General features: G+C 62.4%; 221 protein-coding genes, 3 tRNA genes, 6 pseudogenes and 1 CRISPR repeat array (2 of these 231 running past the window's edge). Of the genes and pseudogenes, 123 read left to right on the plus strand and 107 right to left on the minus strand.

Annotated elements, in window-relative coordinates:
- The 6 genes from Hrd1104_RS10460 to Hrd1104_RS10480 all read left to right on the plus strand — a co-directional run.
- Nucleotides 1-59 carry the 3' portion of an MBL fold metallo-hydrolase gene (locus Hrd1104_RS10460; RefSeq protein WP_154552706.1) on the plus strand. 547 nt of this gene lie to the left of the window's left edge, so only the last 59 of its 606 coding nucleotides appear in the window; its start codon lies beyond the left edge, outside the window; it ends in the stop codon at nucleotides 57-59.
- Nucleotides 60-234: 175 nt separating this feature from the next.
- Nucleotides 235-975: a DNA-directed RNA polymerase subunit epsilon gene (locus Hrd1104_RS10465; protein ID WP_154552707.1), complete on the plus strand. Its 741-nt coding sequence runs from the start codon at nucleotides 235-237 to the stop codon at nucleotides 973-975.
- Between the two features lie 147 nt (nucleotides 976-1,122).
- Nucleotides 1,123-1,893 (plus strand): pyrroline-5-carboxylate reductase, encoded by a 771-nt coding sequence (locus Hrd1104_RS10470; RefSeq protein WP_154552708.1) that lies wholly within the window; start codon nucleotides 1,123-1,125, stop codon nucleotides 1,891-1,893.
- Between the two features lie 629 nt (nucleotides 1,894-2,522).
- Nucleotides 2,523-2,648 carry a hypothetical protein gene (locus Hrd1104_RS13490; protein ID WP_255470257.1) on the plus strand — a complete coding sequence of 42 codons (126 nt, stop codon included), beginning with the start codon at nucleotides 2,523-2,525 and terminating at the stop codon, nucleotides 2,646-2,648.
- A complete protein-coding gene (proB, locus tag Hrd1104_RS10475) occupies nucleotides 2,641-3,480 on the plus strand; it encodes a glutamate 5-kinase (RefSeq protein ID WP_154552709.1) in 840 nt (279 codons plus the stop codon). The genes Hrd1104_RS13490 and proB overlap by 8 nt, the downstream gene beginning before the upstream one ends.
- Nucleotides 3,473-4,798, plus strand: a complete 1,326-nt coding sequence (locus Hrd1104_RS10480) for a glutamate-5-semialdehyde dehydrogenase (protein WP_229770466.1) — start codon at nucleotides 3,473-3,475, stop codon at nucleotides 4,796-4,798. Before proB ends, Hrd1104_RS10480 begins: the two co-directional genes overlap by 8 nt.
- A gap of 45 nt (nucleotides 4,799-4,843) precedes the next feature.
- Here Hrd1104_RS10480 and Hrd1104_RS10485 read toward each other — a convergent pair whose 3' ends face one another.
- The 4 genes from Hrd1104_RS10485 to Hrd1104_RS10500 all read right to left on the minus strand — a co-directional run bounded on the left by Hrd1104_RS10485 (nucleotide 4,844) and on the right by Hrd1104_RS10500 (nucleotide 8,349).
- A complete protein-coding gene (locus Hrd1104_RS10485) occupies nucleotides 4,844-5,053 on the minus strand; it encodes a hypothetical protein (protein WP_154552711.1) in 210 nt (69 codons plus the stop codon).
- On the minus strand, nucleotides 5,031-5,624 hold the full coding sequence (locus Hrd1104_RS10490) for a hypothetical protein (protein WP_154552712.1): 594 nt from the start codon (nucleotides 5,622-5,624) through the stop codon (nucleotides 5,031-5,033). The genes Hrd1104_RS10485 and Hrd1104_RS10490 overlap by 23 nt, the downstream gene beginning before the upstream one ends.
- 266 nt (nucleotides 5,625-5,890) lie before the next feature.
- A complete protein-coding gene (locus tag Hrd1104_RS10495) occupies nucleotides 5,891-7,492 on the minus strand; it encodes an oleate hydratase (RefSeq protein ID WP_154552713.1) in 1,602 nt (533 codons plus the stop codon).
- Nucleotides 7,493-7,704: 212 nt separating this feature from the next.
- Complete coding sequence (locus Hrd1104_RS10500) at nucleotides 7,705-8,349, minus strand: helix-turn-helix domain-containing protein (protein ID WP_154552714.1); 645 nt, start codon at nucleotides 8,347-8,349, stop codon at nucleotides 7,705-7,707.
- A gap of 187 nt (nucleotides 8,350-8,536) precedes the next feature.
- Between Hrd1104_RS10500 and hemB the strand changes: the two genes are divergently transcribed.
- The 8 genes from hemB to Hrd1104_RS10540 all read left to right on the plus strand — a co-directional run bounded on the left by hemB (nucleotide 8,537) and on the right by Hrd1104_RS10540 (nucleotide 14,595).
- Nucleotides 8,537-9,517, plus strand: a complete 981-nt coding sequence (gene hemB / locus Hrd1104_RS10505; protein WP_154552715.1) for a porphobilinogen synthase — start codon at nucleotides 8,537-8,539, stop codon at nucleotides 9,515-9,517.
- A gap of 95 nt (nucleotides 9,518-9,612) precedes the next feature.
- Complete coding sequence (locus Hrd1104_RS10510) at nucleotides 9,613-10,392, plus strand: hypothetical protein (RefSeq protein WP_154552716.1); 780 nt, start codon at nucleotides 9,613-9,615, stop codon at nucleotides 10,390-10,392.
- 1 nt (nucleotide 10,393) lies between these two features.
- Nucleotides 10,394-10,825, plus strand: coding sequence for an OB-fold nucleic acid binding domain-containing protein (locus tag Hrd1104_RS10515; RefSeq protein WP_154552717.1), 432 nt, complete (start codon nucleotides 10,394-10,396; stop codon nucleotides 10,823-10,825).
- A gap of 135 nt (nucleotides 10,826-10,960) precedes the next feature.
- A complete protein-coding gene (locus Hrd1104_RS10520) occupies nucleotides 10,961-11,326 on the plus strand; it encodes a P-II family nitrogen regulator (protein WP_154552718.1) in 366 nt (121 codons plus the stop codon).
- Between the two features lie 351 nt (nucleotides 11,327-11,677).
- The gene (locus Hrd1104_RS10525; RefSeq protein WP_154552719.1) at nucleotides 11,678-13,033 is read left to right on the plus strand and encodes an ammonium transporter; all 1,356 of its coding nucleotides are present in this window, start codon (nucleotides 11,678-11,680) and stop codon (nucleotides 13,031-13,033) included.
- Nucleotides 13,030-13,383 carry a P-II family nitrogen regulator gene (locus Hrd1104_RS10530; RefSeq protein WP_154552720.1) on the plus strand — a complete coding sequence of 118 codons (354 nt, stop codon included), beginning with the start codon at nucleotides 13,030-13,032 and terminating at the stop codon, nucleotides 13,381-13,383. The genes Hrd1104_RS10525 and Hrd1104_RS10530 overlap by 4 nt, the downstream gene beginning before the upstream one ends.
- A 15-nt stretch (nucleotides 13,384-13,398) precedes the next feature.
- Nucleotides 13,399-13,857 (plus strand): Lrp/AsnC family transcriptional regulator, encoded by a 459-nt coding sequence (locus Hrd1104_RS10535; RefSeq protein WP_154552721.1) that lies wholly within the window; start codon nucleotides 13,399-13,401, stop codon nucleotides 13,855-13,857.
- Between the two features lie 84 nt (nucleotides 13,858-13,941).
- A complete protein-coding gene (locus Hrd1104_RS10540; protein ID WP_154552722.1) occupies nucleotides 13,942-14,595 on the plus strand; it encodes a DUF998 domain-containing protein in 654 nt (217 codons plus the stop codon).
- A 21-nt stretch (nucleotides 14,596-14,616) separates the two neighbouring features.
- Here Hrd1104_RS10540 and Hrd1104_RS10545 read toward each other — a convergent pair whose 3' ends face one another.
- Nucleotides 14,617-15,258, minus strand: coding sequence for a cyclase family protein (locus Hrd1104_RS10545; protein ID WP_154552723.1), 642 nt, complete (start codon nucleotides 15,256-15,258; stop codon nucleotides 14,617-14,619).
- A 103-nt stretch (nucleotides 15,259-15,361) separates the two neighbouring features.
- Between Hrd1104_RS10545 and Hrd1104_RS10550 the strand changes: the two genes are divergently transcribed.
- The 3 genes from Hrd1104_RS10550 to Hrd1104_RS10560 all read left to right on the plus strand — a co-directional run bounded on the left by Hrd1104_RS10550 (nucleotide 15,362) and on the right by Hrd1104_RS10560 (nucleotide 18,002).
- The gene (locus Hrd1104_RS10550) at nucleotides 15,362-16,696 is read left to right on the plus strand and encodes a glutamate-1-semialdehyde 2,1-aminomutase (RefSeq protein WP_154552724.1); all 1,335 of its coding nucleotides are present in this window, start codon (nucleotides 15,362-15,364) and stop codon (nucleotides 16,694-16,696) included.
- A gap of 162 nt (nucleotides 16,697-16,858) precedes the next feature.
- On the plus strand, nucleotides 16,859-17,530 hold the full coding sequence (locus Hrd1104_RS10555) for a nucleotidyltransferase domain-containing protein (RefSeq protein ID WP_229770467.1): 672 nt from the start codon (nucleotides 16,859-16,861) through the stop codon (nucleotides 17,528-17,530).
- Nucleotides 17,517-18,002 carry a hypothetical protein gene (locus Hrd1104_RS10560; RefSeq protein ID WP_154552725.1) on the plus strand — a complete coding sequence of 162 codons (486 nt, stop codon included), beginning with the start codon at nucleotides 17,517-17,519 and terminating at the stop codon, nucleotides 18,000-18,002. Before Hrd1104_RS10555 ends, Hrd1104_RS10560 begins: the two co-directional genes overlap by 14 nt.
- Nucleotides 18,003-18,337: 335 nt before the next feature.
- Here the strand turns inward: Hrd1104_RS10560 and Hrd1104_RS10565 are convergent, their stop codons facing one another.
- The 3 genes from Hrd1104_RS10565 to Hrd1104_RS10575 all read right to left on the minus strand — a co-directional run bounded on the left by Hrd1104_RS10565 (nucleotide 18,338) and on the right by Hrd1104_RS10575 (nucleotide 20,429).
- Nucleotides 18,338-19,147, minus strand: coding sequence for a hypothetical protein (locus Hrd1104_RS10565; protein WP_154552726.1), 810 nt, complete (start codon nucleotides 19,145-19,147; stop codon nucleotides 18,338-18,340).
- Nucleotides 19,144-19,542: a hypothetical protein gene (locus Hrd1104_RS10570; RefSeq protein ID WP_154552727.1), complete on the minus strand. Its 399-nt coding sequence runs from the start codon at nucleotides 19,540-19,542 to the stop codon at nucleotides 19,144-19,146. Before Hrd1104_RS10570 ends, Hrd1104_RS10565 begins: the two co-directional genes overlap by 4 nt.
- A 668-nt stretch (nucleotides 19,543-20,210) precedes the next feature.
- Nucleotides 20,211-20,429, minus strand: coding sequence for a hypothetical protein (locus Hrd1104_RS10575; protein WP_229770468.1), 219 nt, complete (start codon nucleotides 20,427-20,429; stop codon nucleotides 20,211-20,213).
- Between the two features lie 207 nt (nucleotides 20,430-20,636).
- On the opposite strand from Hrd1104_RS10575, the gene Hrd1104_RS10580 reads away from it, so the two are divergent.
- Nucleotides 20,637-21,257 (plus strand): class I SAM-dependent methyltransferase, encoded by a 621-nt coding sequence (locus Hrd1104_RS10580; RefSeq protein WP_154552728.1) that lies wholly within the window; start codon nucleotides 20,637-20,639, stop codon nucleotides 21,255-21,257.
- 27 nt (nucleotides 21,258-21,284) lie between these two features.
- Here Hrd1104_RS10580 and Hrd1104_RS10585 read toward each other — a convergent pair whose 3' ends face one another.
- Nucleotides 21,285-21,617 (minus strand): cupin domain-containing protein, encoded by a 333-nt coding sequence (locus tag Hrd1104_RS10585; protein WP_154552729.1) that lies wholly within the window; start codon nucleotides 21,615-21,617, stop codon nucleotides 21,285-21,287.
- 99 nt (nucleotides 21,618-21,716) lie between these two features.
- Between Hrd1104_RS10585 and Hrd1104_RS10590 the strand changes: the two genes are divergently transcribed.
- A complete protein-coding gene (locus tag Hrd1104_RS10590; RefSeq protein WP_154552730.1) occupies nucleotides 21,717-22,163 on the plus strand; it encodes a TIGR00725 family protein in 447 nt (148 codons plus the stop codon).
- Between the two features lie 13 nt (nucleotides 22,164-22,176).
- Here Hrd1104_RS10590 and Hrd1104_RS10595 read toward each other — a convergent pair whose 3' ends face one another.
- Nucleotides 22,177-22,545, minus strand: a complete 369-nt coding sequence (locus Hrd1104_RS10595) for a hypothetical protein (RefSeq protein WP_154552731.1) — start codon at nucleotides 22,543-22,545, stop codon at nucleotides 22,177-22,179.
- 297 nt (nucleotides 22,546-22,842) lie between these two features.
- On the opposite strand from Hrd1104_RS10595, the gene Hrd1104_RS10600 reads away from it, so the two are divergent.
- Complete coding sequence (locus Hrd1104_RS10600) at nucleotides 22,843-23,070, plus strand: hypothetical protein (protein WP_154552732.1); 228 nt, start codon at nucleotides 22,843-22,845, stop codon at nucleotides 23,068-23,070.
- Between the two features lie 6 nt (nucleotides 23,071-23,076).
- Here Hrd1104_RS10600 and Hrd1104_RS10605 read toward each other — a convergent pair whose 3' ends face one another.
- Complete coding sequence (locus tag Hrd1104_RS10605; protein ID WP_154552733.1) at nucleotides 23,077-24,597, minus strand: hypothetical protein; 1,521 nt, start codon at nucleotides 24,595-24,597, stop codon at nucleotides 23,077-23,079.
- Between the two features lie 175 nt (nucleotides 24,598-24,772).
- On the opposite strand from Hrd1104_RS10605, the gene Hrd1104_RS10610 reads away from it, so the two are divergent.
- Nucleotides 24,773-25,741: an inositol monophosphatase gene (locus tag Hrd1104_RS10610; protein ID WP_370454791.1), complete on the plus strand. Its 969-nt coding sequence runs from the start codon at nucleotides 24,773-24,775 to the stop codon at nucleotides 25,739-25,741.
- 135 nt (nucleotides 25,742-25,876) lie between these two features.
- Nucleotides 25,877-26,897: direct repeats of the CRISPR family, unit length 30 nt; unit sequence GCTTCAACCCCACAAGGGTCCGTCTGAAAC.
- Between the two features lie 102 nt (nucleotides 26,898-26,999).
- Here Hrd1104_RS10610 and cas2 read toward each other — a convergent pair.
- Genes cas2 through cas6 form a run of 8 tightly spaced genes read right to left on the minus strand, consistent with a single transcriptional unit; the run spans nucleotide 27,000 to nucleotide 36,288 of the window.
- A complete protein-coding gene (gene cas2, locus Hrd1104_RS10615; RefSeq protein WP_154552734.1) occupies nucleotides 27,000-27,263 on the minus strand; it encodes a CRISPR-associated endonuclease Cas2 in 264 nt (87 codons plus the stop codon).
- A gap of 1 nt (nucleotide 27,264) precedes the next feature.
- Nucleotides 27,265-28,257 (minus strand): type I-B CRISPR-associated endonuclease Cas1b, encoded by a 993-nt coding sequence (gene cas1b / locus Hrd1104_RS10620; protein WP_154552735.1) that lies wholly within the window; start codon nucleotides 28,255-28,257, stop codon nucleotides 27,265-27,267.
- A gap of 3 nt (nucleotides 28,258-28,260) precedes the next feature.
- Nucleotides 28,261-28,839, minus strand: coding sequence for a CRISPR-associated protein Cas4 (cas4, locus tag Hrd1104_RS10625; protein ID WP_154552736.1), 579 nt, complete (start codon nucleotides 28,837-28,839; stop codon nucleotides 28,261-28,263).
- Nucleotides 28,836-31,430: a CRISPR-associated endonuclease Cas3'' gene (locus Hrd1104_RS10630; RefSeq protein WP_154552737.1), complete on the minus strand. Its 2,595-nt coding sequence runs from the start codon at nucleotides 31,428-31,430 to the stop codon at nucleotides 28,836-28,838. The genes cas4 and Hrd1104_RS10630 overlap by 4 nt, the downstream gene beginning before the upstream one ends.
- On the minus strand, nucleotides 31,431-32,234 hold the full coding sequence (gene cas5b, locus Hrd1104_RS10635) for a type I-B CRISPR-associated protein Cas5b (protein WP_154552738.1): 804 nt from the start codon (nucleotides 32,232-32,234) through the stop codon (nucleotides 31,431-31,433).
- 2 nt (nucleotides 32,235-32,236) lie between these two features.
- Entirely contained in the window at nucleotides 32,237-33,316 is a 1,080-nt protein-coding gene (gene cas7b, locus Hrd1104_RS10640; RefSeq protein WP_154552739.1) for a type I-B CRISPR-associated protein Cas7/Csh2, read from the minus strand.
- Between the two features lies 1 nt (nucleotide 33,317).
- The gene (cas8b, locus tag Hrd1104_RS10645) at nucleotides 33,318-35,489 is read right to left on the minus strand and encodes a type I-B CRISPR-associated protein Cas8b/Csh1 (protein WP_154552740.1); all 2,172 of its coding nucleotides are present in this window, start codon (nucleotides 35,487-35,489) and stop codon (nucleotides 33,318-33,320) included.
- Nucleotides 35,476-36,288: a CRISPR-associated endoribonuclease Cas6 gene (gene cas6 / locus Hrd1104_RS10650; RefSeq protein ID WP_154552741.1), complete on the minus strand. Its 813-nt coding sequence runs from the start codon at nucleotides 36,286-36,288 to the stop codon at nucleotides 35,476-35,478. The genes cas8b and cas6 overlap by 14 nt, the downstream gene beginning before the upstream one ends.
- 167 nt (nucleotides 36,289-36,455) lie before the next feature.
- Between cas6 and Hrd1104_RS10655 the strand changes: the two genes are divergently transcribed.
- The gene (locus Hrd1104_RS10655) at nucleotides 36,456-37,211 is read left to right on the plus strand and encodes a ribonuclease H-like domain-containing protein (protein ID WP_154552742.1); all 756 of its coding nucleotides are present in this window, start codon (nucleotides 36,456-36,458) and stop codon (nucleotides 37,209-37,211) included.
- On the opposite strand, the gene Hrd1104_RS10660 is transcribed toward Hrd1104_RS10655, so the two are convergent.
- Genes Hrd1104_RS10660 through Hrd1104_RS10675 form a run of 4 tightly spaced genes read right to left on the minus strand, consistent with a single transcriptional unit; the run spans nucleotide 37,212 to nucleotide 40,223 of the window.
- Complete coding sequence (locus tag Hrd1104_RS10660; RefSeq protein WP_154552743.1) at nucleotides 37,212-37,826, minus strand: rhomboid family intramembrane serine protease; 615 nt, start codon at nucleotides 37,824-37,826, stop codon at nucleotides 37,212-37,214. It abuts the gene before it with no gap.
- A gap of 41 nt (nucleotides 37,827-37,867) precedes the next feature.
- Complete coding sequence (locus Hrd1104_RS10665) at nucleotides 37,868-38,080, minus strand: hypothetical protein (protein WP_154552744.1); 213 nt, start codon at nucleotides 38,078-38,080, stop codon at nucleotides 37,868-37,870.
- The gene (feoB, locus tag Hrd1104_RS10670) at nucleotides 38,080-39,981 is read right to left on the minus strand and encodes a ferrous iron transport protein B (protein WP_154552745.1); all 1,902 of its coding nucleotides are present in this window, start codon (nucleotides 39,979-39,981) and stop codon (nucleotides 38,080-38,082) included. Before feoB ends, Hrd1104_RS10665 begins: the two co-directional genes overlap by 1 nt.
- A gap of 2 nt (nucleotides 39,982-39,983) precedes the next feature.
- Complete coding sequence (locus Hrd1104_RS10675) at nucleotides 39,984-40,223, minus strand: FeoA family protein (RefSeq protein WP_154552746.1); 240 nt, start codon at nucleotides 40,221-40,223, stop codon at nucleotides 39,984-39,986.
- 124 nt (nucleotides 40,224-40,347) lie between these two features.
- On the opposite strand from Hrd1104_RS10675, the gene Hrd1104_RS10680 reads away from it, so the two are divergent.
- The 4 genes from Hrd1104_RS10680 to Hrd1104_RS10695 all read left to right on the plus strand — a co-directional run bounded on the left by Hrd1104_RS10680 (nucleotide 40,348) and on the right by Hrd1104_RS10695 (nucleotide 44,968).
- The gene (locus Hrd1104_RS10680) at nucleotides 40,348-40,848 is read left to right on the plus strand and encodes a DUF123 domain-containing protein (protein ID WP_154552747.1); all 501 of its coding nucleotides are present in this window, start codon (nucleotides 40,348-40,350) and stop codon (nucleotides 40,846-40,848) included.
- A gap of 39 nt (nucleotides 40,849-40,887) precedes the next feature.
- Complete coding sequence (thiE, locus tag Hrd1104_RS10685) at nucleotides 40,888-41,523, plus strand: thiamine phosphate synthase (protein WP_154552748.1); 636 nt, start codon at nucleotides 40,888-40,890, stop codon at nucleotides 41,521-41,523.
- A 64-nt stretch (nucleotides 41,524-41,587) separates the two neighbouring features.
- Nucleotides 41,588-43,231 carry a PAS domain-containing sensor histidine kinase gene (locus Hrd1104_RS10690; protein WP_154552749.1) on the plus strand — a complete coding sequence of 548 codons (1,644 nt, stop codon included), beginning with the start codon at nucleotides 41,588-41,590 and terminating at the stop codon, nucleotides 43,229-43,231.
- 102 nt (nucleotides 43,232-43,333) lie between these two features.
- Entirely contained in the window at nucleotides 43,334-44,968 is a 1,635-nt protein-coding gene (locus Hrd1104_RS10695; protein ID WP_154552750.1) for a TrkA family potassium uptake protein, read from the plus strand.
- Nucleotides 44,969-44,971: 3 nt separating this feature from the next.
- On the opposite strand, the gene Hrd1104_RS10700 is transcribed toward Hrd1104_RS10695, so the two are convergent.
- Entirely contained in the window at nucleotides 44,972-47,425 is a 2,454-nt protein-coding gene (locus tag Hrd1104_RS10700; protein WP_154552751.1) for a cation-translocating P-type ATPase, read from the minus strand.
- Between the two features lie 425 nt (nucleotides 47,426-47,850).
- Between Hrd1104_RS10700 and Hrd1104_RS10705 the strand changes: the two are divergent.
- From Hrd1104_RS10705 to Hrd1104_RS10735, 7 genes and pseudogenes are all read left to right on the plus strand, one after another.
- Nucleotides 47,851-48,260, plus strand: a pseudogene (locus tag Hrd1104_RS10705) (ArsR/SmtB family transcription factor).
- On the plus strand, nucleotides 48,257-49,444 hold the full coding sequence (gene arsB, locus Hrd1104_RS10710; RefSeq protein ID WP_154552752.1) for an ACR3 family arsenite efflux transporter: 1,188 nt from the start codon (nucleotides 48,257-48,259) through the stop codon (nucleotides 49,442-49,444). The pseudogene Hrd1104_RS10705 and the gene arsB overlap by 4 nt, the downstream one beginning before the upstream one ends.
- A 71-nt stretch (nucleotides 49,445-49,515) precedes the next feature.
- The gene (locus Hrd1104_RS10715; protein ID WP_154552753.1) at nucleotides 49,516-49,698 is read left to right on the plus strand and encodes a hypothetical protein; all 183 of its coding nucleotides are present in this window, start codon (nucleotides 49,516-49,518) and stop codon (nucleotides 49,696-49,698) included.
- A 57-nt stretch (nucleotides 49,699-49,755) separates the two neighbouring features.
- Nucleotides 49,756-50,916: a permease gene (locus Hrd1104_RS10720; RefSeq protein WP_154552754.1), complete on the plus strand. Its 1,161-nt coding sequence runs from the start codon at nucleotides 49,756-49,758 to the stop codon at nucleotides 50,914-50,916.
- Between the two features lie 42 nt (nucleotides 50,917-50,958).
- Nucleotides 50,959-51,201, plus strand: a complete 243-nt coding sequence (locus Hrd1104_RS10725; protein WP_154552755.1) for a thioredoxin family protein — start codon at nucleotides 50,959-50,961, stop codon at nucleotides 51,199-51,201.
- A 215-nt stretch (nucleotides 51,202-51,416) separates the two neighbouring features.
- Nucleotides 51,417-51,641, plus strand: coding sequence for a hypothetical protein (locus Hrd1104_RS10730; protein ID WP_154552756.1), 225 nt, complete (start codon nucleotides 51,417-51,419; stop codon nucleotides 51,639-51,641).
- Between the two features lie 2 nt (nucleotides 51,642-51,643).
- Nucleotides 51,644-52,021 carry a hypothetical protein gene (locus tag Hrd1104_RS10735; protein WP_154552757.1) on the plus strand — a complete coding sequence of 126 codons (378 nt, stop codon included), beginning with the start codon at nucleotides 51,644-51,646 and terminating at the stop codon, nucleotides 52,019-52,021.
- Between the two features lie 131 nt (nucleotides 52,022-52,152).
- Here Hrd1104_RS10735 and Hrd1104_RS10740 read toward each other — a convergent pair whose 3' ends face one another.
- From Hrd1104_RS10740 to serB, 5 genes are all read right to left on the minus strand, one after another.
- Nucleotides 52,153-52,905: a helix-turn-helix domain-containing protein gene (locus Hrd1104_RS10740; protein ID WP_154552758.1), complete on the minus strand. Its 753-nt coding sequence runs from the start codon at nucleotides 52,903-52,905 to the stop codon at nucleotides 52,153-52,155.
- 79 nt (nucleotides 52,906-52,984) lie between these two features.
- Nucleotides 52,985-53,734, minus strand: coding sequence for a dolichyl-phosphate hexose transferase (locus tag Hrd1104_RS10745; RefSeq protein WP_154552759.1), 750 nt, complete (start codon nucleotides 53,732-53,734; stop codon nucleotides 52,985-52,987).
- A gap of 54 nt (nucleotides 53,735-53,788) precedes the next feature.
- Nucleotides 53,789-54,565, minus strand: a complete 777-nt coding sequence (gene heR / locus Hrd1104_RS10750; protein ID WP_158855420.1) for a heliorhodopsin HeR — start codon at nucleotides 54,563-54,565, stop codon at nucleotides 53,789-53,791.
- 103 nt (nucleotides 54,566-54,668) lie between these two features.
- Nucleotides 54,669-55,691 carry an alpha/beta hydrolase gene (locus Hrd1104_RS10755; RefSeq protein ID WP_154552760.1) on the minus strand — a complete coding sequence of 341 codons (1,023 nt, stop codon included), beginning with the start codon at nucleotides 55,689-55,691 and terminating at the stop codon, nucleotides 54,669-54,671.
- A 47-nt stretch (nucleotides 55,692-55,738) separates the two neighbouring features.
- Nucleotides 55,739-56,371 carry a phosphoserine phosphatase SerB gene (gene serB, locus Hrd1104_RS10760; protein ID WP_154552761.1) on the minus strand — a complete coding sequence of 211 codons (633 nt, stop codon included), beginning with the start codon at nucleotides 56,369-56,371 and terminating at the stop codon, nucleotides 55,739-55,741.
- A 309-nt stretch (nucleotides 56,372-56,680) separates the two neighbouring features.
- Here serB and fabG point away from each other — a divergent pair, with 309 nt between their 5' ends.
- Together fabG and tsaA are read left to right on the plus strand one after the other, a co-directional pair.
- Complete coding sequence (gene fabG, locus Hrd1104_RS10765) at nucleotides 56,681-57,418, plus strand: 3-oxoacyl-ACP reductase FabG (protein ID WP_154552762.1); 738 nt, start codon at nucleotides 56,681-56,683, stop codon at nucleotides 57,416-57,418.
- Between the two features lie 56 nt (nucleotides 57,419-57,474).
- Nucleotides 57,475-57,963: a tRNA (N6-threonylcarbamoyladenosine(37)-N6)-methyltransferase TrmO gene (gene tsaA / locus Hrd1104_RS10770; protein ID WP_154552763.1), complete on the plus strand. Its 489-nt coding sequence runs from the start codon at nucleotides 57,475-57,477 to the stop codon at nucleotides 57,961-57,963.
- A gap of 48 nt (nucleotides 57,964-58,011) precedes the next feature.
- Here tsaA and Hrd1104_RS13150 read toward each other — a convergent pair whose 3' ends face one another.
- From Hrd1104_RS13150 to Hrd1104_RS10780, 3 genes are read right to left on the minus strand one after another with little or no spacing between them, the layout of a single operon-like run.
- Nucleotides 58,012-59,049, minus strand: a complete 1,038-nt coding sequence (locus Hrd1104_RS13150; protein WP_195837579.1) for an ABC transporter ATP-binding protein — start codon at nucleotides 59,047-59,049, stop codon at nucleotides 58,012-58,014.
- Nucleotides 59,046-59,879 carry an ABC transporter permease gene (locus tag Hrd1104_RS13155; protein WP_195837580.1) on the minus strand — a complete coding sequence of 278 codons (834 nt, stop codon included), beginning with the start codon at nucleotides 59,877-59,879 and terminating at the stop codon, nucleotides 59,046-59,048. Before Hrd1104_RS13155 ends, Hrd1104_RS13150 begins: the two co-directional genes overlap by 4 nt.
- Entirely contained in the window at nucleotides 59,872-60,897 is a 1,026-nt protein-coding gene (locus tag Hrd1104_RS10780) for an extracellular solute-binding protein (RefSeq protein WP_154552765.1), read from the minus strand. The genes Hrd1104_RS13155 and Hrd1104_RS10780 overlap by 8 nt, the downstream gene beginning before the upstream one ends.
- A 99-nt stretch (nucleotides 60,898-60,996) precedes the next feature.
- On the opposite strand from Hrd1104_RS10780, the gene Hrd1104_RS10785 reads away from it, so the two are divergent.
- Entirely contained in the window at nucleotides 60,997-61,677 is a 681-nt protein-coding gene (locus Hrd1104_RS10785) for a TOBE domain-containing protein (RefSeq protein WP_154552766.1), read from the plus strand.
- Nucleotides 61,678-61,695: 18 nt separating this feature from the next.
- Here the strand turns inward: Hrd1104_RS10785 and Hrd1104_RS10790 are convergent.
- From Hrd1104_RS10790 to Hrd1104_RS10800, 3 genes and pseudogenes are all read right to left on the minus strand, one after another.
- A pseudogene (locus Hrd1104_RS10790) lies at nucleotides 61,696-63,674 on the minus strand (helix-hairpin-helix domain-containing protein).
- A 47-nt stretch (nucleotides 63,675-63,721) separates the two neighbouring features.
- The gene (locus Hrd1104_RS10795; RefSeq protein WP_154552767.1) at nucleotides 63,722-65,506 is read right to left on the minus strand and encodes a PAS domain S-box protein; all 1,785 of its coding nucleotides are present in this window, start codon (nucleotides 65,504-65,506) and stop codon (nucleotides 63,722-63,724) included.
- Between the two features lie 102 nt (nucleotides 65,507-65,608).
- The gene (locus Hrd1104_RS10800) at nucleotides 65,609-66,637 is read right to left on the minus strand and encodes an LLM class flavin-dependent oxidoreductase (RefSeq protein WP_154552768.1); all 1,029 of its coding nucleotides are present in this window, start codon (nucleotides 66,635-66,637) and stop codon (nucleotides 65,609-65,611) included.
- Nucleotides 66,638-66,927: 290 nt separating this feature from the next.
- Between Hrd1104_RS10800 and Hrd1104_RS10805 the strand changes: the two genes are divergently transcribed.
- The 4 genes from Hrd1104_RS10805 to Hrd1104_RS10820 all read left to right on the plus strand — a co-directional run bounded on the left by Hrd1104_RS10805 (nucleotide 66,928) and on the right by Hrd1104_RS10820 (nucleotide 69,133).
- Nucleotides 66,928-67,113 carry a hypothetical protein gene (locus Hrd1104_RS10805; protein ID WP_154552769.1) on the plus strand — a complete coding sequence of 62 codons (186 nt, stop codon included), beginning with the start codon at nucleotides 66,928-66,930 and terminating at the stop codon, nucleotides 67,111-67,113.
- Nucleotides 67,114-67,203: 90 nt separating this feature from the next.
- Complete coding sequence (larE, locus tag Hrd1104_RS10810; protein WP_154552770.1) at nucleotides 67,204-68,097, plus strand: ATP-dependent sacrificial sulfur transferase LarE; 894 nt, start codon at nucleotides 67,204-67,206, stop codon at nucleotides 68,095-68,097.
- A 158-nt stretch (nucleotides 68,098-68,255) separates the two neighbouring features.
- On the plus strand, nucleotides 68,256-68,684 hold the full coding sequence (locus tag Hrd1104_RS10815; protein WP_154552771.1) for a hypothetical protein: 429 nt from the start codon (nucleotides 68,256-68,258) through the stop codon (nucleotides 68,682-68,684).
- Nucleotides 68,685-68,752: 68 nt separating this feature from the next.
- Nucleotides 68,753-69,133: a hypothetical protein gene (locus Hrd1104_RS10820; protein ID WP_154552772.1), complete on the plus strand. Its 381-nt coding sequence runs from the start codon at nucleotides 68,753-68,755 to the stop codon at nucleotides 69,131-69,133.
- Nucleotides 69,134-69,234: 101 nt separating this feature from the next.
- Here Hrd1104_RS10820 and Hrd1104_RS10825 read toward each other — a convergent pair whose 3' ends face one another.
- Nucleotides 69,235-71,319 (minus strand): twin-arginine translocase subunit TatC, encoded by a 2,085-nt coding sequence (locus Hrd1104_RS10825; protein ID WP_154552773.1) that lies wholly within the window; start codon nucleotides 71,317-71,319, stop codon nucleotides 69,235-69,237.
- 105 nt (nucleotides 71,320-71,424) lie between these two features.
- Between Hrd1104_RS10825 and Hrd1104_RS10830 the strand changes: the two genes are divergently transcribed.
- A complete protein-coding gene (locus Hrd1104_RS10830) occupies nucleotides 71,425-73,605 on the plus strand; it encodes a twin-arginine translocase subunit TatC (protein ID WP_154552774.1) in 2,181 nt (726 codons plus the stop codon).
- A gap of 67 nt (nucleotides 73,606-73,672) precedes the next feature.
- Here Hrd1104_RS10830 and Hrd1104_RS10835 read toward each other — a convergent pair whose 3' ends face one another.
- On the minus strand, nucleotides 73,673-74,884 hold the full coding sequence (locus Hrd1104_RS10835; protein WP_154552775.1) for an inorganic phosphate transporter: 1,212 nt from the start codon (nucleotides 74,882-74,884) through the stop codon (nucleotides 73,673-73,675).
- Nucleotides 74,885-75,149: 265 nt separating this feature from the next.
- Here Hrd1104_RS10835 and Hrd1104_RS10840 point away from each other — a divergent pair, with 265 nt between their 5' ends.
- Both Hrd1104_RS10840 and Hrd1104_RS10845 read left to right on the plus strand, forming a co-directional pair.
- A complete protein-coding gene (locus Hrd1104_RS10840) occupies nucleotides 75,150-75,326 on the plus strand; it encodes a ribbon-helix-helix domain-containing protein (protein ID WP_154552776.1) in 177 nt (58 codons plus the stop codon).
- The gene (locus Hrd1104_RS10845; protein ID WP_154552777.1) at nucleotides 75,316-76,020 is read left to right on the plus strand and encodes a queuosine precursor transporter; all 705 of its coding nucleotides are present in this window, start codon (nucleotides 75,316-75,318) and stop codon (nucleotides 76,018-76,020) included. Before Hrd1104_RS10840 ends, Hrd1104_RS10845 begins: the two co-directional genes overlap by 11 nt.
- A 42-nt stretch (nucleotides 76,021-76,062) precedes the next feature.
- On the opposite strand, the gene Hrd1104_RS10850 is transcribed toward Hrd1104_RS10845, so the two are convergent.
- Entirely contained in the window at nucleotides 76,063-76,833 is a 771-nt protein-coding gene (locus Hrd1104_RS10850; RefSeq protein ID WP_154552778.1) for a 23S rRNA (uridine(2552)-2'-O)-methyltransferase, read from the minus strand.
- Between the two features lie 240 nt (nucleotides 76,834-77,073).
- Here Hrd1104_RS10850 and Hrd1104_RS10855 point away from each other — a divergent pair, with 240 nt between their 5' ends.
- From Hrd1104_RS10855 to priL, 3 genes and pseudogenes are all read left to right on the plus strand, one after another.
- Nucleotides 77,074-77,817 (plus strand): DNA polymerase sliding clamp, encoded by a 744-nt coding sequence (locus Hrd1104_RS10855; protein WP_154552779.1) that lies wholly within the window; start codon nucleotides 77,074-77,076, stop codon nucleotides 77,815-77,817.
- Nucleotides 77,818-77,947: 130 nt separating this feature from the next.
- Nucleotides 77,948-78,553 (plus strand): hypothetical protein, encoded by a 606-nt coding sequence (locus Hrd1104_RS10860; RefSeq protein WP_154552780.1) that lies wholly within the window; start codon nucleotides 77,948-77,950, stop codon nucleotides 78,551-78,553.
- Nucleotides 78,554-78,640: 87 nt separating this feature from the next.
- Nucleotides 78,641-79,722: pseudogene (priL, locus tag Hrd1104_RS10865) on the plus strand (DNA primase regulatory subunit PriL).
- A 105-nt stretch (nucleotides 79,723-79,827) separates the two neighbouring features.
- On the opposite strand, the gene Hrd1104_RS10870 reads toward priL, so the two are convergent.
- The gene (locus Hrd1104_RS10870) at nucleotides 79,828-80,046 is read right to left on the minus strand and encodes a hypothetical protein (RefSeq protein ID WP_154552781.1); all 219 of its coding nucleotides are present in this window, start codon (nucleotides 80,044-80,046) and stop codon (nucleotides 79,828-79,830) included.
- Between the two features lie 238 nt (nucleotides 80,047-80,284).
- Between Hrd1104_RS10870 and Hrd1104_RS10875 the strand changes: the two genes are divergently transcribed.
- Nucleotides 80,285-80,476 carry a hypothetical protein gene (locus Hrd1104_RS10875; protein WP_154552782.1) on the plus strand — a complete coding sequence of 64 codons (192 nt, stop codon included), beginning with the start codon at nucleotides 80,285-80,287 and terminating at the stop codon, nucleotides 80,474-80,476.
- Nucleotides 80,477-80,495: 19 nt separating this feature from the next.
- On the opposite strand, the gene hjc is transcribed toward Hrd1104_RS10875, so the two are convergent.
- Nucleotides 80,496-80,936, minus strand: a complete 441-nt coding sequence (gene hjc, locus Hrd1104_RS10880) for a Holliday junction resolvase Hjc (RefSeq protein WP_199268314.1) — start codon at nucleotides 80,934-80,936, stop codon at nucleotides 80,496-80,498.
- Nucleotides 80,937-80,992: 56 nt separating this feature from the next.
- On the minus strand, nucleotides 80,993-81,877 hold the full coding sequence (locus Hrd1104_RS10885) for a universal stress protein (RefSeq protein ID WP_154552783.1): 885 nt from the start codon (nucleotides 81,875-81,877) through the stop codon (nucleotides 80,993-80,995).
- Between the two features lie 121 nt (nucleotides 81,878-81,998).
- Here Hrd1104_RS10885 and Hrd1104_RS10890 point away from each other — a divergent pair, with 121 nt between their 5' ends.
- Nucleotides 81,999-84,368 carry a DEAD/DEAH box helicase gene (locus Hrd1104_RS10890; protein ID WP_154553243.1) on the plus strand — a complete coding sequence of 790 codons (2,370 nt, stop codon included), beginning with the start codon at nucleotides 81,999-82,001 and terminating at the stop codon, nucleotides 84,366-84,368.
- Nucleotides 84,369-84,480: 112 nt separating this feature from the next.
- Nucleotides 84,481-84,651 carry a hypothetical protein gene (locus tag Hrd1104_RS10895; protein ID WP_154552784.1) on the plus strand — a complete coding sequence of 57 codons (171 nt, stop codon included), beginning with the start codon at nucleotides 84,481-84,483 and terminating at the stop codon, nucleotides 84,649-84,651.
- Nucleotides 84,652-84,837: 186 nt separating this feature from the next.
- On the opposite strand, the gene Hrd1104_RS10900 is transcribed toward Hrd1104_RS10895, so the two are convergent.
- Nucleotides 84,838-85,479, minus strand: a complete 642-nt coding sequence (locus tag Hrd1104_RS10900; protein WP_154552785.1) for an HAD family phosphatase — start codon at nucleotides 85,477-85,479, stop codon at nucleotides 84,838-84,840.
- A gap of 174 nt (nucleotides 85,480-85,653) precedes the next feature.
- On the opposite strand from Hrd1104_RS10900, the gene Hrd1104_RS10905 reads away from it, so the two are divergent.
- The 3 genes from Hrd1104_RS10905 to Hrd1104_RS10915 all read left to right on the plus strand — a co-directional run bounded on the left by Hrd1104_RS10905 (nucleotide 85,654) and on the right by Hrd1104_RS10915 (nucleotide 89,079).
- Complete coding sequence (locus Hrd1104_RS10905; protein WP_195837581.1) at nucleotides 85,654-86,799, plus strand: outer membrane lipoprotein-sorting protein; 1,146 nt, start codon at nucleotides 85,654-85,656, stop codon at nucleotides 86,797-86,799.
- A gap of 277 nt (nucleotides 86,800-87,076) precedes the next feature.
- Nucleotides 87,077-88,054, plus strand: a complete 978-nt coding sequence (locus Hrd1104_RS10910) for a S49 family peptidase (protein WP_154552787.1) — start codon at nucleotides 87,077-87,079, stop codon at nucleotides 88,052-88,054.
- Nucleotides 88,051-89,079 carry a hypothetical protein gene (locus Hrd1104_RS10915; RefSeq protein ID WP_154552788.1) on the plus strand — a complete coding sequence of 343 codons (1,029 nt, stop codon included), beginning with the start codon at nucleotides 88,051-88,053 and terminating at the stop codon, nucleotides 89,077-89,079. Before Hrd1104_RS10910 ends, Hrd1104_RS10915 begins: the two co-directional genes overlap by 4 nt.
- Before the next feature lie 408 nt (nucleotides 89,080-89,487).
- On the opposite strand, the gene Hrd1104_RS10920 is transcribed toward Hrd1104_RS10915, so the two are convergent.
- The 3 genes from Hrd1104_RS10920 to Hrd1104_RS10930 form a co-directional block, all read right to left on the minus strand.
- On the minus strand, nucleotides 89,488-89,676 hold the full coding sequence (locus Hrd1104_RS10920) for a hypothetical protein (RefSeq protein WP_154552789.1): 189 nt from the start codon (nucleotides 89,674-89,676) through the stop codon (nucleotides 89,488-89,490).
- An 80-nt stretch (nucleotides 89,677-89,756) separates the two neighbouring features.
- Nucleotides 89,757-90,767 (minus strand): hypothetical protein, encoded by a 1,011-nt coding sequence (locus tag Hrd1104_RS10925; RefSeq protein ID WP_154552790.1) that lies wholly within the window; start codon nucleotides 90,765-90,767, stop codon nucleotides 89,757-89,759.
- Nucleotides 90,768-90,872: 105 nt separating this feature from the next.
- Entirely contained in the window at nucleotides 90,873-91,280 is a 408-nt protein-coding gene (locus tag Hrd1104_RS10930) for a winged helix-turn-helix domain-containing protein (protein ID WP_154552791.1), read from the minus strand.
- A 212-nt stretch (nucleotides 91,281-91,492) separates the two neighbouring features.
- Here Hrd1104_RS10930 and Hrd1104_RS10935 point away from each other — a divergent pair, with 212 nt between their 5' ends.
- Nucleotides 91,493-92,488: a HAMP domain-containing sensor histidine kinase gene (locus Hrd1104_RS10935; protein ID WP_154552792.1), complete on the plus strand. Its 996-nt coding sequence runs from the start codon at nucleotides 91,493-91,495 to the stop codon at nucleotides 92,486-92,488.
- A gap of 104 nt (nucleotides 92,489-92,592) precedes the next feature.
- Nucleotides 92,593-93,249: an AIM24 family protein gene (locus tag Hrd1104_RS10940; protein WP_154552793.1), complete on the plus strand. Its 657-nt coding sequence runs from the start codon at nucleotides 92,593-92,595 to the stop codon at nucleotides 93,247-93,249.
- Between the two features lie 47 nt (nucleotides 93,250-93,296).
- On the opposite strand, the gene Hrd1104_RS10945 is transcribed toward Hrd1104_RS10940, so the two are convergent.
- Nucleotides 93,297-94,868 carry a bacterio-opsin activator domain-containing protein gene (locus Hrd1104_RS10945; protein WP_154552794.1) on the minus strand — a complete coding sequence of 524 codons (1,572 nt, stop codon included), beginning with the start codon at nucleotides 94,866-94,868 and terminating at the stop codon, nucleotides 93,297-93,299.
- Between the two features lie 128 nt (nucleotides 94,869-94,996).
- The gene (locus tag Hrd1104_RS10950; protein WP_154552795.1) at nucleotides 94,997-95,671 is read right to left on the minus strand and encodes a DUF5518 domain-containing protein; all 675 of its coding nucleotides are present in this window, start codon (nucleotides 95,669-95,671) and stop codon (nucleotides 94,997-94,999) included.
- 104 nt (nucleotides 95,672-95,775) lie between these two features.
- Here Hrd1104_RS10950 and Hrd1104_RS10955 point away from each other — a divergent pair, with 104 nt between their 5' ends.
- A complete protein-coding gene (locus tag Hrd1104_RS10955; RefSeq protein WP_154552796.1) occupies nucleotides 95,776-96,231 on the plus strand; it encodes an RDD family protein in 456 nt (151 codons plus the stop codon).
- A 78-nt stretch (nucleotides 96,232-96,309) separates the two neighbouring features.
- Here the strand turns inward: Hrd1104_RS10955 and Hrd1104_RS10960 are convergent, their stop codons facing one another.
- The 5 genes from Hrd1104_RS10960 to Hrd1104_RS10980 form a co-directional block, all read right to left on the minus strand.
- Nucleotides 96,310-97,656 carry a hypothetical protein gene (locus Hrd1104_RS10960; RefSeq protein ID WP_154552797.1) on the minus strand — a complete coding sequence of 449 codons (1,347 nt, stop codon included), beginning with the start codon at nucleotides 97,654-97,656 and terminating at the stop codon, nucleotides 96,310-96,312.
- A 100-nt stretch (nucleotides 97,657-97,756) separates the two neighbouring features.
- Entirely contained in the window at nucleotides 97,757-99,439 is a 1,683-nt protein-coding gene (locus Hrd1104_RS10965) for a sensor histidine kinase (protein ID WP_154552798.1), read from the minus strand.
- Entirely contained in the window at nucleotides 99,436-101,088 is a 1,653-nt protein-coding gene (locus Hrd1104_RS10970; RefSeq protein WP_154552799.1) for a PAS domain-containing protein, read from the minus strand. The genes Hrd1104_RS10965 and Hrd1104_RS10970 overlap by 4 nt, the downstream gene beginning before the upstream one ends.
- 153 nt (nucleotides 101,089-101,241) lie before the next feature.
- On the minus strand, nucleotides 101,242-101,673 hold the full coding sequence (locus tag Hrd1104_RS10975; protein WP_154552800.1) for a winged helix-turn-helix domain-containing protein: 432 nt from the start codon (nucleotides 101,671-101,673) through the stop codon (nucleotides 101,242-101,244).
- A 186-nt stretch (nucleotides 101,674-101,859) separates the two neighbouring features.
- A complete protein-coding gene (locus Hrd1104_RS10980) occupies nucleotides 101,860-102,606 on the minus strand; it encodes an SDR family NAD(P)-dependent oxidoreductase (RefSeq protein WP_154552801.1) in 747 nt (248 codons plus the stop codon).
- A 415-nt stretch (nucleotides 102,607-103,021) separates the two neighbouring features.
- Here Hrd1104_RS10980 and Hrd1104_RS10985 point away from each other — a divergent pair, with 415 nt between their 5' ends.
- Nucleotides 103,022-103,597, plus strand: a complete 576-nt coding sequence (locus tag Hrd1104_RS10985; RefSeq protein ID WP_154552802.1) for a response regulator transcription factor — start codon at nucleotides 103,022-103,024, stop codon at nucleotides 103,595-103,597.
- Nucleotides 103,598-104,101: 504 nt separating this feature from the next.
- On the opposite strand, the gene Hrd1104_RS10990 is transcribed toward Hrd1104_RS10985, so the two are convergent.
- From Hrd1104_RS10990 to Hrd1104_RS11015, 6 genes are all read right to left on the minus strand, one after another.
- A complete protein-coding gene (locus Hrd1104_RS10990; protein ID WP_154552803.1) occupies nucleotides 104,102-105,418 on the minus strand; it encodes a DUF6498-containing protein in 1,317 nt (438 codons plus the stop codon).
- A gap of 74 nt (nucleotides 105,419-105,492) precedes the next feature.
- A complete protein-coding gene (locus Hrd1104_RS10995; protein ID WP_154552804.1) occupies nucleotides 105,493-105,696 on the minus strand; it encodes a helix-turn-helix transcriptional regulator in 204 nt (67 codons plus the stop codon).
- Nucleotides 105,697-105,699: 3 nt separating this feature from the next.
- Nucleotides 105,700-106,116 (minus strand): DUF2178 domain-containing protein, encoded by a 417-nt coding sequence (locus Hrd1104_RS11000; RefSeq protein WP_154552805.1) that lies wholly within the window; start codon nucleotides 106,114-106,116, stop codon nucleotides 105,700-105,702.
- A 115-nt stretch (nucleotides 106,117-106,231) separates the two neighbouring features.
- Nucleotides 106,232-107,968 (minus strand): hypothetical protein, encoded by a 1,737-nt coding sequence (locus tag Hrd1104_RS11005; RefSeq protein WP_229770470.1) that lies wholly within the window; start codon nucleotides 107,966-107,968, stop codon nucleotides 106,232-106,234.
- A complete protein-coding gene (locus tag Hrd1104_RS11010; protein ID WP_154552806.1) occupies nucleotides 107,961-108,764 on the minus strand; it encodes an ABC transporter ATP-binding protein in 804 nt (267 codons plus the stop codon). The genes Hrd1104_RS11005 and Hrd1104_RS11010 overlap by 8 nt, the downstream gene beginning before the upstream one ends.
- A 228-nt stretch (nucleotides 108,765-108,992) precedes the next feature.
- Nucleotides 108,993-109,835: a DUF6159 family protein gene (locus tag Hrd1104_RS11015; protein ID WP_229770471.1), complete on the minus strand. Its 843-nt coding sequence runs from the start codon at nucleotides 109,833-109,835 to the stop codon at nucleotides 108,993-108,995.
- Nucleotides 109,836-110,223: 388 nt separating this feature from the next.
- Between Hrd1104_RS11015 and Hrd1104_RS11020 the strand changes: the two genes are divergently transcribed.
- From Hrd1104_RS11020 to Hrd1104_RS11045, 6 genes are all read left to right on the plus strand, one after another.
- A complete protein-coding gene (locus Hrd1104_RS11020) occupies nucleotides 110,224-110,652 on the plus strand; it encodes a hypothetical protein (RefSeq protein WP_154552808.1) in 429 nt (142 codons plus the stop codon).
- Between the two features lie 196 nt (nucleotides 110,653-110,848).
- Nucleotides 110,849-111,604 (plus strand): endonuclease NucS domain-containing protein, encoded by a 756-nt coding sequence (locus tag Hrd1104_RS11025; RefSeq protein ID WP_154552809.1) that lies wholly within the window; start codon nucleotides 110,849-110,851, stop codon nucleotides 111,602-111,604.
- Nucleotides 111,605-111,658: 54 nt separating this feature from the next.
- Nucleotides 111,659-112,699: a tRNA-intron lyase gene (gene endA, locus Hrd1104_RS11030; RefSeq protein WP_154552810.1), complete on the plus strand. Its 1,041-nt coding sequence runs from the start codon at nucleotides 111,659-111,661 to the stop codon at nucleotides 112,697-112,699.
- Nucleotides 112,700-112,903: 204 nt separating this feature from the next.
- On the plus strand, nucleotides 112,904-114,514 hold the full coding sequence (locus Hrd1104_RS11035) for a tryptophan--tRNA ligase (protein ID WP_154552811.1): 1,611 nt from the start codon (nucleotides 112,904-112,906) through the stop codon (nucleotides 114,512-114,514).
- Nucleotides 114,515-114,635: 121 nt separating this feature from the next.
- A complete protein-coding gene (locus Hrd1104_RS11040; RefSeq protein WP_154552812.1) occupies nucleotides 114,636-116,030 on the plus strand; it encodes a response regulator in 1,395 nt (464 codons plus the stop codon).
- Between the two features lie 64 nt (nucleotides 116,031-116,094).
- A complete protein-coding gene (locus tag Hrd1104_RS11045; RefSeq protein WP_154552813.1) occupies nucleotides 116,095-116,907 on the plus strand; it encodes a molybdopterin-synthase adenylyltransferase MoeB in 813 nt (270 codons plus the stop codon).
- A gap of 161 nt (nucleotides 116,908-117,068) precedes the next feature.
- Here the strand turns inward: Hrd1104_RS11045 and Hrd1104_RS11050 are convergent, their stop codons facing one another.
- Nucleotides 117,069-117,365, minus strand: coding sequence for a DUF6432 family protein (locus tag Hrd1104_RS11050; RefSeq protein ID WP_154552814.1), 297 nt, complete (start codon nucleotides 117,363-117,365; stop codon nucleotides 117,069-117,071).
- Between the two features lie 152 nt (nucleotides 117,366-117,517).
- Here Hrd1104_RS11050 and Hrd1104_RS11055 point away from each other — a divergent pair, with 152 nt between their 5' ends.
- Both Hrd1104_RS11055 and Hrd1104_RS11060 read left to right on the plus strand, forming a co-directional pair.
- Nucleotides 117,518-118,237, plus strand: coding sequence for a hypothetical protein (locus Hrd1104_RS11055; RefSeq protein ID WP_154552815.1), 720 nt, complete (start codon nucleotides 117,518-117,520; stop codon nucleotides 118,235-118,237).
- 48 nt (nucleotides 118,238-118,285) lie between these two features.
- Nucleotides 118,286-118,681, plus strand: coding sequence for a DUF5611 family protein (locus Hrd1104_RS11060; RefSeq protein ID WP_154552816.1), 396 nt, complete (start codon nucleotides 118,286-118,288; stop codon nucleotides 118,679-118,681).
- A 1-nt stretch (nucleotide 118,682) separates the two neighbouring features.
- Here Hrd1104_RS11060 and sepF read toward each other — a convergent pair whose 3' ends face one another.
- The 3 genes from sepF to Hrd1104_RS11075 form a co-directional block, all read right to left on the minus strand.
- Nucleotides 118,683-119,042 (minus strand): cell division protein SepF, encoded by a 360-nt coding sequence (gene sepF / locus Hrd1104_RS11065; RefSeq protein WP_154552817.1) that lies wholly within the window; start codon nucleotides 119,040-119,042, stop codon nucleotides 118,683-118,685.
- Nucleotides 119,043-119,124: 82 nt separating this feature from the next.
- On the minus strand, nucleotides 119,125-120,102 hold the full coding sequence (locus Hrd1104_RS11070; RefSeq protein WP_154552818.1) for a phytoene/squalene synthase family protein: 978 nt from the start codon (nucleotides 120,100-120,102) through the stop codon (nucleotides 119,125-119,127).
- A gap of 222 nt (nucleotides 120,103-120,324) precedes the next feature.
- The gene (locus tag Hrd1104_RS11075; RefSeq protein ID WP_154552819.1) at nucleotides 120,325-120,561 is read right to left on the minus strand and encodes a hypothetical protein; all 237 of its coding nucleotides are present in this window, start codon (nucleotides 120,559-120,561) and stop codon (nucleotides 120,325-120,327) included.
- A 297-nt stretch (nucleotides 120,562-120,858) separates the two neighbouring features.
- Here Hrd1104_RS11075 and Hrd1104_RS11080 point away from each other — a divergent pair, with 297 nt between their 5' ends.
- A complete protein-coding gene (locus Hrd1104_RS11080) occupies nucleotides 120,859-121,746 on the plus strand; it encodes an NAD(P)-dependent oxidoreductase (protein ID WP_154552820.1) in 888 nt (295 codons plus the stop codon).
- A 20-nt stretch (nucleotides 121,747-121,766) separates the two neighbouring features.
- On the opposite strand, the gene Hrd1104_RS11085 is transcribed toward Hrd1104_RS11080, so the two are convergent.
- Nucleotides 121,767-123,086 (minus strand): ribonuclease R family protein, encoded by a 1,320-nt coding sequence (locus Hrd1104_RS11085; RefSeq protein WP_154552821.1) that lies wholly within the window; start codon nucleotides 123,084-123,086, stop codon nucleotides 121,767-121,769.
- A 117-nt stretch (nucleotides 123,087-123,203) separates the two neighbouring features.
- On the opposite strand from Hrd1104_RS11085, the gene Hrd1104_RS11090 reads away from it, so the two are divergent.
- The 4 genes from Hrd1104_RS11090 (at nucleotide 123,204) to Hrd1104_RS11105 (ending at nucleotide 126,359) form a co-directional block, all read left to right on the plus strand.
- Nucleotides 123,204-123,734, plus strand: a complete 531-nt coding sequence (locus Hrd1104_RS11090; RefSeq protein WP_154552822.1) for a hypothetical protein — start codon at nucleotides 123,204-123,206, stop codon at nucleotides 123,732-123,734.
- A gap of 131 nt (nucleotides 123,735-123,865) precedes the next feature.
- Complete coding sequence (locus Hrd1104_RS11095; protein ID WP_154552823.1) at nucleotides 123,866-124,366, plus strand: RNA-binding protein; 501 nt, start codon at nucleotides 123,866-123,868, stop codon at nucleotides 124,364-124,366.
- A gap of 67 nt (nucleotides 124,367-124,433) precedes the next feature.
- Nucleotides 124,434-125,357 (plus strand): ribokinase, encoded by a 924-nt coding sequence (locus Hrd1104_RS11100; RefSeq protein ID WP_154552824.1) that lies wholly within the window; start codon nucleotides 124,434-124,436, stop codon nucleotides 125,355-125,357.
- A gap of 57 nt (nucleotides 125,358-125,414) precedes the next feature.
- A complete protein-coding gene (locus Hrd1104_RS11105; RefSeq protein ID WP_154552825.1) occupies nucleotides 125,415-126,359 on the plus strand; it encodes a nucleoside hydrolase in 945 nt (314 codons plus the stop codon).
- A gap of 61 nt (nucleotides 126,360-126,420) precedes the next feature.
- Here the strand turns inward: Hrd1104_RS11105 and rpl12p are convergent, their stop codons facing one another.
- The 3 genes from rpl12p to Hrd1104_RS11120 are packed head-to-tail and all read right to left on the minus strand — an operon-like array spanning nucleotide 126,421 to nucleotide 128,466.
- The gene (rpl12p, locus tag Hrd1104_RS11110) at nucleotides 126,421-126,768 is read right to left on the minus strand and encodes a 50S ribosomal protein P1 (protein WP_154552826.1); all 348 of its coding nucleotides are present in this window, start codon (nucleotides 126,766-126,768) and stop codon (nucleotides 126,421-126,423) included.
- A 14-nt stretch (nucleotides 126,769-126,782) separates the two neighbouring features.
- Nucleotides 126,783-127,826, minus strand: a complete 1,044-nt coding sequence (locus Hrd1104_RS11115) for a 50S ribosomal protein L10 (RefSeq protein ID WP_154552827.1) — start codon at nucleotides 127,824-127,826, stop codon at nucleotides 126,783-126,785.
- Nucleotide 127,827: 1 nt separating this feature from the next.
- On the minus strand, nucleotides 127,828-128,466 hold the full coding sequence (locus Hrd1104_RS11120) for a 50S ribosomal protein L1 (protein WP_154552828.1): 639 nt from the start codon (nucleotides 128,464-128,466) through the stop codon (nucleotides 127,828-127,830).
- A 190-nt stretch (nucleotides 128,467-128,656) separates the two neighbouring features.
- Between Hrd1104_RS11120 and Hrd1104_RS11125 the strand changes: the two genes are divergently transcribed.
- Complete coding sequence (locus tag Hrd1104_RS11125; protein WP_154552829.1) at nucleotides 128,657-130,327, plus strand: sensor histidine kinase; 1,671 nt, start codon at nucleotides 128,657-128,659, stop codon at nucleotides 130,325-130,327.
- A 117-nt stretch (nucleotides 130,328-130,444) separates the two neighbouring features.
- Here the strand turns inward: Hrd1104_RS11125 and Hrd1104_RS11130 are convergent, their stop codons facing one another.
- Nucleotides 130,445-130,930 (minus strand): 50S ribosomal protein L11, encoded by a 486-nt coding sequence (locus Hrd1104_RS11130; RefSeq protein ID WP_154552830.1) that lies wholly within the window; start codon nucleotides 130,928-130,930, stop codon nucleotides 130,445-130,447.
- Nucleotides 130,931-131,054: 124 nt separating this feature from the next.
- Nucleotides 131,055-131,255 (minus strand): hypothetical protein, encoded by a 201-nt coding sequence (locus tag Hrd1104_RS11135; RefSeq protein ID WP_154552831.1) that lies wholly within the window; start codon nucleotides 131,253-131,255, stop codon nucleotides 131,055-131,057.
- A 110-nt stretch (nucleotides 131,256-131,365) separates the two neighbouring features.
- Between Hrd1104_RS11135 and Hrd1104_RS11140 the strand changes: the two genes are divergently transcribed.
- The 4 genes from Hrd1104_RS11140 (at nucleotide 131,366) to hisH (ending at nucleotide 134,623) form a co-directional block, all read left to right on the plus strand.
- Complete coding sequence (locus Hrd1104_RS11140) at nucleotides 131,366-132,478, plus strand: GTP-binding protein (protein ID WP_154552832.1); 1,113 nt, start codon at nucleotides 131,366-131,368, stop codon at nucleotides 132,476-132,478.
- Between the two features lie 4 nt (nucleotides 132,479-132,482).
- A complete protein-coding gene (locus tag Hrd1104_RS11145) occupies nucleotides 132,483-132,941 on the plus strand; it encodes a TIGR04206 family protein (RefSeq protein ID WP_154552833.1) in 459 nt (152 codons plus the stop codon).
- A gap of 62 nt (nucleotides 132,942-133,003) precedes the next feature.
- Nucleotides 133,004-133,762, plus strand: coding sequence for a VOC family protein (locus Hrd1104_RS11150; RefSeq protein ID WP_154552834.1), 759 nt, complete (start codon nucleotides 133,004-133,006; stop codon nucleotides 133,760-133,762).
- A gap of 195 nt (nucleotides 133,763-133,957) precedes the next feature.
- A complete protein-coding gene (gene hisH / locus Hrd1104_RS11155; protein WP_154552835.1) occupies nucleotides 133,958-134,623 on the plus strand; it encodes an imidazole glycerol phosphate synthase subunit HisH in 666 nt (221 codons plus the stop codon).
- Here the strand turns inward: hisH and Hrd1104_RS11160 are convergent.
- Complete coding sequence (locus Hrd1104_RS11160; protein ID WP_154552836.1) at nucleotides 134,620-134,910, minus strand: hypothetical protein; 291 nt, start codon at nucleotides 134,908-134,910, stop codon at nucleotides 134,620-134,622. The two genes, hisH and Hrd1104_RS11160, sit on opposite strands and share 4 nt — an antisense overlap.
- An 89-nt stretch (nucleotides 134,911-134,999) precedes the next feature.
- On the opposite strand from Hrd1104_RS11160, the gene Hrd1104_RS11165 reads away from it, so the two are divergent.
- The 4 genes from Hrd1104_RS11165 to fer all read left to right on the plus strand — a co-directional run bounded on the left by Hrd1104_RS11165 (nucleotide 135,000) and on the right by fer (nucleotide 136,723).
- Nucleotides 135,000-135,389 (plus strand): Rid family detoxifying hydrolase, encoded by a 390-nt coding sequence (locus tag Hrd1104_RS11165; RefSeq protein ID WP_154552837.1) that lies wholly within the window; start codon nucleotides 135,000-135,002, stop codon nucleotides 135,387-135,389.
- Nucleotides 135,379-135,582, plus strand: coding sequence for a hypothetical protein (locus Hrd1104_RS11170; RefSeq protein ID WP_154552838.1), 204 nt, complete (start codon nucleotides 135,379-135,381; stop codon nucleotides 135,580-135,582). Before Hrd1104_RS11165 ends, Hrd1104_RS11170 begins: the two co-directional genes overlap by 11 nt.
- Before the next feature lie 28 nt (nucleotides 135,583-135,610).
- Nucleotides 135,611-135,692, plus strand: a tRNA-Ser gene (locus Hrd1104_RS11175).
- Between the two features lie 641 nt (nucleotides 135,693-136,333).
- On the plus strand, nucleotides 136,334-136,723 hold the full coding sequence (fer, locus tag Hrd1104_RS11180; RefSeq protein ID WP_154552839.1) for a ferredoxin Fer: 390 nt from the start codon (nucleotides 136,334-136,336) through the stop codon (nucleotides 136,721-136,723).
- A gap of 158 nt (nucleotides 136,724-136,881) precedes the next feature.
- Here the strand turns inward: fer and Hrd1104_RS11185 are convergent, their stop codons facing one another.
- Nucleotides 136,882-138,288: an ATP-binding protein gene (locus tag Hrd1104_RS11185; RefSeq protein ID WP_154552840.1), complete on the minus strand. Its 1,407-nt coding sequence runs from the start codon at nucleotides 138,286-138,288 to the stop codon at nucleotides 136,882-136,884.
- A 256-nt stretch (nucleotides 138,289-138,544) separates the two neighbouring features.
- Here Hrd1104_RS11185 and Hrd1104_RS11190 point away from each other — a divergent pair, with 256 nt between their 5' ends.
- From Hrd1104_RS11190 to Hrd1104_RS11220, 7 genes are all read left to right on the plus strand, one after another.
- Nucleotides 138,545-139,528 (plus strand): A24 family peptidase, encoded by a 984-nt coding sequence (locus Hrd1104_RS11190; protein ID WP_154552841.1) that lies wholly within the window; start codon nucleotides 138,545-138,547, stop codon nucleotides 139,526-139,528.
- 227 nt (nucleotides 139,529-139,755) lie between these two features.
- Entirely contained in the window at nucleotides 139,756-140,127 is a 372-nt protein-coding gene (gene hisI, locus Hrd1104_RS11195) for a phosphoribosyl-AMP cyclohydrolase (RefSeq protein WP_154552842.1), read from the plus strand.
- Nucleotides 140,128-140,131: 4 nt separating this feature from the next.
- Nucleotides 140,132-141,304 (plus strand): hypothetical protein, encoded by a 1,173-nt coding sequence (locus Hrd1104_RS11200; protein WP_229770472.1) that lies wholly within the window; start codon nucleotides 140,132-140,134, stop codon nucleotides 141,302-141,304.
- A 66-nt stretch (nucleotides 141,305-141,370) separates the two neighbouring features.
- Nucleotides 141,371-141,901, plus strand: coding sequence for an orotate phosphoribosyltransferase (gene pyrE / locus Hrd1104_RS11205; protein WP_154552843.1), 531 nt, complete (start codon nucleotides 141,371-141,373; stop codon nucleotides 141,899-141,901).
- Nucleotides 141,902-141,986: 85 nt separating this feature from the next.
- Nucleotides 141,987-142,703 (plus strand): phosphoribosyltransferase family protein, encoded by a 717-nt coding sequence (locus Hrd1104_RS11210; protein ID WP_154552844.1) that lies wholly within the window; start codon nucleotides 141,987-141,989, stop codon nucleotides 142,701-142,703.
- An 82-nt stretch (nucleotides 142,704-142,785) separates the two neighbouring features.
- Nucleotides 142,786-144,228 carry an NCS2 family permease gene (locus Hrd1104_RS11215; protein ID WP_154552845.1) on the plus strand — a complete coding sequence of 481 codons (1,443 nt, stop codon included), beginning with the start codon at nucleotides 142,786-142,788 and terminating at the stop codon, nucleotides 144,226-144,228.
- A 99-nt stretch (nucleotides 144,229-144,327) separates the two neighbouring features.
- A complete protein-coding gene (locus Hrd1104_RS11220) occupies nucleotides 144,328-144,582 on the plus strand; it encodes a glutathione S-transferase N-terminal domain-containing protein (protein WP_154552846.1) in 255 nt (84 codons plus the stop codon).
- Between the two features lie 45 nt (nucleotides 144,583-144,627).
- On the opposite strand, the gene Hrd1104_RS11225 is transcribed toward Hrd1104_RS11220, so the two are convergent.
- From Hrd1104_RS11225 to Hrd1104_RS11235, 3 genes are all read right to left on the minus strand, one after another.
- On the minus strand, nucleotides 144,628-144,963 hold the full coding sequence (locus Hrd1104_RS11225) for a multidrug efflux SMR transporter (RefSeq protein WP_154552847.1): 336 nt from the start codon (nucleotides 144,961-144,963) through the stop codon (nucleotides 144,628-144,630).
- A gap of 84 nt (nucleotides 144,964-145,047) precedes the next feature.
- Nucleotides 145,048-146,424 (minus strand): UDP-N-acetyl glucosamine 2-epimerase, encoded by a 1,377-nt coding sequence (locus Hrd1104_RS11230; protein WP_154552848.1) that lies wholly within the window; start codon nucleotides 146,422-146,424, stop codon nucleotides 145,048-145,050.
- A gap of 65 nt (nucleotides 146,425-146,489) precedes the next feature.
- On the minus strand, nucleotides 146,490-147,449 hold the full coding sequence (locus tag Hrd1104_RS11235) for a transcriptional regulator (RefSeq protein ID WP_154552849.1): 960 nt from the start codon (nucleotides 147,447-147,449) through the stop codon (nucleotides 146,490-146,492).
- Nucleotides 147,450-147,614: 165 nt separating this feature from the next.
- On the opposite strand from Hrd1104_RS11235, the gene Hrd1104_RS11240 reads away from it, so the two are divergent.
- Both Hrd1104_RS11240 and Hrd1104_RS11245 read left to right on the plus strand, forming a co-directional pair.
- Nucleotides 147,615-148,883 (plus strand): tRNA(Ile)(2)-agmatinylcytidine synthase, encoded by a 1,269-nt coding sequence (locus Hrd1104_RS11240; protein WP_154552850.1) that lies wholly within the window; start codon nucleotides 147,615-147,617, stop codon nucleotides 148,881-148,883.
- A 93-nt stretch (nucleotides 148,884-148,976) separates the two neighbouring features.
- Entirely contained in the window at nucleotides 148,977-149,963 is a 987-nt protein-coding gene (locus tag Hrd1104_RS11245) for an ornithine cyclodeaminase family protein (protein WP_154552851.1), read from the plus strand.
- 37 nt (nucleotides 149,964-150,000) lie between these two features.
- On the opposite strand, the gene Hrd1104_RS11250 is transcribed toward Hrd1104_RS11245, so the two are convergent.
- Both Hrd1104_RS11250 and Hrd1104_RS11255 read right to left on the minus strand, forming a co-directional pair.
- Nucleotides 150,001-150,207 carry a hypothetical protein gene (locus Hrd1104_RS11250; RefSeq protein ID WP_154552852.1) on the minus strand — a complete coding sequence of 69 codons (207 nt, stop codon included), beginning with the start codon at nucleotides 150,205-150,207 and terminating at the stop codon, nucleotides 150,001-150,003.
- 77 nt (nucleotides 150,208-150,284) lie between these two features.
- Nucleotides 150,285-151,160: pseudogene (locus Hrd1104_RS11255) on the minus strand (glycoside hydrolase family 3 C-terminal domain-containing protein); the annotation flags it as partial.
- Between Hrd1104_RS11255 and Hrd1104_RS11260 the strand changes: the two are divergent.
- The gene (locus Hrd1104_RS11260) at nucleotides 151,144-151,575 is read left to right on the plus strand and encodes a class I SAM-dependent methyltransferase (protein ID WP_154552854.1); all 432 of its coding nucleotides are present in this window, start codon (nucleotides 151,144-151,146) and stop codon (nucleotides 151,573-151,575) included. The pseudogene Hrd1104_RS11255 and the gene Hrd1104_RS11260 overlap by 17 nt on opposite strands.
- Here the strand turns inward: Hrd1104_RS11260 and leuS are convergent, their stop codons facing one another.
- The gene (gene leuS / locus Hrd1104_RS11265; RefSeq protein ID WP_154552855.1) at nucleotides 151,576-154,251 is read right to left on the minus strand and encodes a leucine--tRNA ligase; all 2,676 of its coding nucleotides are present in this window, start codon (nucleotides 154,249-154,251) and stop codon (nucleotides 151,576-151,578) included.
- A gap of 144 nt (nucleotides 154,252-154,395) precedes the next feature.
- Here leuS and Hrd1104_RS11270 point away from each other — a divergent pair, with 144 nt between their 5' ends.
- From Hrd1104_RS11270 to Hrd1104_RS11285, 4 genes are all read left to right on the plus strand, one after another.
- Nucleotides 154,396-154,725: a hypothetical protein gene (locus Hrd1104_RS11270; protein WP_229770474.1), complete on the plus strand. Its 330-nt coding sequence runs from the start codon at nucleotides 154,396-154,398 to the stop codon at nucleotides 154,723-154,725.
- Between the two features lie 176 nt (nucleotides 154,726-154,901).
- A tRNA-His gene (locus Hrd1104_RS11275) sits at nucleotides 154,902-154,972 on the plus strand.
- 533 nt (nucleotides 154,973-155,505) lie between these two features.
- Entirely contained in the window at nucleotides 155,506-156,141 is a 636-nt protein-coding gene (locus Hrd1104_RS11280; RefSeq protein ID WP_154552856.1) for a DsbA family protein, read from the plus strand.
- 467 nt (nucleotides 156,142-156,608) lie between these two features.
- Nucleotides 156,609-157,913 (plus strand): dicarboxylate/amino acid:cation symporter, encoded by a 1,305-nt coding sequence (locus tag Hrd1104_RS11285; RefSeq protein ID WP_154552857.1) that lies wholly within the window; start codon nucleotides 156,609-156,611, stop codon nucleotides 157,911-157,913.
- A gap of 190 nt (nucleotides 157,914-158,103) precedes the next feature.
- Here Hrd1104_RS11285 and Hrd1104_RS13160 read toward each other — a convergent pair whose 3' ends face one another.
- Nucleotides 158,104-158,265, minus strand: coding sequence for a hypothetical protein (locus tag Hrd1104_RS13160; protein WP_195837582.1), 162 nt, complete (start codon nucleotides 158,263-158,265; stop codon nucleotides 158,104-158,106).
- A gap of 156 nt (nucleotides 158,266-158,421) precedes the next feature.
- Between Hrd1104_RS13160 and Hrd1104_RS11290 the strand changes: the two genes are divergently transcribed.
- Nucleotides 158,422-158,874, plus strand: coding sequence for a DUF5814 domain-containing protein (locus Hrd1104_RS11290; protein ID WP_154552858.1), 453 nt, complete (start codon nucleotides 158,422-158,424; stop codon nucleotides 158,872-158,874).
- Nucleotides 158,875-158,881: 7 nt separating this feature from the next.
- On the opposite strand, the gene Hrd1104_RS11295 is transcribed toward Hrd1104_RS11290, so the two are convergent.
- The 3 genes from Hrd1104_RS11295 to Hrd1104_RS11305 form a co-directional block, all read right to left on the minus strand.
- On the minus strand, nucleotides 158,882-159,337 hold the full coding sequence (locus tag Hrd1104_RS11295; RefSeq protein ID WP_154552859.1) for a CopG family transcriptional regulator: 456 nt from the start codon (nucleotides 159,335-159,337) through the stop codon (nucleotides 158,882-158,884).
- An 82-nt stretch (nucleotides 159,338-159,419) separates the two neighbouring features.
- Entirely contained in the window at nucleotides 159,420-160,031 is a 612-nt protein-coding gene (locus tag Hrd1104_RS11300; RefSeq protein ID WP_154552860.1) for an RPA family protein, read from the minus strand.
- Nucleotides 160,031-160,966: a replication factor A gene (locus tag Hrd1104_RS11305; RefSeq protein ID WP_154552861.1), complete on the minus strand. Its 936-nt coding sequence runs from the start codon at nucleotides 160,964-160,966 to the stop codon at nucleotides 160,031-160,033. Before Hrd1104_RS11305 ends, Hrd1104_RS11300 begins: the two co-directional genes overlap by 1 nt.
- 137 nt (nucleotides 160,967-161,103) lie before the next feature.
- Here Hrd1104_RS11305 and Hrd1104_RS11310 point away from each other — a divergent pair, with 137 nt between their 5' ends.
- Nucleotides 161,104-161,388, plus strand: a complete 285-nt coding sequence (locus Hrd1104_RS11310; protein ID WP_154552862.1) for a hypothetical protein — start codon at nucleotides 161,104-161,106, stop codon at nucleotides 161,386-161,388.
- A 119-nt stretch (nucleotides 161,389-161,507) separates the two neighbouring features.
- Entirely contained in the window at nucleotides 161,508-161,714 is a 207-nt protein-coding gene (locus Hrd1104_RS11315) for a hypothetical protein (RefSeq protein WP_154552863.1), read from the plus strand.
- A gap of 1 nt (nucleotide 161,715) precedes the next feature.
- Here the strand turns inward: Hrd1104_RS11315 and Hrd1104_RS11320 are convergent, their stop codons facing one another.
- From Hrd1104_RS11320 to Hrd1104_RS11375, 12 genes are all read right to left on the minus strand, one after another.
- Nucleotides 161,716-162,501, minus strand: coding sequence for an SDR family oxidoreductase (locus tag Hrd1104_RS11320; protein ID WP_154552864.1), 786 nt, complete (start codon nucleotides 162,499-162,501; stop codon nucleotides 161,716-161,718).
- 89 nt (nucleotides 162,502-162,590) lie between these two features.
- On the minus strand, nucleotides 162,591-163,049 hold the full coding sequence (locus Hrd1104_RS11325) for a TRAM domain-containing protein (protein ID WP_154552865.1): 459 nt from the start codon (nucleotides 163,047-163,049) through the stop codon (nucleotides 162,591-162,593).
- Nucleotides 163,050-163,440: 391 nt separating this feature from the next.
- Nucleotides 163,441-164,163, minus strand: coding sequence for a hypothetical protein (locus Hrd1104_RS11330; RefSeq protein ID WP_154552866.1), 723 nt, complete (start codon nucleotides 164,161-164,163; stop codon nucleotides 163,441-163,443).
- A gap of 3 nt (nucleotides 164,164-164,166) precedes the next feature.
- Entirely contained in the window at nucleotides 164,167-164,901 is a 735-nt protein-coding gene (locus Hrd1104_RS11335; protein ID WP_154552867.1) for a hypothetical protein, read from the minus strand.
- Nucleotides 164,901-165,473, minus strand: a complete 573-nt coding sequence (locus Hrd1104_RS11340; RefSeq protein ID WP_154552868.1) for a hypothetical protein — start codon at nucleotides 165,471-165,473, stop codon at nucleotides 164,901-164,903. The genes Hrd1104_RS11335 and Hrd1104_RS11340 overlap by 1 nt, the downstream gene beginning before the upstream one ends.
- 190 nt (nucleotides 165,474-165,663) lie before the next feature.
- Nucleotides 165,664-166,653: a hypothetical protein gene (locus Hrd1104_RS11345; protein ID WP_154552869.1), complete on the minus strand. Its 990-nt coding sequence runs from the start codon at nucleotides 166,651-166,653 to the stop codon at nucleotides 165,664-165,666.
- A gap of 131 nt (nucleotides 166,654-166,784) precedes the next feature.
- Nucleotides 166,785-167,360 (minus strand): hypothetical protein, encoded by a 576-nt coding sequence (locus tag Hrd1104_RS11350; protein WP_229770475.1) that lies wholly within the window; start codon nucleotides 167,358-167,360, stop codon nucleotides 166,785-166,787.
- Between the two features lie 197 nt (nucleotides 167,361-167,557).
- Nucleotides 167,558-168,301 carry a hypothetical protein gene (locus tag Hrd1104_RS11355; protein ID WP_154552870.1) on the minus strand — a complete coding sequence of 248 codons (744 nt, stop codon included), beginning with the start codon at nucleotides 168,299-168,301 and terminating at the stop codon, nucleotides 167,558-167,560.
- Nucleotides 168,302-168,378: 77 nt separating this feature from the next.
- Entirely contained in the window at nucleotides 168,379-168,954 is a 576-nt protein-coding gene (locus Hrd1104_RS11360) for a hypothetical protein (protein ID WP_154552871.1), read from the minus strand.
- A gap of 190 nt (nucleotides 168,955-169,144) precedes the next feature.
- Nucleotides 169,145-171,046: a hypothetical protein gene (locus Hrd1104_RS11365; protein WP_154552872.1), complete on the minus strand. Its 1,902-nt coding sequence runs from the start codon at nucleotides 171,044-171,046 to the stop codon at nucleotides 169,145-169,147.
- Nucleotides 171,047-171,146: 100 nt separating this feature from the next.
- Nucleotides 171,147-172,454: a hypothetical protein gene (locus tag Hrd1104_RS11370; RefSeq protein ID WP_154552873.1), complete on the minus strand. Its 1,308-nt coding sequence runs from the start codon at nucleotides 172,452-172,454 to the stop codon at nucleotides 171,147-171,149.
- A 105-nt stretch (nucleotides 172,455-172,559) separates the two neighbouring features.
- Nucleotides 172,560-173,489 carry a hypothetical protein gene (locus Hrd1104_RS11375; protein WP_154552874.1) on the minus strand — a complete coding sequence of 310 codons (930 nt, stop codon included), beginning with the start codon at nucleotides 173,487-173,489 and terminating at the stop codon, nucleotides 172,560-172,562.
- Between the two features lie 252 nt (nucleotides 173,490-173,741).
- Between Hrd1104_RS11375 and Hrd1104_RS11380 the strand changes: the two genes are divergently transcribed.
- From Hrd1104_RS11380 to Hrd1104_RS11385, 3 genes are all read left to right on the plus strand, one after another.
- Complete coding sequence (locus Hrd1104_RS11380) at nucleotides 173,742-174,263, plus strand: S16 family serine protease (protein WP_229770476.1); 522 nt, start codon at nucleotides 173,742-173,744, stop codon at nucleotides 174,261-174,263.
- A 192-nt stretch (nucleotides 174,264-174,455) separates the two neighbouring features.
- Nucleotides 174,456-174,815 (plus strand): hypothetical protein, encoded by a 360-nt coding sequence (locus Hrd1104_RS13370; protein WP_229770477.1) that lies wholly within the window; start codon nucleotides 174,456-174,458, stop codon nucleotides 174,813-174,815.
- 30 nt (nucleotides 174,816-174,845) lie between these two features.
- The gene (locus Hrd1104_RS11385) at nucleotides 174,846-176,666 is read left to right on the plus strand and encodes a hypothetical protein (RefSeq protein WP_154552875.1); all 1,821 of its coding nucleotides are present in this window, start codon (nucleotides 174,846-174,848) and stop codon (nucleotides 176,664-176,666) included.
- A 428-nt stretch (nucleotides 176,667-177,094) separates the two neighbouring features.
- Here the strand turns inward: Hrd1104_RS11385 and Hrd1104_RS11390 are convergent, their stop codons facing one another.
- The 5 genes and pseudogenes from Hrd1104_RS11390 to Hrd1104_RS11410 all read right to left on the minus strand — a co-directional run bounded on the left by Hrd1104_RS11390 (nucleotide 177,095) and on the right by Hrd1104_RS11410 (nucleotide 182,455).
- Nucleotides 177,095-179,458, minus strand: coding sequence for a VirB4 family type IV secretion system protein (locus Hrd1104_RS11390; RefSeq protein WP_154552876.1), 2,364 nt, complete (start codon nucleotides 179,456-179,458; stop codon nucleotides 177,095-177,097).
- Nucleotides 179,455-180,342, minus strand: a complete 888-nt coding sequence (locus Hrd1104_RS11395; protein ID WP_154552877.1) for a hypothetical protein — start codon at nucleotides 180,340-180,342, stop codon at nucleotides 179,455-179,457. Before Hrd1104_RS11395 ends, Hrd1104_RS11390 begins: the two co-directional genes overlap by 4 nt.
- An 871-nt stretch (nucleotides 180,343-181,213) precedes the next feature.
- On the minus strand, nucleotides 181,214-181,681 hold the full coding sequence (locus tag Hrd1104_RS11400; RefSeq protein ID WP_154552878.1) for a hypothetical protein: 468 nt from the start codon (nucleotides 181,679-181,681) through the stop codon (nucleotides 181,214-181,216).
- 153 nt (nucleotides 181,682-181,834) lie between these two features.
- Nucleotides 181,835-182,068, minus strand: a pseudogene (locus tag Hrd1104_RS11405) (deoxyribonuclease); the annotation flags it as partial.
- 87 nt (nucleotides 182,069-182,155) lie between these two features.
- On the minus strand, nucleotides 182,156-182,455 hold the full coding sequence (locus Hrd1104_RS11410; RefSeq protein ID WP_154552879.1) for a hypothetical protein: 300 nt from the start codon (nucleotides 182,453-182,455) through the stop codon (nucleotides 182,156-182,158).
- Nucleotides 182,456-182,936: 481 nt separating this feature from the next.
- Here Hrd1104_RS11410 and Hrd1104_RS11415 point away from each other — a divergent pair, with 481 nt between their 5' ends.
- From Hrd1104_RS11415 to Hrd1104_RS11425, 3 genes are all read left to right on the plus strand, one after another.
- Nucleotides 182,937-183,404 (plus strand): hypothetical protein, encoded by a 468-nt coding sequence (locus Hrd1104_RS11415; RefSeq protein ID WP_154552880.1) that lies wholly within the window; start codon nucleotides 182,937-182,939, stop codon nucleotides 183,402-183,404.
- Between the two features lie 95 nt (nucleotides 183,405-183,499).
- A complete protein-coding gene (locus tag Hrd1104_RS11420) occupies nucleotides 183,500-184,210 on the plus strand; it encodes a DUF47 domain-containing protein (RefSeq protein ID WP_154552881.1) in 711 nt (236 codons plus the stop codon).
- Between the two features lie 174 nt (nucleotides 184,211-184,384).
- Nucleotides 184,385-185,197 carry a BtpA/SgcQ family protein gene (locus Hrd1104_RS11425; protein WP_154552882.1) on the plus strand — a complete coding sequence of 271 codons (813 nt, stop codon included), beginning with the start codon at nucleotides 184,385-184,387 and terminating at the stop codon, nucleotides 185,195-185,197.
- A gap of 29 nt (nucleotides 185,198-185,226) precedes the next feature.
- Here the strand turns inward: Hrd1104_RS11425 and Hrd1104_RS11430 are convergent, their stop codons facing one another.
- The 6 genes from Hrd1104_RS11430 to Hrd1104_RS11455 all read right to left on the minus strand — a co-directional run bounded on the left by Hrd1104_RS11430 (nucleotide 185,227) and on the right by Hrd1104_RS11455 (nucleotide 194,061).
- Nucleotides 185,227-186,138 (minus strand): carbohydrate kinase family protein, encoded by a 912-nt coding sequence (locus tag Hrd1104_RS11430; RefSeq protein ID WP_154552883.1) that lies wholly within the window; start codon nucleotides 186,136-186,138, stop codon nucleotides 185,227-185,229.
- 581 nt (nucleotides 186,139-186,719) lie between these two features.
- Nucleotides 186,720-191,750 carry a DNA polymerase II large subunit gene (locus Hrd1104_RS11435; protein WP_154552884.1) on the minus strand — a complete coding sequence of 1,677 codons (5,031 nt, stop codon included), beginning with the start codon at nucleotides 191,748-191,750 and terminating at the stop codon, nucleotides 186,720-186,722.
- A gap of 24 nt (nucleotides 191,751-191,774) precedes the next feature.
- Complete coding sequence (locus Hrd1104_RS11440; protein WP_154552885.1) at nucleotides 191,775-192,197, minus strand: PPC domain-containing DNA-binding protein; 423 nt, start codon at nucleotides 192,195-192,197, stop codon at nucleotides 191,775-191,777.
- A gap of 65 nt (nucleotides 192,198-192,262) precedes the next feature.
- Entirely contained in the window at nucleotides 192,263-193,030 is a 768-nt protein-coding gene (locus tag Hrd1104_RS11445) for a Zn-ribbon containing protein (protein ID WP_154552886.1), read from the minus strand.
- The gene (locus Hrd1104_RS11450) at nucleotides 193,030-193,413 is read right to left on the minus strand and encodes a DUF2073 domain-containing protein (RefSeq protein ID WP_154552887.1); all 384 of its coding nucleotides are present in this window, start codon (nucleotides 193,411-193,413) and stop codon (nucleotides 193,030-193,032) included. The genes Hrd1104_RS11445 and Hrd1104_RS11450 overlap by 1 nt, the downstream gene beginning before the upstream one ends.
- A 6-nt stretch (nucleotides 193,414-193,419) precedes the next feature.
- Entirely contained in the window at nucleotides 193,420-194,061 is a 642-nt protein-coding gene (locus tag Hrd1104_RS11455) for an Era-like GTP-binding protein (RefSeq protein WP_154553247.1), read from the minus strand.
- 1,048 nt (nucleotides 194,062-195,109) lie between these two features.
- Between Hrd1104_RS11455 and Hrd1104_RS11460 the strand changes: the two genes are divergently transcribed.
- Complete coding sequence (locus tag Hrd1104_RS11460) at nucleotides 195,110-196,681, plus strand: Cdc6/Cdc18 family protein (protein WP_154552888.1); 1,572 nt, start codon at nucleotides 195,110-195,112, stop codon at nucleotides 196,679-196,681.
- A 26-nt stretch (nucleotides 196,682-196,707) separates the two neighbouring features.
- Here Hrd1104_RS11460 and Hrd1104_RS11465 read toward each other — a convergent pair whose 3' ends face one another.
- Nucleotides 196,708-197,604 (minus strand): S26 family signal peptidase, encoded by an 897-nt coding sequence (locus Hrd1104_RS11465; protein WP_154552889.1) that lies wholly within the window; start codon nucleotides 197,602-197,604, stop codon nucleotides 196,708-196,710.
- A 158-nt stretch (nucleotides 197,605-197,762) separates the two neighbouring features.
- On the opposite strand from Hrd1104_RS11465, the gene Hrd1104_RS11470 reads away from it, so the two are divergent.
- The 5 genes from Hrd1104_RS11470 (at nucleotide 197,763) to Hrd1104_RS11490 (ending at nucleotide 204,408) form a co-directional block, all read left to right on the plus strand.
- Entirely contained in the window at nucleotides 197,763-199,361 is a 1,599-nt protein-coding gene (locus Hrd1104_RS11470; RefSeq protein WP_154552890.1) for a DNA-directed DNA polymerase II small subunit, read from the plus strand.
- 132 nt (nucleotides 199,362-199,493) lie between these two features.
- A complete protein-coding gene (locus Hrd1104_RS11475) occupies nucleotides 199,494-200,789 on the plus strand; it encodes an O-acetylhomoserine aminocarboxypropyltransferase/cysteine synthase family protein (protein WP_154552891.1) in 1,296 nt (431 codons plus the stop codon).
- A gap of 109 nt (nucleotides 200,790-200,898) precedes the next feature.
- Nucleotides 200,899-201,783: a class 1 fructose-bisphosphatase gene (locus Hrd1104_RS11480; protein WP_154552892.1), complete on the plus strand. Its 885-nt coding sequence runs from the start codon at nucleotides 200,899-200,901 to the stop codon at nucleotides 201,781-201,783.
- Nucleotides 201,784-202,156: 373 nt separating this feature from the next.
- Nucleotides 202,157-203,536, plus strand: coding sequence for a sugar porter family MFS transporter (locus Hrd1104_RS11485; RefSeq protein WP_154552893.1), 1,380 nt, complete (start codon nucleotides 202,157-202,159; stop codon nucleotides 203,534-203,536).
- Between the two features lie 203 nt (nucleotides 203,537-203,739).
- A complete protein-coding gene (locus tag Hrd1104_RS11490) occupies nucleotides 203,740-204,408 on the plus strand; it encodes an Sjogren's syndrome/scleroderma autoantigen 1 family protein (RefSeq protein WP_154552894.1) in 669 nt (222 codons plus the stop codon).
- Between the two features lie 218 nt (nucleotides 204,409-204,626).
- Here the strand turns inward: Hrd1104_RS11490 and Hrd1104_RS11495 are convergent.
- Together Hrd1104_RS11495 and Hrd1104_RS11500 are read right to left on the minus strand one after the other, a co-directional pair.
- Nucleotides 204,627-204,700, minus strand: a tRNA-Lys gene (locus Hrd1104_RS11495).
- A 34-nt stretch (nucleotides 204,701-204,734) separates the two neighbouring features.
- A complete protein-coding gene (locus tag Hrd1104_RS11500) occupies nucleotides 204,735-205,433 on the minus strand; it encodes a hypothetical protein (RefSeq protein ID WP_154552895.1) in 699 nt (232 codons plus the stop codon).
- A gap of 360 nt (nucleotides 205,434-205,793) precedes the next feature.
- Between Hrd1104_RS11500 and Hrd1104_RS11505 the strand changes: the two genes are divergently transcribed.
- The 9 genes from Hrd1104_RS11505 to Hrd1104_RS11545 all read left to right on the plus strand — a co-directional run bounded on the left by Hrd1104_RS11505 (nucleotide 205,794) and on the right by Hrd1104_RS11545 (nucleotide 214,273).
- Nucleotides 205,794-206,228 carry a hypothetical protein gene (locus Hrd1104_RS11505; protein WP_229770478.1) on the plus strand — a complete coding sequence of 145 codons (435 nt, stop codon included), beginning with the start codon at nucleotides 205,794-205,796 and terminating at the stop codon, nucleotides 206,226-206,228.
- 89 nt (nucleotides 206,229-206,317) lie between these two features.
- Complete coding sequence (locus tag Hrd1104_RS11510) at nucleotides 206,318-208,093, plus strand: nitrite/sulfite reductase (RefSeq protein ID WP_154552896.1); 1,776 nt, start codon at nucleotides 206,318-206,320, stop codon at nucleotides 208,091-208,093.
- Nucleotides 208,094-208,164: 71 nt separating this feature from the next.
- Nucleotides 208,165-208,890, plus strand: coding sequence for a DUF6612 family protein (locus Hrd1104_RS11515; RefSeq protein ID WP_154552897.1), 726 nt, complete (start codon nucleotides 208,165-208,167; stop codon nucleotides 208,888-208,890).
- An 86-nt stretch (nucleotides 208,891-208,976) separates the two neighbouring features.
- On the plus strand, nucleotides 208,977-209,261 hold the full coding sequence (locus Hrd1104_RS11520) for a DUF6360 family protein (protein ID WP_154552898.1): 285 nt from the start codon (nucleotides 208,977-208,979) through the stop codon (nucleotides 209,259-209,261).
- A 223-nt stretch (nucleotides 209,262-209,484) separates the two neighbouring features.
- Entirely contained in the window at nucleotides 209,485-210,264 is a 780-nt protein-coding gene (locus Hrd1104_RS11525) for an electron transfer flavoprotein subunit beta/FixA family protein (protein ID WP_154552899.1), read from the plus strand.
- Complete coding sequence (locus tag Hrd1104_RS11530) at nucleotides 210,265-211,305, plus strand: electron transfer flavoprotein subunit alpha/FixB family protein (protein ID WP_154552900.1); 1,041 nt, start codon at nucleotides 210,265-210,267, stop codon at nucleotides 211,303-211,305.
- Nucleotides 211,306-211,373: 68 nt separating this feature from the next.
- On the plus strand, nucleotides 211,374-212,714 hold the full coding sequence (locus tag Hrd1104_RS11535; RefSeq protein WP_154553249.1) for an FAD-dependent oxidoreductase: 1,341 nt from the start codon (nucleotides 211,374-211,376) through the stop codon (nucleotides 212,712-212,714).
- 4 nt (nucleotides 212,715-212,718) lie between these two features.
- Nucleotides 212,719-213,036, plus strand: coding sequence for a ferredoxin family protein (locus Hrd1104_RS11540; RefSeq protein ID WP_154552901.1), 318 nt, complete (start codon nucleotides 212,719-212,721; stop codon nucleotides 213,034-213,036).
- 259 nt (nucleotides 213,037-213,295) lie between these two features.
- On the plus strand, nucleotides 213,296-214,273 hold the full coding sequence (locus Hrd1104_RS11545; RefSeq protein WP_154552902.1) for a nucleoside hydrolase: 978 nt from the start codon (nucleotides 213,296-213,298) through the stop codon (nucleotides 214,271-214,273).
- Between the two features lie 35 nt (nucleotides 214,274-214,308).
- Here Hrd1104_RS11545 and Hrd1104_RS13375 read toward each other — a convergent pair.
- Nucleotides 214,309-214,467 (minus strand): annotated as a pseudogene (locus Hrd1104_RS13375) (ZIP family metal transporter); the annotation flags it as partial.
- Nucleotides 214,468-214,943: 476 nt separating this feature from the next.
- Here Hrd1104_RS13375 and Hrd1104_RS11550 point away from each other — a divergent pair.
- From Hrd1104_RS11550 to Hrd1104_RS11580, 7 genes are all read left to right on the plus strand, one after another.
- A complete protein-coding gene (locus Hrd1104_RS11550) occupies nucleotides 214,944-215,882 on the plus strand; it encodes an NAD(P)/FAD-dependent oxidoreductase (protein ID WP_154552903.1) in 939 nt (312 codons plus the stop codon).
- A gap of 6 nt (nucleotides 215,883-215,888) precedes the next feature.
- Complete coding sequence (locus tag Hrd1104_RS11555; protein ID WP_154552904.1) at nucleotides 215,889-217,064, plus strand: iron ABC transporter permease; 1,176 nt, start codon at nucleotides 215,889-215,891, stop codon at nucleotides 217,062-217,064.
- Nucleotides 217,064-218,008 carry an ABC transporter ATP-binding protein gene (locus Hrd1104_RS11560; protein WP_154552905.1) on the plus strand — a complete coding sequence of 315 codons (945 nt, stop codon included), beginning with the start codon at nucleotides 217,064-217,066 and terminating at the stop codon, nucleotides 218,006-218,008. The genes Hrd1104_RS11555 and Hrd1104_RS11560 overlap by 1 nt, the downstream gene beginning before the upstream one ends.
- A 212-nt stretch (nucleotides 218,009-218,220) precedes the next feature.
- Nucleotides 218,221-219,471 carry an ABC transporter substrate-binding protein gene (locus tag Hrd1104_RS11565; RefSeq protein WP_154553250.1) on the plus strand — a complete coding sequence of 417 codons (1,251 nt, stop codon included), beginning with the start codon at nucleotides 218,221-218,223 and terminating at the stop codon, nucleotides 219,469-219,471.
- A gap of 2 nt (nucleotides 219,472-219,473) precedes the next feature.
- Entirely contained in the window at nucleotides 219,474-220,709 is a 1,236-nt protein-coding gene (locus Hrd1104_RS11570; protein ID WP_154552906.1) for an ABC transporter substrate-binding protein, read from the plus strand.
- Nucleotides 220,710-220,770: 61 nt separating this feature from the next.
- On the plus strand, nucleotides 220,771-221,508 hold the full coding sequence (locus tag Hrd1104_RS11575; protein ID WP_154552907.1) for an NAD(P)/FAD-dependent oxidoreductase: 738 nt from the start codon (nucleotides 220,771-220,773) through the stop codon (nucleotides 221,506-221,508).
- 159 nt (nucleotides 221,509-221,667) lie between these two features.
- Nucleotides 221,668-222,567: the 5' portion of a zinc-binding dehydrogenase gene (locus Hrd1104_RS11580; protein ID WP_154552908.1), read on the plus strand. Its footprint extends 150 nt past the window's final position; only the first 900 of its 1,050 coding nucleotides appear in the window; it begins with the start codon at nucleotides 221,668-221,670; its stop codon lies beyond the right edge, outside the window.

The raw sequence follows: 222,567 nt of genomic DNA on the forward strand, positions 1-222,567 counted from the left end.
GGGATGTCGTCCAGACGGCACTACAACGAGCCGAGCGACGAGAGCCCAAATACGACTGAATACCTGGACAATCCGCTCTCCCGACCGAGCTTCACCCGAGTTGTTGCCCGCATCTCTTTAAGTGGTTCTGGTTACAAGGTGAAGATATAGACGGGGTTTCTCCGGGAGCAATACTCGTGAGTGGTGGGCCCAAAGCCCGTGGATTCAACTGTTCGTAGCGACGACTAGGTGACGATGAACGGCGAGGGCGTCGATAGCAGTGGGCAGGTCGCCGAACCGGCCGAGCGTGAGCGTCGCGAGTGGCGAAAGCAACGAGACGTCTCCGCCGAGCCGGGCGACGGGGCACTGTCGCGAGCGGAAGCCCGACGGGACGAACTGATCCGGCAATGGGACATGGTGACGCCCAGTGCGACCACGATCGGTCGCCCGGATCGCCCCGGTGACGACCTCGATGACTCACTGCGGCGACTCCACAACGAGCAACATCCCGCCATGGCCGGCCACGCCGAACGGATGCACCGCCTCGATAAGGCCCGGATCACCCACGCGCTGTGTAACGCCCTGGATCTGACGCCCTGGGAACGCGATCGCGTGCTTGGCATCGTGACCGAGATCGACCTCACGGCGTTTGGCAGCCAGCGAGCGATCCCCAAGGTCGCTCTAGTGGTCATCCAGCACGTCGTCGACAGCGAGCGCCAGGGGGCACTCGGCCTGGACGACCCCGAGCGACTCGCCGCACTGACGCCCGACGAGATGGCCTCGCTGTACGATCACTTCCAGTCGATCACCGACGACGAGCGATACCGGCAGTTGATCGACAGCTACGGGCTGGACATGACCAGCGTCAACCGACTCGATCGGGTTTTAGACGAGCAACTCGACGAGCAGGGGCTTCGAGACGCCGTCTTCGGTCGCTCCGGTCAAAACGTCAAGCGGTGGGCAATTGCCGAGGAAAGCGACGCGGACACTGCCTAGGCGGTTGCACCACGACGCCGGAGACACGCAACCGACACCGGCTCGTCGGGACTGCCGACGGATGTCACAGTCAGTGCTTGGCGGCCGGTCGCTGTTCAGAGGGAATCGCCATCGGTATATCGCTCAGTGCCCCAGAGAAGACAAGAAATGGTTCACGTGAGCGTCATCGGCTGTGGCCACATGGGCGGGGCGATCGTCCGTGGGCTCGCCGACAGCGAGCACCGGGTGACGGCCTGCGACGTCGAGGAATCGGCGCTTGAAGAGCTAGCCGGAGTCGCCGAGGAGACGACGACCGACCTCACGGAGGCGGCCGAGGCTCCGGTCGTCGTCCTCGCCATCGAGCCGGATATCGTTGGGGCTCTCCTGGGGGACCTGTCTCTCGGTACCGACCAGACCGTCGTCTCGGTGGCAGCAGGGATTTCGACGGCGTTCCTCGACGCACGAACGGAGGCCACAGTCGTCCGGATGATGCCCAATGTGGCGGCCGAGTACGGCGAGATGGCCGCAGCAGTCTCGCCCGAGCCGGGAGCGAACGTCGCCACGTTGCTCGATGACCTGGGGACGTGGGTGCCCATCGACGAGGCCCACATGGATCTCGCGACGGCGATCAACGGCAGCGGGCCGGCCTTCGTCTTCTACCTGATCGGTGCGATGGCCGAGGCGGGCATCGACGGTGGGCTCGATCCTGACGCCGCCCACGCCCTCGCGGCACAGACGTTCAAAGGGGCCGCCGAGACCGTCCTCCAGAGCGAGACGGGCGTCGACGAGTTGATCGACGCCGTCGCGACGGAAGGCGGCACGACGATCGAGGGCATGGAGGTGCTGTGGGACAGCGACGTCGAAGCCGTCCTCGGCGAGACGGTGGCCGCCACCAAAGAGCGATCGGCGGAGATCACCAGCGAGGTCGGCGATGAGTGAGTTGATGGGGGCCACAGGTTCACTCGAATCGCTACTCACCAGCGGAACTTGACCCCCGTCGTGGAGAGAGACTGCGTTGGAATGACGCTTCGCTTGGGTGTAGAAGATGAACTGAAACCAGTTCTGGGTGGATGGGTCTCGGTGGGCCACATTCTCGGACGCGTTCGCAGAGGGGCATGGACAGCCTCAAATACCGATATTCGTCATAGTGACCACGCTGCGTAAACAATTGCCGCTATTGTGACCGATCCGACGATGAGGCGTAGATTGCTTGTCCAAGCAGCGACCGCAATCAAACTCCAGAGGGCCACGAGTAAACCTGCCTCCGCGGGTTTTTGTTGTCGCCACCTGGTATATGTCGTTGTCAAACCGGCGACGACCACAACCCCGAATAGTAGTTGGCCAAGCCACAGGAGGCTCCATCCCATAACGCCCACGGAGAGTACAGTGACGACACTATTTGATACTCTATAATCCATACTCGGTATCTATTCTCTGATTGTATTATTCTCCATATGAATCTGCGCGTGAGCGATATACGAAATCCACGTTGGAGATGGTTGTAGTGTACCGACCGAACTCGTTACGGATCGTAGTAGGTTTGTCCGTCGCCCATTTGGCACACTACAATGAGACACGCCACTCTGATCGATCACCAAAGTGGGCAGACATCCTACACACGGGACGGCACTGACGATTGCGCAACCGCCGAGCGCTGGTCGGCGGAGATCACCAGCGAGGTCGACGATGACTGAAACGGAACCCCTTGCAGCAGAGACGATCGAACGTGCCCGCGAGCAGGCCGCGGGTGCAAAACGCGTGGTCGTCAAGGCCGGAACCAACTCCCTGACGGACGACAACTCGAACCTCGACGACGCCAAACTCGACAAACTGGTCGACGACGTGGTGGACCTCCTCGAACACGACAAAGAGGCCATCCTCGTCTCCTCGGGAGCGATCGGGGCCGGCCAGGGGCGAGTCGAATCCGAGACCGATACCGTCGAGGCCTCCCAGGCACTCTCGACGGTCGGCCAGAGCCACCTGATGCGCCGGTACACGGAGAGTTTCGAGCGCTACGACCGCAAGGTTGCCCAGATCCTGGTCACGCAGGCCGATCTCGACGATCCCGAGCGGTTCACCAACTTCCACAACACGATCGAGACCCTCCTTGATTGGGGTGTCGTCCCGATCGTCAACGAGAACGACGCCATCGCTATCGAGGAAATCCAGATCGGCGACAACGACATGCTTTCGTCGTCGATCGCGGTCGGCATCGACGCGGACCTGCTGGTGACGCTGACGGACGTCGATGGAGTCTACACGGGCAACCCGAAAGACGATCCGGAAGCACAGAAGATCGAGGCCGTGGGGACAAATTACGGCGCGATCCAGCAGATCGTCCAGCAGAGTTCCAGTGATGGCTTTGGCGGGATCACGACCAAAGTCGAGGGCGCGCGGTCGGTCAACGAACACGGCAGCCCGGCCGTGATCGCGGGATCGGCCGAGCCAAACGTCCTCGAACGGATCGCCGAAGGTGAACCGGTGGGCACAATATTCCTGCCTGTCAACGGGGCCTACGATGACTGACGGAGACACCGAACGCAAGGTCGAGGCCGCCGAAAAAGCGGCACTCGAACTCGCAAACGTCGACGACGCCGACCGCAACGCCGCCCTGGCGGCGATCGCCGACGCCATCGACGAGCACCGCGAAGCGGTCATCGCGGTCAACGACGAAGACGTCACGACCGCCGAGGAACTGCTCGAAGCCGGCGAGTACACCCAGGCGTTGGTCGATCGACTGAAAGTCGACGACGCCAAGGTCGACTCCATCGTCGAGATGGTCGACAGCGTCGCCGCGATGGACGACCCGCTGGGCGAGACCCTCGAAGCGCGCCATCTCGACGACGATCTGGACCTCTACAAGGTGGCAGTCCCGATCGGGGTCATCGGCACCGTCTTCGAGTCTCGACCGGACGCACTGGTCCAGATCGCCGCCCTCGCACTGAAGTCGGGCAACGCAGTCATCCTCAAGGGCGGCAGCGAGGCCAGCCACTCCAACCGCGAACTGTTCGAGATCATCCGCGAAGCCGCCCAGGAAGTCGAGGCCATCCCGGACGGCTGGGTTCAGTTGATCGAGGCCCGCGAGGCTGTCGATACCGTTCTCGAAATGGACGACCATATCGACCTGCTGATGCCCCGGGGTTCCTCGGATTTCGTCAGTTACGTCCAGGACAACACGCAGATTCCCGTCCTGGGCCACACCGAGGGCGTCTGTCACGTCTTCGTCGACAACGAGGCCGACTTAGCGGAGGCCGTCGAGGTCGCCTACGACGCGAAGGTCCAGTATCCTGCCGTCTGTAACGCCGTCGAGACGCTGCTGGTCCACGAGGACGTCGCCAGGGAGTTCCTGCCCGCGGTCGCTGATCGCTACGCCGAGGCCGGTGTCGAACTGCGGGGCGACAAGCGCACGCGGGAGATCCTTGCCGGCTTCGATGTTGAGGAAGCCACCGACGAGGACTGGCGAACCGAGTACGGCGACCTGATCCTCGCGATCAAGGTCGTCGACTCCCTGACGGCGGCGATCGATCACATCAACGCGAACGGCTCGAAACACACCGAGTCGATTCTGACCGAGGACCAGAAAGCGGCTCGAAAATTCATGACCGCAATCGACGCCGCCAGCGTCTTCCACAACGCCTCGACGCGCTTTGCCGACGGGTATCGCTACGGCCTCGGCGCCGAAGTCGGTATCTCGACGGGCAAAATCCACGCTCGCGGCCCTGTCGGCCTGGAAGGGCTGACAACCTACAAGTACTACCTCGAAGGCGACGGTCACCTGGTCGCCAGCTACGCCGGCGAGGATGCCCTGCCGTTCACTCACGAGGAATTCGACGGGCAGTGGTGACACGTCGCGAGTATACGCCCACTTGCTCGCCTGCTTCGCGATCGGTCACTCTCGACCGTTCGCATCCTCTCGGTCGACTCGTGCTGTCGAAGCGTGACGTGCGGATTCTAGCTGAGCGTCGACGAGCGTGTTGACCTGTCTGCCCCAGTCTTCGTCGGGATGGGTTCGAACGTACGCAGCCCAGCGCTTGATCTGTTCGTAGCGACGCTCACGATTGCGCTCGTGTTTGTCTTTAAGCGTCTCTGAGTCGGTCATATGCGTTTTCGACGTCTAAGTCTTCGACGTGTTCTTCGAGACGGCGGATGTTAAGGCTGCCCTTGGTCGTCTCGTAGAGATGCAACGCGTCCTCGAAGTCTTTCTCCGTGCCGAGCCGGAGTTTGTAGGCAATCTGTAGTTCGAGCGCACCGATCGTCAGCGTATCGTCCTCGAACTCGACCGTGACAGTTTCAGCGATCGACGTTCGGTCGTACTGGTCCGTGGCGAATTTCAGTTCGACGTTCGGCACGAGGTCGCCGTCTCGAGCGATCCGTACCGGCAACTCGTCGGCGAGCGTGCTGTACATCGCCGCCAGCGGCGTGTTCGGTCCCCAAAAGCCCGCATCGAGGAGTCGATCCGCCAGTTCTCCGGCGGTCGGCTCGTCAAACGGTGACACGATCACGTCGATGTCTTCTGTCGCCCTCGAACGACCCAGCAACACTGTGACGTAGCCGCTGACAACAGCGTACTCCACTCCACAGTCCTCGAGAACGTCAGTCACCTCGAGAACAAGCCGGTCGAGATCGTTCGGTGGCTTATCGATAACGAGGACATCGTCACGGAACTCCATGATCCACATTTCGCTGCCGGGACAGAAATAACGCTGCCATCACGGAGTCGACGTTCCAGGCACTGGTGAAGACGCTCTGCCGTTCACTCACGAGGATTTCGAGGGGTCCTTCTAGAGACGAGCACCCGGAAGGTCCCACCTGGAGAAGCTATGGGTGCGACAGGAGAGAGCCTCTTGCTGTTCAATCCCGAAATATTCGGCTGTTGACCGAGCTCACCCCACTCTTGTCTGGCCTGCCGAACGGCAGTCGCTGTCCCCGAGGCGGTTCACCGATAGGCGGCTTTGAGTCCGTCTGCCAGCACCGTGGGGTCGCGGTAGTGTTTGCTGATCGGCGGGATTTCGTCTTCGTCCAGGTCGAGGAACTCGTAGACGGCAGTCATCGCCGAACGAACCGAGTACTCGACGGTGAACACCACGTCACGGTCCATCTCAGCGTATTGTCCGAGAAAGGCGAGGTTGTTCGAGCCGTCGGGGACGACCTTCGGCCGGTCGCCAGGGGTCCGGGGCTGGAAGTGTGCCGTGATGAACGGCATCATACAGGGGATACAGTTGACGTCCTCGAGGATCTCCGGGAGTCGGTCCTCGCAGTCGAGGTGGTAGCATAGTTCTTCGAGGATCTCCCGGCCGGTACACTCGGACATCTTCTTCTCGACGTAGTTGCCCTTCCGGTCGGGGAACAACGCGTAGCCCCAGAAGACCGTCACGTCGTCGGGCTGGTTCGCGAAGTGCGGTTGGGCGGCGACGACGGTCGACAGGAGCCAGTTCGAGTCGACGTAGGTCACCAGCCCGTTGCCGGGCTCTTCCTGTGTGAACTCCACGATATGATCAAACAGGTCGGTGTTGTGCAACGTGACCGTAAACGACTCCCACTTGGTCTCCTGAACGTTGCCGGCGAACACCTCGGGATTCCCGAACTGTGGATTGTCCTCGGCGAGATTTCGCCAGAGCTCCCAGGACGCCCCGGTCTGGTTGGTTTCGGGGGCCTCGTCCATCGCCCCGAGGTCGGACCCGTCGGTCATCGAGCCGTTCGTGACGAACACCATGTCCGTCGGATCGACGCCGACGGTTTCGTGGCCGTCGTCGGTCTCCACGTGGATGCGCTCTACCGTCCGGCCCTCACGCGAGGTGACGATGTCCATGTCGGTCACCTCGGTGTCGTAGTGGAAGTTCACGTCGTGGTCGTCGAGCCACCGCCGGAGCGGGAGGATCATCGAGTCGTACTGGTTGTACTTCGTCCGGTCGATGCCCTCCATGGTGTGCAGGCGGGGGAACTCGTGGAAGAAGCGGTACATGTACCGGCGCACCTCGGCGACGCTGTGCCAGGGCTGGAAGGCGAAGATAGTCGCCCAGACGTACCAGAAGTTCGTCTCGAAGAACTCCTCGCGGAACCACTCCTCGATCCGGGTGTCGCCCAAGCGCTCCTCGGGCGTCGCAAGCAGGCGGGCCAACGCGAGTCGATCCCGCGTGTCAAGTTCGTACCGGGAGGCGTCGATCCGGCGACTGCCCGACATCAGCCGCGTCTCGGCGTAGGACTCGTGGATCCGGTTGAACTCGTTCATCTCCTCTTTGACGGAGCGATCGGGGTCTTCCAGGGAGGGAATCGTCCGGAAGAGGTCCCAAGTGCACTCGTAGGCGGGGAAGTTGAACATCCGCCCGCCCCGGATGACGTACCCCTCCTCGGGATCGCCAGCACCGTCCATCGCGCCGCCCATCACGTCGAGTGTCTCGTAGACGTGAATGTTCTCGCCAGGGACGTTGCCGTCCCGGATCAGGAAGGCGGCCCCGGCGAGTCCAGCGATACCGCCGCCCGCGAAGTGGGCCACACGCTCGCTGGCCCGGGGCTTGCGGGGACGTTTCCGGACGGTCATCGGTCTCCCTCCAGCACGTCACTCGCGGTTCTGCGTGCGATGCTCGGGTCGATCCTCAGTAGTGCGATCATAGCTGGTCCCTCGTGTTCGATGGCGACGGATCACAACTCGCATCGTCCGTCGGCTCTACACACATGGTACTACGACCGCCCCGGTGCTAACAGTTTGCAGGATATATCCTGCTGCTTATCCATCGGATCTCTCGTCGATTCTCAGGCAGACCCGGCGATCGTCCGTTCGACCAACTGGCGTTGTCCCCGCCGTAGCCGCTCTGAAAGGGCCGATGTCGTCGAATCGAGTTCGTCGGCGAGATCCGAGAGCGTCGCGTTTCGCGGCACGTCGAAGTAGCCCATCCGAGCGGCAACGAGAAGCGCCTCGTGTTGGGGCCTGGTCAGGCCGTAGTCGTCGGCCGGATCGGCCTCGGTCTCGAAGAGACGTAACGGACGAAACTCGACATCGCTTCCGCCACAGGCGTTGCGGAACGCATCGAGGTCGCTTCGGTCCGCGAAACGGGCACTGACTTTCCACCCGCGTCCGGTTACCACCGCCCCGATCGGATGGGTCCTGAGGTCGACGAGTTGGGTGTAGACGCCAGTCGGATCCTCGTCGAGCCTGACCCGGTATCTGGATTCGACGTACGCTGACTCGAGGGCGACGTACTCACGGATTAGTGCCCGCTCATCCAGGCGCTCCTCGAGGCGGTCGGGGTCGACACCCGTCACCGAGAACACCAACGCGGGGACCGCCTTCGTCCCAGAGATCACGTCGTCGACGTGAAGCACGGTTTCGAGGTCGCTGGCGACCGCTGTGAGGGGGAGGGTCGACGAGAGTAGTTCGAACTCACAAACGAGGCTCATAGTTGCTGATTTGGCACGTGCCGAGTTAATGCCGACGCATAATTCTGTTGAGAGGAACTGCTACTGGGAAAGCAAACCACGTGTATCGCATCGGCCAATCGAAGGCGGACGGTGAGAGCGAACGTGATAGACGACAACTCGCCGGCTAAGCGTCACGGCTTTGGCCCCGAGACGGCTACGATAGCCCATGAATCAGTCTGCTCGGCCACGCCGCCTCCGAACCGACGGGATCAGACCCCTCCTCAGCGAGACCGACCTGGAGGCGTCGGATCTGATCGCCCCCATCTTCGTGGACGCGACGACCGACGAACGCCGCCCCATCGAGACGATGCCCGGCCACGAGCGCGTGCCCGTCAGTGCGGCCGCCGAGCGCGTCGCAGAAATCCGCGAGACGGGCGTCGAGGCCGTCATCGTCTTTGGCGTGCCCGAATCGAAAGACGACGAGGGATCCCGTGCCTGGGTCGAGGACGGCGTGGTCCAGAAGGCAGTCCGAAAGATTTCCCGGGAGACGGATGCTTACGTCATCACCGACGTCTGTCTCTGTGAGTACACCGACCACGGCCACTGTGGGATCCTCGAAGCAGACGCTCGCGGGGAGCCGACGCTGACGGTCGACAATGACGCGAGCCTCGACGTGCTGGCCCGGACAGCCGTCTCACACGCCAAAGCGGGCGCGGACATGGTTGCCCCATCCGCGATGATGGACGGCATGGTCGGGGCGATCCGCGAGGAACTGGACGAGGCCGGCCACACCGAGGTCCCGATCATGAGCTACGCCGCCAAGTACGAGTCGGCCTTCTACGGCCCATTCAGGGATGCCGCCGACGGCGCACCCGCCTTCGGCGACCGCCGCCACTACCAGATGGATCCCGCCAACGCCCGCGAGGCCATGCGCGAGGTCGAACTGGACGTCGAGGAGGGTGCCGACGTGTTGATGGTCAAACCCGCACTGCCGTACCTCGATATCGTCAGAGACGTCCGGGAGCGCTTCGACCATCCCGTGGCGGCCTACAACGTCAGCGGCGAGTACGCAATGGTACACGCCGCGAGCGAGCAGGGCTGGCTCGATCTGGAGGCAACGGCCTATGAGTCGCTGCTGTCGATCAAGCGTGCGGGTGCTGATCTCATTCTCACGTATTTCGCGGAGGACCTGGCCGAGCGGCTGTGATGCCAGGGACCGATTCTCGATCGGCCGTCGACCGAGCGTGACGTTCGTTCACGATAATCGATGTTTTAATGTAGACACGTTTGGAGCTACGACGTATGGGTGGACGGCTACTGGGGCGTGCGTACTCGATCAGCGTTCCCACCCGAACTGCTCGGGCCCCCGGTCCGAACCACGATGACCTGGGGACGCAAGTGGACTCCGGATCGAATTCCCATTCGGGGACGACCCGTTTCGACGGGGAGGGAGACGACGGGAGCGGCCCGGCCGAACGGTTCGGCATGCTGGTCGGGGCCGTCCTGGGCATCGTCCTCGCCGGCTGGGCGTTTTTCGGTCCGGGACACATCCTCGAGTTGTTCCGGTACGAGCTTCCGGTCGTCGCGTCGTTCAGACAACCGGTACCGCTCGCGTTTTTCGGCTACGCAGGTGCGCTGACGTTCGCGTTCGCATTCGTGGGTGCGATCGCGTTCCCGATCGTGCGGCCGAACGAGGCGAACGCGTACGGTGGCCACGATGAGATCGCGGGGTACGAGTGGGCATTTGCGAAAGGGCTCGTCGGTGCAATCGTCGCGATCGCACTCGCGATCGCGCTCCTTGGGGTCCTGGTCCCGGCGGGCTATCACGTCGTCACTGGACGCTACAGTCAGGCGCTCATCATGGGACTCGTCGCGGGAGCGATGGTCGCCGGTGGGTATTGGCTGTGGTGGGTCGCGACCGTCGGTTTCCGCGTGGCGACGGTACCTATCCTCGTCCCCGCCTACGTCGGGGCACGCCTCGGAAGCGTCGTTCGCGAGCGCGGTGGGATCGGTCCGGATCCGTCACCGACTGAAGACCGCTATACTATCCCCGAGGGAAACTGGGGGTCGGAGCGTGATTGACATGGCTGCTGGGCAATTCGAGTGCGGTATCGGGTCCAGACGTGCTGTGGTCGCTCTCGGAACGGTCGTGCTGTTTTCGGCGGTTGCCGGCTGCGCGGCCTATCCGTTCGTGGAACCGACGTGTGGGCCAGGCGAGCACGATATCGGGACGCTGTCAGCCGGCGAGGAATCCGTCCAGATCAAGGGGACCGTGACGGCCGTCGGAAACGCGACCGTCACCGTCGATGACGGTACCGGAAGCGCACAAGTGAGGCTCTCCGAGGACGTCCCAAGATTACTCAGAGATGGGAAGTGTGTGATCGTCAGGGCCGAGACCGTCAGCGACGCGAACGGGACGGACGACGCCGTACTGGCGTCCGTCCAACTGTTCGACGATGACATGAGTACGATCCAGCGGTTTGACGACAACCTGACCACAGTCGAGATCTCGTGAGCTCGGATAGCGTGGATTCGCGTGCGAGGATGCCTGACACCGACGTCCTCCGCTGGCAGTCATCCTCGCACCGGGAGATCCGGTCGGTTCGTCGTTCGGAGGGAGATTTATACGCGCCCGCCCGGGATTTGGGATATGGCAGCTGAGAATGCCGACGCCGACCTCGAACTGGTGATGGCGATCGTCCGGCCGGAGAAGTTGAGCGAGGTCAAAGCCGCGCTGGCGGCAGCCGGCGCGCCGTCGCTGACGGTCACCCAGGTTTCCGGTCGCGGTTCCCAGCCAGCCAAGACGAGCCAGTGGCGCGGCGAAGAGTACGTCGTCGACCTCCATCAGAAGATCAAAGTCGAGTGTGTCGTCGAGAGCGACCAGACCGAGACCGTCGTCGAAGCGATCGAAGAGGGTGCCCACACGGGCGAGAAAGGCGACGGCAAGATCTTCGTGTTCCCGGTCAGCAACGCGATTCAAGTCCGGACCGGCGACCGCGGCGTCGACGCGCTCTGATCGCCGACCCCGACGCTCGGCCCCCACATTTTCGATTGGATCCGGCGCGCGCGCCGTTTCGACCCGCTTGAACGCGACAGCGATGGCTCCCCCACTCGACGATCGTCCAGTTCGCCGGAGTACTCGATGGGACCACTTGACGAACAACAACCTTATACAGATAATATTCTATTGCAGTTTGGACACTTGTCCTATTATGCCTCCGAAATAAAAACGCGTTCACCCAAGGAATTATATACCATCTGTTCCTGGGGCCGAACCGAGATGGCAACCACGAACGTTGCTGAATACGGCAGAAAAGCAGACGGAATAGCAGAAATGGCGTCGAACGCTGAAATGGAGGTGTCGTAGATGGCAGTCGGTGGTGAGATAGCCAGCGGCATCAACATGGTGTGGGCGTTGACGGTGGCGTTTCTCATCTTCTTCATGCAGCCCGGGTTCGCGCTGCTTGAGGCCGGACAGGTGCGGGCCAAAAACGTCGGGAACGTCCTGATGAAGAACATGACCGACTGGACGCTGGGCGTGATCGCGTACTTCCTGTTGGGGTACGGGATCGCCGGGATCGTCGGCCCGGCGACCAGCGGCGGCGGCATCGACGTCGGTGCCGCCTTCGCCTACTGGGGCAGCCCCGGCGGCTGGGTCACCTGGCTGGTCGGTGCCGTCTTCGCGATGACGGCGGCGACGATCGTCTCCGGCGCGGTCGCCGAGCGGATGGACTTCAGGGCCTACGTCGTCGTCGCCTTCGTGATGACCGCGTTCATCTACCCCGTCAGCGAGGCGTTCGCGTGGTGGGATGGCTTGCTGGCCTCGGGCGGGTTCCTCGGTGAAGCGATCGGCGCCGGCTACCAGGACTTCGCCGGTGCAACGGTCGTTCACATGCTCGGCGGGATCGCCGGGCTCGTGGGCGCGTACATGGTCGGTCCCCGCAAGGGCCGCTACGATGAGCACGGCAACAGCCAGCCGATCCCCGGCCACTCGATGCTGCTTGCCGTTCTCGGGACGCTGATCCTGGCCTTTGGCTGGTACGGGTTCAACGTCGGGACGTCGTCGATCTTCAACGCCAGCGGCGAACTGCTGAGTGCCAAACTCGGCCGCGTCGCGCTGAACACCACGCTCGGCATGGGCGGCGGTGGAATCGCTGCGATGGCAGTCTCGTCGTACTGGCAGGGCAAGCCGGATCCGCTGTGGACCGCAAACGGGCTGCTGGCCGGACTCGTCGCCGTCACCGGCGCGGTCCCCCACGTCGAGTGGTGGGGCGGCCTCATCCTCGGCCTGCTGGCCGGGGCACTCGTGCTGCCGACGTTCCGGTTCACCGTCGACACGCTCAAGATCGACGACGTGTGTGGCGTCTTCGCCGTCCACGGCATGGCCGGCGGCCTCGGCACGGCGCTGATCCCGGTCTTTGCGACGGCCGGGTTCTCGGGCACGCAGCTCGTGATGCAGATCGTTGGCGTGGTCGTGATCGGCCTCTGGGCCGTGATCGGCAGCGTGATCGCCTTCGGCCTCGCCGACCTGCTGTTCGGCCTTCGAGTCACCGACGAAGAGGAGACCGTCGGCCTCGACGAGGGCGAACACGGCGTCACGGTCTACCCAGAGTTCGTCGGCGGCGAACCCGGTTCGATCGGGAGCGGCCCGACTGTCAGTCCCGACGGGGGCAAAGTCCGGACCGACGGCGGTCGCTCGCCCAACGGAGGTGAACACGAATGAGTGACGACGACATCAAGCTGATTATGGCGATGATACGGCCCGATCGCCTGGGGGCCGTCAAACAGGCCTTAGCGGAGATCGGAGCCCCCTCGCTGACGGTAACCCAGGTGTCTGGCCGGGGCTCCCAGGCCGCAAAGAAGGGCCAGTGGCGCGGCGAAGAGTACGTGGTCGACCTGCTCCAGAAGGTCAAAATCGAGTGTGTCGTCTCCGAAGTCCCTGCCGAGGACGTGGTTGAGGCGATCCGGGAGGCGGCCCACACCGGCGAGAAAGGCGACGGGAAGATATTCGTCCTCCCCGTCGAGGACGCCGTGCAGGTCCGCACCGGCGAGAGCGGCCCCGAAGCAGTCTGAGAACACGGGGACGACATGGACATAGACGACACCGATCGCGCGCTCGTCGATGCCCTCATGGCGGACGGTCGGGCGTCGATCCAGGCACTCGCCAGCGAGGCGGGTGTCGCCGTCGAGACGGCCGATCGTCGGATCGAAGCCCTCGAAGACGCCGGCGTCATCGAAGGCTACACTGCCCAGGTCGATTACGACGAACTCGGGTACGACGTGACCGCCGTCGTCCGACTACGGGTCGGCGAGTCGACCGAAACCGTCGGCGAGACGCTCGGGGACTATCCCTGGGTTCGTTCGGCATACGAAGTGACCGGCGAGGACGACTGCATCCTGGTCGGGACCGTCCGCGATACCGACGACATGCACGGGAAGGTGGCCGAACTGCTGACCGATCCCACGGTCCGGTCGGTCACCGTCGACGTGGTGCTGGACACCGTTCGGGCGGGCGAGCCGATTCGATTGGGCGACTCGGCCGATTGAATCACCCAGTCGATCCGGGTGGGCGCTTGGCCGTGGCCGTCGAACGGTCGACGATATTTTGGCAGTTGATCATACACGTCAAATATGGGCCGACATCGTTGGGCCGTGGCATTGCTTTCCGGATTAGACGGCGCTGGCCGTCGTCGACTGGCTGGTGAAGCGCTGGCTGTCGCGGGGACGCTCATCACGGTCGGCATCGTGGTTGCTGGAGCGCTGTATCCCGACTACTCGATCCACACCCAGACGATCAGCGAACTCGGGGCGACCGGGCCGTCGGGGGAACGGTTCCAGCCTGCCGCGGCGGTGTTTACGCTGGCGATGGCACTTTCCGGCGTGCTTGTGGTTTTGGCCGGTACCGTGGCTCGATCGGAACTCGGCCGACGGCTGGCGAGTGCACTCGTGATAACGGGGACCGGTGTCGTCGGGGTCGCCGTGTTTCCGTTGGACGTCGGTGGTCCACACGCCATCGCCGCACTGGTTGCCTTCGCCGGTGGCGGTCTGACGGCCCTCTTTGCGGCCTGGGAGACACGAGGCGCGATTCGCTGGCTATCGGTCCTGTTCGGTGCGAGCGCGCTGGTGGCACTGCTGGCCTTTCTGGTACTCGGTGGGGAGACGCCACTCGGACGCGGCGGGCTCGAACGGGTGGTGAGTCTCCCGATTCAGTGCTGGACGATCGTCTTCGGTGGGTGGCTCATCGGAACCGCACACGAGCATGCCGATCGTGACCCACGGACGTGAGATGCCGCTGATTTCTCCCGATCAGGAGCGATCGACTCCGACAGCCCGAACGGGCGCGCCATCGCCGTCGATTTTGAGCGGAAGCGCCCGGAGTTCGAACCGCGTGTCGACGGCCCCGAGGTTCCGCAAATTCTCGAAGAGCAACAGCCCCGATCCCAGCAGTGCGTGATGGGCCGGGAAACCCTCGGGCTCGGCATCGCTGGCCCCGTCGCTGGGTGTCGGATCGGGATTGAGCGTATCGAGTGCGACCGCCAGGTCCTGGTCGGCACAGCGTTCGGCGGCCGCTGGCGAGAGAGACGGGTGATCGAGGTAGCGGTCGGTGTTCCAGTGGTCGTCCCAGCCGGTCCAGAAGACGAGACAGTCGACTGCCGATTCGACTTTCGGCACGCGATCGGCCGGGATCGCCCCGCGGGCCTCGACATCCCGGCAGTCGACCCGGCGGGCGGTCCGGACGAACGATTGGGGGTCGAATTCGTCGAGCGTGCGACCGCCGGGGACGATGTGGGCCGGGGCGTCGACGTGCGTGCCAGTGTGTGAGCCCAAAGAGAGACCGGACTCGCGGTAGCCATCTTCCTCGTGGGTGGCGACCGGCTCGACGCTGACGGGTGGATCGCCGGGATAGGTCTGCATTCCGGTCTCGATCGGGTGGGTGAGATCGTGCATACGTGAACGGCGACGGCAGGCACAGTAAAGCCACGGGCACCCCGCGAACGATCGGTGCGCGTTCGTCGTCAAGTACTTTCGACTGCCGGCCGAACCGCCGCCCATGAACCACGATCGCTCACGGGACCTGTACGATCGCGCGCTGTCGGTCGCCCCGGGCGGGGTCAACTCCTCGGTCCGGGCGATCCAGCCCTATCCGTTCTTCGTCGAGCGCGGCGACGGCGGCCACGTCATCGACGCCGACGGCAATCGCTATCTCGACTTCGTGATGGGATATGGCCCGCTCCTGCTGGGCCACGACCTGCCAGAACCAGTCCAGTCGGCCATCCAGCAGCGGGCCGCCGAAGGGCCGATGTACGGCGCGCCCACCGAGGTCGAGGTCGAACTCGCCGAATTCGTCGCTCGCCACGTTCCCAGCGTCGAAATGGTCCGGTTCGTCAACAGCGGGACCGAGGCCACTGTCTCGGCGGTCCGGCTGGCCCGCGGGTACACTGGCCGGGACAAGATCGTCATCATGCAAGGCTCCTACCACGGGGCTCAGGAGTCGACCCTCGTCGAGGGCGAGGGCTGTCACACCCAACCGTCGAGTCCCGGGATTCCCGAGAGCTTCGCCGAACACACGATCACGGTCCCGTTCAACGACGAGGAATACGTCGAGGCCGTCTTCGAGAACCACGGCGACGAGATCGCAGCCGTCCTGACCGAACCGATCCTGGGAAATCACGGCATCGTTCATCCCGTCGAGGGATACCACGACACACTCCGGGACCTCTGTGATGACTACGGCTCCCTGCTTATCTTCGACGAAGTGATCACGGGCTTCCGCGTGGGTGGGCCCCAATGTGCCCAGGGCAAGTTCGGGATCGAACCCGACGTGACCACGTTCGGGAAGATCGTCGGCGGCGGGTTCCCCGTCGGCGCGATCGGCGGGAAGGCGGAGATCATCGAACAGTTCACCCCCGCGGGCGATGTCTTCCAGTCCGGGACGTTCTCGGGCCACCCAGTCACGATGGCCGCTGGCCTGGAGACGCTCCGGTACGCCGCCGAGAACGACGTCTGGGAGCACGTCAACGACCTCGGCCAGCAGATGCGCGAGGGGCTGACCGAGATCGTCGCCGATCGCGCGCCGGAGTACACCGTCGTCGGGTCGGACTCGATGTTCAAGGTGATCTTCACCCGGGACGGCGAGAATGGCGAGAATCACTGCGGGTCGGGCTGTCGCCAGCGCGAATCCTGTCCGAGCTACGGGACCTGTCCGAAAGACGGCGCGGACGTTGATCGCGCCGAGGACGAGCGCTGGGAACGGTTGTTCTGGCCCGCGATGAAGGAGGAGGGCGTGTTCCTGACCCCGAATCAGTTTGAATCACAGTTCGTCTCTGCCGCTCATACTGAGGACGACATCGAGGAGGCGCTTGAGGCGTACCGGGAAGCGCTGTAGCGCTGTGTCAGTCTGAGGAGCGAGGCCCTTACCGAAGACAGCGAAACAGCAGTATTTGTCGAAATTTTGGATCGAGCTGGATCTTGTGGATTTCAATACGGCCGAAATTCTCGGTCAGGACAAGTACGGGTTTTATGCCGACACATTCTTAATAGGAATAGTATGGCCAATGAGAAAGAGAAGACCACGATTGCGCTGGAGTATCCATTTCCCGAGGAGCGTGTCTTTCGATACCAGGCGATGCAAGATGTTCTCGCGCTCCTGATCGAGGAACCATACGAGGAATTCACCGTAAGCCAACTCGCACAGATGATTGATGGGAATCAAGCATCTGTCTCGAAGGCGATCGCCCTGCTCGGAGAACTTGGCCCAATCCAGACTCGCCGAGATGGGCGAAAACAGTACGTCAGTATCGACCGAGACCGGCTGAGGAAATCAGATCCGGTACTATCGATTCCGCAACCCGAGTTTCACAAACCTGTTCGCGCATTCGTCGATCACGTAACGGAAGCAGTCGAGGAGTTAGTTGGAATCGTTCTCTTCGGGAGCGTTGCTCGCGGTGAGGCCGATCGATCGAGTGACATTGATCTCCTCGTCTTCGTTGATGATGACCGGACGCAGGCACGACGGACCGTCCAGGCGATCGTGAGCGACCTCGAAGAGACGAAGTTCGATGGCGACCGCTATGAGTTCGAGATACTGGTCGAATCGAGAGACAGCGCAAACCGGATCGGTGACCGGCTTCGGCAGCAGTTTGATGACGGTATCACTATCGTCGGATCGGACGAACTATCCGACATTCGTACAGGGGTGTTTGCGAATGAAGAACAGTGATGTCGTGGACGCGCTGGATGCAGCCGAGCAAAGCTTCGAACAAGCACCGGAGAACATCGAAGCGGGCCTCGATGTCGAAGACGCCGAGTTAGTCCAACTCAGACGGGCGTGTCGGTTGCTGTCGGCTGCGTCTCGCCTGCGCAACGATGGCTACTACACGGTCGTCATCGAGTCGTCGTTCGTCGCAATAGAACGGACGATTCAGTTCCGTCTGATTCACGATGGTGCAATGGAAACTTCCGAGGTCATCAGCAGTCACCGGCGACTGTACCAGCGGGGTGCCGAGGTCGGACTCTACGACGAAGCGTTTGGGGAGCGCCTCGCCGAACTGTGGACCCAGAACCGGACAAAGACCTACTATCGGCTCGGAATTGCCACCGAAGCACAAGCAACGGCGATGCACGATCTCGCCACCGAGCTTCATAACGAGCTCGTCAATGCGAGTCGAGTCCAACACGAGTGTCTCTGTTGATCGATGGTCTCCGCAAGCTCTTGCCGAAGATAGTGACACAGCAGTATCTATTTCAGAGTTGGTAGGCATGGCCGTGACACATACAGAGTCTCTATTTAAGCATGGTTCCCGAAGATATCTTCAATTATAGTTATTAGTAGATATATAAGTGTGGACGTAACGTGGTACTCTCCCTAGCACGGAATGACGACTCATGAAGCAAATCACGTCGGGCCGGACCACACCAAAGAACCACTTCGCTACCAGAATGTGACGACGGCATTAAAGTACATGCACTTAGATTCGGAAACACAGTCTTCGGCCGTGGATCATATCTGGGAATATTAAATAATTTATTACTCTTGGGAATTATAATTCTCAGGAAGTAGCTCATTAGGGAGTTCGATTACGGTTGCCCCGTGAGGCATATTTCCGGTAAGTCGTGGTTCAGAGATAACAGAACGGATTAACAATTCGAACTCATCTTCTCCCTCATCTTCATCAAATTCCTCTCCCAAATAGATCATTAGACGATCATCAGATTTTGCCCCATTAAATCCTTCTACAGAATCAATATATTCTGGATGATCTGCGTCAGAGTATCTTTTTTGTGCGACATTTATATTATCTCGGTTGAAGAGCAGCATATCGTCTATACCCCACTTTGATGGCATCCACCTTACTTCAATATCTGACGCTCCTGCGATGTATAATCTATTCTCTTTGTATTTTATACGACCTTCATTACGCCATTCGTGGAGTTTCATCCGAAAATCCCTGCTATTTGGAATATATATAACATCGGGCTCATAGACATGATCGAACGAATTTACAATTATCGAATCATATGAAAAATCAGAAACCTCAAACGAGTCGATCTCTCCCTGTTCAGCGGCGGTTCTAATTGATGATAATATACTAATCACTTCGCCAGTGGTTATTGAATCTACAAATTGCGGAATCAGAGGTTTGAGAACAACACTCTCATCTCGAAAGAATCGCTTAGGTAAGTTAATTCGCTTCCCGAGTTGTACGAACTCCCGATGAGAGTGTTTCCGATCATCATATTCCTCGAGGTCTGAGATTTCCTCTAATTCTGTGGAATCCTCGTAGTTATCTACGAGTTTCCGTGAAAATGAGTTGACCTCTTCTATTTCGAAAGTCATAACCAATCCTCCATATGAATGTCAGACCCACCAATCGAAAGGTTATCGCTCATCGCTTTCTCTGCTCTATCCTCCAGTAACTTTGCTTGTGATTCTGCCATCGATCTCGTCGCCCTCTTTTCTCGTAACTCCTCTTCCCGGAACTCGTCTTTTCGGTCGTGTTCGTCCTTCCAAACTAAGAGACCATAGATACCCATCACAATGCCGATAACGGAAGGTGATATTAAAAACAAAACATGATATAGATTGGACTCGCCTGCAAAAGAGAACGTGGCCGTTAAATACCCAAAAACGCCCAAATAGGAGAGGATGAGCAACGAAGTCCCCGTAGATGTGAAATATTTGTGATATTCACTATAATTGATTTGGGCGATACCATTTAACGCCTTACTCATACTACGTGAAACAAGATAGCGAATTCACTTTATATTTTGCTCCAGCTCTTGCCTACATTGGTGAAACAACTTCTCGGAATCTGATCCGTGGAGATCAAAGTGATGTATTTCGGTTATATTAGTTGGCATAGTTTAAAAATAACTCTACCCATATATTTACTATACTATTACTTGTCACTTGGACAATCGGAAATCTGAATTCACCAAATCATTTGACGATAAGAATATGTAATCATAGAACTAAACACCACTAAGAAATGACTGGCCCTATAAAATTTGTAATTGGATCCGTCATTGCTGGAATTTTGGGATTGGTGGGGATCTTAATATTCTCTTCGCTTAAGCCAATGACAACTTTACAAATGAATATTGCAATCAGTACGATTGATACGCTCATATTCGCAGGGGCGGCCTCAATTCTTGGTCTGATACTGTATGTTGTTGGATTGATTGATTAGGCTACTTGGAGATTTGATTTGTATAGTATATGCGTCCTGTATTCAGAACCTGCCGAGAGAGCTACCGAGTTGCTGGGATTGTTGTATTCGCGCCCTCCATCTTGCACGGCAACCAGTAACAATTTCAATATTCTGACCGTTGTTTCGCTCAGTCAAGGAATGGCCCGGGCCAATTGTGCAGCCCCCCACTCCGCGAACTCCAAAACTCGCTCACGTGAGCGCTTCGACGACATCCTCACTACTGAACAGTTTCAGATCGTCGCGTTCGTCAGCCGCTGCTTCGACTGTCGAGGTGAACCCACTCCGGGAAAAGAGCGCGTACGTCTCGACCCGATCGCTCCCGTCTTCGGGCGTCCATCGGAGTTCCTCGACGTGATCCTGGAGCGTCGAGAACGCGTCGTACCGAGCGGAGCCTACGTGAGCTTGCACTCGCCGACGATCAGCGTCTCGCCCGTCGTCAAGCCGACCACGTCGATCTCGTGAATAATCATACTTCGAAGTATGATACTCTGAAGTATGATACTTGAAAGTATCATTATGACCCCCGCGAATGCTAACGTCCTGAGAGACGGCCATCATCGCGACAACCGATCCGTCGGCCTTTTTGCTCTTATCCCACTACCCCCAGTAACTCGCATGGACCCAGACGAAAACCGCCGGGACTGGGCCGAGCGCTCTGAGGACTACTCCCCGGAATACTACGCCGAGATCGGCCACAACGAGGTCAGCGAGACCATCGTGGAGGTCCTGGAGTACTACGCGCCCGAGGATGCGGGTGTTCTCGAAGTCGGCTGTGGCTCGGGCCGTCACCTTGACGCACTCCGCGAGGCGGGGTACCGGGACCTCGCCGGGATCGACATCAACGAAGAATCCTTCGAGGTGATGGCCAAGGAGTACCCGCGACTCGCCGATACCGGGACCTTCCTCAGCGGCGCGATGGAGGATCACCTGCCGGAGTTTCCCGATGACGCCTACGACGTCGTCTACTCGGTCGAGACCCTCCAGCACGTCCACCCCGACGACACCTGGGTGTTCGAGGAGCTAGTCCGAATCACCGACGATCTGCTGATCACGGCCGAGAACGAGGGCAATCGACCCAATCGGGGACCGGACACCGAGGACGTCAGCTACGTCGAGGATGACTTCCCGCTCTATCATCGCGACTGGAAGGCTGTTTTCACGGATCTGGGGCTGGCCCAGATCGTCTGCGAGCGGACGAACCGGGACACGATCCGGGTCTTTCGGTCCCCCGAGTAGTGACCTCCCGGACGCCGAGGAGGCGATCTATCGAACCATCGTCAACAGCATCTTGAACCGCTCGTCCGCCGCGACCGCGTGAGGTGTATCCGCGGGAAAGACGATCGATTCGCCCGCCGTCAGTTCGTGGTCGGTCCCGTCGATGGTGACGCGTGCCGTGCCATCAAGCACCTGCAGGAGTGCCTCGTGGGGAGCCGTATGCTCGCTGATCGTCTGGCCCTCGTCACAGGCAAAGACCGTCAGCGTCGCGGCCTCCCGGTCGACTAAGGTTCGGCTGACGATCGCCCCGTCCTGATAGTCCAGCAAGTCCGCAACTTCGAGTGCCGATCCGGCCAAGTCCGCGAGTTGATTGTCGCTCATACCCGTCGTTCGGCCGGCCCACGCTTGGGGCTGCTGGTGAACATATTCGGCAACCGGAGCGACCGATAGGGCTACGGAACTGGGCAGTGAGCTCCCACTATGCGCGTCAGCGTCATCGGCGGGAGCACAGTCGGCCCGGAACTGGCCGAACAGGCTCGTGCTGTCGGCCGACTGTTGGCCGAGCGCGACCACGAGATCGTCTGTGGTGGGCGCGGTGGCGTGATGAAGGCAACCTGTCGCGGGGCCAGCGAGGCCGGCGGCCATACGATCGGCATCCTTCCGGGGGACGATCGATCCGCGGCCAACGAGTACGTCGAGACGGCGATCGCCACGGGACTGGGCAATGCCCGCAACGCACTGGTCGTCATGAACGGGGACGCCGCCATCGCGATCGACGGGGGAACGGGCACGCTCTCGGAGATCGCACTGGCACTGGACGCTGGCAAGCCGGTTGCGGGTCTACAGACCCACGACGTTGCTGGCGTCGAGGCGGTCACGTCGCCGCGAGCGGCCGTCGAATACGTCGAACAGGGAAGACAGGAGTGACGAGACGGCGGCGTCACTCGCCGGTCGCCACGAGCGCGAAGACCCACAGCAGCACGAACGGATACGTAAGGAGCTGAACGACCGAGAGGTCACTCCAGACGGGCGGGACGAAGAGGGCGACACCGATACCCAAGAGCGCGCCACCGACCGCGATCGGGCCTTGCCGTTGGTGTCGTGCCGATCGATCGACCGTCGAGAGGAAGAACAGGGCCGCAACGAAAAAGACCGCGAGGGTGAAGACGATCTCAGTGACGGGTGTGGCATCGCCCGCAAGCGCTTGCCAGGTCCCGACGAGAAACGCCCCGAACAGTGCCGTTGTCACGCCCAGTCCGCCGCTGACGGCGATCCGTCGGGGATCGACGCCGAACCGTGCCGTGTCCATACCCTAGTGCCGTAAGGCGACGGCAAGTGCGTTTCCCCTTCGATCAGTTCCACTGATTTCGACAGTACCACTGCAATGGGCACACCAAACCAACAAAAGTTGATAATATCACACCTATCTTTGGACATTACAAGCACACAGAGGCCCTTGATCCGTCGGGAACAATCGAGAGTATAACAGTCGATAAAGGAGCAATTGAAGTCGAATTATCAGGATTAGAGTCGAAGGTTCTATGCGAGAAGGGAGAATTTAGCGACCCAGCGGAATACATTTGATTGCGTAGTTACAGGTTTTCACATGGACCGAATCGAGTTCCTGTTCCAGGCAACGACGCTGTGGTTCGTCTCCATCCTGACGTGGCGAGAGCTGTATCCGGCACTGAATGGGACAGTGTGGCTCACCGTTCCATTTATCATCGCTTTCGCCGCCTACTATGTCATCCCCGCATACGCCGTCTGGCGGTGCACCGAAGACCTTCGAGAACGCGTCTGGCAGCGCTGGCTAGCGTTCGTCAGACGTCGATAACAGCTCTCAGGCCAGCCAGTCGGCAAAAGTTCCGTCGAGTAGCGTTTCGCGCTGCCGGTCGATATACTGAGACTGCATGCCCCAGATCGCCTCACCCAGCGGCACCCCCGCCCGCACCTGCTGGCTGACGATGTCGTGTTTGTACCGGGCAGGTGTCAACCGCCGGTCGAGGCGTTCGCGGAGTGGCTCGATGTATCGTTGGGCCTGCTCGGTCGAGAGACCCCGGAGTTCGAGTCCGTCCCGGGCGTATTCGAAGAGGTCGGCGTACAGTTCCTCGATGGCCGTCGTCTCGCCGTCGTCCGTGAGCCAAGTCAACTCCGCTTCGAGCCCATCACGGGCCGCCGCATAGAAGTTCTCCCGTGCCGTCTCCCAGTCGAGATCCCGTACGGGGTGATCCCGGCGTGGCAGGCTCTCCAACAGGCCGCCGAAGACCGCTTCGAAGGCCACCGCGTCCCTGATCGTCGGCTGGCCGGGCAGGGGGCGAAATTCGATGCGGGCGTTGGCGTCCGACCGCGTTGCCCCGTCGAAGACCGGCCGGATCCAGCGCCAGTAACTGCCGTGTTTGTGTCGGACGTGAGCAAAGCGATCGTCGAAGCGTTGGCCGGTCTCGACGTCCATCGGGACGATCAACGGATCGGCGACGATGCGATCGATAGCTTCCTCGACGGATTCGAGGTCCCGGGGGAAGGTGACTTTCGGCTGGACGTCACTGCCGTCGGGCGGGTTGAGGACGGACTCGAAGACACCGATCCGGTGTTCCATGTGGGCGTCGGCGACAATCTCGCGATCGCGGGCGTCTCCGTCGTAACACTCCGGTGGAAAGAACGGGGAATTCACACCCAGGGCGAGCAGCGGGCCAGCGATCCGCAGGGCGTACTGGAAATACGTCGGGAGGTCGGGGGCGTGAGGGATCTGGTAATGGGGCTGGATCGACGTGATCAGACTCTCGGGCATCACGGTGTCTGCCTGCACCGAGACGTGTGGGGCATCGAGTTCGAACGCACACGGGTAGTCGGTGTTGGCGATTGCGTGATACCGGACGCTGTCAGACATGTTCGTCCCGATGCGGATGCCGTCCTCTGCAACGGAGTCACAGAGATACGCGGTGGCTGTCTCGCCGTTTGGCGGCACCGTCCACAGGCCGTCACTGACCAGGCGGATGTCCTCGGTGTTGGCCCGTTCGAGGGCCGGCGCGAGGTTGGCCTGTAACTCCCGCTGTTGGGCGTCGAGCCCGTAGTCGTTCAACGGCTGAGGACTGGTCTGCATCTCGGCGTTGTGCAGGCCGAGTTCCTTCTCGAAGCCGATGCGTTCGAGCAACTGCCGCGGGACCCGCCGGAGGGCGTCGGTCTGTTCGTCGGCCGCGTACAGTTCGAACTCCAAGCCGACGATCGCCTGGTTGTTGTCGAACGTCCCTGCCCTGACCTCCGCTTTGAGGTCGTGGGCCTCCTGGTCGGCTCTGGCCAGGAACGCCTCGTGATCGACCGATAGCGCCTCACAGACCGCAGCGGCGAGCGCCGAGGCTGACATGCCCGCGGCTTGTTTGTCGGCTCCCTTGAACGTGGTGGGTCGACCAGTAGCGCGCCGGCCACCACACCACGCCGTGTTCCGCTACCGGTCCCAGGCCACCACGGCCACTGTGTTTTTAGTACGTTTCAATATATAAAGAAAACATTTATTTGGCCTGAATAGGTAAAATCGGCCGATGGTCCGCTCACTTAACCGGAGATCGTATATTAAAGGGATCGTAGCGAGCGGGGCGGGCATCGGGCTCGCTGGTTGTTCCTCGGGCCAGGAGACAACCGAATCCCTCCAGACGGAGCAACGGGAGACCAACACAGCGACCGAAACCCAACCGACACCCATGCCAACCGATACCGACTACGCGCCAGTCGTCGAACAGGCAGCAGTAACCGGCAGCGCCGTCGCAGCCAATCTCTTCCGCCGAGATATTGAGGTCGAATACAAAGACGACACGAAGGCAAACGTCGTGACGAAAGCAGACCGCGGGGCGCAGGCGGCGATCATGGACACGCTCGAACGACTACAGCCCGATGCGACGATCGTCGGAGAAGAAGGTGACGCAGCGAAGGAAGTGCCTGACTCGGGACTGTCGTTCGTCGTCGATCCACTGGATGGCTCGTACAACTTCACCCGGGGCAACCGTCTCTGGTGTGCCAGTGTCGCTGCAGTCGAAGAGGGCGAGCCGGTCGCAGCCGCCTCGGTCGCCCCAGCGCTGGACGACGCCTACGTCGGCACTCCAGAAGGCGTTCGCCGGAACGGCGAACCCGTCAGTGTGAGCGACCGCACCGACCCGAGCGGGTTCATGGTCGCACCGACGTACTTCTGGGGCTTCGACAGCCGTGAGCAGTTCGCCGTCGCGGCGCGTGCCGTCGTCGAGCGCTTCAGTGATCTCCGGCGGGTCGGCTCGACACAACTGGCACTCGCACTCGTCGCTGCCGGCGAGATCGAAGCCGCGATCACGAATCTCGAAACGAACCCGTGGGACACGATCGCCGGTGCAGCGATGGTCGAATGGGCCGGCGGGACGGTGACAGACCTGAACGGCGACGCCTGGGGACCGGACAGCACGGGCCTGGTCGCTTCGAACGGTGGTGCACACGATCTCGTCCTCGAAGCAACCCAAGAGATCGAAGCCGCCAAAGAGAACTAGACGACTCACTTTTAAGGAATATTAGTATTTGAACGTGGCTCGGGGCAGCACCAGGAACAGTAGGCCTGGACGAAGACACGAGTTCGTTTCAGCACCCTCGACCGCTCAGTGGCCCGCACAAACACGACGTGTGAAGGTGCAATCCCACAAGGGTCCGTCTGAAACCCATACCGAATGTCGGATGAAGTGACTGAAACGGTGAGCTTCAACCCCACAAGGGTCCGTCTGAAACTCGTCAACTGCAATCATATGATCGAGTACTCCCGACGCTTCAACCCCACAAGGGTCCGTCTGAAACGTGGCTCCGGTGCAAACGATGGGATCGGTCGGTCGTGCTTCAACCCCACAAGGGTCCGTCTGAAACACGGGACCATGCTATTCGATCTCGACGACCTCGACGAGGCTTCAACCCCACAAGGGTCCGTCTGAAACAGCGACAAAAGCGGGAGTGTGACACTCGGCCCGGCGCTTCAACCCCACAAGGGTCCGTCTGAAACCATGAACATGGTTTCGCCGTCCATATCCATACTATGCTTCAACCCCACAAGGGTCCGTCTGAAACCCGGGTCAGGTGTCAATAGAACAACTTGCGTGAAGTCGCTTCAACCCCACAAGGGTCCGTCTGAAACTAAGATGTCGCCGACGAACTCGTGGATGTCTGGGTCGCTTCAACCCCACAAGGGTCCGTCTGAAACGACCGAACAGGTCGTCATGAGACCGCTGAAAACTATCCTGCTTCAACCCCACAAGGGTCCGTCTGAAACCGAAACCAGAGAATCTATCGGCACGGCACAAGTCGCTTCAACCCCACAAGGGTCCGTCTGAAACCAGTCTTGGACTCCAGTTTGTAGCGGTCTGCCCACGGCTTCAACCCCACAAGGGTCCGTCTGAAACCTTCAGAATAATTAGATATGTGGTACTGTTGCGTTGCTTCAACCCCACAAGGGTCCGTCTGAAACAATGAGCCTGGGTGGCTGGGCGACGACCAACCGCCGGCTTCAACCCCACAAGGGTCCGTCTGAAACCCGGGCCACCACTTTGTCGCTGCCGTCCTCGGTGTGCTTCAACCCCACAAGGGTCCGTCTGAAACATCGTTGCGAGCGATGAACGAGAGGACGTCCCAGGAGCTTCAACCCCACAAGGGTCCGTCTGAAACCATGGCCGAAATCGACCATATAGAGCGTCATACCTGCGCCTGGGAGTTAGTATTTTCGTCGACCCGCAATGGCCCCTCAAACCCGGGGGGTCGATGACGACACTATAGAAAGTGACTGTCGTCCGTCGGGTCTTCGCCATAGACCGTCCGCGAGACGTACTGTTCGGAGCTCATCCGGTAGACGATTACGGATTCACCGGCCTCCAACATCGAATCGAGTTCTCGCTTGATCTCTTCGAGATCGCCTTCCGTGATCTCTCCCTCGAACACCGAATTCTGGACGTGAGTCAGATACCGGCGCAGGAAATTCAAGAAGAGGCGCGTTCGATCCGCCTCGACATCGTAGACGGCGACGACGTACACCACGTTACCACCACCGCTCGAAGGATTCGTAGGGTTCGCCGGTCAGCAGGTGTTTCTTGAGTTTGTATGCCTCGACTCGAAGGAGATACTGGTAGCTCACCTTTCGGTTAAGGCGAGGGTGTTCGATCGTCCGATCGAGTGTCTGTTCGAACTCCTTGGAGAACGTCTCTCGCCCGGTCTCGGTGAGTAGACACGCGTTCATCTCCGAATCGAAGTCGTCATCGGACAGTTGTCCCCGATTCACGAGGCGAAACACCACGCGATCGGTCAGTACCGGCTTGAACAGGTCCGCGAGATCGAGCGCCAGTGAGTACCGTCGCTCGCCGGGTTCGTGGAGATAACTGATCGTCGGATCGAGTGCCGTGGCCCGGATCGCCGAGACGATGTTCGCGTAGACCAGGCTGTTCCCAAAGGAGATCAGACTGTTCACCTTGTTGTTCGGCGGGTTGTACTTTCGACCCCCGAAGACGAAGCCTTCCGGCAGGATCTGATCGAAGATCCCGTAGTAGGCCCGTCGAGCACTTGCTTCGACACCCATGGCCTCCTCGACGGACTCGGCGGACTGTATCTCTTCACGACGACGGTCGAGTGCATCGAGCGTCGAATCGAGGTCGTAGTCCCGGTTGTCGTAATAGGTGACGTTCGCCCGCATGTTGTGAATGCTCCCGTCGACGATCTCGCGAGCGATTTTACCCCGGTGGGCTTCGTCGTCGTAGGCCCGAACCTGCTCGACGACGGTTTGACCTGACGTTTGACCGCGCTCGGGCATGATCGACCCCGAGTAGTAGTCGTTCCAGCCGAAGACGTGCATCGCCACGCCGTGATCGTCGAGAAACGAGATCACTCGCGTGTTGAAGTCGATCTGCCCGTGGAGAAACAGCGCTTCGGCGTTCTCGATTGGAAGGTACTTCTTCTCGTCGTCATCGGTGACGAGCCGTACGGTGTCGTTATGCCGCTCGACCCGTCCGTCCGAGAAAATGTGATAGTTGTCGTTCATGGGTCAACAGCTCCAGCAGAAGTCGTGGTACGCACACGACTCACAGAACGGCTTTTCTTTTGCAGGCGGTGGCGTGTCGCTCCGAACAACGTCGTAGATTCCACGAATCGCGTCTTCGACTTGCTGTTCATTTTCGTCTGTCAACTCGACTGATTCACGCTTCCGTTCGGTTGGATGAGCCAGCACCCCCTCCTTTTCGACACCGACGACCCGATCGAGATACCAGAGATAGTACAGCAACTGGAGGCGGGCGGGTTCGACCAACGTTGAGGACGGTTTCACCTCGACGACGCGACCGTCGTCGAGTAAATCGGGCGCGATCCGGCCGTCGATACTCAGGTTCCGTCGTTTCTCGTCGTAGGCCGTCTCGTCGACGTGCGTGCCACGGACAACGTTCGGGTTCTCTCGGTCGATCTCGACATCCCTACTTTCGAACCAGAGTTCACGCTTACAGACTTCATAATACTGCATCATCACGCCGGTGACGTGAAACGGCGACTCGACGGCCTCGTCGCGGGCCGATTCAAGAAGGAGATTGACAGGGTCGGTTTCGCCGGTCCGCTCGTCAGCGTGTCCACTCATAGGAACTGGTGATCGACGCTCGCCTCGGGAACCACGAAGCCCGTCGTTCGATCGAAGTGCGACGGATTTTGCTGTACGTCGAGTTCGTATATGCCTTCGTCCTCGACGAGTGGGGGAAGATCCGTGATCGCGTCGGCGGTCTCGCTATCTTCGGAGTGATACGGAACCGAGATACGCAGCGGTTTCGTCTCGTCGAGCAACTGGCGCAGTTCCTCGAATTCGAAATTGTGTTGGGCGTTCCGTATCGCTTCCGCCCGCTCCCGTTCAGCAGGCGTGCGACTGACGACGATCTCTGCCGAAAGCTGTTCGTCGATGAGCGAAACGGTCCCGAGTTCTTTCGCTTTCGCGTCGTCAACCCAGTCGGCGTACGTTTGCTTCCCGACATCCTTGTCCTCTCGTAACCGTTCGAAATACCGCTCGACGCCTCTTCGAGCCACGTCAGTCTCGGAAAGCGACCCGGATTCGTCCCGGATCTGACGGAGCGTATCTGCGACGGTGGGAAGCAGCGTCGTCCCGCGATTGTAGACGGCTTCGGCCGGCGTCTTCGACTGCTCGTCGGGCACGTCGAGCCACCAGACAGTGACGACTCCCTGTTCGCGCTCGAACGAACGGTTACACCGGCCGGCTGCCTGAACGATACTGTCGATCGGAGCGAGGTCGCGAAACACGCGATCGAAGCTGATGTCGACGCCGGCCTCGACGAGTTGCGTCGAGATCGTAAGCGTTGGATGGCCCCGTTCGGTGAGCGCTTTCGCCGTCTCGATCAACGTGAGGCGATCTGCTGGTCGAAGTCGAGTCGACAGGTGAAGGAGTGCATTGTCGTCGGTCGCTGCAACGTTTTTCGCGATCTCTACAGGATCAACATCCTCAACTGTCCCCTGGTTCTGTAGTTCGTCGTCGTAAAGGCGACCAACATCGACAAAGCCATCGTCGCCGACCTGCTCTGTGAGTTCTCGCGCACTGTCGATGGTGTTGCAAACGGCGAGCGTAGTTTGTCCCGATTCGACGACTTCACGGAGTTCGTTGGCAGCTGCTGCGTAGGGTTTCGGCTCGCTCTGAGACTCGATATACCGCTCGGTCGATTCGTCGAGAGCGTAGGAGACGCGACGAACGACTTCGAAATATCGGTCCGGGTCGTCCACGAGTTCGAATTCGTCCTCGAACAGTCGTGGCTGTGTGGCGGTCATCGCAATCACCGTCGCGTCGTACTGCTCGGTGAGGACATCCACGAGCCGTGGAACGAGTTTCCACCAGTCCAGCGGGAGGCTCTGTGGCTCGTCGAGGACGACGACGGCGTCCCGGAGTGCCGGGAGTTTCATCGACTGCCTGTTTTGCGGTCCGGCCAGACTCTCGAACAACTGGACGAACGTCGTGACAGTTAGGCCCGCCCGCCAGCTTTCACCGAGCATCCCTGCGATGTCGTCGTTCCGATCGGCATCGTCGGCGGACTGATCGTCGATATCGCGAATCGTCGTCTCGGCGAGATGGTGATGGGCAGTGAAGAGTCGTCCTGCCGTGTCGGTCTCATAGATCTCTTCGATCTCGTCGACGACCTGATCGATGATGCTCGTAAACGGAAGCGCATACACCACGCGATCGCCATCAAGGGCGTCCCTGAGTGCGAATGCGGCCGACAATCCGGTCAGCGTCTTGCCCATTCCTGTCGGGAGCGTGAGTGTCCCAATGCCCCCACCACTCTCGGCGAACGACGCCACGTTGTCGAGTACATCTTTCCGGGCTTCCGATCGATGGAAGTTCAGGCGCTCGGTTTTCGTCCCGTCCGTGTCGGCTGTAACGCCAGCCTCCAGATCCTCGATATACTCGGACAGCGTCTCGAATCCCGGTTGTCTGGGTGCGTACGTCTCCGATTCGTTCGCTGCACCGGCGGCACTGGTTTTGTCTGCGAGTACGAGTGCACTCCAGCACTGCAAGACGAGCCCGTAGCACGACGAGGAGAGTGTATCCGGGTCGACGCCGCGACCGGCCGTCTCCGTTCCCACCGTTTCTTCGATCTCACTCAGTAGCGACCCCGACTGATATTTTCGTACGAACGATTCCCAGCCCTCGGCACTACCAGTCGCGCTCTCGAACACCTTCTTTGCGAGATCCGGGACATTGTCGTAGATGTCCTTGATCTGTTTGAGTACCACCGTTTGACGCTTTTCCACGCTGTTCTGTCTCGAAGCGCCGTCTCGTCGGTGTGTTCGATCGACGACGTACTCCGCAACGTTCGGGAGGTTGCCGTGGTGTTTTGCCACGGCGACGAAGCCCGCCAGACACGTTTCGGTGTCGAACCCCTGCGTGTCGAGGGCATGGTATGCCGCGAACGACCCGATCGGGGCGTGATGCCGAAGCATCGGCGGGTCAGCGTCGTGGTCTTTGAGGAGATACTCTTGGAAGTAGGTCGTCGCTTTCCCGAAGTCGTGAACCCAGGCCAGCGTTTCGACGACAGATCGCAGTGATTCGTCGGTCGGGGTGGTCGCATCGTCAGGGACGACGTGTACCACGCGGTCGGCGACGTCGGAAAGATGGGCTTCGAGTGCGACCCCTTCACGCCCGTCCTCGGGCGGATGGGAATACGGTTCTGCCATTCAGACGAACACCACGGTCCGGTCGTCCACTCGCGAGGTTTGTACGTCCCTGACCTGCAAGGGTTCTGCGTCGGGATTGTAAGTGTACGTAGTGTACTCAGTGGTCGTCCGTCCGCCCCCGTCGGACGTCATGAACGCCGGCGATTCCTCGATCTGGCAACGCGTTTCGGAATCGAGGACGACGTCGTCCATCGCGTCGGGCACAGCCGAGTCGACGCCGATGGTCCCGGAGGACGGGCCAGATTCGATATCGAACTCCCCGAGGTAGTCGATCTCGGCGAGATACTCGGAGAGACCGAGACTCGGGACGTAGTGGGACTTCCCGGCGGCCAGCGTTTCCCGAAACTGTTCGTACCACTCGTTGTCAGCGAGCGCAACGTCGATCCTGTAGGCAGGGTCGACGAGTACCTCGTAGTTGTGTTGCTGTCGGAGTTTCGTGGGATTGGGGAGTTTGATACTGATCTTCCCACGTGGATTGAGTGAGGTGAGGTCACTGGCTGCCGTCGAGAGGGTGTTCATCGGCATGTTGACCGTCCGCAGTTCCTCGACGGGTTCGATGGCAATCGCGGATACGTCCGGTCCGAACAGGTCGTAATACCCGTCCCGTTCGATGCCCAGCATCGCCGCGATCAACCCGGCGACCGTCGTTCGCGGTATGATTCGGTAGGTCTGTTTGACGATATTCCCCTCGACGCGTCGGAAGTGTCCCCACGGACCCCGAATCTCGAAGGACAGACAGCGATCCAAATCGCCGTCGCTCTCACCGGGAATCCCGGCCCTCCGATTCGGCGATTCCTGATCCATGGTCACTCGCCAGTGTTCTGTGGCAGCGTTTCAGGGTACTCGTCGTAGATATCGACGACATCGACTCGGTCCGCTCCGACTGCCGTTCGAAGCGCGTCGTACAGGAGGTCCGGCCCACCGCTGTCGGTCCCGTGAGAAACCTTCAGGACATCGCTCGCCACGACTCGAATGCGTTCGATCTGGTTGCTGGCATTCGAGATCCGATCCACGAAATCATCGATGTCCAGCGTGAGATCGCGGATGTTTCGGAGTTCGTCGTGGTCCTTCGAGGCCTCGTCGTCGAGGGTGAGATCCTTGTCCAGGCCGCCGAGATGATAGCTCTCCTCCCCGTATTCGACCCGACAGTAGAGACGTGGCTCCTGGCCGACTTTGCTCCGACTGATGGTCTGGTTCTTGATCGCCCGCCAGCAGAGCGTATCGAGACGCTCTACGTCCGCTCGCGTGAGATTTGTATCGGCGGCCCCGTGTTCGTCGACGAGTCCGTGGAATCGGATGAGCCCGTACTGGATGCGGTGGTCGTCGAGGTCGAATCCACCCTGTTCTTTCCCTTCCTGAGTGGCGATAACGCTCGTGAGACTGTCGTATTCCTCGTTTTCGTTGACAGCGTGGATCGACTTGCCTGGCGAAAACTGGACTGGACCAGTGAAGTGGTCCGGGAGGTGTTTCGCGTAGGCGTTGTCCGTATCGACGGACATCGTCGCTCCGAAGTACCGCACGTCTGCACTCTCTTCGAGGTACTCTCCGAAGACATCGTCTCGGAACTGCGCCGCTTCCTCGTCGTCATCGAGGTCGTAATCGTCGGGATCGACGGCCTTCAGCCGGTCTTCGAGGAGTTCTGCGCGCGTGTACTGCTCGCCCTCGTCTTGCACGTTCCGGATGTAGACGCCGTGACCGTCGTCGTCCAACTGGTCGCGAAGATACCGCTTCAGCCGAACGTCCGTGACGATAGCCTGTTGGGTCTGGGGATCGATACGCGGCCTGTTCGATCCGCTCAGTGGATTGCCGTTTGGGTTTGCGTCGACGGCATCGTACAGAAACACGATCTCGGAACGGTTCTCGACGGTCTGTGTGGATTCGCTCATGTTAGATGTCCTCTTCGGTGTCGTCAGCTTGATTGTCCCATTCGGGATGGTCGTTCAATCCGTACGTCACGCCAAGGGCGTAGTAGAACCGGAGGTCCTCGGTATCGATGTCCCAGTCGTCTGGGTCGGGCTTGACGATCGTCTTCCGCAGTTCTTCGACCACGTGTTCGAATTTCGTGCCCGGGAAACTGCCGCCGCTTTTCTTCTCCTGACGGGTGTAGGTGAGCGTCTTGCCGATCGCTTCGCGTGTGACTTTCTTCACCCGGGATTGCGTGATCGACTTCACCGGGAACTGATCGACGAGCGTCGTCGACCGATCTTCGCTGTACTCCTGATAGCTCCCGACCTCCCCGACGAGAGCACCGAGCATGAACGCGCCTCGACGCTGGTTTCTGACCGATTGGCGGTGCTCTGCGTCCGCCTCATCGAGCACTTCGTCAGCATTTGACGTTCGCGCGATCGCAGGCGTGTCTTCGATGAACGATTCGAGTTTCGGTGCGGCGGGATGGCCGCCGTCTGGGATGATTTGAATGTCTTCGAGTGATTCCATTATGTCTACCTCGTAGTCTGGTTCGATCGTGATCGGTCGCTTCCCTGGGTCGTCGGTCGTCAGGAGATCGAGTGTCTCGGTCGCCAGAGCGCACAGTTGGGCGAACTGTGAGGCGACTCGGAACGACGGAAATCCCTCAAGGTCATCGTCGTCTTCGTCAGCGATGATCCGGTCGACGTACTCCGAGAGGAGCGTCTCGACGGCGATGGCATCCCCGCCGAGAACGCTGACGAGCGCCTCGATCCGTGGGTCGTCGGCGTCGGCTTCCTCGTCGTCACGCTCGGCAAACGTCTGGTAGAAGTACCACCCCGACGAGACGGAGTGGAGTGCTTCGTCGTCTGCTGTCAGCAGTCCCCAGTTCTCGTTGGTCGGAAGCGGCGCACTCCAGTCCGTGTCGGTGTTGAACGCCGAGGTGTCGCTGACGATCCGATTGTGATGTCTGGCGAGATCCCGGGGATAGAGTAGCCGCCCGTTCAGTGTCTCACCGAAGACGTCGTAGCGAGACATCTGGTGTGGCATGACTGCCGAGACGTAGAATCGGAGCGCCGTGTCGTCTTGGTCCTGGAAGTCCTCGCAGGCCTTCTCGACTGGCGTCAGGTCGTCATCCTCTGTTGTGGCCTGGTACAGCAGATTGTACAACTCGTAGATCTCCTCGGTCGATGCCCGACCGAAGAAGTACGGCAGGTAGTACACCTTCGCTCCGAAGGTTGGGTATTTACAGGCCTCGACGAACGTCTCGGCGTTCATCACCGTCACTGCCGCGTCTTCGGAGATGGAATGGGTTCGCCAGGCTTCCTCGATATCGAGGCCAGGGAACTTCTCCAGTTGCTTGCCCAGGAAGTAGTTCTGCGGGTCTTCGGACGTGCCGACAGTCCGTGTTCGCTGTCCGGTGACGAGATCGGTCGCCTCGCCCGAGGAATCGTCGGCCTTGTTCTTCGTGACGAGTTTCGAGAGCTTGCGCTGGCGCATCGCCTCCTTGAACACGTCGAGATCACCGGGCCACTGGTATTCACCGTCGGGCTCGGTTTTGACCCGTACAGTGAGCAGTGCAGTCGTCGACTCGCCGCCGAGTTTGGTGGTGAGTTCGTCCTCGATACGGTCGAGTGCGTCATCGTCTTCGCCGAGTGTCGCTAGCGCCTCGACGATCCAGCCGTCCTCGTGGTCGCCTGAAGCCTCCTGGACGACCGGATCGGTCGCCCATTTCGTGAGGCGCTCTTTCGCGTAGCGGGCGAGTTTCTCGGGGTCGCTGTTCCGGCCCGCCTGGTGGGTGATACTGTGATCGATGCCCGCTGCAGCCGGATACTTGCAGTGGCCCACGCGTTCGACCAGGTCGGCACTGTAGCGGGTGACCTCGATGGGACCGCTACCGTCCGTGGCGAGGACTGGTTGCTCACCGCTTAGATCCACGCGGACGACGATCAGGCTGTCGTCGGTGTCGATGAGATCGCCCGCTTCGTCCGGCGTGAGATAGGGGCCGTATGTCCCACCGCCCGCCGTCGCGAGCGTGTAAAGTTTTCCGTAGAGGTACTGTATCGTCCGGAGCGACGTGATCGGCGTGTCCGGAAGCTCGTCGTCCAGTCGCTCCGGTGGGTACTCCTCGCGAAATTCATCAGGCGAAAGCATTCTCGCCCTCCAGTTCCGTCTCGCCTGTTTCTGTCTTGTCGACGATGTTCACGAACCCGAACCCGAGCGAATTCCGTTCGCCGATCCCGACATCCAACAGCAGGTTCAAGTGCCGTCGATGGTCGTCGTCCCGAACAGTATACTCGAAGCGCCACTTGCTCAACACCCACGTCTCGGTCTCGCCAGTCGTCGGCGTCACCGGAATGGCGAACGTCTTGATGAGTTCGTAGCCGTCGAACAACTCGCCGTCGACTTCGCTCGGTCCGGGCAGATAGTCCGGACAGAACAGATCGTGTTTCTTGTCCAGATTCGCCTCGATCTGGTTGCGGAACGGCTCCATCGAATGCTCGGGCCGCCAGAACTCAGCCTCGTCGTGCTCGGTGTCGATCCCGTACTCCGCGAAACGCCAGGGCGGAATCCGAACCAACACGCCGGTTCCAGTCGAAATGGTCCCGTTCGTTCCGGGCTCGCCGACATCGGGCGAGAGTGGCGTAAGCTCCTCGACGGTGAATGGCATCTCGCCGATATTCAACTCGGGGTCGTCCTTCAGATCGGCGGCGACGTGGGCGAGTAGCTCTTCCTCCGGCGAGGCGACGAGTAGCGTCCGTTCGTCACCTTCCTCCATGTCGCCCGGCGGAAACGGGTTCGAGTACGTAAACGCCTTCGGGCGGTTCTCGTCGTGACTGTCTTCGTACTCCGTCCCATCGAGCGCTCCCCAGAGTCGCCCGCGGAGTTTGTGATGATACGCGTTGTCATAAGCCGCGTCGGCTCGTGCCCGCAAGCGGGCCAGAACACGCATCCAGAGTCACCCTACCTCGCGTCGGTTAGTTGTCAGCATTGCGCCCTCGAAATCAGACGGCTCTGTAATAAGGTTCATTGTATCAAGGTGAAAGTGAAGCCCTTAAGAGACAAGGTTTCGCCCGTCACCGCGACCTTTAGGGCGATCCACGACCGAGACCAGTCATCGTGCGCGTCGAAGCAAGTTTCATCCCGGTCGAGGGCGTCGGCGAGCAGACCGAGCGATCGCTGTGGGAACAGGGGATCACCCATTGGGACGAGTTCGAACCGGACGCCGTCGGCGCAACCACCGCCGACCGCATCGAGGCGTTCATCGAGGACGCCCGCAAGCGCCTGGCCGAGCGTGACAGCCACTACTTCGGCCGGCAGTTCCCCAGCCAGGCCCAGTGGCGACTCTACGAGACCTTCGAAGAGTCGGCGGCCTTTTTCGACATCGAGACGACGGGGCTGGATCAACGCCACGACGCGGTAACGACCGTCAGCGTCCGCCAGGGCGGCGAGACGACCACGTTCGTCCGCGATCGGGACCTCACGGCCCAGCGCCTCCGGAAAACCTTCACGGACGCCGACCTGCTGGTTTCGTTCAACGGCAAGCGCTTCGACGTGCCATTCTTAGAGCAGTCGTTCGACCTCGACGGTGTGCTCGATCGACCACATCTCGATCTCATGTATCCCTGTCGGCGACTCGACCTGACGGGCGGACTGAAACAGATCGAGAAAGACGTCGGTATCCAGCGCGACCGGCCGGACCTCTCGGGAAAGGACGCCGTTCGGCTGTGGAACGACTACCAGCGTGGTGACGAGGGCGCCTTGGAGACACTCGTCGGCTACAACCGCGAGGATGTCGATCATCTCCAGACCGTCGCCGATCGGGTCGTCACCAGACTTCACGAGCGAACGGTGCCCGACGGTTGTGGACTCTGATTAGACGCGACGACGGTCACCGTCACGCGCGGTCGTCGACCCAGGACGCCGGAGGACGTGTGCCCGGCCGGCGAGCAGTCCCAACACGAGGCCCGTGAAGTGGGCGATCAGTGCCACCCGACGGCCCCGCGTCAGCCACGTGATCGCGAGGGCGACGCCGAGCACGACGACGATCGCCACGCGGGGGCTGACGGCCACCCGGCTGGCGATGGCATCAGTGAGCCGGTTGCCAGCAAGTACGTACCCGAACAGCCCGAAGATCGCACCGCTGGCCCCCAACACCGGGATCTCGTTGCCGAGAACGTGGCCAACAGCGACCTCTGTACCGCCGGCGATCGCTCCGACGACGAAGAAGAACACGTAAAACCGCCAGGGCTCCGTCCGGCGTTCGAGGACGAGCCCGATCACGAACAGTCCGATGGCGTTCGTCGCGAGGTGCAGTGGACCGCCGTGGGCGAGGACGCTCGTCAGGAGGGTCCAGGGGCGCTCGGTCAGCGGCCAGGCGAGGGCGAACGCATCGGGAGAGCCACCGAACAGTCCCACGACAACTTGCAGGAGGAAGACAACGACGAGCACGCCGATCAACGTCGTGGTCGGACTCGTGGCTCTGTCCATACGCGAGTGTGGAGCCGAGCGATGAAAAACGGTCGGTCGGGTCAGTCGTTGTCGGAGGCGACCGAATCAGTTTGTTCGCCACCGTCCGCTTGCAGGCGATCTTTGCCTTTCTGGCGGAGCTGTTCGAGCAGTCCCGAACAGGCGTCACACTCCGCACAGGTGGCCGTCGAGCAACTGACCGATGCGCCACAGCGGGGACACTGCATCCCGACGGCGGCGGGATCGAACTCGTACTCGCAAGTCGGACACTGCATCACCCGAACACCCCGAAGGCGGCCGCGAGCACGCCCCCGACGGTGAACGCCGTGACCCAGGAGCCGAGCCACATCAACGCGGCGCTCTTTGCGTCTCGTTCTTTGAGGATCATCACCATCGAGAGGATACAGGGTACGAACAGCGTAATCACGACGAGGCCGATAAAGACCTGCGCGCTCGAAAGAGCCATATCGGTCATGCCCGCGGCAGCGAAGTCCCGGCGGATCAACCCGAGGACGAGGATCTGCCCGAAGTCCGCGGGCATTCCGACAAGCGCGGTCAGCGGCCGAAGTCCATCCTTGATCGCCGCCAGCCCGCCGACGTAATCCAGTACCGAGACGACCACCGCCGTCCCAGCGAACAAGGGGATGGCCTCACGGAGGAACATCTTCGCGCGGTTGTACGTTTTCCGGAGGATGTTTCCCGGTCGTGGCGCGCGCATTCGCGGCAGTTCGGTCACCAGGGACTCGCTTTGGCCCGGCAGGGTCCGGTCGAGGAAGACGCCGACGACCCCCAGCACGACCAACAAGATACCGAGGTAGCCAAACCAGTAGATCAACCCGAGCCCGGCCATCAGCCCCATGATGACGCCCAGTTGGGCCGAACACGGGACGGCCAGCCCGAGAAGCGCCGTCGAGATCGTCCGCTCGCGTTTCGAGCCGACCATCCGGGTGGTGATCACGGCCATGGTGACACAGCCGACACCGACGATCATCGGGACGACGGCCCGTCCGTTCAGACCGATCCGGTTGAGGCCACGGTCGGTCAACACGGCGAGTCGGGGGAGAACGCCGGAGTCTTCGAGAACACTGATCGCCAGGTAGAAGGCGACGACGAGTGGCAAGAGGGTGCCGATAACGTATTGGACAGTGACCGTCAGCAGGCCGAGATTGTCGTTGATCAACAGGAATTCGAGAGGTTCGAGCCAGGCCACGTCGGGCAACAGCCCGGCGACGAACGATTCGACGGCCGGGATGTAGTGGGGACCAAGCAGTTCCCCTTCGAGGGTATCGACCAGGCGCTGAGCGACGAGATCACCGATAAAGTAATAGATCAACCCGAGGAGGGCAAGCGCGATCGGCGTCCCGGTCAGGGGGTTGATCATGAGATCGCTGACCCGCTCGGCGATCGAGTCGTCGGTGCGGGTTACCGTCTGGACCGAGTCAGCGATCGACTGGACGCGCGAGCGGCGCTGGCTGTAGATCTCTTCACGCAGGCCCGACTCGACCAGTGCTGGCGAGCCACCGTCGGCCATGACGCCGCCGACGTCAAACGCCGTGGGGAGTTCCTCGTCACCCTCGACCAGCAAGGTCTTCTCCGGCCGATCGGCCTCTAGTTGTTCGGGGAGTTCGTCGTAGAACTCGTCGATGGCCGTCTGTTCGGGCGCGGTCGCTTCCGGGACCCGCTTGCGGAGTTCGTCGAACCCCTCGCCGTCGATGGCGACCGTCGTGACGACGGGGACGCCCAGGGCCGCTTCGAGGGCCTCGACGTCGATATCGATCCCGTCGGCCTCGGCCTCGTCCATCATGTTCAGCGCAACGACGGTGGGGATGCCCATATCGAGCAACTGCAGCGTCAAGAACAGATCACGGTCGAGGTGCGTCGCGTCGACGACGTTGATGACGGCATCGGTCTCTAAAACGATGTCGCGGGTGACGCGCTCTTCCTCGGAAAACGAGGAGATGCCGTAGACACCCGGCGTGTCGGTCAGCGTGTAGTCGCCGAATTCAGCCAGCGTCGTGTCGACGGTCGTCCCCGGGTAGTTCGAGACGTCGACGTACTGCTCGGCGAGTTCGCCAAAGACGACGCTCTTGCCGACGTTCGGACAGCCAACCAGCGCCAGCGTGTCCTCGGCATCGATCTCGCTCGGGTCACAGCCGGCGTCGTGACACCCCTCCATGATCAATCACTGGCCTCCGGGCGTGGCCGCTCGATTTCGATCGAGTCGGCGAGATCCGCACCGAGCGCAAGTTCCGTCCCGTTTCGCCGGACGATAACCGGCCCCTTGCGGATGTGGTGGCGACACTCCACGGTCCCGTCTAAAAACCCCAACCGCAACAGCCGCGCCCGAGTGTCTCCATCCGGGACATCGGCCAGCCGGACGAACTCACCCGAGTCCACGTCGCCGAGTACCTCAGCCATTTAGTCTCACCTAAGTCGGCATAAGCTAGGCCAACCAAAAAGAAAAGGGGGGTGTTCCCGACTTCTGAAAACAGATGTGGACAAACGTGATGGTTTAGGTCGCCCTATCTTTTTCACTGTGCGGATGCCCGCCCCGCCAGCCGATCGGGGTGGAATCGGTGTACGTTTCGGGACTGACAGCGAAGGGTGGACCGTGACTGCCGATCAGGGAACGTATACGCTGGTCCTCGACCTTGCGACGGCGACGACGATCACGTTTGGCGCGGCGGGCGAGCGCGACCTCCCGGCGGGCGGGTATGCCTACACCGGGAGCGCGTTCGGTACGGGCGGATTCAGTCGGATCGACCGCCATCGCGAACTCGCCGCCGGCGAGCGCGAGACGCGCCACTGGCACGTCGATTACCTGCTTTGCCACCCAGAGAGTCACGTTGAAGCTGTCGTGACGACGGCCGGGCAAGACGTCGAATGTGCCGTCGCCAGCACGCTCACAGCCGAGGCGACGCCGGTCGACGGGATCGGGGCGTCGGACTGTGACTGTGGGACACATCTCGTGTACGCGCCCGACGTGGCGGCGTTGGTCGATGTGATCGAACGTGCCCACGGGCAGGCTCGGTCTGGGGAGTGAACCGCAATACACACCACCGAGCCGGTCACACCTTCGGCCATGACTGACTGGGACGTCTATCTCGTCACGCAGGAATCGCTCTCGGGCGAGCAGTCGACGCCCGCGGTCGTGGCGGCGGCGATCGAGGGCGGCGTCGACGTGGTGCAACTCCGGGAGAAAGACGTCAGTGCCCGCAAGCGATACGAAATCGGGCGTGAAGTGCGGGCACTGACACGCGAAGCCGGCGTGCCGTTGCTCGTCAACGATCGCGTCGACCTGGCGCTGGCTCTCGATGCCGACGGCGTCCACCTCGGCGACGCGGATCTGCCGGTCCCCGTGGCCCGTGAGTTACTCGGCGAGGAGGCGACCATTGGCCGCTCGGTCTCGTTCGTCGAAGACGCCAAAGACGCCCAAGCCGCCGGCGCTGACTACCTCGGCGTCGGGGCGATCTACGCCACTGGTTCGAAAGACGACATCGACGACGAGGAGTACGCCATCGGGACCGACCGACTGGCCGATATCGTCGCGGCCGTGGACATCCCAGTCGTCGGGATCGGCGGTGTCACCAGCGAAAACGCCGCCGAAGTGATCGAGGCAGGTGCCGAGGGCGTCGCTGTCATCACCGAGATCACGGACGGGGCCGAGCCGGCAGTCCCGACCCGCGAGTTGGGCGCGATCGTTGCTGAGGCACGGTAACCGAGCTGGCCGTCGATTGCCCGTGCCCGAGGAATTAATGACGGGCCGGGTGTCAATAGTGAACATGGGAACGCCACGGCGGATGCTGGCCCTGGCCGCCGGGCTCGGCATCGGCGTGTGGGTGCTCGATGCGGTGCTCGATGCACTCCTGTTCTACAGCGAGATGTCGTTTCTCGCAGTGCTCGTGACCGATGTTCCTGCCCACGAGTTGTACATTCGAGTGCTCATCCTGGCTGTCTTCGTGGCCTTCGGGCTCGTCACGGCAGTACAAGCCAGTCGGATGCAAGAACGTGAACGGGAGGCGACGCTGTTTCGACGCCTGGTCGATGAAGCAACCGATAGCGTCTACGTCATCGACCCGGAGACGGGACGGATTACAGACGTCAACGATCGAGCCTGTGAGACACTCGGGTACGATCGCTCGGCGCTACTGGGCCGCTCGGTCGCCGAGATCAACCCGGAATTCGAAGACCCGCAAGCGTTCGCGGCATTGATCGACTCGGCCGGAGGGGACTTAGAGTACTACGAGACCACACACGTGCGGGCCGACGGGACCACGTTCCCCGTCGAGATATCGGCCGCGACGGTCGATATCGACGGCCGCGCCTACCGAATCGCGATCGCCCGCGACGTCACCGAACGCAAAGCGATCGTCGCGGAACTCAAGCAAAGCGAGCAACGCTATGAGTCACTGTTCGACAGCATCCGAGACGCCATCCTGGTCGCCGATACCGACCGCCACATTGTCGACTGTAACCCGGCGTTTACCGAGCTGTTCGGGTACACACTCGAGGAGATCGAAGGGGAGTCGACCGCGTTGCTCTACGAGAGTGAGGCGGAATTCGAGGCGATCGGCGAGACGCTCGACAGGCAGGCTGCCGATCCCACGTTCGTCGAGACGGTCCGCTACGAGAAACAGTCTGGCCAGGTGTTTCCAGGCGAGACGAACATCTTCTATCGCCGGACTGTAGACGGAGAGATAACGGGCTACATCGGTCTCGTCAGGGACGTCTCCAATCGGCAGGCACGGATGACCCAGATCCGGACGATCGATCGCGTGCTCCGGCACAACCTCAACAATGCGCTGACGGTCATCCTGGGTAACGCGGAGTCGATCGCCGACAAAGAGGTCGAGGACCCGCGGTGGAGTGCCCAACGCATCATCCGGACGGGTGAGCGACTCCAGGCCACCACCAGAAAGGAGCGCGAGATTACCACGTTCTTGTCCGAATCACGACCGACAGTCGAGCACGATGGCGTCACGATCGTCGAGAGTGCCGTCACGGACGTTCGAGAAGAATATCCACACGCCGACCTGACGGTCGAGCGACCCGCCTCACAGCCGGTCGTTGCCGTCACGTACATCGATCGGGCGATCGAAGAACTGCTCGAAAACGCGGTCACCCACTCCGATCGGGCGACCCCATCGGTGCAGGTCTCCCTGGCGACGACCGACGGCGTCGTCGAGATCAGCGTCGAGGACGACGGGCCAGGGATGCCCGAGATGGAGCGAGACGTCCTGACCGGGGATCGGGACATCGAGCCGCTGTATCACGGCCGTGGCATCGGTCTGTGGTTGGTACACCTGATCGTCCAGTATTCGGACGGGACGGTGACCTTCGAGGAGAACGAGCCCCGCGGCAGCGTCGTCACCATCCGACTGCCGACGCCGAGTGCGTGGCACGCCGACGAGCAGATGACTGAGTGAAGCGGCGTCGTGAGGGGTGTCTCGACAAGCTCGGCGGCCATCCAGGTCACTGCCCAGATATCGCACGGTGGTTTCTTGGGCCTGCAATGGATTTCCCACAGCATGAAGACCTGGCAGCGCCGGACCGTCGGGTACGCAGCCATCCTGGCGGTGGTTATCCTCGTCTTTGCCGTGCTCTATCAGCAGGGGATGGCCGTGTACGACGGGCGACCCCGGACGTTTCTGGAGTCCGTACAGTTCGTCGTCGAGACGTTCACCACGACCGGGTACGGGGCCGACTCCCCGTGGAACAGCGCGGTGATGACCGTCTATGTCATTTTCATGGACCTTGCAGGCGTCGTTCTCATTGTCACGGCCCTGCCGGTGCTTGCGATCCCGCTGCTCGAAGAACTACTGGAGACGACCGTTCCCGAACGTGCCCCGGATGGGGTCACCGATCACGTCATCATTTGTACGTACACGTCCCGCGCTGAGGCGCTGATCGACGAACTGAGCTCGTGGGACGTCCCCTACCTCATTCTGGAACCGGACCGTCAGCAGGCTACCGCACTCTCGGATGCGGGGTATCGGGTCGTCAACGCGGACCCGGAGACGGCAGCCGGCCTCGAAGCAGCGAATCTGGCGGGGGCGCGAGCGCTCGTCGCGGACGTCTCCGATGCGGTAGATGCGAGCATCGTCCTCGCGGCAGGTGAAGTCGACGCCGACGTGCCGGTCATCAGCGTCCTCGAAGAGCCCGGGAGCCGACCGTATCACCGCCTTGCCGGGGCCGACGAGGTACTCTCGCCGCGGCCGTTGCTCGGACAGAGCCTGGCCGCGAAGGTGACGACCAGTCTCGACGCCGATCTGGGGGATGCCGTCGAGATCGGCGAGGATTTCGAGCTCGTCGAGTTGCCCCTCCAGCGTGGCAGCCCGCTGGTCGGCTCGACGCTTGCCGACAGCGGGATCCGTGAAGACGCCGGAGGCAACGTGATCGGCGCGTGGTTCGACGGGGAGTTCCAAGCTCCACCGGATCCCGGGGCGACACTGACCAACGGCACAGTACTGCTCGTTGCGGGCCACGAACGCGATATCGAGCGGCTACGGGAGCACACACTCGCAGACGTTCGCCGGTTCGGAGACGGGGAAACGATCGTGGTTGGGTACGGCGAAGTCGGCCAGACGATCGTCGGCGCACTCGATGCCGCGGGCTTGCCGTTCACGGTCGTCGACCAGGAAGCGATGGATGGCGTCGACGTGGTCGGTGACGCGGTCGATCCAGAGACCCTCCGGGCGGCAGGCATCGACGACGCCCGGTCGGTCATCCTCGCCCTGCCCGACGACACGACGACCCAGTTTGCCACACTCGTCGTTCGAGATCTGAGCCCGACGACGGAGGTTATCGCTCGCGTCGAAGAACCACGCAACGTCAAGCAGATGTACCGCGCCGGTGCCGACTACGTGTTGGCGCTTGCGACCGTCAGCGGCCGGATGATCGCTTCGGCGATCCTCGACGACGAGGCCGTCCTCTCGGTGGAAGCCCAGATCCAAGTCGTCCGGACGGCCGCCCCCGGACTCGTCGGGACTCGGCTGGGCGAGGCCCGCGTCCGCTCGAAGACGGGCTGTACCGTGGTCGGCGTCGGACGCGAGAATGAGATTCTGACGGACGTGGGGCCGGACGTACGGATCGAGGACGGCGACGAACTCGTCATCGCGGGCACCGACGAGGGGATTCGAGCGTTCAACGAACGATTCGGATAAGCGTCACTCGACGGTCGGATCCGGCGTCTCGTCGGTGCCGGGTGCCGCCGTCGCCTGGTTGCGTTCGACACCGGTACCGTGATCGGGAGAGAGTCGAGCCAGACGCATCGCGTTGCCGGTGACGCCCAGACTCATCCCCATGTCGCCGACGACGACCGCGATCGCGACGCTGACGTAGCCCAGCGGCACGCCGACCGCGAGCAGGGCCTTCACGCCGAGACTGGTCCAGATGTTCTGTCTGATTACGCCGTTTGCCGCGTGCGACAGCGAATAGAGGTAGGGTAACTTCCCGATATCGTCACCCAACAAGGCGATATCGGCCGTCTCTAAGGCAGTGTCCGTGCCGGCGGCCCCCATCGCCACGCTGACGTCCGCGGTCGCCAGCGCCGGCGCGTCGTTGATACCGTCCCCGACCATCGCTACGCCGCCGTACGTCTCCTGTAACTCCTCGACGGCAGCGACCTTCTGCTCGGGGAGCAGTTCCGCACGATACTCGTCGACGCCGACTGCCTCGGCGATCGCCCGGGCAGTGCCCTCGTTGTCCCCGGTCAACATGACGACCGTCTCGACACCGAGTTCGTGGAGGCGCTCGACCGCCCGACTGGCACCGGGTCGCACCTCGTCGGCGATCGCGAGGATCCCCCATACCTCGCGTTCGGTGCCGACGAGGACGATCGTCTTCCCCTCGGTTTCGAGCGTCTCGACGTGCTCTTTGATGGACGCTACCGCCGGTCGCGCGTGGAGGGTCCCGCCGTCGGGGTGTGGCGAGTCGTCACTGTCGCCACCGCCGACCGCCGCGAGGTCGTGGCCCAGTTGCGTGAACAGGGCCGGCGTCCCCGCGTAAGCGCTTTCGCCCTCGATCTCGGCACGGACGCCTTTCCCCGTCAAACTCTCGAAGGCGGCAGGGTCGGGCACATCGTCGAGTCCTGTACGGCCCGCACGGTCGCGGATCGCGGCGGCGATCGGGTGTTCACTCCGGCGTTCCAGGGCGGCCGCCCGCCGAAGGACATCGCGCTCGTCGCGTTCGCCCAACGGGATGACGTCGGTCACGGTGAGTTCACCGCGGGTGAGGGTCCCGGTCTTGTCCAGGGCGACGGCATCGACCGCACCCATCGCTTCGAGGTGGTTGCCGCCCTTGATGAGAACGCCGTTCTTGGCGGCGCTCGTGATCCCCGAGACGACCGAGACGGGCGTCGAGATGACAAAGGCACACGGGCACGCGATCACCAGCAGCGTCAACCCGCGGACGAACCAGGGTCGCCAACCCCCGGGCAAGACGAGTTCGTACCCCGCGACCGCAAACGTCGCGCTGTCGGCGATCAGCAGCGGGGAGATGGCCGCAGTCAGGATCGCCACCACGACGACGGCGGGCGTATAGTAGCCCGCAAAGCGGTCGACGAACTGCTCTTTGTCGGTGCGGTTTTCCTCGGCACTCTGGACCAGTTCGATGATCCGGGCGAGCGTCGAGTCTCCCGCCGTCGAGGTGACTTCGACTTCGAGATACCCCTCTGCGGTGATCGAACCTGCGAACACCGCATCGCCCTCGCTCTTTTCGACGGGCATGCTCTCGCCGGTGATCGGCGACTCGTCGACCGCGCTCTCGCCTTCGATGACTTCGCCGTCCAGCGGGATCTTCTCGCCGGGACGGACGAGGACGGTTTCACCGACCTCGACAGCCTCGGCCGGGACAGTCAGTTCTTCACCGTCCCTGCGAACCGTCGCCTCGTCGGGCGAAAGTTCCAGCAACTCACGCAGAGAGTCTCGTGCCCGGTCCATCGCATAGTCTTCGAGCAGTTCGGCGATGGAAAACAGGACCGCAAGCGTCGCCGCCTCGGCGACGTAGCCGATCCCCGTCGCCGCGATGATGGCCACACCCATCAGGAGGTCGATGTCAAGACTCCGGTTGCGCGCCGAATAGATCCCACTGCGGACGACGGGCACACCGCTGACGACTATGGCAACGAGAAAGAGGCCGTCAGCGACGGTAATCGGAGACGCCAGGACGGCAGCGATGTCGACGTTGGCGCCCGTGAAGACGAACTCGATGGCCAGTCCGAGCGTCAGGAAGACGGCCCCGACCCAGGTCTTGATCGCCCGCGGACTCGTCCAGACTGCCGTCGGTGGGGCAACGTCAGGGCCGCCGGTGGCGGCTCCGTCGGCCCCGCTATCGTCGTCGATGACCTCGTACCCTGCGCCCTCGATCGCCGCGATCACGTCGGCTTCGGTCGTCTGTGTGGGATCGAACGTCACTGCCGCGGTGCCCTTCGTAGGCGAGAGGGACACGTCGGTGACCCCCGCGACGCGTTCGAGGCTCCCGTCGACTTTGCTCGCACACGACGGACAGTCCATCTCCGGGACGGCAAGCCGGGCCGTGACCGTATCGGCTGGCTCGCGATCAGCCGCCGGCCCGGTGGCCTCGCGATCGATCGATCGCCCCGCAGTCTCGTCATCGCTCATTACCGCCTCGTAAGGGAGACAGCTCGATAAGCCTTCGTTGGAATATTCCAATGTGCCGCTGGCTCGTCGAAACGGGGAGGGATGGACGAGAATGAGACAAAGAAGACAGACAAGACACGCGAGACCACGAGTTGTGGCCGCTTGCCCGAGGATCGGTTGGGCAGTAGGTAGCCAAACAGCGCGTTGCTGAGGCCGAGGCGAGCAGCAGGTGACCGCGGTGGGAGCACTTTTTGTTGAATAGATTTTCAAGTAAATGGCTGTGGCCGCAAAACGGCATTTTGTCACGCTCGACGCAGAGAGGAGCCACACACGAGACTCCCATACTTGGGTACAGCGCCACGACGGGAAACTAAAGATCAGTAATCTAAGATGAAATTTATACCTACCCGACAACTTTAATTGGATTTTTATCCAACCATTTGGCGATGAGTTACGCGACAGATCGACTTCGGCGATATATGGAAGAGGAGCTGGGGAGTGCCGAGACGAAGACGTCCAGGCGCGCCTCGAAGAATTGGGAACCGTAGAGCGAGCGATCGGTGACTAGCTGGCAGCCGAACTCGACATACTGTCGGCGCTGGCGAGTGATACCCGATACACGCTCGTTCGGGTGCTGGTCGCTGCGGCGGATGAATTGTGCGTGTGTGAGCTCCAGCCGCTGGTCGACGTCAGCGAGAGCGGGCTGAGTCACGCTCTCACAGAGCTCGTCGAGGCCGGACTGGTCGAAGGCCGGAAAGACGGTCGCTGGAAGAAATACCGGGCCACCAACCGCGCGGTCGCGATCGTGACGGTCCTCGAAGGGAGCGTGGGAGCCAGCACGGAGCAAGATCAATGAGTGCCGTCGATCACGAGCACGGGCCGGAGTGTGACTGTCCGGACTGTGGGGATCCGCGGTCGATGGATTTCCTCGATAAGTACCTGACCGTCTGGATCTTCGGCGCGATGGCGATCGGCGTCGGCCTCGGATACATCGCACCGAGTGTCACCCAACCGATCGACGACTTCCATCTCGTCGAGATCGGCCTGATCCTGATGATGTACCCGCCACTGGCGAAGGTCAACTACGGCCAGTTGCCACGGGTGTTCGCCCAGTGGCGCGTATTGAGCCTGAGTCTGATCCAAAACTGGGTGATCGGTCCGACGTTGATGTTCGGACTGGCGCTCGTCTTCTTCGGTGGGGTCGTCCCGGGCCTGCCCGCGCGCCCCGAATTCTTCCTCGGGTTGGTGTTCATTGGAATGGCCCGCTGCATTGCGATGGTGCTGGTCTGGAACGACCTTGCCGACGGATCCAGTGAGTACGCCGCCGGGTTGGTCGCGTTCAACAGCGTCTTTCAGATCCTGACCTACGGGATCTACGTCACCGTCTTCGCGCTGTTCCTGCCCGAGGTACTCGGGTTGGAGACACTGACCGCCGGGATCGCCGCGTTCGAGGTCACTGCCGGCGAGGTGTTCAAAGCGATCGCGATCTTCCTCGGGGTCCCCTTCGCCGCTGGGATTGTCTCGCGGTACGTCGGCACTCGAAGCAAGGGCGTCGAGTGGTACGATCAGAAGTTCGTCCCGACGGTCGATCCACTGACGTTGATCGCACTGCTGTTTACTGTGATCGTGATGTTCGCGATGCAAGGCGAGCGGATCGTCGCTCAGCCGACCGACGTATTGTTGATCGCCGTTCCGTTGACGATCTACTTCGTCGTGATGTTCGTCGTCAGTTTCGCGATGGGCCACCGGATCGGCGCGGACTACTCGACGACCACGGCGATCGGATTTACAGCGGCCTCGAACAACTTCGAACTCGCGATCGCCGTCGCAGTCGCGGTCTTCGGTGTCGGCTCTGAGGTGGCTTTCACGACCGTTATCGGCCCGCTGATCGAGGTGCCCGTGTTGCTCTCGCTGGTGTCTGTCGCGCTGTGGCTCCAGCGCAATGTCGACTGGCGTGGCCACACCACCGGGCAACTCGACAGTACGAAACCACCGAGTGCCCCAGAGAGCGGCACGGACCCACTCACCGAAGACGAGTAGGCCCTGCCTGACCCATCGGCTCAAAGACTCGTTTCGTATGCAGGTGTGCTCAGGACGCCGGCCGCTCCCAGATGTCCACAGCCGTCGCCGAACGCGGACTCGACGGCCGACTGGCGGTTCTCACCGGCGACACCGATCCCGCGGAGGCGGTCCACGATACAGTGATCGAGACGATGGCCGACGTCGGCGTCGACCGCACCGAACAGAGCAGTCGCCGTCGGCTGGCTGACCGACCGCATTTCAATACTATTTGAAACCGGTGCGTATTTGTGCGACGCTGTTCAAATCTAATTTGAAATGGTGGTGAGCCAGTGACACCAGTCGAACTCCTCGTCCAGATACTCCGGGCAGGGATCGACGAGACGCTATCGTATTTGACGTTGCACGTCATCACCTGCCTGGTACCCGCCTTTTTCATCGCCGGCGGGATCTCGGCCGTATTGTCGGATCACTTCGTCAAAAAGTACCTGAGTGCCGAGGCCCCGAAACTCCAGGCCTACTCGATCGCCTCGGTGTCGGGCATCGCGCTGGCGGTGTGTAGCTGTACGATCTTGCCGATGTTCGCGGGCCTGTACAAGAAGGGCGCGGGGATCGGCCCCGCGACGGCCTTCCTGTTCTCCGGGCCGGCGATCAACGTCCTGGCCGTGGTGTTCACCGCGAGTGCGCTCAGCCTCCCGTTGGGGGGCGCACGAGCGTTTTTCGCGGTCACGATGGCTGGGGCGATCGGCCTGACGATGGCGTTCGTCTTCGGGAGTAGTGAGGCCGAGAGCACCGAGGCACAACCCGCCATGACTGACGGCGGAGAGGTCGTCACCGAACGCCAGCGCCCCCTGTGGGTGACGGGCGGCTTCTTCGGCACGCAGGTTGCAATCCTGCTGATCGCCGCCACTGGCCTGCTGACCTGGGCGGTCAAAGCGCCGCTACTCGCGCCGCTGTTCGCCCTGCTTGGCTACCTGCTGTGGGCCAAATTCGATCGCGGGACGATCGACGAGTGGCTCCAGGAGACGTGGTTCTTCACGCGGACGATCTTCCCGCTGTTGATCGCCGGGACGTTCGTCATTGGCCTCATCGGCGCGATCGCAGCCATCGCCCAGAATATGGGGCCTCTAGAGATGATCACGCGGGGCGGGGAGACGTTCGTCGCGCACAAAGTCGCACCTGGCCTGCTCACGCAGAACATCTTCGGCGAGACGACCGTGCTCTCGACCGGCCTCGGATCGGTTATCGGCGCGATCCTCTACATGCCGACGCTACTGGAAGTGCCGATCATCGGCTCGTTGTTCGGCTACACCAACGGCCTGATGGCTGAGGGGCCGGCGCTGGCGTTGTTACTTGCCGGGCCGTCGCTGTCGCTGCCGAACATGCTCGTCATCTGGAAGACCATGGGCGCAAAGCGAACCGCGCTGTACGTCAGCCTCGTCGCCGTCGCAGCCACCATCGCGGGCCTGCTCTGGGGCCTGGTGCTCGTCTGACGTATCGATCTCGAACGACCACGACAAAACACCACACAATCCATGAAAATCGAAGTCATCGGCCCTGGCTGTGCCAGGTGCCAAAAAACAGAACAGCACGTCAAGCAAGCACTCGAAGCACTCGACGACGAGTTCGATGCGACCGTCGAGAAAGTCCAAGCACAGATGGAGATCATCGACCGCGGCGTGATGCACACGCCCGCCGTCGCCGTCGACGGTGACGTCCAGACCGAGGGCGACATTCCAGACGTCGACCAGCTCGTCGAAATATTCGAATCCGCGTAATCCGCCCGGGCGAGTCGGGGCTACCCGGTCGCACAGAGCGACGGCGCGGGAAAACAACGCGAGTGAGCGGAGCAAGTAGCGACAGACCGACGCGAACGGGCAAGTGGTCGGTGGTCCTGTCTCGGTGTCTCCGTCGGGAGCGTCCCGGCGCGTGAGTCGTCGTTGCTGTTGAAATATGGCATAGGTATAAGTTGACAGGACCATAACGAAAAACCATGAGTGAATCTGGCGAAGAATCCGACGCCCACATCGGCGAGACAACCAATTGGCCGGAACTGGCAGTCGGGTTGTACGATAGGTTGACCGGCCGAGGGGCAGAGATCGTCTACGAGTTCGAGGACATGGACGTGGCCGTTCCGAGCAAGGTCGGGGAAGACGCCGATCACGCTCACTGGCACGTCGATGGAACAGTTCGGATCACGACCGACGAGAGGGACTGAACGTGGCAGCGAGCGACGACGTGGTCGGACCCATCGAGAGTCTCGCTCGCAGCAGGCCAGCCCTCAGCGTCACAGCTAATCTCTCAGTGTGCATCGACGATGTCGACCTCGCGATCAGCACGGTCGAAGATCGCATCCGCGTACAGGTGCCCTCAGTCGAGGCTGGCGTTCGTCTGCTGCGGGGCCAACGGGAGCGCCTTCCACGGCTCTCGCGAGTGCTTTCGGCGGCCGCTCTGACCGCCGAGATACGGGTCGGAAGTGCGGTGGTCGCCCTCGCCGGAGCGGAGGCAACGCCCGGTCGGCTAGGGCGAGCCCTGTCGCTGGGGCCACTCGAAGTACGCCCCCAGGCACTGGTTGGCGCAGTGCTGCGAGTTCGATGAGAGAGGCGCGTTCGGCCCGTCCTCGGCCGGGCAGTGACAGCTAAGAGCGGGTACTCGGGACACCGCCTTCGCCGTTCTTTCGGCGGCATAGTCAACCCGGCCGGTCAATGGGGACTGCGGACATCTGGGGCTCACGGTCGCCCGGTGTGTGAAGCATCGGGACGCGTCTCGTCGGCAACGTATGCCTTCGCCAGAGAGTCTTCGGCGCGTCGCAATCGATACGTCAGCGTCGACCGTGGGACGTCTAGGTGGTCGGCGAGTTCGCTGACGTCGAGTTCTCGCGGCGTCTCGTAGTAGCCGTGTTCGACAGCGGCCCGAAGCGCGGCCTCCTGTTCGCCCGAGAGGCCCGTTGATTCGTCGTCCACTCCCCTCCCGGGCTCGGCCGTCGCGCCCGTCCGGAGCATCTCCATCTCGGCACAGTCACCGACAGCGGCCTCCAATGCGTCGAAAAAAGCCGCCACGTCGCCGGTCCCCGAGTGGATGAGCCGCCAGGTGTAGTGGCGGCCCTCGTGGCGGGTGTCAAAGAGCAATCCGTCGCCGAGGTGATCCAATGCTAGATGCGGGACGGACACGCAGACGGGCGTCCGCTCCCAATACGAATAGAGCACGAGCGTCTCGGCCGACCGGTCGAGGACGTCCATCGTCTGGCTCGCCCCGCAGTCGTCAGTCGCCAAGCAGTCGGCGTAGTAGTCCGTCGATTTGAAGGTATCTTCGATGGCATCGAGGGCGTCGGGCGAGCCGCTTGCGTGGTCGACCCGCCAGAGACGCTCGTCGGTGGCGTGTAGCGACAGCGAGCGGATGTGTGCGTCGGGGAACTCCGCAAGCGTATCCGCGACGGCGTTGCACCCTGGATCGTATTCCAGGGCGAAGACGAGTTCGCGCATTGGCGATCGTTACCGCTCGCTGAATATACGCTCTCGGGCGGAGGTCGGGGCTAGTTCCGGTCTGACTCCACGAGTGTCGTCACTCCGTTGCCCGATCGATCCCTGGGCGATCGCTCGCCGACTGGCGGCCAAATCGCTCGAGAAGCGATACTTTGCAGATCGACTTCGCGATGGCCGCCCCACCGGTAAATGGGTTCAGCGTCGTCTCTCCTAGCCGCTCGCGATACGCGATCGGGATTTCCGTCACGCGGTAGCCCCGACACAGCGGCCGGACTATCAGTTCCGCCGACAGTCCGGTGTTCTCGGTCCACTCGATGGCTTCGATCACCTCACGGCGATAGGCTCGCATCCCCGTGGTCGTGTCGTGGACGCGCTGACCGATCAATGCGCTGGCCAACCACGCGAAGGCGTGGTTTCCGAGGCGATTGAATCGCGGCATCGTCTGTACACCCTTCGAGAGCCGATCACCGCTGACGACATCGTAGCCATCGTTGATGGCGTCCAGAAAGTCCGGCAATCGCTCCATCGGGTAGGTGTCGTCACAGTCAGTCGTGACGATCACCGGTCTGTCGGGCGTCGTGATCGCCTCGTGGACGGCCACACCGTAGCCCTGTGGCTCTTGCTCGATCACTGTCGCCCCATGTTCGCGGGCGACCTCGGCGGTCCCATCGCTCGAACTGTCGACACAAACGACTTCGGCCTGCCCGTCGGTCACTCGATCGATGTCTGTGAGAACAGTGGTGATCGCCTCACGCTCGTTGTACGTCCCCATCACGACACTGACGTCTGCGAACGTGTAGACGTCCTCGCCGGTCCCGTCGTCACTCATTACTCGCCCGTTCGTCCACGCACACTTGAGGCTTTAGGTTGACCTAAAGGAGAGCTACACCGGGGAGTTCAGCGCCCCGAAGTAGACCTGCCAGGCCAGCAGCGACTTCGCGACCAGACTCAAGACGATGTACGCGACTTCGCCATAGAGGTAGTCTTTCCACTTCCAGACGCCCTTGTACTGGAGGAGCATGTTGATCGCAAAGAGGTTGAACAGGACGAAAAGTGAGACGTAGATCGCGATCACGAAGTCCGGGGGGCTCCCCTCGCCGAAGGTGTAGGTGCCCGCGATCGTGACAGCGATCGCGATCCAGGGGACGAGGCCGGCAAGCGAGCCGACGAGGAAGGCACTCCAGTCGGTCTCCTCGGTCAAGCGATTGTGCCGTTCCATCACGAGTCCACAGAGGTTCATCACGGCGACGAGACCGAACAGCGCGATCAGGGTACCCAGATCCCAGACGCCGGCGAGCATCGCGATCAGGACGATCATCAGCGAGGCGCTGACAGCGTACTCGTACCAGCGATACGGGTTCATGCCCTGATCGAGATACGTGACGTACCGGTCGTACAGCACCGTCGCAATCAGTGCGTGAGCGATCGCGGAGACGAACAAGAAGCCAGCAGCCAGGGAGGCGAGTTCGATCGCCCCGATCGCGGTCAAAACGGGTGTCAGTACTTCAGCCTCGGTATCGAATGCGAGGTATGTCGCATTGATCGTCCACTCCCGGGAGGAGCTCAGGTAAACCATCAACGCACCCTGGAGGAAGTGAACGACAGCCATCACCGCGTTGAACCGGCGGAGATGCCAGTCACTGGGAGTTGCACTCGACATACTCGCTGTTCACAGGGACCCATGAAGATTCTTTGCCCGAGCTGGGACGCTGACGGACCGACTGGACTCGGACGGTCGCGAGCCGCCAGAGGTCCCAGGCCGTCTAAAGCGTCCGATCGAGGAACGTCTCGATCGCGTCCGGACCGGCAAACGGATGGGCCGGGAGGAGTCGGTCGTCGCTGGCCCCCGGATCGCTGCTGGCGCTGGCCGTCACGGTCTGGGTTGGCCGCTCCTCGCCCGTGAGTTGTGCCATCGCCGTTCGTTCGGAGTCCGCCCCGAAGACGTGGCCCATCCCGTGGAGTTCGTAGCTCGTGACCGAGAGGTCGACGCCTCGGAGGGCCGAAACCAGCGAGCGAGTCTGCTCGATCGACACGACATCGTCGGCCCGTCCGTGCATGACGAGGACAGGCGGGCTATCCGCATCCACGTAGGTGAGCGGGCTGGCTCGGCGCGCACGATCACGGTGCTGTGAAATCGAGCCACCGACCAGCAACGACGCGACGCCAGCAGGCGCGACGGGCACGGCAGTCAGATCGGTGACACCGTACCAGTCGACGACAGCCTGGACGGCCCCGGATTGCTCGGGCGCAACTGTCTTTTCGACGCGCTCGGGCGCATACACGTTGCCAGCGACGTCCGAGACATCGTCGACGAAGCCCGCAAGCAACGCGAGGTGCCCGCCAGCCGAGGCCCCCCACGTCGCGATACGGTCGGGATCGAAGCCGTACGCCTCAGCCCGGGCCTGGAGCCACCTGATCGCGGCTTTGACGTCGAGGATCTGGTCGGGGAAGACGCCCCGCGGCGTCGGGTTCTCGGGATCGATATCGAACGGAATCGCCACGCCATCCGGGATTTCGGCCAGTCGGTAACTGACGCTGGCGATCGCGACCCCCCACTCGGCCGCATACCGCTGTAGAGCCGGTGCGTTCTTTCGGGTCTCGAACACCCAGCCGCCGCCGTGGACGTAGACGACCAACGGCGGCCGTCCCGCAGTCTCGGGCACGAACAGGTCCAGCCGAAGATCGCCGCTGTCCCGGCTGGCGTAAGTCACGTCCTCGTGGACGGCGACGGCCGGCCCGTCGGCACCCGATGGGTCGTCTTCGGTTCCCGCCGGGGACTCGCTCATCTATCGAGTCGTTTGCGTCCCATCCCCTTAGGCGCTGTCGACCGCTATCAGAGTACGCCGTCGTCTTCGAGAAGCGCCTGCAGTTCGGGCATCGACTCGACGACCACATCACAGGCCGGCTCGACGGCCGATTTCGGCTCGAAACCGACGGCAAGCCCCGCGACTTCCAGCATCGGCAGGTCGTTGGCGCCGTCACCGACGGCGACTGTCTCGTCCATATCGACACCGCACTCGCTGGCCAGTGCTGCCAAGGCGTCGTCCTTGGTACCTTCGATCAGGGGTCCCTCGACCTCCCCCGTGAGCTGGTCGTCTTCGACGGGCAATCGGTTGGCGACGATCCGGTCGACGGAAACGGCGGCCGTTTCGAGTGCCGCCGCGACCCCGCGCTCGAAGCCGCCAGTCAGGATCGCGGTGGTGACGCCGGCGTCGTTCAGCGCCTCGATCACGTCGGCTGCGCCGGGTCGCAAGTGGACCTCTTGGAAGGCCTCGACGGCCTCGCTGTCGTCCAAGCCCTCCAAGAGCCCACACCGTTCGCGAAGGCTCTGGGCGTACTCGATCTCGCCGGCCATTGCGCGCTCGGTAATCGAATCCATCTGCTCGACGACGCCACAGCGCTCGGCCAGGAACGTCGTCATCTCGTCCCCGGAGAGGGTGCCATCGAAGTCGAAGGCGACTATCATGGCTTCGGGTTTGCGACGCTCCTTTTCAAAGGGTGCGATTCGCGTCCGGACGGCACAGTCCGCAACACCAGGCTATCCGGGCTGTCAGCACGGGACGATTCCATTCACCAGGGGGCAAACGCACCGCGGCCATATTGATAGGTCAACGCCGCGAGGAACGAGCCGACTCCGGTCAACGCGGCGACACCACCGAGGAAGAACACCCACTCGATCCGAGGCCGTCTCGTTCCCGACAGTCACTCGTCGGCCTCGCGTGGCCAATATTGCGCCACAACCAACCCCTATCACTCCGACGGACGACCGCCGCGTATGGACGCGAAAACGTGTGTCGTGACGGGTGGGTCTCGTGGGATCGGACGCGGAATCGCCGAACGCTTCGGCGAAGACGGCTGTTCGGTCGCCGTCAACTACCACAGTTCGGAGGCGGCCGCCGCCGAGGTCGTCGAAGCCATCGAGGCGGCCGGTGGCGAGGCGGTCGCCGTCCAGGCCGACGTCACCGACCCCGAAGCAGTCGGACGCATGGCCGCGGACGTCCGGGAGGCGTTCGGATCGATCGACGTGCTCGTCAACAACGCCGGGATCAACCAGGACGTCTTCTTCGAGGAGATGACCCACGAGCAGTGGGAGGCCGTCCTGGACGTCCACCTCGACGGAGCCTTCCACTGCACCCAGACGTTCTACGACGATATCGTCGAGGCCCCGGACGGCCGCCTCATCAACATCTCCAGTATCGTCGCCAAGGGCGGCAACCTCGGGCAGGCCAACTACGCGACGGCGAAAGCCGGGATATTCGGGTTCACGCGGACGCTCGCTCTCGAACTCGCCAGGGAGGGCTCGACGGCCAACTGTGTCGCGCCGGGCTTTATCGACACCAGCATGGTGTCTGACCTCCCCGAGGCGATCGTCGAACAAGTGGAGGAAGACACGCCGCTTGGCCGCATCGGCGACGTCGCGGAAATCGCCGACGTGGTCGCCTTCCTCGCCAGTGCGCGCTCGTCGTTCATCACCGGCGAGGTGATCGACGTCAACGGCGGGATGGACCTGTAGCTCGACTCGAAACGGAGACCGACCCATTGATCGGCCAGGGTAGTGATCTCTCGCCCATGACGGACAGTCCCATCACCATCGAACCGATTGGAACGATCCACACCCCCTTTGATAGTCCCGAAGGGATGCCGATTCAACCCGCCGGGGCCGACACGGAGGGGGCAGTCGAACTGCAGCCGGCGTACGCTCCGGGTCTGGCTGATCTGGCTGGGTTCTCTCACTGCATCCTCGTCTATCACTTCCACGAATCGCACGGGGACGCATCACTCCGGGTCGAACCGTTCCTCGATGACGTCGAACGCGGGCTCTTTGCGACGCGAGCCCCGCAGCGACCGAACGGGATCGGCCTCTCTGTCGTCACGATCGAGTCGGTCGACGAGGAAACGATACACGTCCAGGGAATCGACGTCGTGGACGGCACGCCGCTACTCGACGTCAAACCGTTCGTGCCGGCGTTTGACGTGCCCGACGACACCGAGACAGGGTGGATGGACGCCTCGCAGGCAGACGTACACACAGCGCGTGCCGACGATCGATTCCAGTAACTATCGTCTCCGTTGGAGTTCGGTCGGTCGACTCCGACGGCCACGCAATCAGGCGTGCTCGGCGGGAAACAGGTGGATCTGCTCGGGGGCGAGTACGAACGAACAGCGCTGTCCGGGAGTGAGAGCTGCTGCCGTGGATTCGTCGACCGTCGCTCGGAGCGGGCCAACGTCGTCGCTCGTGGCGACCACGATGGCAGCCGCGTGCTGAGAGAAAACGCGCTCGACACGAACGGAGAGGGCATTCGGCTGGGCCGTCTGCTGCTGGACGGTGATCGCATCTGGACGAACCCCAACAGTCACGTGAAGTGGCTCGCCATCGTCTGCGATCGGGACGGAGAGTGTCGTGGGGCCGATATCGACCGTCGTCCGCCCGTCCGTCCGCTCGATGACCGTCCCTTCGATGAGGTTCGCCACACCGAGAAAGCGAGCCACCGCAGGCGTCGCCGGGGCGTCGAAGACAGCCTCGATGGCCCCCTCCTGGCGAATCTCGCCGTCGATGATGACAGCCAGCCGATCGCCGACGATAGCGGCTTCGTCTTGATCGTGAGTCACGTAGACGACCGGGATATCCAGGCCAGCCAGTACGTCACGCAAGTCGAGTCGAAGGCGGCGTCGAATCGGTGCATCGAGACTGGAGAGGGGCTCATCGAGCAACAGGGCGTCGGGATCGGTCACCAGCGTCCGGGCCAGGGCGACGCGCTGGCGCTCCCCGCCCGAGAGCGTCGTCGGATCGCGGGACAGCAAGTCACCGACGGCGAGTGTGCTGACTGTCTCGTCGATATCGGCTCCGGCTGGCGCGCCGAATCGAAGGTTTGCTTCGACGGAGAGGTGTGGGAACAACGCTGCATCCTGAAACACCATGCCCACGTCCCGATTCTCGGGCGGAACCTGGTCGATCCGCGCTCCGTTCAGGGTGATCGTCCCCATAGCGGGGCTCTCGAAGCCGGCGATCAGTTCGAGCACGGTCGACTTGCCCGCCCCAGAGGGGCCAAGGACGGCCGTGACGCCGTCGGGGACAGTGAGCGAGAGGGGGCCGAGCGCGAACCCCTCGTAAGCGGTTTCGAGGCCGGCCAGTTCGAGCGTCACGGCGAAACCTCCAGGGATTCCCCAAGCAGTTGCAAGACGAACACGACCGTCAAGCCGGCAGCAAGCAGTGCCACGACCAGTGGCACCGTCGCCTCGGTCCCGCCACTGACGAACTCGACCCAGATGCGCGTCGGCATTGTCTCGGGCGGATGGCCAAGCAACATCGTCGCACCGAACTCCCCCAGTGCGCGGGCAAACGTCAAGACGATCCCGGCGACGATGCTGCCCCTGGCCAGCGGAAGCGAGACTCGAAAGAACGTCGCCAGTGGCCCGTTCCCGAGGTTCCGGGCAGCCCGTTCGAGATCGCGATCGACCGCGGCAAAGCCCGAGCGAGCAGTCACGACGAGAAACGGGGCGGCGACGAACGTCTGTGCGAGGATCACACCGAGATACCCCTCGGTCAGGGGCACCCCGATCGCGGCTGCCAGACCGCCGACCGCAGAGAGGCGTCCGAACGCACTCAACAGGACGACGCCACCGACGACCGGCGGCATCGCGAGGGGCAACACGACCAGCGCATCGAGCAGTCGCTTCCCCCGGAAGCTGTACCGCGCGAGGACGTACGCCAGTGGGACGCCAAAGACCGTCGCCAGCAGCGTCGCTACCGGTGCCGTCACCACCGAGGCCGTGATCGCCGCCCCCACTGCCGGCTCGGCGAACGCCGACGGGGCCGGGAGTCCGTTCTCGAGTAAGAACGCGAGGAACGGACCGACCAGGTATAGCGCCAGCACGGCACCCAACAGCGCGAGGACCGTCCACTGGCTGGTCGCTCCGAGTGTCGGCACTGGTCGATCGGTGAGCGTCTCCTCGGCACGGGTGTCCTCACTCATCGTGGTCCCCCTCGTGGTCGCTCGCTCCGGGCTCGCCAGACCGTGGGGTCGACGGGCGGACCGCCTCCGGAACGGCACCGTGGGCACTCGGAACGCTGTCGGGGACGACCAGTCCCGTCTGTTCGAGCAGGTCCGGGTGCTCGGTGAGATAGCGGACGAACCGTCGGCCTGCGTCTGGGTTCGTCGCACTGTCCGGGACACTCGCGTTGTACCTGATCGGCCGTCCAGGGAGTGACGTGCCGTCCGCACCCGTGTAGGTCGCCGTCGCGTAGTGATCGGCCAGTCGAGGGGCCGAAAAATCGAGTTTCGGCGGCAGATCGACGGCTGGCAGCCCCCAGTCGTGAGCCATGTTCCGGTAGGCGATGGCCGCCGCACGTTGGCCACTCTCGACGGCCGCCAGCAGTTGCGGTTCTTCGGGCTCGATGGTCGTGTTGTCTCGGAGCGTCGCGGCCAGCCCCGGGTGGTCGTAGTACGATTCGGCGAGCTCGAACAGCTGGATTGCCCGGTAGCCAAGCGGGTCCAGGGCCGGATCAGTCCTGGCGATGTCGGCCCCAGGGGAGGCCAGCACTTCGTGCCAGGGGTCGCCAGCCCCGAGCCGACGCCCCACGTCAGTCGCCGGGTTGTACACGATGGCCAGGGCGTTCGTCGCGAAGACGACATCCCACTCAGTGATGGCGGGCTGGAGGCGATCACGGAGGAGGGTGGCATCGGCGCTGACCACCACGTCCGGCTGTCGCTGTTCGTCCACGAGCAGTCGCATGACTGCCCGCGAGCCGTAGTAGGTCCCCTGGAACGCGAAACTGGTCGCGTCGGCAAAAGCCGGGCCGACCTGCTCCTCGAATGCCGCTGCGAGGCTGCCGGCCGAGAGGACCGACACCGTTGTCTCAACACCGCCCAGGCACCCACCCAGAGCACCCACACCGAGACTCGCAGCTCCGGCGAGGAATCGTCGACGGGTACGGTGGCCCGGCACCCGCTGTCGGACGGTGCTGTCGGGAGCCGTCGGTCGATGGACCATCGAAGACGTGCGTTCGATATGTCCCAGCAGACATAACGGTTGTGTCGAACACGGTCGTGGTGGTAACGTCTATGAACGGGCCGGTCGAACGATGAGCACATGAATGCGGGCTTTTCGGCCCATCTCGTGATCGACGGCTGCACGTTCGATGCTGCGGACGCAGCCCTATTGCGGGCGATCGACGCCCACCGCTCGCTTTCGGCCGCGGCCGACGCACTCGGGCGGTCGTATTCACGCGCCCACGATCGTGTGACCGAGCTCGAAGCGGCCGTTGGCCCGTTAGTCGAACGCCGCCGGGGTGGGGCCGACGGCGGTGGCAGTGAACTCACCGACAACGCCGAGGAGCTGCTGGCGCGATTCGCCCGCCTGCAGGCTACTCTGGAAGGGACTGCCCGGACCGAGGAAGTCGTCCTCGAGGGAACCGTTCGCGATCGGGAGGGCGAACTCGCGACGATCGAGACGAAGGCGGGCACGATCCGTGCCCTGCTGTTCGAGGCTGCCACGGACGTCGAAGTCCTGTTCCGGGCCGATGCGATCACGCTCCACCACCCTGAGACAGCCCCGCCAGCCGCCGACACGAGCGCGCGCAATCGCTTTCGTGGGACCGTCACCGACATCGAACGTGGCGCAGCGATCGCCCACGTCACCGTCGCGGTCGCCGACGACCGACTGGTCGACGTACTCGTCACACTCGCGAGCGTCGAGACACTCGACCTGACGGTCGGTAGTTCCGTCGTTGCGACGTTCAAGGCCACGGCGACGCGGGCACTGGCGCGTTGACCGGACACCAGCGCCGGACTACTCGAACTTTCCGAGCAGCGTCGTGTAGAAGCCGTCGGTGTCGTCGGCAGCCAGTTTCTCGACGATCAGTTCGGGCGTCGAGCGCGCCAATGTGTCTTTTCGTGGGGTCCGATCGACCTGTAGCTCGCCGTCTTCGAGCCCGAGGGCCTGGATACCGTCGACGCCGAGTTCGCAGTCGGCAGTCTCACGGATTTCCCGAGCGAGATGGGAGACGAACACGGCAGTCTGGTCGCGCTCGCCCAGTGCTTCGAGGATGCCGGCCATGATCTTCGCGCTGGCCCCCGGCTCGGTGATGCTCTCTAACTCGTCGACCAACACGAGCGTCTCGGCTTCGCTTGCGGCCTCGACGACCAGCTCGCCAAACGAGCGAAGCGTACTCTCGAAGGCCCCGGCGTCTAAGGTCCCTGAGTCTTTGCGTGGTAGTGCAGCGCATCGATCCGGCCGAGACGAGCCCGCTCGGCCGGCACTGGCAGCCCCATGTGAGCGAGGATGACCACCAGTGCGAGCAGGTCCAGCGTCGAGGTCTTCCCACCACTGTTGACCCCCGAGAGGAGGCGAACGCCGGAAACCTCGTAATCGACAGGTTCGACTTCCTCGTGGGGAACGTCCAGCAACGGCGACCGGCCGCCCTCGATCGCAACCCCCTCGCCACCCAGTTCGGGCAACGTCGCGTCGAAATCCGCGGCAAAGCGGGCGATCGCGAGTTCGACGTCCAGTTCGAGGGCGGCCTCGACCAGGGTCTCGCTCTGCTCGCGCATCGCCGCCAGGTCGTCGGCCAGGTCTGCTTTCAGCGCCTCGGCGCGCCGATCGCGGGCAGTCGTCAGTTCCTCACGAGCCCGTGAAACGATACTGTCCTCACGCTCGACGGGAAACGTGGGTTCGTCCGAGAACGCCCGCCGGGCGATATCGGCAGTCTCCCGGAGATCCAAGGTGTCGACGACGTGCTCGCGAGCCGCCGCGACGGCATCGGCGTACTCGGCGGCCAGTTCCCGAGAGAGCACTTCGTCGACGCCGGCACCGCGTTCGACCAGCGACAGCAGATCCGCGCCTTCGATCGTGACGTCCTGTTGCTCGATTGCCGCCCGGAGACGGTCGTTCGCGACGGACTCGGCTTCGCTCATCGCCGGGTCGAGATCGTCGACGGCCCGGGTGAGTCGCTGTAGTTCCTCGTCACCGGTCGGGGTGCCATCCTCGTCGAGTCGATCGAGGGCTGCTTCGAGGGCATCCAGATCACAGGGGGGTTCCAGGTCGGCGTGCCGGTGGACCGCGATCGCAGCGAGCAGGCGGTCACGATTGTGCGCAAAGAACGAAAGGGGCCGTTCGGGGACGACTGCGGCCGGGTCCTCGACGGCGTTGGGTTCGACTCGCACGTCACCATCGACGTCGACACCGGCAAAGGCCTCATCGAGGGCGATCACCGTCGCGTACCCGCGGGCGAGTTCCGCCAGGTCCCGGGTATCCTCGACGACTTCGACGCTGACCTCGGGGATTGCCTCCCGCGCCGTCGCGTAGGTCTCGCCGTCCGTCGTCGCCAGACAGCGGTCCCGAACCCGGACGTCGCCCGGTTCGTCGAGCGGCTCGACGCCGCTCAGTGCCGACAGCGTCGCCTCGTCAGGATCCCGTTCCATGGCCCGCTCGGCCAGGTGACGGACGTCGGTAATGCGGCTCTGGCTGGCGCTGGGATAGAGAGTCCGGAGTCGTGCGGCCGCGTAGTCGGTGACGGTCCGGTCTTCCAGCAGTGCGAGGGCGTCCTGATAGACGTCCTGGGCGCGGGGCGTCGCGAGGAACGTCGCCGTGTCGTCGTGGCGTTGCTGGATCGCCGCCCGGACGATTCGGGCGGCCCGCCCCTCACCGATCCCCGGTGCACGGGCGACCCGTGCGACGTCGCCGGCTTCGATCGCCGCCGCCGGGTCGTCCAGTTCGGCCAGCCGGTCGGCGGTCTTCTCGCCGACGCCCGGGATCGCCGTCAGTTCCATCTATCGGTGTCTTGCAGCCCCACGAGAAAAACTTCCCGGCCGCCCGCTCACTCGACAATCTCGACGCCTTCGAAGACGAACCGCGCGCCGCCGGACGAACTGTCGGTCACGCTCACCGTCCAGCCGTGTGCATCCGCGATCTGGCGCACGATCGAGAGCCCGAAGCCAGTCCCGTGTTCCTGTGTCGTGACTCCTGGCTCGAAGACACGCTCTCTGTCAGCAACCGGAATGCCAGGCCCGTCGTCCTCGACGTAGAAACCGGTGTCCTCGAGCCGGCCGATCCGGACGGTGAGGGCGTCGTCGGGGTGGCCGTCCCGGTCGGCCCGAGAGTCCGAGCGTGTCTGGCCGTGTTCGATGGCATTCCGCAAGAGGTTCTCGAAGACGTGTTGGAGCCGGTCGCGGTCGGCCCGGACGGTAAAGTCGGCGTCGCGTTCGAGGGTCGCCGCCTCCGTCAACACCCCGTCCCAGCACTGCTCGACCACGTTCGCGATGGCGACCAGTTCGGTCTCTCCGACGGTTTGGCCCTGGCGGGCGAGCGTGAGCGTATCCTCGATGATCGCCTCCATCCGGTCGAGAGCGGTCTCGATGGGCTCGATGTGCGTGTGTTCGGTCGAACACTCCTCATCGAGCAGTGTGATCCGTCCCTGGGCGACGTTCAGCGGATTGCGCAGGTCGTGAGAGATGACGCCCGCAAACTCCTCTAGGCGGTCGATTTCCCGACGGAGCTTTCGTTCCCGTTCTTTCCGCTCGGAAATGTCTCTGGCGACGCTCAAGATTGCGTCCTCACCGAAGTACGTCACGAGGCTAGACGTGATTTCGACCGGAATTTCCGTGCCAGTGGTCGTGAGGTGGGCCGTCTCGAAGGTCAAGGTACCAGCCTCCTGGATCGTCTCGATCCGGTCGTCGATTTTCGCCCCCGCGTCGTTGGCTTCGATGTCCCACGGCGTCATCCCGAGCAATTCGCTCTCTTCGTACCCGAGGCGCGTGTGAGCCGTGTTGTTTACGGCGAGAAAGCGGCCGTCCAGATCGTGGACGAATATGGCGTCGTTGATGCCATGAAACAGTGCTTCGAACGTATCCAATGTCTCTTTGCGCCTCCGCTCGCGCTCGCGACGTTGGGTGACGTCTCGCAGCGACGCCATGGCACCCTGAACGGAGCCGTCGGCCGCTTCCAGCGGAAAATACCGGACGGCAAAGACGTGTTCGTCACCGTCCGGGCCGGTACGTGCTATCTCGTACTCGACGGACTCGCCACTGAGGGCACTGTCGATATGCGTTTTGACGTCCTCGAATCCATCCGTCCCCAGCACGTCCGGCACTGTCACTCCCTCCCCCGAGCCTTCGATCCCATGGAACGTTCGATACCGGCTGTTGGTCAGGATGTAGGTGTATCCACAGTCGACAGCCGCAAGCAAGTTCGTCGAGCTTTCGACGGCCTGTTCGTACCGGCGGAGGCGGCGTTCTGTCTCGACGCGCTCGGTCACGTCCGATCCCGAGACGAGCAGTGACGTGATCGCCCCGGTGTCGTCCCGGACGCCCGTGACGTGCCACTTGATACAGCGGATCTCCCCGTCGTCGGTCCGGATCGTGTTCTCGTGGACGTCGAACCCGTCTTCGTCTCGAAGCGCCCGCAGCACGTCCGCCAAGCCAATGTCGCTGTCCGCGGGGACGACCGTCTCGAACCAGTCGGCCCCGTCGAGCGTGGATCGATCGTACCCCAGTATCCGGCAGCCCCGATCGTTGATGCGCCGGATCGTCCCGTCGGCTCCGAGGATGACCATGATCGTCGCCGCCTCCTCGAAAGCCTGCTGGGCGAGGGCATCCGAATCCATTACCGGTTATTGGGCAACAATACCTTTAAGCGTGTCTTCGGCGGCGGCATTGCTATCTCGGCGAATCAGCCCCTGGCCGGCCCGGCAGGCGATCGGCTGGGATCACGTTGGCTCGATGCCGACACCTTCGGCCAGCAGTTCGTGTGACCGGAGCGCATCGTCGTGGTCGGCGACGACCTGCTGGAGCATGACTTCCTCGACACCCACCCGGTCGGCGAGCTGGTCGAGCAATCCAGCGAGGGTGTCCGGACTGCCCGAGATGGCCCGCGGCCACTCGCCCGGATCGAGTGTCGCCGGCGTCGGCTCGGGAACGCCCCCGAGTTCGTCGATCGCCGTCTCCACGGAGGGCGTCGAGCCGACGACCCCGCGAGCCATGCGCTGGAACGATGCCTCGGCGACCGCGCGCTTGCGGGCTGCCGCCGCGTCGGTCTCGGCGGCGATGGCATTGACCGCGACCATTCCCGTAGGTTCGTCGAGTCCCGTACCGCTGTCCGAGGCCTCGAAGTGCTCGCGGTAGGCGTCGAACGCCTGTGTCGCGAACCCCGGGCGGATGAACGCCGCAAAACAGTACCGGAGGCCGAGTTCACCAGCGATCGCCGCACTCGACGGACTCGACCCGAGTACCCACGGGACGGGCGGGGCCGCGCCCGAGCGCGGGATTTCCAGGTCACTGTAGGGGTGGTCGTCGGGATACTCGTCGTAGAGATGGGCGATCACGGCCTCGATGTTCTCTTTGTGGTCCTCGTCGGGATCGTCGACACGGCGGTCGGTGCCCAAAGCGCGGTCGGCGGCCGGCGACCCGTTGGCTCGGCCGAGGCCGGCGTCGATCCGGCCCGGCGCGAGCCCGTCGAGTGTGCCGAAACTCTCAGCGACCTTGTAGGGACTGTAGTGGTTGAGCAGGACGGCCCCCGATCCGAGCCGGATCGAGTCGGTTGCGGCCGCGAGATGGCCGAGTAGCACTTCCGGGGTCGTGCCCGCGAGGGTGTCACCCATCGCGTGGTGTTCGGCGACCCAGAACCGCGAGTAGCCCAGCTCCTCGGCCTGCTGTGCGGCAGTGACGGTATTTGCGTAGGCGTCGGTTGCGGTCCCGCCGTCGGGGACCGCCGAGAGGTCGACAATCGAGAGATCCATGCCGACATTCGAGCGTCGCCAGGGGTAATCGTTCGGTAACCAGCAACGCTGAGTCGGTCGGTTCCTCGCTCGTTCATTCGGTCGCTCCGGCTGGGTGGGTACAATACCAAAATGTTTGTTTTGAAGGATGTGATCTCTTCACGCATACCCCTGTCGCGGCGGTCTGCCCTCCAGAGTGTAGCGCTCACGCTGTCCGGACTCGCCGGGTGTATCGCTCGGCAATCGATACCCTCGAAACTGCGAGCGACCAACTGTCGTATCCGTTGCTTTCCCGTCCCGTGCTCGCCGATATGGCAGCCGCAGTCGCGCTTGCAGACGAACGGATCGCCGATCGGATTGCAGACGATGATGGTTGGATCGCACAGGAAGACAGTGTGTTCGACCAAATCGATCGATACGTTGGCTGGTACAGCTACGCAACGGCCGTCTCGACAGTGCTTCCGACAGTGAGCGAGACCGTCGGGGCGAAACGCTGAGTCGCCCGGCGCGCGTCGAGGCCGGACGCTGGTCGGGACCGCTTGGATCGGACAACGGGCTTTTCGGCGTCGGAACCGTACCGCGGTCAAATGGAATCCAGCCAGCGGTCCGTCACGGAAAAACTCGCGGCGGCCCGTGCCGATCTGGCCGAGCGCGATGGGGTCTTGGTCGCGTTCTCCGGCGGGGTCGACTCCAGTGTCGTCGCCGCGATCGCCGCCGAGGCATTGGGCGAAGACGCCCTCGCCTGTACGGCCAGAAGTGAGACGTTACCCGAGGCCGAACTCGGTGAGGCCAAACGTGTCGCCGAGGAGGTCGGCATTCGGCACGACGTCGTTGAGTTCTCGGAACTCGACAGCGAGGCGTTCGCCGCAAACGACGGCGATCGGTGCTATCACTGCCGATCGATGCGTCTCTCGGCGATGTTCGACCACGCGGCGGACCTCGGCATCGAAACCGTCTGTGACGGCACCAACGCCTCTGATCCCGGCGAGGGCCATCGCCCCGGCTTGCAGGCTGTCGACGAACTGGATGCCTACTCGCCGCTGCTCGAACACGACATCACCAAGGCAGAAGTCAGGGAGATCGCCCGCCACTACGACCTTTCAGTCGCCGAGAAACCCTCGATGGCCTGTCTGTCCTCCCGTATTCCGACTGGTCTGGAAGTCACCGAGGAGAAACTGACGCGCATCGAGAAAGCCGAGCGCGTCCTCCGGACGTGGGGCTTCGAGCAATTTCGGGTGCGCGATCACGATGGGATCGCCCGTATCGAAGTCGGTGCCGAGGAACTCGAAGCCGCACTCGATCCCGAGTTCGTCGCCGCGGCCCGCGAGCATATCGGCGATTTGGGTTTCGAGCACGTCACGCTGGATCTTGAGGGGTATCGGACGGGCAGTGTTAGTCCCGCCGAAGCGGACGAAACGGCTGACGACCAGCAGGAAGCGAACGTCTTTTCGGCCGAGTATCCGACGGCCGGCGATCAGTAGCTTATTGCTCGATCGGGAGTCGTTCGCGCGTTACGGTATGGCGTACGCCCTCGACTTAGGCGTGGCGTGATTTCTCCGCTCGACCAAGACGACTCGGTGTACGACAGTAGTACCAACAGTTAATAACGCTCGATAACAAGAACTAACATAGAATATCAATGCCGATGCAGATCGCCGATCTCAAAGCGCAGGCCGAAGCGGGACTCTCGATCACCCCGGGGACCCAGAAGGCGGCCGCACTTGCCGTGCTCGTGAGCAACCCCGAGATGGCCTTCACACCGATGGAGATCGCCACTCGCGCGGATATCCCGGCCGACAACGCCCCAACCGTGTGTAAACGTCTCGCCGAAATGGGCGCGGCGGACAGCGAGAACGGCCACTACTACCTGCCACAGGACGACGCGACTGCCGCCGCCGCGCGTCGCGCCCTCGGGAGCGCCCACCAGCAAGACATGGCCCAGAAGACTGCTGCCGCTGACGAAGTGGACCTCGACGATGGATCGGCCGACAGTAACTCGGACTCGCTCTCTAATGCTGCTGTTGATGACGAAATATCGGAGATAGACGACGAACTACCCGACGCCTAACGATGGCGTTTCGCTTGCGGACCCAGCAAGTGCTCGCGTTTTTATTCTAGAGCGGACCTCTGTATTGTATGTTTGCGCTGCAACAGCGCGATGTGGTTAATCTCTCCTATGACCCATACAGGGCGTCTGGAACCCGGTCAGCAGTCGTTATCGACGGTATGAAAACACCAAACCACCCCAACATCGGACGCATCTACTCACTTGTCACAATCACGAAAGACTCGAGTGGCCAGTATGCACAACACGATTGGACCGTCCCATTGCCGAAAGACCGGACGCAAGAGGGTAAACCATCCCTCAAGAACGACTCAGTGATCACGCCTTGGGGAACGTTCAACGTTGCACCAGCGGACATCGACGGGCAGTATACCCGACTCAGCGACAACGGGATGAAACGAATTCTGCTTGCCTTTAAGCGAATGCTCCTTGACGACGTGAACACGGAGTAGCTCTCGACAGTCTTTCTATACATGGCCTCCATTGTCGCACTCTGTGTTCACTGCTTGTAACGGACAGCTCAAACACCCTCATCCAATCGTTGATCAATAACTTATTGCTCGAGCGGGAGTCGCTCGCCTTTCTCGGGCCGCAGGTATCGCCACAGCACTAGCAGTGCTTCGAAGGCGACGATCAGCCCGACGGTCAGCCCGGTGGCCTCGATCGGGGCAAGCGCCACCTCGGCGGCCCGATCCAGCAGGAACGGATTCGGGCTCGTGAGATAGCCCACCACCAGCGAGAGCAGCCACACCGGCGACCGAAGCCGGAAGAGCGACACTCGGCCGGTGAACAGTTTCCGACGCCACTTGCCGATCGGCAGGTACCGTCGGAGCAGGACCATCGCAATTTCGTAGCCGGCGATGATCGCCCCACCGACGACCAGCGGCGTCACGCCCAGCAGGTCGTTGCTCTCGATGAACCCACGGACCAGGGCCGGGAGCGCATCGTAGTACCCCTCCGGTAACGGGGCGCTACTGGCGAGATAGCCCGTCAGCCCGGCCACAACCCAGGCGTAAGGTCGGCGCGCAGCCACCGCGTCCGGAGCGGGCAACAGTCCCTCACTGCCCGTCCAAGACAGGAGGAGGAGCGTCCCCTCGAACAGCACGATCATGGTCGCGGCGACGATGAACGGCGCCATCCCGGTTGGGTCCGGGTTGAAGATGAACGCGATCCCGGCGAAGGCCGCCCAGAACAGCAGGCGCCGGTCGGCCAACCACTGCCGGGAGGTGACACCCATCATGATCGCCAGCATGATAAAGAGTGGAATCTGGAAGATCGCGGCGAAAAAGCCCATCATCAGGACCATCAGGTCGAACGTCTGGGTCAGCCCGAAGGCGATGTCCGCGGCCCCCTCGGAGTAGTACAGGAAGTACGTGAAAATCGCCGGGAGGACGAGCAGATACGCGAAGGCGACACCGACCGCCGCCAGGACGAGACTCGTCGGAACGGCCGCGAGATAGTAGCGCCGTTCACGCGGGAACAGACCGGGGCGCATGAACAGGTACGTCTGGTAGACGAAAGCAGGCAGCGCGATGACGAAGCCAGCCAGTGTCGAGACTTTGAGTCGGGCAAAAATCGTCGCCAGCGGTGTATAGACCCGCGGACAAGCCGGCTTGATCGTCGCAGCATCGGCCATCGCCACGCCCGGCCCGGCACCAACGTCTCCCATCACGCCCGTGACGATAGTCGCCGGCTGCCGAGGAACGGCACTCGTCGTCGGACACAATTCGAACGATCCCGGCAGGAACGCGTACCAGATCGTGTTGATGATCTGTTCACCAAACGGAAACACGACGGCGCTGACGCCGGCCATCAACACGATCACGAAGCCCAACCGCTTGACCATCTCTTCGACGTGTACCGCCAGGGGCATCTCCTCGTCGTCGGGAGCGTGATCGGGCGCGACATCGCCTGCGGGTTCGCCGCCTCGATAGGCGTCGCCTTCTGGGGTGTCGCCCGCTGCTGGGTGGCCATCGTCGTCGACACGCTCGGCGTGGTCCTGTCGAGGAGACGGTGGCTGTCCCGCCGCTCGGTCGCCACGTTGCTCTTGGGGCCCGTCGGGGACTCCTTCGGACTCGTCGGCGCTATCGTCGCCATCGCCACCCTCGGTCGGGACCCCAGCGTCGCCGTGGGCTGCCGGATCGGGATCTTCGTCGTCTTCGGGCTCCCATTCGACGGTGCTGAACTCGTCTTCGCTGGTGATCTTTCCATCGACAGGATCCGGCTCCATCGTCTCCATGTCGGTGACGCTGTCCTCGTCGATGAGTTCTCTGGCCAGTTCTTCGCTGGGCTCGATACCGTCGTCATCGGACGCGTCACCGTTCCCATCGCCGGACTCGTGGCCGCTCTCGGTAGCGGGTCCGTCATCGTCTTCGGTGCTTGGGTCCGCCTCGGCTCGGTCGTCACCCTCTTGGCCACCCACACCGGCCGCTTTGTCGCCCGCAGCAGCCGTCGAAGGATCGGGGCTGTCGTCGTCCGCGTCGGCCGTCGCGGCCTTCTCGCGGCGATCGTCCCCGTTGGTCTCGGTAGAAGCCGCCGAGTGATCGCTCTGGTCGTCTGGGCCGTTCGATCGCTCGGGGGCGGGTTCGTCCGCGGTGGCGTCATCGTCGTCGCCATCGGGGACGTCGCCGTCGGTCATCGTTTCGCCGGGTTAGCCCCCGGCTATTGTAAGCCTTCTTTTCGCTTCCGGGAGAGCCGATGAACAAATTGATAACACAGAGTTCGTTACCACAACCGAACGGCTATGTCCGGCGCGCTCGACGACGACACCCGTCGCACCCTCGCCAGCGGCCGGGAGACGGTCGGTGCAGTGATGCGATCGGCCCAAAAGGACTTACAGAAGATCTTCATCGCGTTCGTCCTCGGTCTCGTGGGCTCGATCTGGTTCCTACGCACCTACGCTTGGGAACGGTTGAAGGTCGATCTCTTCGCCCAGATGCCCCCGGAGATTCGCGAGGCGACACGCGTCGTCGCCGTCACGCCCTTCGACGTGATCCTCCTGCAGGTGAAAATCGGCCTCATCGTCGGTGGACTGCTCGCAGTCCCGCTGTTGCTTTACTTCTCCCGTGACGCGCTTCGCCGTCGGGGCTGGTGGCCACAGGCACCGGTCGCCCGCTGGAAGCTCGTCTTGCTGGCGACGGCGTTGGTCGTCCTGTTCGTCGGCGGGATCTTCTATGCCTACACCGTCTTCTTCCCGATCATGTTCTCGTTCCTGGCGACGAACGCGATCAACGCCGGGTTTACCCCGACCTATCACATCGTCAAGTGGGCTCAGTTCGTCGCCTTGCTTGCACTCTCCTTTGGTCTCGCGGCCGAACTCCCGCTGATGATGAGTACGCTCGCCTACAGCGAGATCGTTCCCTACGAGACGTTCCGCGACAAGTGGAAATACGCCGTCCTGGGCCTGTACGCCGGCGGTGCCGTGTTCACGCCGCCGGATCCGTTGACCCAGCTCATGTGGGCAACGCCGCTGGTCGGCCTCTATGCCGTCAGTCTCCGGATCACACGGCTTGTCGTCGTGGCCAAACGCTCCAGTGATCGCATCGACGTGATGGCCGCGTTACGCGAGCGCTGGAACGTCCTCGCCGGCAGTGCCGTGGTTGCCTTCGGTGCCGTCTGGGCGTTTTTCGCCCGCGGCGGAATCGCGGCCATCAACCGTGGCTTAGACGCCGTGCCATACGACATCGGAGGCGTGCCAACACTCGGTGAGGCGCTGGGCGTCTCGAACGCTCTCGCGTCGGCGCTGGTCGCGAGTATCGTCGCGTTGCTGGTCGTCGGTTGGGTCGCCTACCGGACCGTCTCGGCACGGCTGGACGAACAAGCCGGCCTCGCGGCCCAGACACTCGGTGATCCCAGCGCGATCGACCTGGACAACCTCGACGCGGCCGGCGTCGAGGCAGCACCCCCGGAAGCGTTCGAATCGCTCGCCGAAGAAGAGGCACTCGCTCACGCCCAGCGCGCGATGGACGACGACGACCCCGAGAAGGCTGAACTCATCATCGAACGCTTCGACGAGGCGGCCGAACGGGCCGACCAGGACGGCACGGAAAGCCAAGACAGCGAGGCAGCCAAGGAGGGCGGTGTCGTCTCCGAGACGACGACCAACGTCGTCGATGCCTTCACCGAGGAGGAGACCACCGAGGAAGACATCGGCGGGTACTACTACGACCTCGCCTTCATCTTCGACTCGCTCACGTCCAAGGCCTTCCGGGTAGTCGCGGTGTTCGGTACCGTTCTGGCGGCGGCGTTCATGTATCTGTACACCGGTGGGATCGACGACATCCGTGGAGACTTCGTCTCGCGACTCCCGGCGGAGATGGCTGCAGACGTCGATATCGTCAACCTCCACCCCGTCGAGCACCTCATCTTCGAGATCAAGTTCTCGACGCTGCTGGCGCTGGTCGTCGTCCTCCCGCTGATCCTCTATTACATCTGGCCAGCGCTAAAAGAGCGAGGCTATGCGACCGGCGACCGCCGTGTGTTGCTCGTCTGGGGCGGTTCGATCGTCGCCGGCCTCACGCTCGGGAGCTATATCGGCTACACGTTTTTGGCCCCGTCTGTCATCTCCTGGCTGGCTGCCGACGCCCTGGAGGCACACATGGTCGTCGCCTACCGGATCAACAGCTTCGGCTGGCTGGTCGTGTTCACGACGGTCGGGATCGGGCTGCTCGCCGAAATCCCGATGTCGATGGTGCTGTTCGATCGGGGCGGCATCGTCTCCTATCAGACGATGCGCGAGTACTGGCGTGGGGTCGTGATCGCCATCTTCGTGGTCGCAGCACTGCTGACCCCGAGTGGCATGTTCTCGATGCTACTGCTCGCTCTGCCTGCCGCGCTGGCGTACCTGTTCGGGCTGGGACTCCTGTGGGTCGTCACGCTTGGCGGACGCCGTGGCAGTGGCCGGCAGCCAGAGGTCGTTGGCTAACACCCCGAGGAATCGGCGGCCATCCGTCTGAGCCTCGATCGGGCAACGGACTCTCGACAGCGTTCGGTCACAGCGCAAACGCGATCTCGAAGGTGACCGCAGAGGCGACCGTGGCGAGCACCGGCACCACGTTCTGCATGAAGAGGACGCGACCGGTCGTGGCGGGATCGAAGAGGTCAGCCGCGTTCGGGATCCTCTCGGGTTCACCCGCTTCGATCGGTTCCGGTTCCGGTTGCTCGGGGGCCTCGATATCCGGGTCGCCGACGGTCGCCTCGTCGTCGTCTGCCGCCAGGGCACCGACCGACATTCGGGGCGACTCCTGACCAGTAACCGCCTCCTCGAAGGCAACGGCGCGGGTTGCACGCCCCCATCCCAGACCGACGATGCAGGTCGTGGCGATCACGACGAAACTCGCGGGAATCGTGGCCGCCGACAGCCCGATGACGATCGAGGATGCCACGATTGCGACGACGATCGCCGCGGTCAGTGGCAGGTCCGTGATGTCGTTGCCGAGTGTCTCCATCGTCCGGCGGGCAATAGTAAAGGTCCCGACAGCGACGGCGACCGACCCGACGACGATAGCGACGTTCATATCCAATTCGCCCGAGCCCACGAGCGGCGCGATGGCGTTGGCGATGTTACTCGTCCCGGAACTGAAGGCCATCAGACAGCCGATCGCGACCAGGACGACCGTTCCGATCAACTCCCGACGGCTCGTCTCCGGTCCGGGGACGGGACGCGGGACGAACCCCTCCCGGTCGAGTACCACGAGCGGGCCAGCCGACTGGTCGATCGCGATCAACCGTCGGAGTCGGGGGTAGAAGTACCGGCCGATCACCGCCGAAACCCAGAACCCGAGGATCGGCGAGGCCAGCCACCAGGAGACGATGCCGCCGACGACTCCCCAATCGAGGTTCCCGGTCGCGATGCCGAGGCCGGCGATCGCCCCGACAGCCGTCATCGACGTCGAAGCGGGAACGCCTGAGACGTTGCCGAGCAAGAGCGCTCCGCCGATGAAAAACAGGACGACGATGCTGACCGGCAGCGAGAAGACACCGGGATCGGTCAAGAGGTCCCGGCCCAAAGTGTCGACGACGCGGCGGCCGATCGTGAACGCCCCCAGGAAGAAAAACACCGACATGAGCCCCGCCGCAGCGACCTTCCCGATCGCGCCTGCACCCACGGCCGGCCCGAAGGCCGGCCCCGTCGTGGCACCGCCGACGTTGTACGCGACGAAACACGCGATCAGAACACCGACGACCAGTAGCGTCTCGACCATTTGATCACCCCGAGTGTGTCGTCGGTGGCTACTGCCGTGCCCACTATCAATCGCACGGTCAGGGCAGAGCCGACGGGACTGCCCGAAAGGGATCACGATGGGACAGGCGACTCGGGGATGTCTCGGTCTGTGCCTCGCTGGTCTCAGACCACGCAGGAAGGCGGCTATCTTGGCACAGCTTTCGGGTGAGAAAAACGTAACGCGAGTGAAAGCACCGGCCGCTGCGGATCGCGATGCTCAAGTATTCCCGAACGAATCGCTGAATATGCCCAAGATAAGCGTCGAGGTGCCCGCGGAGTTACTCACCGACCTCGACGATCACGTCGGCGAAGACGGAAAGTTCGTCAACCGTAGCGAGGCGATCCGGGCGTCGGTCCGGAAGACGCTGGATCTCTTAGACGAAATCGACCAGCGACACGGGAGGGCAGAGGATGAACACTAACCAGGAGAGTGTCTCGATCCCGCTGCCACAACTCGGCCTGATTGCGGTGTTCGTCACCGCGTTAGTGACCTCCCAGGTCACCGCGAGCAAAGTCATCGGGATCGAATTGCCGGTCTCGTTGCCCTTCGTCGAGTCGATGATACTCGTTCCCGCCGCAGCCTTCGCCTACGCAGTGACGTTCTTTGCTTCCGATTGTTACGCCGAGCTGTACGGCCGAGAAGACGCGACGCGGCTGGTCAACGTCGCCTTCGCGATGAACTTCGTCCTGCTTGGGCTGGTCTGGCTGGCCATCGAAGCACCCATCTTCGCGAACTCGCCGGTCGGCCAGTCGGCGTTTTCGGACGTGCTGGGCTCCAGTACGGGTATCGTGGTCGGGAGTATGCTCGCCTATCTCGTCAGCCAAAATCTGGATGTCGTCACCTTCCATTGGCTTCGCGACCGCACGGATGGCCGCCTGTTGTGGGTGCGCAACCTCGGCTCGACGCTGACTAGCCAGGCGATCGACACGGTGATCTTCATCACCGTCGCGTTCATCGTCTTTCAAGGGATGCCCCTTGGCGACGCCCTGGGATTGATCGTCGGCCAGTACCTGATCAAACTCGGCGTCGCACTGTTCGACACGCCATTCGTCTACGCCGTCGTCGGGTTCGTCCGGCGTCGCGGCCGCTCGCCGTCGCCCGCAGTCGGAGACTAATCGGTCGATACGTTCCCAGGCGAGTGATCGCCTGACACCCGCTTACTCTACTGGCTGTGCGAACGCGTAGCGCGGTTTCACGTCGTCGACCCGGACCGTCACCGTCTCGCCCTCCCTGGCCCCCGAGACGAACAGCGTGAAGTCCTCGACCTTGGCGATACCGTCTCCCTCCTCACCTTCGTCGACGATCTCGACTTCGACCGTGTCGCCCTCCCTGACGGGTGCCGTCAAGCGACTCTTGCCGACCAGGTAGAGTTCCGAGGAGGAATCACGCGAGGCGTCCGGGCGCACCTCACGGACGTACTCGAACTCCGCCTCGATGTCGGCTTTCAGGTCGTCAAGATCGCGGCCGTCGAAGACCTTCACCGCGAGATCACCGCCGGCAGCGAGGAGTTCGAGGCCCACCTCCAGGGCCTGTCGGGCCAAGTGTACCGACCGGGCGTGGTCGAGGTCGTACTCGCCGGTGACGTTCGGCGCCATGTCCGAGAGGACGAGGTTGGCTTCCCCGACCGAATCGGTGATCGCCTCGATGGTCGCCTCGTCGGTGATATCGCCACGAATCGTCTCGACGAGGGCCGCAGGCTCCTCGAGTGAATCGATACGCTGGCGGTCGACGCCGACGACGCGGCCGCCTTCCCCGACGCGTTCGGCAGCCACCTGCAGCCAGCCGCCGGGCGCAGCCCCGAGGTCGACGACCGTACGGTCCTCACCGAGCAAATCGGCGGTCTCGTCGAGTTGCTGGAGTTTGTAGGCCGAGCGGGCGCGATAGCCCTCTTGTTTGGCGCGGTTGTAATACTCGTCTTTGCCGCTCATGGATTTCTCACCGTGAGGTCGCCGTCGGTCGCTGGCGAATGCGCGTTCATAGACGGCTAGACGCCACCGAGGGGGAAATACACGTCGGATAGATGCTGGTGGCCACGAAGCAGGCCCAGCCTCCCAGGACGACGGGATTCCGGGAGACGCTCAGGGGACTGGAAACGACAGCGAAACCACCGCCGTTCGCCGCCGGAACATGAAGTCTTTTTAAATGATGCGATCGTATTCGATTTCAAGATGTTCAACGCCATCGTGAGCGCGGATACGTTGCGGACGGCGCTGGATTCGGTCAGCGTGCTGGTCGAGGAATGCAAGCTCCGGCTGGAGGAAGATGGGCTAGAAATCAGGGCCGTCGACCCGGCCAACGTAGGGATGGTCGATCTCTCGCTGTCGGCGGCAGCCTTCGAGTCCTACGAGACCGACGGCGGCGTCATCGGCGTGAACCTCTCGCGACTCGAAGACATCGCCGGGATGGCCGAGGCAGGCCAATTGGTGCACCTCGAACTCGACGAGGAGACCCGCAAACTCGAAATCGCCATCGACGGATTGGAGTACACCCTGGCGCTGATCGACCCCGACTCGATCCGCCAGGAACCCGATCTCCCCGATCTGGATCTGTCTGCCGATATCGTCCTCGAAGGCCGGGACGTCAACCGGGCCGTCAAGGCATCTGATATGGTATCAGATCACATCGCCCTGGGGGTCGACGAGGCCGAAGACATGTTCTACGTCGACGCGGAGGGCGACACCGACGACGTCCACTTCGAACTCGGTCGCGAGGAGCTGATCGATCTCACCGCCGGCCCGGCCCGATCGCTGTTCTCGTTGGACTATCTGAAGGACATGAACAAGGCGATCCCGAGCGACGCCGAGGTGCGCATGGAACTTGGCGAGGAATTCCCCGTCAAGATGCACTTCGACATCGCCGAGGGACAGGGGTCGGTCACGTACATGCTCGCCCCACGCGTCCAGAGCGACTGATCGAGTGGCGGTCTGTCCGTTCGACAGGACCGCTCGGCCGGCCCGCGCTCACACGACCCGTGGATTGGTCCCCAGGCGTCGGACGCGCGTCTGACGCATCGTTTTGTGTGCGAAGCCCGAACACCCGCGTATGCCGAGTCTCGGCGACGCCTACGGCGATTCCCGGTGGGGCGACCGCGACCCCAGACAGGTCTGGGCGGGGATTGCCGTCTTCGCTGCCGGGGCAATCGCGATCGTGGCTGCGATCGGGCTCGTAACGACACCGCTTTCGGCCGTGTTCGGTCTCGGTGAAATGGAAACCTATCGCGTCGCCGGGATCGTCGCCGGCCTGGGCGTGCCCGCTGCATTCCTGGGTGTCGTCGCCGTCCTGCCGACCTCGCGTCGCCAGCGCATCGGGGTCGTCGTCGGGGCAGCCATCGCCGTGGGCGGCGTCGCATTGTTTGCCTACGCCTATCCCAGTCGCTGGACGGCAAGCCCACAGAGTCTGGCGTTCCCGACGGCCGTCGTCTACTTTCTCGGGGGCTGTTTGGCGCTGTGGTTCGTCTTTGCGGCGATGGCCGGCGCGCACGTCCGGAACAACCCCCACGGGACGGTTCGCCTGCGCGTCACTCGCCAGGGGAAGACCAGAACCGTCGAGGTGAGCCGCGAGGACTACCAGCGGTACGCTCGTGCGATCAGCGACGGCGGCGAGGAGTCGCAGGTAATCCGGGAGATCGAGTCGAAATACGACGACTGAGGCCCCCTCTCCTCGCCGGTTCGACCGATCGCGTCGTCGGGAGCGCTCCCGAGGGTTTATTCGCCCGCAGTGGCAACCCTGCCGTCGATGGAGCCACGCCACGCGCGGTATCCGTTTCTGGGCTCGGCCAGGGAGGCCGTCGAAGCGGCCGACGTCGATCTCGTGACTGTTGCCCGCGAAGGCGGACCGGCCGTCGATCGCGGTCGCGAGCGAATCCTCTCGGGGCTGTTCGAGGGGACAGTCGGTCAGACCCATCGCCGACCCCGCGTGGAACTGCTCTCCTATCCGGTGGCCCGAGTCCTCGTCTCGCTGGTCGACCAGCCGGCCCTGACCCACCGGTATGCCCGTGCCGAGGCCGCAACAGCCCACGAGCGCTTTCAGGAGGACTTGACGGCAACGTCGTTCCGTTCGACGGACGGACAGCAGCTAACCCTCGGAACGTTGCTTGCCGAGTTCGATCTGCGCGGGGCTGTCGAGCCGGTCGGGACCACCGGTCTGGACGATGCCGATCGGTTTTCGGTGGCCGTCGGGACCTACCTGGAACTGGCGGCCGGGGAGTACAGCGACGACTGGCGGCTCGTCAACCGGTCGCTTGCCGACGGTCGGGTGCCGATCGACCGCGAGGAATTGCTCGAATTGCTTCGGGCGGCCGTCGAAGAACGAGTACTAGAGGGGTTGCCCCTGAACGTCCCCGAGCCGATCGCCGAGGGGCTCACCGAGGACGTCGAGACCATCAGCGAGCGACTCGACGAACTCGATTTGACCCGGGAGATCGATACCGTCGTGCCCGAACTGTTTCCCCCTGTATGACCGCCTTGCTCGATCAGATACAAAAGGGCGAACACCTCGCCCATCACTCGCGGTTCGCGATCACCTCGTTTCTGACTTCGATCGGAATGACGACCGACGATATCGTCGACCTCTACGAGATGAATCCTGGCTTCGGCGAGGAGATGACGCGCTATCAGACCGACCACATCCGGGGCGAAACGTCACCGACCGAATACTCCCCGCCCGCCTGTGCGACCATGCAGTCTTACGGTGACTGCGTGAACATGGACGATCTCTGTGAGGAGATCTCCCATCCGCTGTCCTACTACGAGGCCAAGTTAGAGGATACCGACGAAGATGAAGTGGTCGATTGGCGAGAGCGCGAGGCCGCCGAGTGAGTCGAAGGAACGAGGCGGCTTCGGAATAAGCGAGCGAGCAGCGAAGTGACCCGCGAGCCACGATAGCGACGAGTGATCGGCCACCGACAGAACGGTTTGACGGAGTTAGTTCGCGTCGCTATCGTCGAAGCGGCTGGAAATCCACAAGCCAGCGCCCGAAAGGACGAAGACGAACCCGAGCAGTGCGGCGACCAACGCGTACCCACCGTTTTCGGTCATCCCAGCGTTCGTCGAGAGGGACGTACTCAGGACCGCCAGCACACCGATGAACGCCAACACGACGCCGATAGAGACTCCGATCTGTAATTGCGTTTTTCGGTCCATTCTGTGCTGAGCGTTCCGCGGGACGCCCGAAAAGCGCTTCGAAGCACTGTTGACAGCCACCGCTCGCCGTACGATGACGGCCCCTGGACCCCCTCGTTTCGTGTGGACGTATACCAGAAACGAGCCGTGTCCGACCGTAGATGACCGATAGCCACCACCCACGGGAGCCACACGCGTTCCACTCGCAGTTGACCTGCGGCCGCTGGACGACCACGCGGCACGGGCCATGCTCGAACTGATGGCCGATCGCACACGCCGTGCGGGCCAGTACGGCGTCGACAGTGCCAGCTGGACAGATACCGTCGTCGCCGAGGACGCGCGTTCCCACGCTCGCGAGGAGCTCGTCACCGGAGCGGGACCGTCCGAGACCAACGCTCACACGACGACGAGCGAACTAGCAATGAGTGGCGATATCGACGAGAGGTACTGAATCGTCCTCGGGAGAGCGGTCAGGCCTCGTCGCCGTCGAATTCCGTCAGGTTCGTCCGTTCGCTCTCGCCGGTCAGCTCTGTGAAGTCGGTCCCATCCGCGAGTGCGGTCTCCTTTTTGACCCGATAGCTTCCGGCGTCGGTGGTGTAGAGATCGGCCGGGTGGAAGAAATACCAGTCTTCGCGGTCGAAACGGACACCGATGCGTGGTTTCGCGCCGAAGTTCTGCGCGAAGTAGACGAGATTTTCGACCTCCTCGCCGTCGAGATAGATGGGGTCGCCAGCACTGGATTTGGCCTCGATGGCGTAGAAGTCCTCCCCGTCACCGGCGAGTACGTCGGGCAGCTCCCGTTCGGTGGCCGACCCACTGGCGGGCGCTCGCATCACCGCAAAGCCCGCCTCGTCGAGTTCGTTGACGAGTTCGCGCTCGCGGCGGTCACCTTTCGCATTCGAGTTTGCCATTGTCCGCACCTGGCCGGCCGCGGTCTTGAACGCGTCGGCTGCCATCCCGCGGTCGACTACTGCCCGTCGTCACCCTGGTCTGCGTGCCGGACGGTCACGACTGGTACTGGTGCCGTGCGGACTGTTTTCTCGGCGACGCTACCCAGCAAGATCCGGTCGACGCCCCGACGGCCGGTCGTCCCCATCACGACGGCATCACAGTCCTGGGCCTCGATCGCCGCCAGGATTTCCTCGTCGGCCGAACCATTCTGGACGTGGGTCGCTACGTCGACGCCCTGCTCGTCGGCCATGCCGGCGATCTCGTCGACTGCCTCGCGTGCGCCCTGGTCGAACGTACCCATTGTCACGTCTGAACGGACGTCCGGCCCGAGTGCGGCCGTCTCGACCACCGAGAGCGCATGGACGGTCGCATCCTCGGTCGCCGCGAGGGCGATGCCATGGTTGGCGGCCTGTCTGGCGCCCGCACTGCCGTCGGTCGGAAGCAAAATGTCCTCGTAGGGGACCGTGAATTCGTCGTCTTCCTGCATTCGAGCCGTGAGGACGGGCACGTCCGAGAGTCGGACCACTTTCTCAGTGACGCTGCCAAGCAGGTACCGGGCGAGTCCCTGGCGAGCGTGGGTCGGCATCACGATCAGGTCGTAGTCGTATTCGGCGGCGTACGCGACGATCGTCTCGGCCGGACTCCCCTGGACGACGTCGGTCGAATACGCGACGTTCAGCGTCTCCAGCGTCTCGCCCGCGTCGGCGACGATCTGTTCACCCTGCCGGACGAGGCCGTCGACGACACCTTCCTCGGTGAGGGTGACGCTGTGTTGTTCGGTATCGGCGACATGTAACAGTCGGATCTCGCTGTCGAGATAGTGGGCCATTTCGCCGGCGTGATGCAGCACTTCCGCCGGGCCGGTAGTGTCGTCGACCGGGAGGAGGATCTCGTCGTACATGCTCAAATCAGACGTTGTGACGGCGAAGTGAAAATAGTTCGCCGCCCGCGACAGAAACGCCTATGGCCGCCCCAGCCCTGTCGTTGATGTACGCGTGGCAGAGCCAGTCGAGACCAGCGAGATACCCGTCGCCGATGTCCTGCCCGAGTTCGCGCCGGCGTTTCCCTTCGAGCGCTTCAACCCAATGCAGGCCGAGACGCTGCCGGCCTTACTGGAGACCGAAGAGAACGTCGTCGTCAGCGCACCGACCGCAAGCGGCAAGACCGCCGTCGCCGAGGTCGCCATCTCGAAGGTCCTCGATCGGGGCGGGACGGCCCTCTTTTTGGCCCCTCTCAGAGCGCTCACCAACGAGAAAGAGAGCGAGTGGGAGCGCTTCGAGGAGCTGGGCTATTCCGTCTACGTCGTCACGGGCGAGCGCGATCTGAACTCCCGCCGGGCCGAGCGGGCCGACGTACTCGTCATGACCCCCGAGAAGGCCGACTCGGCGACCCGCAAGCACGACTCTCGCCGGTACGGGTTCGTCACCGACGTCGACTGTGTGGTCATCGACGAAGTGCATTTGCTTGACGCCGATCGGCGCGGGAGCGTCCTCGAAGTCACCATTTCGCGGCTCCGACGGCTCTGTGACCCCCGGATCGTCGCCCTCTCGGCGACGATGACCAACATCGAAGACGTCGCCGAGTGGCTCGATGCCCCGCCCGATGCCACCTTCGCCTTCGGCGAGAAGTACCGTCCCGTCCCGCTCAACGCCGACGTCAAGACCTACAGCCACGGCGAGAACGCCTTCGCCGATAAGTACCGCCGACTGTATCGAGCACTGGATCTGGCTGAACCCCATCTGCGGGAGGACGGCCAGGCGCTCGTGTTCGTCTCCTCCCGCCAGGACACCGTCCAGGCCGCAAAGAAGACCCGTGACGAACTCGCCGAGCGAGACATTCCCGTCGGCGCTCGCGGCGATTACGACTTCCACAACGAGGCGTCGGATTTGAACAACAACACGCTGCGGCAGTCGGTGCTGGACGGGGTCGGCTTCCACCATGCCGGCCTCTCCCGGGAAGACAAGAACCGCGTCGAGGCCTGGTTCCGGGAGGGGAAACTGGCGATCCTCTTTTCGACCTCGACGCTCGCCTGGGGTGTCAATCTCCCCGCCCGCTGTGTCGTCATTCGGGATACAAAACTCCACGATCCCCTGGAAGGGGAGGTGGACATGAGTCCGCTGGACGTTCTCCAGATGCTGGGGCGGGCGGGCCGGCCAGGCTACGACGACCAGGGCTATGCGTGGGTCATCGCCGATCGGAGTGACGCCGACAAGTACCGGCGCTTGCTCCGTGACGGCAAAGAGATCGAGTCCCGGCTGGCCGAGAGCCTGGATGCCCACCTCAACGCCGAGATTGCGATGGGGACGTTGCGGGATCTGGATGACGTCCTGGACTGGCTTGAGACCACCTTCTACTACGTCCGGGCACAGGCCGCCCCGGACCGCTACGAGGCGGCCGGATCGCTCCGGGAGCAAGCCTCCAGTGCCCTCCGCGGGCTGGTCGATCGCGGGTTCGTCGAGATGGACGAGGACCTCCGTGTCTCGGCGACACCGCTGGGTCGGCTCGCCTCCCGGTTCTACCTCCGGCTGGATACCGCCCGGCACTTCGCCGATCTGGCCGAGGCGGCCAGCGACGTGGACCTCACCGAGCGAGACGTGCTGACGGCGGTCGCTGGGGCCGGCGAGTTCGACAGCGTCAACGCTCGGACGGACGAACGCGATGCCGTCCGTGCGGTCCTGGGTGAGGCCAACGAGCCTGCCACCATCCTCGACGTGGATCTCGATGCCGGCCAGCGGAAGGTCCTGGCGATCCTGGAGGCGAGCATGCGCGGGACGACGCCCGCGGAACTGCAGAGTGACGCCTGGGTCATCCGCCAGAACGCGATGCGCTTGCTTGCGGCCCTGCAGGCCTTTCTCGACGAATTCGACGGGTCACGTGGAGCCAATCTCGCCCGTCGAGTCGAGGCCCGCGTCGAGCACGGGATCAGCGCCAGCGCTGTCGGACTGACGGCCGTCGACGGCGTCGGCTCGGGACGCGCGAGCAAACTCGCCGCCGAGGGCTTTGCGACGCCAGGCGACCTGATCGACGCGGGCGTCGACGGACTCGTCGATGCGGGCCTGAGCGAAGGGGTGGCAGAACGCGTTCGCGATAGCGCGGCCGAGTTGCCGGCCATCGACGTCGAGTGGGGCGAGTTCCCCGAGACGATCGCCCACGGCGACAACGAGATGTGTGAAGTGACCGTCCACAACAGTGCCGGCGGCACACGGGCCGGCGTCCGCGTCACCGTCAACGATGTCGAGATGTCGAGTACCGACAGCTACCTCGGCGAAGAGACGCTTCCGGTGGGTGTCTTCGGTGGCGACGCCGAGGAGTTGGAGTTCGCGATCGAAGTGACGTTCCCGGAGTTGCCCCTCCAGCCCGTGGTGGCGACCAGATCGGTCGCCGTCGTGTGATATCGTCACCGCTCGAAGAGCCCTGCTATCGGTACCAAGAGGCGTGGTTTGTCGCCGTCATCCCAAACAGCGGGCTTTTTGATAGTCGTATGTCATAGCTCCGAGACACACCATGGAGGCAGAGACAGCACGTTCCGAGGGGGACGGAGTGCCGCCACGGGACGTCATCGGACTAGTCTTGTTCGTGGGGTTGTACGCAGGCCACGGACTCAGTTTGGTGACCTTCGAGACGACAGTCATTGGGCTGCTGTCGGTACTCTTGCTCTACCAGATCTTCTCGTAGGAGTCGGGTAGCTATCGTCGCTGGCGAGGCGTTGCAGGCAGAGCCATCGCTCGGCGACGAGACACGTCAGTGGGCGACCGTCCCGGCAGCAACGGCCTCGCTAGGTGGCTCTTCCCGGCCAACGCAAGCCGATGAGGCAATTGCCGCTCACGACGTGCCAGCAGTGACGCGCCGGGGAAAACAGGATTAGACCCGTTCGAGCAGCAGCTCGCGCAGTTCGTCGACGTCTTCGGCGACGACATCCGGGATCGAGCGGTCGATGCCGTCGTGGACACCGGTAAATCCGATCGTGAACGCACCGGCGGCCTTCGCCGCCGACGCCCCGTTCGTCGAGTCCTCGATCGCGATACAGTCACTCGGATCCTCGCCGGCCAGCCGGGCGGCCCGCTGATAGACGTCGGGGGCGGGCTTGCCTGCCTCGACATCGGCCGCACTGACGATCGCGTCGAAGTCATCTTCCAGCCCGAAGCGGTCCAAGACGACGTCGATCCAGTGGTGGGGCGAGGAGGTCACCAGCGAGACACTGTCCCCCTCCGCGCGAACGTCCCGAAGGAGTTCGGGGACGCCCGCGACGATCTCGGCTTCCTCACCGTAGATCTGCCGGCCGGCAGCCTCGAACAGTTCGAGGAATTGCTCGCGGGAGATGGCCGCGCCGTAATTATCGTCGAGGTAGTCGTAGATCTCCCGATAGTACATCCCCGTCGTCTCCTCGGGCGGGACATCCTCCTCGGGCACGACTTCGGGATAGATGTCTTGGCTCTCGTGGCGCTTCCAGTGGGCCTCGGAGCTGACGATCACGCCGTCCATGTCACAGAGGACTGCAGTCATACCTCGATGTTTGGCAGGCGGGACAAAGCCATGGCGATTCAGCTTCCGGACCGAAACGGCCCGTCTGGCCCCGGACACCGAGGCCACCGGCCTGGAAACCCTCGCCAGGAGCCACACAATTGAACTGGATCGATCCAGAAGGAGCCAGATATGCACACGCCCTCCATCTCTCGCATGTATCTGCTCCTGGTAGTGACGCTTGCAGTGAGCGGATTGCTTGCCGGCTGTGTCTCACTGGGGAGCCAACAGACAACCTTACCGACGGAGGAAGCGGTCGAACAGACTGTCGATGAACTCGATACAGTCGAAGCGACGATCGTATCCTCGCTCGACGGCACAGCGATATCCAAACACCGAACAGTGTTCGAGTTCGGAACGGAGCGGCGACGGGCGAGGACCCAAGCAAGCGGGTCCGAAACGCTGGTCGTGGCAAACGAGTCGGTGACCTGGCGATACGATCGGGCAGCGAATACCGTTCGTCTGACCCATCACGGTGCAGACAGCGGCGGGCGCAATACCACCGAATATGCGAAAGTGCTGCAGTCGATGTTCGGGCGGTTGAGCGCGAACGGCGACGACGCCAACGCGGACGGCGTGTTGAATCCGCTTATTCTCCCGTCTACTGGTAGCAGCGGCCAACCGTACGCGGGAGTGCTCGAACAGTTCACAGACGCCTCGCTGAGCTACGCGGGGACGGAGGCCGTCGACGGTCGGGAGACGTTCGTGGTAGAAATCGTACCGGGCGGGGACACACAGGCGAGCAACATGACGATGTGGCTCGACCAAGAGTGGTACCATCCGATCCAGTGGCAGGCGACGATTTCGGGCGAGAACGGGCCACAGACCGTGACGACGACCCTCCGAAACGTCACGTTCAACCCCGAAATCCCGGCCGGGACGTTCACGTTCGAACCGCCCGCGAACGCGACGATCGTCGAACGGACCGTCACCAGCCAGTCGTTCGATTCCAGAGCCGATCTAGCCGCGGCCAGCGAGATGACGATTCCGGAGCCGTCGGTGCCCGACTCCCTGGCGTTCGATTCCGGACGGCGGTTCAACGACAACGGGACCGTCAGGACGTCACTCCAGTACACAAACGAGACGGCGACGCTCCGAGTGACGAAGGCAGACCCGAGAGGAGACATCGAGACGCTCACAGAGGGCGAGCGCCTCGAGATCAACGGCCAGCAGGCCATCAGACAGACCTTCGATAGTGGGACGTCGCTCCGGTGGTCCTGTGGCGGGTATCGGTACAGTGTCTTTGGCGATATCTCAGTGGAGACAGCCCGCGCTGTCGGCGAATCGATCGACTGCGGGTGAAAAACGCGATCGCGACCAGCGGCAGAATGGGTGAGGACAAGGAACCGACGCGGACTGGCCAGCGACCGCGGTCGGGCTCACGCTGATCTATCGGGGCCGCGACGGAGTTTGAGCGCGGCGACGAAGGCGATCACGAGCAGTACAACACCGGCGATGCGTGTTGCGGTCGAACGCATAGCCCAACCGACGCCTGAGAGACACCTAAAGTACGAGTCAGTGTCTCAGAGTTAGAAACAGCGCGTGCCCACCTTTGCTGTCCCGGTAGAATCGGGGCTGTATGGTCGTTGGTCCAGACAGTTCGAGACGAAACCGACTCGTTCTGGTCGCGATCCTCGCGATCGGAGCCGGTGTGATACTCACACCACAGGTGTACAGTGCAGTGACCGGGCCGGATGGAACCGTGGCCGTCGTCGAACTCTCCGGGACGATCGACGAGCCCACGGCCCAGTTCGTCGAGGCACAGCTCCGGGACGCCCGGCACAACGATTCGATCAAGGGAGTCGTCCTCGACGTCGAGAGCGGGGGTGGGCTCCCGGGCCAGAGCGAACGGATCTACGCGGCAGTCGAGCGGACGAGCGAGCGGATGCCCGTGATCGCAACGGTCGATACGCTTGGGGCCTCGGGCGCGTATCTCTCGATGGTCCCGGCCGACGAGATCTACGTCGCCCCGTCGGCCCAGGCGATCGGGAGCGTCGGCGTGACTGGAGCCGCCCCACAGCCCCTGTCGCCGTCGGCCGGTGACACCGGGCCGAACAAGGGTGGCCTCCACCCCGACGAGGCCAGAGAGGATCGGGAAGTCCTCGCCGAGCTGTTCGTCGAAAGTGTGTTGACCCAGCGCGGCGACGAGATCGAGCTGAACCGGACGGAAATTTCCAGAGCGAAGATTTATCTGGGTACAGAGGCCGTCGATAACGGCTTCGCCGACAAGCTGGGCTTCGTCGACGACGCGATCGCCGACGTTGCCGACCGGGCCGGCCTGGATACCTACGCGGTCGAGACCCACGAGATGGAACAACAGGGAAGCCTCCTCGGTAGCTTGCCGATCGGTGACGCCGACAGCGACGCCGTCGTGACCGTCCGGACGGACGATGGACTCGACCGACAGCTCGTTTTGGCCGTTGCCCCACAGTTCCTCGATCGCGCTGTCGAGGACGACGTCGAGATCGTCTCCCATTCCGGCACGACCGCCACAGCCGACGAGCGGCGTCGACCGGCCGGCGAGCGGGCCTCAGACACTGGAGGTGACGCCGAATGAACCGATACGTGACCGCACTCGGGGTGTTCCTCGCAGTGTTGGTGGTGACCGTCGGGACCGCCACCGTCGGTGGGGTCGTCCTCACCGAAGAGACGCCCGACCAGCCCGGACTCGAGACGAGTCAGTGGCAACTAGACAACGTCCAGCCAGACAGCGCCAGCGAGGCTGGGGCGATCGAGATGGCAAGCACCGAGGCGACGAACACTGTGGTCGTCCACGTCGGGACGGCCCAGGGCAGTGGCGGGTCGGTGCTGGACGGGATCCCACTCCAGGGAGCAGAGAAAGCGATCACGACTGGCTCGGCTGCCGGCCGTGAACGAGCTGTCACGACGCTGCTGTCGACGCTCGTGGACAACGGGCACGACGTGACGTTGTACACTGGGTCGACGAGCACCAACTCGTTCGGTGAGTCGCCGACGCTCGCCGACGAACTGGCAGACGCCGACGCCTTCCTCACGACTGCCCCGAGCGCGCTCTCGGCGGCAGACCGGGAGACGGTGACCGACTTCGCCGACGCGGGCGGGCGGGTCTTCGTCGGGGCCGACCCCGGCGAGGCACGCGGCGTCACCGACATCGGTGCTGCCATCGGCATCTACCAGGAGACGGGCTACCTGTACAACGTCGCCGAGAACGATCAGAACTACCTCAGCATCTTCGCCGAGCCGACGGGCGCATCTGGCCTAACTGATGGCGTCGAGCAGGTCGTCTTCCGTGGCGCGGCCTCGATCGGCCACGCCGAGAGGACACCCGCACTGGTCGTCGAACCGAACGCCGAACGCTCGACGACACAGCGAACCGCTACCTACGGGGTCGCGGCCGTGTCCGAGAACGTCGCGATCGTGGGCGATACGAGCTTCCTGCAACCGGAGAACGCCTACCGCGCGGACAACAACGTACTGATCGGCAACGTCGCGGACTACCTGGTCACCGGGACAGTCAACGAGAGTGCACGCGAGCAACTGGGCGAATCGAGCGATCGGGCAGTCCCGGGAAACGGGGGAGTGCAGTCGCCGAGGGACCCGTGAGACGGCCGTCGTGACCGGTCGGACAGAGAGGAACGCTCTGGCCGACCCTCCTCTCGAGTCGAAGCGGATGGCTCACAACACAGATCCAGTTAGTACTGTGACGGCTGGTTGAACAGCGGATACGACCGATATTTTCGCGGAACGGTCCAGCGAGCCACAGCAACAGCCACAGGGCGTTCCGATCGATGGCAACGATGGGACATCGTGCCGACAAAGAGCCCGACCCTCATCCCAAGCCGGTCCCCGTGCCAAGCGACGGCGAACGCACAGACGCCGACGCCAGCACGCTCGGATCCGACACGACGTGGGGGAGCAACACACGTACGCGCCAGCAGTCTCACCGGGGCAAACTGTGTCGAATCGCTCCAGTCTCGGGCCGTCGAAAGGGGACGAGGGAGTGCTGACAGCCTATTCGGATTCGATGAACCGCGCGAGAAGTGCTGAGAGAATCAGGACCGGGAGGAAGTACATGAGCAGAATCGCGAGGATGCCGACTGCGGTGATCAGGGCCCCGTCGGCATTCCCCGGGTTCGTCTGGATGAAAACCAGGATCACGAACCACAGCGTCGTGAGTTGCACGAAATTGGGTTCACTCATACGCGGGGTGTGTACTGTCGGCCGGCGGATATGCCGTTCGATATTGCGGACGGGCCACAAGCGAGGTGCAACACGGCAAATCACTCATCGAGAAGGCCGCCGTGGCGGTTCCAGACCGCATCTGTCGGCATCGAGACGTGGGCACTGACGGTACGGGCGGTGACGGTACGGTCGAGGAGTTGTGTCCGCTCGTCGGCCGAGAGCGCCGCCAGCAGCCCCCGGAATGCCTCGCTGGCCCGGTCGCCCTCGGAAAGCAAAGCCCCATACTGGAGAGCAGTCGTCTCCGGCCCTGCGTCGATCGCGACGCTCGCTTCCCGAATCGACCGGACGAACCGGTTGAGTTGCCGGGCACTGGCGGGGACGATATCGAGGAGGCGGCCTCGCATCGAGGTGCCGAGATCGACGTGGGCGAGCAGGTCACGCTGGTGGACAGAGATAGGGTCGACAGTCCGGGAGGCACAGTCGTCGGCGGTTGCCAAGCGGCGTCGCCGCCTCGCAAGTCGCGCGCTCACATCGGGACGGCTGGTGTCGACGGCCACGTCGATCCGGGTCGGCGCGATGCGCGCGACCGAAGCGGGAGCGCTCTGGACGAGGGTCTCACTGCGCGCGTCCGTCGTGCTGCACCGACGGTCTGGCTGGGATGGGGCGGACGAGTCACCGACACGGGACACGTCTGGGCTCACACCGGAAGTGGATCCAGACGACCGGTCGAGCCGGCTGAAGGCGGTGTGGCGCTTAAGGTCGGTGGCGATCGTGTTCGGATCGAACGCACCCACAGCCGTGCCCGATCCGGCGTCGAGTGCCCCGTCCCGGGTCTGGACGGTCCCGGAGACCCAAGAGACGTCACTCGAGGAGAGGATTGTGGCGTAGGGGCCGATCGCTCCGAGGGACCCACTGGCCGCCGCCGGGAAGCCGAGGTGGCCGAAGACGGTCGGATCGCCCGAAACAGAGACAGTCGTGACGTCCTGTCGAGGGGACGGAGACGTGTCGTCTTCGGCGGGCGGACTCGCTGCAGTCGCTTCGACACCCAGCAGTGAGGAGCCGAGCGTGATGGCGGCAACCTGTGAGAGGAGCGTTCGTCTGGTCGGCATGTATCGAGGGACGGCGACGGCGACCTTACGAATGGGTGCGCTGTTTCTAAACGAGAAAGGCGTGCTCGTCCAGCCCGTGGGTGGCGGCCGCCAACGCCCTCGCGTTCACTGATGGTCGTCGGGGAGGTCGGCATCCGGACGCCGAGCCTGAGAGTCGATCCCGTCCTCGCCGAGCGAGAACTCGAAGCCGTCGACGGTAGCGTGAAATTGCTTCCGGTGGTGGCCATCCGGATCGAACTGCATCTCCGTCCGGACGAGGCCGTGTTCGACCAATCGTTCGAGCCGTCGATAGATCGTCGGTCGGGACATCTCCGTGGCCGCGCCGAGTTCCTGGCCCGTCCGTGGCTGTTCGACGAGCAACGCCAGAATCTGGCGGGCGTAGGTATCCCCGAGCAACGAGAGAAGCGCCCCACTCGAGGCGCTGTCCGGGGAAGATTGCTCGCAGTGCTGGTGGCCGGGCGCGTCGGTCGCTGCTCCAGCCCCGCTACGGCCGCGTGAGTGTCGTCCGGTCATAGGGGGAGACACATCCGACGGCCGCCTGAATTCGCTGGCTAGGCACACTGAGTCGGGAACTGGACCGGGCCAGGCCGGTGCTGTCTATATGCCTAGCCTTCAGGACTTTAGCCGGACGGGGCGAACGACGATCATCGCTCCCGAAAGATGAGAGCCGCACGACTGTGCCCGATCGGCACACCACAGAAGTCACAGACAGGGACACACGAGTGATGACCGAGACACAGACGACGGGACCGTTCGCCGCCGAGCAGTGGCCCGATCCGCTCTGTCAGTACGCCGATGCCGATGGCACCCCAGTCGTCGAATCGGTGAACGACGCCTTCGAGCATACATTCGGACCCGTATCGGCGGGCGAACCGGTACGAGCGCTGTTCGAGACGGGTGACGTCTCGATCGTACAGGGCCAAGCCGATCCGGGTGCCATCGGGAGGACCGACGATCGGCTCGTCGTCGAAACTGAAACACAGCCATCCACCTCGGGAACACCCTCGCGTGACCGGTTTCTCCTTCGCGTCGTGACCGCAGAGGCAGACGGCGGCGTCCTCCTCTTTACACCCCTCCCGACGGCGGCCCAGGAGGCCGGCGAAATTGGGCTCGACCACGTGGCCAGCGCGATCAGTCACGACCTCCGCAACCCCCTCGACGTCGCGAAAGCCCGCTTGCACGCAGCCCGGGAAACCGGCGAGACCGAACACTTCGAACACGTCGCGACGGCCCACGAGCGGATGGAACGGATCGTCGAAGACGTACTGACGCTGGCCAGGGGCACCGCAGTCGTCCAGCCCGACGATCGAGTCGAGCTCGCCGCCGCCGCGAACGCAGCGTGGGAAACCGTCGAGACCGACGACGCGACAGTCGTCCTCGACAGGTCGTTGCCGACGATCGTCGCCGACGCCGATCGCCTCCGGCGGCTCTTCGAAAATCTCTTCAGAAATTCGGTCGAGCACGGGGGGACAGACGTGACGGTAACGGTCGGCCCACTCGCCGACGCGGCGGGATTCTACGTCACCGACGACGGCCGGGGCATCCCACCGGAGCGACGCCAACGCGTCTTCGATCCCGGGTTCAGTACCGACGACCACGGGACCGGGTTGGGGCTGTCGATCGTCAGCCGCATCGTCGACCTCCACGGGTGGTCGATCGCCGTCACCGACGCCGCGACCGGCGGCGCTCGCTTCGAGATTGCCGGTCTCGAACGCCCGTGAGCGACAGGTCGAACGGATTTCGCAGACAGAAACCCTGTGCTACCGTTCATGGCCGTATCCCTTCGATGGGAACCCGGAGGAAAGTTGCACGACTCCCGAAACCCATGAACGTAGAAGATTTCACCGCGCAACACGCGCCAACAGACGCCGCCGAGACGTTCAGCCTCGAAAACACATACACACTCGACGTCGCCGTCGACGGGTCGGTACTGGCCAAAGCCGGTTCGATGGTCGCCTACACGGGAGACCTCGCGTTTACGGGCCAGGCAACCCCTGAAGGCGGCATCACTGGCTTTCTGAAGGAAGCCGCCACCGGCGAGGGGACACCGATCATGCGCGTCGAGGGTACCGGGACGCTCATGCTCGCCGATCGTGAGAAGAAAGTTCAGATCCTCACACTGGACGACAGCGAGTCGATCACGATCAACGGCGAGGACGTACTCGCCTTCGAGTCGGGACTGTCCTACGAGATCACCACGATGGACAGCCTCGCAGGCTCGTTTGCCGGCGGGTTCACCAACGTTACCCTCGAAGGTCCCGGCCACGTCGCGCTGACGACCCACGGCGAGCCGGTCGTACTGGACCCACCCGTCACGACGGACCCGGGGGCGACAGTCGCCTGGAGCGCAACCACGCCGGCGGTCGAAGTCAACACCAATCTCTCGGACATGATCGGCCAGGAATCGGGTGAACGCTTCCAGATGGAATTCACGGACGCCGGTGGCTTCGTCGTCGTCCAGCCGTTCGAAGAACACGCCTGATCGGCACTGTCCGCTGGGTCCAAAGAGAGCAAACGAGCAGAGACACATCAACGGTCGCCGTTCGATCGTCCCGAATCGGTCTGTTCGTCGGTTGCGTCGAACACCGCTGCCAGAAGTTTCCGCTGTCCAGCCCGGAGATGGTGAAGCAGCGTCGGGCCGGTGATCCCCAGGGCTGTCGCGACATCTTCGGCGGTACTCCCTCGTGGAGACTCGAAGTAATCCGCGAAGAACGCAGTCCGAAGGGCCTCGGCCTGGCGATCGGTCAATCGGGCAGTCACGGTGTCTCGGACCGCCCCCGTCGTCTGTTCGTCCCGTCGGCGCTCGCGCTTTGCGAGTACCGCAGCGTCGTAGCGGCGCGTGATCGCGTCGGCGATCCGGCGAACGTCTTCGTCCGGGGGGAGTTCGACGACGATGCGATCGTCGGCAGCGCCGAACGTGGCCGATTGGACCGTCCCGCCCTGACTGACGAGTTGGCCCAGTGGCGTCTCGATGCGCTGTATCAATTCGATCGAACCGCCGCCGTCGTGTTCGGCGACGACCCGCGTCTCGGTCACGGCCTCGTGGGCCGAGAGCGTCGTCGCCATCGCCTCGACCGACCGGCAAGCGGTCGCAGCGTCGACATAACAGAGGAGTTGTTCGCCCTGCTGGATGACGCCCGTGACGTCGATCCGGGCGTCGGTATCGGCGGTCGCAGCGACGAACGGGGTTGCGGGATCGGACAGTCTGAGCGTGAGTTCGACGACCCGATCGGCCGCGAGCAACGATCGGTTGCGGGTCGCGTTGATAGCAAAGCCGGCCATCTCCCCGACGGTCCCGAAGGTCTCACGCTCGCGGGCCGTGAAGGCGTCACGTTCGGTCGCGTAGACGCCGACGACGCCGTAGACACTCGACCCGTAGGTGAGCGGGACGGCGAGCAACGACCCAAGCCCGTCGGCAAAGGCCGCCCGACGGATCGGCTCGGGCACGGACTCGTCTTCGCCAAGCGACGCGACGACCGTCGGTTCACCCCGTTCGATCGCGCGCAATTCGGGCAGGTCCGCGTCGTCGTCGAGGGCCGCCTCAATCCGATCGAGCGTGCGCCCGGTCGTCCCGGCGGCGGCCTGCAACACGATCGTCTCGGCCCCGACAGCGCGCTCACCAACCCAGGCAAATTCGTAGATGTCGGTTCCGCCCAACTGGGTACAGATGGTCTCGGCGATGTCCTCCCGCGTCGAGGCCGCCACGAGGTCACCGAGGACGTCCGCGATGAGTTCGGTACCGATCGTCAGCCGATGGAGGTCCGACTGGAGGGCGTCTCGTTGCTGCTCGCGACGTCGGTTGTCGGTCTCGTCTCGAAGATAAACGTAGACGGCCTCCTCTGCCGGGACGATATCGACTGCGAGCCATCGGTCCAGCTCCGGGTAGTATTCTTCGACGGACAGTTCCCCGTCCGGGGTCTCGAAGGCCTGCGGGACGCGGCCCTCGACGGAGTCCGGGAAGACAGTCGCGATCGACTCGCCGGCGACAGTGCCCATGTCCACAGAGAGAAGCGTCTCGGCGGCGTCGTTGCCGTCACGAACGACTCCGTCCGGGCGTACTTCGAGAATCCCGATCGGTGCGTGCGCGAACCCAGTATCCATCGTATTGAGTCACCGTCTGGCGGCCTGTTAAGGGTACGCCTGGCGGCGATGACAGACGACCAAAATGGCAGTCCCCACCCTCGACGGGCCGGGAAAGCTGGCTACCATACACCGTGGCCGATTGCCCCTCAGGCGTTGCTCCGGCGGCCGATGTAGCCACCGAGTGCACTCAGCCCGACGACGTAAGCGATCCCAAACAGGCCAGCGACCACCACCACTGCAACGGCAGCCGCCGCACTCGGCCCCGGAAGTCCGGTAAACAGTCCGACGCCGACGAACACGACCACGAGAAGCGCCGGGACGATCGTAAAGAGGCCGGCGAAGATACCGGTCGCAACACCACTGTCGCGATCGGTCGAGAGGTAACTCGCGGCCGCGCCGCCGAGGATCGGCGAGAGCGGGACGAAGCTGAGCACGGTGTTGACGATCGCACCGACCACACCGAGGATCCACCGGGGCGTCGGCCGGCCGTCGCGTCGGGCACGCCCGTGGGCCACGACGACGGCGATCCCGAGGAGGGCAATCGAGACGCCAGCAACGACGAGGCCGAGCCCACCCCACTCACCGAGTGCAACCAGGGTATCGATCGCCTCGGCCTCGGTGAGGACGTCGGAGCGAAACTCGCTGTCTCGGAGGAGTGTCGCGATATCCGGGCGCTCGATCGCCGCCCGGAGGGCCGCCCCGCCGAGGGCAACCAGAAGGCCAAAGACGCCCAGGACGGCACCGATCGCCCAGTCGAGCGGTCGGTCGAAGGCGGGCGTCGGTTCGGGGCCAGTGCGTGCTGATCGGTCAGTCGATGCCATAGCGGTCAGTATGGTCCGAGCACAATAACACATCGGCAGGCGTTTCACCGGTAGAAACACGCGAATCCGAACTATACGGAGAGACCGTCTACACCTGAGTAACGATGACCAAGCGTCCCGAACGACGGTGTGGCGTCGGTATCCGTGGCGTCGCGATGGCGATCGACTCGATCGTCTGGATCGCGCTGTTCATGGGTGCTGTTTCGGCGGTCGGCCTCCTGACCGGGGAGCTACAGACCACGAGCGAAGGGATCGAAACCCACCTCGAAGGCGGTCCGGCGCTGGGAGGCACTGCCCTCTGGCTTGGGCTCTCGATCCTGTATCACACGCTCTTGGAGTGGCGGTGGGGCAAGACGCTCGGGAAGTATCTCGTCGCCATCAGCGTCACGCGACCGGACGGGTCGTTACCGTCGTTGCGTGGCTCGCTCGCCCGGAACGTGCTCCGGCTTATCGACTGGTTGCCATTCTTGTATCTGGTCGGGATCGTCACGATCGCGGTCTCGGAGACGGACAAGCGTCTCGGTGATCGCGTCGGCAAGACGATCGTCGTGCGGTCCTGATCGATACGACTGGGTGAGGGGGTCCCACCTCGACGCGCCCGTCGGGACGCCCGGGAGAGCGCGTGGCTGTCCAGGGACTCACGGAACCGCTCGGCGGGCCACGACGCCCGACGTGCCGTCGACGGTAGCGGTCACGACGACGGTGTCGCCGTCTGGATCGACGTAGAGATACAGGTACATGTCCGCCCGCGGAGTCGTCGTCGAGGCTTCATAGCCCGATTCGACCGCCTCGAAGGCCACCTCGTCGACGTCGAGGGGCTTGGTGATACCGACCCGAACGCGCTCTTGGTCGGCCTCGTAGGTGAACGCGAAGGCCTCGTCCGGAACGGCTGTCGCGACTGCCTCGGGCGGATCGACAGGGGCGCTCGTGTCCGGGGTCGCGGTCGTCGTTCGATCTGGCTGGATGACTTCGAAATCGAGGACGCCCTCACTGTAGGTCCCACTGGCAGTCACCCGATCGCCGTCGATCGACACGGAGTGGGTTTCGCTTGCGGAGCCAAACCGTGCGTCGAACTGGCTGGCCACCTCGTCGTCGAGAGAGCGCTGGACGGCGAAATCGGCCCGAATGTGGCCGGTGTCGGGTTCGAACGTCACCGAGGCGAGTACATCGTCCGTCGGGCGGATGAGGTCAGTCACGGGACGGTCGGCCGGCTCGCCGAAATACGCGTCGTCGAGATCGACCGGGCCGAGCCACCCGCCAGCGACGTGGCCGGTCCCGGCCGTCTCCAGGAGCCACGTCAGAGTCTCGGAGTGCTCGATCGCGCTTGCACGATCGCCGTTCGCGGTCTCGACGACACGGCGGATCTCCTCGCGGGTGTCTGCGACGACGACAGCGGTGTCGTTGATCGCCGTCACACCGTCCAATTCCTCACCAGGGGGTGCATACAGCGTGAACGAGCCGATAGACCCCGTTTCCTCGAACGGGACGTCACCGACCGGGCCAGCAGACCCGGAGCGAAGCGTCTCCGCGGCCTCGGAGCGATCGAACTCGCCCAATCCGATCGCGACGTTGCCCGCCATGAACAGCTCACCGATCCCGCGATCTGGCTGTTCGGGGTCGATGAGAGGCCCGAATCCGGACACGGCAATCGCCAGGGCAGCCCCGGCGACCAGCCGCCCGCCCACGGCGAGTGGCCAAGAGAGCAACGGATCATCGACGCTATCGAAGCCCGAGACGTCGGTCAAGACGCGATCGGCGCCTCCAGCCGTGTCTGCCGGGAGAATCAGGGGCAGCAGTTCGTCGCCGCCCGCCGTCTCACTCGCGATGCTGAAATCCAGATAGGCGACGTTGACGCCGCCGTCCGGCGCCGGGAGCCACTCCGCATACGAGGGAGAGCCGTTCGTCATGCCGAGGCAACCGCCGAGTGCGACAGCTGTCGCTGCCCCACCGAGGCGCAGGAATCGACGGCGATGGAGGGATGTCATGGGTAGCGATCACCGACCGGGAGAGCGGCCGTCTTGGCCGAATCGTTGGGCAACCAGCGGCATAAACCATGTCCTCACGGGCCGTGGCCGGCGGTCGACACTAGTCGCCCTCGGTCGGGCCGGGGCGGGCTACGGTATCGAAATCGGGGAGGTCGACGAGCACGACACTCCCGCGTGGCTCCCGTGTCTCGAAAGAGAGGCTACCGCCAAGCCGTGTCACGGTCCAGGCGACCAGCCACAGGCCAACGCCGCTCCCGTGTCTGACCGGGGTCTCTTTGCCTTCGAGGAGCACGGCCCGCTCCTCGGGTGGGATCCCCGGCCCATCGTCTGCCACCGCGATCCGTCCACCATCGGCCGTCGAGCGGACGTGGATCGTCACCGACGGCGTCGCACGGTCGGTGTGTGTCACGGCGTTGTCGAGTAGCTCTTCGAGTACCAACTCGATCGCGTCCGGGTCAGAGCGAATCGAGACGCTGTCGGGGACTTCGAGCGTTATATCGGCGTCCATCGGCCCCGTCCCAACCGTCCGGGCGATCGCAACGAGGTCACACCGCTCCCGTTTCAGTCGTGCCTCCGTCAACACGCGTTCGGATCGGTCGACTGTATCGGCAAGGTCTACCAGCCCGGTCGCGAGCGTCTCGATCCGATCGAAATACTGGCTCGCCTCCGCTGTTGGCAGGCCCTCCTCACGGATCGGTTCGGCGAACCCGCGAATCGCGTCGAGGTCGTTGCGAAGGTTGTGACGGATGACTCGATTGAGAACCTGAATCCGCTGTTTGCGGGTTTGGCGGTCCGTGACGTCCGCAAACCGGTAGGCTTGGCCGAGTACGTTACCGTCCGTATCGGTGATCTCGGTCCGGTCGACGACGAACTCGCGTCGTCCGGCCGTCGTCTGGAGGGTGAGTGGCCGCTCCTCGGGAAGAGAGTCGGGGATGTCCGCGACGGCGGCAAGAGATCGTTTCCGGAGTCGGGTCGGCTCGACGCCGAAGGTGCGCTCTGTGGCCCGGTTGACGTCAAGCAGTCGTCGGGATCGATCGACGACAACCACGGGAACCGACATCGCATCGAGGGCCGTCTCGCGGGCGAGATGGCCGGCCGCAGCACCGCGCTCGAAGGCGTCGGTGCCGAAGGCGATCCAGGCGAAAATGGCGACGACGGCCGCGATCTGGACGAAGGCGAGTAGATAGATCGACTCCTCACCCAGTTGCCCCCCGTAGCCGATCGCAAGCGGGAGGAACGTGATACCGAGTCCCGCAAAGACGAACGCCGCCCCGGACCCGGCCGGCAGATCGTCGTATGTCACGGCCGAACGCACGAGCAACACCACACCGAGCAGCCCCAGGGAAAAGACCGTCATCTGCAAGACGAACGTCGTGAGCGCGGCCACTCGCCCGAGCGGGCCTAGCTGCATCCGGCCGGTCTGCTGAGCCCACGTGATCGCCGTACTTGCGACCGTCAAGCCACCGAGGAGTCCGAGTCCGACCCAGCGACGCGACGTGATCGACGGCCCCCGGCCGGTGTACTCGAAGACGAACGCGATCCAGAGTAACGACGCGAAGGCGTACCCGCCGATGAGCAGCAACTCGCTGAGGGCAGTCAGTTCGATAGGGACGATGCCGGACCGGCTGAACGCGATCGCCCCGCCCAGAATTCCCAGCAGGACGGCAAGCAGTCCATACGGGACGATCCCGGGATGGCGATGGCGGCGGGCGGTGCGTCCAGCGATCAGGACACCGGTCGCGACCACGAGAACACCGAGAGCGGCCCAGCCGAGTTGGCTCACCGACCAGCACCCCCGGTGACGACGGTGTGCCCGTCTTCGCGTGTCTCGTTGTGGGGGAGTGCGAGGACCACCAGCCGTCGCCCGGCGTCTGTCCGTCTCACCGACAAGGAGCCGCCGAGTTGGTCGAGTGCCAGGCGCGTGACCGCCAGTGGCAGCGCTGGCGTACGTCGCCTACCGCCTCGATCCGTCGCTACCGGTCGATCGTCGGCGATCCGGATCGTCGGCTCCCCACTGGCGACGCTGATCTCGACGCGGGTCGCCGCGTGCGAGCAGGCATCGGCGAGGACCGGTTCGAGCAGGGACGACAGCAGCGCCTGGCTGACGGTCGTGTCGATGGCCTCGCCTTGGACAGCGACCGCCACCGATCGATCGTCCGCGGCCGCGATCGACTCCTGGAGGTCCTGAACGACGGGCTCGACGGCGAGTCGCTGGTCGGCGCTGGCCGGTCCCTCGGCGATAGCACGCTCGATCGATCGCGTCTGGGCGATGAGGGTCGTCAGTTCGGTCGTATCGGTCCAGATGCGATCCGCGACGGCCCCAGTGTCAGTGGCTGTCGCTGCCTGCGGGGACGCCTCCTGGGCGACTGCCACCATGCGATCGCGCATCACGTCGACGACGAACCGGCTGAGCAGCGTCAGTTGGTCCTCCCGCCGGCGCTGGTCGGTGACGTCCGTACAGCGCACCAGATGCCCGAACGAGCGGCCCCGGTCGTCGGTGACGACATCAGCAGTCACGGACAGTGTTGTCTCCTCGGCCAGTTCGATCCGGATCGGCTCCTCGGCTCTGGCCAGGCTCTCAGGATCGATCGCGGACGGGAAAAGCGAGGCAATCGAGTCCCCGAGAACTGACGCGCGTGAGACGTCGAACACTCGTTGTGCCGCGGGATTGAGGTCCCGCAGCCGTCCACGCCGATCGGAGATGAGAACGGCATCGGCCAGTTCCTCGACGACCCGATCACGGCCCAACACTCGGGCCGCCGGCGGCGTCTCGAAGACTGGATACCGGCAGACGGCAACCAGCAATAAGCCACTCCCGATCGACGTACACACGGGGAGAAGTAGCGGCCGTTCGAAGACCTGTGCGACGAAACTCCCGGAGACCAACACGACCGCTCCGGCAGACAGCAACAGCGGCTCCCGGAGAGGAACCGCCTGCTGTCCGACCGATAGCCAGACGAGTAAGAAGACGCCGATCGTCACCAGAAATCCGATCAGGAGGTACGTCACCGTCAGCAATTGAAACGCGATCGTCGAGGGGTCCCCGATCGTGACCGCGACGATGCCGATGGTTCCAACGGAGACCACGGCGACAATGCCAGTGGTAACGCGGTTGAGGCGCCGTGAGCGGCCCGTGTACCGAAACGCAAACAGGACCCACAGCCCGCCGACGATGACCGCGGTGGCCGTAGCGAGGAGGACCCACGTCGTCGACTCGAAGTCCCAGCCCGTCACTGCGAGGGCCGCATTCGGCGGCGTGAGATCGGCGACGAGCAAGTGACAGACGGTCCCGACCACCACAGCCACGCTCACACCGAGGAGCGCCCGGGCACTGGCCCGTTCCCGGTCGGCCAGGAGCGCTGCGAACAGCCCAACAGCTACGCCCGCCGCGAGGGCAGTCATTCCAAGCCGGAGTGCGGTGAACAACACCATGGGTCAGTCGATCCGGAGGGATCGGCAGCCGCCTGCAACGAGCCTCACAGCGACGAATTGGCGGACGACTACGGCCGATCGTCAGCGCGTGGTTTCGAGTGACAGCCGGGGACACTTGGATGCCAGGGGTGAGGAAATGGTACCGTGATGCGGTCAGTCGTTTGCTGGCACGGGTGTCGACTGCTCGACTTGGGGGCTGGCCGGCAGAGCGGATTCGAGGACGACAGCGACCGCTTCGTCGTCGATCGTCACTGAAATGGACTCGACGACGGGGCGATAGACCTTGTGGTGGTGGCCGTCAGCCGCGTCGATCCGACGCTCGGTCTCGAGCAGGCCAACTTCGAGAAGTGTGTTGAGTCGGCGAAACGCAGTCGGCCGGGACATGGCAGTCGCCGCCGCGACTTCCCGTCCGCTTCGTGGACGATCGAGCACGGCTTGGAAGGCTGCCCGCGTGTACTCGTCGCCGAGCGCGTCGAGCAGTGCCGTCGGATCGTCGTGGTGCCATTCGTCGTCTCGGTTCTTCGCGTGTGGGGCCGCTTTCGGAGCGTCGGGACCAACTCGGGGCCGGACTGGTTCGCTCGACATCGATACGTTGAGACAGACAGCCCGAACTGGTATCGATAGCAGCTAGCTATCGAGGTCCCGGCGACCAGCACGATCTAGTTATATAGATCCAGAACGGTGGCCCACGGATGGTCACGAGAGTGCCAGACCGGGCCGAGGAGAGAAAACGACCGCACGGCGACGTCGGTGTGCCGACAGACGCTCGGACTACTGGCTGGTATAGCCGCCGTCGATAGCCATCGCTTCGCCAGTGACGAACGAAGCGTCCTCCGAACAGAGCCACACGGCGGCGTCACCGATCTCTTCGGGCTGTCCGCCTCGGCCAATCGGCGTGGCTGCGATCGCCCGGTCGACAAACTCCTGGTTGGTATCGGTCATCGGCGTCTCGATCAATCCGGGACAGATCGCGTTGACGCGGATCCCTTCAGCCCCGTACTCCAGGGCCGCGTTCTTCGTCAGGCCAATCACGCCGAACTTACTCGCCACGTACGGGCTGACGTGGCTTAGCCCGACCTGGCCAGCGATCGAAGACGTGTTGACGATCGACCCGCCGCCACCCTCGAGCATGGCAGGGATCTCGGCTTGCATGCACAGGAACACGCCCTTCAGGTTGACATCGATCACGCGCTCCCAGGTATCGAGAGACTGATCGGCGGTCGGTGCACGCTCTCCGTCGATACCCGCGTTGTTGAACGCAAAGTCGAGACCACCGTAGGTCTCGACAGCCGTCTCGACCATCGCATCGACGGCGTCGGGATCGCTGACGTCCGTCTCGACAAACGTCGCCTCACCGCCTGCCGCCTCGATTTCGGTCACTGTCTCCGTCCCGGCTTCGACGTTGACGTCGGCCACCACGACCGCGGCGCCCTCCCCAGCGAAGCGCTTTGCAGCCGCCACACCGATCCCGGTACTCGCACCTGTCACGATCGCCACCGAATCTTGGATGCCATTCATCGTACGACGGCAAGGACTTCGATCGATTCGATGATAGTACAGTGGATACTTCCAGAACCGATGAAATATGCCGAAATTTTAACCGATCGTGACACTATTTTCCAAGTTTGGAACGCTAAACGGAGACCTATTGCTCGTACCATTTGGCATCCCGATAGTTAGTGAATAACTGTATGATAGTATACGTAGAAAATAGCGTAACGTACCCAAAGGAATGCGCTATGGCGATCGGATCGGAGCCACTGACAGAATGGCAGAGTAGCGACACCATCGAGTCGTCAAACAGAACCGAGAGGAGGCGGGACGGGCGCTACTCGGTTGTGAGCGAGGCTGGCTCGAGGGCGGAAGAACGAACGGCGCCCCATCTTGCTGGAAGGACCGGCATTTATAGGCGGTCGCCGTCCAACTGTGACCGATGGGTGCCACCGAAGAGCTCCCGCAGGCGTTGATCGTCGACGACGAGCGGGAGGTCGCCGACGCCTACGCACTGCGTTTGCGCGGACTCTGTGACGTCGAGACCGCCTACGACGGCGAAAGCGCCGTCGAGATCGTCAGCGATCGCGAGATCGACGTGGTGTTGCTCGATCGACACATGCCCGGTCTATCCGGCGACGACGTTCTGGCGGAACTGGAAGCGATGGATTTTGCCGGTCGCGTCATCATGATCACCGCGATCGATCCCGACTTCGACATCCTCGACATGCCGTTCGACGACTATCTCTGCAAGCCGGTCGACCGCGAGGACGTCCGGGCGGCCGTGACCCAGCAGTGTACGATCCTCGGCTACGCGACGCTCGGAGAGTACTTCAGCGTCGAGGCCACGCGCCAGGTTATCGCGGCCGAGCTCCCGGCCGAGCAGCGGGAGTCCCACGAGGCGTATCAGCACAGCCACCAGCAGGCACGACAACTACAACAGCGTGCGCGCCGGCTGCTTGGCGATGCGGAGGCCCTCCTCGACGCGTTCGACGATATCGCCCGCGGGAGTCGGTAACCCGCCCAGCGGCCCGCCACAGTGGCCGACCAACGCGGCCTCGGTGGCCCCGGTTGCCAGCACGGCCAAAAGCAGTCGGGAGGTGGGGGAAAGAGCGTGACGGCCGTCGGACGGGGAAAGTGGGGGCGACTCGCTGCCCGCCAACCGGGCGGGCAAGCGAAGCGACGGCGGGATGGACCATCAAGCCCCGGACCGGATTTCTGCCCGTGAAACAGTCCGCGACGAGCGGGAGGTCGCCGCCGGAAAGGGCGTCGGCGAGGCCTCTCAACGCCGGGAACTGGCTGTCGAGTTTCGCTCGTGGGTGCTGGAAACGTGGGCACGGACGTCTGACAGCGAGTCGAACCGACGAGAGCAGTGGGAACATTTCAGCAGCGCCATTGTGATATCGCCACATCTCACCGGACACGAGCCACGACTATATACCTAACAGACGGTCAAACGCGTGTTTGAGCCAGTCGCTCTGTCCGAGCGCCGAGCAACCGCCAGGGTCGCAGGCGCGTTCACTCAGTCCTCGTCGTCGAGACGCCACGAGAGACCAAGCGTCTCGACGATCGAACGAGGCTCCGAGAGGTGCGGAACGGTCATCGGGACACTCTCGTTGGCATCGTCGTCGGTGTCGACCGATTCGGGGACCGGGACGAACAGCTCGACTGTCGTCTCGTCCGTCGCGTAGACGTCGAATTCGAGGGACGCAGTGCCAAGCAAGCGATCGAGCCGTCCCGCAGAACGGGTCACCCCGGTGACCGTGTGGGCGTCCAGTTTCGCCTGTGGTTCCTCGAGCAGTCGGTCGTAGGCCACCAGAACGTCGTCGTAGCAGTAGTATTCGAGCGTCCCGTACCGGAAATAGCGGATTGTCGCCCGCAATGCGACGAAGAACCCACCCAGGCCGAGGCCAACGACGACGATCCCGACGCTCGATGCGAGCACGCCAAAGCCGACGATCAAAGTGGTGACGAACCCGATCGAGCCCGCCAGATAGGCACCGCCGTGAAGCAGGGCGTCGACGATCGCCGCCCGCTGACTCATCGAGGTCCGGAGACGTGGTTCTCCCGCGGGCATCTCGACCGGTTCGGGTTCGATCTCGGTACGTTTGCTGCCGTACAGCAGCGAGAACAGACTCCGGCGATCGTCGTCACGTTCCAGTCGGCTCGCCCGGATGTCGTAGGCGAGTTTGCCGATCGCGAGGGCGAGAACCGACCGCCCGGGATCGAGGATCGCGGTCGTGTTTACGGTCGATTCGAGGCCGAGAAAGACCATAAACAGGAGACCAACGACGAAGAGGTACTTGAACGGCACGAGAAGCAAGGATCGCGGAGAGTGTTCGCGATACCCGCTCTCACGGAAGTACTCGCGGTAGGTGTCGATCCCGCGAGTGAGAAAGACGGCGGCCCCACCGAGGAGGAACGCGGCCGCATCAGCCTCGGTGACCGTCGGTCGCGTCAGAGCGAAGGCAAAAAAGGCCAGTCCCACGACGACGGGCGCGATGACCACCGAGAAGACGAGCGTCGGGAGATTGCGCGGATACACTGGGGGGAGTGGTCCCGGCAGTCGGATGGCCCCTCGCTTTTCCTGTAGCGGCCCGAGCAGTCTAAAGCGGTCGTCGATGGCGTTGTTGGGTCGCTTGTGGGCGAAGGGGATTTGCACAATGGTCCAGACGCAGATCGCGGCCAGTTCGGCCTGATAGACGAGCAACAGCGCCGTCGGTGACCACCCAAAGAAGACGACGCCGGCGATCGGGACGAGATTGCCCACGACGACGGGGAGATCACGAAGCCAAGCAGGTGCGGGCAACGAATCGGTGATGGAGGGGGCGGCGCGCACGTATCGAGGTTACAGGCCGGAATTGGCTTCGGTTTGTCGGTCGAGCAGTTCGGCGGTGGTCACTGGATCGGGACTCACGGATCGATCTCGACCGGATCGAAGATATCCTCGATGGCACACTCGAAGTGCTCGGCCAGAGCGAAGGCCAGTTCCAGGGACGGATCGTAGCGATCGCGCTCGATCGCGTTGATCGTCTGGCGGGTCACACCGACTGCCTGGGCGAGCTCGCCCTGGCTGAGGCCCTCGGCTTCCCGCCGTGCAGAGAGGTCGTTGCGCATCGGTCACTCCATCTGTTTCGCGATCCCGAAACAGACGCCATACAGCAAGAACAGCGCCGAGAGTGTGAGGACGATGCCCGAGACGACACCCGAGATCTCGACGATATCACCGGCATCGAGCACGTATAGCGCTGGGAGCAGACTCAAACCAAGGACCATCGTGATCCCGACGAGCAACCCACTCGCCCGGTTGTGGAGGTGGTAATCGCGCTCGTCTTGCAGCGTCCGGTCACTCCACAGCGGTGCCCCCACGGCGATGCCGCCCCCGAGCCACGCCCCGAGCATGTAGACGACCGCCCCGGCGAGGTGCTGGTCGAGGACGAACCCGGCCAGGAATCCGAGGATGGCGACGGCGGCGATGCCGTAAACGAGTCCACGGTAGCGCTGGCGCGTCAGTTTCGGTCCGTTGGTAGTAGTCACGATTGAGCTCCGTCTCGTAGTAAAGAGTGGTTTACACCGAGATAATAAAGGTGGCGTCATCCGGCTTCTGGTGAGACGGGTCGATCGGGAACGAGAGAGAGGCGAGCGGCCACAGTCACGGGAGTTGGTAGGTTTCGAGACGATGGACGGCCAGCCGGTAGGCGAGCGGAACTGCGAGGACAGCACTGGCGAGGACGAGCCACCCACCCGTGGTAACCGTGCCAGGACTGACGTCGAGTCCGAACGGTAGCCACCGCGACAGCAAGACAGCGCCAAGCACCCGGGCGGTCTCCTCGACGGCGACCACGATCGCGAGGACGATCGTACTCAGTGCGATCGAAAAGAGCGTGTAGGCACGCTTGCTCGGCGGTGTCGCCCGCCGAGCGCCGTCGAGACTGAGCCCCTCGAAGCGTGGAAAGACCGAGCCAATACCACTGGCAAGGACAGCGCTTGCGCCGACCGCGGCAACGCCAGTCACGCCGAGGGCGGCCAGCACGGGCGGGGAACTGCCAGCCAGGTAGCCGACCCCGAGCGCGATGCCGACGGTCGGGGCAGCGGCGATCAGCATCGCCGCCAGGACAGTCCCATGGACGACGTGCCGACCCCGGGCGGGGGCCGTCAGCAACGCCGGGAGCGTCGCGCCCTGGATGCCCAGTGGGTTCAGCGGCACGACCGCACCGGCCGCCCACGCGCCGTACCAGACGACGAACCAGGGGAGGTACCACGGGACGGTGCCGGTCGTCAGGGCGCGCTCGACGAAGAGGATCGCGGCCAGCAACGGCGGGGCGACGAAGACGAACTGGAAGGGCGACCGGACCGCCCGGCGGAGTGTCGTACTCGCGACGCCACGCGTCGCGGGCGCTCGACAGAGCCCGGCGAGGACGGCATCGAGCCGGGAATCGGGGGGCGTCTGGGGAGTCGAATCCGCGTCGACGGTCGTACGGGTCGGATCCGCCACCCACGCGTAGCGAGCGACCGGGACCGAGAGAATCGTGCCACCGACGACGGCAAGCGGGCCGACAGCGAGGAGGGCAAAGACGTCGACGGCTGGCACACCGGCACCGGGTGTCGTCGCGAACGCGAGCGCGCCGAACCACGTCAGCGGGGGTGAGGTGAGAACCGGCTGGAGACGGACGATCAGGGTGAGCAACTCACCGGTCACCGAGAGTGTGACGTACGCGAAGCCGATCGCGACACCGAACAGCGTCGCCAGCCGCCCCAGATTCGCCGAGCGACGGACAACGCCTTTCAGCGCCAGGCCGATCGGGTAGCCGACGGCGGTCGCCGTCACCGGAACGAGCACGGCTGTGGCGGTGATCCCGACCAACGGGAGCGGTGAGCCAGTCCCGGCGACGAGCCCCGCGCCGCCGGCCAGGGCCAGGCCGATCGTGTACACCGAAAACTTCGCCGCGGCCGAGAGCAACAAGCCGCCGATCACGTCCGGGGTCGGCCGGATCGTCAGGTACTGCCCACCGTGATCGAGGTCACCGTTCGTTCCGAACGCGTCTGCCGCCAACAAGACCGTCAGGAAGAGCCAGACGACGCTGGTCGCCACGACGAGCCACGGTGGCAGTCCCTCCCCGGCGGCCAGGGCCGCGCCGACATCGCTCGCGACCGCGTAGGTCTGGACGAGAAAGAACACGCCCATCACGCCCACGACCGCCATGAACGCGAGCCAGAGGTCCTGCTGTCTGACCCAACGGTACCCCCGAAGCAGGTCGATCCGGGCGATCTCTACACTCCGGGCAGGGACTGGCACGAGTGAGTTACGTCTGCCTGCTGGCGAGCGGACACCGGGGTCGTCCGAGACGTGCGCCGAGGACCCCGAGAGGCTGGCAGACCCATCAGCCATCCGCCCCGCCTCCATCAGTGGCTGGCTGGGTAGCTGCCGAGGCCGGCTGGTCAGGGGCTGGGCCGTCCCGTTGGGCCGTGATCTCGAGGAACGCCGTCTCGAGGTCGGGCGATGCCGCGGCCTGCTGTTTCAATTGTGCGGGCGGGGCCTCGGCGACGAGGGTCCCGTCGTCGATGACGCCGACGGTGTCGGCCAGCTCTTCGACGACCGGCAGGATGTGCGTCGAGAGAAAGACGGTCATCTCGCGGGTGACGAGATCGGCGATCGTGTCCCGCACAGTGCGGGCGGCACGTGGATCGAGGCCACTCGTGGGTTCGTCGAGAAAGACCACGTCGGGATCGTGAAACAGCGCCGCGATGATGCCGACTTTCTTGGTCATCCCCGTCGAGTAGGTTTCGATGCGCTTGTGGGCATCGCCAAGCAGACCGAACCGATCGAGGAGCGTCTCGATCCGTTCGTCGGCCCGAGCGTCTGACATGCCCTGGAGGCGGGCGACGTGGCGCAAGTGTTCCCAGGCAGTGAGCTCGTCGAAGACTGGCGGGTCGGCCGGGAGATAGCCGATCTTGTGGGTCAACGCCGGCCGATTCGAGAGGGACACGCCGGCCACTTCCCCGGATCCGGCTGTCGGTTCAGTGAGGGCGACCAGCAGTCGCATCGTCGTGGTCTTGCCGGCCCCATTCGGCCCGAGGAAGCCGTAGACGCTCCCTCGTGGAACCGACAGCGAAAGGTCAGCAACGGCGATATCGTCGCCGTAGCGTTTCGTGAGGCCGTCGGCGACGATCGCAGGGTCGGTCACGAGCTATCACTCCGCGCGGACAAACGATCGGCGGGCAGGCGTCGACAGCGTGGCGATGCGTGCCGCAGGGACCGTGGTGGGAAGTCGTCCAGCATGGGTGTAAATTACTCTTTACAGTAAAGCATGTTTTACACAGGTGCATAAATGTGGCGACGATGTGACACGGCGAACAATCGACAGCAGTTGCTCAGGGGCTGTGGAAGTGGCCGACCCCCGCAAAACGACCGCTCAGATCCGACCGGAACCGCCGCCACGGGAGGCGGTGGTCGAAGACGGTCCGTCGGTGCCGAGTTCGCCAAAGTCGATGCCGTCGAAGTGTTCGGGCGCGGTACGCTCGGTCGCATAGACGTACAAGGCAGTTCTGGCGATCCCGCTGAGGGCCTTACCGAGGAGCAAGCCGATGACGATAGCGGTGCCACCGACCAGCAGTGTCGCCACCAGCTGGACAGTCCCCAGGCCGGTCGTGGCCACGTAGGTGATCGCACCGAGGACAACGCCGACGAGTGCCAGGAGGAGCGTCACCACGTCGATCGTGGCCAACGCGCCGATGGATTCACCCCAGGTGTCCTTGAACGTCCGCGCGCTCTGTTTGAACATCGAGGTGACCGAGGGGTCTTCGAAGACGATCACCGGGACGACGAAATACGTCATCACGCTCCAGGCGACGGCGAAGACCGCGGCGAGCAGGTGGGCGACGAGATTGTCCTCGCTCTCGATTGCGCGGAGAATCACGCCGACGATCGCGGCGATGATCGACCAGGCAAGCAGTGGCAATTTCCGCTGCCAGGCGGCCGCCAGAGCGGCACGGATCGACGGGTCCTCACCACGGAAGGCGGTCCGGGTCGCCGCGATCAGTGCCGCCGTGAAAAACGACGCGAGGAACGTCTCGACGAGGTACGCGACGAACAGCGCACCGAAGATCGCCAGACCGGGTTCTTCGAACACCGGCCCAGCCACGAGGAGACTCCCGAACAGCGTCAGGAGAAACGCGATACCGGAGAGCGCACCGAGCAGTGGGAATACGAGGAGTTTCGGATGGGTTCTGAGCACGCGACCGCTCCGGCGTGCCATGCCGAACCCGATTTTGAAGCGTCTGAAAATACCCATGCCCGCGTTTCCGGACGGGGACGGATAAAGGCCAGACACAGTTTCCCAACGCGAAACGCTGGACAACCCGTATATGACACACCGTCCGAAGAGGACAACGAACGCAGTATCGACGATCGGTCCCGACGCCCGTAGAACGAGACGTCGACCCGTTGCCCCACGTCAGGAATCCAACCCATGCCCGCCACGTTCGCCTCCGTCGGCATCGAACTGGGCCGAAGCGTTCGTCTCCCCCGGCTCACGTCGGGCGGGACGTCGGTCCCTTCCAGACGAGGCTACAGCGAGCGAAGAATCGAGAGACAGAGTTGGCAAACAGTGCCCCGAGCGATTGCCAGCGGCGACTCCCGAACCGATGGCTGACAGACGCCAGTTCCTCACAGCGGTCGGAAGCGCGCTCGGAGTCGCATCGATCCTCGCCTGGTCCGGACCGGGGGTGCTCGACGGGACCGAGCCGACACACCCAGGCGGGACGGTCGTGATCGAGAACGTGGCCAACCGGTCGGTACGGGTCTCGATCACGGTCCTCGAAGACGACTGCGAGGCGGCGCTCGAAACGACGGTCCCCGGCGGCGAAACCCAGGTCTACCGCGAGTTCGTCGCTGCCGAGGCGGGGACCGTCCTCACCCTCGCGGCACACCTCGGCGACAGTGGCAGCCCGAAGACGATGGAATTTCTCCCTGCCGGCGGAGAGACCAACGCCCACCCGGAAGTGGCCCGACTGACGATCCACAACGCCGTCGAGGGGGACGCCGACTGGATCGTCGAGCCGGGCACACGGTGAGAGATGACACTGGCCTCTCGGAACGGCGGCAAACACGAGCGGTACCCGACAGGGTGACCGACCGCCATGAAGCGGCGAGCGGGCCGCGACCAGCGGCAGCATGGGACGGAGACACCGGAGATTGAGGCTGGTCGATCCGGGCCGCAGGGGTCGATCGTGCCGTTCGTTTATACCGGAGAGGGCGGCCAGCGGGCGTATGCACGATGGCATCTACGTCGTTGCCGGAGAGTGTACGACTACCTTCGACGGCTCGCGGGTTCGCGAGCACGAACAGCGCGGCCAGGTACTGGTGGTCGTCAAACCCGACAACACCGTGTTGGTCCACGACGCCGACGGCTACCAGCCGATCGCCTGGCTCACCCGCGCCGAGACGGTGACGATCGACGGGGCACACCTCGTTGCCAGCGACGGCGACCAGCGCCTCGCGGTCACGATTCACGACGAAACGGCGAGCGGTCGCTACCCCGCAAGCGCCGCCGGGACGCCAGTGGGCGAGTGCCCGGATTGTCGTGATGTGCTGGTCCGGGTCGCCGACGCGGTGGTCTGTACGGGGTGTGACGCCCGGTACGGACTCCCCGGCGACGCCGAGGTGCTCGAGACCGAGTGTGAGTGTGGTCTCCCGCGGATGCGAGTCGAACGAGGCCGGGCGTTCGAAGTCTGTGTCGACCGGGACTGTGAGTCGATGGACCAGGCCGTCACCGAGGCCTTCGATCGGGAGTGGGACTGTCCGAACTGCGAAAGTGCCCTTCGGATCATTCGCCGCGGTGGGTTGCTCGCTGGATGTGAACAGTACCCAGCGTGTGACACGGGATTTGCGTTCCCAGCCGGTGTCGTCGTGGACGAATGTGACTGTGGCCTGCCGCTGTTCGAGACGGCCGGCGGGCAGCGGTGTCTGGACGCGACCTGTGAAGCCTGGCGGACACCGGAATCAGAGACACCGGCGAACGCCTGAGGCACGCCGAGGGCGGACCGCAGGCCCTTTGATCCCGCGTTAGAACCTCAGTACATGGAACTGGTCCTCGAAAGCGGTGTCGTCCGTGGCGATGGCAGGGCTCGCGAGCAGTTTTACGACTCGCGAGGGTACGGCCGGCCGGTCGCGGAGGGCCTCGAACTGGCCCCCGTCGAGGCGGCCCACCTGCTGTATCGAAGCGACATCGAGTCCGTTCGAGACGCGGAAAGCGGTGAATCGCTGGACTTCCGGGCACTGCTGTCCTCGGCTGCCGTCTCCGAGATCGACGTCCTCGTGTATAAGGACTTGCGGGACCGGGGCTTTTACCTCTCGCCGGCACGGGACGGCTGGGTCGACGATCCTTCGGGGGCGGATTTCGTCGTCTATCCTCGTGGGAACGGCCCCTGGGACGAGGAGGTGGCCTACCGCGTGCGGGCCGAAAGTGAGCGGACAGCCGTTTCGGCGGCCTCGCTCGGCGAGAGCGTCCTGGCGGTCGTCGACGAGGAGTCGGCGATCACGTATCTCGAAACCGATTACCCGACTGTCGAGGGCGCTTCCGGGATCGATCTACCGACCGACGTCGAGGCCGACCTGCTGGGCGATCGGGTGCTGGTATGGGACCCCCCGTCGAGACTCTACCACGAAGGGTTCTACGGACAGCCGCTGGACGACGATGCGGGCAAACCGCTCCAGCTCTCACTGGTCGAGGCCGCGGCCCTGGCCGGGCGTGGCGTGCTCGAGGTCACCGGTGGCGAGGACGCGATCGTCGAGTGTGGCCGTGAGGTCGAAGGCGAGCGATTCGACCGCCGGCTTGCAGTCTACCGCGCCCTCCGGGACCGTGGCGTCGTGCCCAAGACGGGGTACAAGTTCGGTGCGGACTTCCGGACCTACGCTGACGTCGACACCGTCGATTCACTGGGCCACTCCGAGTTGCTCGTCCGAGTGCTGCCCGCCGACCACGCGTTTTCGCCGCGTGACCTCGCGCTCGACGTACGCCTCGCACACGGCGTCCGCAAACGGATGGTGTTCGCACTGGTGAGTAGTTCCGACAGCAAGACGGACATCGAGTGGCTCGAAGTCGGCCGACTGACGCCGTGAGGATGGAAAACCATTAAAGCCCTCCTGGTGGAGACGTACGCACATGGCGTCCACTTCCCCCGACGGCCGTCGCTGGCACCCCCGGGAAGTGGACAGTGTCGCCGTCGCCGGCCGGCGGGCGTAACTCGTCGCCCGGCGGGCGATGCTCCCTCCGCTTTCTCGGCCCGGTGGTTGCAGACTCCAATCACGCAAGACACGACAGCAATGACGCGAGATACACACTCCGACGACGAATCGATAGACAACCAACAGGGCGGGCCGATAGACCCACATCTCCGCACTGACGGCGGGGCCGCCGCCGGCGCAGACGACACGACGCTTGATCCGTGGGGGTCTTCGACGGTCGCCGATTACCGCAATCTCTTCGAGGAGTTCGGCATCGAGGAGTTCGAGACGATACTCCCCGAAGTGCCCGAGCCCCACTACTTGATGCGCCGTGGCGTCATCTTCGGCCATCGGGACTACCGACCGGTCGCCCGCGCGATGCGCAATGGCGACCCCTTTGCGGTCCTCTCGGGGTTCATGCCGACCGGCGACCCCCACATCGGCCACAAGCTGGTCTTCGACGAGATCATCTGGCATCAACAGCAGGGCGGGGACGCCTACGGGCTGATCGCCGATCTGGAAGCCCACGCCGCCCGCGGGCTCACCTGGGAGGAGATCGACGAGCACGCCCGGGATTACATCCTCTCGCTGCTCGCACTCGGCTTCGACCCCGAGGAAGGGACGCTCTATCGACAGTCCGAGAACCGCGAGTTGCAGGACCTGGCCTTCGAACTCGGCGCAGAGGCCCGCTTTGCCGAGTTCGAGGGGATCTACGGGTTCGACGGTGAGACCGACGTCAGCCACATGCAAAGCGTCGTCACCCAGATGGCCGACATCCTCTACCCACAACTCGCGGAGCCAAAGCCGACCGTCATCCCGGTCGGCCCCGACCAGGACCCACACATGCGCCTGGCACGGGACGTCGCCGCCCGGACGCGATACTTCGGCGTCACGGCGGCCTACGCCTCCTTCGAGACCGACGACGAGGAACGGCAGCTCCTCGCGGCGGCCTACGAGACGCTCACAGCACAGCATCCCGACCAGACCATCCGGTGTGGCGACGCCGCTACGTATCTGGACAACGGGCGGGATCGCGACGCCACCGATCCCGACGCGATGACCGTCGATCGCGTCATCACGATGCTCCGGGAAGCTGGAAAGGAACCACTCCGGCCCCGGGTTCGGTTCCTCGATCGCAACGCGACCGAGGCGGCCTTCGAGGCGCTGATCGAAGCCATCGACGGCGAAAAGCGCGTCTACGACGAACACATCGACGCCTTCGACCTGGACCACGCCGAAGCCGAGCAACTCGCTCGCGAAGTCGAACTCGACCACGGCGGCTATGGCTTCCTGGCGCCATCCTCGATCTATCACCGCTTTATGACCGGGCTGACCGGCGGGAAGATGTCCTCGTCGGTCCCGGCGAGTCACATCAGCCTGTTGGACGACCCCGAAGACGGGTACGACAAAGTCAAAGCCGCGACGACGGGTGGCCGCGAGACAGCCGACGAGCAACGCGAGAAGGGCGGCAAGCCCGACGAGTGTCCGGTCTACGAGCTGTACGCGTATCTCCTGGCGAACGACGACGACGACCTGGCGACCGAGGTCTACGAGGAGTGTGCCGGCGGCGAACGCCTCTGTGGCGGCTGTAAAGAGCAGGCCGCCGAGCTGATGGCACGGTTCCTCGAAGACCACCAAGAGGACCGCCAAGAGTGGGCGGAGCGACTCGACGACCTCGATATGTCGTTCGATTCGGCCCGCAAGCGGTGACGTGGCTGCAGAATAAAAGCGTTCGCGGAGCAGTCAGCAACCGTTAAAGGAGACAACCGAGGCCTGGGGGGCCTGGCGTGACGGGGATAGAGATTTGGCACCGTGTGCTGAATGGGGGCGTATGGACGGGCCGGTTCGGATACTACAGGTCGACGACGATCCGCAATTCGCCGAAGTGGTCGCCGAACTACTGGCCAGCCACAGCGACCACTTCGACGTCGAGATCGAATCGGACCCGGCAGCCGTGCCCGGTCGGCTGGCGAGTGATACCTTCGATTGTGTCGTCAGTGACTACCAGATGCCCGGGGTCGACGGTCTACAGTTACTCGATCGGGTCCGCACACGGTACCCGGATCTTCCGTTCGTCCTGTTTACGGGCAAGGGCAGCGAGGAAATCGCCAGTGACGCCATCGCCGCCGGCGTCACCGATTACGTCCGGAAGGGGACTGGCACCGAGCGGGTGGCGATCCTGGCAAACCGCATCGAAAACGCCGTCGAGCAGCACCGCGCCCAACAGCGCCTCAGCGATCAGACACGATCACTTCGCCGAAAAGACCGGGTGCTCGAAGCCATTCTCGAACACGTCCCGGTACACGTCTACGTCAAAGACGAGCAGGCCCGCCACACCTGGGTCAGCGACTACGGCTTCGGCTCACCGGCCCTCGTCGGGCAGACTGACGCCGAGTACTTCGACGCCGAGTGGGCCGAAGAAACCACCCGCGAAGAACTCGAAATCATCGAGACCGGCGAACCGATCGTCGATCAAGAGCGGTACGACCCGGAACGTGACATCTGGGTTCGGAACACGAAAGTCCCCTGGCGCGACGAGGACGGGGAAGTGACTGGAGTGGTCGGGGCGACCTGGGACGTGACCGAACGGGAAGACGCAAAGCGGGAGTGTGACCGCTATCACTGGCTGGTCGAAGGACTCCGGACCGCCGTCTCCCACGAGCTGCGAAATCCGCTTCAGTTGGCGGCCGGTCGCCTCGAACTGGTCACCGAGGACTGCAACAGCGAGCATCTCTCGACGGTACTCCAGGCACACAGGGATCTGGAGGCGCGCATCGAAACGACGGTCACGCTCGCGGAAGCCGGCGAGCCGGTCGACGAGACGTCGACCATCGACGTCGAGACACTGGCGCGAGAAAGCTGGGATCGCCTCGACACTGCGGGCACGCTGGCCGTCGATGGCGACCCGACGATCGAAGCCGAGGCCAAGCGACTGGAGCAACTCCTCGAGGAGTTGCTCGAGAACGCCGAGGTCCACGGCGGTCCGGAACCGACGGTGACGGTTCGCGAGACCGCAGCGGGTTTCGCTGTGACCGACGAGGGGCCGGGTCCACCGGCGGGCGAGCACGATCGACTGTTCGACGTCGGGTACACGACCGAAGCCGACCGGCACGGCTACGGACTGGCGATTGCCCGGACGATCGCCGAGGCTCACGGCTGGTCGATCGATATCGACGACAGCGGGGGCGAGACGCGAGTCGACGTGAGGACCCAAGCCAGAGAGTGAGACGCCCCGAGCGATCGGTCGGCTGGAACGACCCGCTTATGATCCAGGCCCCCCAGGCGTAGGTATGGCGGCGTCGCTCGATCCAGCGCAACTCGATCGCTACTCCCGGCAGATCGTCCTCGAATCAGTCGGCCCAGACGGCCAGGGGCAACTGCTCGACAGTGCCGTATTGGTCGTCGGCGTCGGCGGACTCGGCGCGCCGGTCGTCCAGTATCTGGCCGCCGCCGGCGTTGGCCGGCTGGGGCTGGTCGACGGCGACGTCGTGGAACGATCGAACCTCCAGCGACAGGTCGTCCACGGAACCGAGGACGTCGGGCGGGCGAAAGTCGACAGCGCCGCGGCGTTCGTCGGCGATCTCAACCCGGACGTCACGGTCCAGACCCACGAGACGACGCTTTCGGCCGAGAACGCGCCGGCCCTCATCGACGAGTACGACGTGGTTGTCGACGCGACCGACAACTTCCCGGCTCGGTTCCTCATCAACGATGCCTGTACGCTGACGGGCACGCCGTTCGTCCACGGTGCCGTCTATCGCTTCGAAGGACAGGTCACGACCTTCGACGGGACCGGTCCCTGCTACCGGTGTCTGTTCCCGACGGCCCCACCGGAAGATGCCATCCCCGACTGTGCGACGGCGGGCGTTCTCGGGATCTTGCCCGGCACGATCGGGACCATCCAGGCGACCGAGACCATCAAACACCTGCTTGCGCTGGGGGACTCTCTTCAGGGCCGCGTGCTCCACTACGACGCGACGACGATGAACGTCGATGAAGTCCCGCTGCAATCCCGGCCGGAGTGCCCGATCTGTGGCGACCAGCCGGCCGTCGATTCGGTCCAGGCCGTCACCTACGAGGGCGACTGTGCGATCACAGAGTGAGCGACGAGCAGCGGGTCCGACACGTATTCACGAAAGGCCAACAAGCAAGGACTGTTGGGATCGGCTGGGGCCTGCAGTGGTATCGACGCCCCGTGGCGCGGCCCCTGTCGACTCAGTTATTGCCGAGCCCACTCCACTCGGTGGTCGCGGCGAGGACGAATTCAAACGCCAAATTGGTCGCGAACGCGCTCGAAGAGTGATGGGGATTGCTCGTCCGACTCCGGCCCGATCACGTCCTCGTCGGGGACGATGACTGTCCGACCGTCGTCTTCCTCGGTCGCCTCGATCAGGTCGTCGGCTTTGAGATCGGCCAGGGCCGTCTCCAGGCGGTCGATGTCGACCGAGACACGCGACCGAATCTCGAAGACAGTCATGCCGTCCTCGGCGCGTTCGGCGAGCGCATCGAGTACCGCGACCTCAGTCTCCTCACGCGTGCGGTACTCCGGCTTGACTTGCATATCGCTGTGTTCGAGGCGATGGGATTTACGCTTGTTCCCGGCACGGCCCAGCAGAGAACCCGAGGATCGAACGACGGCGTCCTCGTTCGAAGGGGCACCGACGACTCCGCCAAGCAGTACGCTTTTAACCTGTAGGCGGCGACTTCATGGCAATGGGTATCAAGTGTTCGCTGTTCGGACACGCGTTCGGTGAGGCGGCCGTCGAGCGCGAGCGCCAAGAGCAAGGGAGCGAGGTCGTCATCACGATCCGGGAAGTCGAAACGTGCGAGCGCTGTGGCGAAACGCGCGTCGTCTCCGAGAACAAGGAAGTAACGACCGTCGAAACGCCCGACGACGTGGCGTTAGGAGCAGCCGACGCTGCAGACGAGTCAGAAGCCGAGGACCCAGCCGAGAGCGACGCCGAGATCGTCGACGCAGAAGCGGGCGACGATGGCGGGACCCCCGATTCTGGCCCCGAGGAAGCAACCGTCGAGCCGCCGACGTCGGCGGCCGAGGACGACGGTGTCATCCTCGAAGACGACGACGAACCCGAGCAATCGGGTCGTGACCCTGGGGAGTGGCCCGAAGAAGAGACCGCGGAACCGGAGGCCGAACCGCCGGTGGATCTGGAACCGCCCGAACAAGAGCTGTCTGTCGGCGAGGAGTCACCGTCGGTCGAGGACCACGCCGAAGAAGCCGACTCGGCCGTCTGGTCGGAGACGGCACCCGATCTGGATGGCGAGCAGGCCAGTGAGACGACGGCAACCGTCCCGGACGGGCAGTTCCAGTGTAGCGAGTGTGCGTTCAGTACCTCGGTCGAAGCCTCGTCGCTCCGCGCTGGGGACTACTGTCCGGAGTGTCACCGGGGCACACTCGTCCACGAGGCCGAGTGATCGAACCGACGCGAAAAGGGTAAACCCGCGCTTCACGAACGGACCTCCATGCGCGAGTACAAGATGCGACGGGGCGAATATCTCGAAGAGCGCGTCCCGGACATGCGGGCGAAAGTCGAGGAGTTTTTCGGCCCCATCGCCGGCACTGAACCGTACAACGACACGGAATTGCTCATCGTCGAAGACCCGGACAACCCCGTCTTCGAACGGGTAACGGTCGGCACTGTCCCCTACAGCGGCAAGAAAGACAAGCTTGCACTCGACATCGAGGAACGACCCGCAGAGGAAGTCATCGCGGCAGGAGACGTCGAAGCCGCCGAAGAAGCCGTCGCGATCAAAAACGACTTCCTCGAAGAGTCGACCGGTCGTGACGCGAAAGCACGCCGGGATTCGATGAAGCGAGACGTCGAAGACGACGCCGACGCACCCGACGATATCTCGTAATCTACCGGCCGAGGCGTTCGCGACTGACCGCGACCCCTGATGGGGTGATGATCAACTGGTCGTCGTCTTTCTGGACGATGTCGCCGCCGACCTCGTTTGCGACCTGTTTGAGTTCGTCGCTGATGTGTTCCATCGTCCGATCTTTGGTCGTGTGGCGCGTGATATCGGCGATCACGATATCGCCGTCGTAGACCGCATCCTTGATCTCGATGACGTCCTGTTTCTCGCCGATCCGGGCGATCCGGACCTCTCGCTGGGCGGTTTCCGCTGTCGTGTCGATGTCTTGTGCGTCCAGTTCGACGTAATCGTCTGTCCGCCGAGAGGTACCAGTGCCGCCGAGAATCTTGCTCATTAGTCCCATAGGCGTGTGAGCGGCCGGAACGGGTTTAGGCTTTACGTCAGACACAGTGGCAGGGAACGCCAGACGTCCAGGCACGAACACTTCAGGCGACTTGCTCCGGGACAGTCCGGAAAGCCCGGCTTCGATCGGCATCCTCGTCGGTGTCGCCGATCGCACTGGCGGCGTAGAACGCCGTCTCCGGGTCGCCGGTGCGTCGCCAGTGGTAGTAGGTCTTGGCGACGAGCCACAGCCGCCGGGTTTTCGACAGTGAAGCGTCTTCGTTCAAGACATCGTAGTCGATGGCTCTGATGCGCCGATGGTGCTCGGCATAGAGGACCGCCGCCAGCAGGACGGCAAACTGGGCGTCGGAAGGCAGATAGCGGATCCCCGCGACTCCATGGCGGTACAGCGACTCCGTTCGGGCCAGAGCAGTCCGGATCGCGGCAGCGACGTCCTCGGTCATCTCGCCCCGTCTGAGCTGGTCTTCCGTCACGTCGAAGCGTTCGAGAGTCTCACGGGGGAGATACACCCGGTCGTACTCACAGATGTCTTCCCGAACGTCACGGACGAAGTTCGTCAGCTGGAAGGCTTCCGCCAGCGACCGGGCGTGAGGGTCGGCGCGGTCGCGTTCGGCCACGTCCATGACTGTCATCATCATGTTGCCAACGGCGGCAGCCGACCCACGCATGTACTCGGTCAGTTCGTCGTAGGTCTCGTAGCGTGCTTTCTCGATATCCTGCTCCATTGCATCGACGAAGACATCGATCTCGTCGGAATCGAGGTCGTTGCGCTCGGCCAGCGTCCGGAACGCATCGAGAACCTCCCGTTCGTCCGCCGAGAGCACTGACGTCTCCGCGCTCTCACCTTTCGCCGCAGCGCGAATCGCGTTCAGTTTGTGCCGTTGTTGGTCGACAGGTGGGGGATCCTCCTGATCGACGACCTCGTCTGCGATCCGGAAGAACGCGTACAGTACGTACGTCGCTCGCCGAGTCCGATTTGGCAGTAGTCTCGTCGCGACGTAGAACGTCGTCCCTGTGCGGCGATGGATGGCTTTGCTGGTTGTGATGGGTTCAGATGACATCGAGATCTATCGTGACAGTGACGCTGTTAGCATCCGTCGTTTGTAAGGGTACCGACAGTCGCAATGTGGTGACTTCGTTGTCACGTGAAAGATTAGCTGAGGATTTGTTAAACAGAATACCCAACCAGTTTGGGAACGACACCCACTGCCGGCTCCCGACGAGTCAGCTTTGCAAGCGACATCACGCACACCGAACGAGGGGCCACGAAAATGTGTCGCGAGTCACGGCGAGTCGCCGACCCGGGGCGGATTGAAGAACAGTCCATCGAGTACGACCACCGCACCCAGAAGCGAGGCCCCACCCATCGTCACGTGGATCGGCAGCGAGCCGATACTGCTCATCATCGCGGCCACGATGAACACCACGGGAATGGCCGCGAGATGGATATCGTACCGGGACCGCAGAGCAAGTGGGCGCTTGCCGACGGTCGAACCGCGGGAACGATCACTCACAGCCATTGTTTCACCTCGTCTGTCACTAATCGCTGCCCGCACTAAAAATTCTGCAAGACTTTGAACGAACACACGCGAAACAGTCTGCATTATTCCATAAAACACACATAAAAGTTACAAAAATATATTCATATTCAACGCATAAGTTATGGACGGTCGGTTACGTCTGCGTCTCATTGGCGGGCCCGGCAACTGGCCTCGATGTTCGTCGACAGGGAGGGGTCTCCGCTGAACACCACGCCGGAATGTAGCTCGTGGAAGGGCAGAACGCATCTTTATGTCCAGCGGATCAGAAAGCGACCTATGCCCGAGACAATCGTCGTCACTGGCGCACTCGGCGGTGTCGGGAGTTGGCTCGTCGAGAGACTGCGAGGGGAGTACACCGTCGTCGCCGTCGATCTGACACTGCCGGAGACGACCACCGTCGATAGTGTAGACTTCCAGGCGGTCGATCTGACCGACCAGGGACCGGTCTGGGAGACCATTCTGGATGCGGATCCGGCCGCGGTCGTTCACTGTGGGAACGTTCCTCACGAGGAAGACAACGCCGGTGGGGACGTCTACGAGAACAACGTCACGAGCACGTATCACACCCTGGAAGCGGCCGGGCGGGCCGGGGCGGACGTCGTCTGGACGTCGAGTGAAACCGTCTACGGGACTCACTGGCCCGAGCCGGAACTCCCGGACTCACTGCCGGTGACCGAAACGCACCCGGTCAAACCGTGGAACGGCTACGAGACGTCGAAGCTCGCGGGCGAGGCAGCAGCCACCCGTGTAGCGAACGCGTTCGACGTCTCCGTCGCCTCACTGCGTGTCTCCTGGGTCCAGTATCCCGGCCGATACGAGGTGACGCCGCTCCGGGAGCAGTTCGACGTCGAGAGTGCCGGACGCTTCGGCAATTTCTGGTCGTACATCGACGTGCGGGACGTCGCCTCGCTCGTCGAGGCGACACTGGAGGCTGACTTCGAGGGCCACGAAGTGTTCAACGCGTTCGGCCCCGACAACTTCCTCGGTGTCGAGACGGCCAGAGCAATCGAGGCAGGCTTTGGCTCCCTGCCCGAGGACTGTGACCTGACGGGCGAGCAATCGGCGTTCTCGACTGCAAAGGCCGAGTCACTGCTGGACTGGAAACCAGAGCATTCCTGGAAAACCGCCGAAGACGAATCGATCAGCGGGCCGGCGTTCGTCTAAGTTGGCTCCAGTGGCGGCGATCAGTCGTCCGCGACGACTTCGATGCCGCGGTTGTTGACCGCCGCGGGGTCGAGACCGACTTCTTCGAGAAAGCCTTTGTACTCACGTTCACACTGTTCTGCGTCCTGCTGTTTGTCGCTGGCTCGATCACACAACGCCAGGAGGTCTTCGGGCACGTCGTTGGTGTGGACGATCCAGTGGTTGATGAGATCGGAAAGTCGGCGGATGGGCGAAGTGAAGTGCCCATAGATCTCGAAGTTCAGCGCGTGGTGGCCCCCGAAGGGGTCGTTCATGTACTTCGCCCGGGGCATCACCTTCATGACGGCCCACTGGATCTTGTCCAGTTGGCGCTGAGGGGCATCTTCGAGGGTGGCGTTGACGGCCATGCGGGGGTCGTCCCAGGCCCCGCCGGGTATCGAGACACCATCGAGATCCTGGATTTCCTGGAGGGCCTCGCTCCACTCGTCGGGGCTAGGTTGGGGATGGACGCGGTACATCGCCTCGACGCCGCGATCCCACATGAGGACGTGCGTGACGGCCTTATTGGCCTTGAGCATGCACTCTTCGATGATCGTGTGGGCACGATCCCGACGGGGATTCAAGACCAGGCTGCCGTCCTCCTTGCGTTGTTCGTGCATCTGGTCGGCCAACTCCCAGACCTGCTGGGTCTTTTCGGCGAGATCGACCGACTGGTCTTCGAGGACATCTTCGGCCGTCTCTGGCTCGTCGAGCAAGCGCTCGGCCTCCGTGTAGGTCAACCGGGCGTCGCTGCGGATGACGGACTTGTAGATCTCGATGTTCTCGTATGAGAGGGTCTCGGGATCTAAGTGCATCTCGACGGTGTGAGCCAGCCGGTCCTCGTTGGGAACCAGCGAACAGACGGTCTCGGCGAGGATCGGCGGCAACATGTGGACGGTGTAGCCCGGCAAGTAGACGGTGTTGGCCCGCTCGACGGCCGAACGCCACATCGCCGTGTCCGGGTTCACGTAGTGGGTCACGTCGGCGATGTGGACCCACAGGACGATCTCGTCGTCGCGGCGTTCGATCGAGATAGCGTCGTCGAAGTCCTGGGCATCGATCGGGTCGGTCGTCCACGTCGTCAGTTCGCGGAGATCCTGGCGCTCGTCGACGGCGTCGGCGATGTCGGCTTCGTAGTTCGTCGTCGCTTCCTCGGCCTCCTCGATGACGTCCGGGGGGAAGCCGTCTGGAATCTCGAACTTCTCGAAGAGTTCCTCACGTTTGTTCGCTAAGTGGCGGGCCATCTCCTCGTCGATCTCGACTGGCCCCTGACCCTCGGGCGTGCCATGGGCGGCTTGGGCGTCTTCCTCTTGGGCGGTCATGCCCACCGGTACGGTCAGCCGGTAGGTAGGCGTTTCGACGCCGTCCACCGACGAAGTGCTGGGCGATGACACAGCTTTAGGGGCAATTATTTCCGGCTATTGTGCGTAGTTTGGGCCATGAAGCGTCGTGACCTCCTCGCTGTCCTCGGTGGCGTCGTCGGGAGTGCCCTGGCGGGTTGCACAGAAGGCAGCGAGGACACCGCGACCTCCAGCGCTGGCCCGACCGCCGACGTCCCGACGGTCGGGAATATCACCGTTCCGGACCCGGCGAACGTGACTGTCGAGACTGTCACCGTCGAAGACGTCACCGTCGAGGAGCCAACGGACGTGGCCACCGCACCTGACGTTGCATTCTGTCCCGACCACGACGACATCGACGTGGTGAACCACTCGCTGGCAGCCACGACCGACGAGATATACTACGTCGAGGGAACCGTCCGAAACGAGGGGAGCGACAGTACGTGCTCGTTTGTTCTCCTCGATATCGAGTATCCCAACGACCGACGCGAGACGGACGCGATGTTCGTGGGGAATCTCGATCCAGCGGAAACCGGCGCGTTCAGTCTCGGCCCTCTCAATCTCAGCGACGCAGACCCAGAGTCCGTCGGGTACAAAATATACGTGAGCAACGAGTCCTGGGACGAGTGACTCCTCGGTATCGACCCCTAACGGAGTGCAATGCTCCTGGCAGACGACCATGCAGGTGGAGACACCGGCCGAGCGAGACGGCGGTGGCGGAGAGCGGTCGATTTAACCCCTGCCGACGCCAGTGGACGGATATGAACGTCAAATCCCGCCACCACCTCCGGGCGGACGCCATCGATGCGATCGAGGACGCCCTGGCCGACGGACTGGGCGTCGAACTGGGCGCCGACACCTACGAGAAAGTCACCTTCGAGGACAGCGACTGGGAGGTCGTCCTCGTCGACGGGGAACCCACTGTCTTCTATGTCCCCGACGACGACTCCGGCGGGGCCGACGACCCGTTCCTGACGGTCCGGGGTGCCAACGACCACCCACCCGCCGAGAACGTCGTCACCGTCGACGCCGGCGCGATCTCGTTCGTCTCCGACGGGGCAGACGTGATGCGGCCCGGGATCACCGAAGCCGACGAGTCGATCGCGGCCGGCGATCTGGTCGTCATCGCCGAGGAGAACCACGGGAAAGTGCTGGCAGTCGGACGGGCGCGGGTCGACGGCGCAGAGATGGTCGGTGAGGAGGGGAAGGTCGTCGACACGATCCACCACGTCGGGGACGAGCTCTACGAGTTTGCGGGCTGAGTCACCGGTCCGGGAGACACGGACTTCGGGGAGAAGACGTATTTCGCGAGCCGACGGATAGGACGGTATGAGCCACGTCTACGTCGCCGGCAGCATCAACCAGGATATCACGGCGCGTGTCCAGCGCCGACCGCGGCCCGGCGAGACGGTCTCGGGCGAGTCCGTCTCGTACGCGCTTGGCGGAAAGGGAGCCAACCAGGCGATTGCAGCCGCACGATCGGGGGCGTCCGTCGACCTGCTCGGCGCCGTCGGCAGCGATCGATTCGGCGAGGAATTGCTGGCCGATCTCGACGCTGAAGACGGACTCTCGACGGCACACGTCAGGCGTATGCCGAACACCTCGACCGGAGTCGCGCTCGTCACCGTCGATGCGGACGCCGAAAACGCCATCGTCGCCGTCCCCGGAGCCAACGCCACACTCGCCCCAGAACACGTCACAGACGTCGAAATGACCGGTGAGGCCGTTGCCCTCTCCCAGTTCGAGGTCCCACAGCCGACGATCCAGGCATTTTTCGAGCGGGCACAGTCCCGGGGCGCGACCACGATCTTGAACCCGGCACCGGCCGAGGACGTTCGTGACGGGCTTCTCGAAGTCGTCGACTATCTCGTCGTGAACGAAACGGAAGCCCTGTTCTACAGCGATGGAGACGCCGACAGCGAGCTCTCGATGGCCGAGCTGGCGGCGACGGCCGCAGATCTGCGTGCACACGACGAGCAGGTCGTCGTCGTCACGCTTGGCGGGGCGGGCGTCTTCGCGAGCACACCGTCGGAGACAATCGAGCTCGACGCCTACGCTGTCGATCCCGTCGATACGACCGGGGCTGGGGACGCGTTCGTCGGTGCGTTCGCTACGGCGATCGGTGATGGCCTCTCGCTCCGTGAGGCGCTCGATCTCGGGACTGCCGCCGGAGCACTCGCGGCGACCGAGGCCGGTGCGACGCCCTCGCTGCCGAGGCGGACAGCGATCCAAGACATCCGTCAAGACGCGTGAAAGACCCGGCAGGCCGCGCGACACAAGATATCTAAGTCGAGGACCAGAACCGACGACATGGCAGACCGCATCATCGTCGACACCGACACCGCGACCGACGATACACTTGGCATTCTGCTTGCCGTTTTATCCGACCGCGTCACTGTCGAAGCACTGACGATCGGGGCCGGCAACGTTGCTTTCGATCGCCAGGTCGAAAATGCGAAGTACACGCTACAGCTCGCTGACGCCGCCGCGCAGATCCCTGTCTACGAGGGCGCACGATCGCCGTTGGTCAAAGACCACGACCACGCCACGGACGTCCACGGCGAAGGCGGACTCGGGCCAGATCTCGTCGCTGAGACTGACGTCCCCTCGGCCGATGGCTTCGGGCCAGAGTATATCGTCGAGATGGCCCGTGAGCATCCCGACGAGATCACGCTCGTGTGTCTGGCCCCGCTCACCAACCTCGCACTCGCCGTCCAACGCGAGCCGAATCTGAACGACCTCCTCGCCGATATCGTCGTCATGGGCGGGAACGTCCACACTGCGGGCAACGTCACGCCGGCTGCCGAATTCAATTTCTGGGCCGACCCCGACGCGGCAAAGATCGTTCTCGACCGCTTCGACGTCACGCTGGTCGACTGGGGACTCACCCTGCGGGACGGCACGCTCGATGGGGCCGCCGAAAAGCGAATCGTCGACGCCGCCGAGGACGCCCGGTTGGCTTCGTTCTACGAGACGGTCTTCCAGCCGGGTGACGTCGACGGTTCTGGCATCCAGCCCGACGCGCTCGCGACCGCTGTGGCTGTCTTCCCGGAGCTGATCGAGCGACGCCGGACCGACGCCGTCGACGTAGACGACCGCGAGGGGCTGACGCGTGGGTACACGTCCGTCGACAGCGATGACGTCACGGACCGCGAGCCACGAACCGACGTCATCGAGTCCGTCGATGCGGACGGCTTCCAAGCAGTGCTCGTCGAGACGCTCGTCGCTGGCGACCCGGATCGGGCACGCGAGTAAACGAGACCGACCAGTCGCTGTGGGGGCAGAGTCAACGTCGAAAAGACGGTGCCGTCGGCAGTTAGCCGAACAACTCGCCGAGGCCTTCGCCGTCGGCCTCCTCGTCATCGTCGTCGCCGGCTTCTTCCTCGTCGCCGCCTTCGTCCTCGTCGTCGGCTTCGGCTTCCTCGTCGTCGCTTTCCTCAGCAGCTTCGACTTCGCCGCCGGCAGCGCCGCCCGTCGCGGCAGGCACGGCAGCGGCTTCCTCGACGGCCTCGTCGATGTCGACGTCCTCTAAGGCGGCCACGAGGGCCTTCACGCGGGATTCCTCGACGTCGACGCCGGCAGCGTCGAGCACGTCCGTCAGGTTGTCTTCGTTGATCTCTTCGCCCGTTTCGTTCAGGATGAGTGCTGCGTAAACGTATTCCATTGGTGTATCCTCCGTTATCCGAACATCTCGCCGAGTGCATCGCCGCCGTCTTCGTCGTCGCCGTCGTCGCCGTCGTCGGCATCGGCGTCAACCGCCTCGGCTTCCTCGGTGGCGTCCTCGGCATCGCTGTCTTCGTCTGCCTGTTCCTCGGTGGTCTCGGGGGTGACCTCGACACCTTGAAGCTCCTCCGGCAGGGCCTCCTCGTCGTCGATCTGGCTCGCGAGCGTGCGAACCTGTGCGTCGGCCTTGCTCACGAGGTCGTCGGCCAGGTCCGGACTCTCGATGGAGGCCTGCAGGCCGAGGCTCTTTGCCTCGCCGCGGGCCTTCTGGAGCAGCGTCGGCCCCGTCTCGGCCGTCGGGAAGACGGCATTGACCGAGAGGTTCCGGGCACGGCCGGCCGCCGCCTGGACGTCGCTGCGGTACTGCTCGATATCGAGTTCGAGGTCCGCGGGTTCGAAGAGGACGCCCTCGGCGTAGACGGCACGCAGGTCCAGCCCGACTTCCTTGGGCTCGATGCCGAGTTCGGCCAGCACGTTCGAAAGCTCGGCCGAGACTTCGCCACCGGCTTCGAGTACTGTCGAGTCCTCGAGGACCTTGATCGAGCCTTCCTGGATGCGGGCGTTGGCGCCGACGCTCTGTAGCTCGCCGACGAACGGCCCGGGGTCGATTCCCGTGTCACCCTCGGGGATGACAATATCGTTGGGTGCGACCTCGCCGGCGTTGATCGGGGCCGACGTCTTCGAGGCTTCCAGTTGCTGGTAGAGCCCGAAGGGATTGTCGTTGGTCCCGATCAGGCCGACGTGGCCCGAGATGTACGTGACGAGCTCTCCGAGGCCGTCGTCGACCTCTTCGAGGGCACGCTCGACGAGTGTGTTCCGGCTGACCCGCAGCTCCGCGGTGCCGTAGAGGTTCCGGCGCATGTCCTGGAGCTGCTGGCTGGGGATCCCCGTCAGGTCGACGATACCGACGCTGTCGTACGACTGAAGCGTCTCGACGAGGTCGTCGATTTCCTCCCGCTTCCAGGCGGGAATCGTCTCGGTCTTGCGCTCGGCGCTCATCTCAGGCCACCTCCACAGCGGGACCCATAGTCGTCTTGATGTACACCGAGTCGAGGTTCAGCGGCCCTTTCTCCAGGTCGGCGTGGAGCCGGCGCAGAATGACGTCGATGTTGTCCGCGATCTCCTCGGCGGACATGTCCTCGGCACCGACGCGCGTGTGGAACGTGCGTCGGTCGCCACTGCGCAGCTGGACCGTGTTTTTCATCCGCTCGACGATTTCGACGACGTCGTCGTCGGGCTGGAGTGGCTCGGGCATCTTCCCGCGTGGACCGAGCACAGTCCCGAGATACCGACCGATATCCTGCATCAGCGACGCTTCGGCGATGAAGAAGTCGGTCTCGTCGGCGAGGTCTTTGGCCTGGTCGTCGTCGTCGCCGAGGTCTTCGAGATCGTCGCCGTCGAGAACGTCGTCGGCGACGTCCTCGGCACGGATCGCGGTCTCGCCGTCGGCGAAGACCACGATGGTGGTCTCCTGGCCAGTGCCGGCTGGAAGAACCACGCTCTCATCGATACGATTCGACGGGTCGTCAAGGTCTATATCGCGCAGATTGACTGCGAGGTCCACCGTCTCGGTGAAATTCCGGTCGGGCGAATCCTCGAGTGCGCGAGAGACTGCATCCTCTATGTCCTGATCTGCCATTGTTCACCTCCGTAGTGCGCCATTTGGCTCCTACGGGTCAGTGAAACAGGCGGCTTGCCTGTCTCGACCGAAGCAACGCCGAAGCGACACTTAAACCCGTCGAACCGTCAGGACGGCAGGTAACGTCGATCTACCGCCGGTTGCCGTCGACCGCGGAGCTTTTCACCGCTCTCGGGCCTCTGTTAGCCCGATGCGCCTCCGGACGACGCTGCTCGGCGTGTTACTCCTCGTCGCAGTCGTCCTCTCGGGGACGATCTACGCCGGGTTCACGATGCACAAAAACGGCGTCGTCGACCAGGAGCGCGAAGACGTCAAACGCACGGCCGCTGTGGTCGCCAACCGGATCGACGCGCGCCTGACGACGACAGTCGAAGCCGTCGATCTATGGGGAGCGAGCATCGCCGTCACGAGCGATGGCCCGGTTGGACAGTTCAGCGCACTGAATACGTTCACCAATCGGACGGCATTCGATAGAGCCGGGCTCTACACGGCAGATGGCGTCCTCACCTTGGTCGCCGGATCGGGACTGACGCCCGAGGACTTCGAGACACTGGTCGGGCACAACTACACGGACGAACCGTTCGTACAGGAGGCACTCGCCGGGGACGTCTACGTCGGGCAGCCGACACAGTCGGTAACGGGCCAACACGTCTTCCGAATCGCAGCCCCGATCAGAAACCAGAGGGGCTCCGTCGCCGGCGTCTTCAGCGGGACGTTCGAGATCGGCGACGGATCACTGCTGGGAGACATCGCCAGCGTGGGCCACGACGACGACCGAATTCGGATCACGGCAAACGGAACGACGCTACTGGCAGACTCTTCGGCCGACGGGAAGACACTCGAAGCGACCGCGACCGTCGGACAGACCGGCTGGACCGTCGCTGTCGAGCGCCCGCGATCGACGATCGCTGGCAGACTCACCCTGGCGACAGCCATGCAGTTTGGTGGCGTGTTCATCGCACTACTGGCAGTCAGTATCGTCGGCGTCTGGATCTCACGAACGACGTTGACGCGCATCCGAGACCTCCTCGAAGCGGCGGCCGATCTGGAATCTGGGGCCTACCGGACCGCCCTCGACCTCGGCAACATCGAGGAGTGGCGACAGCTGAGCGAGCGGTTCAACTCACTGGCGGAGACGCTAGAACAGCGGGACTCCCAGTTGCGCGTGCTCAATCGCGTCCTCCGGCACAACCTGCGCAACGACATGAACGTGATTACGGCCCGGGCAGAGCGGGCCTTGGCCGACGACGACACGCCGGCATCAGTCAAACAAGACGTCGAGCAGATCCACGAGACTGCGACCCGGCTCATCAACACGAGTGAGCACGCCCGGACGCTGTACGACGATCTCCTGGCGACGCCAACACAGACGGTCGAACCCGTCGACGTCACGACGATCGTCGAACAGCGGACGGAGAGACTGGCCGCAGAGTACCCCGAGAGTACGATCGAAACGACGCTGCCCGAATGTGCCTGGGCGCTCGATTCGACGGCGGTCCCGATCGTCGTCGAAGAGATTGTCCGGAACGCGATCGTCCACAACGACTTACCGGAAGCTGAGCGAACGGTGACCGTCACCGTCGAACCGGAACACGACTCGACTGAGTGTATCGAGACCGAACACGAGACGCGGATCGTCGTCGCCGATAACGGTCCTGGGCTGCCGATGGTCGAAGAAGCACTGCTGACCAATCAATTCGAAGAGACACCAATCGAACACGGTAGCGGGTTGGGCGTGTGGTTGGCAAACTGGCTCATCGACCAGCTCGGAGGGGCCGTCTCGGTCTCGACGGGCATCGACCGAGGAACCACCGTCACGATCCACTTGCCAGCGCCCGCGACGCCGCCGACGGACGAGTAACCGAGCAACGTGGCGCGTCATCGGGTGAGAAACGAGTACGACGGGCGAAAAGCGAATAGAGGCTCGGCTCTCCCGATGTACTCACACGCCAGCCAGCAGCAGGAGTGGCCGGACGTCTCAGGCAGTCTCGGCGGCCAACGTGTCGTCGTAGGCACCGTCGGCGATCTGTGCAGCCACTTCGCGGGGGTCGTCGCCCTCGATAGTGACGCCCAGGGAGACACAGGTGCCGACGATTTCCTTTGCGGCTTCGGTCAGTTCGTAGGCCAGCAGGTCGGGGTGTTTCTGCTCGGCGATGGTTTTGACCTGCTCGATTGAGAGGTCGGCGACGAACTCATCGGCGGGCTCGCCACTTCCGGTCTCGAAGCCGGCCTCGTCTTTGACCAGTGCGGCCGTCGGCGGGACGCCCACGTCGATCTCGAAGGAACCGTCTTCCTCGTACTCGATAGTGACGGGGACTTCCGTACCGTCGAAGGCCGCTGTCTGGTCGTTAATGTCCTGTACAACGGCCTGGACGTCGACCGGCGTCGGGCCGAGTTCGGGGCCGAGCGGCGGTCCGGGATCGACCTGGCCGCCAGCGACGAGAACTTCGATCGTTTCAGCCATACACGAGAATCCGTCGGCGCAGAGTTAAGAATTGCTTTTCGATATCGGCACCGCCATTCGTTGACGGGGATGGAGAGAGCGATTCGAAACCGCCGCCGATGGTCGCCTGCACGCGACCGGACTGTCACTCGACGGCGATCCCGTTCCGAGCGAGAAAATCACTGGCTCGCTTGATCTCGACCGGGCTGCCGATAATCCGGACGCCCGCGTCCTCGTGGCGGACCGTCACTGTAAACCGATCGGTCAGGGCTGGCCCGACGGTCTCGAGAGCGTCGGCCGGGAGCTGAATCTGGGTGCTGTCCCGGAAACGGGCGGCGGTTGACATCGGTTCAGTTCTCGCCGTCCCGTCGTATCAGTGTATCGGAATCCCGATCCGACGCGATCGACCGTCTCGGACGGAAGCCCTTTTGAGGGGCGACGGCCGAGGATTCGACGATGGGCCTTGAGGAGGAGATCCGGGAACTCGAGGAGGAGATCGCATCCACCCCCTACAACAAGTCGACCGAAGAGCATATCGGCCGCCTGAAGGCCAAACTCGCCGAGAAAAAGGAGGAGTTCGAAAAGCGCCAGTCCGGTTCTGGCGGTGGACCGGGGTACGCCGTCGAGAAGACCGGCGACGCCACGGTCGCTCTGGTTGGGTTTCCAAGCGTCGGCAAGTCCACGCTGATCAACGCCCTGACCAACGCTGACAGCGAAGTCGGTTCCTACGACTTCACGACCTTGGACGTCAATCCGGGGATGCTCCAGTACAACGGCGCGAACATTCAGCTACTCGACGTGCCAGGATTGATCGAGGGGGCTGCGGGCGGGCGCGGGGGCGGCAAGGAGGTCCTCTCGGTCGTCCGGACGGCCGACCTCGTGTTGTTCGTCCTCTCGGCGTTCGAGATCGAGCAGTACGAGCGCCTCCGGGAGGAACTGTACCGGAACAAGGTGCGGCTCGACGTCGATTCCCCCCGAGTCACCGTCCGGAAGAAACACAAGGACGGCATCTCCGTCAACGCCTCCGTCGACCTCGATCTGGACGAGCAGACGATCAAAAGCGTCCTCCGGGAACACGAGTTCGTCAACGCCGACGTGACCATCGGCGAGCACATCGACATCGATCGCCTGATCGACGGCATCATGGACAACCGCGAGTATCTTCCCTCGATCGTCGCGGTCAACAAGGTCGACCTGATCGATCCGAGCTACGTCGACACCGTCAAGGCAGATCTCCGGGACGTCGACGTCGATCCCGAGGAGGCCATCTTCATCAGTGCCGAGAAAGAGAAGGGGCTGGACAGTCTCACCGAGCGCATCTGGGACGAACTCGGCCTCATTCGCATCTACATGGACAAGCCGGGTCGGGGGATCGACTACGAGGAGCCGCTGATCCTCACCGCGGGCGATACCGTCGGCGACGCCTGTGAAAAGATCGGCGGGCGCTTCGACGATCGCTTCCGGTTTGCGCGCGTTTCCGGCGAGAGCGCCGCCCACGACGACCAGCAGGTCGGCCGTGACCACGAGCTCACAGACGAAGACGTGCTCCGGATCGTCGTCGATCGGTGATGGCGTGCCCACGAACGATAGCGCTCGGATACGGCTCTGTGCTGTCCTCTCGTTGCTGGTGGTTCCCTGGACGGGACTGCTAAGTGACGGATACGTGACACTCCTGGTACCCTGGGGACTCCTCGATCCGTTCGGCCCCCACCTGACGCTCCTGCCGGAGTACCTCGCCGCCACGGGCAGTGGCCCGCCCCCCTTCCTGTTCGCCTGGCCGCTCGGCGTCGGCATCTACGGCCTGGCAGTGATGAGCGCGCTCGGTGAGACGATAGAGCGCGGTGATCCGCGCCTGACCGGTGGGCTGCTCGTGCTCGTCGGCGTGACGCAGTTGACGGTCGCCTGGGGATTTGTACGTCGCGGGAGTTACGTTGTCGTGCCACTGGGAACCCTGCTCGCCTGGACGATCGCGTGGTGGTTCTACTGGCCGGACTTGCGAGCGATCGGCCGATTCGAACGCTATCGGGGCTGACACGCCGTCACGTACCCTCCACCTCCGGCACGTTTTTCGGCGACGCGCTCGTCCATTCAGACATGGACGGCACACTCGATCACGTCATGATGCGCGTCGAGGACTTGGAGGAATCACTGGAGTGGTACCAGTCCCACTTCGGCTACGAAGAGGTCGATCGCTGGGAGGCCGAGACGTTCACCAACGTCCACCTCGCCCCCGAAGGCGTCCACGAGGGCGGCGCGACACTCGAACTGACCTACAACCACGACGGGCGCTCGTACACGATGGGCGACGCCTGGGGTCACATCGCCGTCCGCGTCGAGGATGTCGAGGAGGCCTATTACGAACTCATGGACGAGGGCGTCGAGGACTACCGCCGGCCCGAGGACAACCCGGGCTATGCCTTCGTCAAAGACCCGGACGGCCACGAGATCGAGATCGTCGAGCGCGATCACGGCGCGCGCTGGAGTCTCGACCACACGATGCTCCGCGTCGAGGACGCAAACGAAGCGATTGGCTGGTACACACGCACGTTCGAGTACGATCTCTTTCGCCGGAGCGAACACGACTCCTTCGCGCTGTACTTCCTGAAACCAGCAGACGCCCCAGAGGAAGCGATGTCCGTCGAACTGACCTACAATTACGACGGGCGCTCCTACGAGATGGGCGACGCCTGGGGCCATCTGGCGGCCCGCGTCGAAGAAGGCACCCTCGAAGACGCCTGGGAGACGCTCCGTCGGCGCGAAGCCGAGGACTACCGCGATCCCGAATCCTGTGACTACAACTACGCGTTCACCAAGGACGCCGACGGTCACGAGATCGAGATCGTCGAGCGGTAAGCGAGGCCGAGCGAAGCGAGGCCTCGATACGAGCGAGCAGGGAAGAATGATCCGCGAGCAGCGAGACGCGAGCGATACGAGCGTCTCGGATGTGGCGAGCACCTACCCGGCGCTCATCGACGGACCGGCTCTGCGTGGGGTGGCAACAACGCCACGAACGGAAAGGGACAAGACTGGGCGTGACGAACGGCTCGTATGAGCGAGCGCGGGCGGACGACCCCAGAGATCGTGGTCGTCGATTACGGACTGGGCAATCTCCGGAGTGTCACTCGCGGCCTGGAGCGGGCCGACGCCGCGGTGACGATCTCGGACGATCCCGCGGACATCGACGCCGCCGACGGCATCGTGCTGCCGGGTGTGGGCGCGTTCAGCGAGGGGATGGACAACGCCGGCCCGTTCCGGGACGTCCTCATCGAGGCGGCCGAGGCCGGGACACCACTGCTCGGGATCTGTCTCGGCATGCAGATGCTGTTGACCACCAGCGAGGAAGCCGACCACGCCGGAGAGGGCGATGCCGAAGGGCTCGACTTGATCCCCGGGACGAACGTCCGGTTTTCGACCGATCACAAGGTCCCTCACATGGGCTGGAACGAACTCCGGGTCGAGCGCGACCACCCGGTGTTCGACGGGATTGACGGCAAGTACGCGTACTTCGTCCACTCCTACTATGCCGATCCGAACGACGAGGGAGCCGTCGTCGCCAAGACCGACTACGGCGAGCGCTTTGCCAGTGTCGTTGCCAACGAGGCCGGCAACGTGATCGGGACGCAGTTCCACCCGGAGAAATCAGGCGAGACGGGACTGACTATTTTACGGAACTTCGTCGCATACGCCGCGGGCGACGCGTCGACAGCCGATTAGAGCGACGTCACGACGAGCGTTGCCGCCCAAGCCACCATCCCGATTCCCAGGACAATGCCGAGCCAGCCGACGATCTTCAGCACGCGGGGCGAGAGCTGGTCGGGATCGATTCGTTCGGGGTTGTTGACGACGAGGCCACCGAACACCGTCAAGACGGCACCGACACCGACCTCCAAGACGATCGTGACCGTCGGCTGCTCGCCGAAAAGCTGCTGTGAGACACCCAAAGACAGGTTCCCGAGTCCGAGCATGAGCACGCCCAGTCCGTAGCGAAAGCGGTCGTTCATACCAACGCCGTCGACGGGCACTCAATTAAATACGGGGTATCGCCCGTCACAAAGTGGGTTTTATGCGCTTGGCCGACACGCTAACACACATGAAACGGACGATCGAAACCGACGACGCGCCCGCCGCGGTCGGGGCCTACAGTCAGGGAACGGCGACCGAGGACCTGGTGTTCACCGCCGGCCAGATTCCACTGACGCCCGACGGTGATCTGCTGGACGACGCCGCGACCGACGTACAAACCCAGCAAGCCCTCGAAAACGTCGAAGCCGTCCTTGCGGAAGCAGGCGTGAGTATGGCCGACGTGCTCAAAGTCACCGTCTATATGGCTTCCATCGAGCGCTTCGACGCGATGAACACCGCTTACGAGGAGTTCTTCGAGGACGAGCCCCCAGCCCGGAGTGCTGTCGAGGTGGCGGCGTTGCCCAAAGGCGTCGACATCGAAATCGAAGCCATCGCGACGACTGGCGATGGAGAGTAACTGGCCGAATGGGGCAGTCTGGGGACTGGTCGGCGGGCTCTCGTATCTGGTGTTGCTCCAGGGCTACGAGCTTGTGAGTGCGATTGCCGTCGATCCGCTGGTGAAGTTCGGGACGGCGCTGGCAGTGACGATCGGGGCGAGCATACTGAGTGCGATCGTCGGTCCACGGCTGGCGGAGAACGTAAACGCTTAACCGCGCCCGCACTGAACAGCGACTGCGAGCCAGGATGGCCGAACGGTAAGGCGCACGCCTGGAAAGCGTGTTCCCCTTCGGGATTCTGGGTTCAAATCCCAGTCCTGGCGTCTTCTGTGAGGAACAGGCGTGACGAGCGAAGCGACCAGTCTGGAATTTGAAGCCCTGGAAGTCACAGTCCCGGAACGACCGAGCGTTGCGAGGGGGCGAAGCGACCTCGAGGTGCCGAACGGCGAAGCCGTGAGGCAGGAGGTCACACGCCCGGAACGTCTTCCTCCGGTTCAAACACCGCGGGACGCATCGCGTCCCGCGAGGCTCGCAGACGCTCTGCGTCTGCTCACCACCGGGAGACTCACTTCGTTCGGCTCCCGAAGTTCGCCTCGCGAGGCTCGGCGAACTCCCAGTCCTGGCGTGGACGACCCGAACGTTGTGAGGGGTCGCCGAACTCTCGAACGGGGAGAGCGCGGTCGAGGGAAGTGAGACCGCGGGATTGGGAACGGGGAACGAACTGACCCGTGAGCGGAGCGAACCGTGAGAGACGCGAGCAACTCGCGAGCGGCACAGATGCAATAGGGCGGGTGTGAAGTGCGGCCGGATGGAGAGACATAAAAGGCGACGCCAGACGGTGCGTGTACCAGGTGGTCGAAAGTGGCACAATCGACCGTTTTCCGGGGATTTTCGCCGGCGTTTCCGGGAAAGCGACTCCCGGAACAGCAAAGTCTAACAGTCAGGGGTGTGAACACTGGCAGTGATGCCCACTGTAGAGTACCTCAACTACGAAGCACTGGACGACCAAGGATGGGACATGGACGACGACGACCTCTTCGAGAAGGCCGAGGGGGCCGGTCTCGACGACCAGGATTACGGGACAGTCGAAGTCGCCGAGGGCGAGTACGTCCTCGAAGCCGCCGAAGCACAGGGCTACGACTGGCCGTTCTCGTGTCGGGCCGGTGCCTGTGCCAACTGTGCCTCCATCGTCAAGGAAGGCGACATCGACATGGACATGCAGCAGATTCTCTCGGACGAAGAGGTCGAAGACAAAGGCGTCCGCCTGACCTGTGTCGGCACGCCGGCCACCGACGAGGTCAAAATCGTCTACAACGCAAAGCACCTCGATTACCTGCAAAACCGCGTCATCTAATTAACAGCGTAAAACGCTCGTTACACAGATGCGGTCCCTTCGAGGGGTAGCGACAGTTCGGACCAGCTGTTTCCGGCCTGAACTAGCTCCCTCCTGACCGTTTCTCTTCAGCACCAACTGCGTTCAGAACAGATCTGTGTTTTCGGGTTTCGTTCGGACTATTCGGACAGTGTTTCAACGACGCCGTCAACTGTGAACAGACCGAGGCCGTCCCGCTCCTCGGCTGCTTCCTCCAGTGACGACACGAACCCGCTTCGGCTGAACAGTGCGTACTCGTAGTTTACGTCGCCGTCGGTCGGCGACCACTCGATTTCGGGTGCCTCCTGTTCAAGCTGGGCGAGAACATCGTACCCCATCGGTTGCTGCTGGAATTTCGCTTCCCCGACCAGTAGCGTGTCGCCGTTCGTCGGGGCCACGATATCGATCTCGCGTCCGTCGGTGTCCCACCACCGACCCGGGGATTCCGTGAACGTGTACACGTCTCCGTACTCGTAGAGAACGGCCCGCTGACAGAGTCGTTCGAACGACGAACTGACGAAGTCCGGAAGATGTGGTTCGACCAGTTCGTCGTATGCATCCGCCCCGAACACTTCGTACCGAGACGAGCGACCGTGCACGAACCGGAACCAGAACGCGAACAGTTGGTCCCGGATTCGATATCGGCTGTTCCGACTCCGGGTGGGGTCAACGGTGACTGGGTACTCCTGCTCGATTATCTGGAGTTCCCGCAGGCGGGAGAGGTAGTAACTCGCGCTGTTGGCGTTGATACCAGCAGCCTGGATGATCTCGTTTCGCTTGTGGTTCCCCTCCGCCACCGCTTTCAGAACGGCGAAATACCGATCCACCTCGTCCAGTTCCCGGTACAGGACGTCCTCGGGCTCCTCATGGAGGCCGCCATCACGGAGAAGCAAGGTTTCCGTAATGTTTCCCTGGAGTGACTGCGTGTCGTCCACAGCACGGAGGTACTCCGGCGTCCCCCCGAACACGCCGTACGCGATCACCTGCTCAGCCGGCGCGTAGTTCGGGAAGAACTCCATCGCGGCACCGAACGGTAACGGGCCGATTTCGAGTTTTCCGTTCGGCCGTTTCGAGATGCGACCGTACAGCGGTGAACTCCCGTCGAGCGCGATTTTGTGTATCATCCCGATCGCCGAGCCAGTCAACACGAAGGTCGTAGCCGTATCAGCGACTTCGTGATCCCAGATCCGCTGGATAAGGGACGGGAGCGCTTCGTTTTCGTCCACGAGGTACGGGAACTCGTCGAGGATTACGATCGCATCCTGTTCAGCGAGGTACGTGAGAACATTCTCCCAGTCTTTCCGAATCCGGTTGACTCCCGGGAACACCGTTGCAGCATCAGCGATGAAGGAGTCGAGTTGCTGCTCCGTTGTCCCGTGTGCAGCTTGATGGTACACCGCGTCGTCACGGTTTTCGATGGATTTGACAACGAGCGCTGTCTTGCCCATCCGCCGACGTCCGTAGACGACGCTCAACTCCGCAGAGTCACTGTCGTATAAATCGTGGAGTCTGTCGAGTTCTTGTTCTCGGTTCACGAACGCAGGCATACCCCACCTTTGAACCACCAGCACATAAAACGTGCAGATAGCGTAGCTCAAACTATCGTAGCTCAAACTACGGTAGTTGGAACAACGGAACGTTAGAGTATGTAAATACGGGGTAAAGAGAACCGCGTCATCTAACGCGGCCCACTCTTTCGTCGTTGGGAACCCGACCAGTCGTAGAGACAGCAGTCGCTCGGGAGAGACGATAGGGGATGAGTGCTTCCACAAGGGCTAACTCCCGGCCACGAGAGATGCGACTGTGAACGCGACGCTTCCGGACCTGCTCAGGCTCGTCGTCGTGCCCGTCCTCGGCTGGGCTGCCTGGCGGGACGTGCGAACGCGGCGAGTGCCGAACCGAACGTGGCTCCCACTTGGCGTGCTTGGAGTCGTCTTGCTGGCCTGGGACGGGTGGCTGGTCTGGACCGGCAATACAATTCAGTTCGCGGACCCCGGGCTGTTCGTCCTCCGCGTGGCGATCAGCCTCGGCCTGTTGGTCCCCTTCGCCTACGCATTCTGGTGGTTCGGCGGATTTGGCGGCGCTGACGCCAAGGCGCTGATCGTCTTGGCGATCCTCTTTCCGACCTATCCGACCTACCTGTTCGACGGGTTCGTCCTGCCGGCACTCGAACCGACGCTGGGTGTGTTCTCGCTGACGATCCTCTCGAACGCCGTGCTCGTCGGCCTGGCGTACCCGCTCGCACTCGCCGGTCGGAACGCCCTGGGCGGCCACCTCGGCAAGGCGATGTTCATCGGGCGACCGATCTCGGCCGAGCGTGCGATCGAGGAGTACGGCCGACTCCTGGAGACACCCGCTGGCTTCACTCGCCGGGGGCTCGATCTCGATGCCCTACGGATGTACCTGCGCTGGCGTAGGTGTTCGCTCTCTGACCTCCGGGCCGACCCAGAAGCGTATCGCGATCCCGAGTCGCTCCCGGCCGATCCGAACCCGCCCGGTGATGGGTCGATTCCAGTCGGCGAGGACCGTGTGGCGCTCCCGGACGGCGGGGAGTTCGACGACCCCTGGGGAGCCCAGGCGTTTCTGGACGATATCGACAGCACGGCCTATGGGACGACGCCCGAGGGGCTTCGGGAAGGGCTGGATGTCCTCGCGTCGGCCGAAACCGTCTGGATCACACCGGGGATCCCGTTCCTCGTCCCGATGTTCGGTGGCCTGCTGGTCAGCCTGACGGCCGGGGACATCCTCGTCTGGTTGCTCTCGCTGGTCGGGCTGGGCGCGGTTTGAGTCGACAGTGAAACGTGGGTGATCGGGCGGCTCGCTGTGGGTGGACGTGCCCATCCGGACGAGCCTCGCCATCAGTGGACTCGTTTTCGGGACCGGCTGGGCCGGTGAGTTGTCCGCCATCGGCAGAAGCGAGGCTCACAGTCGGGCCATCGCGACAAAAGGTGTCTGCAGCGACAGCTTCGATCGCGACAAAAGGCCTATGCGGGGACACCTCCGACTGGGAAGATATGACTGGCGCCGAGGTCGATCTCGCCTTCGAGGAGCAAACGTATCTCCCGGCAGTGGCCCAAGACGCCGAGACGGGCGACGTCCTCATGCTCGCGTACGTGACACGGGACGCTCTGGAGCGAACGCGCGAGACCGGGCTGGCACACTACTACTCGCGGAGTCGCGACGAACTCTGGCAGAAGGGGGAATCGAGCGGCCACATCCAGCACGTCGAGGAGATCCGTGTCGACTGTGACGGCGACGCCCTGCTGTATCTGATCGACCAGGAGGGTGGAGCCTGCCACACGGGGTATCGGTCCTGTTTCCACCGGACGATCGACGGCGAAGTCGTCGGCGAGCAAGTTTTCGACCCCGAAGCCGTCTACGAGTGAATCCATGAGCGAGCACGCAGACGTCTCGGCGGTCGAGGACGTCCAGGCCGACGCCGAGGCACTGGTGGCCGAGCTAGAACGGACAGCGACAGCTTACGAGCAGGCGTGCAAGCGGGTCGAAGAGGCCGGAGAAGACCGACTCGTGCAACTCAGGGAGTATTACGACGAGATTGCGGGATTGCTGGATCGCTACGAGGAACAGGCGACCAGTGACGGTGAGACGGACGTCGACATGGAGGCGTTCATCGAATTTCAGGAGAAGGTCGGTCGATTCATCGAGCGATTACCCGAGGACATAGATCACTACGACGCCTTCGAGGCGGTCGACGAGCAGATGCACCAGCGGTGGGTCAAGCAGTCGGACTTCGAGGCGGCACGGGATGCACTCCAGCCGATCGCGACGCTCGTCGAACGGTTAGACGAGCGAGAGCGTGCCCGCGACCAGTATCGGGAAGCGCGCCACGACGTCGCCGCCCGCGAACGCGAACTGGCTCGACAAATCGACGACCTGGAGTCGCTGCTGGCGCTGGGCGATGCGGACTTGAATGCCCCGGTCGAGCAACTGCGGGAGCCGATCGAGCAGTACAATCGCTCCGTCAGTGAGGCCTTCGAGACGTTCAAACGCGATCGATCGACCCGCGACGTGCTGGCGTTCGTCGAGGCGACCAAGACCGATCCGTTGGTCGAATACAGACAGCCCCCGACCGATCTGGCGACCTACGTCACCGATAGCGAGGCCGGGACGGAATCGATTCCGACGCTGCTCGAATACGCCGAGTACTCGATCTCGAAACTACAGCACTACGTCCCCGATGCCCGCGAACTGAAACGCAACGTCGCTACCCACCAGACGTACCTCCGCCGGCTCGACGCCGAGCCCCTGACAGTGAGTTGGCCCCCGCCGGATCCGGAGACGCTGTGGTGGCGGTGTCGGGAACTCATCCCGGTCGTCGGCAAGTTTGCCCCCGACGGGACGGTGACCAAACTGCGGACAATCCGGGAACTACCAGAGACAGTCGACTACGAGCGCCTGCGGGAGAGTGTCCGTGCCAGAGAGCAACTCGACGACGACGAACGCGAACGGCTCGAAAGTGGGGCCGTCGAAGACGAGCTGGCGACCGTACGGCCCGCACGCGAGACGCTCGGCGAGGCCCTCGACGCCCACCCGGAGCGATAGCGAAGCAGCGACCGAGCGCACCGATTCCGATGGCTATTATACCTCTCCGCTTGCGGATTCGAGCACATGGCAAACCAGGACCTCATCGACGCGCTCAGGGCAGCAGACGCCGTACAGTACGGCGAGTTCGAACTCTCACACGGCGGCACCAGCGACTACTACGTCGATAAGTACGTCTTCGAGACCAGTCCCGACTGTCTGGGGGCGATCGCCGAGGCGTTCGCCCGGCGACTGGACGAGACGACACTCGCCGGGGTCGCCCTCGGTGCGGTCCCACTGGTCGCGGTCACGAGCGTCGAAACCGAAAGCCCGTACGTCATCGTGCGGAAACAGCGCAAGGAGTACGGAACGGGGAACTTGATCGAGGGCGACCTCGAAGCCGGTGAGGAAGTCGTCGTCCTCGAAGATATCGCCACCACCGGCCAGAGCGCTGTCGAGGCCGTCGAGGCACTGCGCGAGGCGGGGGCCGTCGTCGATCGCGTGCTGGTCGTCGTCGATCGCCAGGCGGGTGCTGCCGAGAACCTCGCCAAAAGAGACGTCGAACTTGAGTCACTGGTGACTGCCGAGGAGCTACTGGCCGAGCGAGACGACGAGTGAGAGTGCGTCCGACCCCACGAAAGTGTATAGATCTCCGTTCTTCCCATCCGAAATATTCACGTTCGTGACGTGACAATGGGTGCGTATGAGACGAGACGAGAAGGCAGCCCTCCAGTTGCGGGCCGTCTCCATGCTCCGAGAGCTGAAAGCGACCCGTACGTACGACACCCTCGCCGACGAGACAGGTCTGTCGGCGGGCGATCTCAACCGTTACGTCAACGGCCACGTCCTCCCAGGCGTCGAACGCGCCCGGCGAATCGTCGGGGAGGTTGGCCCGGACGTCCTCGCCGGTGAGATCGAAGCGCGGATCGACCGAGACGAGGACGGCTACGTCGACAACACCGCGGTTGTCTTCGATCAGACACTACTGGACCTGGTGGCCGGCGTCGCCGTCGAGTCCGAGGGTCTCACCGCGCCCGATGCCGTCCTGACTGCAGCCACCGACGGGATCACGTTTGCCAGCGCAATGGCGAGACAGTTCGACGTGCCCGCCGTCTACGCAAAGAAGTCCCGCGAGACTGCCGTCCCCGAATTCGTCGAGGCCCGCCAGCGGGTCACACCGGGCATCGAGATCACCTACTCGCTGCCCGCCGATGCGCTCGATCGCGGTGACGAAGTGATCGTCGTCGACGACTTCGTTCGCTCGGGCAACACCCAACAGCTGTTGCTGGAACTCACCGAAAAGGCCGGTGTCACCGTCACAGCCGTGATCACGCTCATCGCCGTCGGTGACGACGGGATCGAATCGGTACGAAACCGGGCCGATGCCCCCGTCGTCGCGTTCACGTCACTCGCCGAGTGATATACACGTTCTTGTATACTTTGGGCGTAGATAACTAAACGATTAAGTCCCTCTGTGCAAGTTGGTCGATCGTGGTGGATACATGGCGCTAACCGACACGATCGCAGAGTACTTCGAGTTCGACGCCCACGACACGGATTTCAGTACCGAGGCCCTCGCCGGAGCGACGACGTTCCTGGCGATGGCCTACATCGTCGTGGTCAATCCGACGATCATCGGGCCGGCAATCATGACCGATCCGCCGGCGGGCTGGGGCCAAGAGCAGGTCCTGCAGGCACTGTCAGTCGTGACGATCCTCGCATCGGTCGTCGCGACCGCCGTCATGGCGCTGTATGCAAAGCGGCCGTTCGGGCTGGCACCGGGGATGGGACTCAACGCCTTTTTCGCGTTCACTGTCGTGCTCGGATTGGGCGTCCCCTGGCAGGTCGCGCTGGCTGCGGTCTTCGTCGAGGGGGTCGTCTTCATCGCGCTCACTGCTATCGGGGCACGCAAGTACGTAATCAAACTCTTCCCCGAGCCGGTCAAACGCGCAGTCGGAGCCGGGATCGGTGTCTTCCTGCTATTTCTGGGCCTTCAGGAGATGGGCGTCGTCGTGGCCGACCAGGCAACCGTCGCGACGCTCGGGAACTTCATTGAGGACCCAGTAGCCGTCCTTGCGGTGGCTGGGCTTGCACTGACGCTGTTCCTGTACGCCCGCGGGACGAACGGCTCGATCATCATCGGCATCGCGTCGACAGCCGTCTTCGGCTGGCTGCTGACACTGTTGGCGTCGGGCGGAGAGGATACGTTCGCGCCACCGGGCTACACCGAGTTGCAGAGTCAGGGGGCGGTCGACTATCTACTGGACACCCAGTACAATTTCCTCCCGCTAGTCGAGGGGTTCATCGATGGGCTGGGACAGATTGCTGAGGATCCCGCCATCTTCGTACTCGTCGTGTTCACGTTCTTCGTCGTCGACTTCTTCGACACCGCCGGCACACTGATCGGCGTCTCCGGCATCGCCGGATTCCTCGATGAAGACGGCAATCTGCCCGAGATGGACAAGCCACTCATGGCCGACGCAATTGGCACGACAGTGGGCTCGATGATGGGAACGTCGACAGTGACGACCTACATCGAATCCTCGACGGGAATCGAAGAGGGGGGCCGCACCGGGTTCACCGCGCTCGTCGTCGGTATCCTGTTCCTTGTCTCGCTTTTGGTCGTCCCACTGATCTCGCTCATCCCACAATACGCGACGTACATCGCACTCGTCGTCGTCGGGATCATTATGCTCCAGGGCGTGGCTGACATCGACTGGAACGACCCCGCCTGGGCAATTTCGAGTGGCCTCACGATCACCGTGATGCCGTTGACCACCTCGATCGCCAACGGGCTCGCAGCCGGGATCAGCAGCTACCCGCTGATCAAGACCGCGACCGGTGAACGCGAAGACGTCAAGCTGGGCCAGTGGGTTCTCGCGCTCGTGTTGATCGTCTACTACGTGTTCTTCTTCCTGATCGACGGGGAGTTCGTGGCGTTCTGATCGCCATTCCCGATTTCGCTACGGGCTGTGACGCCGCCAGCTGAACACTGATTGGGACGACCGCCGGACTCTTTTGAGTCGATCCCATATCGATCGGCGATGGCAGACCTCGAACTGTACGAACTGCAGGGCTGTCCGTACTGTGCGAAAGTCACGAAGAAACTCGACGAGCTCGGACTGGAGTACGAGTCACACAAGGTCCCATCCAGCAAGAGCGCCCGCGAGGAAGTAAAGGCAGTCAGCGGCCAGACAGGAGTCCCCGTTTTGGTCGACAACGACAACGGCATCGAAGGGATGCCCGAGAGCGACGATATCGTCGAGTATCTCGAAGAGACCTACGGCAGCGGCGCGTAAGGGAGGGTTCGTCCGAGTCTTTCTGTAGAGAGGGTCGTAGTCGACTCAGTGGGCGGCCGCGTACGCATCGGAACGCGTCAGCAGCGCGACTCCGGCGACGACCAGTGCCAGCCCGGCAACGGCGGTCGCATCGAGGGATTCCCCGAAGTAGGCAACGCCGACCGTCGCGGTCCCGACGATACCGACGGCCGCCCAGATCGCGTAGACTTGGCCGATCGGGAGCGCTTCCAGCGCTATCGAGAGGAAATAAAACGAGGCGCTGTACCCAGCGACGACTGCGACGACCGGGAGTGGATTCGTGAAGCCGTCAGAGAGTTTCAGCGCGGTCGTACCCAGTATTTCCGAGGCGATCGCGACGGCGAGGGCAAAGAACGGTCGCATAGTCACTGGACTGCAGGCAGAGAACAAGTCAGTTTCCAACCCAGGTGGCGTTTCGAGGGCGGTCGTCGACGCGCTCGGTCCGTCTCAGAGGTACTCGAAGTCCTGGTCGCTCGTCGAAAAGCCGACGCGTTCGTGCGCCCAGTCGAAGGGGGCTGTGTCCCGTTTGTCTTCGAGATAGTCGACGATCGTCTCGCCGACGTCACCACCGTAGAGGTTCGGCCCGGTCGCGATCTCCTCGCGGACGGCGTCAGTCTCGGCGACGTACTCGATCATGTCCGTGACGTACTCGCCGTCGATCGGTGGGACCAGCAGGTTCGTTTGGGCGTCGAAGACCGTCTCGGGTCGGTCGGTGTTGAACCGCGCCGTCAGACAGGCCGCCTCGTCGATGTAGTTGAGTTCCTCCTGCATGCTTCCTGAGTCGGTGAACTCCGCGAAACACTGCCCGGAGGTGAGAAACTCATAGACGTGAGCGTGTTTCTTCCAGAGCCCGGTAAAGAGGAAGTTCTCCCGATTCTCGTCGAGTTCGAGCAGTTTCTCGCGGTAGCCGTACTCTTTGAGGGCCTGTTCGGTCGCGTGCAGTTCGGCGAAGTTGACGTTGTAGCCAGCCTCGACCAGGCCGATGACGCCCTCGACGATCGCCTCGAAGCGATCGGGCAAGAGGTTCGCCCGGCGGTGGATGTCCACACGGAGCCAGTCGTCACGTTCCTCCAGAACGGGGTAGATGTCGAAGATACTCTCTTCGAGGTCGGCATCGGCTTTCATCTCGATGGCGTCGACGACGCTGTTGCCGACGACCGGGATCCGCTCTTGGCCGTCGACTTCAGCCGGATACCCTTCGTTTTCGAGGTGTTCGCGGTTGAGTTCGACAGGGGCGAACTGATAGATCGACCCAGCCGAGCCGACGAAGGTGTCGTACTGTTCGGGGAACGGTTCGGCACGGTTGATCGACCACTCGCCGTTCCACTGGCGTTCGATGAATGCGGCGATATCGTCGTAATCGTCGTAGTCGGGAGACATCCCGCGGAGGCCAGCCTCGTTGTGGGCGACGGCCTGATTGGTGGCAAAGAGCCACGCCTGAGGGACGATGCCGGCAGCGTGGGTGTCGCCGTGGACGATCGGTAAGACCGTCGTCTCGGGCCATTGCTCGGCCAGCCGGTCGGTGAGAGCGTCGATGCGGCGATGGACCTGGGCAGTCTTCTCCGAGAGACTCCCACGGATGCCCAGATCGACGGCAACGCGGTCCTCGATGCCGTACTCGGCGAGACCGTGGCCAAGCACATCGTCGTAGTGCTGGCCGGTGTGGAGGACAAAACAGGGCATCCCGTGTTCGCGGGCGGCCGTGACGACAGGGGCCTGTTTGTAGAAATCAGGTTTGGTAGCTGTCACGACGGCGAGGACGAACTCGCCGCTGTCCATCTGGCGGGCGAGACGGTCGTCGTAGACCGTCAGCTCCGTTGTCATAGGATGCTCTGGGAGAAGCAGTGAGTAGTGCGTTCCGGTTTCGACCGGTAGCCTCACTGGCCCGGTCAGGCCGGTTCTTCGCCGCGCTCACGGATCAGATCGCGGAGTTCGTCGGCGTCTTCGATGTCTTCGAGTTCGGCCTCTTCGAGGAGAGCCGTCCCGTCGACGGCCTCTCGGGTCGCCCGGTCGACGACGTAGACCGCGCGTGTCTCGGTCACGCGACCGACCGAGGACATGATCCGGGCGCGTTTTTCGGCCGTTTCGGTCAGCTCCGAATGACCAGTCAGCACCCGGTCGCGCCGGCGGTCGTTCTCACTGACCGTCTTGAACGGCGCGCGCGTGGTCGGGTGCACGTCGAACCCGACCCGGGTCAGGACCGTCATGACGAGTTCGTCTTCGCTTTCGACCTCGGGTTCGTCGGGCATTGGCTCCGTGTCGCGAACGTCCTCGGCCCCCTCCAAGACCGCCACCGGCGAGGTCAGCGGCTCGTCGAAGAGATCTTCGAGTTCGGCTGCGACCTCGACGGACGCGTCCATGCCGTCCTCGTACTTCGAGACGGTCCGTCGGGAGACGCCGAGTTCGTTGGCGAGTTTTCCGAGGCTCATCTCTTCGTCTCTGCGTGCGTCGGCCAAGACGTCACTGTCGATGTTGACGTAGAGGCCGCCGGGTGCGGCGTAGATCAGCGGCGGGACTTCCTCGACGAACAGATCCATCGCCGTATCCGGGCTCAACACGGGCACGCCGTGCCGGAAGTACACCACGCCGGGCTTGAGTTCCTCGTCACGCGTCCGGAGCCCGATCACCATCGGGGTCGCCTCCAGATACTCCCCGAGGCGTCGCATCTCCGCGCCCGTCTGGGCGTCGAAGGCGTCGATATTACCGAGGATCTTCACCAGAACGGTGTCCTTCCCACGGCGGGCCGCGATGTCGAAACTCTTCGGTCGGATCGCACACCGGTCGCTGACGAGGAAGCCCGCGTCCTCGAGCATGGCTGTGACGTTACTGACCAGTGCCGATCGTGACATAGGTATCGCTACCTAAAGGTATGGAGATCGTTCTATAAATGCGTTGTGCCGTCCGATATACCGCCTTCTGTCGATTCGGCTAACCCGGGCGAACTGTTGTTTCAAATATGTATCGGTTCGATCCCTGTCGAAACCCGTTAGTCGCCCGCCCGGATAGGACCCGCTGTGACGGTCATCGGGATCGACGACACGGACTCCCGACAGCGCGGGATGTGCACGACGTATCTCGCCGCACGGGTCGCCGATCGGCTGGCCAGTGACTGGCCTGTCAAGCGGCGCCTCCTCGTGCGTCTCAACCCGGCCGTCGAGCACAAAACCCGCGGGAACGCCGCGCTGGCGATTCACACGTCGGCCCCACCTGCCGCCGCGCTGGAGGCCGTCGAAACCGACCTCGATCTCGTGGCGAGTGCCGATCCGCGGACGAATCCCGGCGTCGTCGTCACACCGGACGATCCGGACGCGGTCCCCGAAAGGGTCGTCGAATTTTCTCGCGGGGCCGTCCGAAGCCATCACACGATAGCGGACGCTCGCGAACAGATCGGCGACTACGGGTACGAGACTCGCGAGGGTGGCAACGGGCGTGGCCTGATCGGCGCCCTCGCTGCCGTCGGTGCCTGGCAGGCCCACGATGAGTGGACCGACGAGTGTATCTCCTACCGCGAACCGGCCCGTCGCGGCACGCCCCGAGACGTCGACGCCGAGTCGGTCTTTGGGGCCGCCGACCGGGCCTATCCCGACGCCTGGGACACCGTCGATCGCGTCGAGGGCGACCTCGTTTGTGTCCCCCACACCCCCGGGCCGATCCTCCATGGCATCCGTGGTGACGATCGCGCTGTCGTCGAGGACGTCGCCGAGTCGATCGAGAGCGAGCCAGTCGAACGCCGCTCGCTGTTCGTGACGAATCAGGGAACCGACGCCCACCTGCAAGCAGGGAGCCTCGGGACGGTAACAGACGGGCGCGCCTATCGCGTGACGGGCACCGTCGAGACGGCCCCGGAAACGCGGGAAGGCGGGCACGTCTTTCTCGAAGTCGCGGGCGATGACAGCAGTGAGCAACTCCAGTGTGCGGCCTTCGAGCCGACCAAGCGCTTCCGGGACCGGGTTCGGAACCTCCGGGTTGGCGATCGGATCACAGCCTGTGGAGAAGTCGCCGACGGAACGCTCAAACTGGAGAAATTCGCCGTCCGAGACCTCGAAAAGACCGAACTGGTCACCCCCACCTGCCCGAGTTGTGGCCGATCGATGGAGAGTGCCGGCCGCGACCAGGGGTATCGCTGCCGGGATTGTACGACGAGCAGGGACGGCAAAACGGAGCGTCGCCTCGATCGGGACCTCGAAGTCGGCTGGTACGAGGTCCCACCGGTCGCTCGCCGCCACATCGCGAAACCGCTGGTCCGGGGCGGGTTCGACGCGCCGACCCATCCCGAGCGCTGAGAGCCCAGTGACGAGACTGCGTGGGCCACCTGTAGCCGATCTACGGCGACAACCGGACCACTGCTTAAGTACGCAGGCTAGTCATACTTACCCATGGAGACGGTCCTGCTCGGCCCCGAAGCAGTGAAGAGTGTAATCGAGATCGGCGACGTGGTCGACGCCGTCGAGGCGGCCTTCGTCGCCGAGGCCAGCGGGAACGCCCAGATGCCCGCCAAATCCTACGTCGATCTACCCCAGTATGGCGGGGACTTCCGATCGATGCCGGCCTATCTGGATACGGGCGAGTTCGAGGGGGCGGCCGTCAAGTGGGTCAACGTCCACCCCGACAACCCCGCCGACCACGACCTGCCGACGGTCATGGGGACGATCGTCTACACCGACCCCGAGACCGGATTCCCGCTGGCGATCCTGGATGGGACGACGATCACGCGCTTGCGGACCGGCGCAGCAGCGGCCGTCGCCACGAAGTACCTCGCTCGCGAGGACGCGTCGTCGCTCGGCCTCGTCGGTGCGGGACAACAGGCATACACGCAACTCGCGGCCATCGCGACAGTCAGAGACATCGAGACCGTGATCGTCGCCGACACCGATCGCGCTGCCGTCGAGGCGTTTCTGGATCGGTTTGGGGATCGCTTCGACGTGCGCGAGGGGACGATCGACGAAGCGGCCGCCTGCGACGTGGTGTCGACGATCACGCCCGTCAGGGACCCGATCGTCATGGCAGTCGGCGAGCGGACCCACGTCAACGCCATGGGGGCCGACGCAGCCGGAAAACACGAGATCGCCGACGCCGTCCTCGAAGACGCCCGGCTCGTCATCGACGATTACGAGCAGTGTGTTCACTCCGGGGAACTCAACGTCCCCTACAGCGAGGGCGTCCTGACCGACGACGACATTGGGGCCGAACTCGGGGCCGTCGTCGCCGGGGAAGTTCCCGGCCGGACGGAAGCCACCGGCGTGACCGTCTTCGACTCGACCGGGCTTGCAATCCAGGACGTCGCAGCGAGCCACGTGGCCTACGAGAGTGCACAGGCCGCGGGGCTCGGCGAGGACTATCGGTTGGTCGACACCACGTCCTGACTGCTCGCCCAACAGTCCGAACAGGTTTGCGGTCGTCTCAACTCCCCCGGAGTGCACCGAGCCCCTTCGAAACGAGCCATCCCGCGACGACGAACGGCAACAGCGGGAGCAAAATGACGAAAATTGGGGCAGCGACCATGTAGCCGAAGAAATTCATCTGAGTATCGGGACTGTCCGTCGAGAGAGGCGTCACCGTCCGGAGCGTCTCGACGACAGACTCGGAGTCCCCATTGGACGTGCTCATGGTGGTTCGTACTCGGAGAGAGGGTATAAAACACGCGCCGCCGGCAGTCCGTCGCCGAGTCCAGGCCCAACAGTCCACTATCGCTCGGTCGTCAGTTCCGTCCGAACGTCCCGCGAGGAGCGAGCGACTTCGATCACGTACTCGCCGGAATCGACCGTCCAGCCCGCCCCCTCGTCGTCCCGGGCGAATGCGCGGTCGTCGAGGTCGATCGTGACGGTCGTTCGCTCTCCAGCGTCCAGATCGATGGCCGCGAAGCCACCGAGTTCCCGTTCGGGGCGGTCGACGCCCGCGACAGTCGGCGGGCGAACGTAGGCCTGGACGAGTTCGGTGCCCGCTCGCTCGGCGACGTTCTCGACGGTGACTGTGAGCGTGTCGCCCGCGAGCGTCGCCTCGACGTACTCGAAGTCCGCATAGGAGTGGCCGTCGCCAAAGGGGAACGTCGGCTCGGCGTCGGCGGCGTCGAAGTGGCGGTAGCCGACGAAGACCCCCTCCTCGTAGTGGGCGTTCCCGTCGACGCCCGGGAACCGCTGTTCGTCGGCGGTCGGGTACGTTCCCTCGGATGCAAAGGTGACCGGGAGTCGGCCGGCGGGATCCCGGTCGCCGTACAGGACCGCAGCGATGGCCTCGCCGTGGGCCTGGCCGGGGTACCAGTTCTCGACGATGGCCGCCACCGCATCGCGCCAGGGCGTCTCAACCGGCCCGCTCGTGTTGAGCACGACGACCGTCCGGTCGTTGGCCTCGGCGACGGCCTCGATCAGTTCGTCCTGGCGATCGGGCAGTGCGAGTGACTCCCGATCGAGGGCTTCGGTCGCGACGTCACGAGCGAAGACGACGGCGACGTCGGCCTCGGCCGCCGCGTCCGCCGCGCTCTCGATATCTACGTCGCCCGCGGGTTCAGCAGACTCGAAATTGCCGGTGAGACTGTCGACCAGCGAGATGCCCTCGACGCGTGGGGACCTCGGCGACGCACTCACGTTTGCGGACGACGACGACTTCGACGGTATCGTTAGCTCCCTCGCACTCGGCTACGTCGAACGGTGGAAAACCCCACTCTCGGAGTTTGCACGGCTCCTCGAATCCGGTGGCTTTCTCGTCTTCTCCGTGATGCATCCGCTGGACACCTTCCAGGCGGACGAGTCATCGACGTACTACGCGGTCGAAGAACAGACCCACGAGTGGGCCGTGGACGTTCCGTACGACAGACGGCCGTTCGAAGCGATCATCGACCCACTGTTGGAGGCCGGATTTCGGCTGGATGCAGTCTGCGAACCACAGCCGACCGCAGCCTTCGAAGAACGGCGGCCGGAGCGCTACGAAACCGAATCCAACGAACCAGTGTTCCTCTGCGTGAAGGCCACCCGTCTGTGATTATTCAGCGATGTCGATCGCCGGCCGACCGGGTTCGGCCGCCCCGGCGAGGTCGTCGGGCGCATCTTCGGCAGCCAGCACCGTCACGCTAGCCTCGAATTCGCGTTCGATCAGCCAGGCGGCCCGTTCGAGTGCCGCCTGCTCGCGCTCGGGGGAGAGGAACGTTTCGACGTGGCCGCGAGCCGCCAGGTCCTTCGCGAAGTCCGCTGCAGCCTCGCCGTGTTGCTGGAGGTCCTCGTTTTGCATGACCGCCGGCACCACGTTGTCGGCCTCGCGAGCGATGTCCGCCACGTCGTGTTTCCACGCGGGCGCGACGGCGAGGGTGATCGCCGCGGGATCCTCGATTCCGACCGTCTCGACGATATCTCGAACGTCCTCGCGAGTGCCCTCGATGAGGCGGCCTTCGAGGTCGTAGCCTTCGGGCGCTTGGGCATCCGGCCAGTCGGCTTCGGCGAGCAGCCCATCGTTGCCGAGTTCGGCCCAGATCTCCTCGCCGACGTGCGGGGCGACCGGCGCGAGCAACTTCGTCGCCGTGATCAGTCCGTCCTCGAAGGTCTCGGGATCGACGGCCGTGACCTCCCGGTAGCGCCGGAGCAGCGAGACGAGTTCCCGGACCGCCTGTAGAGCGTGGTTGAACCGGAAGTCTTCGTATTCGTCCGTGGCGCTTGCGGCCGTCGCCTCGATCTCGCGGGCGACGTACGCGGCGATATCGCCGTCGCCTGTGGTGGTCGTCTCGACAGCCCCGCTCGAATACGCACTGGCGAGTTCGTAGAGGCTCTGCAGGAAGTCATGGGCCGAGCGAACGCCCTCCCCGCTCCAGGCGAACTCCTTCTCGGGCTGGGCGGCCTCCATGATGAACAGCCGAGCCGTGTCGGCCCCGTACTCGTCGATGATCCGCTGGGGGGAGACACCATTGTCGCGGCTTTTGGACATCTTGAGGCCGTCTTCGCCCAGCACCATCCCCTGGTTGGTCAGGTTCTCGAACGGTTCGCGGACGCCATCGAGCAGGTCGATATCGTCGAGGACCTTCGTGAAAAAGCGGGCGTACAGCAAGTGCATCACGGCGTGTTCGATCCCGCCGACGTACTGATCGACGGGCATCCACTCTGTGGCACGCTCGGTGTCGAAGGGGGCATCCTCCAAGCCCGGCGAAACGTATCGCAGGAAGTACCACGACGACCCGATGAAGGTGTCCATCGTGTCGGTCTCCCGGACGGCATCTCCCCCACAGTCGGGACACGCGACGTGCTTCCAGTCCTCTGTGGCGTCGAGTGGGTTGCCGGTCGTGTGGACGAACTCCGGGAGTTCGACCGGGAGGTCCTCTTCTGGGACAGGTACCGCGCCACAGTCATCACACCACACCATCGGGATCGGCGTGCCCCAGTAGCGCTGCCGGGAGATGCCCCAGTCTCGCAGGTTGTACTCGGTTCGGTGCTCGCCGTCGAACTCGGCGACGAACCGGTCGCGGGCCTCCTCACTTTCCAGTCCATCGAACTCGCCGCTGTTTATCAGCACGCCGTCCTCGGTGTAGGCCGCTTCCTGAACGTCGATAGCCTCGGGATCAGCCTCGGCAGCCTCGACTGGTTCGACGACCTGCTGGATCGGGATGTCGTGGGCCGTCGCGAACTCGTGGTCGCGGTCGTCGTGGCCGGGGACGGCATAGAGCGCACCCGTCCCGACGTCCGTCAGCACGTAGTCGGCGACGTAGACCGGAATCTCCGCGCCCGTGGCGGGGTTGATCGCGTATTCGCCCGTGAACACGCCCGAGGTGACGTCGAGGTCGTCCTCGTCGGCCTGCTCGGCCATCTCGATGTACTCGGCAACCTCGTCGTTGGATTCGGCGATTTCCTGGGCGACGGGGTGACCAGGCGCCAACGAGAAGTAAGTTGCGCCGTAGATCGTGTCGAGTCGCGTCGTGAAGATATCCACCGCGCCGTAGCCGTCGATTTCGAAGGCGACGCTTGCGCCCTCCTGCTTGCCGATCCAGTTGCGCTGCATCTCCCGGACGTTGTTCGGCCAGCCCTCAAGGTCGTCCAGGCCAGAGAGTAGTTCCTCGGCGTAGTCAGTGATCGTCAGGAACCACTGGTCCATCTCGCGGTGGTCGATCGGCGTGTCACACCGCCAGCACAGCTCTGCCTCGCCTTCGACTTGCTCGTCGGCGAGGACAGTCTCACAGGAGGGACACCAGTTCAGTTCGGCGGCCTGGCGTTCGACCAGCCCTGCCTCCTGGAAGCGCTGGAAGAGCCACTGGTTCCAGCGGTAGTAGTCAGGGTCGCAGGTGGCGACTTCTCGCTCCCAATCGTAGCCAAAGCCCATGCGTGTGAGTTGTTCACGCATCGAGTCCATGCAATCGAGGGTCCAATCTCGCGGATTGGTGTCTCGTTGCTCGGCGGCGTTCTCTGCGGGCAGGCCAAACGAGTCCCACCCCATCGGATGGAGGACGTCTTCGCCGCGCATCCGCTCGAAGCGGGCGAAGGCGTCGGTAATCGTGTAATTCCGGACGTGGCCCATGTGGAGATTCCCCGACGTGTAGGGGAACATCGCCAGGACGTACGCCGGGTCCTCGGCGTCGTCGGGGATGCGGAACACGTCCGCCTCGTCCCACGCTTCCTGCCAGGCGGGTTCGATCTGAGTGTGGTCGAACCCACGTTCTCGCTGGTCGTGCTCTGCTGGCATCGTTGGCCCACTCTGGGGGGGCGACACTGCTATACCTTACTCTTCGAGAGCCAACACGGCAAAATCGAATCGCCGAAAGGAAGCGAACGCAACCCCGCCCCACACGAACGGGTATCTTACCGGCGGGTGACAGTACGCGTAGCCATGGAGGTCCCAGATGCGATGACCACGGCCGTCGAGAAGATCACCGAAAGGGCGGGCGTCGAGCGCGTCTACAGCGACCCGATTGACCGCGACGGCCGGACTTTTGTCCCCGTCGCCAGAGTCGCCGACGGGTTTGGCGGTGACGTCGGCGAGGGATCAGCCACGAGCACCGAAACAGAGGGCGAAAGCGAGCCTGCCGGAAGCAGGTCTGGGACTGGCGGTGGCGGCGGCGGGATGGCGAAACCGGTCGGTGCGATCGAAAGCACGAGGATGGCACACGGTTCATCCGGGTCAGTGATCGCCGACAGCTGGCCGGCGCTCTCACAGTAGGTCTCCTGGTCGGCTAGCTGGCCCGGCACTTGCAGCAGTGACGAGTGACTACTCCAGTGAGTAATGAGAGGGGCAGGCCGGACTGAGACAGGGAACGAACCTTCTCGCAATCTAAGTACCGGTGGATCACAAGTCGTAACGTATTTTACTCGAACTCGGCTACGTTCACGTGCGTGTCCGGGCTAGGGTAGTGGTATCCTTTGGCCCTGTGGCGGCCAAGACGTGGGTTCAATTCCCGCGCCCGGACCTTTTTGAGACACAGACGTGACGAGCCACCGGTCTATGGGCGAAACTGAACCCTGGAAGGAACGCGCAGTGAGCGGGGCAAACGAGCATTTCTTCCTTCGGTTCAGATTCCCGCGTCCGGACTTTCTGTCTGGGGACGAACCTGAGCAACCGAACATCCCAAAAGGGAATTGAATCAGGGAGTAGAGCGAACAGAGTGAGCGAAACGACCGTGGTTCAGATTCCCGCGCCCGGACGACGCTCCCCCATGGGAGTCCCAGAGCCGTCGTGCTATCAGCGGTGGCGGGGCGGCCGAGTCCAGCAGCACCCGGAAACACACGGGGTCACGGCGACTTCGACGAGACACTGATCGAGCCCAGAGCACACGCCGAACAGGCCGCCGGACAAACGACCACGACCGGTACCCGATCGAGTCGGGTGCAGCGGTACTGACAGTGCTGTACAGGCCCACATACCGAGACAAACTGACAACAGTCCCAACCACGATTCCGGCCACTGGAAGCCTTATCCAGTTGGCGGGCGTGTTGAGACACGATGGAAGGACGCGACGATCAAATCACGGTGTATTCGGATTACGTGTGTCCGTTTTGCTACTTGGGTCGACAGTCATTAGAGGCGTATCAGGAGACACGCGATACGGCCCTCGAAATCGACTGGCAGCCGTTCGATCTCCGGCGTCACAAGCGCGGTCCCGACGGTGAGATCGATCACTCGATCGACGATGGCAAAGACGAGGACTATTTCGAGCAGGCCCGACAGAACGTCGCCCGATTGAAAGCGGAGTACGGCGCAGACGAGATGCTCGAGTTCGAGGAGCTCCCCGAAGATTTGGATTCACTCGACGCCCAGGTTGCCTCGTTCTACGTGAAGACAGAATATCCCGAGCAGTGGCTCGCTTTCGACGAAGCGATCTTCGAAGCGCTCTGGATCGATGGGAAAGATATCGGTGACGGTGACGTACTGGCTGACATTGCAGCGGAGACGGGAATCGACGGAGACGAGATTCGAACAGCAGTCGCCGACGAACACCTTCGCGACCGGCTGCGGAAACGATTCACCGAAGCCCAGCAAGCCGGTGTGAGAGGAGTCCCGACGTTCGTCTACGACGAGCAGGGGGCTCGGGGTGCAGTCCCGCCCGAACAACTCGAACGACTCGTCGAAGGAACGTAACTCACGCTCCCCCCGTTTGAAGCGGCCAGACGTGACCCTACAGGACTGGCCGTCGAGACATGAGCTTGCTCAGGTGCCGGCGAGAACGTTGGAGCGTGGGTTTCTGGTCGAAAGCATGGACGGATGCGAGTGGCTGGCGCACATCGACTACAGCGTGGTCTGAGAGACGACAGCCCGGGGTCCGCCCCAAGACCGTCGAACGAAGCAGCCGTCGTCACGAACACTGACAGCCAAAAAGCCTGCAAAAGTTGCCAGTACCTATAGCTCGCTGTGATCCCGTCTGGTTAAAATAAGGCAAATATGTAGAGTATACACCCATGAGTATCCAGGAAACCTGCGATAAGTTACAATATACATCCGATATATCGAAATAGGGCTAGCTTTGCCCAAACGAAAGTCGATCAGAGATGGCCCCAGATACTGGCGGGGCGGACGGCGCTTTGGGAGTCCAGCGGGTGCTGTAGAACATGGTAACTGTCGGGAGTCGCTTGTGGAGTCAATATCGGTCGGTTCCACTCATCTGGCGTATCTTCGTCGCCTTCGTGGTGGGATCGGCCGCTGGCATTGCATTCGGCGAACGGATGGCCGTCGTACAGCCGGTAGGCGAGCTCTTTCTTCGGCTGCTCAATATGTTGGTCATCCCGATTATCGTCTTCACACTCCTCACCGGGATTCGACAACTCTCGCCGGCGAAACTCGGGAAGATCGGTGGAGCGACAGTCGCCCTCTACGCCGTGACGACAACGTTTGCGGGAGTCATCGGTCTCGTCGTTGCGAACGTACTCCAACCTGGGAAAGGAGTCGAGTTTGTCAGTGGCGAGGCCCAATCACAGGCACCACCGTCGTTGATGGAGGTGATTCTCGGTATCGTCCCGAACAATCCCGTCGCGGCACTTGCCGAAGGGAACTTGCTCGCGACGGTGTTTTTCGTCATCGTCTTTGGCATCGCACTGACCTACGTCCGCTCACAACAAGCACAGTTCGCAGACGCTGTTGATTCGGTGTTCGAAGCGTTCGAAGTCGGTGCCGAGGCGATGTTCGTGATCGTTCGAGGCGTCCTCGAATTCGGTGTCCTCGGCATCTTCGCGTTGATGGCGTCCGGCATCGGGACCGAGGGCATCGGCGTGTTCACCTCGCTTGGTGAACTCGTGTTGGCGATCGCGATCGCGATCGTCGTACACATCGTCTTTACCTACCTGATCGTTCTCATGGGTGTGGTTGTCGACGTGTCCCCGATCGCGTTCCTCAGCGGGGCAAAAGATGCGATGGTGACGGCGTTCGCGACACGTTCGTCGACCGGAACGCTCCCGGTCACGATGCGCAACGCCGAAGAGGATCTTCGCATCGGCGAGCGCATCTATTCGTTCACGCTCCCGGTGGGGGCGACGGCGAACATGGACGGCGCTGCGATCCGGCAGGCGATCACGGTCATGTTCGCCGCGAACGCCGTTGGACAGCCACTCGCGGTGCCCGAGCAAGTGTTCGTGTTGCTCGTTGCTGTCCTCATCAGTATTGGAACCGCAGGCGTCCCAGGGGCTGGGATCGTCATGCTCACGGTGATTCTCACGCAGGTCGGGCTCCCACTCGAGGTCGTTGGGTTCGTCGCCGGCGTCGATCCCATCCTCGGACGGATTGCGACCATGAACAACGTCACCGGTGACCTCGCTGTGTCGACGGTCGTCGGAAAGTGGAACGACGCACTCGATCTCGACGAAGGCGTGTGGGCAACGGACCTGAGGGGCGGTACCAGCGGGCTTGCAGGCGACGATTAGGGAGGTCGATTGCAGTAGTGACGATTGCCCGAAGACAGCAGCGTCGGGACGGGTACTGGCCCACACCGGGCAGGAGCCTCTGGAAGCCACTCCCGGTATCGCGCTCTCGATCGGGTCCAAAAGTGCTGCTCGGAAGTGCCCGCCGACCGTGCTCAGGCTGTCTCGATGCTGGCCACCGACAAGCGCACGGTCACTGGTCTTGGCCGACGAGCATCTCTAAGGCCGTGGTGAGGTGGTACTCGACGTTTTCGTCGTCTGTGGCACCCAGCGCGTGCTGAAGGTGATCCGTGACGGTGACTGCCGTCTGCTTGCCAGCCGGTGTCTTCTCGTGCTCGTGTTCGGTCTCGCTCATACACATGCTACGCGAACGATACCTAAAGACGTTTGATCTAGGTGCTTCGAGCTTTATCTACGCCGACCGAACAGTGCCCGCCAAGCGGGATGGAAAAACGGGACGTCACCAGCGTCCGGGACGCTTTTGCCCGCCCATCACGTCGATTGAGCTACCGTGGCGATCACCGACAAAGTGTACGTCAAGAACCACCGCCAGCTGGTCTCCCAGCTGGAACAGTCGTTTCCCAAGAGTGCCTTCGCCGGTGCGACCCTGGACGTGCTCTTTCGCGGGGAGAATCTGGCGAATCTGGACGACGCAACCCAGGATCGAGTCATGGACTTCGCCGAGGATTTCATGGACTGTGACTGTGAGTCGGCACCGCACTGTGGCCACCCGCAGGAGAAGTTCGCCCACTATCTGCTCGAACTGCGTGCCAACGGGCTCGGCCCCGACGCCATCGTCGACGTGATGGGCGACGATTACATGCTGTATGCCTATCCCGGCGATGTGCTCTCCTTTCTCGACAATTCGGTCCGGACGCTAGAAGCGATCGAATCACTGGCAGACGTCGACGGCGAAGGAGACGTCGCGCGAGAGGCACAGCACAGACGCGAACAGTTGCTGTAGGGACGGTCTAGGGCTCTTCGAACTCGCCGATCCGATAGGCCGACTCGCTGTCTTCCTCCTCGCCAGCATCTAACTCTTCGAGCATGATGACCTCTTCCTCGTCGCCATCGAGTTCGTCTCGGAGATTCGTCACGTAGCGTTTGTACTCCTCTAACTGTTCCCGGAGGTGGTCGGCTTCGAGTTCGAGGCGCTCGTGTTCGCGAATGAAGGCCTTTGGCACCTCGACTTTCGGTGGGAACGAATCGTCGTCGCTCTCCTCGCCGCCGTTGAGTTCGTGCTCGGGGACGACCTCGATTTGCCCGTTGTGGTCGACGAGCTTGTCGACGTAATCACGGAAGACCGCCGACAACGAGAGATCACGCTCCTCGGCGATCTCCCTGAGGGTCTCGAATTTCTCTTCGCTGACCCGAAAAGAGATCGTCTTGTTTTGTTGCCCATTGTTGTTGGACGGTCCCTCGCGCACCTACTTAATGATTTGTCAGACGATTGCCGGCGGCAGTACCTGGCCTCGTGCGTTGTGAGCCGACGCGACCCAACGACAACTGTTAGGTCTCTGTCTCGGTCTCCTCGTCGAGACTTTCGAGGGCATCGACGACGAGTCGGCGATAGTTCTCGATGGCCGGTTCGTACTCTTCGTGGGCCATGCGAACGTACTCGTCGGGCGCGAACTCTTCTTGGGAAGGGTCGGCCTCGCGATACTGGGTGACGCGTTCGAGGGTCCGCTCGGCCGTCTCGACGACCCACCGGTCGCGGGTTCCCTCGTCGACCGGCGTGATCGACTCGGGGCGAACGGAGACGTTTACCTCGCCGTCGTCGGTCTCGTAGGTGCGGGGTTTGCCCACGATGGCGACGTAGGCGGGCGCCTCCAGTTCCCGCAACATCGAGGCCGCGTCGGGCTGGTACTGCCCGGCATAGACGAAGAACGTGTCGCCGTTGGGATCGACGACCCGCCCCTGCCAGTATTCACTATCCTCGCCGACGTCCTCGGTCTCGGTGAGCGTGCCGACGATGAACACACGATTGGCACGCTCGCCGGTCGGGAGGAGGACGTACACCGGCGCGCGGTCGTCGTCACTCTCCTTGAACGTGTAGGTTGCGTCGTTGAACTCGCCGGCAAAGACACGCTGGGCAACCTCTCGGGTCGGTGTTGCAGCCATTATATCGACCTCGCTTTGATGAGGGCCGCTTCAGGATCGACGGCATCGTCGAGTTGCGCTACGTCGTCGGCCAGCAAGTACCGACCGAAGGTCGGCCCCTGGACGCGATAGTAGCGCCCGAGAATCTTCTCGCGCATCTCGTCGGCGACGACACTCGTGTCCAGTGCATCCATCGCCATGTCTTTGGCCTCCGCTAAGGTGATCCCGGTCAGATTCTCGGTGGCTTCCTGATCGAAAATGACCTCGGTAACGTCGTCGCCATCGTCCAGGACGCCCTTGATCCGCAGGTCGAACTCGCCTTCGACTTCACCGTGTTCTGAACAGCGGCCGTTCTGGAGGACGCGCGTACAGTCGTCGTCTGGACAGCGCTTGATCAGCCCACTGCCACTCTGGACGTCGACCAAGGCCCCCTCGACTTCCAGGGAATCGTCGCCGACCTCGATGTCCTCGTCGGCCTCCTCGATGACGGTCGTCCGGTTGAGCTTCACCGAGAATCGACCCTGGTACTCGTCGGTGACGACGTTCCGGAGGTGGTACGTCTTGCCCTCGTCGAGTTCGGGCAGATCTGACTTCGACCACTTGGTGAACTTGATCGTCCCCGTCCCGTCACCAAGCAGACCGACCTGGGCGACAGCGTCGCTCCGTGGGTCCCAGAGCTCGACGACTTTCGCAGTCATGTCCACCCACTCTTCAGGTGCGTCGACGTCGGCGGCCTGGACAGTTTCGTTGCCCCCATCGCCGCTGCGAATGTCCTCGCGCTCCAGGTCAGCCTCGTCGAGATAGGAGTTGGTGACACTCCGGCGGGCCTCACTGATCGGAACCTGGTACTCCTCGACCAGCGTCTCGAGGCGTTCCTCGATGTCGTCGATCGAAACGTCGAGCTGGTCGGCAAACTGCTCGTGTATCTCTTCCGCGTGGGTATGCAAATCCGTCATAGCTGTGCTGTCTCCGCGTGTTTTCGGTGGGAGACACCCGAAGCTTGGTCGCCCTCCTATTTAAAATCGCGGCGAGCGGACCGAAAGTGAAATCCGGGGCGCGAAGATTGATAGCTGGCCAGTCCAGATGGAGACGTATGGCCGAGGACGATCACCTCACCAACCTGGTTCGATCGACGCTTCGATCGGCTGGCCGCCAGCTGGCCGAAGCCAGGCAGGCCTACGACGATGCCAAGCGGTCGGCCCAGGAGGATCTGCCCGTAGACGAGCAGGGCCAGGCACGGATCGTCTGTCGGCGACACGCCGAGCGACGGGCCGTTCGGCTCGATGAGGAGGGCCGACCCCACTGTTTGGACGCCGACCATCCCGACTGCCAGGGCTGTATCGAAGACATCGCGGACGGCACCGTCGAAACGTGGTAAGGGAGCGCCCCAGGTACAGCGCGCAGTATCACGCCAAACGGAAATGGAGTGACGCGGGTAGCTGTAGCGGTGGGCAGGCACCCGGAAGTTCCTTTAGTCATCCCGGAGAACGCTACCGTATGCGCGGGTACCTCTGGTTTTGGGGCTTTGCCCTGTCAGTGATGGTCTCTCTGGGCGCGATCGTCGTGTTGGTCGTCGATTTCTTCTATCCGAACCCGCCGTGGGGCGAGATGCCGCCAGTCGGGTACGTCGGTGCGATGGGCGTCTCGGTGATTGCCGTCGGCGTCATGATCGCTCTCTCGATGACGCGCCCGGATGGCCGGTAGGTCACTCCCTGATCGACCCGCCATCGACGGGAACGGCCGTGCCCGTCACGAAACTCGCCCGGGGGCTAGATACGAACGCGACGACATCGCCAAGCTCCCGTGGCTCACCGATACGTTCCATCGGGACGTCCTGAGCCCAGTCCGCGTAGCCCGCCTCGTAACTGTCGTACTCCCCACGATCGACCGCATCGTCGATCAGTTCCTCGATCCGGGCCGTCTCGTGTGCGCCTGGCAAGACGGCATTGACCCGCACGTCAGGGGCGAACTCCCGCGCCTGGGTCTGCATCAGGCCGATGACAGCACGTCGGACCGCATTCGAGAGCACGAGGTCGTCGATGACTTCCCTGACCGACCGGGACGTGATGTTGACGATCGTTCCCGCCGCACTTTCCTGGAGGTATGGATACGCTGCGCGGGTCAGGCGGACGACGCTCATAACGAGGAGTTCGTAGGCATCGTGCCACGCTTCGACCGGGGTGTCCATGAACGAGCCGCTGGGCGGGCCACCGGCGCTGGTCACCACGTGATCTAAGCCGCCGAACGTCTCGACTGTTTCCTCGACCAAGGCTGTCGCGTGATCGGGCTCGGTGATATCGGCCTCGATGGCGTGAACGTCGCCCGGTCCCGCCGCTTGGAGTCGCTCGCGGGCCGTTTCCAGTCGGGATTCGGTCCGGCCACAGACGACGACGTTCGTGCCTTCGGCGGCGAGGGATTGGGCACTGGCGAGACCCAGGCCGCTGGTGGCTGCGGTACAGAGCGCAACGTTGCCCGATAGCTCGAGATCCATGTTCGGAAATCGAACGGCGTCTCAAAAAGGGCCACGGGGAGTGGCTTGTGGCGAGATATCTGACGACATATGGCGGCCGAGGCGGGTACTTAGCTGCCCCAGAAGTTGTCACGGCTGCCGAGTTCGGGCCGATCCGGGCCGTCACGATCGTCGTCTGGCTCCTCGTCGACGGGCTCGTCGGTGTCCGCTGGGTCCGCTTGCGGTTGTTCGTCGTCCATCGGCAGGCGTTCGAGTTCCTCTGCACGGGCGTGATTGGAGTGGACGGTCGTCACCTTGACACGGGCCTTTGCTTCCGGCAGGACGCCATCGATCAGCAGGATGAATCCGTCCTCAGTGCGGCCGACGCCGGCCCCGCTCTCGTGAATGTCTTCGACGGTCACCACGACTTCCTCGCCCGGCTTGACTGGCTGTGACTGCAGATCCGAGATCGGCTGGTTGTAGTGGTTGCACCACTCGGCGCCCCCACGGTCGCCATAGTGGGTACACCCCATCCCCTCGATCCGCTCGGTAAATTCGGGGCAATCGTCGGCGAGTGGACAGTCCGGCATGCTAATTCGAGGTTATCTGTGTGTCGGCAAAACGTTTGCGTCTATCCGTCCACTCACTCGAACGCTCCGCGTCAGCTCTTCTGAAAGCAGTGTTGTTCGACGCCTTCGCCGCGCCGTCAGCGTCAATCACCAGCGTGTTCTCGGTCTCGGCCGATTCGAAGCCATCGATCGGACGTTGACTGATCGATTTGGCAACTTGGGAACCATCTATGGCAACAGCAATCGGAACGGAACGATGTGACCGCTGTCTTAGACTCCTTCATCGAATGCCCGGATCGTAGACCGGCGTCTGATCGCCACCAGGTTCATCGCCGTCACTGCCATCAACGGCATCGCCGCTTCGGAGGCTCCAGGACCCTTCAGAACAGCTCCCAGTGGGTCGTTTCGAACCCTACGTCTCGCCAATGCCATCGCCGTGGATGTCGAGTTTCCCGACCCCCTGCACCAGATACTCCTCCGGTGGTTCCTCGCCCATGTGCAGGTATAGATCTCGTATCTGTGCCATCACGTGTTCCACCACCAACTCGTGGAAGTCCTCTTCGTAGGTGAACCCCTCCTCGAACTCTAAGGCTGGGATGGCACACACGATCTGTTCGTCCTCGGGGTAGTTCGGGAACGTCCCGTAATCGTTTGCCTCTCGCTCGTTGAGCACTTCCCGAACGAACACCGGGGCAACGTCCAGTATCTCACTTCCCTGGAAGCGGAACACCTTCAGCACCACCACACCCTCCAGGTTGATCGACGGCTTCTCAATGAATGCTGCTGGATCGGCCAACGCCTCGTAGAAGTCTCTGAATTGCTCGTGGAATCGGTCCAACGGGTAATTGATCAATGCTTCGAGTCCCGCATCGAGGTGTTCCGGATCCCACATCGGATCCAGGATGGCTGCCTCGGGAAACTCCTGTTGGGCCGCGTATCGGGCGCGTTCCTCGACCTGGCACATGATCCGCTGCTCGTCGTCCGTCCGGTCGTCTGGTTCGTGGGGGTAGTCGTCGGTTCCGTGGTAAGTGATCGCTCCAGACCAATCCATCGCAATTTGGTGGTCTAATCCCTTCTCATCCGTTACTAGGACGGCAACTTCTTCATCGTCATAATTTACCAGTTCTGCTTCCATGGGTCACTCTTCCTCCTTCTCGAATAGCTCGTGGCTGTTCGCTTCATCCGCACTCCCTCCAGCCGACTCGCCATCGCCCGAACCGCCAGTGCCGTAGTACTCACTCACCGTATCTCGTGTGTACTCACTTACCGCCGACGCGCTCTCTGTCACTGCTGTCTTCGCTTCTTTGAACGTCCCCAACGCTCCCTTATCGATACTTCGCGCTGCCATGTACCCGCCAATCCCGCCCGCAGCCGCCTGCGCTCCCGTCGCTAACGCCATCCCTGCCACGCCTGCTGCACCAAGCCCAGAGCCAGCGATCGCTGTGCCGACTGCCACTGAAACACCACCCTTCGCTATCTCCTTCGCCATTCCCTTTGCCGTGCTATCATCACTCAGCTTCGACTCGATCATCTCGTCGCGCGCTTCTAACTGTTCGGCCAGGTGCTCGTCGCCACCGGCCATCTCCATGTAGGCCCCCTTCTCCATTACCACGCTCTCGTCGCTCTCGGCTTCGGACGCCTCGTCTTCAGCACCCACCTCGCTTTCGAGTCTGTCGAGGCGACCCTCCACGTCTCCACTACGCTCCTCGCTCGATGGCTCTTCGTACTCCTCACGCCCGGGCTCGGTGTATTCCTCGCGCTTGCCCCCCTCGTCGGCGACACCGTCTCCGTACTTATCCAGCGATGACTGTTCTAAGTCCGGCGTCGTGTAAATCGACCGCCCAACGCCACCACTCACCACGCTCGTCGTCACTAGTCGTAGTATTCCTCGTCTTCAGTCGTCAGTGGCTTGCCCCAGATATCCGTTTCCTTGCAGTACTCCGGCGGTTCCTCACCGACGTGGTGGTAGACATCTCTAAGTTGGGCCAGCAGATGCTCGATGATGAATATCTGGAACCCATCCGGGAATTCGTAGGCTCCATCGTCGAATTCTATCGGTGGCAACGTGATCTGGAACTTCGTCAAGTGCGGTTCGCCTACTAGTTCCTCGTATCGTGACTCCCTGTGGGTGTAGTGAGCCTCGCCCGACTCGTCTCTATATTTGATTACTGGCGTCGGTACGTATGCCACCTCGTCGTCCTCGTTGACCAGAAACGGCTGGAAAAGGATCTCCGCCGTTTGCTCGGGCACTTCCGGCTCTGAAGCGGGCTCGGTGAGCATTCGATAGCAATCCCGAAACTTCTCGGCGAAGTCGTCCACGTGGAGCGTCTCTAAAGCCAGCATCGCCCGGTCCAGTTCTGCCGGAATCCACCCTGCCGGCAGGATATCTGCATCCGGAAACTCCTGTTGGGCCGCGAGTTTCGCCCGCTCTTTTACCTGCGTCATCAACTTCTGCTCTTCGAACGTTCGGTCGGCTGGGTCGTGGGGGTAGTCGTCGGTTCCGTGTTCTCGAATTGTTCCATCCCACTCAATCGTTAACCGGTGTTCATAGCCATTCTCATCAAATACCTGTACCCCACAATCCTTCTCATCATGTCCCAGTATTTTCGTATTCATATTTCACTTAGTTGAAATGCTAATACTTTGTATCATCAGCGCCTTTCGCATCCCCTCCGGCCGACTCGCCATCGCCCGTCCGCCACTCCGCCGTTTTCACCGAGCCCTTCTCCGTCCAGTCTTTCAGCTCCGACTTGAAGTCTGATAGCTCACTCTTGAACGAGTTCTTCAGGTCCTTCCCCTTCCCGATTTTCGACGTGATCGATTCCACTCCAGTTCCAGCGATCCCTTGGCTAGCTCCGAGCACTGCGGCACCTGCTACTGCGCCTGCCGCTACCACCGGTGCCGCTCCACCCGCTGCTGCTAGTCCCACGCCTGCTGCCACCGCTCCCTTCACCGCATCTCCACCAATTCCACGCAGATACTTGTTCCCATCATCACCCTGGGCCTGGTCCACTGTCCGTGATTTGTTCATCACGTCGTACATCAGCTTGCCCTGTTCCTCCTCGTCCATCTTCGTCATCGCTTCACCCAACTCCTCGCGCTCGATCTCCTCGAAGTGGATATCCGACGCTGTCGGGTTCTCCAGATCCGACAGTGACTCCTCGGCCCCATCGGACGATTCGGTGCTCTCTGTCGACTCTGAATCGTCCGCGGTGGATGTCTCGGACTCGCTCTCCGGTGACGCGTATTCCTGCCGGTCGCTGTCGGCCTCGTCCAGGCGGTCACTTTCTAAGGCCGACATCGGCGTCTGCTCTAAGTCCGGCGCTGTATCGTTGACCGTCTGCGAGTCGCGCTCGTCTCCACCACCACCGCCAGCAGCCGACGCCGCTGCCGGTGCCGGGCCGCCCCCAAACCGGTTGTTCACTCCCGTCTGATCCCCACCGCCCATCACGCCGCCAGCTATACCGCCCCCACCGCCCGACACCGCACCGCTCGCCTTGCTCGCCCCGCCTTTCATCGCACCCTTCGCTTGGCCTGTCATCGCACTGGCCACACCACCCATCGCACCGCTCAACCACTTCACGACGTACGTGATCGCCACCAGATTCATCGCCGTCACTGCCATCAGCGGCATCGCTGCCGCTAACAGCGGATGTACCGGACTCCCCCACTGGAACGCTCCGAAAAACTGCTGTTCGAGTGCTCCGTTTCTTCGAGACCCGATACTGCTGCGATAATGCAACACGACTCTCTATCCTACATTCCCTCTAGCAGCAATTCTTCGGCCGATCCGTCTTCGTCGCCGTAGATGTCTAATTTTCCGTGCCCCTGTACCCGGTATTCCCGCGGTGGCTGCTCGCCCATGTTCAGGTAGATATCTCGTATTTGGGCCATCAGGTGATTGACCAGAAAATCCGGGAAGTGCTCCTCGAACGTGATGTGGTCCTCGAACGCTATTCGGGGCATACTACAAACAATGAGTTCCTCGCGCGGGTACTCCCACGTCTTCCCCGTCGAGTGTGCCGTTCCGTCTGTCCGCTCGTAAACTATCTCGATGTCTGAGACCTCTACAACCTGGCCGTCACGTACTCGAAATGGCTTGGCAATCCCCGACGTCTCTGGGTCCATGTCCGGGTCGTCCACGAACTCTGACGGCCGCTGCAACGCTTCGTAGTAGTCTCTGAACTGCTCTTGGAACTCTGCTAACGGGTAGTTCGTCAGCGCTTCGAGCCCTTCTTCGATATGCTCCGGGTCCCACAGCGGGTCCAAGATGTCTGCCTCGGGAAACTCCTGTTGGGCCGCGTATCGGGCGCGCTCCTCGACCTGGCACATGATTCGCTGCTCCTCGTCTGTTCGGTCGTCTGGGTCGTGGGGGTATGATTCTTGAGAATGTCTTTGAATGCGTCCATTCCATTCGATGGTGATGACATGTCTGTTTTCGCGTTCATCATAGACCTCTACCCCACAATTTTCTTCTTTGTGTCCGACAACTTTTGCTTCCATATTGCCATTATCCAATTTTCCAATCGTCATGCGTAATCATCACCTTCAAATCCATCTGACTCCCCGCCACCCGACTCGCCTTCGCCCGAACCGCCAGGCAGGGCGTACGAATACGTTTCTTTTGCTTTCGACTTTACACCACTCGTCGCCTCCGACACGCGTTCGAGGCCGCCTCGCACTGACCCTTCGCCGACCATCCGCGACGCTGCGTAACCGCCAATACCGCCTGCTGCCCCGCCGATCGCACCACCTAGGGCCGCACCTGCTGCCGTCCCGACTGGTCCCGCGATCGAACCGCCGATGCCACCCAGTGCCGCTCCCACCGTTTGCCCTGCGCCCGCGCCCGCTGCTCCGGCAACCGCGCCTTTCGCCGCCTCCTGACCCATCGCCGTCGACTCGTCGGGCTCGGACAGTGACGCCATCTTCTGGTCCATCGCCACCATCGTCTTTGCCATCTCCTCGTTGTCCGTCATCGACTTCGCTTCATCCACTGTTAATTCTCCCGGCGTGTAGGATTCTGCTGGATCGTCCTTGCTCTCGGCGCTTACCTCGCTTTCGAGCCTGTCGAGGCGACCCTCCACGTCTCCACCGCTACTCCCCTCGTCAGTCGATGGCTCGGCGTATTCGCGCTCGCCCTGGCCGCCCCCCAAACTACCCTCACCGTACTGATCCAGCGACGATTGCTCCAAGTCCGGCGCCGTGTTCTCGACCGCCTGCGAGTCGTGACTGTCATCCTGACCCCCACCACCGCCCGCCGCTGCAAGTAACACGCCGACAACGCAATTACTCCTGAATGGTTGCGTTGCGTATCTTGTCCCGCAAACGCTACCACTCACTGCTCGTGCTGTCAAATGTCGTAGTATTCCTCGTCTTCCGTCGTCAGTGGTTTGCCCCAGATGTCCGTTTCCTTGCAGTACTCCGGCGGTTCCTCACCCACGTGCCGATAGACGTCTCTGAGTTGGGCCAGCAGATGTTCGATGATGAATATCTGAAACCCGTCCGGGAATTCGTAAGCACCATCGTCGAATTCTATCGGTGGCAATGTGATCTGGAACTTCGTCAAGTGCGGTTCGCCTACTAGTTCCTCGTATCGTGACTCCCTGTGCGTGTAATGAGCCTCGCCCGACTCGTCTCTATATTTGATTACCGGCGTCGGTACGTACGCCACCTCGTCGTCCTCGTTGACCAGAAACGGCTGGAAAAGGATCTCCGCCGTTTGCTCGGGCACTTCCGGCTCTGAAGCGGGCTCGGTGAGCATTCGATAGCAATCCCGAAACTCCTCGGCAAAGTCGTCCACGTGGAGGGTCTCTAAGGCCAACATTGCCCGGTCGAGTTCGGCCGGGATCCACCCTGCCGGTAGGATGTCTGCATCCGGAAACTCCTGTTGGGCCGCGAGTTTTGCCCGCTCCTCGACCTGAACCATGATCCGCTGTCCTTCGTCTGTCCGGTCTTCTGGTTCCTTTGGATACGTTCCTTCATCTCGAGAGTGCTTCTCTATAGAACCATCCCATTCGATATTTACAATATGACGGATGTCCCGCTCGTCAATTACCTCAACGCCGATTGCTTTATCATCGTGCCCCAATATGTCAGTTTTCATTGTTATATGTAAGTTATGAGAAACGGTTGTCCGAGTGGTCAACACCACTCCCGCCGGCCGACTCGCCATCGCCCGTCCGCCACTCCGCCGTTTTCACCGAGCCCTTCTCCGTCCAGTCTTTCAGCTCCGACTTGAGGTCTGATATCTCACTCGTGAGCGAGTTCTTCAGATCCTTTCCTTGGCCGATTTTCGTCGTAAGCGATTCCACTCCAGTTCCAGCGATCCCTTGGCTAGCTCCGAGTACTGCTGCACCTGCTACCGCGCCAGCCGCTACCATCGGCGCTGCTCCACCAGCAGCTGCTATCCCTACTCCTGTCCCCACCACCCCCTTCACTGCATCTCCACCGATTCCACGCAGGTACTTGTTCCCATCATCACCCTGGGCTTGGTCCACCGTGCGTGATTTGTTCATCACGTCGTAGAGCAACTTACCCCGCTCTTCGTCGTCCATCTTCGTCATCGCTTCACCCATCTCCTCGCGCTCAATTTCCTCGAAATGAATGTCCGATGCTTTCGGACGCTCCAGGCCCGACGGCGACTCACTCGCCCGATCGATCGTGTCCACGCTCTCTGTCGGCCCCGAGTCTGCCTCCGTGATCGACTCGCTTCCCAACGCTTCGCCATCGCTTTCCGGCGACCCGTATTCCTGATGACCACTCTCGCTGTCACCCTCGGCCAGGCGCTCGTTATCCAGCGCTGACATCGGCGTCTGCTCCAACTCCGGCGCTGTATCGTTGACCGTCTGCGAATCACGCTCGTCACGACCGCCACCGCCAGCAGCCGACGCCGCTGCCGGTGCTGGGCCGCCGGCAAACTGGTTGTTCACTGCCGTCCGGTCGCCACCGGCCATCCCACCGACCATGCCGCCACCCACACCGCCCGACACCGCACTGCTCGCCTTGCTTGCCCCGCCTTTCATCGCACTCTTCGCTTTGCCCGTCATCTTGCTCGCCGCACCACCCATCGCACCGCTCAACCATTTGACCACGTACGTAATCGCCACCAAGTTCATCGCCGTCACTGCCATCAGCGGCATCGCCGCCGCCAGCAACGGATGCACGCTACTCCCCGACGCGAACGCCGCGTCAACTCCGCCTGACTCGACCGATCCGCCGGCCAGCATCGCCAGCGATCCGTGGGCAAACTTCAATCCGACCGCGAACACGCCTGCGATCAAGATGCCACCGGGGATCAACATCCCCGTCGCTTTGAACAACTTCTCGCCCACCGCCTTTGCGTACTTCAGCGGGCCGAGTTCCCCGATCCAGAACACGATCAACAAGGGATACAGTCCGTACGTCAGGTAGACGATCACTTTCCGAGCGACCAAGACGACGACCAGCAGCAACTGCCCGACCGTGACGATCAACCCCATCACGACGCCGAACAACAACAGCACGAACGACCCCGCACCGCCCGTGTCCGGACTCGCCGACACCGTGAACGTCGTCGACTCCAAGAACAAGTCGATCGTCGCGTTCGATACCTCGAACGCTGCTGCGAACAATCCGCGACCCCACAGCGTCGGCCCCCAACCCGGCGGATTGACGATAAACAGCGATAACGTGGCCGCCAGCGCACGCCCGGCGAACCGGTACGGATCCGACTTCTTGCCGTCCGGGAAGAACTGAAACATCCCGAGGTGGGCCAGCGCAAAGACTGTCAACAGCGCGAAATAGATCCCCACCGACAGCTCCCACATGTCCTGAAACTGCTTGAGTGCAGTCGGGTTCAGATGCAACAGCGTCTGCATCGACCCGTTGAGGAGATACCCGATCAGCGTGAACACCGCGTTGAAAATCTGCGTGTTGATCCACTCGACGAGCGCGTCGAGACCGAAACTGATCAACACGATGCCGTTGCTGGAGAGGTTGCCAACCAACCACTGGACCTCACCCGCAAACAGCACCCCCATTGGTGTACGTTACAACTACGTACCGTATGCGTACTTAATGGTTGTTATCTCTGTCAAAGTACCTGTCACGACGGATCGGCCATAGTACCGGCTGCGCATCTCATCGACCGTTATCGCGACGATATTTCGACTGGCCCGACGTCTCGTCGTCCTCGTCGGTCGCTGATTCGTCACCGTCAAACTGGCCCCCTGAAAGCTGGGGCTGTTGTAGCTGGGGAGCGTTGCGTTTCAAGACAGAATTTCCCTCACCGCTACCCGTCCCTCCGCTCCCCCTGGAGACGGGATTGGCCCGCTCGGCGGCTGTACTGGCTGCGGAGTTCGCCCGATCTTTGATCCCCTGTTTGGCCTTCTTTTTACCCTTCTTGGCCGCCGATTTGGCCCCCTTCTTGACGCCTTTCTTGCTCATCTCTTTGGTAGCCATCATCGCCCCCGACGCAGCGACACTCGCACCACCCGACGCGACGGCGGCACCCAGTCGCGCGACCGACGTAATACCACCGCCAATTGCACCGAGCATCTGGACCAGCATGAGAGTCGGCAACAGACACGTTGCACCGATGACCATCAGTTTGAAGACGATGGTCGTCAGGTAATCGCTCGAAGATCCTGTGGCGAACACGCCCTCTGCGACAGGGGCACTCCCACTCACACCCTGAGCCACTACCCCACCACCGAAGACGTGGCTATTACCACTGATGAGAGCTATGCCAGTCGTGAAGATACCCGCAATGAGGATGCCACCAACCAGTGCCGTGATAGCCGTTTTGAACAGTTTCGAAGAGAGTTGCTTGCCGTACCGCAGTGGACCAGCGTCGGCTACCCAGAACACGATCAACACGGGATAGAGTCCATACGTAAAGAAGACAATGACTTGCCTGGCGACGAGGAGGGCAAGGAGGACGAACTCGAATACCAGTATCGGTAAGCCAATGAAGAAGGCGAATCCGAGAAGAATGAATCCACCACCCAGTGCACCGGCGAGGGCCTCGCTCTGGAAGGAAAAAGTCGTCCCGACCTGATCGAGGTACACCGTACAGATCTCGTTTACGACGACGAACGCCCAGCCGAACGCTCCTTTCGAGAACAGATCCGATCCCCAGTCGGGCGGGTTGACGATCCACAGAGAAAGTGTCGCAGCGAGCGCTCGTGAGAAGAATCGGGCTGGGTCGGTCTGTTGAGCGCCTGGAAAAATCTGTGCCAATCCCAGCATCGAAGCAGCATACAAAGTGAGGATGCTGAAAAAGGCGAGTGTCCCCACGGTCCAAATTTCCTCGAAGGGCTGTAGCTGGGCCGGATCAAGCGTCAAAAAGGCATTCGTGAGATCTGCAAAGAGCTCCAGCATGAAATCGAACACTGTGTTGAACAGGTCGTTGATGATCGATCGAATCGTGTCCTTGATGCCGAACATAAGGACGATCATCCGCATGTTCTGCAAAAGCCCAATCATACATCACGAACCCTTCTCTGGTATACTGCGTGTGATACTAACCGCTGGATATACTGCAAGACCATCTCAAATCACCTCCATCACGTACTGAAATCCAAGGAAGTTGATAACCAACAGTGGCGTGACTAATTTGAAAAAATCGAGTATCAGCGTCGAAATGCCGCCACCAGCCGACCCAAACTTACCCGCCGGCGGTTGGGCCTGCTCTGCCGTGCCACCGGCGAACGTCCCGCCCGAGGAATCGTACTGGTCGAAGTCGGTCAGTATCGTACTCCCCCAGATGAGTGCCGTGATGAACACCCCAAAGATGAGTAATTTCCCACTCGCCGCGATGAACTTCTTTCCCATCTGATTTACTCGCGACCAGGGGCCGACTTCAACGAGTTGGAACCCCATCAACACCGGTAACAACGCGAAGGTGACGTAGACGATGAGCATCCTGACAACAAGGAGAATGATAAATCCAACCCCGGCTACCAGTAACACACCCGAGGCGAGCAAACCCCACAAAAGCGCCACGAACAAGCCGAACTGATCGACGAGTTGTGTACTGATCGAGACCGCGATAGAGAGATCGTACGTCGTTTTGTAGTAAATCCCAGTCAACCCATGAGAGAATGCAACACTGAACGAGATTAGCGGACGCGAAATGAAGACGATAATGAACGTTTTGAGGAACTTTTCGATGTAGTACTGCAGGTCAGCGCTGTCTTTCCCCGGGAAAAACTGTGACAACAGCAGAACGTAGACGATAGAGAGAGCACCGGCAGCTGCCAAAATACTGAGGGAGAGCCACCATAACGTATCTAGCACCTGAACGTCGGCCGGATTCGGGAAAAACAAGAACGTCTCGAATCCCGCCGAGAGAACGACGTTCAACGCATCCATGAGACCGTCGACGAAGGTCGTGAGCAGCCACGTTACTGCGTCCTTGAGGACGCTATATACGTCAGGGACGAACGGTAACAACACAATCGACCAGAAAACATCACTCATATACAACTATTCGTTCAAGCTGGTAGCAGCCCGTTGCTGTCGATCAGTACCCCCACACAGCACAGTTTGTTTCACCACTCCGTATATTCCAATTGCATAAATATTATTCCATCTGCGTATGAATATCCAATTGGTGCGTTCAATATAGTGAACCGTTCGCATATTGCTATAGGAGTTCTAATAGGGTTCGTCGTCATCACCGCCAGCTGGACTGGAGCGGTTAATCATCGTGTTACCGAGCTAAAAGCACAGTTGGAGACGCTCGAAGACTCTCAGGACGTACTCGGTGTGTTTGCCGGTGTCAACCGAAGTGGCATCGAGCCCACGAGAGAATCGGTGTCACTCTATGCCTACAGCACACGTTCCGGAGACGGGATTGCGATTCCTGCGACTGTCGTTTCGATCCCAGTCGATGGGCTCTATACAGATATCAGTGACGTGGCCCAGACATCAGACGTCCAGCGTTCGATGGCCAGGGCGTGGACTGTCGCAAGTGAGAGTGACACGCCGCCAGCCCACCAGGGTGCGGTGCTCCAATTGCAACCCCCGTCCGAATGGGGGACCGTCGGCGGCGGGAGTGCAGCACTGTCGCTCGCGCTCGGGTTTGCTGGGACCAACTCCTGTACCCGGATAAACGAGAGTGTCGCTGCGACGGGCGGCCTCACCACAGACGGGACCATCGTGGACGTACAGTACGTGCGTGAGAAAGCCCAAACCGCAAGTGATCGGGGGATACAGGTATTTCTCGTCCCCCAAATCAGGGTATTGATGTAAGTGGCATCAGCGTCGTGGAAGTTGGGACGTTCGAACAGGCCGCAGATCGAGCCCTAGAGTCGAGTGCAAGTTGCTAAACAGCTCTGTAAGCCGATTATACAGCACACAGGCAATATGTACATACATTTTTAATTGCATTTCTAGACATCCAAATCAAAGATCTTTTAAGACAATAATGTATTCTCTGGCTATATGACGCGCAGATGCAACCAGCGATTGACGTCTGAACTTGGACAGATACTACGAATACTGGCCATCCTGACGGTCGTGTTGACACTAACCGTTGGCCCTGCCCTTGCGCAAAATAATTCGAGTGCCCCGACCCAGCAAGATCTAAAAAATAAGATCAATCAAGTCGGGCAATTTCTCTCGATAGTCATCGTCGCCGTAGCAGTACCCAATGGGGCATTTGGGCTATTCCAGTGGATGACTGCTGGGACGGACACGGAACAAAGTGACAAAGGCCGTAAACGGATACGCAACTCTTTCATCGGTGCCGGAGGGGCCGCAATCGTCATGATGGCAGTGCAAGTGCTTGCCAACATGGTCTAACCTGATTCGAGATATCTCCTTGGCTAACCAATGAAGAAGGAGTTGGTAGCGCTACTGGTCGTTCTCGTCTCGATCACAGCAGTCACTGGAGCGATGGTCACGGCCACGGCAGTATCATCGGATCAGGAGCGAGCGTTCTTCTCTGATGACGATGACATCAACGGAAGCCAGTTGTCCAACCCGAACGAGCCAGAAAATTTTGTGAAAATAGCCGATATTCCGTATTATACCACAAAGCCGGAGTACGAGATTGGAAATACAACACTCTTCGAATACCAAAAAGACAGTCTGGATAACATAGATTCAGACCTGCGTTCATCCTTTGTATTAGATCGTTCAGAAACTACTGATTCGAATATTATCAAAGACGCACACGTAACGTTTCTGGGCATACACGGCGGGGCAATGAGTCTGGCACGAAGCGGGCGCCACGGCTCACATGCGCTGGCAAATACGTTTGTAATTGGCTCTGAGGGAACAGTGTTATCGCATCTCGACTATCGAATTCGTGAGGATATCCCGCCGGCTGACTACTGTGGACCCAAGGACAAAGACACACGTACCAGGGATTACGACAACGATTCGGTTGTGGAAACATTTTGGATTGACGGCTCCCAAACCTGCTATCGATATTCGATGGAGGTCGAAGATACTCGTAGAGTGTCTATCGGTGGAAGATCGTTTTCTGGAGAAGACACCATTCAGTATACTGGGCTCACGTCGAATTCCAAAGTGGACCTCAGTATGCGCGGGTCAGTCTCCGTCCGCGTAACCGAAACGCGCATCTATCGAGACTGGGACCCGAGGACACGGTATGCAGACGGATGGAGCGACGGCTACTGGGACAGTACAACAGGATCCCCAAGCTTGTATCGGGAGGATAGTGTTAGTTTGTCGAGTGCATCATATGATACCTTGGTAACTGACACGGGCGATCTAGACATTCACCAACGCATCATCAACGTCAACAACGAAACGAGTCACATCGTGCTCACACTGGATGGTCCGCGCGGAAACAATGCTGTTCGTACGAAGCACCTCATGGATCGATTACTCTGGAGCCACCTGACGATCGGGTCAGGAACTGCATTCGTCGATTCGACCTGGCGAACCTATTCTGCGCGACAGTATACCCAAGCCCGACGGTTTACCGAGAGTGGTTCGAATACTATCCACTCACCGCCGCAGGTACCCAGAACGTTCTTGATAGGAACAGACCGTCGCCCAACGATCAACCCGGTAGATCGATCGTCATCTGTGTCGAGTTCGCAAATAATCGGATTCGAAGGCTACAACGTGACGTTGCCACAGACAAATCACTCTGAGGTAACGATCGATCCGTCGGTCCCGATCGAATATTCGCGTCTCGTAATTCAGAACGCACCTGGTAACGTCACGTCCTTGAGGACGATCCACGGCAAGCGAGTAGAAGTCGATGTCGACGAAGTACTCCAATATCGGCAACCGAACGTGTCGATAACTGCGGTCTCTGATAACCGAGTCAAGATTCACGTCGAAGATCCAGCTACGAACCAGCCGTTGGGAGGTCGCCAAGTGCGTCTCTACGGCGTCGATCCCAACCGAACAAACCCCAACGGTGTCGCCATTACGGACGCTTCTGGTGACGTTGTGGGTGAACGAACGAATACGCTGGTCAGAGCGAGAGTGCAACAAGACGACTGGGAAAGCCCAACAGGATCAGTGTTTTACGGACAAACAGTGGCATCGAGGACGTTCCTTCCGAATGTACTGCTATTGGAGCGAGCGCATTCACTACTGGAGACGATACTCCTTGTAGCGCCGCTCGTGTTTCTGTATGGGTACATCCGTCACTTTGGATTGTTCGAATGAATATAGAGCATATCTATCTCACCACGTCACACGTGTCCGTGTGACTGGTTTCAAAGGGTCACTACTCGCTCGGGACGCCGCAATGTCCAGTTAGAGAGCCGCCCACAATCGTTCAGTGACTACTATCGACGCGAGACATACCATCACGGATGCAGTGTTGTCACTCCGGTTCTCCCGCTCGATTGGTTGCGGGTACCGGCTGCAGCGTAGTAGTTCGGCAGTTCAAAGACCTCTCAGAACGAGCGCCGCATCAAGCGGATTCGAGTTGCAGTCGGCACATCACGTTCTGGAATACCGTCCGTCAGAAATCTCAGACACACGGCACCGACATCCCGCGTCGAATTATTATACGTAAAGAGTGCACTATACCGGCGGGTCGGCACCTCATTGTATACTGTCCCGATTGACCGAAAGCGAGTTACAGATGCTTAGCTAACCGTGCCGGGCGAGTCCGATTCAAGAATTTGGTGGACAGATTGTCGCTCGTCGTCTGGAATATCTGTCCAGTCGATCATCTCATTATCGTAGAGTAATGCCCAGACGTTCATATTGCTGTCAATGACGTGATGTTCGAATTCGTTCGAAATGACTCGCATGCGCATCTTCCCTTTGTCAGTGACATACAGTAGCGATTCAGAGTACTCCGCTGAGTTACCCGCCTGGGCTTGTAATACGAAATCCCGTTCTCGGGGAGTGAGATCGAGTGCTTCGATCGCTGTGTCGCCGATATCCTGGTGTCGCATCAGCGCACGAATGTCACACTGGTCGTAGATTTCCTTCGCCTTCGAATTGGCCATAAATTCATCGACGGTCTGACTGATGAGAGTGAGACCGCTTCCATAGTGGCGGCTGTGCCGTGCAAACAGGTTGAGCATGTCCAGTGCCTGTTCGTGACCCAGCATATAGTGTGCCTCGTCGATCATGACCACCATGTTCTCGGTGTTCGCCTTCGCTCGCTGGAATAGCCAGTCGAGCACGATATGCATAATGAGCCCTTCGTTACTGCCATCGGCGACGCTCGAGAGATCGAACTGTACGATGCGATCTTCGAGGCGGACGTTCGTTTCTCCATTGAGATTCGATCGCTGCCCGCCCTGTTTGAAGTCTTCCAGTCCCAGCAAGACACTATGAGCGTAATCGGCAATTCGTTCGGCTTGCTCGCGTTCTTCGACAGATGTTTCTGTGTTTATTGTCGTTATTTCTGAACGAACTGATTCTGGAACGTCGAGGAACTCTCCTGGTGGATCGCCGTTGGACATCTTGCGTAAGACATCTATCACATCCCCAATTTGAGGACTGGGTTGGTGATGGGTGCCGATATCCTTCGTAATCCCCCGTTCGAGGTACGCATACCGGATCGCCCGTCTGAGGACACCTTCTTCTTCTTTGCCTAACTCGCGTTTGCCTCTGAAGTGCGATTCGAACAACCCCATCACACTCCGGATCTTGTCGTCGTACGGATCACCTTCGATATCGTCGATGCTTTCTACCTGCTTGATTTCGAGTGGATTGATCGTGGTCTGGTTGTCGATCGTTACTCTCTGCCCACCTACCGCTTCCACCAGATCACCGAATCCACCCACAGGATCGATAATGAGAACTTCTGTCTCGGGATCCATCATCAATCGACGCCACATGACGAGTTTGGCTAGATAGGACTTCCCAGAGCCGATCTTCCCTGATATCAACATGTTGTGGCCCGACTGAGCAAACCGATCCACGATTATTGGAGCGTTGGTTGACATCTGAAAGCCCATGAGGACACCGCTTGACTCCACGACAGACTTATCAGTAAATGGGTAGGTTGTGCCGAGAGCCTCAAGGTCCATAATTTGGGTATTCTTGACGCTATCTGTTCCGAGAGGAGCAACGGCATTCTGCGCTTCGAGCTGTCTATCGTACAAGGTCGTCACACGAGCGTTCGATTGGGAGAGGATTTGTTTGAGTTCCTTCGTTGCTTCGTCTAGCGTCTCTTCGGAGTCGGAAATAACTTCAAAGTAGACGCCGAAGTCGAACAATTTCGTCGAACCCTCAGTCAATCCCTCCCGTAGACGGTCAACGTGAGAGAGTTGCTTTTCTTCTTCAATCGTGTTGAGTTTCCCATCACTTTTTTTCCGACGGATTTGAGAAGTGAGTCGGGTTGCTTTCACATCGAGTTTTCGTTTCATTTGCTCGGAATCACGTGGCCAGATCTGGTACGAAACGCGCAATTCTGCTCCATTTACCGATAACCCACTCGTGAATGCCTGGTCGAGCCATCCAAGGGCCACTCGGTTCGGAAAACTCGAAATTATAAGTATCCTAGCGTATCGTTCCTCACCAGAATCCCCTAACCGTTTGACATAGCTTTGGGTTTCTGTGATACGATCGGGGGCGACATTGACTCTGGCTGATTCACTCCGTTTGTTCTCATCGCCAATGATACCGACATCAGTCGAGTCTTCAGAGTGTTTATCTTGTTGAACTGCTTCAATATGCTCTGAAAGCGTTTCTTCTGATATATCTTCACTCGATTGTTCGAGTCGGCGTGCTGCCTCTGTGAGAACCTCTGTATCGATATCGTCTTTCGAAGTCTCTGCAGATCCCATACTGAGATCGGTTTCGAGAAGGCCGTCAGTTGGCGCCATTAGAACAATTGCACCGATGAAAACAATACCGCCACCAAGGAGGATTCCAACGGTTGGAACTACCCCGAACGTGTCTAAAAAGTCCTGAATCAATAACGGTACCAACGTGGTACTATCATCAATACCACTGCTCGTAAACTCGATCGGCGTCGCACTATCTATCATGTATCGTCATCCCTCACGTTTGAGCTATCCAGATTGAACGGCTCTGTGTCAATTTGCATTCCTTTAGAAAATTCATCAGTCAATGGTTTTTCATTGTTATAATAGTGGTACAGAACAGCCATTGCTTCGTTTCGATCAGTGAGCCGCTCTGACTGGACATCGAACCGTTGTAGTCCGCTCGAAATTCGGTTGAGCCGTGAATCCAGTTCTCGCAGTATTTGATGGGTGCTGATTGATTCTGAATCGTCGCCAAAGAAGTCAGCAACCGGCTCTGCCGGCGGAAACGAATCAGCCAGTGAATCAAGGAACCCGTCATCATCACTTCGAAACTGGTCGATCTGGTCGGCTGATATCGGTGCAATGATGTAGAATTCGCGCTGTTTCATATCGTTGTCAGATAGAAACTGTGTGAGCCACTCGGGATAGAGTGACCGTCCCATATCTGCAAGGCCACTCTCTCCATAGTCATCTTCTGAGAGATTACGTACAGATTGTAGCCGCTCTAAGTGGTCCGAAATATCGAAGTGTGTAGGATACGAAACAATTTGGATCGGGAAATCCAGTGTCGCTAGGAACGAAGATTTATACGCACCGACAATCTCCGCTTTCTTTTCATTCGTGTGGATTGACCACGTCCGGGGGTGGACACGGGTGATTCCAGCATATTGTTTGTCATCTAATTTGATGAGGCCGCCAGCCCGAACGTCGTCTGGTACGAATTCTTCGTTCGAGTCGAGAACAAAATCGAAAGAGACGAGGTCTTGAGCATAATTTGATATCGACAGCGAACCACTTTCAGTGGGGTCACGGCGCTGCGGGGGATCGATAGTGCCTCGATGACGGTCATCAGGTGCTTGGGAGACACCCGTGTCGTCCGATTCCATAGATCCAAAACTGGAAGTTGATGTTTGCTGGCACCCTTGGTCGCTAACAGTCTCCGTCTCCGAGAGTGTCGCTGATTGAGAAAGCGTGTCGGCTCCTTCATCAGACTGCTCTGACTGTGCTGTCGATACTGTCGAATCCACTGAAGAAGAGTCTGTCACAGAACTCTGAGAAAGACGGTCCGATTGGGGACTTCCAGACTGTTCATTAGTAGCTTTGTCGTCGTTCGTCGATTGTTCACCGGACCGTAACGTGTTATCTTCACTGGATTGGTCAGTGGGAGACGAGACATTATCCCGGGCAGTTTTGTTCGGAGGCCTATCACGATCTGCGTCTCGTGAACGGGCCTGTTCTCGGGAGAAATGGCCGGTCGTTTCGGCAGTTGCTTCGGTTGGGGTGCCGTCTTGGGGTTCCGTGCTATGTCTCTCCGACAGTTTCGGGCCGGATGCGCCTTGTTGGGATTGGTCTACAGTATGAGAGGACGATAATTGCTCTATTGAACTGAGCAGAGATAGCCGATGATCTATCTGTTCAGTACAAAGATGGTCAGCCGACTCGATCGCAGCTCGAAGCGAATTCGTCGAAACCCCATTGTCCAATGTGTGAGCCAGTATCCGTGTGAGCGTGATATCGTACGACTCTGGTAATCGCTGGCAATATCGCTCGAGGTGGGCTAATCGCCGGCCTTCACCGATTAACACGTGCTGTTCGCCGGCCTTCGCAAACGTGGCCAGGGCATCTTCCAAGGCCTCCTCTCCATCGAGGAGAGATTCAAGCCGAGAAATGCGATCTTGGACTGAAGCAGTTGTCTCCTCTAGGAGATGAGCCGCCTCCGTTTCGATCTCTTCACTCGGTGCTGTAGATGGAGAACTATTAGTCATCTTTATTTAATTCCCCGAAAACATCATCAAACGCGATTTTATTCCACAGTGTTCCGGTGCTATCCGCTTCGTCAGAGTCTTGGATTGTGTACTGACCAGTGCTTGTTGACGTATCTCCCAGTTCAGAAATGGTATGGACGATATCCAGATGTGTCACCCGGCCTCGGCCGACTGCCCGTGGTTTGAGATAATACGTATCAGGAGTGATTCGGCGTTTGAACGCAGCTGGAGCCCAGCTGAGGGGGGTTTGCCCCTCAGGCGTTTGAACGATGACTAGTCCAACAAGTGAAGTCATTAAAACGATAGTTCCGATAGAAATTGAGAGAGGGATTTGGCCGATATACAAACTCGGAAGGACGACAACGAGCGGTATCGTCCCGAGCGTGATTAGCTCGTTAAATGTCAGTCCCAAGATGAGATTGGTTCGCAGTATTTTCCCGGGTATTGGTACTGTCTTCATATCATGCAATACGATCTCCACATACACGTATAAGTTTCTAATTGAACTAACATACTAATTGTTAGGATGTACTAACATGTATTGTGAGGAGGCGGCGAAGCTTCGGTAAGGACTGTAAAAGCGAGAGTATTGACGGGGAAAGGAATACTATCAGATCGTATGCGCGTCCGCGATGGGGTCAAAGCCAGCCCCGCTCTCGTGAATGTCTTCGACGGTCACCACGACTTCCTCGCCCGGCTTGACTGGCTGTGACTGCAGATCCGAGATCGGCTGGTTGTAGTGGTTGCACCACTCGGCGCCCCCACGGTCGCCATAGTGGGTACACCCCATCCCCTCGATCCGCCCGGTAAATTCGGGGCAATCGTCGGCGAGTGGACAGTCCGGCATGCTGATTCGAGGTTATCTGTGTGTCGGCAAAACGTTTGCAACTGGTCCGATCTTGCCGATCAGTTAGATTTGCCGAGCAGAATGCGACTATGACTGGTCACCGAGCCTGACGTCCTCGCCGGCACCGTCGGCCCCCATCGTCAGCGTGTCGTCGGTTTCGACGGCTGAGAGGCCATCGAGCTCACAAATTGAGGCGACGGCGGAATGGTCGACAGTGATCGCCAGCGCATCGAATTCGAGGCGCTGTTCGATCGTGCCGCCACACTCCCGGATCTGTTCGGCGACGGTCTCGACGTCGGCCGCGTCATCGAGACGGACGAGGAGCGTCGCCGTCTCGCCGTCGATCGGATGGCGCTGGATCGAACGGACTGCCGGTGAGACGTACATATGAAATCGATACGCGAGCACTCACTTCGGTGCTTCGCTGGCGATCAGGTGATCTCCTCGGCCGGCCCACATTCGACGAGGATTTCTGTCGAGTCCAATACGCTGCCATCAGCCGATCGGACTTCGATATCGAATGTCGGTGGTCCCCTCGATCGAAGACTTGACATAAACGTATGCACTTGCCGTGCCAGTGACTGTCACGCCGGCGGACGCCACGAGTTGTCTCCTGGTAACCGTGTTAAGATCCTCTAAGGTAGACATATTATCAGTCGCCTCTGGATTTGCATTTAGTAATAGTGCCCCACAACGGGTGTATTCGATGTGCCTCCAGCAGGGAGATCCTGCTTATAGTTGTCTTCAGACCGCATTGCCGTTGTTGGATTGAGTGTATGGGCACCAGTGAGGGAGATGCTGGAATGTCCGGCACGCAACACAGTCATCGCCACAGCGATTAACTACGTCGGGACCGCATGGGAAGTCGATGGACGTCCGCAACGCGGTCGAAGCTGATGCCAATGGCCTGGCAGCGCTTGCTGACTCGCCCGTGGACGTGATGCGGAACCTGGTCCACGACCGGACGGTCCGGGTCGCGATCGCGAACGACGCGGAGGCCGCCGAGAACAGTCCGGCGGCGGACAGTGCTGAAACTCCGGGCACGTCGCCAGAGCAGGACGAGACGCCCTCACTCGTCGGGTTCGTGAGTTTCGACGTCCGCGGTGAGACAGTCTACGTTACCCAGATCGGTGGCACCGAACCGGCGTGTACACGCTTGCTCGAGGAGCCGATCGGCTTTGCGCGTCGTGAGGACATGGACGTGGAACTGCTGGTCCCCGAAGAGGAAGCTGCTGTCCGGCGGGCAGTCGAGGCCGCTGCGTTCACCGCTGTCGGCGACGGGCCGCGCTTTCTCGGGCAGTCGACGACCCGGTATCGCCTCGATCCAGGCGAGTGAGGCCGGCCAGGGCAGGCCAGATCAGCTAGAGGGTGGTATATACACGCACGGAGAAGGAAGGAACGCTCTTTACGCTCTGTGCGCGTGGCTAGAACATGCCACCAGGATACGACTTCGGCGACGAGCTCGAATCACAGACAGACACGTATCTCGATCACCTCAACGAGTGTGTCGGACTCCTGCCGGAGCTGCTCGAACAGTACGAGAACGACGAGGACCACGCGGAGACCGTCGACCGCATCGGCGAACTCGAGAGCGAGGGCGATCGGATGATTCGCTCGATTACGAGTTCGATCACCAACGCGGACCCGGAAGATATGGGGCTGTTGAACTCCCGAATCAACCAGAACCAGTCGGAACTCATCGAGTTCTACAAGGAAGTCGACTCGCTGGCGAACGTCACCGAATTGATCGCCGACGAGCTCTCGATGATGCAACCACCGACCGACACCGACTGCTATAGCGGGCTTCGAGAGATGGCCGAACACGTCGCTGATATGACCGAGACCCTAGAAGATGTCGTCGAGCGATTCGTTCACGGCCTCGGGACGACCAGTGGGTCAGACACGCTCTACGACGAGATCGAAGCCATCAGGGACATGGAGAGTCGGTGTGACGGGATCAAAAACGACGTCATCGAGACCGCATTCCGTGACGAAGAGACCGCCAAAGCGCTGATGTACCGGGAACTGGCGATCCGTTTCGACGACCTCGCCAACACGATGGAAGACGTCACCGACCGGATCATCGTCATCGCCAGTGACGAACCGAGCCTCGTCACCGAGATCGACCCTGCTGAAGAGTAAGAGCGGTGGTCCCGACCGTCGATCCGTCGAGGTCACGTGTAGAGCGGACGCGGCCGGCTGACTGAACATATTTCTGCACGTGGCACGTGGGTCAGATATGACATACGACAACAGTATCGCTGGCAAGCTTGAGACCGAAAGCCAAGAGACTGCAACAGGAGGGCGCTCCTACCGATGAGTCTCGATTTCGGCGGCGATCGAGCGGTCGTCGGGATGGTACACCTACCACCGTTGCCCGGTGCGCCGGCGTTTGACGGCGACAGGGACGCGATCCGAGAGACGATGGTGCGAGATGCCCGGCGCTTGGCCGCCGGCGGCGTCGACGCCGTGATGGTCGAGAACTTCGGTGATGCACCCTTCTATGCCGAAGACGTGCCAAAACACGTCGTCGCATCGATGACAGCTCTCGTCACCGACCTCCGTCGAGAGATCGACCTGCCCGTGGGCGTCAACGTGCTCAGAAACGACGCCGAAGCGGCGGTGTCGATCGCGGCAGCGGCCGGGGCGTCGTTCGTCCGCGTCAACGTCCACTCGGGTGCGCGCCTCACCGACCAGGGCGTCGTCACCGGGCGGGCAGCCGAAACAGTCCGGCTCCGTGAGCGCCTGGACACCGATGTCTCGATACTCGCGGACGTGGACGTCAAACACTCTGCGCCACTGGCCGACCGGCCACTCGAGGAAGAAATCGCCGAGCTGCTAGAACGAGGCCACGCTGACGGCGTCGTCGCGAGCGGGTCGGGAACCGGGGCCGAGACGGACCGCGACCATCTCCGTCGCGTCGTCGATGCACGCGACGAGCTCGGGGTTGATTCGCCGGTGTTCGTCGGGAGCGGCGTCACAGCGTCGACGGCGGCTGAGACGCTCGCTCTCGCCGACGGCGCGATCGTCGGCACCGCACTCAAGCAAGACGGAGAAACGACTGGGCCCGTCGACGAAGAACGGGTACAGCAGCTGGTCGAAGCGGCAAAAGCCGACGGCGACCGCTGATAGCCCAGCGCGCAAGCTGAGGGCTGGAGTTAGGGTTCGGGGAGGTCCTCGCGCGTGGGGAGCCCACCACGGGGACCCGAGGCGGTGCAGTTTTGGGCCGCCGCGGCCGCCGCGAGGCGGCCTGCGGCCGCGGCCGGATAGTCACCCAACACCCACGTATCGATCAGTGTCGCAGTGAACGCGTCACCAGCGCCGGTCGTGTCGACGACGTCGGCCTCGACAGCATCGACACGGTACAGTTCGTCCGCGGCGAGGTACGCTCCCTCTGCGCCGACGGTAACTGCAACCCGGTCGGCCCCGCGTGCGCACAGTCGCTCGGCGGCGTCCCGTGGACCCGTTCCGAGATACGACCGGGCAGCCACTTCCCCGACCACGAACAGGTCGGCGCTCTCGGTGAGACGATCGATCGTCTCGGGTGCTGTCCCACGACCTTCGAGCTCTTCGAGCGGGCCAGCGAGATCGAACGCGAGAGCGTCGAATACTCCCGATTCACGGAGGTCCAGAAGGTCAGTCACGACGGTATCGGGGGCGTAAGCACTCGTGAACACGCAGTCGGCCCCACGTAGCCGTTCGCGATCGGTCGCCCGAAGTCGCAACTGTGGCACGCTATTCCCCCCGGCGACGATCATACGGTCGCCGTCAGGCCCCCGGAGGACGAGCGTGTACGAGGACGTGCCATCGCCCTGCCGGACCCCAGAGGTGTCGACATCGTGATCGTGCAGGGAGCCAACGATGGTCTCGGCCGCGTCGTCGTCGCCGACCCGCGAGATGACCCCGACATCGTGATCGAGCGTCGCGAGGGCACAGCCGACGTTCGCGGCGACGCCACCGGCCCGCTCGAGAGAGTCGGTGGCAAAGGCCCCACCGTCCCGTTCGGGGAGGTTTGTGAGGGTGTAGACGCGATCGAGCACCGCGCTCCCGACCGTCAGTATCGAGGCCACGCTAGGCCACCCGCAAACAGTCCAAAGAGTATCGTGTCCGGTGAGTCGATCCAGAGACAGCGGCGGACCTAAACATATCTCAGTCCATGCGATCGCGTGACAAGAATCCGTCGACACCTTCCAGTCCCGGTCCTACAGACATTACATGAAGTCCGCGATTCCCGTCTGCTTGCTCGTATCTCTCCCACCTTTTTCCGCTCGGGGTCGCTCACTGCGTTCGCGACCGCTCGCGCAAAAATCTGGACCAAAAAAAACCATCCTCGCTTCGCTCGGATCGTACCGACTTCTCACATGAAGTCCGCGATCCCCGTCTGCTTGCTCGTATCTCTCCCACCTTTTTCCGCTCGGGGTCGCTCACTGCGTTCGCGACCGCTCGCGCAAAAATCTGGACCAAAAAAAAACCATCCTCGCTTCGCTCGGATCGTACCGACTCCTCACATGAAGTCCGCGATCCCCGTCTGCTTGCTCGTATCTCTCCCACCTTTTTCCGCTCGGGGTCGCTCACTGCGTTCGCGACCGCTCGCGCAAAAATCTGGACCAAAAAAAAACCATCCTCGCTTCGCTCGGATCGTACCGACTCCTCACATGAAGTCCGCGATCCCCGTCTGCTTGCTCGTATCGTCCTCGAAGACGCGCTTGATAGACCGATCGAGGATCTCAAGGCGTTGTTTCGTGTACTCTCTGGCACCGAACTCCTCGGCGACCCGCATCGCAGTGTCGATGTACTTGTTGACAGACCCCTCGTGGACGGTTAGGTTGACGTCGCCACCACACTGCGGGCACTCGCCCGTGAGCGGGACGCGGCGGAACTTCTCGCCACATCCCAGACAGCGGACGTCCTGGCGTGAGAAGGCCCGAAGGTTGCCGATCAGGTCCGGCAGAAAGTGATATTCGATAATCCGCTCGGCGACGTCACTCTCGTCGACCGCCCGGATTTTCCGGGAGAGTTCGAGCTGGGCGTCCATCTTTTCCTCCATCGATCCCAGCGTCTTGTACGCCGAGAGATCCGGACCCAGCGCGATATCGCTGGTGTCGTGGGTGTGGTTGAATCCAGTGTACTCGTCGTCGGTCCCCAGCGTGTCTTCGGCGATCGTGACGTCGACGTCTTCCGGATGGGCCATCTCCCGGGTGGCCTCGTACAGTTCCAGTGGATACTCTGCGACGATGTCGATGTTGTGGGCCTCGTCGTCGATCTCTGCGGGATCGATGCGGGAAGACATCACCAAGGGCGCGTCCATCCTGCCACCCCGCTGGTCGGGTAGGAATTTCCGGCTGAAGTTGATCAACCCGTCCATCAACAGCATGACGCAGTCTTCGTCACCGTCGCATTGGCCAGTATACAAATCATTTGCCACGAGCGTGTGCGTGTCCGAGACCGTCACCGAATACAGGTGATCAACGTCACCCTCAACGACTTGGATATCAGATACTTCGTCAAGCCAAACGTCGCCACCGTCACCGCAAAGTCGCTGTGTCCTGAGTTCAGTTGATTCTAAGGCTACGTCAAGCGCTTCTGACTTTCGAGGTAAGTGGAATCCGATCCGTTCGGCAAACCGCGCCGCGTTCTCGGAAGTGACTTTCACGACCCACGTCTCGAATTCCTGCTCTGTTTCATAGAAATCAGCGACCTCTCCGATTTGCGGGATCCGCGTTTCACGATAGATTTTGGGGACGATTTCGAATCGCTTCAGTGCCGCGACCAGGTCATCTTTGAGTCGATCACTTACCGTGTGCGCCCGAACTTCGATTCGATCACTGGACGCACTACCATCACCACTGAAATACGACGAGAGGAACGCACGAAGAACGCTATCCGGAGCGGTCAAAATGGATTCGGGGATCTGCTTACCATCAGCGGTGCTTCCGAGACCAAGTACCTCATCAAACAGAACAGCGACGAGACGGCTCGATACCGTCATTTTCCACTCGTTCTCTTCGTAGGCTTCAATCGATAGCGACTCATCGATAACCTGTCTGACCAACTCACGAGCAGACTCATCAGGGATACAAATCGTCGTCTGATAACAATCAGCGGTAGAGCGTGTGAAGCCTTCGGCAACGTAGTATCCTAAGAGCTTGGCGAACGGTTCATCGAGGTTGAGGTGTCGTGAGATCGTAGCCGAATCTTGTTTGACAGCTAGCTGAACATCAGAAGGAACTCGGCTAGGCACATCATCAAACAGTGTCGTCAAAACCGAAATCGGAACGCTGTCTCGGTTAACCCAATTGTAAACCGTTGAATCGCTTACTCCCAAGCACTCTGCGACTGGTTTGAGATACTGATCTGATTCTGTCGCTTCGTCGAAAAGTGATTTGATACGTTCGCTCCCCAAGCCACGAACCACTAACTCTTCGTTGGAGAGACGATCCAAAGCCATGAATTCCGAGAGCAAGTCGTACGTCTGGCGAGTACCCTCAATGTCGACCGATTTAGGCATGGGCAATCGGTCACCAGACGTTAGGTCACTCGCTGAGACTTCCTCCGAGCCGTCTTCCCATCGACGCATCGAGTGATCTGCTGAGACGGTGATTGTCCGTCCACTCTTCGTTTCGATTTTGAGGAGATGATCCGGAGCGGGATGCTTCGAAACAGCTTCGATCGGTTTTCGGACCGGTGTTCCGTCGCTGTCTATGGACGGGACATGAACGGTCCCTGGTAACTCTTCGACCAACGTTCCAAAGTCGTCCATTCTGGGATCGTCAAGCCGACTCTCTACCAGTTGTTCGATGGATTGGTATCGCGACTCACCGGACTCGTCTTCAAACCACACCTTGGTCTCCGGATGGAAGCAATTCCGGCGTTTCGCGGCGTGGAAGTACGGATGGGCATAACCCACGGCGGCCGAGGTGAAGCCGACGACGCGGCCGACAGTCGCCGCGCTGGTGTGGGGCGCCATTCCGAAGACGAGTTCGCCCACGAGGTCGTCGCGGTCCTCGAGTTCGTAGTAGGGGTCGAGCCCGTAGTAGGAGGTGAGCAAATCGTCGATGAAGGCCGCGGTCTTGAGCATGTGCTCGGCCGCCCCGTCCGAGAGGACGATATCCTGAACGTTGAGTTCGACTAGCTGGTCGTCGTGGACGAGGGGGTCACCACGAATGTCTTCCTCGTAGCCCAACTCGCGGAACTGCTCGGCGGTGACGTCCAGTTCTTCGGGTCGAACCGACGTGACAGGCAGATCCGTCATGTCATAGCGGACCGTCCCGTCTTTGAACGCGCTAACGTCGTGTTTGGCGCGCAAAACGCCTTTCTCCATCGGTTCGGGCGTCTTCTCTTTCGATGACAGCCCTTTGACGCCCTTGAGCACGTCGAAGGCAACCTCGCGTTCGCCGACGGCAGCCATGGCTTGCTGGTACTCCTGGCCGACGTCGATGACAGTTTGGCGGGTCGGCGAAGCCAGCGTCTCACAACCGGGACACTCCGCGCGGCCGGATTCGTCGGGTTCGACCTCCCGATCGCAGTCCGGGCAGACGTATACCGACTCGGTGACGCCACCACAGTCGGGACAGCGCGGTCGGTACGTGTCCGTGCCACACTCGACACAGCGGCGTCGGCCGACTTCGAGTTCGACTTCGCCCGGGACATCGCTCATCTCGTCGGCGTGGCCAGCGGCCTTGGCGACGTCGCGCTGGTTGCCGCCGGCCTCGCCGATGGGGAACAGCGTGTGGACGGCCGGGGACAGTTCCCGTTCCTCTGATTTCTCCGGTCGACCCATCCGGTTGCCGATCCGGGTCGGTGCACGCTCGCGTACTTCGAAGGGCGCGATCTCGTTGATCGCTCGAACAGCATTCTCGCCGTCAGCGTACTCACGGGCGCGCGCAGAGAGGTCTCCGAGCGTCCAGGATCTCGACAGGTCGTCGTCGAAGCCAAGTGTCTCGACGAGTGGTCGCCAGGTCGGAACGAGTATCGAATCGTCTGTCTGGGTGTGTTCGACCAGGAGTGATTCGAGCGTATGTTGGACGACATCGGTCCGATCGAGTTTGAGATCGCCGGTCGTCGCATCGGCCGGCTGTCGCCCTGCCATCGCGGCACCGTCACCGGTACCGACCTCGCCTTCGGCGATGGCCACAGCCAGGGCGTCGATCGCCTCGACACTGACGTCGTGATAGAGGTGGGTGTATTTCGGGTGCAACGGCGAATCGTACGTTCGCGCCCACTCCAAGGCCTGTTCGGGAGCGGGATCGGCGAGATCGATGTTGACGGAATCGGCCATCGCCTGGACGTCCGCTTCGGTTTCGGCGAACTCCTGGCGCCACCACTCGACGGTGTAGGATGCCGGTGCGAGTGGGTGATTGTTCTCGACGAACTCGCCGTAATTGACCAGATACTCTCCCAGATCGAGAACTTTCTCGACGCCGTTGCGAACTTCGAGTGCTTCTGCCGGGTCGTCGATGCGTCGGACGTCACCGTTTGCCAACCGGACTGTCGGCCCTTCGATCGTGTCGACGGGAACGATCCCGGCGGCCTTGCCCGGTCGCTCGGTCTTGATCTGGGTCCCCGTCGCGAGAAAGTCATCGACCAGGTGCATGGTCGCCGGATGGACTCCAGCGGTCGCATTGCCATGATTGCGCGCGCGTCCATACCGCAGTCGAAACCCGCCTTGTTCGCTCGGATGAGAGAAGACTGGTCTCCCGGCTATAAGATCTCTAAGGTATTTTTTAGCCGGTTCTGCACGCGGTGGACCGTCACTTTTTTCGCCGTCTTCTACCCCCTTTGTTTCGTCTGGAGTATCGCTCTCTTCGTCGCTATCCGCTGGGGCATCGTCCGACTCGTCGTCGCCGATCGTGCCGTCGATGAGAGCCTGCAGCCAGGGCCATTCGAGTTCTTCGAGTTGGCGCGTGTAACGCTGAATCTTGGGTGCTTTCAGGGCGATCCCTTCCGCGAGGACGAGACACATCCCGCCCCGAGAACTGTTCGAGTCGACGCGTTCGAGGTCGCGATACCCCGAAACCTCCTCGTCACCCGTGGCCTCGCCGTCGAGCATGATCGGCATGTGCTCGGCGATGTGACGGGTCTCCTTTTCCTTTGGCGAGTACTGCAAGCCCGTGTTTTCGTCGTAGAGGTCGATTTCCTCGACGTAGCGGCCGATTTCGTCCTCACGAGCGCGATACTCGTCGATATCGAGTAGCGTCCGGGCGTAGTCGGCAACCAGCACCGAGAGGGCCTGAGCGGTCCCGCCGGCCGAGCGAATCGGGCCGGCGTAATAGACGTTGACGAACTCCGTGCCGTCGTCGTTTTGCAGGATTTCGACGCGATCGATGCCCTCGATCGGGGCAGCGACGACCCCCTCAGTGAGCAAGGCGACGGCCGTCCGGACCGCGCCTTCGATCTTGCCGGCCTTCGTGTCGTAGTCACCGACCGAGCCTTCGACGAAATCCTCGACCAGTGCGAGAGCGGCCTCCTCACGGGACATCTCGCCTTCCAGGTCACGGACGCGCTCGGCAACACCGTCGATTCCGAGGATATTCTCAACTCGGTCGGCCATGTCCTTGGCGACCGGGATCTCGACGTCTGTCGTCGGATCGTCGCCACGCTGTCTGGCCTCGCGGGCGACGGCCATGGCCGCCTCGAGTTCGTCTTCCAGGGTTTGAAAGTAGCGTTCGTCAGCCTCGCGCATTTATATCTCCCTGTCGCTGGGCATCTACAGCTCCCAGAGGTCCAGATCGGTCGGTTCGTCGTGTGTCCTGACGAGCGGTTCCTCGAACGTCCTGACGTAGAGTTCACCGGCGAAGGTCGTCGCTGCGTCGAGGTGGCCGGCCAGGGTCGTCCCGTCGCGCCGCGAGAGCACGGCGTGGGTGTGGGCGAACGGCTCACCGTCCAGATTCGAGAGGTTGCCAACACAGGTGGCGACTTCCAGTGGCTCCGCGAAGACAGCCTCGTCGTACTCCTGGCGTTCCTGATCGTAATACCAGATTGTCGCATCTTCGACAGCACCGAGGCCGAAGAAAAACGCGGCCTCGATCCCTTCCTCGGCGGCAAACTCCTCGATCTGGGCGCGCCAGTCCTCGCCGTGGGCCAGCCGGGCGACGAACTCGCGCGAACCCGCGACTTCCCGATAGTGCATGTGACTACCCACGGCGAGGATGACAAAAAGGGTTGCTGACGGGGTGTCGCGAGTGCGTCTCGAGGTTAATCCCGCCAGTCACCGGGAACCTGGATGCGATAGCGGCCGTCTTCCTGGAGAGCGATGATGTACTCGTCGCGCTCGTACAGCTCCATCAGGTTGAGTTCGTACTGCCCGGGCTCGACGATACGGATGGACTCGAACTGGTCGTTGAGTTCTGCCCGAAGGGTTTCGAGATCGGGGCGTTCGTCTTGGGGTTGGTCGGCGGGGGCCTCAGCGCTCGCTGTGGCACCGGGAGACGATCCAACGGCGAGGTCCGCGTCGCCGGGTGTCTCGGGAAGCTCGTCCGGGTTGACCACCGCCGACCGTGCGGACGCCTGAGCGGCATCTTCCGTGTTAGTTGTCACTGGGTCACGCCGAGGAGTCCCCGACTCCATTTCGGAGACAGCCGAGCTGGTTTGCGATTCGTCGGCTGTTGTCGTCTCGTCAGGAGCCGATGCAGGGGGGTCCTCGGGCGATGGTGACGCCGTTTCGTCCGCTGCGGACGGCGACAGTGGATCGGCCGCTTCCGGAGCGGTCCCCGCACTGTCGGGGTCGGAGCCGACGATATCCCGGACAGTCGCCGCAGCACTGCCAACGGTCCGAGCAACGGTACCATCGGGGGTCGACCGATCGGGCGTTTTCTCCGGCGGGTCGGCCGCTGGAGCCGAGTCGGGATCGGCACCGTCCGGGAGAAACTGGAAGGTGTTACCACCGCAGCTGGGACAGCCCGACAACATCTCCGTCGAGCCGTCCGCGAACGTCGTGCCACAGTCCGTACACTGATGGGGCATTATTTCCGGGAGACGAGGGCGCTGATAAGAGTTTCGTCCTTGTGGAGTGTCTCGATCTGATTGGCCGGCCCGATCACCGTCAGTTTCTTCGTCGACTCTCTGCCCATGAGCCGATCGAGAAAGCTCTGATCGGCCGCCTCCGAGCGTGGATAGGTCTCGATTTCGATCCCGTTGAACTCGTCGGGACTGATCTCGGTCATCGTCACCTCGATGAGTTTCGATTCCTCGTCTGGCGTCAGGCCTTCCTCTAAGACGACGATGTTGCCGTCCCGGACGCCATCGAGGATCATCCGAATCTTCTCCATGCTCGCCAGGCCGTTCATCCGCTCGGCACTGATAAGGTCGATCTGGACGCCCTCGTCCGGTTGTTTGACTTCAGCCATCACAGATCACCCGAAGTACTCCGCGATCTTGTCGTAGACTTCGTCCATGTTGTCACCCTCAAGGGCCGACAGCGGGACCGTCTCGTGTTGGGGGAACGCGTTGCGGATCCGCTGGACGGAAGACTCTTCGAGGTCGATCTTGTTGGCAAAGATCAACACCGGGAGATCCTGACTCTCGATGATCCCAATGAGCATCGTGTTGACCTGGGTGAAGGGGTCTTTCGTCGAGTCCAAGACGTAGATAACGCCGTCGACGTCCTCACGGAGCCAGTGCATCGCCTCGGCGACACCCTCGGTGGCTTCCCGTGAGCGACGGACGGCATCGTCTTTCTCCATGTCGTGATCGAGGAATTCGGTGTAGTCGACTTTCGTCGTCACCCCCGGCGTGTCGACGATGTCGATCTGGACGGATTTGCCGTCCCGCTCGATCTCGACGTTCTCCTTGCGGCGAGCACGCCTGGTTTCGTGTGGAATCGCGCTCTCCGGCCCGACGGCGTCGCCGGTCCAATCACGCGCAATGCGATTGGCCAGCGTCGTCTTCCCGGCGTTGGGGGGACCGTAGATCCCGATACGTTTCGGATCCTGTTCGGAGAACAGGCTCGATGCGGCACGCGAAATGCTGTCTTTGAGTTCTGTGAGCAGGCCCATCCTATCCTCCCGCGCCCGAGCGAGTCGGGGCATCTGCCCGAACTACCTTCCTGAATCCACTTAACTGTACGTCAGACATATATAACTTCTCCGAAAGCTAATGGCGAGAATTTAGATCCGAGCGATCCTGAGCTGGGCGATTGCGGGAAGTGATCGGATCGAAATTCACCGGAAAGTGACTATCGATCCGGGTGCGGTCCGATAGAGAAGAGTTGACTGTCCAGTTAGAACGGTGCCCTGTGAGATAGTTACCCAAACGAGACTGGCACGAAACTGGCGAAGGTACCTACGGTATACTGATGAGAGTACTCGCTACACCCCCCACCCCTTCGTTTCGACTGGAACACCCCGAGATGGTGGATGGGCGGTCGTGAGTTGCCGGGTTACACGATCGATTTGGGGGAGATACCGTCACGAGTCCACTCTAGCGCGATGATACTTTCGACGATGGTCCCGAGAATAACGATGCGTTCTTGCAGTGAAAAGAGGTGGATGGCAACGTCGAGTGGAACTAGATTCCAGTAATGTGTGTTCTAAGCAGGAACGAGTGTTCTAGCCACGCGGAGTATCTCTAGGGATTAATAGCTCCGTAACAACAGTGATAGATCACTTCTCAACAAGCACTGTTTTTAGTGGTTTACGGGTTTGGTTGTATTTTCATTTATTTAAAACCCTGCCATACTAGTTGAACTCGTTGTCGTCGCTGTCCCCCCACCCTCTCTTGAGAGTTGTTCCAGTCGAAACGAAGGGGTGTGGGGGGTTCCGCTGTTGTGTGCGATTAGTGACCTACTACCATACAGGATTTGACCGTCTGTCCATCCCCCATCTACTGACGTCCAATTGGTGAAATCTCTGTGCTATCTGGGCCCGATGTGTCTTTCCGGCTCGAAGCAACCGAAATTTTTAATACTCTCTCTCCCACCGGTTCGTGTGGTTCAACTGCACTGGCCGCCAATCTACGATCACCAGATACGGCGGCTCTCAGCCGTCTCTACCGAATATATCGGTTACGCGTGCTGATTTCCACCCGAAAAGGGGGCCTCTCGCCATGGAAGACACGGACGATACAGACGCCGACGCAGACGAGCATCGCACGAGCGACCAACACGACCAGTCGACTGCGCTGTCTCCGTCGGACGATGCGGAGCAACTATCAATGGAGTCATCCGACCGCGAAACCCGATCGGATCTCCTCGACGAGCTCGTCTTGGAGGAAGAATCCGATACGGACGAGGCCTCGCGTGGTCTGTTCGACGATTTGCTCAGCGGCGAGCCGATTTTCGAGAACAAGGAAGTTCTCAGACCGTCTTACACACCTCGAAAGCTTCCCCACCGCGAAGAACAGATCAACAATATTGCGACCATCCTCGTCGCTGCCCTCCGTGGGGATACACCCTCGAACATTCTGATCTACGGGAAGACGGGAACCGGCAAAACGGCCAGTGCAAAGTTCGTCAGCGAAGAACTCGAGCGCACGTCACAGAAATACGAAGTCCCCTGTGAAGTCCAGTACATCAATTGTGAGGTGACCGACACCCAATATCGGGTGCTGGCTCAACTCGCCAACAAGTTCATCGAGCAAAACGAGGCCCACATCGACGACCGGATCGACGACTTGACCGGGAAACGAGAGCGCGCCGAATCGGACCCCAACGCACTCCAAGACCTTCAGTTCGAGTCCGTCGAGGAAATCGATGCCGAAATCGAGTCGCTCCGTGAGGATCGTGACAGCTTCGAGGAGGTCCCGATGACGGGGTGGCCGACCGATCGTGTCTACAACACGTTCTTCGATGCTGTCGATTACACCGAACGCGTCGTCGTTATCATGCTCGACGAGATCGACAAACTCGTCGAGAAGAGCGGTGACGACACGCTGTATAACCTCTCGCGGATGAATTCGGAACTGGAGTACTCCCGCGTTTCGATCATGGGTATCAGTAACGATCTGAAGTTCACCGACTTCCTCGACCCGCGTGTCAAGTCGAGCCTCGGCGAGGAGGAGATCGTGTTCCCGCCCTACGACGCCAACCAGCTCCGGGATATCCTGCAGGCCCGCTCGAACGTCGCGTTCAAAGACGGCCCACTCTCGGATGATGTTATCCCGCTGTGTGCCGCTTTTGCGGCCCAGGAACACGGCGACGCTCGTCGGGCGCTCGATCTGCTGCGGACGGCCGGTGAATTAGCCGAGCGCGACCAGACCGATATCGTGGCAGAAGATCACGTCCGCCAGGCCCAAGAGAAGATCGAACTCGATCGTGTCGTCGAAGTCGTCCGGACGCTGCCTACCCAGTCGAAACTCGTCCTCTATTCGATCATCCTGCTCGAGAAAAACGGCGTCCACAACATCAACACCGGCGAAGTGTACAATATCTACAAGCGACTGTGTGAGGAGATCGACGCCGATGTCCTCACGCAGCGTCGGGTCACTGACCTCATTTCCGAACTCGACATGCTGGGTATCGTCAACGCTGTCGTCGTTTCGAAGGGCCGGTACGGTCGAACGAAAGAGATCAGCCTCTCGGTGCCCATCGAAGAAACCGAGACCGTCCTCCATTCGGATTCACGCCTGGGCGATATCGAAGACGTCCAGCCGTTCATCCAGGCGCGGTTCGACCAGTAAATTCTCGAGGCGACGGCTTTCGAAGCTCACCTTCCAGTCGCGTTGCTCGTCGTGGCACTGCCAGCGCCCGAGAGCAATCGAACCTGGCCGAGCCATGGAATTCGTTTCTCGGCAGTCCCCATGATCCAGGCCGGCTTGACTGGTTCACTGAGCCCATTTCCACCCATCACTTGGTCGTATAAATCGTTCGTGACTGGATTGTCGCCTTTCGTGATGAACCCGGCGTGTGGGGCCGGACAGTAATTTAGCTCCTCGCAGTTGTCCGCGTTCCCGCGATAGTCGGGGTCTGCCCGATCGTACCAGTTTTCGCCGTCCTCGACCCAGAACATCGCCCGATGGATGATCGGTGTCTCTCCTTGGTCGCCGTTGGGCTGATAGACGATCACGTCACCGTACTCCCCGAACATCCGGTAGCCCGTCTCGGCCCCTGCGGCGGCACTGACAACGCCACTCTCGCGTTCGGCTCCAGGCCCGGGGAATCGCTGCTCTTCCATGACGAACACGAGATCGCCCTTCTGCATGTGTGGGTTCATGCTGCCACTCTCGATGGCGACCAAGGGCGGCCAGACGCCACTGGCTGCAAACAGGAGCCCGCCGATGGCCGCGACGACGAAGATGCTGCTCGCGATGTCGAAGAGATAGCGCAAAATCCGATCGGCGCGTGTCGCTGTGTGCTGACTTCCCCGTGTTTCGGGTGGCCGATTCCCCGGGCCGCCCGAGCCAGGGTGGGTCCGGTCTCGGTCGACACGCGGCTGTCGGTCGTCCCCACGGCCCGAGACGCCGTCGTTCTCACGGGAGGGTTCGTCGTATCGTCGGTCCTGGGTGCCCTCCGGATACGTCCGATCGCGGTCAGACCTGGGAGGATCCCCGTGGCGATCGACTCGGGGGCCAGTCTGCTCGGTGTCGTCGGAGGGCTCACTCATCGCACCCTTCCTTTGGCCCCGACAGTAACAATTCTTCCCTTCCCGGACCGTGGCCGCCCAGTCACTGATCCCGTCTCGTCCCGACCGGCACGGTCCACCGACGGCCGGGATCGGCCCCGACCGCCATCCTTTTGCTGACCGGGTGCCCGAGTGGGACTGTGCCTCGCGAGACGCCCGCCAGAATCGTCACCGAACTCGCCAGTCGCGGGTACAACGCGGATCGAGAAGCCGTGACGATCTTGGCGGACGCAGCCGACACTGACGCCGCGATCGAAGACGCACTCGAAGCCGTCCCCGATACGGCAATCAAGATCACTGTCGAGCACGCCCGCCAGGCTGTCACTGACTCCCGCCCTGCACCGGATTCTCCCGTCGTCGATGCCGATAGTACTGACGGTGAACACCCCGCTTCGGATCAGCCGCCGTCGACCCCCTCCGTTTCACCTGCAGACGCCGAGTCATCGTCCGTCGACGGCAGCGAGAGCTCTCCAGTCGAAATGGAGGGGGTTGCTGGCGCGAGTACTCGGGATCCGATCGAGCCCGCAATCGCCGGCGACGTGACCGGTCGCTCTACTGGGACGGGAGAGTACACCGACTTTCTGGCTGTCTTTCGGGACCGCTATGAGCGCCTGTCCCGGCAACTCCGCGGGCGGGTCAACCACCGGCCGACCAACGCCGTCGAATCCATGCCGGGCGGGAGCGAGGCTGCGATCGTCGGCATGGTTGCGGATATCCGGTCGACGGCCAGTGGCCACTGGCTGATCGACCTCGAAGACACCAACGGGACGTTTCCCGCGCTCGTGATGAAAGATCGGGACTTTGCCGCCCTCGTCGACGAACTCCTCTACGACGAGATCATCGCCATCGAGGGGACGTTGGCCGACGACGGCGGGATCCTGTTTGCAGATTCGATTCACTTCCCCGATGTCCCGCGGACGTTCGAACCGTCGACGGCCGATCGCCCGGTGAGTGCGGCACTGATCAGTGATCTGCACGTCGGCAGCCAGGAATTCGACCGGACCGCCTGGCAGGAGTTTGCCGATTGGCTCCACGAACCCGAGGCCAGTCACGTCGAATATCTGCTGATCGGCGGCGACATGGTCGAAGGCGTCGGCGTCTATCCCGACCAGGACGAGGAACTGGACATCATCGACATCTACGAGCAGTACGAGACCTTCGCCCAACACCTCAAAGACGTGCCCGGCGACATGGAGATCGTGATGATCCCGGGCAACCACGACGCCGTCCGCCTGGCCGAACCCCAGCCAGCCTTCGACGAGGAACTCAGAGAGATCATGTCGGCCCACGACCCGACGATTACGGGCAATCCCTCGACGGTCACGATCGAGGGCGTCGACGTCCTCATGTATCACGGCGTCTCTCTCGATGAGGTGATTGCCGAACTGCCCGAGGACAAAGCCAGCTACGACGAGCCTCACAAGGCAATGCGCCAGCTGCTCAAAAAGCGCCACGTCGCCCCGCAGTTCGGTGGCCACACGCGCATTGCGCCGGAGGAACGTGACTACATGATCATCGAGGACGTTCCGGATATCTTCCACGCTGGACACGTCCACAAACTCGGCTACGGCACCTATCACAATGTCTTGACGATCAACAGCGCCTGCTGGCAACGCCAGACCAGCTTCCAGGAGAGTGTCAACATCGACCCGGACACTGGATACGCGCCGATCGTCCACCTCGATTCCTTAGACGAGAGTGACGCCGGCGAGTTCCTGACGATCAGGACGTTCGGGTAACTGTTGCTGTGTCGCAACGGTCTCGTCGACGACTTTCGATACCGGCGAATCTCGACGGCTGTCGCCGACGGCGGCCAATCGGGGGGTTGGTACCGCACTTATACAATGGACGGTGCCGTAGATCCGAGCGCTATGAGCGACGACGATCGCGGCTTCCACACGGACGCATTGCACGTCGGGCAAGAAGAGCCCGACGCGGCGACGGGCGCGCGCGCCCCGCCGCTCTACCAGACGACCAGTTACGTCTTCGAAGACAGCGAGGACGCGGCCGAGCAGTTCGCCTTAGAGAAAGACGGCCACATCTACTCGCGGTTGATGAACCCGACCAACTCCGTTCTCCAGCAGCGCCTGGCGAAACTCGAAGGCGGGGTCGGTGCCGTCGCGACCGCCTCGGGGATGGCCGCCCTCAATTTGGCCACCTTCCTGCTGGCGGACGTCGGTGACAACGTTGTCACCGCCTCGGCGCTGTACGGCGGGACCTACACCTACTTCACCCACACCGCACCACGCAACGGTGTCGAAGCCCGATTCGTCGACACGCTCGATTACGATGCTTACGAGGAGGCGATCGACGAGGACACCGCCTACGTCCACTTCGAGACGATCGGCAATCCGGCGCTGGTGACGCCGGACATCGAGCGTATCGCCGACATCGCCCACGACCACGGCGTTCCACTTTTTGTCGATAATACCTTCGCGACGCCGTATCTCGCGAATCCGATCGAACACGGCGCCGATCTCGTCTGGAACTCCACGACGAAGTGGATCCACGGCTCTGGCACGACCGTCGGTGGTGTTCTCGTCGACGGTGGCTCGTTCCCCTGGGACGAGTACGCCGAGAAGTACCCCGAGATCGCCACAGACAACCCAGCCTACCACGGGGTCAACTTCAGCGATCGATTCGGCGAGGCCGCGTTCACTTACGCTGCGATCGCGCGCGGTCTCCGTGACTTGGGCAACCAGCAGGCCCCCTTCGATGCCTGGGAGACCATCCAGGGCCTGGAAACGCTGCCGATGCGGATGGACCGCCACTCAGAGAACGCACTCGCAGTCGCCGAGTTCCTGGCCGACCACGACGACGTGGCGTGGGTCAACTACCCCGGACTGGAGAGTCACGAGACCCACGACAACGCCAGCAAGTATCTCGAGGGCGGCTACGGTGGGATGATCACGTTCGGCCTCGAAGAGGGCTACGAGGCCGCTCGTAACACCGTCGAGTCGACCCAACTCGCCAGCCTGCTGGCGAACGTCGGCGACGCCAAGACGCTGATCATCCATCCTGCCTCGACGACCCATCAACAACTGACCGACGAGGAGAAGGCTGCTGCCGGCGTCACCGACGACATGGTGCGGCTGTCGGTCGGTCTCGAAGATCGTGACGACATCATTCACGATCTCGAACAGGCCATCGCCTGGTCGACGCGCTGAAAACGGCACGCGACTGTCTCGGCCCGCTGAGGGACAACTGCTTTTCTGAACGCTGTTAAGTCACTTTTTCGGAAGATTCATACTCGCGGTTGTGTTCCGATCACGTACGATGCCGGTCATCGACGCCGGAGCCACAGAGACGGATCCCGAGACGACCCGGACCGCCGTCACTCAGATTTTCACGACGGTCGCCGCAACAACTCCCGCCATCAGGGACGCGCTCGGATCCAACCGGCACGCAGTCGACTCCACCAATCCTAGCGGCGAGATCCAACTGGCCGCAGACACCTTCACGGATCGCGTCCTCGAAGAGCGCTTGCTCGCCCTCGAGGGCGTCGGTGCCTACGCCAGCGAAGAACGTGAGGGGGTGATCGGCGACGGCGACGGGCTCTCGGTCGCAGTCGACCCGCTCGATGGCTCGGGCAACCTGGCCTCGAACAACGGCCTCGGCACGGTCGTCGGGATCTACGACGCCCCCCTTCCCGCGGCAGGGGCGGACCTGATCGCCGCGGCAGTCGTCACCTTCGGCCCGACGACGGTGATGATCACTGCTCGTAACGACACGGTGACGGAGTATCTCGTCGAAGGCGGGACACCGACGGTCTTGCGTTCGGACGTGACTCTTCCCGACGAGCCGAGTATCTTCGCCCTCGGCGGTCGCGAGTGGGAGTGGGACGCGGACTTCCAGGCTTTCGCCGACGCGATCCGCAGCCAGTACAAACTCCGGTATACCGGCGCCGTGATCATGGATCTCCCGCGCATTCTCGAAAACGGCGGTATCTACGCGTACCCGTCGGTTTCGTCCCATCCCAACGGCAAGCCACGCCACCAGTTCGAAGCAGTCCCAGTCAGTTATATCGTCGAAGCCGCCGGTGGGGCCTCTTCGGACGAATCCGGTTCGTTGCTCTCCTCTGCTGTCGATGACCTCCACGCTAGGTCACCGCTGGCGATCGGCAACGAATCGCTGGTCGAGCGTTTCGAGGACGCCCGGTGAGTCCGCGCTTCGACACCAGCCGCTATCGGTTCGCGTAACTCTGGGGTTGTCCTGGTAGTTGCGCCCGATGGGTAACGCTGAGGACGGTTCCGGCCCCACCGTACCGGACGGACACTCGCCTCTTCTCGACGTCGTTCGGGAGCCGGACAACCGATCACGGTTCCACTGCGCGCGCGAGCCTATTCGCTGTCGATCGCCGAATCTATGGGACGACAATTCATTCCAACCCTCTCAAAAAGACGTCGAATACCTACTTCGAAATTTTATTTTTCGAGATCTTTTGCAAACTGAAGACGGACACAATCGTCTCTCACAGTATCACGCGGGAATCTTCAGAGGGCTTAACCGTGTCAATTGGCGAGCGCGGGACTGTATGTCGACGACAGCCGTGCACAACATATTGAGTGGCGACGGAGATCGATTCGTGTATCTCGTCTCCGCGATGGCAGCCTTGAACGGGCTGTTGTTCGGATTCGATACAGGCATTATTTCCGGGGCGATCTTATTCATCAACGAGAGCTTTTCGATGTCGCCTCTGGTCGAAGGCATCGTCGTCAGCGGTGCGATGGCCGGGGCGGCGACTGGCGCGGCGCTGGGCGGCCGACTCGCCGATCGACTCGGCCGCCGTCGGCTGATCATGCTGTCGGCCGGCGTGTTCTTCGCCGGTTCGTTCCTGATGGCGATCGCACCGACGGTGCCCGTCCTCGTGGCCGGCCGACTGATCGACGGCCTCGCGATCGGTTTCGCCTCGGTCGTTGGCCCGCTGTACATCTCCGAGATCGCGCCGCCACGGATCCGGGGCGCTCTCACCTCGATGCACCAGCTGATGGTCACGATCGGCATCCTCTCGTCGTACTTCGTGAACTACGCCTTCGCCGGCAACGGGGCGTGGCGCTGGATGCTCGGGGCCGGGATGGTCCCCGCGGTCATCCTCGGGATCGGCGTCCTGAAGATGCCCGAAAGCCCGCGGTGGCTCTACAGCCACGGCAAGCCAGAACGTGCCAGGGCTGTCCTCAATCGCACGCGACAGGGCGACGTCGAACAGGAACTCAGTGAGATCAAAGAGACCGTCGAGCGCGAGTCCGGGTCGAACCTCCGGCAGCTGCTTGAACCGTGGCTGCGCCCGGCACTCGTCGTCGGGATCGGCCTCGCAATTCTCCAGCAGATTACCGGTATCAACGCCGTGATGTACTACGCGCCGACGATCCTCGAATCGACCGGCTTCGGGAGTGCGGCCTCGATTCTCGCGACCGTCGGGATCGGCGTCGTCAACGTGGTGATGACCGTCGTCGCGATGGTGTACATCGATCGGGTCGGCCGCCGGGCGCTGTTGCTCGTCGGGACTGCCGGCATGACGGTCACGCTGGCGATCCTCGGGGTCGTCTTCTACCTGCCGGGTCTCTCGGGCGTGCTCAGCATCACCGCGACTGTCTGTCTCATGCTGTATATCTCCTTTTTCGCGATCGGGTTGGGCCCGGTGTTCTGGTTGCTCATCTCGGAGATTTACCCGCTTGCTGTCCGCGGGTCGGCCGAAGGGATCGCGACGGTCACCAACTGGGTCGCCAACCTGGCGGTCGCCCTCTCGTTCCCGATCCTGACTGCCAACGTCGGGCCGTCGGCGACGTTCTGGCTGTTTGGCGTCTTCAGTGCCGTGGCATTCGCGTTCACCTTCAAGCTCGTCCCCGAGACGAAGGGACGGACCCTCGAAGCCATCGAGAACGACCTCCGGGATAATATCTCGCTGACGGACTGACGTCGACGCGATTCAGCCGCCCGATATCGGGTATTCGACACCGACGCGTTCCCCCAACGCTGGGCACGACCGCGCCGTCTCCTCGCGGTCATTCGACAGCGACGGTTCCGGTCTTGCGTTTCTCGTGTGCCGGCCACACGCCGACGACAGTGCTGGGTGTGGGTCGCAACGTCTATGCCCGTTGGACGGCCCTAGATACGTATATGAGCGACTTCGACGAGGAAGCCGAGCGGGAACGACTCCGCGAGCAGTACGAGCAAGAGCAACGCAAGCGCGAGGCGACCGAACACATGAGTGACCTCCTGTTGAAGGGAGCGACGATGACCGACGCCCACTGTGATGCGTGTGGCGACCCTATTTTCCGGTACGACGGCCAGGAGTTCTGTCCCACGTGCCAGCAACCGGTCGGGGCCGAGGACGGGGCGTCGACCGACGAGCAGACCGACCAGCAGGCCCAATCCGCGGTCGACAGCACTCAAGCCGAAACGGACCACTCGAGCTCAACAGAGCACTCCGGTCCGGAGGTACAACCCGACGCTGCCGGTCAACCAACGGGACAGGGGCCGGCCGACGACCAGCGACCGTCAGCCCACGCGTCGACGGGCGATCGACCTGCCAACAGCGGGTCGGAACCGGATCCCGGTCGGGTCGAAGTGCCGACAGTCGACCCCACGACCGGTCGCGAGCAGGCCGAACGCGTGTCTGAGACGCCCGCAGGCGACCTCCAGACGGCCCGTCAATCGTTGCTCAGGACGCTGGCGACGTTCTCCAAGCAGGCCGAAGCGACTGACGACCCACGGCGGGCCCGAGACGCACTTGAAGCCGTCAGCGAAGCCGCGGACGCGTTGGCCGCACTCGATCAGGTTCGCTGACGGTCGCGCACGTTCGCTGATTCGCTCCTCTCCCTCTCCTTGATTCAATTCCATCATAGCGTATTCGTCGCTCGCGGTATGCTCGCGACAGAATACTACGGGCCGGATGGGAATTGAACCGGAACCAGAGGTTCCTGCTCGCTCCGCTGCGCGGGCTGCCACTGGTAGGGTTCAATTCCCTTGGCCGCATAGCTCCTCACGTCCGTTCGTCGCAATAGCGGGCCGGATGGGAATTGAACCCATGACCGTCTGGTTAAAAGCCAGACGCTCTGCCTGACTGAGCTACCGGCCCTCATCAGAGTCTGGGGGAGTCGCCGGCTAAGTCCTTACGGTTGTCGACGGTCGGACGCACCGACCGCGTCGTAATGTTCAGCCAGTGCCACAGCGATCAACTCGCCCGGTGACTCGTCCGCCAGTGACGCTCGCCGTCTGAGTTCGCAATACGCGTCGGTCGGGAGTGTTACACTGATCTCGCCCAACCGGTAGCCGGCACTCGCGAGTGCAGCCACTGGACTCGTCCCTTCGTTGATGTCACTCGCAAGCGAGCGCACCTCCCGGACGGTCAGTCCGTGATCCAGAACGGCAAACGCCAGGAGGAAGCGAGCGGTGCCACCGACGCGGGCGATATGCTTGGCCGCTGTCGGGGCGATTTCGCCTTTGGCGACGTGTCGCCGGATCGAGCGCGGCAGGTCGTGGACCCGGGACCACTTCCGGACGAACGAGACCGTGGTCTCGCCGCCGGCGCGTTCGGCAGCGGCCTTGTAGGAGCCGACGCCTCTGACCAGTGCCGCACAGGCGGCCGCACCGCGGAGCATGTACACGCTGTCTTCGTCGCCGACGGTGTTCTCGGCGAACGCACGGACGGTCTCGGCCGCCTCTCGCACGCTCTGTGGGTCGTCCGGATCGAACTTCACGGCCCGGTCAGCGTGCTCGCCGGTCGCGTCCGGGTCGCCACGAATCACCGGCTGGCCGACTGGTGATTCGCGGTCAGTTGGCAGGTCCGGCTCCGGCGTCTCGTCGCTCATTCGTGTGCGTTCCAGGGTATGCGGGGGTAAAAACGTCCGGTCGCCGGTCACTCGCGGGCGGCTTCGGCCTCTCGCTCCTCGGAGAGGTGCTCCCACACTTCGGCACAGCCACACCCATCCTCGACGTTGTCGAGGTGGTCGGTCTCCGTCTCACTCATCTGTCGATCCCTCCAGTCCGTGTTGGCCACGCCCAGCCGTGCCGGCGGCCGAGGCCTGTGGGACACTCACGTCGGCACTCTCGATCATCACTCTTCCATACCAGTCACAGGCGTATAAGGCCCCTCGCAGTGGTAATCACTACCCGAACTCCCGTCTAGGAACAATATCTGCCGCTATCAGTGACACAACACTCACCGCTGCTTGCCAGCGCTGGCCGCCGGGATGGCGACCCATTGGCGATACGCACTCGGCGAGCCCGTCCAACTGGCGGCGATGCTTGTCCGGGGCGACGCCTACACCAACGAGGCCCACGAACGTCCGCCAATGACGACTGCCGTGCGGATCTTAGACGACGGCGCCTGGATCAGCGTCGACGACGAGCGCGTCGTCTCCGTGAGCGAACTCTGGCAACTCGCCGACCACGACGTCTGTGGCTGTGAGACGGCTGACTTTCTGATCGAGGGATTCGTCGACGTCGACGCGGCCGGCCAATCTGTGCTCGTCCGGGCGGCCGGCCAGTGTGTGACGTGTGGCGACAGTGCCGTCTCCGGCTGGCTTCCTGTCGGCCGGATCGTCGGTCCGAATCGTCGCTTTGCCTCCCTCGATACGCGGGACGTTCGCATACCTCGCGCCTGAAACCAGCAACAATCGCTGCTTCTCGGGAGAGGGCGGGAGGCTTGACGAGATGACCGGTCGTTTACGTGGCCCAGTCTAGGGACGTGTACATGCCCACTGACGTCGAACGCTGGAAGGACGAGGCCTACGGGACGGAGATACGCGAGCATCTCATGGAGTTCGCCGCGGAGGGGTGGGACTCGATCCCCGAGGACGAACACGACGCCTGGTTCGAGCGCTTCAAGTGGTGGGGGCTGTACCACCAGCGAGCCGGCCAGGAGAGCTACTTCATGATGCGGATCGGGACGCCAAACGGCGTCATCGAACCGGGACAGCTGCGAGTCATCGGCGAAATCGCTAAAGAGTACGCGACTGGCCCCGCGGAAAACCCCGAATTCGGCGAGGCCTACTGTGACTGGACGACCCGCCAGTCGATCCAACTCCATTGGATCAAGCTGGAAGACGTTCCCGAGATCTTCGAGAAACTGGAGGACAACGGTCTCTCGACCCAGCAGGCCTGTGGGGACTCTTGGCGGAACATCGTCGGCTGTCCGGTCGCCGGCAAGGACACCCACGAGCTGATCGACGCCTGGCCGATCGCTCGGGACCTGCACGATACGTTCAAAGGCAACGAGGAACACACCAATCTCCCCCGAAAGTGGAAGGTCTCCGTGACTGGCTGTACGGAGGGGTGTGGCCAGGGCGACATCAACGACCTCGCGCTCGAACCCGCACGCAAGGAGATCGAGGGCGAGGAGGTTACCGGGTTCAACGTCCGGGTCGGCGGGGGCCTCTCACGGAAGGAACCCCGCCTGGCGCGGGACATCGACGTCTTCGTCCGGCCGGACAAGGCCGACGCCGTTGCTGGCGGACTCTCCGCGCTCTTTCGCGAGCATGGCGACCGCGAGAACCGCTACAACGCCCGCATCAAGTTCCTCGTCGACGAGTGGGGCGTCGAGAAGATCCGCCGGGTCCTCCAGGAGGACTTCGTGGACTTCGATCTCCACACCGCCGGCGAGGACCTGCGCGATGAGTATACCTACAATACCGGCTCCCAGGAGGGCCACAACGACCACGTTGGCGTCCACGAACAGGTCGACGGCAACTACTACGTCGGTCTGAACGTCCTCGTCGGCCGGATGGGTGCCGAGGACACCCTCGAACTGGCCGATCTCGCCGAGGAATACGGCAGCGGCGAAGTGCGGCTGACCCAGCGCCAGAACGTCATCGTCACGGACGTCCCCGAGGAGAACCTCGACGCGCTGCTGGACGAACCCCTCTTGGAAGACTATTCGCCAGACCCGTCGCCGTTCATGCGCGGCTCGATCGCCTGCACCGGGACGGAGTTTTGTTCGCTGTCGATCGTCGAGACGAAGAACCGCCAGGTTCGCTACGCCCGCTGGCTGAAAGAGAACGTCGAGTTGCCCGCCGATCACGAGGAGTTCCACATCCACCTCTCGGGGTGTACGGCCTCGTGTGCCCAACCCCAGATCGCCGACGTCTCCCTGCGCGGCATGAAGACCCGCAAGGACGGCGATCCGGTCGAAGCCCTGGATATCGGGCTGGGCGGCGGCCTGGGCGACGATCCGCGCTTTGCCGACTGGATCGAGATGCGCGTCCCCGCCGACGAAGTGCCGGGTGCTATCGCCAATCTCATCGAGAACTTCGAAGCCGAACGTGCCGATGGTGAGACCTTCCGGGAGTTCGTCGCGGCCCGCGACGAGGACGCACTCGGCGACCTGATCGACCCCGAGGAGACCGATTATCACGATCCCTACATGCACAACACGAAGAAGACGTGGTACCCCTACGCCGAGGACGACAGTATGGACGCCTCGCCAGCGCCGACCGATGGCCAGGGCGAGCCGTTACCGGTCGACGATTGAGCGGCCGTCGACCGAAGACTGGACCGATCAACCTGAAAACTTTTTTGTGGCGACTGGTACAGCCTCGATATATGCGATCGCGAGCCCTCCTCGTCGTCGCCCTGACAGTATTGGTCGCGTTGAGTGGCTGTTCGGCGTTGCCCGGCGGTGGTGGCGACGGCGGCCCGACTGGCGAAGTCGCGACGATCCAAGACGAGTCGATCGACGCCATCTCGGACATCTCGACTTACGAGTTCCACATGGAGATGTCGGCCACCGGTGACGGCCTGACGGTCGATGCGGAAGCCGACGGTGCGGTCAACGAGAAGACCCAGCGGATGCGCATGGAGATGACGATGGACGGCCAGGAGATCGTCCAGTACGTCGACGGGGCGACGATGTACCAGCAGACCAATGCGCTCTGGCGGACCCAGGACGTCTCCGAGCAGAACCTCTGGGACAGCGGAACCGTCCTGGAAACCCAGCGCGATCTCATGGACTCTTCGGACGTGACCCTGGAAGGAACGACCACGATCGACGGCACTGAGGTCTACGAGATCCGGATCGATCCCACAAAGCAGGCCGTCGAGGACCTGCTCAGCCAGCAGTCGGGGACCGGCCAACTCTCCGCGGGGGACATCGACGAGATCGAACTGACCCAGTACGTCCGCACGGACGACTCCCTCCCGAAGCGATCCGCAGTGAGCCTGACGGCCTCCGCCGAGGGCCAGACTGTCGACGTGGACGTGACGTACACGCTGGAAAACTACGGCACCGACGTCTCGATTTCCATCCCCGAGGAAGCGACGGCCAGCTGACGCCAAGGTGCGGTGGCCCGGAGACGTGGCCCCAGCCCGGTTGTCCCGGACGTCACGCCTAAGGCCGATCCACTATCACTGCCTCCATGGCCGATCGAATTCTCCCTGTGACCGCCTACACGACCTTCGACCTCTTGGACGCCCGTGTCGAGGGCCACGGGTTCGACGAGCGTGCGCCGGCCGTCCTGAACGTCCGGACCGACCGCGACAACCCCGAAACCGTCGATCTGCAACTGGAAGTCGACAACACCGCTGTCGATGCGATCGATGCCCACGCCGAGACGGTTACACTCACGCCTGCCCAGGCCCGCGAACTCGCCGACGAACTGCGCGACCACGCCGAGACCTGTCTATCGAACGACAAGAACTGAGTCACTTCGGTCCCGCGTCGCGACGAATATAAAAACGGACACGAACTGATTCGGCTCGATCGTCACCCAAATAACGGGGGGTCATAGAAACCGTGATGCATGCCGAATTCGGGCCGTTCGGTTCCCATGAGTTGAGAATAGCGCAGTCTTTTACTAATGTTAAGGACCGATCCTCCGCCGTGAATCGAATCGAATTCCCATTATATAGGGGGTCAAATCACTGATGACTGACGAATGGAACATCGTTGTCTGCGTCAAGCAGGTACCCGACGCCGACGAGGTATCGATCGACCCCGAGACGGGGATCCTCAACCGGGCGGACGCCGAAGCCGTGATGAATGGGCCGGATTACAACGCCGTCGAAGCAGCACTGCAACTCAGAGACACGGTCGGTGGCACTGTCACTGCCCTGACGATGGGGCCGGCAAGCGCGGACGACGTCTTGCAGGTCGCCGTCGGTATGGGTGCTGACGACGCCGTGTTGCTGACCGATCGGGCCTTTGGCGGCAGCGACACCTGGCCGACGAGCCTCGCGTTGGCCCGGGCGGCCGCGGAACTCGACGCCGACGTGGTCTTTGGCGGCGAGGAGACGACCGACTCCTCGACGGGCCAAGTCCCGCCGGGCATCGCCGCCCACAACGACTGGGCACAACTCACCTACGTCGAGGATCTCGAACCCCGGCCCGACGAGGACCAGCTCCTCGCCAAGCGTGATGTCGAGGGTGGCTACGAGCGGGTCGTGGCCGATCTCCCGGTGGTCGTCGCCATGGAGTTCGGCGAAAACGAGCCACGGACGGCCGGGCTCCACCGGCAGATCTACGCCGAGACGGACTTCGAACCGGTCGAGTGGTCTGCCTCTGACCTGGGGATCGAAGACGAGGTCGGACTGGCGGTCTCGCCGACACAGGTCGGCGGGATGGACACCGCCGAACCCGTCCCGCGTGAACAGGAAACGGTCGAGGAGGTCGAGGCACTGGCCGACCGCATCGTGGAGGTGCTCTAGATGGCAGCCGGCACAGACGCCGACACGGCGGCCGAGCTAGAAGCCCACGCCGACGTCTGGGTGTTCGTCGAACAGCACGCTGGCGACGTCGCCGGCGTCACCTGGGAGTTACTCGGCAAGGGCCGGGAGCTGGCCGATCAGAAAGACGAGGAGTTGGTCGCGTTGGTCATGGGCGAGGACGTCCGCGAGACGGACATCCCTCAGGAAGCGATCGCCCGCGGCGCCGATCGGGTACTCGTCGCGGACGATCCGGTCTTCGAACCCTACCGTGCTGACCCCTACGGCGAGCAGTTCCGCCACCTCGTCGAGGTCCGCAAGCCCGACATCGCGCTGATCGGTGGCACCCACACCGGCCGTGACTTCGCCGGTCGCGTGGCGGTACCAACCCACGCCGGACTGACTGCCGACACGACCGAACTGGAGATCACCGAATCCCAATACGAGATGCGCCGACCCGCCTTCGGTGGGGATGCCCTGGCCACGATCATCTGCCCGAACCACCGCCCGCAGATGTCGACCGTGCGCCCGGGCGTCTTCGACGCGCCCGAACCGGACGAGAGCCGCGAGGGCGCGGTCGAAGACGTCGAGGTCGTCGTCGGCGAGGACGAGACGCTCACCGAAGTGCTCGGCCGCGAGGTCGGTGACGTCGCGGACATCACCGACGCCGAAATCGTCGTCGCCGGCGGCATGGGTATCGAGGGTGACGTCGATCCGCTGTGGGAACTGGCAGACCTGCTCGGCGGCGAGGTCGCGGCGACCCGCGAAGTGGTCGAGGAGGGCTGGATCGAACCGGCCCGCCAGGTCGGCCAGACCGGCAAGACCGTCCGGCCGAAACTCTACATCGCCGTCGGCATTTCCGGGGCGATCCAGCACGTCGAAGGGATGGACGACTCCGAGACTGTCGTCGCGATCAACAACGACGCCAACGCGCCGATCTTCGAGAACGCTGACTACGGGATCGTCGCCGACTACGCCGAGGTGCTGCCCGAACTCATCGAGATGTTACGTGATCGCCTTGAGGCCGAGGAGGGAGAGCCATGAGCACTGACGCCCAGTCCGGCGAGGACGCCGGCGTCGAACCCGAACCCGAGGAGCGCGAGGGGCCGACGATGCCAACGCCGAAGACTGAGACGCCCAGCTACGACGGCGAGTTCGACGCGATCGTCGTCGGGGCGGGCCTGGCCGGCAGCACCGCTGCGCTGACGCTGGCCGAGGAAGGCAAGGACGTCATCATGCTGGAACGGGGCAACTCTCCGGGGACGAAAAACGTCTTCGGCGGGATCATGTTCACGCCCCGGATCCGGGAGTTGACTGACTTCGAGGACGCTCCCAAAGAGCGCTTTGTCGCCGAGAAGACCTTCTCGATGCTGTCTGAGGAGGGTGACGCGACCGAGATCTCGATGCGCCCCGACAGCTGGCGTGCGGAGCCACACAACGACTCCTGGATGGTCATGCGCGGGGACTTCGACGAGTGGTTCGCCGAGCAGGCCGTCGAGGCCGGGGCGACGCTGATCACCGAGACGACGGTGACTGATCTCGTCCGTGAGGACGGGGCGATCGCCGGCGTCGAGACCGACCGCCCGGACGGAACTCTCCAGGCGCCGACGGTCGTCCTCGCCGAGGGAGCCAACTCCCTCGTCAGCGAAGGGGCCGGCCTGGCCGATCCCCAGGAGCGCAAAGACGTTGCCATCTCCGCCAAAGAGGTCCGCAAGTACGATCGAGAGACCATCGAAGATCGCTTTCACCTCTCCGAGGAAGAAGGGGCCGCCATGCACTACTTTGGCGACGGTGCAGTCGGCGATGCCGTCGGCGGCGGGTTCATCTACACGAACAAGCGCACGCTCGCCATCGGCGTCGTCTACTCAATCGAAGACGCTGTCCACGACGAGCGGAGCCCCGACGAGGTGCTCGATGACTTCAAGTCACATCCGGCGGTCGCGCCGCTCATCACGGGCGGCCGGATGGTCGAGTACTCCGCCCACGCGATCCCCGAGGGCGGCCCGGAGGCGATGCCCGATCTCGTCCACGATGGCGCGGTCATCACGGGCGACGCGGCAGGCCTCGTCCTGAACAACGGCCTGCACCTGGAAGGGACGAACATGGCCGTCGAGAGCGGCTACCAGGCCGGCAAAGCCGTCGCCGACGCCTTAGAAGCCGGCCGGACCGACGCCAGCGCCCTCGCCGACTACGAGGATGCGCTGGCCGACTCCTACGTCATGGATAACCTGAACCACTACGGCTGGTTCTTGGACACCGCGGCCGAGGATCGACAGTTCCTCTTCGACGACCTGCCCAAAGCCTTGGCCGACGCCGAGGCCGAGTACTTCCGGATGGACGACGACCCCAAGACCCGCCACACGAAATCCGCCCGCAAGCGAGTTGTCTCCGCGATGGGCGGGTACCTGGGCGCAGCGAAGAAAGCCTGGAAATACCGCAAGCTGTTCCGCTAGACCCATGAGCGCACACCCATCAACCCCCGACGTCGAGCAGCCATCGATCGAAGACCGCCTGTACACGGTCAAATACGAGGATCCCGGCGACTCCCACCTGGACGTGGAACTGCCCGGGATCTGCGAGGAGAAGTGTGTCACCTACGACTGCGTCTCCGTCTGTCCCGCCAACGTCTGGCGGGAAGAGGACGACGAGGGCGTCCCGACCATCGCCTACGAGAACTGCCTCGAATGTGGCAGTTGCCGGTGGGCCTGCCAGCACGGCAACGTCGTCTGGGAGTACCCCGAGAATGGGAGCGGCGTCTCCTACAAACACGGGTAGCTCTTTCGACGCCCATCGGCTGGATCGGGCGCTTCGTCTGGGACAGCAGCCCGACGGCCAGTGACGCCTCGGCCCCTTGCAGCGGCGTCACCGCACACCCTGAGATGTGCACAGAGACACTTTCGCCTCGATGGCCTGCTCCCGGCCCGCGAAAGTGCTTGCGGAGACGAATCCACTGCCCAGGAACCGACGGGGGGCGAGTCCCTGCCAGCGCGGGGTGGGCCAAACAGTCATTTGTCCCCTGGCCCAGGCTTGGGGTATGACTCATCGAGACGAGCGATCGGTCATCATCGACACGGACACGGCTGGTGACGACACGCAGGCCCTGCTGATGGGGCTGTTGTCCGACCGCATCGACGTCACCGGCATTACGATCTGTGCCGGCAACGTCGCGTTCGACCGCCAGGTCGAGAACGCCAAACGGACCCTCGAACTCGCGGGTGCCGACGAGGACGTGACCGTCTACGAAGGCGCCAGATCGCCACTCCAGAAAGAGCACGAGCTCGCCCACCACATCCACGGGGAAGGTGGACTCGGTGGCGACCGTTTCCCCGAGACCGGAATCGAGTCGGGCGAGCAATTCGCCGTCGATTACATCGTCGAGCAGGCACGGGCGAACCCCGGCGAGATCACGCTCGCCTGTATCGCTCCGCTGACGAACCTCGCCCTCGCCTACAAGCAGGAACCGAACCTCGACGAGTTGCTCGACGAGGTTTGGGTGATGGGTGGGGCGGTTAATTGCTTGGGTAACATCACCCCGGCCGCCGAGTACAACTTTTGGGTCGACCCCGACGCCGCGAAGATCGTCATGAACAACTTCGACGTCACGCTGTTCGACTGGGGTCTGACGCTCCGTGATACCGAGTTCGGCCCCGAAACGCTCGAACGGATCGAAGCCGGCCCGGAGACACCGCTCACAACGTTCTATACCGACATCACGACACAGGTACGGCAATTCAATCGCGAGCGGATGGGCCAAGATGCCGTCACGCAGCCTGATTCGGCTCTGGTGGCGGCGCTGGTCGAACCCGATCTCATCGAGGAGACGGGGACGTACGCGGTCGACGTAGACGAACGCGAGGGGCTGACCCGCGGGTACACGGCGGTCGACGAACTGGGTGTCACAGCGGGCGAACCCCGGACTCGCGTCGTCGAAACATTCGATGGCGAACGCTTCGAGACGATGTTCCTCGAGATGCTGTTCGAGCAACGGCCCGACGCGGCCCTCGAAGCGTAACCGAGTATCTCGGTTGCTGTCTGATTCACCCAGCGCACGTTCAGATACAGAACCACGAGCACGCCGGCCGTCGTGGCACATGTCGCGACGCGTTCGTTACCGCAAGTGTCGGTTTCGGGAACGCTCTCGTCGCTAATGACGCCCAACATCGTGCCGCCGGCCAATCCCATCGCGTACGGCAGGAGTGACGTCGCGATCACGGTCCCGTCAACCAGCGCCCGGACGACGGTGTTTTCGCCCACGGGGTCGACGAAAGGATCGGTCACCATGGGTGATCGCGCTCTCGGGTCTGCATCGTGGGACCAATCGACTGGATATTGTGTGTCTGTTTTCCGTTACCAGTCGTCGTTCAGAAGGGCAGCCTGCCGGCGTTTGGAGCCGGGCCGGGGAGCGACCGGCGCCTACTCCAGAGAAATTTGGCTAGCCTAAAATCCGGAACGCATTTATATTCTTTAGGCTAGCCTAAAAACATGGATGAGGGAACGCGACCCGGCGAACCCGACGCCCAGAGCGCACGTCAACGGCGGCAAAACGAGCAGCGACGAGCGACGGACACGGTAGACCGACAGTCAGGGCGCTTGCGAGGCACCGACGGGCGCTCCGAGCGACGTCAACGCTACTCTGACGGAGTTAATCAGGTTCCGAACGCCGCCGCTGGTGACCGCAGCCCATGACTGACGCGACTGGCGGATCGGCTGGCGAGTACGACCACGACGTGGTCGTCATCGGTGGCGGCCCGGCCGGTTGCTCGGCCGGCATATTCACCGCCAGGTACGGCCTCGACACGCTGGTGTTCGACCGCGGCCGCTCCTCGATCCGGCGGTGTGCACATCTCGAAAACTATCCTGGCTTCCCCGCTGGCATCGACATCGAGACGTTCTACGGACGACTCCACGATCACATCCGTGAGGCCGGGTGTGCCCTTCGTGAGGACCTCGTCGAGTCCGTCACGGCCCTTGAGACTCCCGCAGCAGGAGGGTTCGTCGTCGATCCACAGGAGGGAGAGCAGGTTACGGCCCGTCGGGTAATCGCGGCGACGCGCTACGACGGGGAGTACCTCTGGCCCCTCGACGCCGACAGTGAGATGATCACCACCAGTGAGGACGATGGCGAGGAAACTGAACAGTTCAAGAGGGACTATCCCAACGCCGACGGCTCGACACCGATCGAGGGACTGTACGTCGCCACACCATCGGACGCTGACGAGCAAGCCATCATCGCCGCCGGCCGCGGGGCGGCGACGGCACGCACGCTCCTGCGGGATCACCGCCGCGCGTCAGGAATCCCGGAGACGCTGGCCGACCACTACGATTGGGTCCGCCGACGGGCACAACTGGACGAGGAGTGGCATGACCGCGAGACGTGGCGCGAGTATCTGGACGATCGCGTGGGGGAGGCGGCCGGTGAGACATGGACAGCGGCAACCAGGACGACCGAGATCGATCGCATCCTCGGGAGTTACATCGACGACGACGAGATCGCAAACCGCCGCGAACGTGGCCAGGATCGCCTGCTCGAACACGTCGACGACGAGCGGGTCCTCGCCCGTGCCCGCGAGATCGAGGCCGCCCGTGATGCCGACACCGAACGTGATAACGGAGGCGGGTGACTGACAATGGCGAGCGAATCAGCCACGGTCACGGATTCGATGTCCCGGCGCAATCGGGTGTTCGACTGGCTGTCGGGATCGCTATGGACGGTCGTCCTCGGCAGCCTCCTCGTCATCGCAGGGGGAACTCTGGTGCAGGTGAGTTACGGCGCGTTCTCGACGACGCCGATCGAAGCCTGGCGAGCCCTGTTCAATCCGGACGTTATCTTCACCCTGCAAACCTGGGAATCGCTCCTGCTGGGCGCCGAACTACCGGAGATGAACCGGCGGAGTCTGATCGTCTGGCAGATGCGGTTACCCAGGGTGGTCGTCGCCGTCCTGGTGGGGATGAACCTGGCCGTTTCCGGGGCAATCTTCCAGGCGGTGACCCGCAACGAACTCGCGAGTCCGTTCATCCTGGGCGTCTCCTCGGGGGCGGGCCTGATGATCCTCCTCGTGCTCGTGGTCTTTTCGGGTGCGACGCTGGTGATCCCGTACGTCCTCGGGTCCCTGAGGCTGGGAATCTCGTCGTTGCTCCCGATCATCGCCGCGCTGGGCGGGATCGGCGCGTTCCTGCTCGTCTACGTCATCGCCTGGAAGAACGGCACCTCTCCGGTCCGCCTGGTGCTGGCGGGAGTCATCGTCGGCACCGTCTTTCAGAGCCTCCAGACGGGACTGTTCTTCTTTGCGAGTGATATCGGCGTGGTCCAGTCGGCCATCGCCTGGACGACGGGATCACTCACCGGTGTCGAGTGGGAAGAGGTCAGGATGGTACTTCCCTGGACGATCCCCGTTGTCGTGTTCTCGGTGGTCAGTGCGAGACAGCTGAACGTCTTGTTGTTAGGCGAAAGTACGGCGTCGTCGCTCGGGATGAACGTCGAGCGAATGCGCTTTGCCCTCTCGGCGGTCGCGGTCGTGGCTGCCGCGGCAGCCATCGCAGTGGCGGGCATCGTCGGCTTCGTCGGATTGATCGTCCCACACATGGTCCGCAACGTCGTTGGCAGCGACTACAGGCGACTCATCGTCGGCTGTCTGTTTGCCGGCCCGGCGTTGATGGTGGCCGCCGACGTCGGCGCCAGACTGGGCCTGATGGTGCTTGCAGGCAGCAGCGAGCAGATGCCCGTCGGCATCGTCACCGGGCTGCTCGGCGGCCCGTACTTCCTCTACCTGATGCGAAAACAGGACACGATGGGTGAGATCTGATGACCGAGGATACGACCCCGCGACCGGATGGCGGTGCAAGCAAGGTGATCAGGGAACCGAAATCGCGAGAAAACGGCGAGACACCAGCTGATGGGGAGCAGACAGCCGACGGAAGTACCGACGGCAAGACGACAGCGAGCGAGTTCCGGGGCGAGGGGCTGGTCATCGGCTATCCGTCGAGCGAACAGCCGGTCATCGATAGGGAGTCGATCACCGTCTCGCCCGGTGAAGTGACTGCCCTGGTTGGTCCGAACGGGAGCGGCAAGAGTACGCTCCTGAAAGGGCTGGCCGATCAGCTTGCACTGGAATCAGGCGTCGTTCGTCTCGACGGGGCTGACATCCACGACATGGAGACCAAAGAACTCGCGCGGAAGCTCGGGTTGCTCTCCCAGGAGAGCGTCGCCCCGGACAGCATCACGGTGGAGCAGCTCGTCGAACACGGCCGGTACCCACATCGGGAGTTCTTTGACGGACTCTCGACGGCCGATCGGGAAGCGATCGACCGGGCAATCGAGCTGGCAGGGATCTCTCACTTGCGCGAGCGGCAGGTCGGACAGCTGAGTGGCGGACAACAACAGCTCGTCTGGATCGCCATGGTGTTGGCACAGGAGACGGATGTCCTGTTGCTCGACGAGCCGACAACGTTCCTCGACCTCCACCACCAACTCGAAGTGATGGAGATCGTCGAGGCGCTCCGGGACGACAGCGACATGACCATCGTGCTTGTCCTGCACGACATCCAGCAGGCTGCCCGGCACGCCGATCGCATGGTCGCACTCAAAGACGGCGAAATCAGGGCACGTGGGTCGCCCGAGGAGGTCATCACCGAAAAGCTCCTGGCGGAGGTCTTCGAGATCGACGCCGCGGTCGAGCGGACGCCCCGGGGACCACGGATCGAACCGCTCTGCCCCCGACACGAGGCTGATAGCGACGGTGAGACGTAATCGTCGAGCCCACCTGCCGGTCGGGCATCGACTGCCTCTCACCTCAGGCCGCCGGGACCGGATCGGGAGATCGATCGGCCGGTCCAGCCGAGCGCTGACAGAGTGGACCCAACAACCGGCTGTGAGTATTGCCTATTTTTGGCTCGCCTAAAATCAATAGCCTTTTCTTGGTTTAGGCTAGCCTAAAACCGATGGCAGACGATTCGAGCCCCATAGCAGACGAACCCGTAAAACGCAAGACACCGACCCGACGGGAGGCGATCAAATACGGCGGTACGGCACTCGTTGGCGGCCTGTTGGCCGGCTGTTCGAGCACTGCTTCAGACGATACAACCACCACTGACAGTCCCACAGAGACTGCTTCAGATGGCAGTCCCACAGAGGCCGCCTCAGATGCGACAGAAACAGAGACTGCAACCGAATCGAACAGCTACAGCGCATCGATCGCCCCGATGGGGACGGTCAGCCTAGAGGAGCCCCCGGAGACGGTCTTCACCCGGCTCACGCATCATGCCGACATGGCCTTCGCGCTGGGTCGCGGTGACACCATCACCGCGATGCACGCGCCGGACTACTACGATCGGTTGTGGAACCAATTCGTCGAACGACTACCCGGCGTCACCCTCGACTGGGAGGGGCTGTACTCCTCGTGGCAGCCCAGCAAAGAGAAGCTCTACGAACTGGATAGCGACATCCACCTCGCGGACCCAGCCTGGATCACGAAACAGGACAACTGGGATCCGGCCGACATCGCGGAGATCACGAGCGGTGTCTCGCCCTGGTTCGGGAACTCGCTAAGTGATACCCATCAGGAGCCCCCTGAGTCCTACGCCGAGGGCTACGAGTACTACACGCTGTGGGAGCAGTTCGAACGCGTCGCGCAACTGTTCGGCGAAGAAGACCGGTATCAGGCACTCGCGACGGTGTACGATGACCTGACGGGAACCATCGACGAGAAGCTACCCGCAGAGTCCGAAAGACCCTCGGCCGTGATGATCGCCGCTCAGGACCTCGAGGAGATCTACGCCTACAGGCTCAGTGACCCCGGATACCTGACTTCACACACCCGCCCGTTCGGTGCCAGGGACGCCTTCGAGGGTGAAGTCGAGTCCGCGTCGGTCGTCGATTACGAGGTGTTGCTCGAGGCCGACCCGGACGTGATCTTGCACCTGGGTGGGTTCGAGCCGAACACGGACATCGCCGCGCGTCGTGAGGAGTTCCGGTCCGATCCAGTCGCCGGCGAGATCACCGCCGTCCAACAAGCCCGGGTCTACCCTCAGGGTGCCCGGTATCAGGGCCCCATCCTCAACCTCTTCCAGTTGGAGATGACGGCCAAGCAACTGTATCCTGACCAGTTCGGGGCCTGGCCCACCTACACTGAGGGCCCCTATCCCGAGATCGACCCCGAGGAGCAGCTGTTCGACCGCAAGCGGGTCGCTGACGCCATCAACGGAGACATCTGAGCATGACTGAGAACAACGACACGACCGACGCACCGACACGACGTGACTATTTGAAATACGGCCTGGCAGTCGGGACTGGCGGATTACTCGCGGGCTGTAGCAGTGGGGAGAGTACTGAGACGACCGAACCGGCCGACAAGGACACGGCGACCGCAACGGCCACCGACACGGCGGCGGAGACGACCACCGAAACAACGACCCAGACGAGCACGGACACTCCCTACATGGTCTCGATGGCCCCCGCTGGCGAGGTGACCTTCGAATCGGTCCCGGAAACGTGGGCCGCATACAGCGGCGACTATGCCGATATGGCCGTCGCACTCGGACAGGCCGACGGGATCACCGGGATCGGCGGCGCAGACCGCTACTACACCGGCATCTACGACGAACTACCAGGGGTCAATATCGACCGCAACACGGTCGAATCCAACCCCGAGATTCGGACGAAAGAACAGTTCTACGAACTCGAAAGCGATATCCACTTCTACGACCCGCAGATGCTGGTCAACTGGTTCGACTGGGATCCAGCAGACCTCGAAGAGATCCGCGAGAACGTGGCGCCATTCTTCGCGAACCTGATCTTCCGGCGGGAAGACGCCTGGCACGACTACCGCTACTACACGCTCTATCAGGCCTTCGAGAAGGTCGCCGCTGCCTTCCAGCGCGAGGAGCGCTTCCGGGCGTTCGAGCAACTTCACGAGGCGTTCCTCGCGGATATCCAGTCCCGGATGCCGCCCGCGAGCGAGCGGCCGACCGTGATGCTCACTTACGAGGCGACCAACGAACCGTCGACGTTCTCGCCGTACCGGCTCAACGACCGTGGGACGAGCAAGAAGCAGTGGCGTGACCTGGGCGTCGGCGACGCCCTCGCGGGCACCGGCATCGACGGGCTCAGCACCACCGACCGGGGCGAACTCGACTACGAGAACCTGCTGGAAGTCGATCCGGACGTGCTGTTGATCCGCGGCCACGAACGCAAAACTCCCCAAGAGTTCCGTGACACGGTGCTCGGATACATGGCAGAGCACTCGGTGGGGAGTCAGCTAACGGCCGTCCAGAACGGACAGGTCTACCGCGGTGGGTACCTCTACCAGGGCCCGATCCACAATCTCTTCCTGACCGAACGCGCCGCCAAACAGCTCTATCCCGAAACGTTCGGCGACGTGACCGTGGATGACGAATTGTTCGATCGCGACCGGCTGGCACGGATTATCACGGACGGTGCTGACTCGGGCTGACGATGCGAACTGGACAACGGTATTGATGCACTGCGGGGACGGTAGAAGCGAATGATCCAAAATGACTCATGAATCCACTGCGCAGTTCGACGTCATTGTCATCGGTGGTGGTGTGGCCGGTCTCTCGGCGGCACTGTTCACCGCTCGCCACGGACTGGAGACGCTCAGTATCGATGCTGGCGGGTCGATTCTCCGACGGAACGCCCACCTGGAAAACGTGCCAGGCTTCCCGGTTGGCGTGGACGGTCGGCGGTTTCTCGACCTGCTCAAAGAACAGGCCGACCGGGCGGGCGCGTCGTATCAAGAGGGAACAGTCACCGGATTGGAGCGACTCGCGGACACCTTCGCCGTCGAGACTGACACAATGCAGTATCAGACTGAGTATGCGATCGCGGCGACCAAGAACGAAGTCGACTATCTCGAAGACGTCGACGGCGTCGGCATCGTTGATCGTGGGAAAACGTTCGTCGACACTGACGAACGGGGTCGGACAGGGATTGCGGGACTCTATGCGGCGGGTCGACTCGCCGGGAAACCCCACCAAGCAGCCGTTTGCGCGGGGCACGGCGCCGAAGTGGGTGTGACGATCCTCGAAGACCACGACCGGCCGTTCTACCACGACTGGGTTGCACCGGATGGGTATTTCACCGACCGTGGCCGCGACCTGCCGCCCGGCTGTGAGGAGATCGACGCGGCAGAGCGCGAACGGCGTGCTGAAGCATCACGAGCAGTGATGCAAGAGCACTTCGCCGAGCCCCATCCCGGCGAACAACTCACCCACCCCAGTCTCAGCGAGTGACGGATACTGGCAAAGCGTTGGTGCTGTGTGAACCAGTTTGGTCGAAACCATCTTCGCAATGAGGGACAGCCATCCGGCGGATCCGCCGGCTCGGCGGGTCACTCGACCGGTTGCCATAGATTGATGTACGACCCCGCCGAAGTGATCAATGGTTGTACAATGAAATCATTTGTTATGAGAGAAATTGGCGAAACGGCCATCATCGAGAAAGAACGACCGGAACCCGGTCCGATGGACGCGATCGTCGAACCCACGGAAGGACTGATCTGTACGTCAGACTGCCACACGGTACACGGTGCGATCGGCGAGCGTGAGGATCTGACGCTGGGTCACGAGGTCGTCGGCGTCGTCGAGTCCGTCGGCAGTGACGTCGAGCACTTCGAACCCGGTGATCGGGTCGCTGTCGGCGCGATCACGCCCGACTGGAACTCCGTGGCTGCCCAAGACGGCCACCCCTCCCAGTCAAACGAAGCGCTCGGTGGCTGGAAGTTCGCCAACGTCAAGGATGGCACCTTCGCGGAGTACGTCCACGTCAACGATGCCGACGGCAACCTCGCGAAGATCCCCGAGGGCGTCACCGACCACGAGGCGGCCTACGTCGCGGATATGCTCTCGACGGGCTTTGCGGGCGCGGAGAACGCCGATATCCCGATGGGCGGGACCGTCGCCGTCTTCGCGCAGGGTCCCGTCGGTCTGATGGCGACGAAAGGGGCCGAACTCCAGGGTGCCGGCCGGATCATCGCCGTCGAGACTGTCGAGAATCGGAAGGAACTCGCCCGTGAGTACGGCGCAACGGACGTCGTCGACTTCGGTGAGGTCGACCCCGCCGAGGAGATCATGGAACTCACGGACGGCGAAGGTGTCGACGCCGCTATCGAGGCACTCGGCGCAGACGAGACACTGCAAGATTGCATCAAAGTAACCAAGCCCGGTGGCACCGTCTCGAACGTCGGCTATCACGGCGAGGGTGAGTTCCGGAAGATCCCACGCGCCGAATGGGGCGTCGGGATGGCCGAAATCGATATCGTCACAGACCTCTGTCCCGGCGGCCGCCTGCGC

It is taken from the genome of Halorhabdus sp. CBA1104, assembly GCF_009690625.1.
GTDB lineage: Archaea > Halobacteriota > Halobacteria > Halobacteriales > Haloarculaceae > Halorhabdus.

What these genes read in the sequence shown, in the direction of transcription:
- Hrd1104_RS10465 (WP_154552707.1), top strand. Translation starts at nt 235, where the DNA reads ATGAACGGCGAGGGCGTCGATAGCAGTGGGCAGGTCGCCGAACCGGCC.
- Hrd1104_RS10470 (WP_154552708.1), top strand. Translation starts at nt 1,123, where the DNA reads ATGGTTCACGTGAGCGTCATCGGCTGTGGCCACATGGGCGGGGCGATC.
- Hrd1104_RS13490 (WP_255470257.1), top strand. Translation starts at nt 2,523, where the DNA reads ATGAGACACGCCACTCTGATCGATCACCAAAGTGGGCAGACATCCTAC.
- proB (WP_154552709.1), top strand. Translation starts at nt 2,641, where the DNA reads ATGACTGAAACGGAACCCCTTGCAGCAGAGACGATCGAACGTGCCCGC.
- Hrd1104_RS10480 (WP_229770466.1), top strand. Translation starts at nt 3,473, where the DNA reads ATGACTGACGGAGACACCGAACGCAAGGTCGAGGCCGCCGAAAAAGCG.
- Hrd1104_RS10485 (WP_154552711.1), bottom strand. Translation starts at nt 5,053, where the DNA reads ATGACCGACTCAGAGACGCTTAAAGACAAACACGAGCGCAATCGTGAG.
- Hrd1104_RS10490 (WP_154552712.1), bottom strand. Translation starts at nt 5,624, where the DNA reads ATGGAGTTCCGTGACGATGTCCTCGTTATCGATAAGCCACCGAACGAT.
- Hrd1104_RS10495 (WP_154552713.1), bottom strand. Translation starts at nt 7,492, where the DNA reads ATGACCGTCCGGAAACGTCCCCGCAAGCCCCGGGCCAGCGAGCGTGTG.
- Hrd1104_RS10500 (WP_154552714.1), bottom strand. Translation starts at nt 8,349, where the DNA reads ATGAGCCTCGTTTGTGAGTTCGAACTACTCTCGTCGACCCTCCCCCTC.
- hemB (WP_154552715.1), top strand. Translation starts at nt 8,537, where the DNA reads ATGAATCAGTCTGCTCGGCCACGCCGCCTCCGAACCGACGGGATCAGA.
- Hrd1104_RS10510 (WP_154552716.1), top strand. Translation starts at nt 9,613, where the DNA reads ATGGGTGGACGGCTACTGGGGCGTGCGTACTCGATCAGCGTTCCCACC.
- Hrd1104_RS10515 (WP_154552717.1), top strand. Translation starts at nt 10,394, where the DNA reads ATGGCTGCTGGGCAATTCGAGTGCGGTATCGGGTCCAGACGTGCTGTG.
- Hrd1104_RS10520 (WP_154552718.1), top strand. Translation starts at nt 10,961, where the DNA reads ATGGCAGCTGAGAATGCCGACGCCGACCTCGAACTGGTGATGGCGATC.
- Hrd1104_RS10525 (WP_154552719.1), top strand. Translation starts at nt 11,678, where the DNA reads ATGGCAGTCGGTGGTGAGATAGCCAGCGGCATCAACATGGTGTGGGCG.
- Hrd1104_RS10530 (WP_154552720.1), top strand. Translation starts at nt 13,030, where the DNA reads ATGAGTGACGACGACATCAAGCTGATTATGGCGATGATACGGCCCGAT.
- Hrd1104_RS10535 (WP_154552721.1), top strand. Translation starts at nt 13,399, where the DNA reads ATGGACATAGACGACACCGATCGCGCGCTCGTCGATGCCCTCATGGCG.
- Hrd1104_RS10540 (WP_154552722.1), top strand. Translation starts at nt 13,942, where the DNA reads ATGGGCCGACATCGTTGGGCCGTGGCATTGCTTTCCGGATTAGACGGC.
- Hrd1104_RS10545 (WP_154552723.1), bottom strand. Translation starts at nt 15,258, where the DNA reads ATGCACGATCTCACCCACCCGATCGAGACCGGAATGCAGACCTATCCC.
- Hrd1104_RS10550 (WP_154552724.1), top strand. Translation starts at nt 15,362, where the DNA reads ATGAACCACGATCGCTCACGGGACCTGTACGATCGCGCGCTGTCGGTC.
- Hrd1104_RS10555 (WP_229770467.1), top strand. Translation starts at nt 16,859, where the DNA reads ATGGCCAATGAGAAAGAGAAGACCACGATTGCGCTGGAGTATCCATTT.
- Hrd1104_RS10560 (WP_154552725.1), top strand. Translation starts at nt 17,517, where the DNA reads ATGAAGAACAGTGATGTCGTGGACGCGCTGGATGCAGCCGAGCAAAGC.
- Hrd1104_RS10565 (WP_154552726.1), bottom strand. Translation starts at nt 19,147, where the DNA reads ATGACTTTCGAAATAGAAGAGGTCAACTCATTTTCACGGAAACTCGTA.
- Hrd1104_RS10570 (WP_154552727.1), bottom strand. Translation starts at nt 19,542, where the DNA reads ATGAGTAAGGCGTTAAATGGTATCGCCCAAATCAATTATAGTGAATAT.
- Hrd1104_RS10580 (WP_154552728.1), top strand. Translation starts at nt 20,637, where the DNA reads ATGGACCCAGACGAAAACCGCCGGGACTGGGCCGAGCGCTCTGAGGAC.
- Hrd1104_RS10585 (WP_154552729.1), bottom strand. Translation starts at nt 21,617, where the DNA reads ATGAGCGACAATCAACTCGCGGACTTGGCCGGATCGGCACTCGAAGTT.
- Hrd1104_RS10590 (WP_154552730.1), top strand. Translation starts at nt 21,717, where the DNA reads ATGCGCGTCAGCGTCATCGGCGGGAGCACAGTCGGCCCGGAACTGGCC.
- Hrd1104_RS10595 (WP_154552731.1), bottom strand. Translation starts at nt 22,545, where the DNA reads ATGGACACGGCACGGTTCGGCGTCGATCCCCGACGGATCGCCGTCAGC.
- Hrd1104_RS10600 (WP_154552732.1), top strand. Translation starts at nt 22,843, where the DNA reads ATGGACCGAATCGAGTTCCTGTTCCAGGCAACGACGCTGTGGTTCGTC.
- Hrd1104_RS10605 (WP_154552733.1), bottom strand. Translation starts at nt 24,597, where the DNA reads ATGTCAGCCTCGGCGCTCGCCGCTGCGGTCTGTGAGGCGCTATCGGTC.
- Hrd1104_RS10610 (WP_370454791.1), top strand. Translation starts at nt 24,773, where the DNA reads ATGGTCCGCTCACTTAACCGGAGATCGTATATTAAAGGGATCGTAGCG.
- cas1b (WP_154552735.1), bottom strand. Translation starts at nt 28,257, where the DNA reads ATGAACGACAACTATCACATTTTCTCGGACGGACGGGTCGAGCGGCAT.
- cas4 (WP_154552736.1), bottom strand. Translation starts at nt 28,839, where the DNA reads ATGAGTGGACACGCTGACGAGCGGACCGGCGAAACCGACCCTGTCAAT.
- Hrd1104_RS10630 (WP_154552737.1), bottom strand. Translation starts at nt 31,430, where the DNA reads ATGGCAGAACCGTATTCCCATCCGCCCGAGGACGGGCGTGAAGGGGTC.
- cas5b (WP_154552738.1), bottom strand. Translation starts at nt 32,234, where the DNA reads ATGGATCAGGAATCGCCGAATCGGAGGGCCGGGATTCCCGGTGAGAGC.
- cas7b (WP_154552739.1), bottom strand. Translation starts at nt 33,316, where the DNA reads ATGAGCGAATCCACACAGACCGTCGAGAACCGTTCCGAGATCGTGTTT.
- cas8b (WP_154552740.1), bottom strand. Translation starts at nt 35,489, where the DNA reads ATGCTTTCGCCTGATGAATTTCGCGAGGAGTACCCACCGGAGCGACTG.
- cas6 (WP_154552741.1), bottom strand. Translation starts at nt 36,288, where the DNA reads ATGCGTGTTCTGGCCCGCTTGCGGGCACGAGCCGACGCGGCTTATGAC.
- Hrd1104_RS10660 (WP_154552743.1), bottom strand. Translation starts at nt 37,826, where the DNA reads ATGGACAGAGCCACGAGTCCGACCACGACGTTGATCGGCGTGCTCGTC.
- Hrd1104_RS10665 (WP_154552744.1), bottom strand. Translation starts at nt 38,080, where the DNA reads ATGCAGTGTCCGACTTGCGAGTACGAGTTCGATCCCGCCGCCGTCGGG.
- feoB (WP_154552745.1), bottom strand. Translation starts at nt 39,981, where the DNA reads ATGGAGGGGTGTCACGACGCCGGCTGTGACCCGAGCGAGATCGATGCC.
- Hrd1104_RS10675 (WP_154552746.1), bottom strand. Translation starts at nt 40,223, where the DNA reads ATGGCTGAGGTACTCGGCGACGTGGACTCGGGTGAGTTCGTCCGGCTG.
- Hrd1104_RS10680 (WP_154552747.1), top strand. Translation starts at nt 40,348, where the DNA reads ATGCCCGCCCCGCCAGCCGATCGGGGTGGAATCGGTGTACGTTTCGGG.
- thiE (WP_154552748.1), top strand. Translation starts at nt 40,888, where the DNA reads ATGACTGACTGGGACGTCTATCTCGTCACGCAGGAATCGCTCTCGGGC.
- Hrd1104_RS10690 (WP_154552749.1), top strand. Translation starts at nt 41,588, where the DNA reads ATGGGAACGCCACGGCGGATGCTGGCCCTGGCCGCCGGGCTCGGCATC.
- Hrd1104_RS10695 (WP_154552750.1), top strand. Translation starts at nt 43,334, where the DNA reads ATGAAGACCTGGCAGCGCCGGACCGTCGGGTACGCAGCCATCCTGGCG.
- Hrd1104_RS10700 (WP_154552751.1), bottom strand. Translation starts at nt 47,425, where the DNA reads ATGAGCGATGACGAGACTGCGGGGCGATCGATCGATCGCGAGGCCACC.
- arsB (WP_154552752.1), top strand. Translation starts at nt 48,257, where the DNA reads ATGAGTGCCGTCGATCACGAGCACGGGCCGGAGTGTGACTGTCCGGAC.
- Hrd1104_RS10715 (WP_154552753.1), top strand. Translation starts at nt 49,516, where the DNA reads ATGTCCACAGCCGTCGCCGAACGCGGACTCGACGGCCGACTGGCGGTT.
- Hrd1104_RS10725 (WP_154552755.1), top strand. Translation starts at nt 50,959, where the DNA reads ATGAAAATCGAAGTCATCGGCCCTGGCTGTGCCAGGTGCCAAAAAACA.
- Hrd1104_RS10730 (WP_154552756.1), top strand. Translation starts at nt 51,417, where the DNA reads ATGAGTGAATCTGGCGAAGAATCCGACGCCCACATCGGCGAGACAACC.
- Hrd1104_RS10740 (WP_154552758.1), bottom strand. Translation starts at nt 52,905, where the DNA reads ATGCGCGAACTCGTCTTCGCCCTGGAATACGATCCAGGGTGCAACGCC.
- Hrd1104_RS10745 (WP_154552759.1), bottom strand. Translation starts at nt 53,734, where the DNA reads ATGAGTGACGACGGGACCGGCGAGGACGTCTACACGTTCGCAGACGTC.
- heR (WP_158855420.1), bottom strand. Translation starts at nt 54,565, where the DNA reads ATGTCGAGTGCAACTCCCAGTGACTGGCATCTCCGCCGGTTCAACGCG.
- Hrd1104_RS10755 (WP_154552760.1), bottom strand. Translation starts at nt 55,691, where the DNA reads ATGAGCGAGTCCCCGGCGGGAACCGAAGACGACCCATCGGGTGCCGAC.
- serB (WP_154552761.1), bottom strand. Translation starts at nt 56,371, where the DNA reads ATGATAGTCGCCTTCGACTTCGATGGCACCCTCTCCGGGGACGAGATG.
- fabG (WP_154552762.1), top strand. Translation starts at nt 56,681, where the DNA reads ATGGACGCGAAAACGTGTGTCGTGACGGGTGGGTCTCGTGGGATCGGA.
- tsaA (WP_154552763.1), top strand. Translation starts at nt 57,475, where the DNA reads ATGACGGACAGTCCCATCACCATCGAACCGATTGGAACGATCCACACC.
- Hrd1104_RS13155 (WP_195837580.1), bottom strand. Translation starts at nt 59,879, where the DNA reads ATGAGTGAGGACACCCGTGCCGAGGAGACGCTCACCGATCGACCAGTG.
- Hrd1104_RS10780 (WP_154552765.1), bottom strand. Translation starts at nt 60,897, where the DNA reads ATGGTCCATCGACCGACGGCTCCCGACAGCACCGTCCGACAGCGGGTG.
- Hrd1104_RS10785 (WP_154552766.1), top strand. Translation starts at nt 60,997, where the DNA reads ATGAATGCGGGCTTTTCGGCCCATCTCGTGATCGACGGCTGCACGTTC.
- Hrd1104_RS10795 (WP_154552767.1), bottom strand. Translation starts at nt 65,506, where the DNA reads ATGGATTCGGATGCCCTCGCCCAGCAGGCTTTCGAGGAGGCGGCGACG.
- Hrd1104_RS10800 (WP_154552768.1), bottom strand. Translation starts at nt 66,637, where the DNA reads ATGGATCTCTCGATTGTCGACCTCTCGGCGGTCCCCGACGGCGGGACC.
- Hrd1104_RS10805 (WP_154552769.1), top strand. Translation starts at nt 66,928, where the DNA reads ATGGCAGCCGCAGTCGCGCTTGCAGACGAACGGATCGCCGATCGGATT.
- larE (WP_154552770.1), top strand. Translation starts at nt 67,204, where the DNA reads ATGGAATCCAGCCAGCGGTCCGTCACGGAAAAACTCGCGGCGGCCCGT.
- Hrd1104_RS10815 (WP_154552771.1), top strand. Translation starts at nt 68,256, where the DNA reads ATGCCGATGCAGATCGCCGATCTCAAAGCGCAGGCCGAAGCGGGACTC.
- Hrd1104_RS10820 (WP_154552772.1), top strand. Translation starts at nt 68,753, where the DNA reads ATGTTTGCGCTGCAACAGCGCGATGTGGTTAATCTCTCCTATGACCCA.
- Hrd1104_RS10825 (WP_154552773.1), bottom strand. Translation starts at nt 71,319, where the DNA reads ATGACCGACGGCGACGTCCCCGATGGCGACGACGATGACGCCACCGCG.
- Hrd1104_RS10830 (WP_154552774.1), top strand. Translation starts at nt 71,425, where the DNA reads ATGTCCGGCGCGCTCGACGACGACACCCGTCGCACCCTCGCCAGCGGC.
- Hrd1104_RS10835 (WP_154552775.1), bottom strand. Translation starts at nt 74,884, where the DNA reads ATGGTCGAGACGCTACTGGTCGTCGGTGTTCTGATCGCGTGTTTCGTC.
- Hrd1104_RS10840 (WP_154552776.1), top strand. Translation starts at nt 75,150, where the DNA reads ATGCCCAAGATAAGCGTCGAGGTGCCCGCGGAGTTACTCACCGACCTC.
- Hrd1104_RS10845 (WP_154552777.1), top strand. Translation starts at nt 75,316, where the DNA reads ATGAACACTAACCAGGAGAGTGTCTCGATCCCGCTGCCACAACTCGGC.
- Hrd1104_RS10850 (WP_154552778.1), bottom strand. Translation starts at nt 76,833, where the DNA reads ATGAGCGGCAAAGACGAGTATTACAACCGCGCCAAACAAGAGGGCTAT.
- Hrd1104_RS10855 (WP_154552779.1), top strand. Translation starts at nt 77,074, where the DNA reads ATGTTCAACGCCATCGTGAGCGCGGATACGTTGCGGACGGCGCTGGAT.
- Hrd1104_RS10860 (WP_154552780.1), top strand. Translation starts at nt 77,948, where the DNA reads ATGCCGAGTCTCGGCGACGCCTACGGCGATTCCCGGTGGGGCGACCGC.
- Hrd1104_RS10870 (WP_154552781.1), bottom strand. Translation starts at nt 80,046, where the DNA reads ATGGACCGAAAAACGCAATTACAGATCGGAGTCTCTATCGGCGTCGTG.
- Hrd1104_RS10875 (WP_154552782.1), top strand. Translation starts at nt 80,285, where the DNA reads ATGGCCGATCGCACACGCCGTGCGGGCCAGTACGGCGTCGACAGTGCC.
- hjc (WP_199268314.1), bottom strand. Translation starts at nt 80,936, where the DNA reads ATGGCAAACTCGAATGCGAAAGGTGACCGCCGCGAGCGCGAACTCGTC.
- Hrd1104_RS10885 (WP_154552783.1), bottom strand. Translation starts at nt 81,877, where the DNA reads ATGTACGACGAGATCCTCCTCCCGGTCGACGACACTACCGGCCCGGCG.
- Hrd1104_RS10895 (WP_154552784.1), top strand. Translation starts at nt 84,481, where the DNA reads ATGGAGGCAGAGACAGCACGTTCCGAGGGGGACGGAGTGCCGCCACGG.
- Hrd1104_RS10900 (WP_154552785.1), bottom strand. Translation starts at nt 85,479, where the DNA reads ATGACTGCAGTCCTCTGTGACATGGACGGCGTGATCGTCAGCTCCGAG.
- Hrd1104_RS10905 (WP_195837581.1), top strand. Translation starts at nt 85,654, where the DNA reads ATGTATCTGCTCCTGGTAGTGACGCTTGCAGTGAGCGGATTGCTTGCC.
- Hrd1104_RS10910 (WP_154552787.1), top strand. Translation starts at nt 87,077, where the DNA reads ATGGTCGTTGGTCCAGACAGTTCGAGACGAAACCGACTCGTTCTGGTC.
- Hrd1104_RS10915 (WP_154552788.1), top strand. Translation starts at nt 88,051, where the DNA reads ATGAACCGATACGTGACCGCACTCGGGGTGTTCCTCGCAGTGTTGGTG.
- Hrd1104_RS10920 (WP_154552789.1), bottom strand. Translation starts at nt 89,676, where the DNA reads ATGAGTGAACCCAATTTCGTGCAACTCACGACGCTGTGGTTCGTGATC.
- Hrd1104_RS10925 (WP_154552790.1), bottom strand. Translation starts at nt 90,767, where the DNA reads ATGCCGACCAGACGAACGCTCCTCTCACAGGTTGCCGCCATCACGCTC.
- Hrd1104_RS10930 (WP_154552791.1), bottom strand. Translation starts at nt 91,280, where the DNA reads ATGACCGGACGACACTCACGCGGCCGTAGCGGGGCTGGAGCAGCGACC.
- Hrd1104_RS10935 (WP_154552792.1), top strand. Translation starts at nt 91,493, where the DNA reads ATGACCGAGACACAGACGACGGGACCGTTCGCCGCCGAGCAGTGGCCC.
- Hrd1104_RS10940 (WP_154552793.1), top strand. Translation starts at nt 92,593, where the DNA reads ATGAACGTAGAAGATTTCACCGCGCAACACGCGCCAACAGACGCCGCC.
- Hrd1104_RS10945 (WP_154552794.1), bottom strand. Translation starts at nt 94,868, where the DNA reads ATGGATACTGGGTTCGCGCACGCACCGATCGGGATTCTCGAAGTACGC.
- Hrd1104_RS10950 (WP_154552795.1), bottom strand. Translation starts at nt 95,671, where the DNA reads ATGGCATCGACTGACCGATCAGCACGCACTGGCCCCGAACCGACGCCC.
- Hrd1104_RS10955 (WP_154552796.1), top strand. Translation starts at nt 95,776, where the DNA reads ATGACCAAGCGTCCCGAACGACGGTGTGGCGTCGGTATCCGTGGCGTC.
- Hrd1104_RS10960 (WP_154552797.1), bottom strand. Translation starts at nt 97,656, where the DNA reads ATGACATCCCTCCATCGCCGTCGATTCCTGCGCCTCGGTGGGGCAGCG.
- Hrd1104_RS10970 (WP_154552799.1), bottom strand. Translation starts at nt 101,088, where the DNA reads ATGGTGTTGTTCACCGCACTCCGGCTTGGAATGACTGCCCTCGCGGCG.
- Hrd1104_RS10975 (WP_154552800.1), bottom strand. Translation starts at nt 101,673, where the DNA reads ATGTCGAGCGAACCAGTCCGGCCCCGAGTTGGTCCCGACGCTCCGAAA.
- Hrd1104_RS10980 (WP_154552801.1), bottom strand. Translation starts at nt 102,606, where the DNA reads ATGAATGGCATCCAAGATTCGGTGGCGATCGTGACAGGTGCGAGTACC.
- Hrd1104_RS10985 (WP_154552802.1), top strand. Translation starts at nt 103,022, where the DNA reads ATGGGTGCCACCGAAGAGCTCCCGCAGGCGTTGATCGTCGACGACGAG.
- Hrd1104_RS10995 (WP_154552804.1), bottom strand. Translation starts at nt 105,696, where the DNA reads ATGCGCAACGACCTCTCTGCACGGCGGGAAGCCGAGGGCCTCAGCCAG.
- Hrd1104_RS11005 (WP_229770470.1), bottom strand. Translation starts at nt 107,968, where the DNA reads ATGGCTGATGGGTCTGCCAGCCTCTCGGGGTCCTCGGCGCACGTCTCG.
- Hrd1104_RS11015 (WP_229770471.1), bottom strand. Translation starts at nt 109,835, where the DNA reads ATGGCACGCCGGAGCGGTCGCGTGCTCAGAACCCATCCGAAACTCCTC.
- Hrd1104_RS11020 (WP_154552808.1), top strand. Translation starts at nt 110,224, where the DNA reads ATGGCTGACAGACGCCAGTTCCTCACAGCGGTCGGAAGCGCGCTCGGA.
- Hrd1104_RS11025 (WP_154552809.1), top strand. Translation starts at nt 110,849, where the DNA reads ATGCACGATGGCATCTACGTCGTTGCCGGAGAGTGTACGACTACCTTC.
- endA (WP_154552810.1), top strand. Translation starts at nt 111,659, where the DNA reads ATGGAACTGGTCCTCGAAAGCGGTGTCGTCCGTGGCGATGGCAGGGCT.
- Hrd1104_RS11035 (WP_154552811.1), top strand. Translation starts at nt 112,904, where the DNA reads ATGACGCGAGATACACACTCCGACGACGAATCGATAGACAACCAACAG.
- Hrd1104_RS11040 (WP_154552812.1), top strand. Translation starts at nt 114,636, where the DNA reads ATGGACGGGCCGGTTCGGATACTACAGGTCGACGACGATCCGCAATTC.
- Hrd1104_RS11045 (WP_154552813.1), top strand. Translation starts at nt 116,095, where the DNA reads ATGGCGGCGTCGCTCGATCCAGCGCAACTCGATCGCTACTCCCGGCAG.
- Hrd1104_RS11050 (WP_154552814.1), bottom strand. Translation starts at nt 117,365, where the DNA reads ATGCAAGTCAAGCCGGAGTACCGCACGCGTGAGGAGACTGAGGTCGCG.
- Hrd1104_RS11055 (WP_154552815.1), top strand. Translation starts at nt 117,518, where the DNA reads ATGGGTATCAAGTGTTCGCTGTTCGGACACGCGTTCGGTGAGGCGGCC.
- Hrd1104_RS11060 (WP_154552816.1), top strand. Translation starts at nt 118,286, where the DNA reads ATGCGCGAGTACAAGATGCGACGGGGCGAATATCTCGAAGAGCGCGTC.
- sepF (WP_154552817.1), bottom strand. Translation starts at nt 119,042, where the DNA reads ATGGGACTAATGAGCAAGATTCTCGGCGGCACTGGTACCTCTCGGCGG.
- Hrd1104_RS11070 (WP_154552818.1), bottom strand. Translation starts at nt 120,102, where the DNA reads ATGTCATCTGAACCCATCACAACCAGCAAAGCCATCCATCGCCGCACA.
- Hrd1104_RS11075 (WP_154552819.1), bottom strand. Translation starts at nt 120,561, where the DNA reads ATGGCTGTGAGTGATCGTTCCCGCGGTTCGACCGTCGGCAAGCGCCCA.
- Hrd1104_RS11080 (WP_154552820.1), top strand. Translation starts at nt 120,859, where the DNA reads ATGCCCGAGACAATCGTCGTCACTGGCGCACTCGGCGGTGTCGGGAGT.
- Hrd1104_RS11085 (WP_154552821.1), bottom strand. Translation starts at nt 123,086, where the DNA reads ATGACCGCCCAAGAGGAAGACGCCCAAGCCGCCCATGGCACGCCCGAG.
- Hrd1104_RS11090 (WP_154552822.1), top strand. Translation starts at nt 123,204, where the DNA reads ATGAAGCGTCGTGACCTCCTCGCTGTCCTCGGTGGCGTCGTCGGGAGT.
- Hrd1104_RS11095 (WP_154552823.1), top strand. Translation starts at nt 123,866, where the DNA reads ATGAACGTCAAATCCCGCCACCACCTCCGGGCGGACGCCATCGATGCG.
- Hrd1104_RS11100 (WP_154552824.1), top strand. Translation starts at nt 124,434, where the DNA reads ATGAGCCACGTCTACGTCGCCGGCAGCATCAACCAGGATATCACGGCG.
- Hrd1104_RS11105 (WP_154552825.1), top strand. Translation starts at nt 125,415, where the DNA reads ATGGCAGACCGCATCATCGTCGACACCGACACCGCGACCGACGATACA.
- rpl12p (WP_154552826.1), bottom strand. Translation starts at nt 126,768, where the DNA reads ATGGAATACGTTTACGCAGCACTCATCCTGAACGAAACGGGCGAAGAG.
- Hrd1104_RS11115 (WP_154552827.1), bottom strand. Translation starts at nt 127,826, where the DNA reads ATGAGCGCCGAGCGCAAGACCGAGACGATTCCCGCCTGGAAGCGGGAG.
- Hrd1104_RS11120 (WP_154552828.1), bottom strand. Translation starts at nt 128,466, where the DNA reads ATGGCAGATCAGGACATAGAGGATGCAGTCTCTCGCGCACTCGAGGAT.
- Hrd1104_RS11125 (WP_154552829.1), top strand. Translation starts at nt 128,657, where the DNA reads ATGCGCCTCCGGACGACGCTGCTCGGCGTGTTACTCCTCGTCGCAGTC.
- Hrd1104_RS11130 (WP_154552830.1), bottom strand. Translation starts at nt 130,930, where the DNA reads ATGGCTGAAACGATCGAAGTTCTCGTCGCTGGCGGCCAGGTCGATCCC.
- Hrd1104_RS11135 (WP_154552831.1), bottom strand. Translation starts at nt 131,255, where the DNA reads ATGTCAACCGCCGCCCGTTTCCGGGACAGCACCCAGATTCAGCTCCCG.
- Hrd1104_RS11140 (WP_154552832.1), top strand. Translation starts at nt 131,366, where the DNA reads ATGGGCCTTGAGGAGGAGATCCGGGAACTCGAGGAGGAGATCGCATCC.
- Hrd1104_RS11150 (WP_154552834.1), top strand. Translation starts at nt 133,004, where the DNA reads ATGGACGGCACACTCGATCACGTCATGATGCGCGTCGAGGACTTGGAG.
- hisH (WP_154552835.1), top strand. Translation starts at nt 133,958, where the DNA reads ATGAGCGAGCGCGGGCGGACGACCCCAGAGATCGTGGTCGTCGATTAC.
- Hrd1104_RS11160 (WP_154552836.1), bottom strand. Translation starts at nt 134,910, where the DNA reads ATGAACGACCGCTTTCGCTACGGACTGGGCGTGCTCATGCTCGGACTC.
- Hrd1104_RS11165 (WP_154552837.1), top strand. Translation starts at nt 135,000, where the DNA reads ATGAAACGGACGATCGAAACCGACGACGCGCCCGCCGCGGTCGGGGCC.
- Hrd1104_RS11170 (WP_154552838.1), top strand. Translation starts at nt 135,379, where the DNA reads ATGGAGAGTAACTGGCCGAATGGGGCAGTCTGGGGACTGGTCGGCGGG.
- fer (WP_154552839.1), top strand. Translation starts at nt 136,334, where the DNA reads ATGCCCACTGTAGAGTACCTCAACTACGAAGCACTGGACGACCAAGGA.
- Hrd1104_RS11185 (WP_154552840.1), bottom strand. Translation starts at nt 138,288, where the DNA reads ATGCCTGCGTTCGTGAACCGAGAACAAGAACTCGACAGACTCCACGAT.
- hisI (WP_154552842.1), top strand. Translation starts at nt 139,756, where the DNA reads ATGACTGGCGCCGAGGTCGATCTCGCCTTCGAGGAGCAAACGTATCTC.
- Hrd1104_RS11200 (WP_229770472.1), top strand. Translation starts at nt 140,132, where the DNA reads ATGAGCGAGCACGCAGACGTCTCGGCGGTCGAGGACGTCCAGGCCGAC.
- pyrE (WP_154552843.1), top strand. Translation starts at nt 141,371, where the DNA reads ATGGCAAACCAGGACCTCATCGACGCGCTCAGGGCAGCAGACGCCGTA.
- Hrd1104_RS11210 (WP_154552844.1), top strand. Translation starts at nt 141,987, where the DNA reads ATGAGACGAGACGAGAAGGCAGCCCTCCAGTTGCGGGCCGTCTCCATG.
- Hrd1104_RS11215 (WP_154552845.1), top strand. Translation starts at nt 142,786, where the DNA reads ATGGCGCTAACCGACACGATCGCAGAGTACTTCGAGTTCGACGCCCAC.
- Hrd1104_RS11220 (WP_154552846.1), top strand. Translation starts at nt 144,328, where the DNA reads ATGGCAGACCTCGAACTGTACGAACTGCAGGGCTGTCCGTACTGTGCG.
- Hrd1104_RS11225 (WP_154552847.1), bottom strand. Translation starts at nt 144,963, where the DNA reads ATGCGACCGTTCTTTGCCCTCGCCGTCGCGATCGCCTCGGAAATACTG.
- Hrd1104_RS11230 (WP_154552848.1), bottom strand. Translation starts at nt 146,424, where the DNA reads ATGACAACGGAGCTGACGGTCTACGACGACCGTCTCGCCCGCCAGATG.
- Hrd1104_RS11235 (WP_154552849.1), bottom strand. Translation starts at nt 147,449, where the DNA reads ATGTCACGATCGGCACTGGTCAGTAACGTCACAGCCATGCTCGAGGAC.
- Hrd1104_RS11245 (WP_154552851.1), top strand. Translation starts at nt 148,977, where the DNA reads ATGGAGACGGTCCTGCTCGGCCCCGAAGCAGTGAAGAGTGTAATCGAG.
- Hrd1104_RS11250 (WP_154552852.1), bottom strand. Translation starts at nt 150,207, where the DNA reads ATGAGCACGTCCAATGGGGACTCCGAGTCTGTCGTCGAGACGCTCCGG.
- Hrd1104_RS11260 (WP_154552854.1), top strand. Translation starts at nt 151,144, where the DNA reads ATGCCCTCGACGCGTGGGGACCTCGGCGACGCACTCACGTTTGCGGAC.
- leuS (WP_154552855.1), bottom strand. Translation starts at nt 154,251, where the DNA reads ATGCCAGCAGAGCACGACCAGCGAGAACGTGGGTTCGACCACACTCAG.
- Hrd1104_RS11270 (WP_229770474.1), top strand. Translation starts at nt 154,396, where the DNA reads ATGGAGGTCCCAGATGCGATGACCACGGCCGTCGAGAAGATCACCGAA.
- Hrd1104_RS11280 (WP_154552856.1), top strand. Translation starts at nt 155,506, where the DNA reads ATGGAAGGACGCGACGATCAAATCACGGTGTATTCGGATTACGTGTGT.
- Hrd1104_RS11285 (WP_154552857.1), top strand. Translation starts at nt 156,609, where the DNA reads ATGGTAACTGTCGGGAGTCGCTTGTGGAGTCAATATCGGTCGGTTCCA.
- Hrd1104_RS13160 (WP_195837582.1), bottom strand. Translation starts at nt 158,265, where the DNA reads ATGAGCGAGACCGAACACGAGCACGAGAAGACACCGGCTGGCAAGCAG.
- Hrd1104_RS11300 (WP_154552860.1), bottom strand. Translation starts at nt 160,031, where the DNA reads ATGGCTGCAACACCGACCCGAGAGGTTGCCCAGCGTGTCTTTGCCGGC.
- Hrd1104_RS11305 (WP_154552861.1), bottom strand. Translation starts at nt 160,966, where the DNA reads ATGACGGATTTGCATACCCACGCGGAAGAGATACACGAGCAGTTTGCC.
- Hrd1104_RS11310 (WP_154552862.1), top strand. Translation starts at nt 161,104, where the DNA reads ATGGCCGAGGACGATCACCTCACCAACCTGGTTCGATCGACGCTTCGA.
- Hrd1104_RS11315 (WP_154552863.1), top strand. Translation starts at nt 161,508, where the DNA reads ATGCGCGGGTACCTCTGGTTTTGGGGCTTTGCCCTGTCAGTGATGGTC.
- Hrd1104_RS11320 (WP_154552864.1), bottom strand. Translation starts at nt 162,501, where the DNA reads ATGGATCTCGAGCTATCGGGCAACGTTGCGCTCTGTACCGCAGCCACC.
- Hrd1104_RS11325 (WP_154552865.1), bottom strand. Translation starts at nt 163,049, where the DNA reads ATGCCGGACTGTCCACTCGCCGACGATTGCCCCGAATTTACCGAGCGG.
- Hrd1104_RS11330 (WP_154552866.1), bottom strand. Translation starts at nt 164,163, where the DNA reads ATGGAAGCAGAACTGGTAAATTATGACGATGAAGAAGTTGCCGTCCTA.
- Hrd1104_RS11340 (WP_154552868.1), bottom strand. Translation starts at nt 165,473, where the DNA reads ATGACGCAGGTAAAAGAGCGGGCGAAACTCGCGGCCCAACAGGAGTTT.
- Hrd1104_RS11345 (WP_154552869.1), bottom strand. Translation starts at nt 166,653, where the DNA reads ATGGCAGTGACGGCGATGAATCTGGTGGCGATCACGTACGTCGTGAAG.
- Hrd1104_RS11350 (WP_229770475.1), bottom strand. Translation starts at nt 167,360, where the DNA reads ATGTGCCAGGTCGAGGAGCGCGCCCGATACGCGGCCCAACAGGAGTTT.
- Hrd1104_RS11360 (WP_154552871.1), bottom strand. Translation starts at nt 168,954, where the DNA reads ATGGTTCAGGTCGAGGAGCGGGCAAAACTCGCGGCCCAACAGGAGTTT.
- Hrd1104_RS11365 (WP_154552872.1), bottom strand. Translation starts at nt 171,046, where the DNA reads ATGGGGGTGCTGTTTGCGGGTGAGGTCCAGTGGTTGGTTGGCAACCTC.
- Hrd1104_RS11370 (WP_154552873.1), bottom strand. Translation starts at nt 172,454, where the DNA reads ATGTTCGGCATCAAGGACACGATTCGATCGATCATCAACGACCTGTTC.
- Hrd1104_RS11375 (WP_154552874.1), bottom strand. Translation starts at nt 173,489, where the DNA reads ATGAGTGATGTTTTCTGGTCGATTGTGTTGTTACCGTTCGTCCCTGAC.
- Hrd1104_RS13370 (WP_229770477.1), top strand. Translation starts at nt 174,456, where the DNA reads ATGACGCGCAGATGCAACCAGCGATTGACGTCTGAACTTGGACAGATA.
- Hrd1104_RS11385 (WP_154552875.1), top strand. Translation starts at nt 174,846, where the DNA reads ATGAAGAAGGAGTTGGTAGCGCTACTGGTCGTTCTCGTCTCGATCACA.
- Hrd1104_RS11390 (WP_154552876.1), bottom strand. Translation starts at nt 179,458, where the DNA reads ATGATAGATAGTGCGACGCCGATCGAGTTTACGAGCAGTGGTATTGAT.
- Hrd1104_RS11395 (WP_154552877.1), bottom strand. Translation starts at nt 180,342, where the DNA reads ATGGAATCGGACGACACGGGTGTCTCCCAAGCACCTGATGACCGTCAT.
- Hrd1104_RS11400 (WP_154552878.1), bottom strand. Translation starts at nt 181,681, where the DNA reads ATGAAGACAGTACCAATACCCGGGAAAATACTGCGAACCAATCTCATC.
- Hrd1104_RS11410 (WP_154552879.1), bottom strand. Translation starts at nt 182,455, where the DNA reads ATGTACGTCTCACCGGCAGTCCGTTCGATCCAGCGCCATCCGATCGAC.
- Hrd1104_RS11415 (WP_154552880.1), top strand. Translation starts at nt 182,937, where the DNA reads ATGGACGTCCGCAACGCGGTCGAAGCTGATGCCAATGGCCTGGCAGCG.
- Hrd1104_RS11420 (WP_154552881.1), top strand. Translation starts at nt 183,500, where the DNA reads ATGCCACCAGGATACGACTTCGGCGACGAGCTCGAATCACAGACAGAC.
- Hrd1104_RS11425 (WP_154552882.1), top strand. Translation starts at nt 184,385, where the DNA reads ATGAGTCTCGATTTCGGCGGCGATCGAGCGGTCGTCGGGATGGTACAC.
- Hrd1104_RS11435 (WP_154552884.1), bottom strand. Translation starts at nt 191,750, where the DNA reads ATGCGCGAGGCTGACGAACGCTACTTTCAAACCCTGGAAGACGAACTC.
- Hrd1104_RS11440 (WP_154552885.1), bottom strand. Translation starts at nt 192,197, where the DNA reads ATGCACTATCGGGAAGTCGCGGGTTCGCGCGAGTTCGTCGCCCGGCTG.
- Hrd1104_RS11445 (WP_154552886.1), bottom strand. Translation starts at nt 193,030, where the DNA reads ATGCCCCATCAGTGTACGGACTGTGGCACGACGTTCGCGGACGGCTCG.
- Hrd1104_RS11450 (WP_154552887.1), bottom strand. Translation starts at nt 193,413, where the DNA reads ATGGCTGAAGTCAAACAACCGGACGAGGGCGTCCAGATCGACCTTATC.
- Hrd1104_RS11455 (WP_154553247.1), bottom strand. Translation starts at nt 194,061, where the DNA reads ATGGGCCTGCTCACAGAACTCAAAGACAGCATTTCGCGTGCCGCATCG.
- Hrd1104_RS11460 (WP_154552888.1), top strand. Translation starts at nt 195,110, where the DNA reads ATGGAAGACACGGACGATACAGACGCCGACGCAGACGAGCATCGCACG.
- Hrd1104_RS11465 (WP_154552889.1), bottom strand. Translation starts at nt 197,604, where the DNA reads ATGAGTGAGCCCTCCGACGACACCGAGCAGACTGGCCCCCGAGTCGAT.
- Hrd1104_RS11475 (WP_154552891.1), top strand. Translation starts at nt 199,494, where the DNA reads ATGAGCGACGACGATCGCGGCTTCCACACGGACGCATTGCACGTCGGG.
- Hrd1104_RS11480 (WP_154552892.1), top strand. Translation starts at nt 200,899, where the DNA reads ATGCCGGTCATCGACGCCGGAGCCACAGAGACGGATCCCGAGACGACC.
- Hrd1104_RS11485 (WP_154552893.1), top strand. Translation starts at nt 202,157, where the DNA reads ATGTCGACGACAGCCGTGCACAACATATTGAGTGGCGACGGAGATCGA.
- Hrd1104_RS11490 (WP_154552894.1), top strand. Translation starts at nt 203,740, where the DNA reads ATGAGCGACTTCGACGAGGAAGCCGAGCGGGAACGACTCCGCGAGCAG.
- Hrd1104_RS11500 (WP_154552895.1), bottom strand. Translation starts at nt 205,433, where the DNA reads ATGAGCGACGAGACGCCGGAGCCGGACCTGCCAACTGACCGCGAATCA.
- Hrd1104_RS11510 (WP_154552896.1), top strand. Translation starts at nt 206,318, where the DNA reads ATGCCCACTGACGTCGAACGCTGGAAGGACGAGGCCTACGGGACGGAG.
- Hrd1104_RS11515 (WP_154552897.1), top strand. Translation starts at nt 208,165, where the DNA reads ATGCGATCGCGAGCCCTCCTCGTCGTCGCCCTGACAGTATTGGTCGCG.
- Hrd1104_RS11520 (WP_154552898.1), top strand. Translation starts at nt 208,977, where the DNA reads ATGGCCGATCGAATTCTCCCTGTGACCGCCTACACGACCTTCGACCTC.
- Hrd1104_RS11525 (WP_154552899.1), top strand. Translation starts at nt 209,485, where the DNA reads ATGACTGACGAATGGAACATCGTTGTCTGCGTCAAGCAGGTACCCGAC.
- Hrd1104_RS11530 (WP_154552900.1), top strand. Translation starts at nt 210,265, where the DNA reads ATGGCAGCCGGCACAGACGCCGACACGGCGGCCGAGCTAGAAGCCCAC.
- Hrd1104_RS11535 (WP_154553249.1), top strand. Translation starts at nt 211,374, where the DNA reads ATGCCAACGCCGAAGACTGAGACGCCCAGCTACGACGGCGAGTTCGAC.
- Hrd1104_RS11540 (WP_154552901.1), top strand. Translation starts at nt 212,719, where the DNA reads ATGAGCGCACACCCATCAACCCCCGACGTCGAGCAGCCATCGATCGAA.
- Hrd1104_RS11545 (WP_154552902.1), top strand. Translation starts at nt 213,296, where the DNA reads ATGACTCATCGAGACGAGCGATCGGTCATCATCGACACGGACACGGCT.
- Hrd1104_RS11550 (WP_154552903.1), top strand. Translation starts at nt 214,944, where the DNA reads ATGACTGACGCGACTGGCGGATCGGCTGGCGAGTACGACCACGACGTG.
- Hrd1104_RS11555 (WP_154552904.1), top strand. Translation starts at nt 215,889, where the DNA reads ATGGCGAGCGAATCAGCCACGGTCACGGATTCGATGTCCCGGCGCAAT.
- Hrd1104_RS11560 (WP_154552905.1), top strand. Translation starts at nt 217,064, where the DNA reads ATGACCGAGGATACGACCCCGCGACCGGATGGCGGTGCAAGCAAGGTG.
- Hrd1104_RS11570 (WP_154552906.1), top strand. Translation starts at nt 219,474, where the DNA reads ATGACTGAGAACAACGACACGACCGACGCACCGACACGACGTGACTAT.
- Hrd1104_RS11575 (WP_154552907.1), top strand. Translation starts at nt 220,771, where the DNA reads ATGACTCATGAATCCACTGCGCAGTTCGACGTCATTGTCATCGGTGGT.